General features: G+C 48.8%; 185 protein-coding genes, 5 tRNA genes, 1 pseudogene, 1 riboswitch and 2 other annotated features (1 of these 194 only partly in view). Of the genes and pseudogenes, 56 read left to right on the forward strand and 135 right to left on the reverse strand.

The window, feature by feature from the left end; translation table 11 throughout:
* Positions 1–1,235: the 5' portion of an MFS transporter gene (locus DVH26_RS33220; protein WP_239629902.1), read on the reverse strand. 184 nt of this gene lie to the left of the window's left edge; the window shows 1,235 of its 1,419 coding nt (coding positions 1–1,235); its start codon is at positions 1,233–1,235; the stop codon falls past the left edge of the window.
* Positions 1,236–1,476: 241 nt separating this feature from the next.
* Here DVH26_RS33220 and DVH26_RS33225 point away from each other — a divergent pair, with 241 nt between their 5' ends.
* Positions 1,477–2,070 (forward strand): TetR/AcrR family transcriptional regulator, encoded by a 594-nt coding sequence (locus DVH26_RS33225; protein ID WP_239629903.1) that lies wholly within the window; start codon positions 1,477–1,479, stop codon positions 2,068–2,070.
* A 168-nt stretch (positions 2,071–2,238) separates the two neighbouring features.
* Here DVH26_RS33225 and DVH26_RS33230 read toward each other — a convergent pair whose 3' ends face one another.
* The 8 genes from DVH26_RS33230 to speB (DVH26_RS33265) form a co-directional block, all read right to left on the reverse strand.
* Complete coding sequence (locus tag DVH26_RS33230; RefSeq protein WP_239629904.1) at positions 2,239–4,293, reverse strand: molybdopterin-containing oxidoreductase family protein; 2,055 nt, start codon at positions 4,291–4,293, stop codon at positions 2,239–2,241.
* Between the two features lie 202 nt (positions 4,294–4,495).
* Positions 4,496–5,809 (reverse strand): MFS transporter, encoded by a 1,314-nt coding sequence (locus tag DVH26_RS33235; protein WP_239629905.1) that lies wholly within the window; start codon positions 5,807–5,809, stop codon positions 4,496–4,498.
* Positions 5,810–5,883: 74 nt separating this feature from the next.
* Complete coding sequence (gene opp4C / locus DVH26_RS33240; protein ID WP_481857628.1) at positions 5,884–6,807, reverse strand: oligopeptide ABC transporter permease; 924 nt, start codon at positions 6,805–6,807, stop codon at positions 5,884–5,886.
* Between the two features lie 29 nt (positions 6,808–6,836).
* Positions 6,837–7,787, reverse strand: coding sequence for an ABC transporter permease (locus DVH26_RS33245; RefSeq protein WP_239629907.1), 951 nt, complete (start codon positions 7,785–7,787; stop codon positions 6,837–6,839).
* Positions 7,780–8,817 (reverse strand): oligopeptide/dipeptide ABC transporter ATP-binding protein, encoded by a 1,038-nt coding sequence (locus DVH26_RS33250; protein WP_239629908.1) that lies wholly within the window; start codon positions 8,815–8,817, stop codon positions 7,780–7,782. Before DVH26_RS33250 ends, DVH26_RS33245 begins: the two co-directional genes overlap by 8 nt.
* Positions 8,818–8,848: 31 nt before the next feature.
* A complete protein-coding gene (locus DVH26_RS33255; RefSeq protein ID WP_239629909.1) occupies positions 8,849–9,820 on the reverse strand; it encodes an ABC transporter ATP-binding protein in 972 nt (323 codons plus the stop codon).
* A 23-nt stretch (positions 9,821–9,843) separates the two neighbouring features.
* Positions 9,844–11,481, reverse strand: coding sequence for an ABC transporter substrate-binding protein (locus tag DVH26_RS33260; RefSeq protein WP_239629910.1), 1,638 nt, complete (start codon positions 11,479–11,481; stop codon positions 9,844–9,846).
* Between the two features lie 17 nt (positions 11,482–11,498).
* Positions 11,499–12,479 (reverse strand): agmatinase, encoded by a 981-nt coding sequence (gene speB, locus DVH26_RS33265; RefSeq protein ID WP_239635570.1) that lies wholly within the window; start codon positions 12,477–12,479, stop codon positions 11,499–11,501.
* 358 nt (positions 12,480–12,837) lie between these two features.
* Here speB (DVH26_RS33265) and DVH26_RS33270 point away from each other — a divergent pair, with 358 nt between their 5' ends.
* The gene (locus tag DVH26_RS33270; RefSeq protein ID WP_239629911.1) at positions 12,838–13,437 is read left to right on the forward strand and encodes an ANTAR domain-containing response regulator; all 600 of its coding nucleotides are present in this window, start codon (positions 12,838–12,840) and stop codon (positions 13,435–13,437) included.
* An 85-nt stretch (positions 13,438–13,522) separates the two neighbouring features.
* Here DVH26_RS33270 and DVH26_RS33275 read toward each other — a convergent pair whose 3' ends face one another.
* From DVH26_RS33275 to speB (DVH26_RS33320), 10 genes are all read right to left on the reverse strand, one after another.
* On the reverse strand, positions 13,523–14,866 hold the full coding sequence (locus DVH26_RS33275) for an SGNH/GDSL hydrolase family protein (protein WP_239629912.1): 1,344 nt from the start codon (positions 14,864–14,866) through the stop codon (positions 13,523–13,525).
* Positions 14,867–14,890: 24 nt separating this feature from the next.
* On the reverse strand, positions 14,891–16,201 hold the full coding sequence (locus tag DVH26_RS33280) for an ABC transporter substrate-binding protein (RefSeq protein WP_239635571.1): 1,311 nt from the start codon (positions 16,199–16,201) through the stop codon (positions 14,891–14,893).
* Entirely contained in the window at positions 16,201–18,456 is a 2,256-nt protein-coding gene (locus DVH26_RS33285; RefSeq protein ID WP_239629913.1) for an FAD-dependent oxidoreductase, read from the reverse strand. The genes DVH26_RS33280 and DVH26_RS33285 overlap by 1 nt, the downstream gene beginning before the upstream one ends.
* A 102-nt stretch (positions 18,457–18,558) precedes the next feature.
* A complete protein-coding gene (locus DVH26_RS33290) occupies positions 18,559–20,163 on the reverse strand; it encodes a response regulator (protein ID WP_239629914.1) in 1,605 nt (534 codons plus the stop codon).
* On the reverse strand, positions 20,135–21,904 hold the full coding sequence (locus tag DVH26_RS33295; RefSeq protein ID WP_239629915.1) for a sensor histidine kinase: 1,770 nt from the start codon (positions 21,902–21,904) through the stop codon (positions 20,135–20,137). Before DVH26_RS33295 ends, DVH26_RS33290 begins: the two co-directional genes overlap by 29 nt.
* 92 nt (positions 21,905–21,996) lie before the next feature.
* The gene (locus tag DVH26_RS33300; RefSeq protein WP_239629916.1) at positions 21,997–23,586 is read right to left on the reverse strand and encodes an extracellular solute-binding protein; all 1,590 of its coding nucleotides are present in this window, start codon (positions 23,584–23,586) and stop codon (positions 21,997–21,999) included.
* 64 nt (positions 23,587–23,650) lie between these two features.
* Positions 23,651–24,520 carry a carbohydrate ABC transporter permease gene (locus DVH26_RS33305; RefSeq protein ID WP_239629917.1) on the reverse strand — a complete coding sequence of 290 codons (870 nt, stop codon included), beginning with the start codon at positions 24,518–24,520 and terminating at the stop codon, positions 23,651–23,653.
* A 14-nt stretch (positions 24,521–24,534) separates the two neighbouring features.
* Positions 24,535–25,485: an ABC transporter permease gene (locus tag DVH26_RS33310; protein WP_239629918.1), complete on the reverse strand. Its 951-nt coding sequence runs from the start codon at positions 25,483–25,485 to the stop codon at positions 24,535–24,537.
* A gap of 265 nt (positions 25,486–25,750) precedes the next feature.
* Positions 25,751–30,937: a golvesin C-terminal-like domain-containing protein gene (locus tag DVH26_RS33315; protein ID WP_239629919.1), complete on the reverse strand. Its 5,187-nt coding sequence runs from the start codon at positions 30,935–30,937 to the stop codon at positions 25,751–25,753.
* Positions 30,938–31,371: 434 nt separating this feature from the next.
* The gene (gene speB / locus DVH26_RS33320) at positions 31,372–32,490 is read right to left on the reverse strand and encodes an agmatinase (protein ID WP_345774022.1); all 1,119 of its coding nucleotides are present in this window, start codon (positions 32,488–32,490) and stop codon (positions 31,372–31,374) included.
* A 257-nt stretch (positions 32,491–32,747) separates the two neighbouring features.
* On the opposite strand from speB (DVH26_RS33320), the gene DVH26_RS33325 reads away from it, so the two are divergent.
* The gene (locus DVH26_RS33325) at positions 32,748–33,356 is read left to right on the forward strand and encodes a transglutaminase-like domain-containing protein (protein WP_239629920.1); all 609 of its coding nucleotides are present in this window, start codon (positions 32,748–32,750) and stop codon (positions 33,354–33,356) included.
* A 690-nt stretch (positions 33,357–34,046) separates the two neighbouring features.
* Here the strand turns inward: DVH26_RS33325 and DVH26_RS33330 are convergent.
* From DVH26_RS33330 to DVH26_RS33340, 3 genes are all read right to left on the reverse strand, one after another.
* The gene (locus DVH26_RS33330) at positions 34,047–36,722 is read right to left on the reverse strand and encodes a YhgE/Pip domain-containing protein (protein WP_239629921.1); all 2,676 of its coding nucleotides are present in this window, start codon (positions 36,720–36,722) and stop codon (positions 34,047–34,049) included.
* A gap of 171 nt (positions 36,723–36,893) precedes the next feature.
* Positions 36,894–38,807, reverse strand: a complete 1,914-nt coding sequence (locus tag DVH26_RS33335; protein WP_239629922.1) for a putative bifunctional diguanylate cyclase/phosphodiesterase — start codon at positions 38,805–38,807, stop codon at positions 36,894–36,896.
* Between the two features lie 150 nt (positions 38,808–38,957).
* Positions 38,958–40,004: a hypothetical protein gene (locus DVH26_RS33340; protein ID WP_239629923.1), complete on the reverse strand. Its 1,047-nt coding sequence runs from the start codon at positions 40,002–40,004 to the stop codon at positions 38,958–38,960.
* A gap of 200 nt (positions 40,005–40,204) precedes the next feature.
* Between DVH26_RS33340 and DVH26_RS33345 the strand changes: the two genes are divergently transcribed.
* The gene (locus DVH26_RS33345; RefSeq protein WP_239629924.1) at positions 40,205–41,428 is read left to right on the forward strand and encodes an MFS transporter; all 1,224 of its coding nucleotides are present in this window, start codon (positions 40,205–40,207) and stop codon (positions 41,426–41,428) included.
* Positions 41,429–41,527: 99 nt separating this feature from the next.
* Here the strand turns inward: DVH26_RS33345 and DVH26_RS33350 are convergent, their stop codons facing one another.
* The 3 genes from DVH26_RS33350 to DVH26_RS33360 all read right to left on the reverse strand — a co-directional run bounded on the left by DVH26_RS33350 (position 41,528) and on the right by DVH26_RS33360 (position 44,226).
* On the reverse strand, positions 41,528–42,427 hold the full coding sequence (locus DVH26_RS33350) for a metallophosphoesterase family protein (RefSeq protein ID WP_239629925.1): 900 nt from the start codon (positions 42,425–42,427) through the stop codon (positions 41,528–41,530).
* Positions 42,428–42,565: 138 nt separating this feature from the next.
* Entirely contained in the window at positions 42,566–43,762 is a 1,197-nt protein-coding gene (locus DVH26_RS33355) for an MFS transporter (RefSeq protein ID WP_239629926.1), read from the reverse strand.
* A gap of 26 nt (positions 43,763–43,788) precedes the next feature.
* Positions 43,789–44,226 (reverse strand): MerR family transcriptional regulator, encoded by a 438-nt coding sequence (locus tag DVH26_RS33360; RefSeq protein WP_239629927.1) that lies wholly within the window; start codon positions 44,224–44,226, stop codon positions 43,789–43,791.
* 261 nt (positions 44,227–44,487) lie between these two features.
* Here DVH26_RS33360 and DVH26_RS33365 point away from each other — a divergent pair, with 261 nt between their 5' ends.
* Together DVH26_RS33365 and DVH26_RS33370 are read left to right on the forward strand one after the other, a co-directional pair.
* The gene (locus tag DVH26_RS33365) at positions 44,488–45,585 is read left to right on the forward strand and encodes a DUF4062 domain-containing protein (protein ID WP_239635573.1); all 1,098 of its coding nucleotides are present in this window, start codon (positions 44,488–44,490) and stop codon (positions 45,583–45,585) included.
* Positions 45,582–45,767, forward strand: a complete 186-nt coding sequence (locus DVH26_RS33370) for a hypothetical protein (RefSeq protein ID WP_239629928.1) — start codon at positions 45,582–45,584, stop codon at positions 45,765–45,767. The genes DVH26_RS33365 and DVH26_RS33370 overlap by 4 nt, the downstream gene beginning before the upstream one ends.
* A gap of 140 nt (positions 45,768–45,907) precedes the next feature.
* Here DVH26_RS33370 and DVH26_RS33375 read toward each other — a convergent pair whose 3' ends face one another.
* A complete protein-coding gene (locus tag DVH26_RS33375) occupies positions 45,908–46,648 on the reverse strand; it encodes a class I SAM-dependent methyltransferase (protein WP_239629929.1) in 741 nt (246 codons plus the stop codon).
* A gap of 215 nt (positions 46,649–46,863) precedes the next feature.
* A complete protein-coding gene (locus DVH26_RS33380) occupies positions 46,864–50,658 on the reverse strand; it encodes an S-layer homology domain-containing protein (RefSeq protein WP_239629930.1) in 3,795 nt (1,264 codons plus the stop codon).
* Positions 50,659–51,047: 389 nt separating this feature from the next.
* On the opposite strand from DVH26_RS33380, the gene DVH26_RS33385 reads away from it, so the two are divergent.
* Positions 51,048–51,635: an MSMEG_1061 family FMN-dependent PPOX-type flavoprotein gene (locus DVH26_RS33385; protein ID WP_239629931.1), complete on the forward strand. Its 588-nt coding sequence runs from the start codon at positions 51,048–51,050 to the stop codon at positions 51,633–51,635.
* A 529-nt stretch (positions 51,636–52,164) separates the two neighbouring features.
* On the opposite strand, the gene DVH26_RS33390 is transcribed toward DVH26_RS33385, so the two are convergent.
* Both DVH26_RS33390 and DVH26_RS33395 read right to left on the reverse strand, forming a co-directional pair.
* Positions 52,165–53,046, reverse strand: a complete 882-nt coding sequence (locus DVH26_RS33390) for an arylamine N-acetyltransferase family protein (protein WP_239635574.1) — start codon at positions 53,044–53,046, stop codon at positions 52,165–52,167.
* A 150-nt stretch (positions 53,047–53,196) separates the two neighbouring features.
* Positions 53,197–53,370, reverse strand: coding sequence for a hypothetical protein (locus DVH26_RS33395; RefSeq protein WP_239629932.1), 174 nt, complete (start codon positions 53,368–53,370; stop codon positions 53,197–53,199).
* Positions 53,371–53,586: 216 nt separating this feature from the next.
* Here DVH26_RS33395 and cls point away from each other — a divergent pair, with 216 nt between their 5' ends.
* Positions 53,587–55,035 (forward strand): cardiolipin synthase, encoded by a 1,449-nt coding sequence (gene cls / locus DVH26_RS33400; protein ID WP_239635575.1) that lies wholly within the window; start codon positions 53,587–53,589, stop codon positions 55,033–55,035.
* Between the two features lie 113 nt (positions 55,036–55,148).
* Here cls and DVH26_RS33405 read toward each other — a convergent pair whose 3' ends face one another.
* Positions 55,149–55,637 (reverse strand): hypothetical protein, encoded by a 489-nt coding sequence (locus tag DVH26_RS33405; protein ID WP_239629933.1) that lies wholly within the window; start codon positions 55,635–55,637, stop codon positions 55,149–55,151.
* Positions 55,638–56,072: 435 nt separating this feature from the next.
* Here DVH26_RS33405 and thiM point away from each other — a divergent pair, with 435 nt between their 5' ends.
* Positions 56,073–56,885, forward strand: coding sequence for a hydroxyethylthiazole kinase (gene thiM, locus DVH26_RS33410; RefSeq protein WP_239629934.1), 813 nt, complete (start codon positions 56,073–56,075; stop codon positions 56,883–56,885).
* A 264-nt stretch (positions 56,886–57,149) separates the two neighbouring features.
* Here the strand turns inward: thiM and rpmG are convergent, their stop codons facing one another.
* Positions 57,150–57,299 carry a 50S ribosomal protein L33 gene (rpmG, locus tag DVH26_RS33415; protein WP_239629935.1) on the reverse strand — a complete coding sequence of 50 codons (150 nt, stop codon included), beginning with the start codon at positions 57,297–57,299 and terminating at the stop codon, positions 57,150–57,152.
* Between the two features lie 333 nt (positions 57,300–57,632).
* Between rpmG and DVH26_RS33420 the strand changes: the two genes are divergently transcribed.
* Positions 57,633–58,688 carry a hypothetical protein gene (locus DVH26_RS33420; RefSeq protein ID WP_239629936.1) on the forward strand — a complete coding sequence of 352 codons (1,056 nt, stop codon included), beginning with the start codon at positions 57,633–57,635 and terminating at the stop codon, positions 58,686–58,688.
* 216 nt (positions 58,689–58,904) lie between these two features.
* Here DVH26_RS33420 and DVH26_RS33425 read toward each other — a convergent pair whose 3' ends face one another.
* Both DVH26_RS33425 and DVH26_RS33430 read right to left on the reverse strand, forming a co-directional pair.
* Positions 58,905–60,113, reverse strand: a complete 1,209-nt coding sequence (locus tag DVH26_RS33425; RefSeq protein ID WP_239629937.1) for an MFS transporter — start codon at positions 60,111–60,113, stop codon at positions 58,905–58,907.
* Positions 60,114–60,399: 286 nt separating this feature from the next.
* Positions 60,400–61,263 carry an SDR family oxidoreductase gene (locus tag DVH26_RS33430; protein WP_239635576.1) on the reverse strand — a complete coding sequence of 288 codons (864 nt, stop codon included), beginning with the start codon at positions 61,261–61,263 and terminating at the stop codon, positions 60,400–60,402.
* A 219-nt stretch (positions 61,264–61,482) separates the two neighbouring features.
* Here DVH26_RS33430 and pepT point away from each other — a divergent pair, with 219 nt between their 5' ends.
* Both pepT and DVH26_RS33440 read left to right on the forward strand, forming a co-directional pair.
* A complete protein-coding gene (pepT, locus tag DVH26_RS33435; protein ID WP_239629938.1) occupies positions 61,483–62,715 on the forward strand; it encodes a peptidase T in 1,233 nt (410 codons plus the stop codon).
* Between the two features lie 548 nt (positions 62,716–63,263).
* Complete coding sequence (locus tag DVH26_RS33440) at positions 63,264–64,010, forward strand: MerR family transcriptional regulator (protein WP_239629939.1); 747 nt, start codon at positions 63,264–63,266, stop codon at positions 64,008–64,010.
* Positions 64,011–64,166: 156 nt separating this feature from the next.
* Here DVH26_RS33440 and DVH26_RS33445 read toward each other — a convergent pair whose 3' ends face one another.
* Entirely contained in the window at positions 64,167–65,144 is a 978-nt protein-coding gene (locus DVH26_RS33445) for an SDR family NAD(P)-dependent oxidoreductase (protein WP_239629940.1), read from the reverse strand.
* Between the two features lie 221 nt (positions 65,145–65,365).
* Complete coding sequence (locus DVH26_RS33450) at positions 65,366–66,529, reverse strand: iron-containing alcohol dehydrogenase (RefSeq protein WP_239629941.1); 1,164 nt, start codon at positions 66,527–66,529, stop codon at positions 65,366–65,368.
* Between the two features lie 488 nt (positions 66,530–67,017).
* Between DVH26_RS33450 and DVH26_RS33455 the strand changes: the two genes are divergently transcribed.
* The 4 genes from DVH26_RS33455 (at position 67,018) to pdxA (ending at position 72,298) form a co-directional block, all read left to right on the forward strand.
* On the forward strand, positions 67,018–68,859 hold the full coding sequence (locus tag DVH26_RS33455; protein ID WP_239629942.1) for a sigma-54-dependent Fis family transcriptional regulator: 1,842 nt from the start codon (positions 67,018–67,020) through the stop codon (positions 68,857–68,859).
* Between the two features lie 108 nt (positions 68,860–68,967).
* A complete protein-coding gene (locus tag DVH26_RS33460) occupies positions 68,968–69,924 on the forward strand; it encodes a 2-keto-3-deoxygluconate permease (protein WP_239629943.1) in 957 nt (318 codons plus the stop codon).
* A 65-nt stretch (positions 69,925–69,989) separates the two neighbouring features.
* On the forward strand, positions 69,990–71,303 hold the full coding sequence (locus tag DVH26_RS33465; RefSeq protein ID WP_239629944.1) for a four-carbon acid sugar kinase family protein: 1,314 nt from the start codon (positions 69,990–69,992) through the stop codon (positions 71,301–71,303).
* Positions 71,300–72,298: a 4-hydroxythreonine-4-phosphate dehydrogenase PdxA gene (pdxA, locus tag DVH26_RS33470; protein ID WP_239629945.1), complete on the forward strand. Its 999-nt coding sequence runs from the start codon at positions 71,300–71,302 to the stop codon at positions 72,296–72,298. The genes DVH26_RS33465 and pdxA overlap by 4 nt, the downstream gene beginning before the upstream one ends.
* An 88-nt stretch (positions 72,299–72,386) precedes the next feature.
* Here the strand turns inward: pdxA and DVH26_RS33475 are convergent, their stop codons facing one another.
* From DVH26_RS33475 to DVH26_RS33525, 11 genes are all read right to left on the reverse strand, one after another.
* Positions 72,387–73,241, reverse strand: a complete 855-nt coding sequence (locus DVH26_RS33475; protein WP_239629946.1) for a protein phosphatase 2C domain-containing protein — start codon at positions 73,239–73,241, stop codon at positions 72,387–72,389.
* Between the two features lie 57 nt (positions 73,242–73,298).
* Entirely contained in the window at positions 73,299–74,459 is a 1,161-nt protein-coding gene (locus DVH26_RS33480; protein ID WP_239629947.1) for an extracellular solute-binding protein, read from the reverse strand.
* 103 nt (positions 74,460–74,562) lie between these two features.
* Complete coding sequence (locus DVH26_RS33485) at positions 74,563–76,281, reverse strand: ABC transporter permease (RefSeq protein ID WP_239629948.1); 1,719 nt, start codon at positions 76,279–76,281, stop codon at positions 74,563–74,565.
* Entirely contained in the window at positions 76,268–77,368 is a 1,101-nt protein-coding gene (locus tag DVH26_RS33490) for an ABC transporter ATP-binding protein (RefSeq protein WP_239629949.1), read from the reverse strand. Before DVH26_RS33490 ends, DVH26_RS33485 begins: the two co-directional genes overlap by 14 nt.
* A 78-nt stretch (positions 77,369–77,446) precedes the next feature.
* Positions 77,447–78,502, reverse strand: a complete 1,056-nt coding sequence (locus tag DVH26_RS33495; RefSeq protein WP_239629950.1) for an ABC transporter substrate-binding protein — start codon at positions 78,500–78,502, stop codon at positions 77,447–77,449.
* 161 nt (positions 78,503–78,663) lie between these two features.
* The gene (locus DVH26_RS33500) at positions 78,664–80,253 is read right to left on the reverse strand and encodes a response regulator transcription factor (RefSeq protein WP_239629951.1); all 1,590 of its coding nucleotides are present in this window, start codon (positions 80,251–80,253) and stop codon (positions 78,664–78,666) included.
* Entirely contained in the window at positions 80,246–82,066 is a 1,821-nt protein-coding gene (locus DVH26_RS33505; RefSeq protein WP_239629952.1) for a sensor histidine kinase, read from the reverse strand. The genes DVH26_RS33500 and DVH26_RS33505 overlap by 8 nt, the downstream gene beginning before the upstream one ends.
* A 196-nt stretch (positions 82,067–82,262) precedes the next feature.
* Positions 82,263–82,622: a YolD-like family protein gene (locus tag DVH26_RS33510; protein WP_239629953.1), complete on the reverse strand. Its 360-nt coding sequence runs from the start codon at positions 82,620–82,622 to the stop codon at positions 82,263–82,265.
* A gap of 107 nt (positions 82,623–82,729) precedes the next feature.
* The gene (locus tag DVH26_RS33515) at positions 82,730–83,314 is read right to left on the reverse strand and encodes a sulfite oxidase-like oxidoreductase (protein ID WP_379461794.1); all 585 of its coding nucleotides are present in this window, start codon (positions 83,312–83,314) and stop codon (positions 82,730–82,732) included.
* A 50-nt stretch (positions 83,315–83,364) separates the two neighbouring features.
* Complete coding sequence (locus DVH26_RS33520) at positions 83,365–85,554, reverse strand: PAS domain S-box protein (protein WP_239629954.1); 2,190 nt, start codon at positions 85,552–85,554, stop codon at positions 83,365–83,367.
* 60 nt (positions 85,555–85,614) lie between these two features.
* The gene (locus tag DVH26_RS33525) at positions 85,615–86,583 is read right to left on the reverse strand and encodes a Gfo/Idh/MocA family protein (protein ID WP_239629955.1); all 969 of its coding nucleotides are present in this window, start codon (positions 86,581–86,583) and stop codon (positions 85,615–85,617) included.
* 177 nt (positions 86,584–86,760) lie between these two features.
* Here DVH26_RS33525 and DVH26_RS33530 point away from each other — a divergent pair, with 177 nt between their 5' ends.
* Complete coding sequence (locus tag DVH26_RS33530; RefSeq protein WP_239629956.1) at positions 86,761–87,324, forward strand: hypothetical protein; 564 nt, start codon at positions 86,761–86,763, stop codon at positions 87,322–87,324.
* A 170-nt stretch (positions 87,325–87,494) separates the two neighbouring features.
* Here DVH26_RS33530 and DVH26_RS33535 read toward each other — a convergent pair whose 3' ends face one another.
* From DVH26_RS33535 to DVH26_RS33550, 4 genes are all read right to left on the reverse strand, one after another.
* On the reverse strand, positions 87,495–88,451 hold the full coding sequence (locus DVH26_RS33535) for an aldo/keto reductase (protein ID WP_239629957.1): 957 nt from the start codon (positions 88,449–88,451) through the stop codon (positions 87,495–87,497).
* A gap of 319 nt (positions 88,452–88,770) precedes the next feature.
* Complete coding sequence (locus DVH26_RS33540; RefSeq protein WP_239629958.1) at positions 88,771–90,360, reverse strand: anti-sigma-I factor RsgI family protein; 1,590 nt, start codon at positions 90,358–90,360, stop codon at positions 88,771–88,773.
* A complete protein-coding gene (gene sigI, locus DVH26_RS33545; protein WP_239629959.1) occupies positions 90,353–91,162 on the reverse strand; it encodes an RNA polymerase sigma factor SigI in 810 nt (269 codons plus the stop codon). The genes DVH26_RS33540 and sigI overlap by 8 nt, the downstream gene beginning before the upstream one ends.
* Before the next feature lie 186 nt (positions 91,163–91,348).
* Positions 91,349–91,777, reverse strand: a complete 429-nt coding sequence (locus DVH26_RS33550) for a hypothetical protein (RefSeq protein ID WP_239629960.1) — start codon at positions 91,775–91,777, stop codon at positions 91,349–91,351.
* Positions 91,778–92,340: 563 nt separating this feature from the next.
* Between DVH26_RS33550 and DVH26_RS33555 the strand changes: the two genes are divergently transcribed.
* Positions 92,341–92,556: a hypothetical protein gene (locus DVH26_RS33555; protein WP_239629961.1), complete on the forward strand. Its 216-nt coding sequence runs from the start codon at positions 92,341–92,343 to the stop codon at positions 92,554–92,556.
* Between the two features lie 322 nt (positions 92,557–92,878).
* Positions 92,879–94,840 carry a glycoside hydrolase family 15 protein gene (locus DVH26_RS33560; protein ID WP_239629962.1) on the forward strand — a complete coding sequence of 654 codons (1,962 nt, stop codon included), beginning with the start codon at positions 92,879–92,881 and terminating at the stop codon, positions 94,838–94,840.
* An 81-nt stretch (positions 94,841–94,921) separates the two neighbouring features.
* Here DVH26_RS33560 and DVH26_RS33565 read toward each other — a convergent pair whose 3' ends face one another.
* From DVH26_RS33565 to leuB, 4 genes are all read right to left on the reverse strand, one after another.
* Complete coding sequence (locus DVH26_RS33565; RefSeq protein WP_239629963.1) at positions 94,922–95,647, reverse strand: bactofilin family protein; 726 nt, start codon at positions 95,645–95,647, stop codon at positions 94,922–94,924.
* Between the two features lie 384 nt (positions 95,648–96,031).
* Positions 96,032–96,415, reverse strand: a complete 384-nt coding sequence (gcvH, locus tag DVH26_RS33570; protein ID WP_239629964.1) for a glycine cleavage system protein GcvH — start codon at positions 96,413–96,415, stop codon at positions 96,032–96,034.
* Between the two features lie 91 nt (positions 96,416–96,506).
* Complete coding sequence (locus tag DVH26_RS33575; protein WP_239629965.1) at positions 96,507–97,055, reverse strand: peroxiredoxin; 549 nt, start codon at positions 97,053–97,055, stop codon at positions 96,507–96,509.
* 229 nt (positions 97,056–97,284) lie between these two features.
* Entirely contained in the window at positions 97,285–98,364 is a 1,080-nt protein-coding gene (gene leuB, locus DVH26_RS33580) for a 3-isopropylmalate dehydrogenase (RefSeq protein WP_239629966.1), read from the reverse strand.
* 194 nt (positions 98,365–98,558) lie between these two features.
* On the opposite strand from leuB, the gene DVH26_RS33585 reads away from it, so the two are divergent.
* Positions 98,559–99,746 carry an aminotransferase-like domain-containing protein gene (locus DVH26_RS33585; RefSeq protein WP_239629967.1) on the forward strand — a complete coding sequence of 396 codons (1,188 nt, stop codon included), beginning with the start codon at positions 98,559–98,561 and terminating at the stop codon, positions 99,744–99,746.
* 510 nt (positions 99,747–100,256) lie between these two features.
* Here DVH26_RS33585 and ilvC read toward each other — a convergent pair.
* From ilvC to DVH26_RS33630, 8 genes are all read right to left on the reverse strand, one after another.
* Positions 100,257–101,249, reverse strand: a complete 993-nt coding sequence (gene ilvC, locus DVH26_RS33595) for a ketol-acid reductoisomerase (RefSeq protein WP_239629969.1) — start codon at positions 101,247–101,249, stop codon at positions 100,257–100,259.
* Between the two features lie 198 nt (positions 101,250–101,447).
* A complete protein-coding gene (gene ilvN / locus DVH26_RS33600; protein ID WP_239629970.1) occupies positions 101,448–101,936 on the reverse strand; it encodes an acetolactate synthase small subunit in 489 nt (162 codons plus the stop codon).
* On the reverse strand, positions 101,933–103,675 hold the full coding sequence (gene ilvB, locus DVH26_RS33605; RefSeq protein ID WP_239629971.1) for a biosynthetic-type acetolactate synthase large subunit: 1,743 nt from the start codon (positions 103,673–103,675) through the stop codon (positions 101,933–101,935). The genes ilvN and ilvB overlap by 4 nt, the downstream gene beginning before the upstream one ends.
* Positions 103,676–104,381: 706 nt before the next feature.
* The gene (rplT, locus tag DVH26_RS33610) at positions 104,382–104,741 is read right to left on the reverse strand and encodes a 50S ribosomal protein L20 (protein ID WP_239629972.1); all 360 of its coding nucleotides are present in this window, start codon (positions 104,739–104,741) and stop codon (positions 104,382–104,384) included.
* A 45-nt stretch (positions 104,742–104,786) separates the two neighbouring features.
* A complete protein-coding gene (gene rpmI, locus DVH26_RS33615; RefSeq protein WP_079913557.1) occupies positions 104,787–104,990 on the reverse strand; it encodes a 50S ribosomal protein L35 in 204 nt (67 codons plus the stop codon).
* 22 nt (positions 104,991–105,012) lie between these two features.
* A complete protein-coding gene (gene infC, locus DVH26_RS33620; protein WP_239635578.1) occupies positions 105,013–105,528 on the reverse strand; it encodes a translation initiation factor IF-3 in 516 nt (171 codons plus the stop codon).
* 88 nt (positions 105,529–105,616) lie between these two features.
* Positions 105,617–105,755 (reverse strand) — a sequence feature (ribosomal protein L20 leader region).
* Positions 105,756–105,810: 55 nt separating this feature from the next.
* Positions 105,811–107,046, reverse strand: coding sequence for a glycosyltransferase family 2 protein (locus tag DVH26_RS33625; RefSeq protein ID WP_239635579.1), 1,236 nt, complete (start codon positions 107,044–107,046; stop codon positions 105,811–105,813).
* 239 nt (positions 107,047–107,285) lie between these two features.
* The gene (locus tag DVH26_RS33630) at positions 107,286–108,470 is read right to left on the reverse strand and encodes a glycosyltransferase family 4 protein (protein ID WP_239629973.1); all 1,185 of its coding nucleotides are present in this window, start codon (positions 108,468–108,470) and stop codon (positions 107,286–107,288) included.
* 304 nt (positions 108,471–108,774) lie between these two features.
* Here DVH26_RS33630 and DVH26_RS33635 point away from each other — a divergent pair, with 304 nt between their 5' ends.
* A complete protein-coding gene (locus tag DVH26_RS33635) occupies positions 108,775–109,302 on the forward strand; it encodes a phosphatase PAP2 family protein (protein WP_239629974.1) in 528 nt (175 codons plus the stop codon).
* 73 nt (positions 109,303–109,375) lie between these two features.
* The gene (locus tag DVH26_RS33640; RefSeq protein WP_239629975.1) at positions 109,376–110,494 is read left to right on the forward strand and encodes an MGDG synthase family glycosyltransferase; all 1,119 of its coding nucleotides are present in this window, start codon (positions 109,376–109,378) and stop codon (positions 110,492–110,494) included.
* Positions 110,495–110,588: 94 nt separating this feature from the next.
* On the opposite strand, the gene trmB is transcribed toward DVH26_RS33640, so the two are convergent.
* From trmB to DVH26_RS33655, 3 genes are all read right to left on the reverse strand, one after another.
* Positions 110,589–111,335: a tRNA (guanosine(46)-N7)-methyltransferase TrmB gene (trmB, locus tag DVH26_RS33645; RefSeq protein ID WP_239629976.1), complete on the reverse strand. Its 747-nt coding sequence runs from the start codon at positions 111,333–111,335 to the stop codon at positions 110,589–110,591.
* 127 nt (positions 111,336–111,462) lie between these two features.
* On the reverse strand, positions 111,463–111,666 hold the full coding sequence (locus DVH26_RS33650; protein ID WP_239629977.1) for a hypothetical protein: 204 nt from the start codon (positions 111,664–111,666) through the stop codon (positions 111,463–111,465).
* A gap of 12 nt (positions 111,667–111,678) precedes the next feature.
* Positions 111,679–112,290 carry a WGxxGxxG-CTERM domain-containing protein gene (locus DVH26_RS33655; RefSeq protein WP_239629978.1) on the reverse strand — a complete coding sequence of 204 codons (612 nt, stop codon included), beginning with the start codon at positions 112,288–112,290 and terminating at the stop codon, positions 111,679–111,681.
* 287 nt (positions 112,291–112,577) lie between these two features.
* On the opposite strand from DVH26_RS33655, the gene mnmL reads away from it, so the two are divergent.
* From mnmL to DVH26_RS33675, 4 genes are all read left to right on the forward strand, one after another.
* Positions 112,578–113,534 (forward strand): tRNA modification radical SAM protein MnmL/YtqA, encoded by a 957-nt coding sequence (gene mnmL / locus DVH26_RS33660; RefSeq protein ID WP_239629979.1) that lies wholly within the window; start codon positions 112,578–112,580, stop codon positions 113,532–113,534.
* A 307-nt stretch (positions 113,535–113,841) separates the two neighbouring features.
* Positions 113,842–114,057, forward strand: coding sequence for a hypothetical protein (locus DVH26_RS33665; protein WP_239629980.1), 216 nt, complete (start codon positions 113,842–113,844; stop codon positions 114,055–114,057).
* A gap of 98 nt (positions 114,058–114,155) precedes the next feature.
* Positions 114,156–114,731 (forward strand): tRNA 5-(aminomethyl)-2-thiouridylate-methyltransferase MnmM, encoded by a 576-nt coding sequence (mnmM, locus tag DVH26_RS33670; RefSeq protein ID WP_239629981.1) that lies wholly within the window; start codon positions 114,156–114,158, stop codon positions 114,729–114,731.
* A gap of 92 nt (positions 114,732–114,823) precedes the next feature.
* Positions 114,824–115,789 (forward strand): type I phosphomannose isomerase catalytic subunit, encoded by a 966-nt coding sequence (locus tag DVH26_RS33675; protein ID WP_239629982.1) that lies wholly within the window; start codon positions 114,824–114,826, stop codon positions 115,787–115,789.
* Between the two features lie 506 nt (positions 115,790–116,295).
* On the opposite strand, the gene DVH26_RS33680 is transcribed toward DVH26_RS33675, so the two are convergent.
* The 5 genes from DVH26_RS33680 to DVH26_RS33700 all read right to left on the reverse strand — a co-directional run bounded on the left by DVH26_RS33680 (position 116,296) and on the right by DVH26_RS33700 (position 119,349).
* Positions 116,296–116,499, reverse strand: a complete 204-nt coding sequence (locus tag DVH26_RS33680) for a hypothetical protein (protein ID WP_239629983.1) — start codon at positions 116,497–116,499, stop codon at positions 116,296–116,298.
* Complete coding sequence (locus DVH26_RS33685) at positions 116,493–116,744, reverse strand: hypothetical protein (protein ID WP_239629984.1); 252 nt, start codon at positions 116,742–116,744, stop codon at positions 116,493–116,495. The genes DVH26_RS33680 and DVH26_RS33685 overlap by 7 nt, the downstream gene beginning before the upstream one ends.
* A complete protein-coding gene (locus DVH26_RS33690) occupies positions 116,738–117,013 on the reverse strand; it encodes a hypothetical protein (RefSeq protein ID WP_239629985.1) in 276 nt (91 codons plus the stop codon). Before DVH26_RS33690 ends, DVH26_RS33685 begins: the two co-directional genes overlap by 7 nt.
* A 228-nt stretch (positions 117,014–117,241) precedes the next feature.
* Positions 117,242–119,011: a B12-binding domain-containing radical SAM protein gene (locus DVH26_RS33695; RefSeq protein WP_239629986.1), complete on the reverse strand. Its 1,770-nt coding sequence runs from the start codon at positions 119,009–119,011 to the stop codon at positions 117,242–117,244.
* 107 nt (positions 119,012–119,118) lie between these two features.
* Positions 119,119–119,349, reverse strand: coding sequence for a hypothetical protein (locus tag DVH26_RS33700; RefSeq protein ID WP_239629987.1), 231 nt, complete (start codon positions 119,347–119,349; stop codon positions 119,119–119,121).
* Between the two features lie 302 nt (positions 119,350–119,651).
* Between DVH26_RS33700 and rlmD the strand changes: the two genes are divergently transcribed.
* The 4 genes from rlmD (at position 119,652) to DVH26_RS33720 (ending at position 124,532) form a co-directional block, all read left to right on the forward strand.
* Positions 119,652–121,094 carry a 23S rRNA (uracil(1939)-C(5))-methyltransferase RlmD gene (gene rlmD / locus DVH26_RS33705; RefSeq protein ID WP_239629988.1) on the forward strand — a complete coding sequence of 481 codons (1,443 nt, stop codon included), beginning with the start codon at positions 119,652–119,654 and terminating at the stop codon, positions 121,092–121,094.
* Between the two features lie 299 nt (positions 121,095–121,393).
* Complete coding sequence (locus tag DVH26_RS33710; RefSeq protein ID WP_481857629.1) at positions 121,394–122,239, forward strand: SDR family oxidoreductase; 846 nt, start codon at positions 121,394–121,396, stop codon at positions 122,237–122,239.
* A 485-nt stretch (positions 122,240–122,724) separates the two neighbouring features.
* Positions 122,725–123,906 carry a glycosyltransferase WbsX family protein gene (locus DVH26_RS33715; RefSeq protein WP_239635581.1) on the forward strand — a complete coding sequence of 394 codons (1,182 nt, stop codon included), beginning with the start codon at positions 122,725–122,727 and terminating at the stop codon, positions 123,904–123,906.
* Positions 123,907–124,079: 173 nt separating this feature from the next.
* Positions 124,080–124,532, forward strand: coding sequence for a hypothetical protein (locus DVH26_RS33720; protein WP_239629989.1), 453 nt, complete (start codon positions 124,080–124,082; stop codon positions 124,530–124,532).
* Between the two features lie 441 nt (positions 124,533–124,973).
* Here the strand turns inward: DVH26_RS33720 and DVH26_RS33725 are convergent.
* Positions 124,974–125,270: pseudogene (locus DVH26_RS33725) on the reverse strand (winged helix-turn-helix transcriptional regulator); the annotation flags it as partial.
* A 145-nt stretch (positions 125,271–125,415) separates the two neighbouring features.
* On the opposite strand from DVH26_RS33725, the gene DVH26_RS33730 reads away from it, so the two are divergent.
* On the forward strand, positions 125,416–125,925 hold the full coding sequence (locus tag DVH26_RS33730) for a dihydrofolate reductase family protein (protein ID WP_239629990.1): 510 nt from the start codon (positions 125,416–125,418) through the stop codon (positions 125,923–125,925).
* 123 nt (positions 125,926–126,048) lie between these two features.
* On the opposite strand, the gene DVH26_RS33735 is transcribed toward DVH26_RS33730, so the two are convergent.
* From DVH26_RS33735 to DVH26_RS33745, 3 genes are read right to left on the reverse strand one after another with little or no spacing between them, the layout of a single operon-like run.
* The gene (locus DVH26_RS33735) at positions 126,049–126,273 is read right to left on the reverse strand and encodes a hypothetical protein (RefSeq protein ID WP_239629991.1); all 225 of its coding nucleotides are present in this window, start codon (positions 126,271–126,273) and stop codon (positions 126,049–126,051) included.
* A gap of 28 nt (positions 126,274–126,301) precedes the next feature.
* Positions 126,302–126,565 carry a DUF5132 domain-containing protein gene (locus DVH26_RS33740; protein WP_239629992.1) on the reverse strand — a complete coding sequence of 88 codons (264 nt, stop codon included), beginning with the start codon at positions 126,563–126,565 and terminating at the stop codon, positions 126,302–126,304.
* 55 nt (positions 126,566–126,620) lie between these two features.
* Positions 126,621–131,363, reverse strand: coding sequence for a cation-translocating P-type ATPase (locus tag DVH26_RS33745; protein WP_239629993.1), 4,743 nt, complete (start codon positions 131,361–131,363; stop codon positions 126,621–126,623).
* 181 nt (positions 131,364–131,544) lie between these two features.
* Here DVH26_RS33745 and DVH26_RS33750 point away from each other — a divergent pair, with 181 nt between their 5' ends.
* From DVH26_RS33750 to ppk1, 3 genes are all read left to right on the forward strand, one after another.
* The gene (locus DVH26_RS33750) at positions 131,545–131,754 is read left to right on the forward strand and encodes a hypothetical protein (RefSeq protein ID WP_239629994.1); all 210 of its coding nucleotides are present in this window, start codon (positions 131,545–131,547) and stop codon (positions 131,752–131,754) included.
* A gap of 88 nt (positions 131,755–131,842) precedes the next feature.
* Complete coding sequence (locus DVH26_RS33755; protein ID WP_239629995.1) at positions 131,843–132,205, forward strand: glycine zipper domain-containing protein; 363 nt, start codon at positions 131,843–131,845, stop codon at positions 132,203–132,205.
* Between the two features lie 255 nt (positions 132,206–132,460).
* Positions 132,461–134,590 carry a polyphosphate kinase 1 gene (gene ppk1, locus DVH26_RS33760; RefSeq protein WP_239635582.1) on the forward strand — a complete coding sequence of 710 codons (2,130 nt, stop codon included), beginning with the start codon at positions 132,461–132,463 and terminating at the stop codon, positions 134,588–134,590.
* A 4-nt stretch (positions 134,591–134,594) separates the two neighbouring features.
* Here ppk1 and ytfJ read toward each other — a convergent pair whose 3' ends face one another.
* Complete coding sequence (gene ytfJ / locus DVH26_RS33765; RefSeq protein WP_239629996.1) at positions 134,595–134,990, reverse strand: GerW family sporulation protein; 396 nt, start codon at positions 134,988–134,990, stop codon at positions 134,595–134,597.
* Between the two features lie 335 nt (positions 134,991–135,325).
* Here ytfJ and DVH26_RS33770 point away from each other — a divergent pair, with 335 nt between their 5' ends.
* Both DVH26_RS33770 and DVH26_RS33775 read left to right on the forward strand, forming a co-directional pair.
* Complete coding sequence (locus DVH26_RS33770; protein ID WP_239629997.1) at positions 135,326–135,979, forward strand: FusB/FusC family EF-G-binding protein; 654 nt, start codon at positions 135,326–135,328, stop codon at positions 135,977–135,979.
* Between the two features lie 188 nt (positions 135,980–136,167).
* Complete coding sequence (locus tag DVH26_RS33775) at positions 136,168–136,710, forward strand: histidine phosphatase family protein (protein WP_239629998.1); 543 nt, start codon at positions 136,168–136,170, stop codon at positions 136,708–136,710.
* Between the two features lie 13 nt (positions 136,711–136,723).
* On the opposite strand, the gene DVH26_RS33780 is transcribed toward DVH26_RS33775, so the two are convergent.
* A complete protein-coding gene (locus tag DVH26_RS33780) occupies positions 136,724–137,455 on the reverse strand; it encodes an aminoglycoside 3'-phosphotransferase (RefSeq protein ID WP_239629999.1) in 732 nt (243 codons plus the stop codon).
* A 209-nt stretch (positions 137,456–137,664) separates the two neighbouring features.
* Here DVH26_RS33780 and DVH26_RS33785 point away from each other — a divergent pair, with 209 nt between their 5' ends.
* From DVH26_RS33785 to DVH26_RS33820, 8 genes are all read left to right on the forward strand, one after another.
* On the forward strand, positions 137,665–138,579 hold the full coding sequence (locus DVH26_RS33785; RefSeq protein ID WP_239630000.1) for a Rossmann-fold NAD(P)-binding domain-containing protein: 915 nt from the start codon (positions 137,665–137,667) through the stop codon (positions 138,577–138,579).
* A 271-nt stretch (positions 138,580–138,850) separates the two neighbouring features.
* A complete protein-coding gene (locus tag DVH26_RS33790) occupies positions 138,851–139,453 on the forward strand; it encodes a DUF2087 domain-containing protein (RefSeq protein WP_239630001.1) in 603 nt (200 codons plus the stop codon).
* 407 nt (positions 139,454–139,860) lie between these two features.
* Entirely contained in the window at positions 139,861–141,399 is a 1,539-nt protein-coding gene (locus tag DVH26_RS33795) for an ABC-F family ATP-binding cassette domain-containing protein (RefSeq protein ID WP_239630002.1), read from the forward strand.
* A gap of 262 nt (positions 141,400–141,661) precedes the next feature.
* Positions 141,662–142,858: a YecA family protein gene (locus DVH26_RS33800; protein WP_239630003.1), complete on the forward strand. Its 1,197-nt coding sequence runs from the start codon at positions 141,662–141,664 to the stop codon at positions 142,856–142,858.
* A 206-nt stretch (positions 142,859–143,064) separates the two neighbouring features.
* Complete coding sequence (locus tag DVH26_RS33805; RefSeq protein WP_239630004.1) at positions 143,065–144,654, forward strand: spore germination protein; 1,590 nt, start codon at positions 143,065–143,067, stop codon at positions 144,652–144,654.
* Positions 144,651–145,841: a Ger(x)C family spore germination protein gene (locus DVH26_RS33810; protein ID WP_239630005.1), complete on the forward strand. Its 1,191-nt coding sequence runs from the start codon at positions 144,651–144,653 to the stop codon at positions 145,839–145,841. The genes DVH26_RS33805 and DVH26_RS33810 overlap by 4 nt, the downstream gene beginning before the upstream one ends.
* Positions 145,842–146,069, forward strand: coding sequence for a hypothetical protein (locus DVH26_RS33815; protein WP_239630006.1), 228 nt, complete (start codon positions 145,842–145,844; stop codon positions 146,067–146,069).
* Between the two features lie 16 nt (positions 146,070–146,085).
* Complete coding sequence (locus tag DVH26_RS33820; RefSeq protein ID WP_239630007.1) at positions 146,086–147,198, forward strand: GerAB/ArcD/ProY family transporter; 1,113 nt, start codon at positions 146,086–146,088, stop codon at positions 147,196–147,198.
* Between the two features lie 55 nt (positions 147,199–147,253).
* Here DVH26_RS33820 and DVH26_RS33825 read toward each other — a convergent pair whose 3' ends face one another.
* The 5 genes from DVH26_RS33825 to DVH26_RS33845 form a co-directional block, all read right to left on the reverse strand.
* Complete coding sequence (locus DVH26_RS33825; protein WP_239630008.1) at positions 147,254–147,541, reverse strand: hypothetical protein; 288 nt, start codon at positions 147,539–147,541, stop codon at positions 147,254–147,256.
* A gap of 144 nt (positions 147,542–147,685) precedes the next feature.
* Positions 147,686–147,910 carry a DUF1128 domain-containing protein gene (locus DVH26_RS33830; RefSeq protein WP_239630009.1) on the reverse strand — a complete coding sequence of 75 codons (225 nt, stop codon included), beginning with the start codon at positions 147,908–147,910 and terminating at the stop codon, positions 147,686–147,688.
* Between the two features lie 282 nt (positions 147,911–148,192).
* A complete protein-coding gene (locus DVH26_RS33835) occupies positions 148,193–148,837 on the reverse strand; it encodes a TetR/AcrR family transcriptional regulator (RefSeq protein ID WP_239630010.1) in 645 nt (214 codons plus the stop codon).
* A 129-nt stretch (positions 148,838–148,966) separates the two neighbouring features.
* Positions 148,967–149,605, reverse strand: a complete 639-nt coding sequence (locus DVH26_RS33840) for a YigZ family protein (RefSeq protein WP_239635583.1) — start codon at positions 149,603–149,605, stop codon at positions 148,967–148,969.
* Between the two features lie 130 nt (positions 149,606–149,735).
* A complete protein-coding gene (locus tag DVH26_RS33845; protein WP_239630011.1) occupies positions 149,736–151,091 on the reverse strand; it encodes a glucose-6-phosphate isomerase in 1,356 nt (451 codons plus the stop codon).
* A gap of 152 nt (positions 151,092–151,243) precedes the next feature.
* On the opposite strand from DVH26_RS33845, the gene DVH26_RS33850 reads away from it, so the two are divergent.
* A complete protein-coding gene (locus DVH26_RS33850; protein WP_345774023.1) occupies positions 151,244–152,479 on the forward strand; it encodes an NAD(P)-binding domain-containing protein in 1,236 nt (411 codons plus the stop codon).
* 117 nt (positions 152,480–152,596) lie between these two features.
* Here the strand turns inward: DVH26_RS33850 and ppnP are convergent, their stop codons facing one another.
* The gene (ppnP, locus tag DVH26_RS33860) at positions 152,597–152,914 is read right to left on the reverse strand and encodes a pyrimidine/purine nucleoside phosphorylase (protein WP_239630012.1); all 318 of its coding nucleotides are present in this window, start codon (positions 152,912–152,914) and stop codon (positions 152,597–152,599) included.
* A gap of 95 nt (positions 152,915–153,009) precedes the next feature.
* Positions 153,010–155,019 carry a transketolase gene (gene tkt, locus DVH26_RS33865; protein WP_239630013.1) on the reverse strand — a complete coding sequence of 670 codons (2,010 nt, stop codon included), beginning with the start codon at positions 155,017–155,019 and terminating at the stop codon, positions 153,010–153,012.
* 289 nt (positions 155,020–155,308) lie between these two features.
* Here tkt and DVH26_RS33870 point away from each other — a divergent pair, with 289 nt between their 5' ends.
* Positions 155,309–156,418 carry a GGDEF domain-containing protein gene (locus tag DVH26_RS33870; protein ID WP_239630014.1) on the forward strand — a complete coding sequence of 370 codons (1,110 nt, stop codon included), beginning with the start codon at positions 155,309–155,311 and terminating at the stop codon, positions 156,416–156,418.
* A 287-nt stretch (positions 156,419–156,705) separates the two neighbouring features.
* Here the strand turns inward: DVH26_RS33870 and purU are convergent, their stop codons facing one another.
* Both purU and DVH26_RS33880 read right to left on the reverse strand, forming a co-directional pair.
* Positions 156,706–157,599, reverse strand: a complete 894-nt coding sequence (gene purU, locus DVH26_RS33875; protein ID WP_239630015.1) for a formyltetrahydrofolate deformylase — start codon at positions 157,597–157,599, stop codon at positions 156,706–156,708.
* Positions 157,600–157,664: 65 nt separating this feature from the next.
* On the reverse strand, positions 157,665–158,789 hold the full coding sequence (locus tag DVH26_RS33880; RefSeq protein WP_239630016.1) for a deoxyribonuclease IV: 1,125 nt from the start codon (positions 158,787–158,789) through the stop codon (positions 157,665–157,667).
* Between the two features lie 121 nt (positions 158,790–158,910).
* On the opposite strand from DVH26_RS33880, the gene DVH26_RS33885 reads away from it, so the two are divergent.
* Positions 158,911–159,336 (forward strand): DUF2621 domain-containing protein, encoded by a 426-nt coding sequence (locus tag DVH26_RS33885; RefSeq protein ID WP_275590439.1) that lies wholly within the window; start codon positions 158,911–158,913, stop codon positions 159,334–159,336.
* 42 nt (positions 159,337–159,378) lie between these two features.
* Here the strand turns inward: DVH26_RS33885 and DVH26_RS33890 are convergent, their stop codons facing one another.
* The 5 genes from DVH26_RS33890 to DVH26_RS33910 form a co-directional block, all read right to left on the reverse strand.
* Positions 159,379–160,785, reverse strand: a complete 1,407-nt coding sequence (locus DVH26_RS33890) for an S-layer homology domain-containing protein (protein WP_239630017.1) — start codon at positions 160,783–160,785, stop codon at positions 159,379–159,381.
* Positions 160,786–160,878: 93 nt separating this feature from the next.
* Positions 160,879–161,058, reverse strand: a complete 180-nt coding sequence (locus tag DVH26_RS33895; protein WP_239630018.1) for a YjfB family protein — start codon at positions 161,056–161,058, stop codon at positions 160,879–160,881.
* Between the two features lie 167 nt (positions 161,059–161,225).
* Positions 161,226–161,308 (reverse strand) — tRNA-Leu (locus DVH26_RS33900).
* 29 nt (positions 161,309–161,337) lie between these two features.
* Positions 161,338–161,410, reverse strand: a tRNA-Lys gene (locus DVH26_RS33905).
* A gap of 51 nt (positions 161,411–161,461) precedes the next feature.
* A tRNA-Glu gene (locus DVH26_RS33910) sits at positions 161,462–161,536 on the reverse strand.
* Positions 161,537–161,839: 303 nt separating this feature from the next.
* Here DVH26_RS33910 and DVH26_RS33915 point away from each other — a divergent pair.
* A complete protein-coding gene (locus tag DVH26_RS33915; protein WP_239630019.1) occupies positions 161,840–162,508 on the forward strand; it encodes a hypothetical protein in 669 nt (222 codons plus the stop codon).
* 227 nt (positions 162,509–162,735) lie between these two features.
* On the opposite strand, the gene DVH26_RS33920 is transcribed toward DVH26_RS33915, so the two are convergent.
* From DVH26_RS33920 to DVH26_RS33930, 3 genes are all read right to left on the reverse strand, one after another.
* Positions 162,736–162,824: transfer RNA gene (locus DVH26_RS33920), tRNA-Ser, on the reverse strand.
* Positions 162,825–162,831: 7 nt separating this feature from the next.
* Positions 162,832–162,907: transfer RNA gene (locus DVH26_RS33925), tRNA-Asn, on the reverse strand.
* Positions 162,908–162,925: 18 nt separating this feature from the next.
* Positions 162,926–163,399 carry a SprT family protein gene (locus DVH26_RS33930; protein WP_239630020.1) on the reverse strand — a complete coding sequence of 158 codons (474 nt, stop codon included), beginning with the start codon at positions 163,397–163,399 and terminating at the stop codon, positions 162,926–162,928.
* Positions 163,400–163,535: 136 nt separating this feature from the next.
* Here DVH26_RS33930 and DVH26_RS33935 point away from each other — a divergent pair, with 136 nt between their 5' ends.
* Together DVH26_RS33935 and cmpA are read left to right on the forward strand one after the other, a co-directional pair.
* On the forward strand, positions 163,536–163,895 hold the full coding sequence (locus DVH26_RS33935) for a hydrolase/acyltransferase (RefSeq protein WP_239630021.1): 360 nt from the start codon (positions 163,536–163,538) through the stop codon (positions 163,893–163,895).
* A gap of 211 nt (positions 163,896–164,106) precedes the next feature.
* Complete coding sequence (gene cmpA / locus DVH26_RS33940; protein WP_239630022.1) at positions 164,107–164,250, forward strand: cortex morphogenetic protein CmpA; 144 nt, start codon at positions 164,107–164,109, stop codon at positions 164,248–164,250.
* A gap of 108 nt (positions 164,251–164,358) precedes the next feature.
* Here cmpA and DVH26_RS33945 read toward each other — a convergent pair whose 3' ends face one another.
* From DVH26_RS33945 to DVH26_RS33975, 7 genes are all read right to left on the reverse strand, one after another.
* On the reverse strand, positions 164,359–166,521 hold the full coding sequence (locus DVH26_RS33945; RefSeq protein WP_239635586.1) for a Tex family protein: 2,163 nt from the start codon (positions 166,519–166,521) through the stop codon (positions 164,359–164,361).
* A gap of 247 nt (positions 166,522–166,768) precedes the next feature.
* Entirely contained in the window at positions 166,769–167,119 is a 351-nt protein-coding gene (locus tag DVH26_RS33950; RefSeq protein WP_028553083.1) for a type II toxin-antitoxin system PemK/MazF family toxin, read from the reverse strand.
* Positions 167,120–167,122: 3 nt separating this feature from the next.
* A complete protein-coding gene (locus DVH26_RS33955) occupies positions 167,123–167,404 on the reverse strand; it encodes a CopG family ribbon-helix-helix protein (protein ID WP_239630023.1) in 282 nt (93 codons plus the stop codon).
* A gap of 230 nt (positions 167,405–167,634) precedes the next feature.
* On the reverse strand, positions 167,635–168,828 hold the full coding sequence (alr, locus tag DVH26_RS33960) for an alanine racemase (protein WP_239630024.1): 1,194 nt from the start codon (positions 168,826–168,828) through the stop codon (positions 167,635–167,637).
* A gap of 711 nt (positions 168,829–169,539) precedes the next feature.
* Complete coding sequence (locus DVH26_RS33965) at positions 169,540–171,006, reverse strand: outer membrane lipoprotein carrier protein LolA (protein WP_239630025.1); 1,467 nt, start codon at positions 171,004–171,006, stop codon at positions 169,540–169,542.
* Between the two features lie 113 nt (positions 171,007–171,119).
* Positions 171,120–172,055: an SDR family oxidoreductase gene (locus tag DVH26_RS33970; protein ID WP_239630026.1), complete on the reverse strand. Its 936-nt coding sequence runs from the start codon at positions 172,053–172,055 to the stop codon at positions 171,120–171,122.
* A gap of 24 nt (positions 172,056–172,079) precedes the next feature.
* Positions 172,080–173,486, reverse strand: a complete 1,407-nt coding sequence (locus tag DVH26_RS33975) for an undecaprenyl-phosphate glucose phosphotransferase (protein WP_239630027.1) — start codon at positions 173,484–173,486, stop codon at positions 172,080–172,082.
* Between the two features lie 118 nt (positions 173,487–173,604).
* On the opposite strand from DVH26_RS33975, the gene DVH26_RS33980 reads away from it, so the two are divergent.
* Positions 173,605–175,890, forward strand: a complete 2,286-nt coding sequence (locus tag DVH26_RS33980) for a hypothetical protein (protein WP_239630028.1) — start codon at positions 173,605–173,607, stop codon at positions 175,888–175,890.
* 97 nt (positions 175,891–175,987) lie between these two features.
* Here the strand turns inward: DVH26_RS33980 and DVH26_RS33985 are convergent, their stop codons facing one another.
* From DVH26_RS33985 to galU, 19 genes are all read right to left on the reverse strand, one after another.
* On the reverse strand, positions 175,988–178,066 hold the full coding sequence (locus DVH26_RS33985) for a hypothetical protein (RefSeq protein ID WP_239630029.1): 2,079 nt from the start codon (positions 178,064–178,066) through the stop codon (positions 175,988–175,990).
* Positions 178,067–178,076: 10 nt separating this feature from the next.
* Positions 178,077–178,493, reverse strand: coding sequence for a GtrA family protein (locus DVH26_RS33990; RefSeq protein ID WP_239630030.1), 417 nt, complete (start codon positions 178,491–178,493; stop codon positions 178,077–178,079).
* A gap of 12 nt (positions 178,494–178,505) precedes the next feature.
* Entirely contained in the window at positions 178,506–179,645 is a 1,140-nt protein-coding gene (locus DVH26_RS33995) for an FAD-dependent oxidoreductase (protein ID WP_239630031.1), read from the reverse strand.
* The gene (locus tag DVH26_RS34000; protein ID WP_239630032.1) at positions 179,638–180,459 is read right to left on the reverse strand and encodes a glycosyltransferase family 2 protein; all 822 of its coding nucleotides are present in this window, start codon (positions 180,457–180,459) and stop codon (positions 179,638–179,640) included. The genes DVH26_RS33995 and DVH26_RS34000 overlap by 8 nt, the downstream gene beginning before the upstream one ends.
* A gap of 13 nt (positions 180,460–180,472) precedes the next feature.
* Complete coding sequence (locus tag DVH26_RS34005; protein WP_239630033.1) at positions 180,473–181,297, reverse strand: sugar phosphate isomerase/epimerase family protein; 825 nt, start codon at positions 181,295–181,297, stop codon at positions 180,473–180,475.
* A 16-nt stretch (positions 181,298–181,313) separates the two neighbouring features.
* On the reverse strand, positions 181,314–182,075 hold the full coding sequence (locus DVH26_RS34010; RefSeq protein ID WP_239630034.1) for an NAD-dependent epimerase/dehydratase family protein: 762 nt from the start codon (positions 182,073–182,075) through the stop codon (positions 181,314–181,316).
* A 17-nt stretch (positions 182,076–182,092) separates the two neighbouring features.
* Complete coding sequence (locus DVH26_RS34015) at positions 182,093–183,064, reverse strand: glycosyltransferase family 2 protein (protein WP_239630035.1); 972 nt, start codon at positions 183,062–183,064, stop codon at positions 182,093–182,095.
* A gap of 104 nt (positions 183,065–183,168) precedes the next feature.
* Complete coding sequence (locus DVH26_RS34020) at positions 183,169–184,137, reverse strand: KpsF/GutQ family sugar-phosphate isomerase (RefSeq protein ID WP_239630036.1); 969 nt, start codon at positions 184,135–184,137, stop codon at positions 183,169–183,171.
* Positions 184,134–184,928, reverse strand: a complete 795-nt coding sequence (gene kdsA / locus DVH26_RS34025) for a 3-deoxy-8-phosphooctulonate synthase (RefSeq protein ID WP_239630037.1) — start codon at positions 184,926–184,928, stop codon at positions 184,134–184,136. Before kdsA ends, DVH26_RS34020 begins: the two co-directional genes overlap by 4 nt.
* A gap of 22 nt (positions 184,929–184,950) precedes the next feature.
* On the reverse strand, positions 184,951–187,224 hold the full coding sequence (locus DVH26_RS34030) for a class I SAM-dependent methyltransferase (RefSeq protein WP_239630038.1): 2,274 nt from the start codon (positions 187,222–187,224) through the stop codon (positions 184,951–184,953).
* The gene (locus DVH26_RS34035) at positions 187,221–188,606 is read right to left on the reverse strand and encodes an ABC transporter ATP-binding protein (RefSeq protein WP_239630039.1); all 1,386 of its coding nucleotides are present in this window, start codon (positions 188,604–188,606) and stop codon (positions 187,221–187,223) included. Before DVH26_RS34035 ends, DVH26_RS34030 begins: the two co-directional genes overlap by 4 nt.
* A complete protein-coding gene (locus DVH26_RS34040) occupies positions 188,596–189,411 on the reverse strand; it encodes an ABC transporter permease (protein ID WP_239630040.1) in 816 nt (271 codons plus the stop codon). Before DVH26_RS34040 ends, DVH26_RS34035 begins: the two co-directional genes overlap by 11 nt.
* A gap of 16 nt (positions 189,412–189,427) precedes the next feature.
* Positions 189,428–189,925: a KdsC family phosphatase gene (locus DVH26_RS34045; RefSeq protein ID WP_239630041.1), complete on the reverse strand. Its 498-nt coding sequence runs from the start codon at positions 189,923–189,925 to the stop codon at positions 189,428–189,430.
* Between the two features lie 13 nt (positions 189,926–189,938).
* Entirely contained in the window at positions 189,939–190,664 is a 726-nt protein-coding gene (gene kdsB / locus DVH26_RS34050; protein WP_239630042.1) for a 3-deoxy-manno-octulosonate cytidylyltransferase, read from the reverse strand.
* Between the two features lie 5 nt (positions 190,665–190,669).
* Entirely contained in the window at positions 190,670–192,814 is a 2,145-nt protein-coding gene (locus DVH26_RS34055) for a glycosyltransferase (RefSeq protein ID WP_239630043.1), read from the reverse strand.
* 52 nt (positions 192,815–192,866) lie between these two features.
* On the reverse strand, positions 192,867–193,277 hold the full coding sequence (locus DVH26_RS34060; RefSeq protein ID WP_239630044.1) for a hotdog family protein: 411 nt from the start codon (positions 193,275–193,277) through the stop codon (positions 192,867–192,869).
* Between the two features lie 4 nt (positions 193,278–193,281).
* Positions 193,282–194,415, reverse strand: a complete 1,134-nt coding sequence (locus DVH26_RS34065; RefSeq protein WP_239630045.1) for a glycosyltransferase family 4 protein — start codon at positions 194,413–194,415, stop codon at positions 193,282–193,284.
* Between the two features lie 16 nt (positions 194,416–194,431).
* Positions 194,432–196,402 (reverse strand): glycosyltransferase, encoded by a 1,971-nt coding sequence (locus DVH26_RS34070; protein WP_239630046.1) that lies wholly within the window; start codon positions 196,400–196,402, stop codon positions 194,432–194,434.
* 20 nt (positions 196,403–196,422) lie between these two features.
* Complete coding sequence (gene galU / locus DVH26_RS34075; RefSeq protein WP_239630047.1) at positions 196,423–197,307, reverse strand: UTP--glucose-1-phosphate uridylyltransferase GalU; 885 nt, start codon at positions 197,305–197,307, stop codon at positions 196,423–196,425.
* Between the two features lie 193 nt (positions 197,308–197,500).
* On the opposite strand from galU, the gene DVH26_RS34080 reads away from it, so the two are divergent.
* Together DVH26_RS34080 and DVH26_RS34085 are read left to right on the forward strand one after the other, a co-directional pair.
* On the forward strand, positions 197,501–199,975 hold the full coding sequence (locus DVH26_RS34080) for an O-antigen ligase family protein (RefSeq protein ID WP_239630048.1): 2,475 nt from the start codon (positions 197,501–197,503) through the stop codon (positions 199,973–199,975).
* Positions 199,976–200,185: 210 nt separating this feature from the next.
* A complete protein-coding gene (locus tag DVH26_RS34085) occupies positions 200,186–201,799 on the forward strand; it encodes an S-layer homology domain-containing protein (protein WP_345774024.1) in 1,614 nt (537 codons plus the stop codon).
* Between the two features lie 273 nt (positions 201,800–202,072).
* Here the strand turns inward: DVH26_RS34085 and DVH26_RS34090 are convergent, their stop codons facing one another.
* The 11 genes from DVH26_RS34090 to DVH26_RS34140 all read right to left on the reverse strand — a co-directional run bounded on the left by DVH26_RS34090 (position 202,073) and on the right by DVH26_RS34140 (position 214,725).
* Entirely contained in the window at positions 202,073–206,509 is a 4,437-nt protein-coding gene (locus DVH26_RS34090; protein ID WP_239630049.1) for an S-layer homology domain-containing protein, read from the reverse strand.
* A gap of 318 nt (positions 206,510–206,827) precedes the next feature.
* Complete coding sequence (gene groL / locus DVH26_RS34095) at positions 206,828–208,456, reverse strand: chaperonin GroEL (RefSeq protein WP_239630050.1); 1,629 nt, start codon at positions 208,454–208,456, stop codon at positions 206,828–206,830.
* 126 nt (positions 208,457–208,582) lie between these two features.
* Positions 208,583–208,864: a co-chaperone GroES gene (gene groES / locus DVH26_RS34100; RefSeq protein WP_239630051.1), complete on the reverse strand. Its 282-nt coding sequence runs from the start codon at positions 208,862–208,864 to the stop codon at positions 208,583–208,585.
* A gap of 237 nt (positions 208,865–209,101) precedes the next feature.
* The gene (gene tatC / locus DVH26_RS34105) at positions 209,102–209,857 is read right to left on the reverse strand and encodes a twin-arginine translocase subunit TatC (protein ID WP_239630052.1); all 756 of its coding nucleotides are present in this window, start codon (positions 209,855–209,857) and stop codon (positions 209,102–209,104) included.
* 57 nt (positions 209,858–209,914) lie between these two features.
* Positions 209,915–210,190: a Sec-independent protein translocase subunit TatA/TatB gene (locus DVH26_RS34110; protein ID WP_239630053.1), complete on the reverse strand. Its 276-nt coding sequence runs from the start codon at positions 210,188–210,190 to the stop codon at positions 209,915–209,917.
* 91 nt (positions 210,191–210,281) lie between these two features.
* A complete protein-coding gene (locus tag DVH26_RS34115; RefSeq protein WP_239630054.1) occupies positions 210,282–211,283 on the reverse strand; it encodes a molybdopterin-binding protein in 1,002 nt (333 codons plus the stop codon).
* Positions 211,273–211,773, reverse strand: coding sequence for a molybdopterin adenylyltransferase (gene mog / locus DVH26_RS34120; RefSeq protein WP_239630055.1), 501 nt, complete (start codon positions 211,771–211,773; stop codon positions 211,273–211,275). Before mog ends, DVH26_RS34115 begins: the two co-directional genes overlap by 11 nt.
* 41 nt (positions 211,774–211,814) lie before the next feature.
* On the reverse strand, positions 211,815–212,309 hold the full coding sequence (gene moaC / locus DVH26_RS34125; protein WP_239630056.1) for a cyclic pyranopterin monophosphate synthase MoaC: 495 nt from the start codon (positions 212,307–212,309) through the stop codon (positions 211,815–211,817).
* Positions 212,306–212,944: a 5-formyltetrahydrofolate cyclo-ligase gene (locus DVH26_RS34130; RefSeq protein ID WP_239630057.1), complete on the reverse strand. Its 639-nt coding sequence runs from the start codon at positions 212,942–212,944 to the stop codon at positions 212,306–212,308. The genes moaC and DVH26_RS34130 overlap by 4 nt, the downstream gene beginning before the upstream one ends.
* Before the next feature lie 147 nt (positions 212,945–213,091).
* Positions 213,092–213,856, reverse strand: a complete 765-nt coding sequence (locus DVH26_RS34135) for an FkbM family methyltransferase (RefSeq protein ID WP_239630058.1) — start codon at positions 213,854–213,856, stop codon at positions 213,092–213,094.
* A 104-nt stretch (positions 213,857–213,960) separates the two neighbouring features.
* Positions 213,961–214,725 (reverse strand): endonuclease/exonuclease/phosphatase family protein, encoded by a 765-nt coding sequence (locus DVH26_RS34140; RefSeq protein WP_239630059.1) that lies wholly within the window; start codon positions 214,723–214,725, stop codon positions 213,961–213,963.
* A gap of 347 nt (positions 214,726–215,072) precedes the next feature.
* On the opposite strand from DVH26_RS34140, the gene DVH26_RS34145 reads away from it, so the two are divergent.
* Positions 215,073–216,209 carry a hypothetical protein gene (locus DVH26_RS34145; RefSeq protein ID WP_239630060.1) on the forward strand — a complete coding sequence of 379 codons (1,137 nt, stop codon included), beginning with the start codon at positions 215,073–215,075 and terminating at the stop codon, positions 216,207–216,209.
* A 96-nt stretch (positions 216,210–216,305) separates the two neighbouring features.
* Positions 216,306–216,995 (forward strand): hypothetical protein, encoded by a 690-nt coding sequence (locus DVH26_RS34150; RefSeq protein ID WP_239630061.1) that lies wholly within the window; start codon positions 216,306–216,308, stop codon positions 216,993–216,995.
* A gap of 49 nt (positions 216,996–217,044) precedes the next feature.
* On the opposite strand, the gene DVH26_RS34155 is transcribed toward DVH26_RS34150, so the two are convergent.
* Positions 217,045–219,564, reverse strand: coding sequence for an Ig-like domain-containing protein (locus DVH26_RS34155; protein WP_239630062.1), 2,520 nt, complete (start codon positions 219,562–219,564; stop codon positions 217,045–217,047).
* 616 nt (positions 219,565–220,180) lie between these two features.
* Here DVH26_RS34155 and DVH26_RS34160 point away from each other — a divergent pair.
* On the forward strand, positions 220,181–222,136 hold the full coding sequence (locus tag DVH26_RS34160; protein ID WP_239630063.1) for an ABC-F family ATP-binding cassette domain-containing protein: 1,956 nt from the start codon (positions 220,181–220,183) through the stop codon (positions 222,134–222,136).
* Between the two features lie 279 nt (positions 222,137–222,415).
* On the opposite strand, the gene DVH26_RS34165 is transcribed toward DVH26_RS34160, so the two are convergent.
* From DVH26_RS34165 to DVH26_RS34180, 4 genes are all read right to left on the reverse strand, one after another.
* Positions 222,416–225,028 (reverse strand): alkaline phosphatase family protein, encoded by a 2,613-nt coding sequence (locus tag DVH26_RS34165; protein WP_239630064.1) that lies wholly within the window; start codon positions 225,026–225,028, stop codon positions 222,416–222,418.
* A 426-nt stretch (positions 225,029–225,454) separates the two neighbouring features.
* On the reverse strand, positions 225,455–226,285 hold the full coding sequence (locus tag DVH26_RS34170) for a class I SAM-dependent methyltransferase (protein ID WP_239630065.1): 831 nt from the start codon (positions 226,283–226,285) through the stop codon (positions 225,455–225,457).
* Positions 226,286–226,383: 98 nt separating this feature from the next.
* A complete protein-coding gene (locus DVH26_RS34175; protein WP_239630066.1) occupies positions 226,384–227,982 on the reverse strand; it encodes a 2-isopropylmalate synthase in 1,599 nt (532 codons plus the stop codon).
* Positions 227,983–228,449: 467 nt separating this feature from the next.
* Positions 228,450–228,720 (reverse strand) — a binding site (T-box leader).
* A 126-nt stretch (positions 228,721–228,846) separates the two neighbouring features.
* On the reverse strand, positions 228,847–230,241 hold the full coding sequence (locus DVH26_RS34180; protein WP_239630067.1) for an NCS2 family permease: 1,395 nt from the start codon (positions 230,239–230,241) through the stop codon (positions 228,847–228,849).
* A gap of 198 nt (positions 230,242–230,439) precedes the next feature.
* A riboswitch (purine riboswitch) is annotated at positions 230,440–230,540 on the reverse strand.
* Positions 230,541–230,686: the final 146 nt, after the last annotated feature.

The following is a 230,686-nucleotide window of genomic DNA, read 5'->3' on the forward strand; positions in this document are numbered from 1 at the left end:
GTTAGACGACTTCGGGCTTCCGGGCGAACGGCATAGATCATGCTCTGGTTGGTAACATGGACGGCTTGGACGGCCAGATCCAGGATCACAACTCCCAAAGCCAATACAACCAGCGACTGCACGGCATACTGGATCAGCAGCCATGATCCCAGAAGCAAAGCCAACGATATGCCGGTTGTCCATTGGCCCAGCCCCCGATCCGCCAGCCGTCCGGCCCGGACAGCCGCCATCGCTCCCGCAACCCCGGCAAGCCCGAAAGCCCCGATAGCGGTATGCGATAAGGACAGAGGAGGAGCACTGAGAGGCAGCACCAACGAACTCCAGAAGATGCTGAATACGGAAAAAATAAAAAAAGCCAGCACAGCTCGGATGCGCAAAACCCGCTCCTGCATGAATAACATTACTACCGAGAGGATCAGCTGCGGGTATGGGACTGACGTTTTCTCCTGTGTATCGCTGGGCATGACGCGATACAAAACCACTGCAGCCGCAAGTGTCAACGCGGCGGAAACTAGATATACCGAGCGCCAGCCGGCAAGATCCGTCAATGTCCCAGCGACCGTCCGGGCAAGCAGGATACCAATGACAACCCCGCTCGTCACCAGGCCGACGGTACGTCCTCGCTCGCTTGGAGCCGCCGAAGCGGCTGCAAACGCCACGATGGTTTGCGTCACGACGGCCAACAGCCCGACGCAGGCCAAAGCTGCAAACAACGCGATACGATTCGTCGCCGTGCCGACCGCTACCAGAGCCAGCACAGATAGCAGCATTTGCCCGGGAATCAGCCGCCGTCTGTTCCATAGATCCCCGAGCGGTACAAGCAACAGCAGTCCGGATGCGTAGCACAGCTGCGTTACGGTAATAACCGCTCCGAGGGAGGATGGAGCGATGCCGAATTCATCCGCGAGCGTATCGAGCAGCGGATGCGCATAATAAATATTCGCGACAGCAAGGCCGCAGGCGACGGCGAACAGCAAAGCTGTTGAACGCGGTATGGACGCTGCTGCTGCTTGATCAGGCGCATGCGATGCTGCTTTTGCTTGGAGAGCCGCGGGTTCGCTGATACTTATTTCATCAGCGGCCGCATCCGTCTCCCTCGAATGACTCGCACTCCGTAATTCAGTGGCATCGCGTTTACCATGTGCGCCTCCTGCCCTTGGTGTACCCCCCGCACCTTCTGTACAATTGACATTCATTGCCTTTCCTGCCGGAGCTGTTTTCAAATCCTCCTTCATCGACACACCTCCATTTTCACTAAAGATCATTTTGTACCGTTCGGTACTTAAAGATTGAATTCATCGTACTCCTACTCACCAATAACTGTCAAGAGAACATCAAGTACCGAATTTCAGATTATGGATCGGAAACTCTCTGTTGCGGATAAACGACAAGCTATCGCAACCAATACCAATTTGACAAACGGAAGGAAGCATTTTATATTTATTTTATACCGATCGATATGAAAAGGGGACTGTTATGGTCAGACAGCGGGAATTTGATAAAGAGACTGCTTTGGCTGCGGCAATGGAGCAATTTTGGGAGAAAGGCTACGAAGCGACTTCGTTAAGCGATTTGACAAGCAGAATGGGGATCCAGCGCCCCAGCTTGTACGCAGCCTTCGGGGATAAAAGAGAGCTGTTCGAAGCGGCGCTGCGAGCCTATACGCATCGACACGCTTCTTCGATACGGACCAAGCTGCACAACCGGCCGTCCGTAAAGGAAGCCATTCGCGGCGTGTTTGAAGATATCGTATCGGAAGGATACGGTAAGGACGGAGACAATCAAGGCAGTCGCGGATGCTTCTGCATCAATACCATGGTGGAGCTTGCGCCCCATGACGTGAAGTTCGAGGTGCTCACGAGAGAGCATCAGATGTATTTAAGCGCTTTGTTCCAGGAAACCATCGAGCGCGGAGTCCGCTCAGGCGAGCTGGAGCCGGCTGCGAATGCCAAAGCATTGGCGCAAACGCTGGTCGTTTCGTTAATCGGGCTTACCGTCATGCTGAAATCCCGCCCAGATCGGACCTTCGTTGCAAACACTATAGAAACGACGCTGAGTTTGCTTAAGTAATCTCCCTTTTAGGACAAAAATAAAGCCATCGCCTCCTTCGACTGCGACTGAGACCGCGACTGTGACATTCATGGCCAGCTGCCAAGTGCACTAGCAGACCGCTCACTCCTGAGCTGAGAGCAAAAAAAGGCATCCATCTCGCAAAGGATAGATGCCGTTCCATTTTCATTAAGAATCCAGGACGGGACTCGCTTTCTCCACCTGTACACGTCCGGAAAAGAAGGTCGCCCCGCCTCCCATATCCGCTACCCGGTCCGGCGTAAGCGCGTTGACCAGCCGTTTGCTGCCCGGAGCATCGGCCCAGAGCCCTTGGCTGACAACGACGCCCGGAAGCACATCCTCGCCGACCGAAGCGATCAGCTCGCATTCGCCGCGCCCGTTCCATACCCGCACGCTATCTCCGGTGCGGATTCCGAGAGGCGAAGCATCCGCCGTATTCATATGCAGCTTCGGCGACTTTTCCATACGAACATGCTTCTCGTTGTTGGAAAACGTAGAGTTTAAGAAATTGTGATTCGGCGCCGGAATGAACAAGAACGGCAATGCCTCGGCCTCGCACAATGGAGTGTACGTCGGAAGCGGAGGAAACCCTTTTCTCTCCATCGTCTTGGAGTACAGCTCGATCTTCCCGCTCGGCGTGCGCAATTTCCCGGGAAACAGCGGCTTGACGTCGGCTTTCATAAACTGCTTCTCCGTCAGCGTTTCATACGTGATTCCCGCAATATTCGGGTTGGCCGGATAGCTCAAGGCCTGCCGGATCAAGTCCTCCTCCGTATCCCGCAGCGCCTGCTCCTCATACCCCATCGCTTGCGCAAGCAGACGGAACACCGCCACATTGGACTTGCTCTCTCCGTACGGCTCTATGACCGGCTCCTGAATCTGCACATAATGATGCCAGTACGAACGGTAAAAATCCGTGTTCTCAAACGAAGACGTGGCAGGCAGCACGATGTCGGCGTATAGAGCCGTTTCGGTCAGGAACAGGTCGTGAACGACGGTGAACAAATCATCCCGCTCCAGCCCGCGCCGGACTTTGTTGGCCTCAGGGGCAACCACCGCAGGATTGGAGTTGTACACGTACAGCGAACGAACCGGCGGCTCCAGCTCCAGAAGAGCGCTGCCGAGCAGGTTCATATTGATGCGGCGCGTGCTCTTCGGAAGCAGATCCGGCCGCTGCAGCGCAGCCGCGTTATGGTCAAGCGCCGAGCCGTTGCCCTTGATGGCGCCGCCGCCTTTGACGAGCCATTGGCCGGTCAGCGCCGGAAGACAGGAAATCGTCCGGATGCACATGCCTCCGTTATCGTGATGCTGCGGTCCGTTGCCGATCCGGATAAAGGACGGAGAAGTCTGCCCATACAGCCGGGCCAGCTTCACGATGTCTTCCGCCGGGACTCCAGTAATCGCGGATACCGTGGCAGGGTCGTACTGTTTCACATGCCGGCGAAGCTCCTCGTGTCCGACGGTGTACTCGCGCAGGAACGCTTCGTCCGCCATTTGCTCCGCGAACAGAATATTCATGATGCCCAGAGCCAGCGCCGCATCCGTTCCGGGCAAGATCGGGATGAACCAGTCCGCCCAGCGTCCGGTCTGATTTTTGTGCACGTCGATGACGACGATTTGCGCGCCGTTCTTACGTGCCTTCTCGGCCAGCACCACCTGGTGCATATTCGTGCTGACCGTGTTGATCCCCCACATGATGAACAGCTTCGCATGAACCGTATCCTCCGGATCGGTTCCGACGCTCGAACCCATCGTATAGTGGTAGCCTTCCGTCCCCGCCGCCTGGCATATTGTGTACAGCAGACGGCTCGCGCCCATCCGGTGGAAAAAGCGCCGGTCCATCCCTTCGGTGCCGATGCGGCCCATATTTCCGTAGAAGCTGTACGGGAGAATCGCCTCCGCGCCCTCTTCTTCTATGACCTGCTTCCAACGGGATGTAATCGTATCGATCGCTTCGTCCCAGGTGATGCGCTCGAAGCGGTTTTCGCCTTTTGCCCCAACGCGCTTGAGCGGATATTGAAGCCGCTTCAGATCGTAAATGCGCTCCGCCATATTGCGGACCTTGTTGCAGATGGCGCCTTGGGTAACCGGATGCGCCGGGTCTCCTTCTATTTTGACAATGCGGCCGTCCACTTTGTGAACCAGCAAACCGCATTGATCCGGGCAATCCAGAGAACATACGGATGGAAATACGCCTGTCGGGCGGTCGATGGCAGAAATCATGATGCAGCCCCTTTCCGTTGCGATAATGAAAAGCAAATCAAAACTCCTATCTATCAGTTTAAGCAGAAAAAGGCCGAATAGTAAAGCAGGCCGCCTTGCCGTCTTTACCTAGAAGGATTTTTACCGTCTCCGCTTAAAAATAAATAGACCGCCCTCCCCTACCTGAGAAGAAACGGTCTATTTCTGTTATCATCCCAAAAAGCTACTGAGCCAACGTCCGCAGCTTCACCTCCGGCACCGGATCGGGGTCTTTGTTCATATTGGCATGGATGTAGAACATGACTAGCGCCGCGAGGGATGCGAGCGTCCCTAAGAAAAACACGGAACCGATCCCCCACAGATCGAAAGCATGGCCGAACATAAGCGGCCCGATCATTCTGCCGACATTCGCGAAGCCCCCGGCCAGCCCCATATAGAAAGGCGCGTGGACCCCGGTTCTCTCCGAGAAGAAGGTCGGTATGGCGGGCAGCAGCATCATTTCCCCCAGCGTAGCCAAAATCATCCCGATAACGAGATACACATACAGCTCGTGGAAAAATAAAATAAACGAAAACGCCGACACCGAGAACAGTGCACTCACCAGCATTTGCCGCACGATCGTTTGCGCGAACCTTCTCTTAATCCATCCCGTCAAAGGCTGGCCGAACAAAATAACAAGCCCGTTGACCGTCCAGAGCAGGCTGTAAAATTTCAGATCCATTCCCTGCTCTTCAATATACGGGGCGACCCCGGTCGACCACTGGGTGAACGACAGCCAGAAGAACAGCGAGCCGATCGAAAGAAACAGGTACAGCTTCACATTGCGAAGCAGCTGGGATCGGTCCAGGTGAACAGGTGCCATGCCTTTGCCGGCTTTGTCCGCTAGACCCGCCTTGTTCTCGTCCCCATCCGTATGCCCCTCCCCGGAGTCTTCCGCAGCAGGAACGGCCCGCTCTCTCATGAAAAAGAACAGAAACATGGCGAACAGCAGCGTCGTCGTGCCCGTAAGCATGTACGTCAGCGAGAACGAGATCGAAGCGAGAAGCCCCCCGACCATGGCGCCGATGGATAAGCCGAAGTTGTTGCAGACGTACATGACGTTGTACAGCCTCCGCCGGTGCTCTTTCCAGCGGAATCCGACATAAGCGTTCATCGAAGGCATCGAGATGCCGTTCGTGAAGCCGAGCAGACAGACGAGCGCAATGTAGAGCGGCCAGCTGTCGGTTCCGGCGATGGCGAACAAGCAGAGCGACGAAACGGCGAAGGATCCGGAAATCATCGCCTTCGGGCCGATGCGGTAATACAAGTTGCCGCCGGCGAACTCTCCCAATACGCTGCACAGCGCTTGGTACAGGACGATCAGCCCCGCTTCCCCGTACGACTTGCCCATTACGTTATGGACGTACAGCGTCGTGAGCGGCCACATGACCGCTTTGCCCGTAGCATTGACGAAACTGGCGATTAAGAAAAACAAAGCATCCCTAGGGAGGCTTTTGAATAAAGACATCATCGATGCCGGTATTTGTCTCCAACTCATCGCATTCCCACCATTATCTTCATAAAATAAATCGCCGCCGCAAGACGATGAGCGAAGTCACGCTCCTCTTCGCGTCATGCGCTGATTTTTTTCGGATCCATAGCATCTCTTATGCCGTCACCGATGAAATTGATCGACAGCACCGAAACAATAATGATCAAGCCCGGAGGAATCCAAAGCCATGGCTGGCTTGTCAGTGCCGTAATCGATTGGGCCGCATTCAGCATGTTCCCCCAGCTGGCGGTAGGAGGCTGAACTCCCATTCCGAGGAAGCTTAAGGAAGACTCGGATAAAATCGCTGCAGCCGCTCCGAACGTTGCATTCACAAGAATCGGACCCAATGCGTTCGGTAAAATATGGCCGAAAATAAGCCTGAGCGTGCTGAAGCCTAGCGTAATGCCCGCCTTAACGAATTCCGTTTGCCGTAACGTTAGCACGCTCCCCCGGACCAGTCTCGCTACCGGAGGCCAGCCGAGCAAAGCCAATACTATTATAATATTCGATAACCCGGTGCCAAGTACAGTCACCAAAACAAGTATAACCATTAGCGTAGGAAACGACATGACGACATCGATGACCCTGTTGATCACCATATCGATCCAACCGCCCATATACCCTGCGACGGCTCCGATCACCGTGCCGATGACTACATAAATGGCTACCGTTACTATGCCGACGGCCAACGATACGCGGGTGGCGTAGATCAGACGGCTAAGCACATCGCGCCCTACCTGATCCGTGCCAAGCCAATGCTCGGCGGAAGGCGCGGCCGAGAAGGCTTTGCCGATGGCATTCGGATTGTAGGGGGCGAGCAGCGGCGCGAAAATCCCCACCAGGATCAGCATAGCGAGCGCAGCCAGACCGACCACCGCCATTTTATGCTTCATAAACCGCCGGGCTATCAATTTGGCGTAGCTGTCGGAAGCAAACGGAGGCGTGCGGCTGTTCAGAATAGAAGGCAGAGCTTCCGCTGCAGTCAATTCCTTTTGCATTTCCATTGAAGACATACGTGACTCCTCCCATCAACTTAATTGTATTTAATCCGCGGATCTACGACGGCATACATTACATCCGACCACAAATTGGCGCATAGCACCGTCAAAGCCGCCAGCATGTTAATCCCCATCAGCAGCGGAAAATCCCGTGATAATATAGCTTGAATCGTCAGCTGTCCCATCCCGTTCCATTGGAATATGCTCTCCGTAATGACGGCGCCTCCGATCAAAATCGGAATATCGAGTCCAGCTATTGTAATGACAGGGATGAGGGCATTCTTCAACGCATGCTTATTCACTACGAAAAATTCCTTGACCCCTTTTGCTCTCGCCGTACGCAGGTAGTCTTGGCCGAGCACTTCCATTACACTCGAGCGGACGTACCGCACCATCCCGCCGGCTATCGAGGTTCCCAGGGTGATCGTCGGGAGCACCAGATGAAGCACGGCATCCCCTATGCCCCCGTCTCCTCCTACCGTGCTCATTCCGCCGGTCGGAAGAATCCCGAGCTGAACGCCGAACACATAGATTAATCCGAGCCCGAGGAAAAAGCTGGGGATGGATACGCATAGAAACGAGTTCGCCGACATGAAATAATCGAATTTGGAGTTGGCTTTCACTGCACAGTAAACGCCTATAGGGATGGAGATCAAATAACCGAACACGATGGAAGTGCCCATCAGGAGGAGAGTGGCTCCCAACCGTTCCGATATCATCTGGACCACCGGCTGAAAGGAGCTGAAGGAGTGGCCCAGGTCGCCGTGGGCCAGGTTAATCAGCCACTTCACGTACCGGATCATGAACGGGTCGTTCAGGCCGAGCGCTTCCCGGCGTATGGCCTTATCCGCCTCGGACACGTCGGGATTGACGTACATATCTACAGGATCGCCCGGGGCCAGGTTGATGATGACAAAGTTCAGGAACGTAACGCCGAAGAGCACCGGAATGGCGATCAACAGACGCCGGATAACATAATTAAGCATACGCCGCCCCTCCCGTCCGAACCGCTATCTCTTCCCCCAGCGGAAAATGACAGGCGACGCGATGCTCGCCGCCCGATAGAGGAGGCTCCTGCTCTTTGCACTTCGGCTGCGCAACAGGACAGCGGGTATGGAATCTGCAGCCGGAAGGCGGTGCAGCCGGACTCGGGACATCGCCTTCGAGTACGATGCGGCGGGCGTTTCTCAGCGCCGGATTGGGCGCCGGGTAAGCATCCAGCAGCGCTCTAGTATAAGGATGCTTCGGCGCGGAGAAAATGCGCGCCTTCGGAGCGATTTCCACGATTTTACCCAGGTACATGACGGCAATCCGGTCGCTTACGTATTTCACGGCACCGAGTCCATGTCCGATGAACAAATAGGTCAGTCGGAATTGCTTTTGCAGCTCCTTCATCAAATTCAAGATTTGCGCCTGAATCGAGACGTCCAGCGCGGATACCGGCTCGTCGCATACGATAAGCTTCGGCCTTAATCCTACCGCACGGGCAATCCCGATGCGCTGGCGCTGACCGCCGGAAAATTCATGCGGATATTTGCCCAAGCTTTGGGGCGACAGCCCGACCAGCTCCATCAGCTCGCACGCTTGCCTGAGCGCTTCGGCCTCGCCCAGTCCGGACAGCGTCTTGAGCGGCTCCGTCAGCAGCTCTACGATGCGCTTTCTCGGATTCAACGACGAGTACGGATCCTGGAAAATCATCTGCAAATCCGAGCGAAGCCTGCGCATCTGGGGCATATTGAGCGGAGCGAGATCGGTCCCTTGAAACAGGACGCTTCCTTCGGACAGCTCCTCCAGCTTGATGATGCTCCGGCCCAGCGTCGATTTGCCGCACCCGGACTCTCCTACGAGTCCGACGGTTTCTCCGGGGTAGACGTCCAGATCGATGCCGTCCACCGCTTTGATATGGCCGACCGTTCGGGAGAACACGCCCCGCTTGATCGGGTAATATTTTTTGACGCCCCGCAATTGCAACAGAGGCTCTTGCCGAACTATTTCATCCTTTTCCGCTATGAGCATCGTCATCGCCTCCATCGGGTCTATTGTCTTCTCACGCAGGCTCGGCGCCTGCAAACCAGCATTTGACTTTGTGACCTATGCTGACCTCGCGGAGCGGCGGCATTTGCTTGCACTGCTCCGCCGCCAACGGGCATCGTTCCTGATAACGGCAGCCTGCAGGCATGTCGAGCAGGGAAGGAACCGCACCCGGTATGGACTGCAGCTCCTCTTCCTCCAGCTCGAGATGCGGGATGGATGCCATTAATCCGGCGGTATACGGATGCATCGGCCGCTCGAACAGCTCGAACACCTCGGCTTCCTCCACTACCTGCCCCGCATACATGACGATGATCCGGTCCGCCATTTCGGCTACAACCCCCAAATCGTGGGAGATCAAAATGATCGACGTATTGGACTCTTGGCGGATCCGTTTCATCAGCTCCAAAATCTGCGCTTGAATCGTTACGTCGAGCGCCGTCGTAGGCTCATCGGCAATCAGCAGCTTCGGCTTGCAGGCAAGCGCCATGGCGATCATAATACGCTGCTTCATGCCCCCGGATACCGTATGCGGATATTGGTGCATCACTTCCTCCGCTCTCGGGAAGCCGACCGCCTTCAGCAGTCCGACGGCATACGACCACGCCTCTTTGCTCCCGAGCTTGAGATGAATCCGTATCGACTCCGTAAGCTGGTTGCCGATCGTAAACACGGGATTGAGCGACGACATCGGGTCCTGGAAGATCATGGCGATGTCTTTGCCCCGCAATGCGCCGAGCTCTTGATCGGTCATGGCCGCCAGATCGCTGCCTTGAAACAGGATCGACCCGCTCTTGATATAGCCGTTGCGTCCCAGCAGTCTCAATATCGACAGGGAGGTGACGCTTTTGCCGCAGCCCGACTCTCCTACAATGCCGAGCGTCTCTCCCTGTCCGAGCGAGAAGCTGACATCGTCGACCGATGTCACTTCTCCGGCCTCCGTGCGAAACGCCGTTTGTAGTCTGTGCACTTCCAACAGAGTATTCATGGCCTCACCCCGGCTTCCCCGTATTATTTGCGGTACCACTGATTAACGTCATAATGCATTCCGTCCACTACGCCGCCTTTGCCTTCCACCGACTTGGAGATGGCAATCAGATTGTATTCGGAATAAACCGTGATCAACGGCACATCCTCTTGAATCGTATTTTGCAGCTCGGAATAAATGGCGAACCGTTTCGTCTTATCCGTCTCGTTCATACCCCGGTTGAACAAATCGTCGATGGTTTTGCTCTTGTACCGCATGTCGTTCAATGCGGCGGTGGAGCGGTAGATGTTGGCGGGCCCGTCGGGATCCATGATGCTGCCGAAGCTGCTTAGCGCCAAATCGAAGTCGCCTTTGACCAGTCGCGACACTGTCGTCGGGAAATCGAAATTCACCTGCTTTACCTTCAGCCCGATGGCTTGGAGGTTTTGTTGAATAATATTGCCTGCCATTTCCCGGGTTTTGTCCCCGGTCGGCACGATGAGCTCGATCGATTTATTCATATCGAAGCCCGCTTCCTTCAGCATTTGCTTCGCTTTTTCAGGATCGTACGCGTATTTCTTCACATTCTTGTCGTAATACGGGTGCGAGGTGGAGTAAGGGCCGTCCTGCAGTTCTCCGGCACCCGGCATCAGCTGGTCGACGATCATTTGCCGATCAATGGCGTACGCCAATGCCTGCCGCACCTTCTTGTCAGGGAAGCGCTCCATGTTGATCTCGACCGAATTATAACGCCTTGTCTTCTCCTCCTCCGTCCGGAGGTTCGGGAACGACTTGACCGTTTTCCATTCGGACGCCGGTATGTTGCCGGTCCCTTGCGCCGCATTCATATCCAGCTCGCCGGACTGAAGCTGCGCGACCATGTTGGCGGCCGGCATAATTTTGACGAACACCTTGGCGATCTTGGGAGCGCCCCGGTAGTACGATTCATTCGCCGCCAGCTCGACGTACGACTTGTTCTCGTATTTGACGAATTTATAAGGGCCTGACGTCACGTTCGGATTACGCCAAAACGGGTTCTGGTTCAGCTGGGAGGGATCAGTGTTTTCCAAAATATGCTTCGGTACGATCAGCAAGTCGCTGAACCGCTCATAGATCAAGTTCGGATCGACCGGCTTGGCGGTTTTGAGCTCCAAATGCTTGTCGTCGATAACCTTGATGGACGAAAGCTTCTCCGTCCCTGCCGGGAGCATCCCTTTCTCGTTCAATCCGTCGAGCGCGAATATCGCGGAACGCAGTGTCGTAATCGTCTTCGGATTGGCGATGAGGTTAATCGTAAATTCGACGTCGTGTGCCGTGATCGGCTTACCGTCCGTCCAGCTGGCGTTTTTCTGGATGGCAATTTTGAACGTCTGGTTATCGTCGGTAGTGAACGATTCGGCCAGCGCCATTTTAAAATCCAACGGCCCGACCGTCTTGACCAATGAGTCGAAAAAGTATCTGTAAGTGAATACGGCTCCGCTCGATCCGCTGCCGTCAGCATCAATAGGATTGAACATCAACGGCGGATTCGTAATTCCAACCGTCAATTGGCTGCTCTTCGCAGCGGCTGCACCGTCAGGGGCCGCTTGTGCCTCCTGATTCGTGGAGGAGGGCTTGGTACAGCCTGCAAGCATCAATACGGCGAGCGAGATAAGTCCCCATGTCTTGTGTGTTTTCTTCATCGACTCATTCTCCTTTTCTAGCCTACGGATACGGCGTCTACGCCCGGGGACACGCTGTCCATCCGGCGTTTGACGGCCAGCAGGCAAACAAATTCGAAAGCGATATTCGCCGCATTGAGCGCCGTAATGTTATTGGCGTCGCGGTCCGGCAGCACCTCCACCAGATCGAAGCCTATAAAGTTGAGCCCTGCCAGCCCCCGCAGCATTTTTTGCGCCTCGTAGGTGGTGAAGCCTCCGACCTCCGGCGTCCCCGTACCCGGAGCATACACCGGATCGAGGAAGTCGATATCGAAGGTCAGAAACACCGGTCTGTCCCCGACCCTGCTCTTGATCTTTTCGCATAATTGCGGAATCGTCAGGTCGCGGACATCGTCGGTCGTCAGCACCTCGAAGCCCATTTCCCGCGCATCGCTCAAATTGTTCGGCTTGTAGCTGCTTCCTCTCATCCCCATCTGAATCGAATGCTCCGCATCGATCAACCCTTCGTCCACCGCATAGCTGAACACGGCGCCGTGCGACCACATGCGCTCGGGGAATTTGGAACGGCCGGTGTCCGAATGCGAGTCGAAGTGGACGAGGCAAACCGGTCCGTGCTTCTTCGCAGCCGCCCTCAAATGCGGGAGCGAGATGGAATGGTCGCCGCCCAGCATGATGGGCACGATACCTGCTTCGAAGATCGGCGTCAGCTGCTCCTCAATCGCTTGATACGATTGTTCGATATAGCCGGGATGCACCGCTAAGTCGCCATAGTCGATGCCGGACAAATATTCGGAAATATCGATCTGATGGACGGGCGATATCGGCCGTATGCGCTGCGACATCGTGCGAATGGCCGAAGGTCCGAAACGTGCGCCGACAGCATAGCTTACTCCCGTGTCGAACGGCACCCCTACTACGGCGAAGTCGACATTCTCTAACGTCTGGACATGCGGCAAATGCATGAACGTGTGAATTCCTGAAAATAAAGGCTTTCCCATTTCAATTTGCGGACGATACATCTTCATAACTCCCACTCCCCTGTGTCTTTTTAGTCTGCAAACAGCACAAAGAGGCCGTTGTCTTATGCAACGGCCTCTTTGCCTATACAAACCATCGGATCGATGGTTTCGTACTATGCAGTTGTTTGATGAGTCTCATTATAGCGAATCGATAGCATATATGTCAACTATATTGACATATATTTTTAAATATTCATAATTAATCTTCTAATTCGTCATATATACTAACATATATATTACATTAATATTGACTTTTCAAAGACTACTAACGGATAATTAACATATATCTCACTTATCGTTTGTTGGTTTGCTCTGTTGTAGTCTCAACTTTCCAATATCATTTCGAGGTGATGACAGGATGAAAACCCGGATTTTGCACATTCACGACATTCCGACAACCAAATGCCGAGTCGATGTAAGACTGAAGGAGCTGAATTATTGGGTTGCCTCCATTCCCGCCGAAGCCCTCCCTACGCTGCAGCAGCGCAGATTCGACATCCTGGTGCTGGATGTGCCCGCCTGTCGGCTCAAGCAGTGGCTGCACGAGGTTAACTCCCGTTTTTCTCTCCCGCTCCTCTGGTGGTGCGAGGAAAGAAAGCCGGCCACGGCAGCCCCCCATGACAAAGTGGACGGAGTCCTGTGCTGCGGCATGAACGACAACGAGCTTCAATGGTCGCTGCTGCTGGGCGTCAAAAACCATCAGCGCCGGCTGCATCTGGAGCGCGAATACCAATTTCTCGCCACCAAATTTCAGGAGAAGAAGCTCGTGGACGACGCCAAAATCATGCTCAGCAAGATTAATAACATCAGCGAGACTACAGCCTACGAGATGATGCGGACCCAGGCCATGAACGAGAGGAAAAAGCTGGTCGACATCGCCCAAGCGGTCCTCAGCACGAACAGCCTGTTAGTCAAAGCCTCCTCCTCCAAGCCAAAGAAATATGACTACACGCAGTAAGCGTCATTCGGGTAAACTGACATCGGAAAGTCAGGACGCGCGATGCTCGTGGCGACCCCAACCCGGCCTAAAATACAGGTCGGGTTTATTTATCTCTTGCCTCTTTATTTTCCTTTAACAACAAAAACTCGCCAACGATAAGCATTTGGCCAAGGTACACCTCATTCCCCTCATAGGCTTCGGGGTTTTGATCATAATCGGCTTTATTTAGTAACATATGGCGCTTATCCGATGCTTCCGGCATCAACGTGAAGGTAACGGTGTGCTCCGCATCCTCCATCTCAGGCAAATAAAAATACTGATGCCTCAGGTTTGCGCTATGGACAGTGAATCGATTAATCAGTATGGGCAAATGGGAATCGACCGTAACACGGAGCTGACCGGAGAACGGGCCGCCTGCGTCAGCTATCCCAAGTATCGTCCCTTTGAACTTAACGGTAATAGTGTCACCTGGCACGGCCAGCTTTACAAGCCGCGGGTATATAGTCTTGATGGTTTCCAGATTATAGCCGGTATAAGGAAATTTTGCGCTAAAATCATCAGCACGTGTATCTAAGACCTCCAGGCTCCCGCTGAATTCGGCCGCCTCCTTCATTGTGGCTCTTTCCCAGTTATTAGCGAACAACGGGGCCTTCAATACGCGAGGGGCCGGATTTTTCTTGCTCTCAAGCATTTTCAGTATGCATCGAGCGACCGTCCCTGCATACAGCTGATCGCCGATTCCAACAGGGTGCACACCATCTTTCGAGAAAGCCGCCCGTCCTTCACGATCGATCCATTCTGCCGCCTTGGGCACCAGCTTATCCCGGGCATACAAGTCTCCCACTACGTATCCCAAAAAAATGCCGGGTATCCCATAATATTCGCCAACCGTTTCAAAAGCCTTTATGCTGGAGGGAAAGGAGGGCTCCGATTGCGGGCCGTAAGACGGTATTTGATCGCTCTTCAGCGTGTACACAAAACAAATATCGGTACTCGGATTGTTCCTCCAGATCTTCCGTACCATGCCTTCAATATCTTGTTCGCTTCCGCCGTTTACCGCAAACTCCACGAAGATCAAGTCGGGGTTGTGCACCAATAAGTGCTGCTCGATACGCGCCGCTCCAAAATCGGCTCCCGTACCGTTAATCGCTGCATTGATTTCCACAATATCGGCCTTCGGAAACCGGGATTTCAGCCATGCGGTTGTACGCGGGCGCCAGCCTTGCTGTAATGTGATGCTTCCCCCGATATATCCAACCTTAACGTCTTGGCCTTGCTCCAACCGGTCGAGGACATGGGGAAGACCTTCTCTCCTATGCAGCTCCCTCGGGTTATCGTATTCAGGCAGCATGAAGCCGTAGTCTTGCGTCACTTCCCCCATATCCCGAAGGTCGATACCTCGTGCGAAATCAACACCAATGGATTTTGCATAATCTTTGGAATTCATCTCCATACCCCCTCCACGTTAAGCCTACTTGAATTGCGGTAACAGATCCTTATTCGCCTGCTCTTCCGCCTTATTTAATGCGGTATTGATATCGGTTACTCCGGTGACGACATCCTTAAGGGCTTGCGTGAGGTATTTATCCGGCACACGATCGAATTGGGTGGATTTCACCATCGATTGCGGCTTCGTCATGAAGATGGCCTCGATATGCTTGCCCTTCAAATAGTCGAGACTGCTTCCGAACGATTTCATAATTTCATCGTTTTTAATGACGGGGAGTACACCCTTACTAGCCAAAAACGTCTGATACTCGGTTGAAGCCGATAAATACGAAATGATCTTAAAGACAAGCGCGGAATGCTTCGTTTGCGACGAAACCGAGAGCAGACTGGGCGCGCCGCTGCGATTGAAACCGTTCAAGGTCGGGGCTTGCACAAAATCCCAGTTGAAGGCTTCGCCCGACTTAACTATTCCTTCCAGACGCCCCAGCTCGAAATGATACGGAATCATCGCCAGCGTCTTCTCTTTATAAAACAGATTCAGAGCACTGGTGTAATCCATATATTCGATTCCCTGCGTGCTGAATCCGCTTTTCAGCAGCTCCAATGTCTGTCTCATTTCTTGATTGTTGAAGCTTGCTTTCTTGTTTGCCACATCGACAAAGCCCGACTTGAAGAGGGCGTACGTGAAGCTGTAATTTCCCGGGAAAAAGCCGGTATACCGGACTCCCCCTTCCGTTCTCGTTAATTGTTTGCCCAACGCGATGGCATCCTCGTACGTCATTCCGTCTTTCGGATAGGGCACGGCCAGCCTGTCGAATATATCCTTGTTATAATAGAGCACCGAGGCATAGTTCGAATAGGGAAGCGCATACAATTCTCCCTTCGGGCTAAATGCCTTGATCGTATCGATCAGCGTCGGCTGATATCCGTTCAAGTCGATCTTGTCTTTTTTGACCGCATCCTCCAAATTCATAATCAGGCCGCCATCAATCTGCAGCGGGAAGCTCCAAGCCGTAGTATAGTATAGATCCGGAAGCGTGCCGCTGGCCGCAATCTCGCTAATGTACGTCCCTTTGCCCGGCTTGATTACCTTAAAGCTTACGTTAGGGAATTTGTTCTTTATCGGCTTAGCGAAACGTTCGTTGAACATATCCTCGGACATATTCTGCTCATCGTAAAATACCAGCTCTACCGGCGTCTGCAAATCGATTTTGGCATCTTCCTCCGCTTTAACCGGAGCTCCCTTTCCCTCGGATGCTCCTCCGCCAGAAGCGCACCCCGAAAGAATCGTTCCTACCAGCACGGCAGTCATTATGGCCGATCCGTTTCGCATCACACAGATCCCTTCTTCCATAAGAAATTAGTCTTCTGTTCAATTCCAACCGAAGGAGCAAACAACTTGACGGCAAACACTTCGAAGTAGGGCGATCCGTGGGTAGCTCTGAACAGAAGCCGGATACGGGTGACCCTCCTGGCATTTACCTTATGTTTATTTAAAGTGAGATAATTTCCCTTTACCTCAACTCGTTCCTCGCTGTTGTCCTCCAGAGTCAAAATCACATCATAATCCTTGATTAAGGTCTCGATAGGACCGTCAAAATGCTCCAAATCGAGCCTTGAATTGAACACCAGATGGATTTCGTCCAGATCTCTAGGCGCCGCAAAAGACATTTCCAGCCATGCTTGCCCTTCCGTTCGATCGGAAGCCCAGACATTCGGAACTCCATGTGGCCTCGAGTAGCCATTCAGCACATTTCCAGGATCATACATAGGTTGGACAGGCAGCAGGTCCTTAAAGCAAATGCTTCGATTGAACCGCTTCAGTTTGCCCGGCTCTTCAGGACGATAATGGAAGCTGACAGCGCCTGTAACCCTTTCCTCATTGCAATAAACGGAAAGAACAGGGTTTTCTTCCAATACGATATATACTTTATCATCCGCGGGCTTCTTGCACCCGAGGCTCAGCGTTATCCAGCCATCGTATCCCCCGGCTATTTCCACGTTGCAGCTTTTGATCTCGTAATCCGGGATGTAGGTTTCCTTTCGTTCCCCGCCCATAAGCTTTACCTGCAGTGTCTCCGTATGCGCGGAGCCGTTCCTGATCTTGATTCGCACGCTTTCCGCTTCGTTCGTACCTATCGGCAATACCAGACAAAGTCCTCTTTCCAGCTGTACCGCCTCGGATGGCAGCTCATTGCTGTAGCTGCGCTGTGACGAAGCGCGGATCGATACCCCGTCTGCAAAATAAGGGTCCAACGTTTCCCTGAGCCCGGCGATCGTTTGTCCGTCCCGGAGCAGCATCGCCTGCAGCTCCGGCATATGCTCATGTACTAACGCAGCCGGGTCTACTCCGTATTTGCTGCAAAGAGAAGCCGCCGTCCCAACCGCCTGCCCCATACAACCGCAGGTAGCCATAACCCTTGTTGATCCGAAGGCGACGTGGGTAGCGCTCATATTACGCCCTGCGAACAGGAGATTGGGAATGTTCCTGGAATACAGACTGCGGAAAGGGATATTGTATAAGCCCGGGACAAAGTTCCACGCCGTAGCCGGCCCCTCGTCATATATGCCTTTGGCGGCGTGAAGATCCATCGCCCATCCCCCTACGGCAACGGCATCCTCGAAAGCAGGCTTATTCGCGAGGTCATTCTGCGTCAGCATATAATCGCCGATAAACCTTCTGGACTCCCGCTTCCCCGGAATCGGGCATACGTAATCAAGAATAAGATTGTCCACATCGTCAAATTCGCCGCTGTTCTTAATATAGTCCCAAATCCCGTAAACCAGCTTCCGAAGCTCCAGGGCGATGTCTTCATTGTCTTTGATGGTATCGATATGTCCGCCGTATTCCAACCACCACAAGCCGCCGATTCCGTTTATTTTCCGAGGCAGACCTCGATGGTTCAAGCCTTTTCGGATGCTCTCGAAGAAGCTCAGCTTGGTCACATCATACGCAAATTCGGGCCGCTTATACGGAACGGCAAATCCTGCGTCCCTCGCTTGAAAAAGAATCGTATCCCCCATCACATAATGGTCCGACACCTCGGGAGCCAAGCTTTCATGGAACTCCTCCCGCGCTTCTCTTCCCCATCTGAAGTGGGCCCCTGCCTGGTAGCCGACAATCCCGTCGCCGGAGCAATCGATAAAATAAGGGCTCTCAAAGCGGAACTTTCTTTCTGAAGCAAGCTGCAGACCTTCCACCCATTGAATTCTGCCGTTCTCCATCCCCGTTTGATGAACGCATGTGTTCAGGAACAGGGAGATGCCGGGCTCAGCGTAAACCATATCCAGCAGGACCGTATCCGAAATCGAGAGCATGAGCTTCTTGTTATAGAAAGGATTATAATGAAACACCTTCAGCTTGAGCTCTTCTACTATTCCGCCCTCCCTCGCATAGTAAGAAGGACTGTTGCCCAAATAGGCCGATCCGTTGATATGAACCCGGACCTCGCTGCTTGCATTCCCTCCGAGCACAGGCCGGTCGTTAATCAGCGATACCTTCAATCCCTGCCGGGCTGCGGCGATGGCGGCGCATACTCCGGCAATCCCGCCGCCGACGACGGTTACATCCGATTTGATTAGCTCCATAACGAACCCTCCATAATAAGATACACTTATCATGGTAGTGGATTTCATAACGACTTATTTACAGGATTTCGCGAAAAACTCATAAGATTTTTAGAGCCGGTCTCAATTTAATTTTTTGCGGTATTGCTTAGGCGTAATCCCCGTAAATTGTTTAAACAGCTTGCAAAAGTACCCTTCGTTAACGATCCCAACTTCATCGCATAGCTCCAATAAGGAATAATCCCGCACCTTTAATAACTCCAGCGATAGCTCGATTTTCCTCCGATTGATGTAATCGACGACGCCTTCATTCATTGTTTTCTTGAACAAGCTGCTGAAATAGGACGGAGCCAGATTCACATGCTCGGCAATGGCTTGAAGCGATAAGCGCTGATTCAGATTTTGCTCGATAAACCGCTTGGCTCTTATGATCTCCGTACGGTATGCGTGGCTGCCGTCCTGCAAGGTTTCGTAAATAAAATCGCGAATAAACCCAAGCTGCTCCCAAAAAGTAAGGAATTTCACCGGAAACTCTCCCGCATTCTGCGTCACGCCGCTCCGAGCTTTGAATTTCGCCGTAACATCCCTGTAAAAGTCGCGAAGCAAATCCGCCATGAAGGAATGGTGGATTTTGTTTTCATAGGCACTCCGGTGCAGGAGCTTGAACCGCTGATCTATTTCCTCCCTGGACACCTCTCTGTTCAGCCAAGCAAGGAAATCCCTCAGCTCCCGTTGAAAGTCCGTCCGGAAGCCATTGTTATAATGAAAACGATGGAGGGACGTTTTGACCGTATGTTCATCGTGATAATAAAAGTCCTCACACACGCCGACCGCTTCCATATACGCTTTTCGGATCGACTCCAAGCCCCGGTTCGCCCCTCCGAAAGCAACGGATACGGATTGATTCAGATATTGATGCACGTGGTTGACGATCTGGCGGCCTACCGTCTGACAGGCGTTCTCCATATCCATATCGCTGCGGCTTCGTTCCCAGGAAAGAAAGCCGATGAAGCGGTTATCGTATAAATCGGAGGCCAAGCTCGCACCGAAATTCATCACCGTTTCTTCAACCACATTGGTAATGGCATACCTAAGAATGCTTTGATCTACCGCCGAATATTCGTTACGGAAGCTATCATAATGATTCATTTCGACGATAAAGCAGCAGTAATACGATTGGAAAAAGTAAATCTCCATCCGTTCAGCCATCTCCGCTGCCCGGTGCGAAGGAATTTCTCCTCGAATCAGCTCGTTAAAAAACTGCTTTTGTACCCGGTGCTTATTTTCCAGAACGGATTTATGTAAAGAGTGAAGCTTCTCGTCCTTTTGCTTGATTTCGTCCAAAATGCCGGCTGCTTTATGAAGCGCCCGCTTTACATCCTCCTCCTTCAGAGGAACCTTCACAATGTATTCCATAATATTGGCGCGAATGGCCCTCTGAGCATATTCAAACGAAGAGTATGCCGTCAATAGGATATACTGGGTATGAGGAAGCTGCTCTTTTAGCTGCTCGATCATGGAAATCCCATCCATCTGGGGCATGACAATATCGGATAAGATAATATCCGGCTTCAGCTTTAACGCTTCTTCCACGCCTTTCCTACCGCTATACGCCTTTCCAATCAGCCGGAATCGCGTGTCCGTCATCGAAAGCTCCTGAAAAAACAGCTCCAATCTTTGAACCATCAGATCTTCGTCATCAACGATAAGGCAGGTATAAGTTCTCACTATCGTGCATCTCCTTTGATGCGCTTGCAGGGAACAAGGCGCGTACTCGGGTTTCTTTCTTTAGTGTACTTATGATTTGAAGACCGTACTGCTCGCCATAATGAAGCCTGATTCGGCCATGAATATTATTCAATCCGATTCGTTTCCTGTTTACTTGTATATCCTTCGGTTCAGGACTTAATATACGCTCTATGCGTTCATGAGGTATTCCCTCTCCCTGATCGACTACTTCGACCACGACAAATTCGCCTTCCCGGTACGCACGAATGGCAATGGGGCCTTCCGTTTGCCCCCCGTTGTATCCGTGAAACAAACTGTTCTCCACCATAGGCTGCAGCAGCATTCGAAAAACGGGAAAATCCATCAATGAATCTTCGATATGCTCCACTAATTCGAAATGACGGTTATACCGGATGTTTTGAATCGAGATATAGTCCTTGACGTTCTGCAATTCCTGACGCAGCGATACTTTCTCCGCAGAATCCGATATCCCGTACTCCAGCAATGAAATCAGGGAAGCGATGACCACATCGACTTTATCCAATTGGCCCAGACGGATCACATTGCTTATGGAGCCAAGCGTATTATATAGAAAATGGGGATTGATTTGAGATTGCAGCACTTGGATTTCCAGCTTTCGCTGCAGCTCTTTATTGATCTCCAAGCGGCGAATCAGCTCTACGATTTGCTGGAGCATCCGGTCGAAAGCCCGTGACAGATCGCCGAACTCATCGTTCCGGTTGGTAGAAATAATGACATCGAAGTTGCCCTGCTCCACCAGATTCATTTTCGTCTTGAGGTAATACAGAGGATTTCTTATGTACTTGGCGATAAAATACGAAATAAACAAGCTTAAGAGCAAGCCCCCGAACAGCAGACCGACATAGTAGGTTTGAAGCCTTGCCAGTGCGGCCTTCATCCGCGATTCGTCGTTGATCGAGATAATGTGCCAATTGAATTTTTCCGTCGGCTGCTTCAGTACGGAGACCGGCTTGCCCTCCTTGGTGTACAGCTGAATACTTGTGCCGCTGGTTTCAATAATTTGTTCCGCCGACCATTGTCCGATGGAAAAGGTATGGTCCTGCACATCCGGAAACCCTTTATTTTCTGAAAATCCGACGATGATATTACCCGATGAGGTGATCAAGGCCAAATTCATTTGTTCTTTTTTATTAATCTTAAAAATCGTCTCTTCGATCGCTCTAAGGTCCAAATCTACTGCAACGGCCATAGGAGCCGATAGTCCGTTCATGGATCGGACCATGGTCACCGTCCAGCCTGAATACAGCGACTTATAAGGCTCGCTTACGATCGTAGTCCACTTGTTCTTCATGGCCGCATCAAACAGAGGCTTTCTGTCCTGCAGCGGTTCATCAAAAATTCGGGTAGGCGTACTGCCGCCAATAATAGATAAATCACTCTTGATAATATAAACGTTACTGACATAATTGCTGTTGAGCTCATACAGCTCCCTTAACTGCTTTTTAATCACATCCGTGCTGTTCAGGTTGGCTTTCACCGAGGTTTCAACGGAGAATAAAATCGTTTGAAAGGAAGAGAAATTGACGGTTAAATACTGATCGACCTTGGCCAATATTTGGCTCGTATAGTAGGAGTCGTTAGTTCTTATTTCCTTCTGAACGTAAGCGTACGATAATTGGCTTATCAGGATAATACAGCTTAAAACAAAGGCAAAGCACATGAGAAATAATTTGATAGGCAGGCTTAATTTTCTCCGCATCGTTCATCTTCCTTTGACGGCTGCATTCATGTACGAAAGTATCATACCATAGAGACGGGGAAAAGAGGGACATCGATCGCCCCTCCTTCGAGTTACTTTATTACACCTTGCTCTTTAAACTGTTTCGTTACGATATCTTTATATTTCGGAAGCTCAAACTTGGTTTCCAAGGTTTTGATATAGTTATCCCAATTGGATAGCGGTTCTTTGCCGCTCATGAATTTCACTAAGCTTTCGTTGATAAACCGGACTCGTTCTGCAGCCAAAGAATCGTTCGGATCCGGCGTCAGGAACGCTCCGGGCAATGTTGGTGCCACATACTTCTGGTTATTGGTGAATGCCTCCGCCGTCTTCGGATTGGCAAAATTGAAATACTCGGAATCATCGCCGCGACGGGGCATGCGATAATGATCGACCCAGATGTACTTATCCTTGACTTCTTTCGTGAGCGTTTTCGTTTTGGGCTTGCCGTCCACCAGATCCCAGTGCGTTCCTTTCAGCCCGTATGCAAAATGGGGATAGGCTTCTTTATCCGTATAATAATATTCGAGCATGGACAAGATCCGGATGATTTTGGCTTTATCCGCCTTCACGGAGATGGCCCAGGAATTGCTTTGGAAGCCCTTCCTCTCCAATATTTGATCACCGTAAGGACCTTTCATTGGAGGAATGATGATCCATTCCGGCACCTCACCGCCGACCTCCTTCATTTTCTCCTGCGCTTCCGGCTCCAGCCTGCGAGCATCTCTTACCATGAAGCCGACCTTACCCTTGTAGAGCTTTTGATCGAGCAAAGCGGAGTCGTTCATCGTAACCCAGTCCGGATCCACAACCTTGGCTTCCATCATTTTTTGAATGTAAGAGAGCGCCTCTTTCATCTTCGGATCCGTAAACAGCAGCACGGGCTTGTTATCCTTCACATCAATCGCACCCGGAGGGTTAACGCCGAACATCCACATCAGCATATCGAAGCCGTAGGTTTGCAGAACGCCTTCTTTATTCATGCCCCCTATAAAACCGTACGTATCGTTCTTGCCGTTGCCGTCCGGGTCTTGCTCGGTAAAAGCTTTCATTACGGCGAACAGCTCATCGGGGGTTGTCGGCACCTTCAGATTCAATTTCTTCAGCCAGTCGTTACGGATGAACAGACTTCCGATAATTCCGCTCACATTGTCATATCCGGGAACAGCTATCGTTTTTCCCTTATATTGCATGGCTTCCCATGCTTCTTTCGTCCAGCGCTTCTTCAGCTCCGGAAATTGATCCAAGTACGGAGTCAAATCCGCTAGGATGCCTTGGTCATAATATTGAGCGAGATCGGAACGGCTTTTCATGAAGATCAGATCCGGAATATCTCCGCCGGCAATAAGCGTATTCAGCTTGGTTGTCGCTTGACCGCCTTGGGGAACCGTCATTTGCAGATCGATGTTTACCGCTTTTTCTAACATTTGGCGCGGGATGTCCACTTCGCGGGAAGGAATCGGAGCCGCTGCATTGAAGGTTCCTTGGTTGAACATCGTGATTTTCATTTTTTCCGCGAATTTGTCGGTCTGAGCTTGAGGATTACCGGAAGGCGCCGATGGCGGTTCCGCTGCTCCCCCGCACCCCGACATGACCGTGCCTAAGCCAATTACGGCAGCCAAGACGGGTAATACCGCTTTTTTGCTATTGTTGCGTTGCATACGGACCTCTCCTTTATATTCACTATTAATACATGACCATAACAGCGTCAGCAATCCATTCTTGTTACCCCTTAACGGAGCCCATCAGCACGCCTTTGGTAAAATGCTTTTGCAAAAACGGGTACGCGATCAGAATCGGCACCGTTGTTACAACCACGGCAGCCATCTGCAGGGCGAGAGTGCTGACAGGCTCTGCGTTGGCCAGTACATCGGCGCTTTGGGCCTGCACATTCAGCAGAATGTTACGCAAGACCACCTGCAAAGGCATCAGGTTCGTATCATTAATGTAAACGATCGCGTCGAAATAACTGTTCCAATGTCCCACAGCATAGAACAAGGAAACCGTGGCAAGGACGGGCAGCGAGAGCGGGATTATGATTTTCCACAGCGATTGGAGCTCGCTTGCGCCGTCAACCCTGGCCGACTCTTCGATTTCGGCTGGCAGCTGCTCGAAGAAGCCTTTGATAATCACCAGATTGAACGCGCTGATCAAGTGCGGGATAATGAGTACCCACGGTGAATTTAGCAAGCCGAGCGAACGGATTAATAAATACGTGGGAATCAGTCCCCCTCCGAACATCATTGTAAAGATAATGAACAGCAAAAAGGGGCTGCGGCCGGGCAAATATTTTTTCGATAGCGGATACGCGGCAATGACCGTAAAAAGCATGTTGAGCGCAGTGCCTACGATCGTACGAAATAACGTGATTTGATAAGCCTGACCTATACCGTGCGCTTGGAAAACCTCCCGGTAAGCCGTGAAGGTAACGGCCTCGGGTATGATGACAATCCCTTTTTTCAGCACTTCCGATTCCGGAGTAACGGAAACTGCGACTACATACAGAAAGGGAAACAAGCACAGCACGGAGAGTAAGAATAGAACGGTATAGATGACGACTTGTCCCGCTTTTTCCCCGAATGATTGATGTAACATTGCAATGGATCACCTCACCAAATTTGCCCGTCGAATTTTTTGGCCAGCTTATTGGCAGCCAATACTAGCACAAATCCGATGACGGCTTTAAATAATCCTACCGCGGTAGCCAATCCGATCCGCAGCCGCTCCAAGCCTTCTCGGTATACCCAGGTGTCGATAATATCGATCTTCTCCTGATTGAAGGAATTGGCGAACATGTATACCTGGTCGAAGCCTGCATCCAGTATATGGCTTAGCTTCAGGATCAGCATAAGAATGATGACGCCTCGAATGCCGGGTAATGTAACGTGCCAAAGCTGTCTCCACTTGGATGCGCCGTCGATGCGTGCCGCTTCATATAAGCTCGGATCGATCCCCGATAACGCCGCAAGATACAATATCGCTCCCCATCCGATATCCTTCCATATATCAGAGACGACAATCAGCGTTCTTCCCCAGGCAGGCTCCGTCAGGAAGGAGATCGGCTGTAGCCCGTTATCCTTAAGAAGCAAATTAACCAATCCGTCTCCCGGGGCTAGCAAGGCGACCATCAGCCCGTACACAATAACCCAGGACAAAAAATGAGGCAAATACGTAATCGTCTGCACGACTCTCTTAAACCATGGAACGGCGACTTCATTCAGCAGCAGCGCAAGGATGATGGGAGCGGAGAAGCCGAACATCAGCTTATAGACCGAGATGACGATCGTGTTCCACATAATATCCCAGAAATAGACGCCGTTAATAAAATCCTTGAAGTTTTTGAGCCCCACCCAGGGACTGTCCCATAGACCCAACACCATGTTGTAATTTTTGAACGCGATGATGATCCCCGCCATCGGGATATACTTGAAGACGGCGAAATAGATCAATGCCGGGAACAAAAGAAGATACATCGTCTTGTATCTTTGTAAATTTCTTACCAGCATGGGTTTCCGGCTATTGAGGAGGGGGATACCCTCCTTCGCCAGCTTCGTTTGCATTTCATCACCTCTGCTTTATTTGTTTTTATGATAGCACGGGATGAAACGCAATAATTCTTCGATTTTAAGCATTTCTTACAAGATCTTAAGTCGGCAATGGAACGTTCCGCCACCGAGCGGGAAACAACCAAACTTCGGCATGGTTCACTCTTTCCTCCAAGATTCAAATAGAAAAACCCTCACGTCCGACAGTAGTATGTTCGTTGTAACCACGAACTTGCAACATACTATCTTCCGTGAGGGGATGCATCACTTATGAGAAAACCTATCCGTTCAAGCTTTCGATGGATCCATACTTAATGCGTGCTTCTCCGGCTTCGCTTACCGACGGAGCGTCCACTTCGATGCTGCCGGTTGCGCTGCGCCACGCTGCATCATCGGTAAAGGTCACATCGATCGGTTGACCAGCCGTGTTATTGCTCGTATTTGCCGTCAACAGCGGGCCGGGACTATTAGAATGCCGCTCGAACCTGACTGCATCGGCCCTCGTATAAATCATGTCGGCAGGCGGAGTCGGCGGTTCTAAGGTAGTCGGAGACACTCTCGTCATCCGGATATACTCGCTGCCGTCTCCTGCAAGGTCAAACGTCCCGAGATTAACCCAGCCGGAATTGGAGGATTGATCGATATACGTGACCTCCGTCACCGACTGGTGCTTCACTTCCACTTTAACGTTTTTATCCTGGCCCGAAGTGTGGGCGATCTTGTAGATGGAGACGGTATACCTCCCTTCCGGGAGCTTGGCGATCCACGTCGCCGCTGAGCCTTCGACCGTTGTATAGCGGGACTTGACGCCGGTTTTGTAGCCGGATAAATTGCTTTGGCTCCATGAGCCTTGCGCGATGTATAAACCTTCTGTATTCGTACTGTCCACAATGACCACCAAGTCCTTGATCGCGATGGACAGGGGAGTCGTGATCAAGTTGGTCCCGTTCCATGTTACCGTTGCTTGAACCTCGATACGCTCCGTTACCCCATCGAGGCGATGGAGCGTCAGCACACCGTTGCTGTCAACGGAAGCCAGGTCGGTTCGGTTGACTGTGTACTGCACTTCCGCATTCGTCAGATCAGCCATCAACCCGGTACTCAGATATCCTGTTACTTTCAGCTGTGCGGTTTTGGTCATTTCGAGCACGTTCCGGTCTGACGAGATCGTGACCGACTCCAGCTGCGGATTCGCATTTGGACTTACCCACATGAAGGCATCGGCAACGACCCGGGCGTTGTTGGCCTTGTTGTTCAGCTCGATATACCCGCTGTTACCTGCAGCGAAAGGAAATGCCCCCAAGAATACCCATGTTCCATCTCCCGTCTTTTCATCTACCGTAAGCGTCTGCGATCCCCCGTCATAATACACGGTAACCGGGGCATTCGTCGTCCAGTTCTCACTCGCGACCGTGATTTGAGGGAGCTTGTAATAGACATTGTAGGTTACGCTTTCCGGCAGCTTCGGACGAAAACGAATTTTGCTGGTCGCCGCGCCTGTCGTTGATTTCGCATAAACATAGCTGTCATAGTAATAGCCGTCCGCTGATGTATCCCGTATCCAGGTTCCTTCCGTTTCGGCTTCGACATTATCTACAATGATAGACGACCCCGGCTGCCAAGCCGGCTGGACCGGAGGAACCGCCACCCGATCAGGCAGATACAGCGTTCTCGCGCGGGTCTGCTTATTCTCTGATTCCACATAATAGGTGAACGTTTGGGTCAGGTTATTTACCCGGATCGACCATTCCATTGGATAAATCATGTCGGGTACCGTAGTATATGTGTTCCCGCCGTCCAGCGAGTAGTGCAGCGTTGCCGGCTTGGTCGTTTTGGCCTGCACATAGGCATCATAGGAGGTTTCATCAGGCTTGACGATCAGCATTCCTTTGACAGCGTCGATCGGACTGTGCGTATCGAAGAAATAGCTGGCGTCGGAAGTATCTGCAGCTGCTCTTGTTTTGTGCAAAGGTACTTGGATGTTCAATCCTTCAACGATGATCGCCGTGATACCGCGGGGTGATACCTTCGTTGTAATCTTGCCGTTTTTCATGACGTCCGGCTCTTCCGCCCCGTTGTCGCGGATGATTTTGACAGTATACGCACGGGTTGGATCAAAGCCGATCAGACTTTGATTGAGCTTGATGGTCACATTCTTTTCAGTGCGGGATTCGCTTGCGAGACTGATGTAGAACTTATCGCCGCTCTCCGCCGTAATCCAGTTCATTTGAGGATGATTGGACTCGATAATCCCTTTAGGCATCCACAGCCAAACATTGGAATTACCGTAAAAGCTTCCCGGCTTATGACCGTACAAATGGTATTTGAACCATAAGAAATCCGTTTCAAAAACGGAAGGAAACGATATGCTCCCGTTCGATCTCAGCATTTGCTCGCTGATCAAATAATCCATCGTTTGGCCAAGCTGCGCCGGGATATGGTGATAATAGATGGAAGTAGCTTCGCTCGGACCCAGCAGCGGATAGTCCGGCTCGAGCTGACTGACGGTAAAGCCCTTGTAATAATAGCCGGGGTAGCTGGAATACCGGCCGATGACCGAATTGTGCGCAATATCCGCAAGCAGCTTGTCACCGGTATACAAAGACAAGCGCAGCATAAAAGGCGCCTCTTGCGCATTCATCCGAAAGGCCGAAGACGTATTTCCGGCTTCATAAGTAAGACCGCTCGGCGACACAAGCCAACTGTCGGCCGTTTTTCCTCCGGCCTCGTGCTCCGGAAGCGTTTCACGCGGATAATCGTATTTGGCGCTTGCAGGCCAATGGAACGATTCCGCGAGCGGCGACTGCGGAGCCGTGATCGTCACGGTGCCTTCTGGAACCGGGCGCGCCACGAACATGGTGGCATACCGCTTGGCTTCCTTGTAGGCGGCATTCAAATATTTGGTATCCTTCGTTTCCTCGTACAGCTCCAGTATTTCCATCCACAGCTTGCCGAAGTTAAAAATAAACTCGTTCTTGTCCACGTTAACGGATGCAGGAGTATCGATATGCTGCGCTATATAGCTGTCCGCTGCGGTTTTGGCCTCTTGCAAATATTGCGGATTCCCGGTCATGCGATACATCATAAGCGGTTGGATGACGGGGCCCCGATCTTTCAGCTCCGGATTGCGAAACCGGTATTCCTCCTGCCCCATTTCATACACTCCCGCCGTACCGCCCGTCAATTGGTGCAGAGCGGCTATAGTGGAAACATCGAACGGCATAGATGTCATTTTCCATAAGGACGGCACACTGTAAACCGGCTTCTGCTTCGGAGACCACCCGACATTGTTGCGCGATAGTCCATACTGAATAGACGGCAATGCTCTAGTATCGTAAAGCTGATCGTCGCCTGTTACATAGTACGCCCCTAGCAGCACGCCGTTCGAGGTAGTACGAACCGCATCCTCGTTCTCGATATCAATGAAGCCCTTGGCCCTGCTCCACCATCCGCTCGGCGACGGAACGTAATCGGCGGAATCGTCACCTTGCGGTTCGATTTTGAGTAGATCGATCATGTTGAACATCGCATCGGTAAGAGACTTGCCGGAACCATTTTTCCGATAGGCGGTATAATGGTACTCGCTGCGGAGTATATCCTCGTAGGCCTTATATAAGCTGCTTCTTTGTACACTGAGCCCGATATGAAAACGGTATGTGTTCTCAGCGGTCATCAGCGAATGATTCCCGAGCTGGGGCGCATACACAATCGGCTGCACTCCGCCTTCATTGTTGACCAGGCTCATGCCCAGCCTCTGATTGGATATGCCTCCCGCCGGTTCATAGGCAAGCGGCAGCTCTTCGTCCGGAATGAAGACACCGTACGTAAAGGAGGATCCCGTATTATCGTTTTTCTCAACCAGGCTCATCGGTGCGGTCAGCTCCCACAGGCCTATCGATTCCACTGTACCGATCATTTTCGCATGAGACTTGAACCCGCTCAGCACTTCATTCACGGCTGAGGCCGACTCCGCTGTGAAGGATTGGTAGCCTATCACATAATTGCCGTCCCGACGTGGGGTAAAGCTGTATGCCAGCTCCGGCCGCTCCCCCGCCAGCGACCATTTCACCTGCAGATCGTAGTCGCTTGCATGCAAAGAGTCTGTCAGCGCAGCGGTTTGGCCGTCAGGAAATTCGATCCCGTCGAACGTAATCCATCGCTTGTTCATCGTGCTGTAATAATCGCTTCGGCTCCCCGCATTTCCGTCCAGCAGGACCCACTGCTCCTCAAGTCTCTCCGCCTCGGTATTGACGGCCACCCAGCTCCCGGTATCCTGATCCTTGTAGAATAAGTCTCTAACGATTGCTTTGCCGCCGTCCCAAGCCGCTTCATAAAAGGTTGCCTTGTAGTTGTCGTTTTGGATGCTTCCTTTTTCTTCGTATGAGAGATTCGTGAGCGTCCGGCTGCGCAGCGGAGGCAGCGGAGGTGCTTTTTGCTTGATATTGCCCTCGAACTTTACGGCATCGACCCGTGTTAAAATGTTGCCGGTCGTAGGCTGAATACGGGTCAGTCTGACGAATTCTTCTCCGATTCCGGAAAAATCATACTCTCCCAAATCGATCCAGCCGGCCCCCCCGACCGAAGGTCTAAGGTCCAGAAACTTGACGTCCGTTACTCCGTTATGGACGATTTCAATTTTTACGTTATTGTCCGCTTTATCCGGCCAATCCAGCTTATTGAACGATATTCTTGCCCTGCCCGCCTCCAGCCTCGGATTCCAAGATACCGTTTTGCCGATGGTATCCGTCCACGCGGAACTGGAATTGTTATAGCCTTTTACGCCTGTGCTTGAATTCCAGCTTTGAGCGGAATATCCATTGTTAGCGTTCTGAGCGTCAGGGGTAACGATTCCATCGATGGAGATGCTTCCATCATCTATGATGATAGTCTTATTAGGCGCTTTTTGCTTGATATTGCCTTCGAACTTTACAGCGTCTGCCCGCGTTAGAATGGTACTGGTCGTGGGTTGCACACGGGTCAGTCTGACGAACTCCTCACCGATGCCGGAGAATACGTACTCCCCCAAATCAATCCAGCCCGTTCCGCCAGAAGAAGGCTGCAGATCCAAATACAGGACATCCGTCGTTCCGTTATGAACGATTTCAACTTTTACATTGCTATCCGCTTTATCCGACCAATTGAGCTTATGAAACGATATTCTCGCTGTGCCTGCCTCCAGTCTCGGATTCCATGTGACCGATCTGCCTGCGGTATCCGTCCATACCGTGCTGGAATTGTTATAGCCCTTAACGTTGGAAGAGACGTTCCAATTCTGTGCGGAGTAGCCATTGACAGCATTCTGAGCATCTGGAGTAACAGCTTCATCGACGGTGATGCTTCCGTCATCGATAATAATGGTCTTATTGGGCAGCGTTTCCGCCTGAACGGCTCCCGGTGCCGAACCGAACGGATAGAGGAATGCCGTGAAGAGGCAAATCATTAGGATCAGCTTGATTTTGTCCAGCATAAGCCCCATTTCCTTTCCTATTGTTTTTGGTGGATTAAGATACATTTTTCCTCTGATGCCGATTCACAAAATAGGATCAGACTCAAGATAGCGCTTTCATCATTAACCAACCTCCTATGCCATCGTCGATTTCCAATGTCTTTTGTATCTTAGCACGTCCCGCTCCGATAAAATTGTCTGATTTTACGAATTTCTTATAAGATCTAAATACGAAGGATAGTAGGCAAACCGCTCGGCTAGAGGCAGTCCTATCTGAAAAAAACGCCTTGCGGCGTCTTTGGCGGACAATATACGTTTGTACGCGGAGAGGGAAGCAGGTGTGGGATTCCGGCCGCCGGCATAATGACAAAGAAGGAGCCCTCCCTATTGGTCGGCTCCGTCGTTTGTTCCGGGTAGCTCCCGCTTCTATCCCTCTTTAAGGAGGGTTCTCGCAATCAAGCTTCGACTACCGCCGTCGCCCGCTCCAATGCACTGCGCTTGTTCAGAGCGAGCAGCGTGATCACCTCATACACAACCTGCGCCGCATTCAGCGCCGTCACACGGGTCGGATCGCGGTCCGGCAGCACCTCAACCAGATCGAAGCCGATAATGTTCAAGCCGGCGAGGCCGCGGATCATTTGAATCGCTTCATAGGTCGTGAAGCCCCCGACCTCCGGCGTTCCCGTTCCGGGAGCAAATACCGGATCGAGAAAATCGATGTCGAAGGTGAGGAACACCGGCTTCGACCCAACCCGCTCCTTGATGCGGCTGCACAGCGCCTCAGGTCCGAGCTTCTTCACCTGATCCGTCGTCAGCAGGTCGAAGCCGAGCGCCCTCGTCTCCTCATAGTGGGTCAAGCTCGAGCAGCCGCGCATGCCCATTTGAATCGAGCTCGACGTATCGATCCAGCCCTCCTGCGCCCCATGCCAGAACATGCTCCCGTGCGAAAACTGCCGGCTCTCCTCTATAGGCTTCCACGCATCGGAATGGGAGTCGAAATGAACGAGACTGATAGGGCCATAGGTCCGGGAGGCCGCTCTAATATGCGGGTAGGAGATCGAATGGTCGCCGCCTAGTATGATCGGAACGATGCCCCGTTCGTAAAACGGCTGCAGCTGCTCCTCGATCGCTTCGTAGCTTTGCTCAATATAGCCGGGGTGTACGGTCAAATCGCCATAATCGATGCCGGACAAATACTCGCTGGAATCGATCCCCTGAGCCGGATTCGTCGGACGGATTCTCTGCGACATGTCCCTAATCGCCGAAGGTCCGAAGCGCGTGCCGATAGCAAAGCTCGCTCCCGTGTCGAACGGATTCCCGATCACCGCATAGTCCACCTGATCCAAAGTCTGCACGTGGTGCAGGTGCATAAATGTGCGAATTCCTGCAAAAGCTGGCTTTCCTCTCTCAAATACCGGACGATACATGAACAACACCTCCGAGTGATAGTAATGCCGGAGCCTGATTACAGCAGGCAAGCGGGATCCGGCCATGGCAAAGCCGGTCGGTTGTGGCGGCTTGATCAAGGACGAATGATACGGGGTAACCGCATCGTCTTTCGTAGCCGAACGCACAAAAAGCCGCCTTCTTCTGGAATCAAAGAAAGCGGCTCTATTGCCGACACAAGCTTGGCATCGTTGACAAGCTTGAATGATTTAGTTTTTGACTTTCATGTTACATAAATTAACATATGACAGGCTTTTAGTCAATATCAAACTTTTCTTTTTACTCATATTGACAAATCCATCCGTTTTAAGCATAGTTAGTATCAATTATTCTCACACACACATAACAATTAGCCATAAAAACTGTGCAACGGAGGGACAAATTCATGAAGTTGGTATGCGAGTCCAATCAGTTAATCGATTATTTGCCACATTCCGACGTTATAGACTATCATCATCCGCGCATTCATGACACGGCACGCAGCATCACCTCAAGGCTGACGGATGAGCAGGCGATCGTCAAAGCCGTATTCGAATTTGTCCGCGACGAGATTGCCCATTCCTGGGACATCCAGAGCAGGCAGGTGACCCGCTCCGCTTCCGAGGTTCTGGAGCACGGCCACGGCATTTGCTATGCCAAGTCGAATTTGCAGGCGGCCCTGCTGCGCAGCCTGAACATACCGGCGGGCTTCTGCTACCAAAGGCTGACGATCGGCGATACGCCGGACACCGGCCATTGCATTCATGCGCTGAACGCGGTGTACTTAAGCTCATTGCAGCGCTGGATCCGGCTCGATGCCCGCGGCAACAAGGAAGGAGTGGAGGCCGAGTTCTCGACGACCGAGGAAAAGCTCGCCTTCCCGATCCGCCTCCATTACGACGAAGCGGACTACCCGGTTATTTATGCCCGGCCGAACGGCAAAACGATGGATACTCTCGCCCGCAACAACGACTGCCTGATAATGTATCAGCATGGTCTGCCCACGGAGCTGTAAGAGGAGCGGCTATCGCATATGCTGGCCGCTGGCCCGAGAGACGGCTCTACAAAAGAGAGGCTGCCTCTGCGGTGGATCTAATAACCAGTGAACGCTTCAGAAGCCTGCGATTTCAGCATTCGATTGAAAACTTTCGTAGTCGGTTACGCTGCAATTTTCCCTGGTTGTCCTAGAATCTATTGTTACGAACGCGCCATCCATCGGTCTTGGAGTCGGGCTATCGGACATGAGATCCGTTATTCCCTAGAAAAGCGCTACTTTTGCCGTTCGATCGGACCGAGAGGCCGTTATTTGCCGATTTTACCTACAAGAACAGCATTTTTTGGTGAAATAACGGATCTGTAGTCCGATCACCTCGCAAATAGAGCACTTTTTGATAAAATAACGGATCCACGGTCCGATCAACAACCAAATGTTCTCCTCGAGCCAACTGCAATCTGATTCGAAGTGTATGTTCGCTATCACACGACCATGCCGATGCAACCTAAGAACTTTCCCCAGGAAAACTGGCATCGTAAGTAAGCAGGAAATACCCTGCCTACTCCCATCATTCTTTTTCCGTAACCGGATTTCTCGGCAGCAGGAGGCTCTGCTTCTGCAGAGCCTCCCTTCAACAACTACCGCCGCTCATCATCGTTCCACAGCCAGTGGCCAACCTTTTTCGCAACAGAGTTTTCGTCAAAATAACTCCTACGATATCAGCTTCGTCTGCTTGGCCTTCTCGGCCACCCGCTTCGTATAGCCGCTGAGCGGCTTCTTCAGCACTACAGCGACAATGTAGCAGAGCAAGATGAAGACGAGCAGGAAGAAGATGTCCTTCAACACCACTTCCCACAATATGCCGCCGACCGCCTCGCGCATCAGCCCTACCGCATACGTAAACGGCATGAACGGATTCAAGCTCTGGAAGAACGGGGACGCCGTACTGATCGGGAACGTCCCTCCCGAGCTCGAGAATTGCAGCACGAGGAAGATGATCGCAAGTCCTTTGCCGATATTGCCGAACACGGACACAAGCGTGTATGTGATCGAAATGAACACCGCACTGATCAAAATCGCGAACAGCACGAACCAGATTTTATGGACGACATACGTGCCGAGGATGAAATAATCACCAAGCGTCACGATCAAAGCCTGGCAGAAGCCTATCGTAAGGAAGATCAGCAATCTTCCGAAGTACACCTCATAGCTCTTATACACTCCTTCTGCGCCTTCTACATCCACTTTTAGCAGCGACACGAGCAGCATAGCGCCAACCCATAGCGATAACGTCGTGTAAAAAGGATTCATCGCTGAGCCGTAATTCGGAATCGGGTATTTTTTGTCCTCTTTAATCAGCACAGGATTGGCCAGGAAGTCGCTCTCCTTCTGAACATCGTTCTGCAAAAACTGCAGCAGCTCGCTGATGCTGTTTTGCCCTTCCAGCCGCCGTATTTGGTCCGCCGCTTTGTGGACGGCAGCTTCAAATTCCGGAAGATTGTTCGAAACGAGACCCGCCACTTCATGAACTGCATTTTCCACCTCGACAAAACGGGTCTGGTACATATTCGAAAGCTTACGCAGCTCATCCTCCAATGCGGGCAGGTCGTTACGGATAAAATCGGCCGCTTGGTGTACCTTTTGCTCCACCTTGGGCAAATCATTCTGGATAAAAGGCGCCGCGGCATTAACGGCATTCGTAAACTCATTCATTTTATTGTGAATCGTACCGGCCGCCTCGTGAAGGCGTGCACGGATTTGCGGCAAATTGCTTTGCAGCGCGTCCAGCTCGGTCTGGGCAAAATGAATGCCCGTCTGCGCATCCTGCAAAATCGCCTTAATATCCGGCAGCTTCGTCTTCAGCGTTTGAAGCACATCGGATGCATTGGCTGCAACGGATTGAAGCTGCTTCAATGCCTTCGTTAGATTCGGAACGATTTCCGTATCATACCGGGAAATAATCGAGCCCAATGCGGCGCTGGCATCCTTGGACAGCTTGTTCAAATTGTCGACGATTTGCTTGGCCGGCCGCTCGCCTTTTTGAACCGCCGTCACAATTGCATTCATCAATTGGACCTGCTCGCTGAAGTTCGTCCGTACGGCATTCAGCCGGTCGATCACGCCGCTGAGCGGTCCGCCGGGCAAATAACTGTTCAACCGGGTGAACAGGTCGATCTGCCGGTCGAGGACGTTCACCGCTGTCGTCAGCCGGTCGGCCAAGAACGTCAGCACGTTCAGCAGCGGTTTCGGATCGATATTCGCATCCTGCAGCTGCTCCGTAATTTGCGTAACGGCATCCGCCGTCTGCTGCAGCAAGATGAGGTTTTGCTTCACGACAGGGATGAGCGCTTGAAAAGCCGGCTCATTGTTTTTCAAGAAATCACTAAGCCCGTCGGCAAACGCCCTTCCGTCCGTAGCAATAGCTTCCAGCTTGGGCAATGCCCCGAGCGCCGCGCCGACAATTTCGTCCGCTTTGCGAACGTCGTTGATCGCCGTGTTCAGGACGTCCTCCACTTTCGAAAAGTTTTGGTCGAGCTCCACGATGCGGTCCGCCGCACGCTGGATGTCCGGCAGCTTTTGCTGAATGACGAGCACTTCCTGCGCCACTTCGTTCAGTCTCGGCCACTGCTCCTCGATTTTCAGAATCGTAGCTCCGGCCCTATCGATATCGGGAATTTTTTGCTCCAGCTCGACGATTTTATCGCCTTTTTCCTTAATATCCGGCAGCTTTTGCTCGAGCTCCAGCACCTTGTCTCCCATCTCGGCAATTTCCGGCAGACGGGATTCCAGCTCCAGAATCCGGCTCTCGACCTTGCGGATGGTAGGCAGCTGCTGCTCGAATTCCAGCCCCAGCTCCTTCATTCGGGACAACACGGTTTCGCTTACCGTTTTAATGAAATTTTCGCTGATCTGCGCCGTAACATTAGTCGCGCCCTTTTCGGTGATCTTCGGCGCAACGGCATTGAGCTTCTCGTTGACGGTATACTGGATTTCCGGCTTCTGCACGTTCCCCTCGACGATCCCCGCTATTTTGCCGGAAAAATCGGCCGGAATGAGCAGGCTCGCATAATAGCGGCCGCGCTCGACGCCCTTAAGCGCCTCCTCCTCATCGACGAAAATCCAGCCGAGCTGATGGTTGTCCTTCAGGCTCTTCACCACCTCGTCGCCGATATTGAACGGCTTATCTCTCACCGTCGCCCCTTGGTCGAGGCTGGTCACGGCAATTTTAATGCCGGATGTATTCGAATACGGATCCCACATCGCTTTCAAATTTATCCACGCATAAACAGACGGTAATATAGCTATCGCGATCATAAGCAGAAGGCCTGTTGGCACTTTGGCGATGTTGCGCAAGTCGGTAACATAAATATTCCATATTTTCTTCATTGGCCAACCACCCAATTGTAGTCATTTGTGTTTAATTTCTCCTTGTATCACCATTTCCATTCCACAAGAGCCGTAGGGAGAAAAAAGGGCCGCCCCATGACGGCGACCTGACTGCACCGCATGAGTCAACCCTTGTAAACCGGCCGTGCTCCGCCTCCCGTTTCACCGCTCCTACCTTAAAGGAACGAAGAAGGCTGATTCGACCTCATCGGCAGATAACGGACGGCTGAAGTAATATCCTTGAATTTCACGGCAATCGTTCGCCGTCAGGATGTCGAGCTGATCCTTCGTCTCGATGCCCTCGGCGATGACATCCATTTTCAAATGCTGAGCCATCGCAATAATCGTCGCTACAATAGCCTTGTCGTTATCGTTGACGGTGATGTCGGTAATGAACGACCGGTCGATTTTGAGCTTGTCGATCGGCAGCATTTTCAAGTAGCTGAGCGAGCTGTAGCCTGTCCCGAAATCGTCCAGACTGATGCGGATTCCCAGCTCATTGAGCTTATTTAAAATAACGGTGGAAACCGAGGCGTCCATCATCATGCTCTCTGTAATCTCCAGCTCGAGATATTGCGGCTCCAGCCCGGTTTCCTCCAAAATGCTCTTAATGTAATCTACCAGATTCGATTGATGGAACTGATGCGACGACAAATTGACGGATACCGGGATCAGCGGCCCCCCTTGAAGGTGCCATTCCCTCATTTGTCTGCAAGCCTCCCGCAGCACCCAGGTTCCGATCTCCGTAATCATGCCCGTCTCCTCCGCAATCGGAATAAACATGCCCGGCGATAGTACCCCCTTGGTCGGATGATTCCATCTTACCAAGGCTTCCACGCCAACCATCCGGCTGTCGCCGGTACGGATTTGAGGCTGGTAGTACAGCATCAGCTCGTTTTTCGCAATCGCCTTCCGCAGGTAGCCTTCCAGCTCAATCTTCTCCATCAGCTGCACGTCGAGCTCGTTCGTGTAAAACTGATATCCGTTTTTTCCGCCTTTCTTCACTTCGTACATGGCGGTATCGGCATTTTTGAGCAGCTGCACCGCGTCCAAGCCGTGATCGGGATAGATGGCGATTCCAATGCTGGCCGTTACATAGAAATCGTTATCCTTCAAATGATAGGGCTGCCCGATAGCCGAAATAATGCTGCGTGCCAAACGGGATACTTTATCCTCGACGAAATCGCCGCTGCAAATGAGCGTGAACTCGTCCCCGCCCATCCGGGCCAGCATCACCCGATCGTCGTCGATACTATCACGTATTCTCGTGCTCATTTCTTTAAGAAAAATATCGCCGTATGTATGTCCCAGGGAGTCGTTGATCATCTTGAACCGGTCGATGTCGAGCATCATCACGGCAAATTCCGTTTGACTGTCGCGGTTCCCCTCAATAAGGTGAGACAGTACCTGATTGAACATCCTCCGGTTCGGCAGCCCCGTCAATTCGTCATGATCGGCCTGATGCTGAATTTTGCTCTCGTAAGCTTCCAATACAAGCTGCTGCTCGAAGCTTAACAGCTTCGTAACGGCTTGGCCCAAATTTATCGTATCTATCCGCTCATCAAGCTCTCGAATGATATCGAGCAGCGTATTTTGCAAATTTTGAAACGCTCCCATATACCACTTGGGAGACAAGCCGATACGCTGATGAGCCGCCGCAATCCGAAGCCTTTTTTCAATAAATGTTGGATTGATCCGACAGTTGAACATTTCGATCAAATGGTTCGATAACGTCTGGCGCAGCCGTTCCACGGTGCTGTGCTGAATGATGATTTGCTCCAAGGAATCGACTCGCCCGACGGAGTCGTAAAAGGATGCCGTAACCCGCTCGATTTGCGATGAAATGACCGGACCGAATGATGCGATCAGCTTAAGATCTTCTTCCGTCAAGCCGATCATATGCATTTGCGCCAATACCTCGGTATGGTCGTCCAGCTGGATCCATGGCTCGTTCAAGGCTTCGGAATCCAGAGCTGCAGGCTCGATGGTCTCAGGAGCTGCGGCCTTGCCGCTCAATCCTTCTCTTCCTCCAAGTGCAGTCAGGGCGTGATAGGGGCACTGGCTCGACTGACTTCGATGATTCATGATGTCTTCCCTCCTTTGTACTGGGAGAAACGGAATAGTAATTAGAGCCTACTTTTTCCTGCGAAATCGTAGTCTACCTCAAAAATACCTCAAATTGGCAATAAATGAAATAGATTTTCTTCAATAACACACGCTTGACACAATTAAAAGCTACTTTGGCCTGTTCCACAGTCTTCGAAGTCTGAAATAGACGGCAAGCACCGCGAGTCCCATGAACAAATCTACTGCTCCTACAAAAATAAAATTGAAGGGATACCCCCCGATTTTGCGTATATAGAACACGGTAAATCCTATAATTGCCGCAGCACCGGACGCATAGATCCATCTGCTTCTCCAATACGAGGAAGCCGCAGCCACGATGAGAAGCATAGCGAGTGAAGCAAGCAAAATATAGCTGTTATGAGCCGTCTGCATATTGGTTGGATACAAAAGTCCGCTCGTACTCGTGAAGGAAAAGTACCATTCCGTATCGGGCAGTCCATCCAGTCTCGCCTGATAGGTCGTTGTATCCTTCCGCACAAGCGGCACATTCGAGCTCACCTTGTATCGTGAATCGCGAAAACGCACTTCCAGCTCCGCTTCAGGTGCCCCCTTCCAGAACGCTGCCGGGGACAAATAATACAGATGGGAATAAACGGGATTGATGACCCCTTTATCATACAAACCGCCTTCATCTCTATATCGCATCGTAACGGATCGGGTTTCGCCAGGCTCGAAGGCCAGCGTAAAACGGGTCCCTGCCGTACGAGCCTCGCTCCAACCGTACCGGGACAGATTCAGCAGCTCTCCGCTGACCGGCTCCGTAACATCCGTTCTGCGCTTTGGCTGCCAATTGACCGGTGCTGCTTCAGGCACCGAATCGCTCTTAAGCGCCCCTTCCTCCGAGCTGACTTGCACTGGTTGCGGCGAAGGGGTGACGAACAGGATGCTGACGCTTCGCTTCTCGGGGCTGTCATTTCTTAACCGGTAGTGGATGGACACGTCAGCGCTTTTCCCATAGGAACCATCCGCCGCTTCGTCGCCGATGGTAAATATGACTTTTTCATAGACCAGGCTTATTTGCGATGCGGTGTCGAATTGTAACGGACCGTTGCCGTCTGCCGGATAGTAGAGCGGTCCTCCATTGGCTGATGCGGGGATCGGCGGGAGCAGGAGCAGCAGTGCTGCAAGCAGCATGATTCCTTTTAACAGCGGCAAGAGAGGGCCCCCTTCTAACGTTTTTTCTATACTTTACCATATTCGTACCGCCATGCAGCGGATAAATTTTTTGAGGATTTCATTGCAACAGATTGCGTATTCATTAGAACATTTTATCATCCTAAAAAAACGTTCTATCAGGAGCCCAAATGTATTAATGGTATGATAGAAGGCAAACGAAGAAAAGGGAGTGCTTCTTGTTGGATAATTCCTGGAAACGCAATCTTTTCGTATTGTGGTTAGGAACTTTCCTCGTCAGTATGGCCTATTCGGTTTCCATTCCGTTTATGTCTATTTTCCTGCAGGACGATCTCGGGGTTCAAAGCCATCTGGAGCTGTGGACGGGCGTCGTCTTTGCCATCACGTTTTTGGCTGCGGCTTTGATAGCTCCGTTCTGGGGCTCCATGGCCGACAAATACGGCCGTAAGCCGATGATGCTGCGAGCCGCTATCTGTTTATCTATCGCGTATTTCCTATATTACGTCGTGCAAAATCCGTATGAGCTGCTGCTCGTCAGGGTGATGGAGGGATTGCTGGCAGGGTATATTCCGTCGGCCATTGCTCTGGTAGCAACCAATACACCGGAAAAACATGTCGGGTATGCGCTCGGCGTTATTTCCACGTCCAGCGCTACCGCCTCGATTCTTGGTCCATTGCTGGGCGGTGTCGTCAGTCATTTAGTCGGTCCGCGCGATACGTTCCTGCTTGCGGGCATCATGGTGCTCATCGCTTTTGTTATCGCGCTCGCGTGGGTGAAGGAGCCTTCCTTCGTCAAAACGGATAAGAAACGTTCGTCGGTCCTTAACGACCTTAAGGAAGCGGCGTCGAACCGGACGCTCATGTCCGCTCTGTTCATCGTTTTCATAACATCCACGTCGATCATGCTATTGGAGCCGCTGTTAACCATCTATGTATTGAAGCTCGGTGCGAGCCAATCGGATGCATCGCTTCATGCGGGTATTATTTTCTCGGCGGTAGGAATCTCCACCTTGATCGCCGCGCCCCGATGGGGCAAAATGGGCGGCAAGCTCGGCTACGAGAAGGTGCTGTTCATCGGGCTCATCGGCGGGGGAATCGGGAATTTGCTGCAAATCCTGTTCCACGATCTGGTCGGATTCGGTACGCTGCGGTTTGTGTACGGGCTCTTCTTCGCAGCGGTGTTCCCGGCGCTTAACGCGTTCATCGCCACCCATACGGAGCCTGGCTTCCGCAGCCGCGCGTTCAGCCTGAACCAATCGGCCAATCAGATGGGCTTACTGCTAGGGCCGCTCATCGGCGGGTTTCTCGCTACGCAGCTGTCGATCCCCGTGGTCTTCGTCATCAATGGCTGTATGCTGCTGCTGGTCGCCGTCATGCTGAAGCTGCCGAAATTTTCGTTCCAGCCGAGCGCGTCCACTTTGAAGGAGACGTCCAAGACGGGATAAGGATGCGAAGCTGAGGCTTGTGGAAGCTCCAAGAGCTTCAAGTTATCCGGCAGCTTGTCACATTCAATCTCCGATACAACGATAAAGAGATCATGGAGCCTACTCTGTGCGAGTACGGTCTCTATGATCTCTTTGTTTTAGCCGTTCCATGAAAATAGGGAAGGCGAAATGTTTATCGAGCTGCGCAAGCCAGTCGTCTTGGACAACTTGCAGTTCTTTCGTTGCCGTGTCCAGCACCGCCATACTGCCTGGCTGCACTCCTCTGCGCTCTCCATCGTCCCGAAGGTCGACCAGCACGTCCAAACCCAAATAGGTCGTTCGCCCGCAGGCTTTGGGCCCGATCACATGATGATAATGTCCGGCAATGAGATAGTTCGGCTCGATGGTTTCGATGAGCTTGGAGAGCAGCGCCGATCCTTGCGTTTGTCCGTGAAAGCTCCTCCCTATTCCATAAGGGGCGTCATGCGTGATCAGAATATCAATGTCACTCGGTTTGCATTGGAGCAACCGCTCATAAGCCGCGGGATCGATAGATTTTCGTTTCGGCTTCGGCGTCTCGATGCCGCCAAGAAAAGCGATTCGAGTACCGTCATAGTTCAACACCGTACCGTCCTTAACGTAATGGAACAAATCAAACGAGTCTACAGGCACCGTTCCTTGATCTATGTCACAGCTTTGGCTGTCGAGCCAGTCGAAATCCTCATGGTTACCGCGGATAAATAAAATCGGGCCAACGTGATGGCGCCGCAAATAACGGAGATCGTCCGCGAGCTTTCCGTCCGCCTCTGCCTTAACTAACCGGCTAAAATCCAGTTCAGCAGCGTCCAGCTCTACATACTTCTCATTCAAAAGCGATTCCGTTGGCTCGGGATAAGCTCCCAAATCCCCTACCTGAATGACCAGGTCAAGCTTTCGTCCGCTGCGCCGCTGCCAGGTCTCGATCAAAGCCAGCGTATGGAACACCCTGCCGTGAATATCGCCGATAAAAGCGATGAGCATTTGTTGTCACCTCCTTTCTTCAATAGAAGATAGTATACAATATTTCCCTTAATTTAGAGACTGAAAATTCCTTTTATATAAAAAAACGCCCAGCCTGTTTATCCAGACTGAGCGCTCGTGCACCGGACTCTTCCATCATCAATGAGCCGATCCGGCACGGTCAATATGCTGCAAATGCTTGCGGTTCAGCAGTACGAACAATACCGACACCAGGACAAAGGCGCCGCCGACAAGAAAAGGAACATGCGGATTGAACCATTCCGCCAGCTTGCCGGCGAACCATGGAGCAATGGCCCCGCCCAAAAACCGCAGGAAGCTGTACGCGGCCGATGCGGTCGAGCGTTCTACCGGGGCCGCCTGCATGACGGCAGTCGTAATCAGCGTATTGTTGTTGCCGAGGAAGGCTCCGGCGATAATAACCGAAATGATGATAACGGCTTTGCTCGACGTCCAGATGCCCATCGCGAACAGCGTCAAAGCGAACAACGTGAGCATGGCGCACATCGAGGCGATGGTGCCAAACCGCTTTTCCAGCTTCGGTGCTACGAATACGGAAGTAATAGCGAGCAGCAGCCCCCAGCCGAGAAAGACATAACCTAGACCGCGTTCATTCAAATGCATAACGAACGGCGAATAAGCGAGCAGCGTAAAAAATCCGAAATTGTATAAAAGTGCGGTTATCCCAAGTGTGGAGAGGCCGCGGAATTTCAATGCCCGAAACGGATCAAGCAGGGAAGTTTTGGCCTTGGTGACCTGCTGCGTTTTGGGCATCATGATGGATAACGAGATAAAAGCGATAATCATCAATACGCTCACGCCGTAGAACGGACCGCGCCAAGAGATCGATCCGAGCTCCCCGCCGAGCAGCGGTCCTACGGAAATGCCCAGCCCGATAGCCGCTTCGTACAAAATAATGGCTTGCGCCGTTCCTGCTGTCGATAAGGATACGATCGCCGACAGCGCCGTAGCGACAAAGAGCGCATTGCCGAGTCCCCAGCCTCCGCGCAGCTCGACCAGCGACCAGATGCTGTTGGACGCGCCGCCGAGCGCGGCGAATACGGCAATGATCAAGATGCCGCACAGAAGCGTCCCTTTAATACCGAGCCGGGACGATACGACGCCGGTAATCAGCATCGCAATCGCCATCACGAGGTTGTAGCTCGTGAACAAGAGCGTAACCTCGCTGTGCGACGCATTCATTTTCTCCGCAATGGCGGGCAAAATAGGATCGACCAGACCGATCCCCATAAAAGCGATAATACAAGCAAAACCGACGGCCCATACAGCTTTTGGCTGGCTTAACAAGCTTGATTTCTCTGTTGATGCCGACTGCATTACAACTCCATCTCCTTTATTTTATTCTAGTTCCCTTGTCCATTCATCCTGTCAATGGCAGCCTGGACTCGCTCATGGAACTGTTGAATCTCGTCTCGCATCTGAATCATTTTCTCCAGCTTCTCATTCAGAATCTCCAGCTGGTTTCGCACTACAGGCTCCAGCTCGAGCAGCTTCTGCTTCTTGTCCGCTTCTTCGGACAATTGCCGATACCCGTGCCTGTGACTTTCGAGCTCCTCGGTGATCGTCACATAACGCTGCAGCTCCTGCAACGAAAAGCCCAGCACATCGCGGGCGTTAATCAGCCGCTTCAGCCGGTCTATATGCTCCTGCGTATATAAACGAATGCCGCCCTCGCTTCGTTCAGGTGGGGACAATAGCCCAAGCTCCTCATAATAACGCAGCGTCCGCTTGGTGAGCCCGACCTCCTTGGCTACATCGTCGATTTTGAATTTTTCCGTCATCCGTGGTTTCCCTCCTTTTGCCTCTACTATCATACTCCTTAGTTAACGTTAACGTCAACGGTAACTTTATTGTTTGCTCGGAAGCCGCTTTTATACAATGGAGGAGGCTATTTTCAAAAAAATAGGACCCTCCCCAGCAAAAATTCCTATTCTATTCGTCGCCGATTTGCGCTACAATATACCAAATAAAGGGAGGGGGGAGTCGCGCTGGCGAAAGCATCTATATTTATAAGCTCCGTCGGGCAGGACGATCTGCGTCCTATCCGTAATGCCGTCTTCGAAGAGCTGTCTGCGATGGGACATGCCCCCCTCATGTACGAACGGAACTTCGGACCATGGGACTCCCACCGGGATTCCGTCGTCCGATGCCTGGAGAAGGTAGAGCAGTCCGACATCTTCCTGCTGTTTATTAAGGATAAGGGCGGAACCTTTTACCCCGATTACGACCGGACGATCACTCATCTGGAATACATGCAGGCCGCCCGCCTGAACAAAACGATTCTCGTCTTCGTCGAAACGAGCGTGAAAAATGCTTTTTTCGGAACGGTCAAGCCGATCCTCGAGGACATCACAAACCGGCATGTGGAGCGGACCGGCGGGTATCCGAAAGCGGCGGACGTGACGGCTGCCTTGAAAGGACATCATCAGATTCCCCCGTATGTGGATCCGTACGTATGGTTCCTGATTGACGATTTGGTCAAAAAAGGCGTCTACTTCGAAGACTTGTCGCTCGGCGTCGCCATCAATTGGAGAGATTACTTCAGTGATCTGCTGCGCCGCGGGGTTCTGCTTCTGCCTTTGGAAATGACCTTTGAAGCCTATATAAAGCAAATTCAAATTTATGAGGAGTTTCAGCTGTTCATCGACCTAAGCATCTCCGTGTTCCAACAGCTGCCTATCCAGAATACGGCTTCGCTGTTCCGCATATTTATGAATCATCTGAAGGGCGGCGTGATCAGGCACCGATATGGCAACCTGTTCTCGGAGGACATCGGCACCTTCGCGGATTGCTCGGCCATCACCGTCTACGGGCGCAGCGACGACAAGATGACCCTTGCCTTCCAGCTCGGGGCGACGACGAGCGAGCCCCATTTCCTGATCGATGACGATCAGTCCTACGTGTCGATAACGGCGAAGCGCGACAGCCAGGAGCAGCTTTTTTTCAAAGAAGGAAAGAAAACGCTGTACTTGACGGTCAAGTGCCGGGACCGTGTGATGACCTGTCACTTCCGCGCCGATTCCAGCTGGGATTCCAAGAAGTTTGTCACTTTTCGGGATGATATTTTGTATGCTATAATGAATCAAAATCCTATGATTTTTGAATTCGCCCGTAAATTGATTGGAGGGATGCAGCTATGACAACCGTATATGTATCCAAGAACGGAGAAGTTACCGTCGCCGTAGGCGAGCAGCCCAAAGACGCTCTTCTGTTCGTATCCCCTTTGAAGAGCTTTCAGGATTTGCTGAAAGAGCAAAAGGAAGAAAGCGCGAAGGCGCTGGAGCTGATACGCAGCCGGTTTGCCGCGGCCAAACGAGGATAGATTCCGAGTGGGTCTTTTATGATATTCATTATTCATGATACTGATCTTTCATGTTATTGATCTTTTAGGAGATTACACAAAACCCGGCTTATCGAAGCCGGGTTCTTTATTTTGCTCATCGCATAGTTCGAGATTGCACTTTACGCCAAATTCTTGTCCGCCGAGATAATAAGAAACATCGGTCTCCGGTTTTCATCGGCCATGCCGGGCACGTTCTTCACCATCTCTTCGGTAGGTCTCGGCTCTTTGACGGCTCTAATGGCAAATCCGGCACCGATCAGATCATTCATATAGGTCGAGATCGTGCGATGGTATTTCACCACATTATCCGTCAAAAAAGAGGTCTTCCGCAATCCTTCGTCTTGATAACCGTCAACCGGCCAGTACAGACGATTCCCCTGGTCATCGATAGCCCAATCCTGCTGCTCCCTGGAAGTAAAGATCGGGTGCTCGACAGAGAACACGAACGATCCTCCAGGCCGCAAACAAGCATATACCTTTCTGCAGATGGCATCGAACGATTCGATATAGTGGAAAGCCAGCGAGCTGATAGCCACATCGAACGAAGAATCTGCAAAGTCGATGTCTTCAATCGGCATTTGAATATAGGAAATCATCGGATCCTCGGTCGCTTCGCGGGCTTTTTGCAGCATATTCCCGGATATGTCTACGCCTATAACGGAACTCGCCTGCTGCTCGCGGGCATACCGGCAGTGCCATCCGAACCCGCAGCCCAAATCCAGCACCCTTTTATCGCGCAGCTCCGGCAATAGCGCTTTTAATACATGCCACTCCCCTGCAGCTTCGAGTCCCTGGACAGACCGCGGCATTTGTTCGTAAGCCGAAAAGAACTTCGGATCGTCGTATTTGTTTTGTTTCATGTTTAACATCTCCTATTATTGTAAGATAGCCTCCCAAAATCTGCACCGCATTCCATTTCGGGAGGCACGCTATCTTCTTCTCACCATTGTTTTCACCTCGTACACAGGAGTCTTCCACCTGCTTTATGATAACATAGGATACTGCTAAAAAAACAAAGAAGCCTCCTATTCGCATCCAAGGTTCAGCGGTTAGGAGACTTATTCCTTCGTTCTGATTATTTCAAGCTATCTAATAATGTCTTGATCTGCGCATTTAAATTGAGCGCATTCAGGATGATTGTCAACGATTCCGCTCTGGTGGAAGGTGCTTCCGGATCGAATCGGTTCTCCCCTTTGCCCGTAACAATACCTGCTTTGGCTGCATCGCGGATGGAACCGGCTGCAAAAGTAGCGTCAATGTCGGAAAACGCTCCGGCGGCTTGATCTTTTTTCAAGGCATCCATATTGACGATCCGGCTAATGATAGCGACCATCTCCGCACGGGTGATCGTATTGTCCGGACGGAACTCTTCGCCGTAGCCATTTACGATCCCGGCATTGGCAAGCTTCTCGATAACCTCTTTAGCCCAATGGTTACCGATATCGTTCAGTACAACCGATTGCTTCTGCTCGCTGCTGATAGGGAACACTCTGGCGATAATGGCTGCGAATTCGGCACGTGTAATATTCCCGTTCGGTTTAAAAGTACCGTCTGCGTATCCTTCGATCAAATTCAATCGAATGAATGTAGCGATCGTTTGTTGTGCCCAGTGCTGCTGCGTGTCGGCAAAAGAAGTTGGAGCTCCCGAGTTTTGCGCCGCTTCGATTCTGGACTGAATATTTTTCACTACATTACCGTCGGCCTGTACCGCCTTGTTATTGAAAACATCCGATTGCGCCGCAGGATTCTGGGTGTCCGACGGCTTGTTCGTGTCAGACGGTTTGTTCGTGTCCACAGGCTTCTCCGTTTCGACAGGAGTCGTCGGAGCGGAAGAAGCTGTGTCACGGTCTCTCCGTCCAGGTACATAAATCGAAACGGTTTGTGACACACCATCGATAGTAATCGTAATATCGGCGGTACCATAGCCTGTCGCTTTAATTAAGCCTGACGGGCTTACGGTAGCGATATTCTCGTCAGAGCTTCCATAGTGGGCCGTTGCTGTTACATCAGCGGTTGTTCCATTGCTGTACGCTGCCGTAACGGCAAGCTGTTTGATTTCACCGTAGTAGACTGTCGCTCTGGTTGTATTAACCGAAAGCGAGGATACACTCACAGGCTGAGGCTTTGAAGTTACCGCAACCACAATGGATACGCTATGTCCTTCCAGCGTTCCCGTGATAGTAGCGGAACCGGCTGAATGAGCTGTAATGACACCATTGCTGGAGACGGAAGCAACGGCTTCATTGTCCGAAACCCAATTTAGCAGATGGGTTACGACAGCGCTGGCATGATTGGAGTAAGTAGCCGTTACTACCGTAGCTGCGGTTCCGCCAACCTCTAGGGAAGTCGCGATCGGGCTTACAGAAAGCCCTGTAATCGTCACAGGCACAGATACATCAGCTGTTGTAATTCGTACCGTGACACCAGAGGATTCTGCATTCCAATCGTCCAGGACAATAATCTTATAGGTATACTCCGTGCTAGGAGTCAGCCCCGTAAACGTGTAGGTGGAAGCCGTCACCGTTCCCGTTGCAACGCCTTTTCCGTCTACAATTTTGATACCGTTCATAGCGATGGACGGATTAGTCCAATTCAATGTAATGCTGGTAGGTGTAGTCGAGTAGGCAACACTCCCTACGTTGGGTACTACCGGCACGAATGCGAGTGTTTGGACCGTGATGGTTTTCACAGCTTGACTGCCGCCTGCCTTGTTGATTTGTACCGTCACATCACCGCTTACTGGTATTCGTGAATAAGTAATGGTTCCGTTATTCGCCACACCAGGATGGGCGGATACCAGCGTCAGCGTAACTCCCGTATCTGCCATGCCCGGCAATCCGTTCAGATAGGTTAGCAGATTCGTATGCGTTCCTTCCGCAGCCGTTAACGTTGACGGGATTAGCGCCTTGGCCGCGCTGATCGACGCATTGGCCAGTTCCTCCTGTGTAGGAGTATGTGCTGGTACGGTGATCGGAATGATTTTTGTTTCCGTTACGCCCGGTGCTTTGCTGATCTGTACAGTGACATTTCCAGATACGGCTGTGTCTGTATAGTGGATTGTCCCATCAGAGTCTATGTTAGCATTGGAAGACAGCAGCGTCAGGGTAACTCCCGTATCTCCCATTCCCGGCAATCCGTTCAGATAGGTCAACAAATTCGTGTAAGTTCCCTCGGTAACCGTAACGCTTGAAGGCACAATCGCCTTGGCCGCACTGATCGACGCATTCGCCAACTCTTCCGGCGTAGGAGTATGTGCTGGTACGGTTACCGAAATCACTTTTGTGCTCGTAGTGCCCGGTGCTTTACTGATCTGCACGGTGACATTTCCGGTTACGGCTGTGTCTGTATAATGGATCGTCCCGTCGGAGTCTACATTAGCATTGGAAGACTGCAGCGTCAGCGTAACTCCCGTATCTCCCATTCCTGGCAATCCGTTCAGATAGGTTAGCAGATTCGTATGCGTTCCTTCCGCAGCCGTAAACGTTGCAGGGATCAGTGCCTTGGCCGCACTGATCGACGCATTCGCCAACTCTTCCGGCTTAGGAGTATGTGCTGGTACGGTTACCGAAATCATTTTTGTGCTCATAGTGCCCGGTGCTTTACTAATCTGTACGGTGACACTTCCCGTTACGGCTGTGTCTGTATAACTAATTGTCCCGTCGGAGTCTACGTTAGCATTAGAAGACTGCAGCGTCAGGGTAACTCCCGTATCTCCCATTCCCGGCAATCCGTTCAGATAGGTTAGCAGATTCGTATGCGTTCCTTCCGCAGCCGTAAACGTTGACGGGATTAGCGCCTTGGCTGCACTGATCGACGCATTTGCCAGCTCCTCCTGCGAAGGAGTATGTGCTGGTATGGTTACCGAAATGATCTTTGAATCCGTAACGCCGGACTTGCTGATTTGCACGGTGACATTTCCGGTTACAGCTGTTCCTGTATAACTAATTGTCCCGTTAGTGCTTACGTTAGCATTGGAAGACTGCAGCGTCAGCGTAACTCCCGTATCTCCCATTCCTGGCAATCCGTTCAGGTAGCTTAGCAGACTCGTATGAGTTCCTTCCACAGCTGTAAACATTGTTGGGATCAGCGCTTTGGCGGCGCCAATGGCAGCACCGGCAAATTCATGCTTAAAAACTTTGCCAGATGATAAGCTCGAAATATAGTGAGTTCCATCCGGAAGGAAAACGATTCCGTTTCCGTTAACGGTTTCAAGCTGCTGATATTTCGTTGGATCCTGGGCCGTTTTCCCTGTCAAATCGGCCTGACTGATCCTGTTGGCCTTGTACGAGTCATCGATAAAATAAAGATCGCCGTTCAGACTGAATCCAATACCATATATTGATCTCACTAAGCCAGTAATGATGGGTTCCGGAACGGATTGGCCTTGAGCCAGCTTGTAAATGCCTTTCGTTAAATAATCAGTCATATACAGATTGTCATTCGAATCGAAGGTTAATCCGTATATATAGTTAAGGTTACCTGTAAAAAAAGGCTGGCTTTTGCTTGCAATAGTCGCATCATTTAGGGGCAAACTCGTCAACGATGCCGCCGGAATCTTAAAGACCGTTTTATTACTATCCTTAGTATAGAACAAATCGCCGTGACTGTTCATAGCAACAGCCATAGGGGAGCTGCCTACACTCATTTCCAAAACGCTACTTACTTGACCCGTCGTTGTTGAAATACGTGAAATTCTTTCCGGACCTCGCTGGGCCACATAAATGTACCCGTCGTGATAGGCCATCGATCTCGGATCGGTAATAGTTACGGAATCGGGAAGACCTGTGCTCGCGCCCGCAAATGCCGCAGGGAACATGCTGAATACTAAGGAAAAGATCATGAAAATAATCAGTGACTTCTTGCCTTGCATAAGTAGGACAACCTCCGTTTAGTAAATTTGTAAAATATCGTTGAAAAGTATGTAGAAAGATATATTTCGATAGCCCTCTCGGGACAAGCAAAGCCTAAACCAAGACCACAGACCTAACGATGACAAAATTCAACAATAATTTACACTTTATACTAGCCTATTAGCTCTAAACAAATAATAAACATTTGGGTTGTAAGACAAATGGTACGGTCTAAAAAAGTAAAAAGCAGCCCTGCTGCGGTGACTCACCGCATTAGGACTACTTTGATTTAGTCTTTTCTCGATAGGGGGTTCTTAGCCATACTATTACCCATATGATAATATTAGATTTGGTAACCATCGGCTTCTCTCTGCTATTTTAAGACTTTACATAGAAAGAAGGTTTATAAATGAAGGGGATTTATGAGGATCAAGTTACGTCTGTCGAAGCACTGCGCCAGTTGATCGGCGTTCCGAATGAGGCGGTTGTTAAAAAATCAATTGCGCAAATGGATGACCATATCCGGAATTATTTGAACAAATCCCCCTTGTTCTTCCTCTCTACCGCAAACGCTGAAGGCCACTGCGACGTCTCGCCTCGGGGAGACGCTCCGGGATCGGTTCACGTGCTTGACGATCACAGGCTGATTTATGCAGAGCGTCCGGGCAACAAGCGGATTGACTCCTTGCTGAATATCCTCTCCAACCCGCAGGTGGGCATGTTGTTTATCATTCCAGGGCAAGAACAAGTGCTTCGAATCAACGGCAAGGCATGGATTACGCAAAATCAAGAGCTGCTTAAGCCGCTACAGTGGAACGGTACCGTCCCTAAGCTCGGCGTCATCGTAGAGGTTCAGGAGGCCTTCGTCCATTGCCCGAGAGCGTTGAAGCAAGCCGGCATTTGGGATAAAGAAACATGGCTTCCGGAGAATGAGCTGCCGTCTATTCAAGAGATGTTTCAAGCTCATCTTAAAATCAACGGCATGACGTTGAAGTAGTAGTCCATATGCAAGCTCGCGGTCAAATTGAAAAAGGACACCGCCTTAATTCAAGCGGTGTCCTTGGGTTTGTTGAGGAACAAAAGGAAATTAAATTTTGATTTGCATACGAACCTCCAGCCCGATGCATAGATCGGACATGAGATCCGTTATTTCCTGAAATGAAGCTGCTTTTCGAATGCGATCGGACCGTGAGTCCGCTATTTGCTCTTTTTACCGGGAAAAAGGGTGTATTTTTGCGAAATAAAGGATCTGTTGTCCGATCACCTTCAAAATCGAACCATTTTTGGTAAAATAACGGATCTGCGGTCCGTTCCAGCTTGGGAAATGGTCTCCAGCGAACGAGTTCTGTAGCGAATTGGATTCTGCTACGAAACGGAACAAAGGTACAGTTTCATACCGACGCTGGCTGCCTTTTCGGAGCATAGTGCTCATTTGCAGCTTTCAAGCGCCAATTTCCAGATAACAATCGAGACCTGTTTGGCTAAACCAGTTTTTTACCAACCTGAGGCTGCCAATTGGCAGCCCTTTATGGTTTGGCCTCCGCTTGCTTGAAGGCTTTCCACTCGATATGCGCTGCCTCTACCCTTTTCCACAGGTCGTCACGTTCCAGACTGCTGTAATTCACCAGATGCTCCCCGAAGACATCCCCCAATACGTCAAACCATTGCGATTTGTTCTCCAGCTCGACCTTTGTCACTCCGTCGTTCCCGATCCTGTTCCATATGCATCCCCGAAGCTCGTTTCTGGCATCCGCATCTCTTTGCCTTAGCAGAAAGATGTTCATCCATGGCGATTCCGGCGAGCGGCTGTAAAAGTCATGCTTCGGCAAAAATTCCTCCAAACCTCCCAATACGGCAGCATCAAAATCTACGCCTGTAAAAGAAGCCCGAGGATCATGCTCCAACCGCCAGCCATCCTTCACTACACTAGACCCCGTCACCTTATAGTGCAGAGGCCCCTGCTCATATAAGCCGTGGCGCAGCGGCATAGGCTCGTAGGGCATATCCCCCAGACCGACATCGACAATCCACCGTTCCTCTTCACCCCGATCATTCATGAGGTTCACGCTCAGACCCAAATGGAACGAATTGATACGAGGCTCAGTTCCCGTTGGCTGCACGCCGGCCCGGTGCAAATTCACCCGGTAGCCCAAGGAATGAAGCAGGGCGCTGAATGCTCCATTCAGGTGGAAGCAGTACCCGCTTCGGTTATGGAGAATAAGCTGGACAGAAGGCTCGAACCCCATGGGTGCCGGATTACGGGCAAAAATATCTACGGTTTGCCACGAAAGAGTCTTCACATGCGCTTGGTGCAGCGCAAACAAATAGTCCTTGGTAGGCGGCTCTATCTCTGCAATACCGATTCTATGCAAGTAAGCCTTTATTTCTTCTCTCGTCATTACATACATGGGAGTCACCTCTACTTCTGAATCGCTCATCACCGTCATTTTCCTGCGGCTGCGTAGTCCCATTGTATAAGGAGAGGCCGTGCTCCAGCAATCTATAGTTGGCAGAACTGTACCGGTACAGTTTAGCTCATTCTTAACTCATTGCCCCGGCTACAATCGCCTGTTCCTTTTTTCGTCCAAATAAATATCCAATGCTTCGATTCCCCGGAGCGCGAGTTTAATGAACAAATAAAGGCAATACATGCCAAGCAGCAGGAATAACCCCCAAAAAATGAACATAACCGTAGGAAACAGTCCCAACAACGAAAATTCATTAGCAGCCATTTTCGCCACCTCCTTTCAATACATATTTTACCATCTGGTCCGCAGGGTTACATCCTTCTGCATTCCCCACTTAAAAAAGCGCCGCAGAACTCGCATCCTTCCAAGCCGCGCAGCCACCAGTTACGGAATTTTTAACCTTTTCAAGGTGGATAATGATTCCAGAAGGGGTTATGCTTAAGAAAGACGAGTCGGAAAGCCGGCAGGAGGTGACGTTCGCTGTTCGAATTTCAAAACATTTATAATTTGCTCACGCTGCTCAATTATCTTTTTGCTTTGGCCATCATTTTTTTGGAGCGGCGCAATGTGGCGGCCACATGGGCATGGCTGATGGTTCTCCTCTTTTTGCCCGGAATCGGCTTTATCCTTTACTTGCTTATCGGCAAAACGTTGAACGGCCGCCGGATCAAGGCGATGAAGGATGAGACCCGGGAGGAGTTCAATTCGGTTTCGCGCCAGCAGACGGAGCAAATTGAGCTCGGCGTGATGCACTATGTCGATCCGGCCATGGAAGCTTACCACGATATGATGCATATGAACCTGATGAGCGGCCGCTATTCCGTTCTGACCCAGGATAATCAGGTCGAAATTTTCACGGATGGAAGAAGCAAGTTCAACTCGCTATTCGCGGCCATTCGGGAAGCGAAGCATTACATTCATCTGCAGTACTACATTGTACGTGCGGACGCCTTGGGCCAGGAGCTGATCCACCTGCTGACGCAAAAAGCACAGGAGGGCGTCGAGGTCAGACTGCTGTATGACGATGTCGGAAGCTATGGTTTGCACAAACCGCTGCTGCAGCCTCTGATCGATGCGGGCGGCATGGCGGCAGCTTTTTTCCCGTCAAGGATCCGTTATTTGAACCTGAGGCTGAACTACCGCAACCATCGCAAAGTAGCCATTATCGACGGCAAATGGGGATTTATCGGCGGCTTCAATGTCGGAGATGAATACTTGGGATTGGATCCCAGGCTCGGTTCGTGGAGGGATACGCATTTGAAGCTGGAGGGCAGCGCCGTCAAAGTGCTGCAGGTGCATTTTATAATGGATTGGAACCGAACCTATGCGCCTGCTATCCGCTACGAGACTCAATATTTTCCCGTCGATGTGCACCCGCAAGGCGTCGGTATGCAGATCGTATCGAGCGGCCCCCACTCCGGCCGGCAGCAGATCAAGAACGCCTACATCAAAATGATCCATTCCGCCAAACGCAGCGTCTGTATCCAATCCCCCTATTTCGTGCCTGACGAGAGCTTGCTGAATGCGCTGAAAATGGCCGCTTTATCCGGCGTCGACGTCAAAGTAATGATTCCGGACCGCCCGGACCACTTCTTCGTCTTCTGGGCTTCGCGCTCATACTTGGGAGAGCTGCTGGAGAACGGGGTGCGCTGTTATTTGTATGAAGACGGCTTTCTCCATGCCAAGACGCTTGTGATCGACGGCAAGGTCGCCTCGGTCGGCACGGCCAATATCGATATCCGCAGCTTCAAGCTGAATTTTGAAATTAACGCTTTTATCTACGATACAACGACGGCGGGCAAGCTGGAGGAGCTGTTCGCGGCCGATCTGCTCCATTCCCGCGAGCTGACACTGGATTCGTACAGAAAGAGATCGTATATAAGCCAAATGAAGGAATCGGTCGCCCGGCTGCTCTCGCCCCTGCTGTAACCAACGGAATTCGGCAAGCTAAAGCCGGGATATACTTGAGCTGTGCTGCTGAACGACCTAAATAATCTTACTTTTGCAAAATGCCGATTGAACATAAAAAAAGCAGCCGGCGCCTAAGCGCCGCTGCGGGTGAATCCTTCTTCCTGAAGATACTCTTCAGCTTCTTCATACGTTTCAAAGGCCGACTCCAAATTCTGCCTGTCATACAAATACCACAGCTCGTCTTCGTAAAAAAGACGCAGGATGTGGCCGTCCGGACCGGTCCACAGCTCCTCGGCGCCCTCAGCGGGCGAAGGTGCGGACGGCTTCGAAGCCCCGGCCGCATCCGGCGAGAGCGAGCGGATAGATTCGGCCAGCAAGCGGCGAAGCTCCTCCTCGGTGAAGTCACGAATGTTAACGAGCCCTTTCTCGTCGGTCGGATAGCCTCGCAGATGGCCGGCATAGACGAAGCCGTTGCCGTTCTTGTGCAGATGGTAGACGACATTTTTCCGGTCGAAGCCGCTGTCCTCATATTGAAAGTTGACCCGTCCCAAGGAGACGTCCTTGCGCTGCAGCTCCGGGAACGATTCGATAATTTCCAGCTTTTGTTCAAAAGTAAGCATGCTCTTTCCTCCGGTGCCCCTGTATTGAGGGATGTTTTGTAGATTATAGCACAGGATCGTACGAAGACCAATAAAGCCACCGTTTCTCTTAGCGGGGGGTAAAAATTCGGAGCAGCAGCGGCTGGAGCTTCGTTGTTGAGAGGGAAAAATGAAGGATTTGATACGAAATAAATCTATTTCTATTTTGATAGGTTCATTATTAGTCTTGTTAAGCTTTCTGGCCATTAACAATTTCTACTTTCAAACTACTAAAGAACATTGCGCCCAAGAGGGCCTTCACGACAAACCGTTTGATCTAGAAATAGGACTTTAACCAAGCAAAAATAAACGGATCTGAAGAAGATTCGCCGTATTTACGGTTTGGCGAGCGGCTTCGATTGGTTTATTATTAGCACATACCCAGTTTATTGGACAATGAAGGATGGATGACAAGCGATGGAAAATCAACATATCGCCGCTTTATGGCGGCGGGTTAAGGAAACGAAGCCGTTGGTCCATAACATTACCAACGTGGTAGTGACCAATTTCACAGCCAACGGGCTGCTCGCGCTGGGAGCTTCGCCGGTGATGGCCTATGCGAAGGAAGAGGTCGCCGATATGGCCGCTATCGCCGGAGCCCTGGTATTGAACATCGGGACGCTGAACGCCGTGGAAGTCGAAGCGATGATCCTCGCCGGCCAATCGGCTAACCAGCATGGCGTCCCGGTTATTTTTGACCCGGTCGGCGCCGGAGCGACCGCGTACCGGACCGAAACGTCGCAGCGCCTATTGCGCGAAGTGAAGGTCTCCGTGCTGCGGGGCAACGCAGCGGAAATCGCCAATGTGGTCGGCGAGAGCCGGACCATCAAGGGCGTCGATGCCGGCGGCGACGGCGGCGACACGGTTGCTCTCGCGCAGCGCGCGGCGCAGCAGCTCGGCTGCATCGCCGTCGTCACCGGCGAGGAAGACGTGGCGACTGACGGCGCCACGACCTACGTGGTGGCCGGAGGCCACCCGATCTTGACGCGCGTGACCGGCACGGGCTGCCTGCTCACGAGCGTGATCGGCGCGTTCGCCGCCGCAGCCGCAGGTTCCTCGCGCCCGCTGCTGGAGGGCGCGGTTGCCGCGCTGGCCGGCTACAGCGTCGCCGCCGAGCGGGCCGCAGGCGAGCGCCCGGCACCGGGCAGCTTCGCCGTGCGCTTCCTCGACGAGCTCGCGGAGCTGAGCAGCGAGGCGATCGAGCGCGCCGCCCGGGTGCGGCGCGTATAACCGCCAGCCGCATACGCTGGCGTGAACATGAAAGGGCTTGGCCGCAGGAATGCGGCCAAGCCTTTTTGCGTTCAAGCGAAGACAGCCTGCCAAGGATCACAGAGGACTGCTTCCTTGTATGTGAGGCTTTCGCTTGAGGTCCCGATTCCCCTGCGTCCCGGCGGATGCTCCGGAAGCTGCGATTCCAGCAGTCGTCTGGATGCAGTGTGCTTCGTTGAGCGCATTTCTTGAGCAAAGACGGACTTGGCAGCCGCCTACAATGAATTATCTCGTTTCACGATGAAGCGTGTATTTCTTAAGGCGCGGGCAATATTTCATTAGCTCCATACGGCTCGGATGCGTCTTTTTTTTTTTCGTCGTTGTATAGTTGCGGTCGCCCGTTTCCGTGCAAGCCAGCGTTACGATTACGCGCATGCAATTCCCCCCTTTCGAATAGTAGAGCCGGGTACATCGCCCAGACCGTCCGCCTCTCTTCCTCCACCTTTTGTTAATGGAGAAAAAAATGACAAGACCCACTATATAGTAACTATTACGATTTGTAAATAGTAATAATTACTCTTTTGTGTAACCGCTTAATCTGTAGATGGTCATGTTATCGCAGCATAAATCTAGACTAAAGTCTGGATATAAGTCTGGACCCGAGGACATTACCACAAAATCCCTGCGCCTATACAATGTAGAAGTAAGCTTAATCGACCGCTTCTGATAGAGAAAAGCGATAAATAAAGAGATAGGTGGAGAGAAACTATGAAAAGAAACAGAAAATGGGTGGCTATGGTATTGACGGCTGCTTTCGTATTTGGAGGAGCAATGGCTGCGGCTCCCAAAGCTTTTGCGGATGACGATGAGGAAAGCTACGTAAGCAAGGTTAAAGCTTCATTAAATAAGTCACAGTTCACGGCCGATTGGCAGAAGCAGCTGATTAACAATACGTCTATTGTTGCGGATAAAGATTACAGCGAGATCAGAGACATTTTGGATGATAACGGGACCCTGATTCAAGCTTCCGGTCTGAGCGGGGCTGCTTTGTTCGATGGTCTCCGCGACAAATTGGATCAAGAGATAGCATCGGCATCGCAAGCTTATCTCATTGACGACCAACAGCTGTCGGTGCTCCGATCCGATTTATACTCCTTGACCCAGTCGGCAATTAATACACCAGGGTTCAAGCCTCAAACCGCTTCGAAAAACAGCTTTCATTTCAAGGCAATCTTAAAAGAACAGCTCGCCGGCCTGTCCTCTGCGGCGTCCAGCTTCTCAAGCGAGGATTCTCTCGACGTGAAAGATAGATTACTAGCGGGAGAAACCATCGTAGAAGCAACCCGAATGGACGCCTCGCTGCTGCTGAACAACTTGCTGACTTCGATCAACGGACAAATTCAAGCCGCACAGAACTCCGGCGCTATTACAAGTGAAGATGCAGACCAATACCGTAATGAGGCCAAAAATGCCTTTTCCGCCGCTATTACGGCACCAGGCGGAGTAAAACCGGAAGACAAAGCCGCAGCCTCTAAAGCTCAGTTTGACGCTCTTATTCAAGGAAAGCTGGAGTCTATCGCCAGCACAGCGTACCTTGTATCCGGTCTTGAGGATGAAGGCAACGATTTCCTGAGCGATTATAACAATGGCAGCAGCCTGGTACGCTTGACGGGGCTTTCCGCCGATGAGCTAGCCCAACGCATCGCCAAAGTTTGGGAGCAAGACACCGATGCCTGGTCCGCATCCGCCGGTCTGACCGACGAGGAAAAAGAAGAACTGGAGCAGCAGGTGCTGAATCAAATCAGAGCGGCGCTAAATCAATAATGCTTTTAACATAATGAGAAAAACGTCTATCGACGTCCTTTCACAGAGGAGCGACCGCGTTAAGAGGTTGTTTTTATCGCCAAATAGAATTTTTACATCCGATGACCTCGGAATCTTTATAAATTCTATTGTGGTAAAATAACGGGCATTGCCCTTAAGACATAAAAAGGCCACCGGTACCAGCCGGCGGCCTTTTTTGATATTTTGCAATTCGTTTTACTTTATGCCAATCCGGGAAAATTTGGAGTAAATGAACACACCAATGAATAAAATAACAATCCCCGACCATAGAAACCACATTTGCACCCCGTACTTATCGGCAACAGGTCCCGCCAGTGAGAGTCCGATCGGCGAGGAAAGCATCGTAATGCTCGTTACGAACGAAATTACGCGCCCCAAGGTTTCAGGCTCATAAGCTCTCTGGATCATCGCCATATAAGGCCCGTTAAACAGCGGCGCTGCCGCACCCATGATCAACGACATAATAACGAATATTATAAAAGCTTCGCTGGGAATCACACCGCTGGCGATACTGGTCGCGCCTATCAATACCAGACTCCAGCTCATATAAGTAGTGTCCTTGAATTTCGAGGCCAAGACGGACAATGCGGCTCCTCCAAGAATCATACCTATACCGAATACGGCTTCCACAACACTTGCACTATACCCCCCGCGGCCAAAATGCGACAGTGTCATAAGAGGGAACAGCATGGCTAACGGCATAAACACAATGCCGAAAATAGCCGTTGCAATGGTAATAATAACTATCGGCTTCACGGTGACGAAGGTCTCCCAGCCCAGCTTAAACTCCGAAAAAAACGAGGACTTTCGGATGGTCTCCGCTTTCGGTTGATGAATGGCGACCAGCATCAGCATGCCATTGGCGAGCAAAGCTCCGGCCACATCCAAAAACAGTACCGTTCCAAGGGATGTCGCTGAGTAGACGGCGATCCCTAGCGCCGGTCCGATGACATTGGAGCAGGAAAAGACCATCTGGTGCCATCCGGCCACTCGCGTCAATTGGTCTTCAGGCGCAATAAGCGGAATAGCCGCTTGGAATGCCGGTGCATGAAATGCAGAAGCTGCAGAGCGTACCATCAGGATCAAATAAACAAATCCTAAGCTTGGTTCCCCAAAGTAAAAATAAACGCCGAGAATGAAGCTGAATAGCGCAATGGTGCTGTCCGCTATGATCATCGTCTTTTTACGGTTCCATCGATCCAGCCAGACTCCAATGAACGGTCCAAGTAATGCTTGAGGCAAAAAGGCGAAAAGTCCGGCAAGCATCAGCACTTCAGCCGAGTTCGCCGTTTCCGTCAAATGCCATATAATAGAAAACTGGACCATCGATGAGGTCAAAATTGAAAAAATTTGCCCGCTAAATATTATCGCAAATGTTTTTTTCCATTGATTTTGATTGTGCATGATAAAAGTCTCCTTTTGAAGCGTCCTTCGGGACGCATGTTATGTGCCGCTGCTTATGAACAGCACAAAAAACCCAATCCTTCGTTTTGGTAATTAAAAAAGGCACATTATAAATAAACCCGCGACCCCTTTTCCAAAAAAAGGGTTGAGTCGATTCGCATGCGCCAAATTACCATAAACGGATAGAGTGAGTCAAAAGGAGCACCTCCCACGTTGTTCGTTTACATAGTATCAAACTTAACTTAGGAGGTGCAATAGAAACCCTTTATTTTACTCTCCTCGTCTGTTACCCGTTGATCACATTGCCGCCATTCATATGCAAAAATTGCCCTGACATATAGGAGGAATCTTCGGAAGCCAAGAAAACATACGCCGGCCCAAGCTCTTCAGGCTGTCCCGGACGCTTCATCGGGGTATCCGCACCGAACTTGCTCACCTTGTCCGCTTCAAAGGTAGACGGAATAAGCGGGGTCCATATAGGTCCGGGCGCCACACCGTTGACTCGTATCCCCTTATCCGCAAGATTGAGGGACAGCGAACGCGTGAAAGCGACAATGGCTCCTTTCGTCGAAGAATAATCCAGCAGCATCGGATTTCCTTTATAGGCCGTAACGGAAGCGGTATTAATAATCGCCGACCCTTCACTCAAATAGGGCAGTGCAGCCTTGGTCATATAAAAGTAAGAAAAAATATTCGTTCGGAACGTCTGCTCCAGCTGCTCCTGCGTAATATCTTCAATACTTGGCTGCGGGTGCTGCTCCGCCGCGTTGTTAACCAGAATGTCAAGCCGGCCGAGCTTGTCTATGGTTTGCTTCACCACGTCCCGGCAAAAGGCTTCTTCGCCGATATCGCCGGCTATCGGCAGACAGCGGCGGCCTTCCCGCTCGATGAGCTCCCGCGTTGTCTCGGCGTCCTTGTCCTCGTTGAGGTAAACGATAGCGACATCGGCACCTTCGGCAGCAAAACAAATCGCAGCGGCTTTGCCGATTCCGCTGTCTCCGCCGGTAATAATGGCTGTCTTACCCGCCAGCTTCCCGCTTCCTTTATATTTATAATCAACCGATTGCGGCCTCGGTACCATCTCTGTTTCCACTCCCGGCTGCCGGTCCTGATGCTGAGGGGGCATCGTTTGCTTCCTCACTTTTGCCATAGTCATGTTCCAACACTCCTTCGATTAGAATTAAACCATCCAGTGGCGAAGCCATGGTCTACTAGCTCAACCTCCTTCCTTGCTATTACTTAGCCTATCTTTCCTGAATCGAATCAATAGACCGTGTTAATGACTGACAGACTTCTTTTTAAGAAACAATGATATTTTTGTCCAGGCTCGAAATTGCTTTATAATGGAAGCAAAGGAGATGAGAATGCAATGAAACAACAACTCATTCAACGTTTATCCGCCTATGTCCAAGTCGATACGCAGTCTAACATGGACAGCGAAACATGCCCTTCTACACCGGGCCAGCTGACGCTTGCAGGTATGCTTGTGGAGGAGCTGAAGAGCATCGGGATGGAGGAAGTGACGATGGATGCCAACGGCTATGTGATGGCGACCCTCCCTTCCAACACGGACAAAGAGGTGCCTACGATCGGGTTTATGGCCCATCTGGATACGGCGACGGATTTTACAGGAAAAGGAGTCAAGCCTCAAGTCGTTGACCCCTACGACGGCGGGGACATTGTCTTGAATCCAGAGCAGCAAATCGTGCTTTCTCCGAAGGACTTTCCGGCACTGGCCAACTATGTCGGGCACACTCTGGTGACCACTGACGGAACCACTCTGCTCGGCGCCGACAACAAGGCGGGGATTGCCGAGATTATGACCGCGATGGATACGCTCCTGCGGCATCCGGAGATCAAGCACGGCCGAGTGCGCGTAGCCTTCACCCCTGATGAAGAGATCGGCAGAGGGCCGCATCGTTTCGACGTGGCTGCTTTTGATGCCTCCTACGCTTATACGGTGGACGGAGGGCCTCTGGGCGAGCTCCAATACGAAAGCTTCAATGCGGCGCGGGCACTGGTTACGTGCAAGGGCAAAATCGTCCATCCCGGTACCGCCAAAGGCAAAATGGTGAACTCGGCCAAAATTGCCATGGACTTCAACGGGAAGTTGCCTGCGCAAGAAGCGCCGGAGCATACCGAAGGGTACGAAGGCTTTTTCCATCTCATCTCGATGCAGGGGGATGTGGAAGAGACGAAGCTGCATTACTTGATCAGAGACTTCGACAAGACGTCGTTCCACAACCGAAAACTACTGATGCAGCATATAGCGACGCAGCTTGAAGCCCAATACGGCGAAGGGCGCGTCACGGTCGAAATCCACGACCAATATTTCAACATGCGCGAGAAAATCGAGCCGGTTCGCTACATCGTGGATATTGCTCATGAAGCGATGACCAGCCTGGGCATCGAGCCTGTCGTACAACCGATCCGCGGCGGAACGGACGGGTCGCAGCTGTCGTACATGGGGCTGCCTACCCCGAATGTTTTTACGGGCGGCGAGAACTATCACGGCCGGTATGAATTCGTCTCCGCAGACAATATGGTGAAAGCAACGAACGTAGTGATCGAGATTATCAAGCGGTTCGAGCAGCGCGCTTAAGGCTTAGGCTTGTCCGCCGGTTTTCATGAGAAAAACGTCTATCGACGTCCTTTCACAGAGGAGCGACCGCGTTAAGAGGTTGTTTTTATCGCCAAATAGAGTTTTTACATCCGATGACCTCGGAATCTTATAAATTCTATTGTGGTAATAAAAAACCCGCGCTCCAAAACGGATTGGAGTGCGGGCTATTTGAAGTTACAGGAAGCCTGGGAATATGATGAATAAAAGAATAAAAAGCACCAATACGATACCGGCTGCCATGCCGCCCACACCTAGTCCGCTCATCGGGAATTCTCCCTTCAATGTAAGTTGTATAGAGGATCTAACCCCGAATACAGATTATGCACTCGAGCTCTGAATGGATTGGACGGATGTCCTTGTGCATCATTCCCTATTTCGATCCCCCTCCCTCGCGCCGGAAATCAGCGTCCGCATAATCCCTTCCCTATGAGGAGAGTCTGCCTTTACTCCTTCTCCTTTTTTCTCTGACAAATGGACTTGACTCTGACCCAAGAGGAGGCTCTAGAATCAAAAACGAGGTGAACAACATGCTGCATACCGTTAAAGAAGTGTCTGAGCTCACGAAAGTCACAATCAAAACCCTTCATCATTATCACAAAATCGGCCTGTTGCTTCCTCATTCGGTGACGGACGCCGGTTACCGCCTTTACGGCATGAAGGAGCTGGAGCGGCTGCAGCAAATCTTGTTCTACCGGGAGCTTGACTTTTCCCTGGATCAGATCAAAGAAATACTCGATCAAGAACCGGATCGGTTGTCTATTTTGTCCGGCCAGAAGGAGCTTCTGCTGGCACGGATGAGCAGACTCGGACGATTGATCAAGACGCTGGACGAATCGATTCAACACACTTCCAAAGGAGAGATGATGGAGATGGCGGATATGTTTAAAGGCTTTGCTAGTGAACAAGAGTGGCTGGATGCGATGGCTGAACAAAATGAATATGTAAAAGAAACGTATGGCTACGACATCTTGGATAACAATCCGATTGATGTTGAAGCGATGAACGAAATGGCTGTGGAGGCGAAGCATTTCATGGATGGGATGGCAGATGCGCTGAAGGATGGATTGAGAGTTGACGATGCTGTGGTCCAAACGCTGATCGAGGAGCATATTCTATTTTTAAATAAGCATGGGCACGAGCTCCAAAAAGATAGCTTTGCCGCACAAACCCGCTTCTTTTTGAACGACGACTTCCACCGAACGATGCTGGAGTCCCGGCAAACCGGCCTTTCGTATTATCTCTGCATTGCCGCAGATACGTTTGCTTCAAAATAAGCCATGATTCCGCAGGGTCAGGCGTGCCGGTGCTGTGATCGGGCCGGCTTGCCTGCCCTGCGAATTTTTCCATTAAAGCTGTCGGAGCCAAGCCGTTCTCTCCTCGGCGGTCGAGGAAGGGATCGAGTCGAGGAATAATTATTGATTAATTACTAACTAATTGGCCGCAAAAAGGAATCCATTTCTTCTTTGCAGCTCGCGAACCGTAAGCGAAATCCCCTTTTCAAAAGCAGTAGCCCGCACGGGTCCGATCCAACGCTTGTATTTGTCACCGCTTAATATTACCGGCTCTTCGGTCAAGTAAAGCATCTCCACAATCTCCTTCATTACCGGCATGCCCATCCCGATCAAAGACAGTCCGACTCTTCCTAACGGAATGACCGGCTTGGCGGTACCGCTAGCCTCCCGGGCTATTCGAGCAATCTCCCGACCCGAGATGACACCGGCACCCGGAATGTTCCAGTTTTGCCCATAAGCCTCTTCCCTTCCCGCGAGCTCCGCGATCATGAACGCTGCGTCCGGCAAGTAGACATACTCCCGTGGAACATGCATATTGCCGATGAAAAAGGCCATCTTCCCTGCCGCTATCGCTTCCAGCGTGGAGCCCAGATAAGAAGCCTCGTTGGCCGTGGGCCCGTAGTAATCCGGCAACCGGACGATCATCACCTTGGCCCGGCTCCACCGCCGATCGAACAGCATGGTCTCGTAAGCAAGCCGGGTCTTGCCCTTCTTCGTATGCGGCTGCTTCGGATGCTCCTCTGTTACCCGGTCCGTTTGTCTTCTTCCATAAGGATAGATGCCGTCGATGGCGACGACCTTGATGCCCAGCCGCTCGGCGGCCGCCATTACGGATTCGCCCAGCGGAATCAGCTTGCTGACCATCTCGTGGTACGGCACGTTCGCGCAATGGAACAGAACGTCCGCTCCTGCTGCTGCGGAAACAATGTTATCGGGACGCATAGCATCGCCTACGGCAATCGTCAATTGTTCGGGATTGCCCAATCTAGCCCTCAGCTGCTCCAGCTTCGAGTGAGATCGCCCGAATGCGATAGTCTGAATCCCTCTTCCAACCAGCTCCTCCACAATCGAAGCGCCCGTACCTCCTGTTGCTCCCACTACTATTGCTTTTTCCATAAGGAATCACCTCATCGTTTATTTTGTGATTGATCAATTACTATCTTCTGAAATCAATATAACACCCCGTTAGTGATTGGTCAATAACCAATTTAATGATCGTACCTTTTTTTTCTCAAAACCATTCGCTTCTGCTTTTACCCTGGTAGGCCGAAAGGCCAAAAAGGGCTGAACCCGGCAGCTTGCCTGCTGCGGCTCAACCCTTTCTCACCGTACTACAATTATAACGAATCGCGGTAAATCTGAACTACGTCTTCGCGCTGCAGCTTTTTGAAGTTGCCGAAAGGACCGTTGACCATCGCCTTATCGGTCATCAATTCGATGCTTTCTTCGCCGATTCCGTAGTCGGACAATCTGCTCGGAGCTCCGATGGAGGTCCAGAACGATCTCAATGCCTTGATTCCCTCCAGGGCGACTTCACGATCCGAACGATTGTCCGGATTCACTCCGAAGACGCGAACCGCTAGTTGCACGAACCGGGACAAGTCCGTGTCCATAACATGTCTCATCCAATGCGGGAACAAGATAGCCAGCCCGCCGCCATGAGGAATATCGTGCACAGCGCTTACCGCATGCTCGATATTGTGGGTCGCCCAATCGCCACGCGTCCCCATTGCCAATATTCCGTTCAATGCCATCGTGCCGCTATACAGAATCGTTTCGCGGTATTCGTAATGATCCAGCTGATCGATCAGCTTCGGCGCCGTCTCGATCACCGTGCGGAGAATCGTCTCGCAAAACCCATCCTGTACTGGCGACTGCCCGCTTTGGTGGAAATATTGCTCGAAGACGTGGGACATAATATCCACCATTCCGTACACCGTCTGATCCTTCGGAACCGTGAACGTGTACTGCGGATCCAGAATAGAGAAGCGCGGAAACACCAGCGGGCTGCCCCATCCGTACTTTTCCTTCGTCTCCCAATTGGTGATGACGGACCCCGAATTCATCTCCGAACCGGTCGCCGCCAGCGTAAGAACGGTTCCGAACGGCAGCGCTTGATCAGCCGAGGCTTTGCGGGTAATAATATCCCACACATTGCCTTCGAATTTGGCGCCGATAGCAATTGCTTTCACGCAGTCGATAACGCTGCCGCCCCCAACCGCAAGAATGAAATCGATGCCCTCCTGCTTGCACACATCGATCCCTCGTTGCACCGTCGTTAACCGCGGATTCGGCTCTACACCGCTGACCTCATGAACTTTGACACCGAGCTTGTCCAGTTGTGCCATGACTTGATCGTACAGACCGTTTCGTTTGATGCTGCCTCCGCCGTAAACAAGCAGCACATTGCTTCCGTATAACGGAATTTGCGTTTGAAGGTGCTCAAGCGTTCCTTTACCGAACAAAAGACGGGTTGGATTGTGATATGCAAATGGAATCATGGAACCTCTCCCTTTTTTTAATATAGCTACGTTATAAATTGGGCTTTCTACCTTAATCTTATTCAATCGAAGCTGCGTTGTCCAAACGGTGCCGGATCGGCTTGAAACAGCTGCGGCTTTTTGCAACACTATTAAGTGTACTTCTACCCGCTGCTTCTGTGAAGAATGCACTTTTACGTACGGAGCTTACCTGCAGGTTACCGTTGGCATCGGGATAGGAACCATTAAGCGCAGAGCACAGCATTCGTTTATAAGTGCAGCATCTGGATATAGTAAAGTGGAGGAGCACTGTACAGCGCATGGCCGACACCTTAAGGACAGAATTTGGAAAAGATTATTAACAGCGATTTAAGGCTCCACATGGCGTTCCTGTGCAAGCTTTTTCTTTGTTGACGGCGTTAGCCGTATCGCAGGCTTTCTTGCTTCCGATATTTGTATTATAATTCGATAAAAACGTTTCATTTTGAAACAATTTATGAGGTGTCGTGATGAAAATCAATGTATTGGCTATAGCTCCCTATGTCGGATTGAGAGATCTTTTGCTTGAAATGGTACGGGATGAACCGTCGATCCGCATGGATGTAGAGGTGGCGGACTTGCAGGAGGCATTGCCGATCGTGAGATTTGCCGAGGAGCGCGGATACAATATCATCGTAAGCCGCGGCGGTACGGCCACGATGATTCGCCAGCATACTTCCCTGCCGGTAGTGGATATTCCGGTATCCGGCTACGATATTTTGCGGGTGCTGACCCTTGTCCGAAAGGCGAATTCCAAAGTCGCGATCATCGGCTTTCCCAACATATGCAAAGCGGTGTCCGAGGTATCCAGCCTGCTGGAGTTCACCATTCCTACGTTCTCCATCGAAGATCCGTCGGAGGTTCGAAGCGCGCTGTGGCAAGCGTTCCAATCCGATGTGCAGATCGTCCTCGGCGACGCCGTAACGGTACGGGCCACGCAGGAAATGGGTTATCACGGCATTCTAATTACTTCAGGCCGCGAATCGGTCAGCGACATGTTCCAGGAAGTTCGCCGGGTGTTCGACGTCTACCGCCAGGGGCAGGAGCAGGTCTTGTTTTACCGCGATCTATTGGATAGCGACAAACGGGCTATTTTTGCCATGGACTCGGACAAGAACGTGTTGTTTCTGAACAAGGCGGCGAGCCGGATGATCGGTTCATTGGGAGAGGAAATCGTGCGCGGCACCAGCATTCGACTGGCGTTTCCCGCCTTGCACAAAGTCATCGAGCAGGTGGAGGATACGCCTGCATCCCGGGATTTGCTGCATTTTCTGCAAGTCAACGATCAGCAGTATAAAGTCAGCGTGACGATCCGCGGCGCATCGGACCGCGCCCATTATCTGGTCAGCTTGGACTCTATAGAAAATTGGCGCAATGAGCGAAGATTCGCCGCTTATGTCCCTCCGAGACTGACAACCTTTCATCAGCTGGTCGGCTCGAGCACGATTCTCAGAAAAACGATCTCCCGCGCGCAAAAATACGCCCAGTCCGACCGCAACGTATGGATATCGGGGGAAAAAGGCGCCGGCAAGTCGATGTTCGCCCAAGCGATTCATTCGGCGAGCAAACGGCATGATCAAGGCTTCTATATGATCTCGTGCGAGGAATTGAGCGAGCAGGATCTCGACGCTCTGCTAGTCGGCTCTCTCAAGGAGCTCAGCTTGCCGGAGACGGGCTTCTCGGGGACGCTCTACTTGAACAACGTAGACCGGCTGGACCGCGTCATGCAGGAGAAATGGCTTCAGGTCATTAAGCATCATAAAAGCATCCGCTTCCTCGTATCCTCCTCGACCACATTAACGCGGCTGAAGAGCAAGGCGGATTTCAACCACGATCTTATTATGGCTCTAAGCGAGCTGCATATTACCATCCCGCCGCTGCGGGAGCGCATGGAAGATTTGGACGAAATCGTAAGGGTGATCATCGCCTCCTACAACTCCGAGTCCGGCAAGCAAATCGTGGGCTTCCGCGATACCGCCATCGATGAGTTAATGAAATACGAATGGCCCGGAAATTTACGAGAACTGGAAAATGCGATCCAGGAAATGCTTATTTTGACCAAAGGAAACTATGTCGAGCTGAAGGATGCCGCTTTGGTTATCGACCGCTATAAACAATCGGTGAACCCGAACCTGGCGACTGCGCCTGCACAAATCGATTTAAGAGGCTCGCTGGAAGAAATTGAGCAGCGGATTATTATGCAGGTGCTTCAGGAGGAAGGCATGAACCAATCCAGAACCTGTGAGCGTCTGGGCATCAACCGGACGACGTTATGGAGAAAGCTTAACAAAATGTTGAATAATGAAACATAATCACAATTGAAACCTCTCTCACTACCACCTATAATAAACAACGTAGCGCTTACATCCATGGCCATTATGTTTCAAATTAAAACAACTACGACTTAGGGGGCGCATCTTGTGAGAATCAAGGCAACCATAGAACGAATTCCCGGCGGTATGATGATTATCCCTCTGCTTATCGGAGCTATTGTAAATACGTTGTTTCCTACGATTCCAAAAACATTCGGCTCGTTCACAGGCGCACTGATGACCGGTTCGCTGCCGATGCTGGCTGTATTTTACGTATGTATGGGTTCTACGATCGATTTCAAGGCAACTCCATATATTTTGAAAAAAGGCGGCACCCTGCTGATTACCAAAATCGGTATTGCCATGATCGTCGGCTTCATTGCAGGGAAATTCCTCGGCAACGGCATGGTGGAAGGCGGCTTGTTCGCAGGTCTTTCCGTACTGGCCATCGTTGCTGCAATGAACGATACTAACGGCGGACTGTACATGGCGCTCATGGGACAGTTCGGCAAAAAAGAAGATGTCGGCGCGTATTCGATTATGAGCTTGGAGTCCGGTCCGTTCCTGACCATGGTTACGCTGGGCGTAGCCGGTTTGGCCGCATTCCCTTGGCAAACGCTGGTCGGAGCTATTCTGCCGCTTGTGCTTGGGATGATCCTCGGCAATTTGGACCGTGAGATGCGTGAGTTTTTATCCAAGGCGGTTCCTGTGCTTGTACCGTTCTTCGCCTTTGCCCTTGGCGCCGGGTTGAACCTCGGCAATGTATGGCAAGCCGGCATTCTCGGCGTGCTGCTGGGAGTTGCGGTAGTTGTCATTACAGGCTTGGCGCTCATGTTCACCGACAAACTGACAGGAGGCAACGGAATCGCAGGCTTGTCGGCGGCTACTACCGCAGGGAATGCCGCAGGCGTTCCGGCAGCCGTAGCGGCGGCGAACTCGGTCTACGCTCCGCTTGTTCCATCCGCTACTGCACTGGTAGCATCATGCGTTATCGTAACGGCTGTTTTGGCGCCGATCGTTACTGCTTGGTGGGCCAAACGTATAGGGGTTACAGCAGCAAAATAATACGGGAGAACCCCAAGTCCCGGTCCTGCCGGGACTTCTCCTTTTCTTAGCAGGAGGAATGAACCGTGGAACGGATATCCATTATTGCAGACGATTTGACAGGCGCATCCGACTCCGGCGTCCAATTCGCCCGAAACGGGCTGAAGACGCAGGTGATCTTCGACTGGACGTCGATCCCTGATGAGCATCATGATGTGGTAGTTATTGATACCGACAGCCGCTCCATCGCAGGAGAGGCGGCATACGAGCGCGCGAAAAGCGCAGCGCTTGCGCTGAAGGAGAAGGGAATCCGTCTCATTTACAAAAAGATGGACTCTACGCTGCGCGGCAACCTTGGTCAAGAAATCAACGGCGTCCTGGACGCCTTTCACTTTGATGCTGCTTTCATCGCTCCCGCCTTTCCGAGAATCGGCCGGACGACGGTTAACGGCATTCATTATTTAAACGGTACACCGATCCACGAGACGGAGGTCGCCAAAGATCCGAAAACCCCGGTTCCGGATTCGGTTATCGCCAATATATTCAGCAAGCAGTCCGGGAAGCCATGTGCGAATATCGATCTCTCGTTATTGCGAAAAGGACCGGATTCGGTTATTTCCTTCATCACTGACGAGTTGAAGAAGCAGACGAAATGTTTCATTTTCGATGCCGAAGCCGACGAAGATTTGCAGCAGATTGCCGCACTTATTACATTCTACGGTTCCAAAGTGCTCTGGGCGGGTTCTGCCGGGCTGGCGGAGTTTTTGTTAAAGCCGCAGCAGCCGTCGGAATCATCCGCACCGGAGAATACGGACGATATGCCATCATCCCAAGGTCCCGTTATGCTGGTGGCGGGCAGCATTTCCAACATTACCCGCGAGCAGGTTGCGGAAGTGAACCGCCAGGCCAACGTGATCGCACTGGAGCTGGACCCTCTCGCTGCCATCGGCTCCGATGAAGCAAGAAGCAAGGAAATGGAGCGCTGCGCCGCTGCATTATGGTCTGCTCTATCCGCCGGGACGGACGTTTCCCTGTATGCGGGCTCGTCCCCGGAGCAGGTTCGTGCGGCTAAGGAGCTGGGAGCCCAGCAAGGCATGTCGTCATCCGACGTATCCAACCGCATTGCGGATACGCTGGGAGCCATTACGAGCCAGGTCATTGGCAAAACACCGGTCAAAGGACTCGTCCTTACCGGCGGCGATACGGCCAAGGCGGTATGCCGATACTTGGGAGTCCACGGAATTGCGCTGCGCAACGAGGTGGAGCCGGGAATTCCTTACGGCATACTGCTCGGTGAGACCCGCTTGCCGGCGGTAACCAAGGCAGGCGCCTTTGGCAACAAAATGTCTTTGTGGAATGCGATGCAATGCATTCATCTTGAGAAGGGAGCGGAACAATGATGACGAAACCGGTTATTGGCATTACGATGGGGGACGGAGCAGGCGTCGGTCCCGAAATTATTATGAAGGCTCTGGGGGATTCGGCTGTGTATGACAGCTGCCGCCCTTTTGTGATCGGGGATGCCAAACTATTGGAAAGAGCAGGCCGCGTCGTCGGCAGCCAGCTGCACATTCGTGCGATCTCGTCTCTATCGGACGCGGAATATGCTTACGGGACGGTTGATTGCCTCGATCTGAATCTGCTGCCGGCCGATCTTCCCTTCGGCCAAGTATCCGCCGAGGCGGGTCATGCCGCTTTTATGTACTTGAAGCAAGCGATCGAGCTAGCCAATGATGGCCAAATCGACGCCATCTGTACGGCTCCGTTGAATAAGGAAGCCCTTCATAAGGGAGGCCATATGTATCCGGGTCACACCGAGATCCTGGCCGAGCTGACCGGCACGAAGGATTTCTCCATGATGCTATCGGCGCCGAAGCTGAAGGTCATTCATGTGACGACGCACGTAGGAATTATCGACGCGGTCAAAATGATCGAGCCGCAGCGTGTCTACAATGTCATCCGTATGGCTCACGAGACGCTGCAAAAAGCCGGCTACGCCACTCCGCGCATTGCCGTTTGCGGCATCAATCCGCATGCTGGTGAAAACGGCTTGTTCGGCTATGGCGAAGAAGAGGAGAAGATCATTCCTGCAGTGCAGCGCGCGCAGCAAGAAGGCATCCAGGTGCAGGGCCCGCTCCCTGCCGATACGCTGTTCTTCCGCACGACACGCGGAGACTTCGATATCGTAGTCGCCATGTACCACGATCAGGGGCACGGCCCTGTCAAGGTGCTCGGGCTTGAAGCCGGAGTCAACATTACGGTAGGCCTGCCGATTATTCGTACCAGCGTCGACCACGGAACGGCCTTCGATATTGCCGGCAAAGGGATCGCCGACGAGCAAAGCATCAAGGAAGCTTTGCGTCAGGCTGTCGAGCTGGCGCCGAAACGCCAATAAATCTATGAAAATAAAGCCCAGTGCGATTCAGGCACTGGGCTTTTTGCTGGTGTATAGATGAGACCGGTAATTTACAGCAACTCACGAATCAAAATTGAATCCATATTCCCGTCTTGTCGTCGGAAATTTTAAATCTCGGATACTTCTGGCACTCTTTATCGTCCTGCTCAAGACGGGTCAGCCAATCCGTATAGCTGGCAAGCGTTTGCTTCTCGACCATGGCGATCAGATTGGCACAATCGTCCGACGGTTCCGCCCCCGCCTCCTTCGGTAGAAACAACCCGTCGGTCACCAGCAGGAGGGATCGCAAACGGATGCGGTTGATCGTCCCGTACTCCAGAAGCTCCGCCGCTTCCGGCTCGCCGCTCAGAACCGAATAGCCTTCGAGCGTGTTCATCTTCGATTTATTTTGCATAATGACCGGCTTGACCATACTCCACAGCTGCTCCCGTGAAGTGATCCCGCTTTGGATGCCATCCTGCCAAATTTTCTTGGATTGCTGATCGATATGATCCACCTGATCGCGAGAAATCGTACGAACCGTACCGTCCTCATACTTGGCGGCAATCATGCAGTCACCCGCCTGCACGTAATCGATCGAATGCTCGCGAACGCGGATGAGAGCCAGCGAGCTGGTCCATAAAGACGCTTTATCCGTGAGATCGATCCCCGCTTCCTTCATGTCCTCCCGCAATCGGACGTTGGCCTGGATGACCAGATGCTTGAGGCTGGCATCCGCCACATCTTCTTCCCGAAGCGATTCCAGGTAGTTCTTGATCGTCCGGGAAGCCAAATATCCTCCCGTCTCCCCTCCCGCTCCCCGGTAAGGGTGAAGAGATGTGGCACCGTCAAGCACCCCGAACAACCGCAGCCTGTCATTAACGACCAGCGCATCCTCGTTCCATTGGGCGGTACCCTGTTTTGAAATGGTTTCTATCATCATACGAACTCCCTCCTCGATGCCATCCTGCCCCTATCCTGCTCCTGATAAAGACGAATCCTATTTCGATTGCTGTTCCAGCAGTTCGAGCTTCTCCGTAATCCTCATCCATTGATCGTAGTCGTCCACTGCAGGCTTGCGTCCGCTTAATGACCGAATAGCATCGAATATCGTCCATTGCCGGGCTAATGCGGCCGATTGTTCGGCCAATTGCATGACTACATCCGTTTTGGCGGGTATGTAGCCCATGTGCGTCCACATCAGAGACTGCGCCGTGTTATCCATCATAAATTCTAACAATCTCTGAGCCGCCGTTTCCTTGGCAGGAATCGAATGGATTTGAACCAGACCGTTAACAGCCGGTACGATCCCTACCGAATCGGACTCCGGCAGCCTCATAATATCGAATTGAAATTTTCCGCCTATATAACGTTCAATGACAGGAAGCTTGCTGGAAGAGCTGAGAAGCACTCCGACCTTGCCGTTAATAAAATCGCTGACCGCCATCCGATGGCTTAACGGCTCCAATATACCGAGCGCGTGCACCCAGCGCTCCCATAAGTCGAACGCGTGCTCCGAAGCCGTACCGCCTCCTATATTTTGGGCGTACCATGGAAGCTCATTATCGATAGCCAGCCTCCATCGGTCGCCGGGCGACGCAAGCCCCTCCTTGATCGGCAGCGCGGCGGCTTTCTCTACGTCGTTCCAGCTGCGAAAGCCGTTCGGCGGAAGCTCCGCCCTGCTTACCAATTCCCCCCGGTAATATAACAGCGGGATGCTGCCTCCAATGGGCAGAGCCCACAGCTTGCCATCGTAGCGAAACGGCTCTTCAAAAGCAGCTGAAAGTTGGGCGGCCTCCGTCTTCTGATTGTCGATTGGAGTTATGGAGCCGGTAGCAGCCAACGGGGCGATGCCATAGAAGCTTCCGATTTCGGCCAATTGCGGAGCCACGTTGGCCGAAATCGACGGCAGCAGCTCATGATACAGCTGTTCTGCCGAACGAAACGTGCGAACATCTATGTTGATTTGCGGATATTGCTTCTGAAATTCCGCAAGAGGAGTGTCCCACCCTCTACTGAACACCCATACGGACAACGTTACCGTATCCTGCGGCTGATCGTTACCACCGCCCGAAGGCAGACGCTTGGCCCTGATCCACATGACCGTGCCTGCGAGCAGAAAGCAAGCTGTTATGATGAAAATCCATTTGCGCCGATTCATGAATGCCTCCTTGAAAGCACCGGTTTGCCAACCTTTCGGGGTTTCTTCCGAACTCATTGTACCATGGCTCATCGAAGGCGGCATTATGCTCCGGCTTTCCTGCTTAGAGCTGCAATCCTTTTTTGCTCAGCTTGTTGGCAATCAGTAAGGAAACGAGGGTCGATACGGATAAGATAGAGGCTAGTGCAGCTCCCGTCCCGTAGTTGGATGTAAACACCTCGCTGTAAATCGTGACGGAGATTGTTGCCGTCGCTCCGTAATACAGCACTATCGTAGAGCTGAGCTCGTTAATGGTCGTGATCCAGCTTAGAATCGCACCGGACAATACGCCCGGAGCCATCAAACGGCCGGTGGTTTTGAAAAACGTCTTCATCGGAGGAACGCCCAAGCTGATGGACGCCTCCTCGACACTTCGGTCGAGCTGATGCAAGATCGCCGTGCTGGAACGAATCGTGTAAGGCAGCTTCCGTACGATGTAAGCTATAACCAGAATGACCCACGTCCCTGTCAAGACGACCGGCGGCTTGTTAAAAGCGATGATCATACTGATACCGAGTACCGTACCCGGCATAACGTAAGGAATCATGATTAACCCGTCCAGCATTGCGGTCAGCTTCGATTTGCGGCGGACAAGCACATAAGCGACGAGCATGCCCATAATCACCATAATGACGATAGAGACCGCCGAAAAGCTGTACGTATTGGCAATTGCTTTTGGAACTCGGAACAATACTTCCTTGTAGCTGTTTAAGCTGAAGCCGGAGTGGAATACCGGTCCTTTCGTTTTGATGAACGACGTGATAATGACCGTAGCCTGCGGAATCAGAGATATACATGCTATGAGCAAAGCACCTGCGGTCAGCAGCGCTTTAGGCAGCGGCCTCAGCAATTCCACCTTGGGCGTTCGCATGCCCGTCATGGTGTAATTTTTCCGCGAAACGAAGTAACGCTGCAAGAACAGAATGCTCGTCGAGCAAGCGATCAGAATGACGCTGAGTGTGCTCGCCATCGCCGGATTCCCGCCCATTTCGCTTATAAATTGCTCGTAGGCTAGAATCGGCAGCACCTTGAAGCCTTGACCGAGCAGCATCGGGGTCCCGAAGTCGGCGAAAGCGGCCATGAACACCATCAGCGCTCCGGCAGACAAGGTCGGGAAGATGAGCGGCAGCGTGATCGTCATAAGCCGATGAAATGCGGAGCGCCCGAGACTTTCCGCCGCTTCCTCCAACGACGTATCGATCGTGCGCAGCGCCCCGGACACATATAGGAAAATGTGCGGGTAAAACTGCAGAGTAAATACGAACACAATCCCTTTCCACCCGTAGACTGACGAGAACGGTATGCCGATGTCGTGGAAAAACCGCGTTAGAAACCCGTTGTTCCCGAGCATCAGAATCCACGAATACGCGCCGATGAACGGCGGCGACAGCAAGGACATGATGACCATAATCTGAATCAAGCCTTTGAACCTGATGTTGTAGCGCGTCATCACGTAAGCGAGCGGTACCCCGATCAAGATGGAGAACACGGTCGTCAGCGCCGACACCTTGAAGCTGTTCCAAAGGGCGATATAGTAATATTTCAGCTTCAGGAAGTTCGCATAGTTTTCCAGCGAGAACACGCCTTTATCGTTAAAGAAGCTGTTGATCAGCAAGGAAAAGAGAGGATACACGATGAAGGCCAGCAAAAATAAATAGACGAAGCAAGTGACCCACGACCAGAAGTCCCACTGCTTGATATTCAGCCTTCCATACCGTCCAGGCTGCTTCCTGACCGCTGTGCCGCCCATAGCCGTTTCTGCCGCTAGTTTAGAAGGCTGCACGGTAGAGCACCTCCCGGCCGGAATGATCGAACATCGTCGTTCTATCCAGCTGAAGATTGACCAGAACCGATGCTTTCTCCCGTCTTAGACGATGCGGCTGTACCGCATGCTCCTGAACATCGATCAAGGTGCCGTCGTTCAGTCGAATGAGGTAGCTCACCTTTTCTCCCAGAAACGTAACGGTCTCGATCGTGCCGGGAATAAGCGGGGACCCGGAGTTGGCATCCTCCAGCTTCACGCGTTCGGGTCTAAGCGCAAACAGGACCTTACCCTCATAGTCGTTCTGGAGCGGCAGCCGGAAATCCGTTCCGAACAGCTTCACCACGGCTTCGCCGGAATGGCTGCTGTAGGAGTCGCATTCGCCTGTAATAAAATTGGACGTCCCGATAAAATTGGCGACGAATTGGTTGGATGGATACGCATAGATATCCCCAGGGGAGGCAATTTGCTGCACTCTCCCCTCACTCATGACGGCAATCCGGTCGGAAACCGCCAATGCTTCCTCCTGATCATGCGTAACGTAAATCGTCGTGATGTGAAGCTCCTTTTGCAGCCGGCGAATGTCCGATCTCATCTTCACTCTCAGCTTGGCGTCGAGATTGGATAACGGCTCATCCATCAACAGCAGTCCCGGACGAATGACGATGGCGCGGGCCAGGGCGATCCGCTGCTGCTGACCGCCGCTCATGTTGGACGGTACGCGGTCGCGCAGATGGGAAAGCTCTACCATTTCGAGCGCTTCCATCACTCGGGTTTCGATCTCTTTCTTCGATACGTTGCGGGCTTTGAGGCCGTAGGCGACATTTTCGAATACCGTCATGTGCGGGAAAATGGCGTAGTTTTGAAACACCATCCCGATATTTCTCTCGTGCGTCGGCACGTCATTCATCTTTTTATCACCGAAGTAGATGTCGCCTTCCTCCTGCCGGTAAAACCCGGCAATCGTCCGCAGCAGCGTCGTTTTACCGCATCCGCTTGGGCCGAGCAGCGTGAAAAACTCCCCGGCTTCTATAGTGAAATGAGCATCATTAACCGCCTTATTCGTTCCGAAATATTTGGTTACATGATCGAACACAACTTTTTGCATGGCACTGACCTCCTGTTAGATTTGCCGTTTAAAAAAAGGTGCCTTAACCTCGAAGTAAGGCACCTTGGGATTCGTATTTTATTCTTGGCCGGTTACGATTTTGCCGAAACGTTTAATGTTCTCGTCTTTTTTAGCAGCGGCGAAATCAAAGTCGTATTGCACCAGCTTGATGTCCTTCGTCTGCGCGACGCCTTGAATCGTTTCCGCATCCTTGCGCACCGAGCGGCGCTTGAATTCCTTTTGAATCAGCGTTTGCACGTCTTTGCTGACTAGGAAATCGATGAATTGCTTGGCCTGCTCCGGATTTTTCGCTCCCTTGATGATAGCCGCTCCGTCAGGAACCGCAGAGGTGCCTTCAGAAGGATAGATGATGCCGACCTTAGCTCCGCCCTCTACGTAGCGAAGCGCCGCTTCCTCCAGGGTTACGCCAAGAGCGAATTCTTTATCGGCAACGCCTTTATATACAAGTCCCGATCCGGATAGCACTTTGCCGTCCAGGTTTTTAACGAATCTTTTAACGAAATCCCATCCCTGTTCATTTTTGCCGAAGGCCGTGAGCATAGTGATGAGCTGAGTATAGGAGGACCCGGATTTGGCCGGATCGGCGAATGCAATTTTCCCCTTCCATTTCGGATCGACCAGATCGTTCCAGCTCTTGGGCTCCTCGCCCGCTTTCACGAGCTCTTTATTGTACATGATGACCATCGGCAGCGCCGCAAACGGTGTCCATACATTGTTTTTGTCCACATATTGCGGTTCCAGATTGTCAAACTCTTTCGTTTTATACGGTTCAAAATATTGTTTATACGCCTCAAGCGAATCGGCGCCGCCGGCCCAGAAAATATCTCCAAGCGGATTGGCAGCCTCGGCTTGAACGCGCTTCAGCAAATCTCCCGTTCCGCCGGAAATCAGCTGGACCTCAATGCCCGTACGCTCCTGGAATTCCTTGATGATCGGGTTATTCACTTCCGCTGCATTCGGCGAGTACAGCGTAACTGTACCTGCTTTTTTCGCCGTGCCCGACTGCGCTCCCGCTCCATCCGCTTTTTTATCGGTTGCAGGTGATTGCCCGCAGCCCGTAATAGAGACAGCCACCAGCATGGCAGCCATAATACCGAATACCGTTTTTTTCATGTTCTTATACCCCCCGTATAATTTTAGTTTCGTCCTCGGACTCCCTGTCGATGCAGCAGCTGCAGCGATTACACTCAAAATATATCTTTTTGGTGAAACGCTTTCAATGCGACAAAATTTCATGTTTGTTGAATTTTCTGCTTCAAATAAAAAATCCCGCTTCACAGCGGGATAAACTCAATACCGAGACGCTTGCGAAACTCCGTCGGCGTCTCGCCGGTATATTTGCGGTAAATTTGGCTGAAGTACCGCGAATCCTGATACCCTACGCTGACCGCGACTTCATAGATTTTGAGCTTCGGATTCACCAGCAGCTCCTTCGCTTTCTGTACGCGCACGTTCGTCAAATATTCAAGGAAGCTGCTTCCTACATGCTGCTTGAACAGCCGGCTGAAATGGCTTTCGCTCATATGATGGCGATCGGCGATTTCCTGCAATGTAATGTCCTCGCTGTAGTGCTGGCGAATGAAAGCCTCGATCTGCTCGAAGCCTCCGCCGTCCCGGCCTTGTCCCTTGTACCGCCGCTGCCATTCGATCAGCATCCCGCGCAGCCTCGTTAATTGCCGATCGGGAGACTCGGACTCCTCGAGGGGGGACAACAGCAGCTGCGGGTCCAGGCCGATATGCTTCAGCTCCTCGTCTTTAAGCAGACTGGAATACAACGCGACAAGCCATTCAAAAAATCGTGAGCGCTCCTGTATGTCCTGGCTCAGCTGCAGCAGCCAATGGGACTTCCAGCGGGCTATGTGTTCTTCAATCGACTCCTGCGTCCCGCGTTTAATTAATTCAGTTAACGATATGTCTATCGGAGAAGGAGCTGCCGTAATCAACGAAGGTGATTCCCTATCCAGCTCATCGTACCATACCAGCGGGCTCCCTCCGCTCCAGAGCGTGCCGTAAATCGCTTGCAGCGCTTCCTCATAAGCTTGAGCAATCGTTGCCGCTCCATCGTGCAGGGTGCTGACGCCAACGGAAACGTGCCCTTCCCACATCCGGGCCAAATCGGTCAGTAGGCTGAGAACCGGAGTCATATCCGTCCGCTCTGTCGACCGGTTGGCCAGAAGAGCATAGACGGATTTTCCGATTCTCACCATCGGGAACGATGTCAGCCTTTCCACCGCGGCCGAAGCGGTCAGCCATTGCTCCGTACGGCTCGTCTTCGCCCGCTCCGCTTCGGGGATAGCCGCATTCAACAGCACAATACGGTAAGCTCCGACCGTCTTGTTATCCTGAAGGCAATATTCCTCGAACAGCTCGAATTCAAAAGTGCCCGCATGCTCCAGCATCATATCGTACAGCAGCTTTTCCATAATAAACGGTTGTCCTATCACCAGGCTTAACTCCAGACGCTCCGATTGCTCGCGGTTAGCCCGCTCCTCATCCAGCTTGGCCTTGATTCGGCCGAACACTTCCATGAGCTCGTCCGGATTCGTCGGTTTCAGTATAAAATCCGCAGCCCCGAGCTTAATCGCCTTCTGCGCGATAACAAAATCGTCAAACCCGGTCAAAAATACGATCTTCAGCTTCGGCAGCCGCTCTGTGATCCGCTGAGCCAATTCAATTCCGCTTAGCCCCGGCATGCGAATGTCGGACAGCAAAATATCGGGCTGCAAGCTCTCAATCCGTTCCAATGCGGTAATTCCGTCGCCGGCTTCCCCTACCAGCTCGCAGCCGACCTGCTCCCATGGGATGGTCTGCTTTAACCCTTCCCGTACCAGCCATTCATCCTCCACAATCATCACTTTATACATGGGTTTCCCCTCCTGGTGTCTCCATTGCCGGTATGTTGATCGTTATTATCGTGCCTGATTGCGCTTCGCTCTCGATCGAGAACCAGCCCTGCTCGCCAAAATACAGCTGTATTCTCTTAATTAAGTTTTCCAGCCCGATCCCTGTCTTTTGCTCGTTTGACGATGCGAAGCTCCCGGCCTTCATACGCTCCAATATGTCTTCGGGCATTCCGACTCCATTATCCCTTACGTGAAAAATAACCCGGTCGCCTTCAAGCAATCCTTGGATATGAAGTATGCCTTTGCCCGGCTTCATTTCAAGCCCGTGGGTAATCGCATTTTCTACCACGGGCTGCAGCAGCAGCTTCAGCGTATACAGCCGTTCCACTTCCGGCGCGATATCGATTATCGCTTCAAACTTGTCGCCGTAGCGCATTTTTTGAATAAATAAATAATTGCGGATTTGCTGCATATCCTCGCGAATAGTGATAAAAGGGTTCCCTTTGCGGATGCTGAACCGGAGAAGCTCTCCTAGCGAGATCGCCGTCCGGCTGATGTCGTCGAGCTTATGAATCCGGGCCATCCAATTGATCGAATCCAGCGCATTGTATAGAAAATGCGGGTTAAATTGAGCCTGAATCGCTTTAATCTCCGCCTGCTGAACCATCAGCTGCTTATGATACACCTCATCGATCAGCTGCTTGATCCGTTGGACCATAGCGTTAAAGCTCCGGCCAAGCTGCCCTACCTCATCTCTATATTTGGAGGTAAAGGAAACATTCAAATTGCCGCTCTCCACTAAGTACATTAACGACTTCAGCTTTCTTAGCGGACCTGTTATCGTGACGGACAACACAAACGCAAGCCAGCATGTAACGAGAACGCCGATGGCCATTACCCAGAAGGTCAAGTCGCGGATGCTCGTGCTTTCTTTGGTCAACACCGCAGTAGGAACCACGCTAATTAGCTTGAAGCCGGTGCTCTCGGATGTATCGTATATAACCATGGACGGCGCTCCGCCGCCTTCCGACCCTTGCTTGAAGAACCCTTTACTTCCCGAAAGCACTGCATTCACATAAGGCTCCGCCAGCTTCGTCCCGACTTTATGCTTGGAGGGAGTGCTGGAAATAATATAGCCGTTGCGGTCAAGAAGGAATACTTGTCCGCCTTCAGCCAATCGCGCTTTGTTATATTTGTCCGCTAAACCGCTTTCCATAATGTCGATAACGATATACCCCAGCTGCTGATTGGTGTTGATGTTCTTCAGCATTCGGCCGCTGCTCAGCACGATGCCGAAATCGTCGGTTTTTTTCATACTGTAGTGGGTATCCCAGACGACATTGCCGTCGGCGAATCTCATTTTGCGAAACAAGCCCCAATTGGGGTTGTAATCGTCGTATTGACCTGGAAGCAAATCCCCTGAGAAATACCGGTCTCCGTTCTCGCCGAGCAAATAGATCGCGATTTCCCAGCCTTTGAATCCTAAAAACGTTTCCAAAATGTCGCCTATCCGCTTTTGATCCTGATGCTTTTCCGCAAGCGGACGGTTAGGGTCCTTAGCCAGCACCTCTTGGATTTCGCGATTGCTGTACACATACATCGACAGCTGTTCGATATCTTTGACAAAATAGCTCATGCTGTAATTGACTTGAGACAAGTTTTCCAGTATGGTCCTGCATACCTGATCCCGGACGACCTGTGACGATTTGTAATACGAAAAGGCACCCAACACCGCTAGCGGCACTACGGCCAAGGGTAAAAATAACAGCAGCAATCTCTTCTGCAGGCTTGCGCCAAGTAAAGCGCCGCGCAGCTTGTGGATACCGGACTTCACTCAGGTTCACTCCTTTAGCTGTATCGTTCATGTTGCAATGACGTCCTGAATACGGTTTCATTTCGCCGAACTTTATTAAACATCAATTTATTATTAACTTGCCTGCCTGTCAATAAAGAAGATGCTATCCCAGCATTTACCGCAAATAAAAAAAATGGACTTCGAGATATATCGAAGCTCTATTTCATAGGGGAAATCATGATTTAAGGACCTCAATAACATCTGAAAAGTTGAATAGCTGCCAATCTCCCTTTGCTTCTATCTTAACGAGGTATTGATCCAGCAGTCCGGGGTAATTATCCAGTCCCGTGACGATTCCCGTTATATTTCTAGTTTCATGCTCACCATAAACCCTTACACAGACTTCAACTGCCTTTGCCTTGGAATCCCTCAGTCGCCTAAACATTTCCTGCTGCTCTTCTTCGGTCAGCACTGGCTTTCTCCATTTTTCATCCTGATCATAATAAAATACATTCTCTTCACGATACTCTGGAAGCATCATACCGGAAGATTCCCTGATTACGTTTGCTTCTGAAGTCCATTTGGCTGGTTTCATGACTTCCTCCTCATTGAAATTCGATACTACTAATATACGAACAAACGTTCTATTTTTCAAGTATAAAAAAAAGCCCAGATTTATTCATCTGAGCTTTCCTTAGTAACCTAGTCAAAATCGTACCTCTGCTCTTTGAACGGATCTCCATACATGTGATAGCCGTTCCGCTCCCAAAAGCCCGGCTTATCCTTCTCCATAAACTCAATGCCGCGAACCCATTTCGCGCTCTTCCAGAAATATAAATGCGGCACGACCGCTCGTACCGGATAGCCATGATCAGGGGTCAGCGGCTGCCCGTTATGCTTCAGACCGAAGAATGAAGTATCCCGCATAAAGTCATCCAGCGGCAGATTTGTCGTCCAGCCGTGCTCGGCGTGAAGCATGACGTATTGGGCTTCCGGCTTCAGCTTAACCCGTTTCAGGACCTCGCTGACTGCGATGCCCTCCCACTCGTTATCGAGCTTGGACCAGGTCGTCACGCAATGAATGTCGTTCGTGAACTGCTTCCGCGGCAGCTCCATGAATTGGTCGTAGCTAAGAGTAACCTCTTCCTCCACAAGCCCGAACAGGCGAAAATCCCACTTGCTCAAATCGCTGTAATACGGCACGCTGCCGTAATGCAGAACCGGAAACCCCTGAGTCAAGGTTTGCCCCGGCGGTACTCGATGCTCAATGTCCTTCATCATACTCATAAGCAACCTGCCTCCTTCGACTGGCTGTAATAGATTCGTTTATTCCCTTATTATGCCCGAACCGCTCGCCGTTCTTCCAGCTGAATATCGGACGTAGGGAAGCAGACCTCCACCGTCGTACCAACGTTTAATTGGCTGTAGATCGACATCGTCCCGCCGTGATGCTCGATGATTTTTTGGCTGATCATCAAGCCAAGGCCCGTTCCGCCCTCCTTGGTCGTAAAAAACGGCTCACCCAATCTCGGGAGCTTGTCTTCAGGTATACCGCAGCCTTCATCTATGATTTGCACTCGGGTAAAGCACTCGGAATCATCGGATAGATGGATCCGGATAACGCCTTCCTGATTCATCGCTTCGATGCCGTTTTTAATAAAATTGATGAACACCTGCTTGATTTGATTCGGGTCGCAGTATACCGGGAACAAGTCGCCCTCCGCATCCAGCTGAATGTCGATGTTTTTCATGATGGCCTGCGTCCCTATTAGAGCCTGGACCTCCTCCAGCACTTCTTTCAAATTCATGCAGCGCAAATTGGTGGTCTGAGGCTTCGACAGCATCAACAGCTCGCTGACGATCAGCTCGATCCGCTCGAGCTCTTCCTTCATAATCGCCAAATACCTTGGAAATGAATGCTCCGAATACATCATCAGCTTCACGAAGCCCTTCAGAGCCGTCAGAGGATTGCGGATTTCATGAGCTACACCTGCGGCCAACTGCCCAACGACTGACAGCTTCTCCGACTGCCGCAGCAGCTCGTCCGTCTTCTTTTGATCGGTAATATCCTTTACTACGATGTAACAACCGACGATTTGCTGCCTGATAATGATTGGAGCAGGAGTAATTAACAGATTAATAAATCGGCCGTTCTTGTGCTTAATGCTCAGGTCTTCGCGTTCGGTCATTTCCCCCTGCAAAAATTGCTCGTACCACGCCAAGGCGCGGATCAAATCGTCCGGGTGCAGCAATTCGGTAAAATGAAACTGAACCAGCTCCTGTGCGCTGTATCCCGATATGGTCTGTGCCGCCGGATTGGCGGATACGATGTAGCCTTGTCTGTCCAAGGAGATGATGCCGTCCGGGTTATACTTTTTCAAGGAAGTATACCTGTCGATCGTTTCTTCCAGCAGCTGCTGCATTTTTTGGCGTTCGGTAATGTCTTGCACGGTTCCGTGCATTTTGTAAGGCTTATTATGTAAATCGTATATTACGATTCCTTGAATATGTACGTATTTCTCGGTCGATTTGGATGTCAGGATACGGCATTCAAGGTTATACGGCTGCCCTTCCCGCGCCCGTTTTATATTATAAAGCACCATGTCCAGGTCATCAGGATGGATATAGGTAACCAACTTTTCGAATTTGCCGCAGAATACTTCGGGCTCGATGTCGCAAATACGCATCAGCTCTTCCGACCAAACCACATCGTTGGTGAGCAAATCCCATTCCCAGCTGCCGATGGATGCGATTTTTTGTGCCTCGGCCAAATTCCTTCTGCTATTTTCCAACGCCTGCTCGGTCTTAATGCGCTCGGAGATGTCGCGTCCTATGGCCAGAGTCGTTTCTACCTTGCCTTGTGCATCGCGGATAAATTTCATCGTGGTCTCGAACCAGACATAATGTCCGTCGGCATGGCGATAGCGGTAAGTGATCTTATCCGTATCGCTGTACGTTCGCCCCATCAGGTAGGCCTTATCCTCGGGATGAACATAATCCAGGTGCTGCTTCCCGACTAGCTCCTCCGGATAGTAACCGAGCAAATAGCGAACGGCAGGTGAGATGTACAGACAAACTCCCTCCGGCGAATTAAAAGAAATGATGTCCAGAGAGTGCTCGGTTATAACGGAATACAGCTGATTCGACTGCCGCTGCCGGGTCATATCCGTAAAGTGAATATAGAAGCATTGAGGATTGCCTATCTCATCACGGATTAACGACATATGCTGCGAAATCCATACCGTTCGCCCGGATTTGTGCCAATAGCGAACTTCCAGGGAGCAGGAAGTGCTCCCTCCCTCCAGCATGTCCTGAACAAGCTGATCGGCAATTAACAGGTCCTCCCGGCGGGCTATCGTTCGATAATCCAACGAACTAAGCTCATCCTCATCATATCCGAGCATGTTGCACAGTGCCCGGTTCACCTTGGCCCATTCACCATGGACGGATGCAATAGCGATACCGATAGGTGCATGCAAGAACGCATTTGCATAAAAAGAAGGGTGATCCGGATGCAATGAATACATAAAGCATGACGCCTCCTTAGCTTATCCAACAGTTACCAGTAATCGGTATTCGAAATGCGGTCATTGCGTATGTAAGTTTAACCTTTCTACCAGCTTATGAGAAGGAAGCGTCAGATCCGCTTTTATCGTGCAAGACAAAGGCTCGCTCAAGCTATCGAGAAAATGAGCGATCACGCCGGCAAAGCCGCGCCGATGAAGAATCGTATCCCAGCTGCCGAATCCGCCTGCCCTCGGCTGAGCCTCTTTCTCCATCCATACGGCCGATTCCATATTGACCACCTCGGCCGAACGCCCGGCTCCATGCAGCTCGAGCTTCTCCAAGTCCGCTCCTGCACGCCGCGACATGCTGAATTGCCCCGTTCGAGCAATCTCCACTGCCCCGCCTTCGGCTCCCGCTCCAGCTCCGTCAAACACGAGGCTCCCGGAGCCCAAAATCAGCCTGCCTTCCTCGTCGGCCTGCTCAACGTAATGCAAATCCTTATACGAAGTGCCGCCCAGCCACAGCAGCAGATCGAGCATATGGATCAGGTCGTCGTACAGCGTATGCTTGGCGCTATGCAGCTGCAGCTTGGTCCGGTGCTTGACGACCGTGCACAGGTCGAAGCCCCCTGCCTCCTCGACCCATCGTTTGGCCTGCTGATACAGCGGCGCAAAACGGCGGTTGAAGCCTACCGCAAGCAGCAGTCCCCGCTCCAGCGCGAGCTGCGCCATAGCCTCGGACTCCCTGTAGTCGTACGATAACGGCTTGTCCACATAAACGGGAACACCATGACGCAAGCAGTCCATGACAATCTCATAGTGAGTTTCCGTAGGGCTATGAACGAACACCGCGTCGGGCTCTTCCGCCAGTAATGCTGTCAATGTATCGTATCTTCCTTTGATCCGGTACTGGTCCGCCACCGCCTCCACGGTAGACAGCCTCCGGCTGCAAAGCCCTACTATATCCACACGGCTGTCGGCGGACAGCAGCGGCAAGTATACTTTTTGCGCTATATCGCCGAGCCCGATGATGCCTATACGTCTCTTCAAGCGGATGAACCTCCTCGGCTGTAGTAAATATTCGGTTCCGGCCGATGTCTCTACAAAAATTTGACATACCGGCGACTAGCAAAGCGCTTTAATTTGACATCGCCCTTATGGTAGAATAGGAATATTGCAAAATGTGTTCGCTTCATCATTTTTCTTTCCATCTGGGGGATGGCTAACTTGTCGAAAAAAAACATATGGATGTTTGTAACTTCCATCATCCTTTTTGCCGTATTACTGGGACTATCGGCCCTGCTGCAGGAAGAAATGCTGATTTACGCGGCTAGTGCAGTGCCCATACTGATTGTTTTATTTTTGCCCGATGCCAAAAGATATCAATATATTCGCGGCCGCAACCGTAACGTCTCGATATATAAACAAGGCGACGGAGAAGAAGCGATTCTGGTCATTGCGTTTCAACCCGGCTTTCTGCGCTGGAAAACAGGCATGGCGTACTTCCATCTGAAAGACATTGCTTCCGAACCGCAGCATGGAGGAGCCGCGCAGCAGAATGCAGCGACGATCCCCGTCCTCGCGTTTGACTTGTCGGCGCATCACCGCAAGACCGGCTGGATCGGTATTAATCTGACACAGCTGGCGTCGAGAACCGCTAATATGTCCTTCACAACGGACGAAGTGAACCGTCTTGTCATTCCAATGAAAGACCTTGAGGAAACAGCGCTTACGATGATGTCATCGTCGGCAACCGCTTCCCAAAACAAGAGTAAGAGCATCTCCGCATAATTTCGGCATCATCCTTTGCCTTTCCTGCTGCCCGCGCTTCATGCGCGAGGCAGCATTTTATTTTATACGACTCCCATGTAAGACGGCACCATGATGATATCCCGCGTTACTGTATTGCAGCAATACAGTAATTTAGCTAGAGAGAATGTCCGAGATATCCGTCATCAAGCTTATGCAAAATAGGACGCCGCTTCTTGTACCACTTTCTGCATAGGCAAGTGATACGGGCATTTCTCCTCACAAAGCGGCTTCTCTCTACAGGGCTCATAGTCGGCACACGACATAATAGGCTCTTTCATCCGCTGATAGAAGCCGTCGCCTTTCGGCAGCAGTCCCAAGCTTTTGCGTACTTGGCTCGATATCATGATGTCCGGGATCGTAACTCCGATCGGACAGGAGCAGTAATTGCATCTGCGGCAGTTGTGGGCTCCGAGCTCCAGAGCCATCGCTTCCAGCTCCTTGCGTTCCTCCGCCTCTACCTCAAGCTCCATGGCTGCAAGGTTCTGCTTCACCTCGTCGACGCTCACCATGCCCGAAATGATGACATTTACATCCTGGCTGTATGGATAGCGGATCGCCTTCTCAACCGGCTGGATGAATCCTCCGGACAAAGGCTTCATAGCTACCTTACCCATCCCCATTTTCGTAGCCATCGGAATCAGCTCGTCCAGAGCGAACGGCTGCGCCAGGTTCAAGTGGAACAAGACTTGATCGAAATCGCCCTTGCTGACCCATTTAGCCAGCAGCTCCGGACGATGTCCCGTAATCCCTATAAATCGCACCTTGCCCGCTTCTTTCATTTCCAGCGCCGCGCGGTACGATCCGTTCTCTTCCATTGCCAGCTTATATTCGCTTACATAGTTGACATAGTGTATTTGCAGCAGGTCGATGACATCGGTTTTCATCCTGGCCAGACTGCGTTCTATCTCTTCCTTAGCCGAAGCATAGTCCCGCTTCCCCGTCTTCGTAGCCAGAAAAAACTCCGAACGCCGATGAGATATCGTCTCGCCGATAATTTCCTCGCTGTTGCGGTAGCCGGCGGCGGTATCAATGTAGTTAATCCCGTGGTCCAGCGCGTAATTCAAGGCATCTCCCGCCTGCTGCAGCGGCACTCCTGGCAAATTCATTGCTCCAAATCCTAAGGCGGACACCCGATGGCCGGTTTGCCCAAATTGGCTGTACCTCATTGTTATTTCTCCCCTCGTCCCATGAAAGTTTATAATTATCAAAAAGCCTCTGATCGAAGCTGGAAAGAACTTATTTCAAGTACCTATTTTATCATAACCCCGCGGCCCCGTCATGACAGCGTTTTAAAAATTCACAAGAAAAACGCACGGTTACGCCTCTTTGTAAATAATGGATTCATTTTCCAATAAATATATTACGGGAAATCCGCTCGAAGCTATGAGAAAAACACGGAAGCCGTATGGCAACCGTGTTCTCGTATTAACGACGTCTGTCATTGTTGTCGTTATCGTTTCTATCGTTACTGTCTCTTTGGTTATCGGACGATTTCTTGCCGTTATCGTCCTTCGAGTCCTCTTTCTTGTTGTCCTCGGCTTTCTTCTCTTGTTCCTTCTTGCGCTCTTCCTCTTTCTTCTTCTCGGCCAGATTCTTCTGTTCTTCTACTCGCTTGGCTTCTTCCCGCAAGCGCTCCTCTTCGGCTCGCTTGCGGTCATCCTCCTTTTTGGCGTCATCCTTTTTCGGAGGCGGGGTTGGAGTGACCTTCGGTGGGACGTCATTTTTTTTGGTGTCGTTATTCTTGCTGTCGTCCCGCTTGTCGTCCTCTTTATTCCGGTCGTCACCGCGATCGTTCTTGTTGTCGCTGCCCGGACGGGAAGTGCCGGGAGTTGGGGTTCCCGGCTTCGAAGGAGGCGTACTTGCTCCAGGCCTTACAACCGGAACGGATGTGCCGGGCCTGTTCGTACTGCTGGAAGATGACGGCTTCTTGTCGTCCTTGCGGTCGCTGTCCTTGTCATCATCGTCTTTATCGTTTCTATTGTTCTTATCGTTATCTCTGCTGTTCGTACCGGTGTTATTTCTGTTGTTATTGCTGTTATTGCTGTTATTGTTGTTATTGCCATTGTTGCTGACGCTTGACGTGGTTGACGAGCCGTTCGTTCCCGGCTTTTTCGCATCGTTCTTGCTGCTGCTGGCCGATTTGGTATCCTGCTCCTTTTTCTTCTCCTGGAGCTTCTTATCCAATTCGCCGGACCGCTCTTCCTCGATCCATTTCCGGATATCCGACTTTGTAGGCGTCTTGTCGGGCTGTACGACCGCGGTCTTGTTTTCCGGATTGTTTTTGACGATCTGGTGGATCGACTCCTTTTTCAGGTCGTCGATTTTCACATCGATCCCGTTGCTCTTCGCATTCAGATAGACCGTGTATTTCCCCATGGATACGCCGCTTTTGCTCGCTTCCTCACGCACCTCCTGAGGCGCAGCGAAAGCTTCGACCTGATACGAGCTTACTTGTTCGGGATGTGTCAGCTTAATATGGTCGGTTACTTGCTGCCGCAGCTTCTCGGCGATTTGCGCATCGTTCACGCTGCTCTTCTCTGTTACTACGGAGCTTGCAATGACAATGCTCGCTTCACCTTTGGCCAGCGACTTCTGTTCCGCCTTATCCAGTAGCGACGCTGTCACATTCTCCAATGTTTTCCCCTTGTAGTTTACCTCTTGTATTAATGCCGATCCATCATCATTTAGTCCTCGAAGCTCAAGCACTTGCTCCTTTTCATCGATTCCCATCTCAACGGAAGGATTGATGTCCAGCGATACATAGGCAACGACTTCGGAGCTGCCCAGTCTGCCGGCGAAGCTGGCAAACAAGACTAGGCAGAACACGACCGCCGCGACAAATGCGGATCGGCCGGCTACGGACGGACTGCGCCAGTTTACACCGCTCTGGGCGTAAATGATTTCCTCACCGATTTCGCAAGAGCGATTTTTCCGGGAAATCTTGTCAAACTTGCCATCCTGGCGCATTACAATAATGCTTCTATCCGTCATCTCCATGACGATGCCTTTATTCATTGACTATCCCCCCTTCGACTGCATCATCTTTAATATGTAAGTAATCACGGAGATATGGATAAGGCCCGTTATAAATTAATGCCACAGCAATGATGAATTTGCGGTTACGTTCCAATGTCTTCCGGGACACCTCCACCATGTCCAAAAGTTCCTTGATAGGCAGCATTCGCTTCGACAGCATCGTTCTCATTAAATCCGGATCTTCCGAAAGCTGCTTGCCAATACCGAATAGCGCTTGCCTGGAGTCGTCATGCTTTGGGGACGCATCTACCAAATCCGCAAATTGAATGCCAAAATCAGCCAGGCATCGGTTTAAATCCAATATTTCGCTGCGGCGCTCCTCCATTCCTTTTTGCTTTTCGTACTGCTCGATCGCCTGGTGAATTTCCACCGGGTTCACGACGTTATCCTCCTCGTCCTCCACCTCAAACATGCTGTAAGGGATTTGCTGCGAGAAGCGCTGCTCCTTACGGACATAGTCAATTAAACGGCGCCGGATGACCTGCTCGGCAAAACCGAGAAAAGACCGACCCGCCTGGGGAGAGAACTGGTTAACGGCTTCGTTGAATGCACCCAGAGCAATGCTGAATTCATCATCTCTTGCCGGGTCAACATATCTTTTGCAAAAACGGCTTGTCACCTTTGCGACATACGGCTGATAGTCCGTAATGAACTGATTGCGCAGGCGCAAGTCACCCTCTTGAATACGAATCACAAGTTGCTCAGGCGATTGCGAATCCGATGTTTCAGGGTGGTGAGACTGGCGTTTTCCGAGAAATCTCTTAAATAAAACGAGCAGCAATCGTTCCACCTCACACTATATTTTTTCGCTATTATCATCAGTATTTACGGGGGTCGGCTGTTGCCTCCCCACACATTATATCACAGGTAATTAGAGGGAAGCCTTCTTTGTCGAAAAAAGTCTATTTTATAGACCCTCGGACAATAAAAAAACGTCTCTAAAGAATAGAGACGTTGTCATGTTCGATTAAGTTAAGCCGCGCATAGACTTTTTGTTCTTGAGCTTGTTTTTGCGCTGGCTAAGGATATTCAGCCGACGCTTCAGCTGCTCCTCCCACTCGACATCGCCCCATGCCTTGGCCACCATCAGGAGGTCCAACGACATATCGATTTGACTGCGCACAACCTCTAGCGGGTCTTCGTTCTCGTTATTCACGCAGTTCTCATATAATTCCGCTTGGCTGCGGTTTTCTACGTAATCTTGAAAATCCACTTCCGGCGCTCCGTCGCCATGTGCGTATTCGGCAAGTATATCGTATTCGCTCTCTACCAAATGGTGTACTTCGACACGGTGGCAAACCGGGCAAAACAACAGAGGTACGTTATGAATTTGCGTTCTTATATGTTTAAGCGTTCCTTTGGTTCCTATCATACTGGCGCCACAGCAAAAGCTCATGTTTATGCCTCCTAAGAGTTTTCCTGAAGGGAAAACTTGCTTCGTAAGAATCAAAACTTCCCTATGAATAGTCGTATCACTACAATAAATGAAATCGAATGGCCGCCATGCCTAAACGACTTTACCGTCTATTATACCAGCAGGTAGCTTTTATGAACAAGCGATTGCGGATTATTACCAATTTGCCATTTGCCGGTATCAGGGCATACTACCCAATAATCCATTGTATGAAACCCTTTTGCCTTTTCATAACTGAACATTTATGATCCTCATTCGCCAAAAGCCTGTTTCAACAAGGCATCCGGTTGGGTAATCATTCTTTGGAGCAGGAGCTTCGCCCCTTCGACCCGATTTATACAGATTGAACGGATTCTGGACGAGTCCCTTCAAGCATGTCTAGTAATTCAGCTCGCCTGCCGGACAAGCAGGTGCTAATGATTATCGTTAGCCTATTCTAAACGGCGTTTCATAGGCATAAGCTGAATTAATTCGACCTTTCCGCTGCCGCCTTTTTATGGCGAGCTGACTGATTTCCATTCTTATTTCCGAAGGGAGAGAGCGTATTGAAGTACAGCATTCCAATCGGATCCAAACAAATTTCTTTCGTGCAATATGATGACCAGTCATCGCAAATGCACATCCAATATCATACGGGAAAGACGCAAGTGTGCAATGGGATCGGCCACGATCAAGTGCAACGGCTGCTGCAATCGGATAATCCTTACGATCTCATCGTTCGGCTGACCCAAGTCCCGCAGACGGCCGCGCAGCATACTTGATGACTAACCGTCCGCTTTGACGTTAATTCGGACTCATCCTTATCCCCCTCCCGGGCCGAATGACATCCGTTCCTGCTCTCGGGGCTCCCCGCATCTCCGCTTTCGGGTGGAGATTTATTTTTGCCTATTTTCTTAAATCCAAGTATAGTTCTCGCAATTTCGGAAATAGTAGAGTGATAGAGAAGCCATTATTGTTGAAAATATTTTCATTTTTAGCACGGGGTATCCGTTTTCATGAGGTGGAACGGGATTGACCGCCTTGGCAGAAAAAGGTACTCTAATTGAAGAAGTACACTCCAGATATAGAAAGGATGTGGGTGAATTGCCAAGACATTTAGTCATCGGAAACGGGAAATTTCTGATCAACTTAGACCGTCATACTTACATGAGAGATTTATATTATCCCTATGTAGGGCAATTAAACCACGTCGGCGGCTATCAGTGCAGAGTGGGATTATGGGTGGATGGCACTTTTTCGTGGTTGAACGACCAGGAATGGAATTTTCACCTGTCATATGCTGAGGATTCCTTGATTACGGAAGTAACCGCCGTTCATTCTTACTTGGGTATCTCGTTATTGATTAACGATGGTGTTCATCAGCGCGAGGACATTTATATCAAACGGGTGCAAATCCATAACCACTGGGATACCGTACGGGAAGTCCGCATCTTTTTCAATCAGGATCTGGTGATTAATGAGACCGAAGTCGGCGATACCGCCGCTTATTATCCTTTGAACAATACGGTGTTTCATTATAAAAAAGACCGGTACTTCATGTTTAGCGGCAGCACGGGGCCGGAGGGCATTTATCAATATACGACCGGCGTCAAACGGTTCTATAATGCTGAAGGGACATGGCGGGACGCCGAGGACGGGCATTTGATGGGCAATGCGATAGCGCAAGGCTCCGTCGACAGCACGATCAGCTTCCGGCTGCATGTGCCGCCCAATGCCGACGAGACGATGTATTATTGGATGTCCGCAGGCAAAAATCTCGAGGAAGTCAAGAAGCTCGACGCCTATGTAAAAGAAAGCCACCCGGGCAAGCTGCTCGAGCGGATCAAAGTATACTGGCAGCGCTGGGTTAACAAGTCTGAGCGGGATTACGGGGACTTGAGCCCCGAAGTCATCCGACTATATAAGCAAAGCCTGCTGATTGTCAGGACGCAGACCGACGTCAACGGCGCGATTATCGCCGCGAACGACTCCGACATCATGCAGAGCAACCGTGACCATTACAGCTATATGTGGCCGCGGGACGGCGCCTTGATCGCCTACGCCATGTCGATGGCCGGCTACCAGGGCATGATTACGCCGTTCTTCCATTTCTGTGCGAATGTGCTGTCACCCGAAGGCTACCTGCATCATAAGTACAACCCGGACGGTACTGTGGGCTCCAGCTGGCATCCCTACATCCTTGCCGGCAAAACGCAGCTGCCGATCCAGGAGGACGAAACGGCCCTGGTGCTGTTCGCCTTATGGCAGGATTTCCTGAAGCATGGCGTCATCGAGCTGCCTCAGTCGCTGTACAGGACGTTAATCCGCAGAGCGGCCCGCTTCATGTCCAGCTACATAGATCAAGATTTGAATTTGCCGAAGCCAAGCTATGACTTATGGGAAGAACGATACGGCATCTATACGTTCACGGCCTCTGCGGTATACGGCGGTCTTGTTGCGGCTGCCAACTTCTGCAACCTGTTCGGCGACGAGGAGCGCAGCAGCCGCTACCGTCATACGGCCGAAAGAATTAAGTCCGGCATCATGAAGCATTTATGGGATGATGAGGAACAACGGTTTGTCCGCGGACTCTACCTGGAGAACGGCGAATGGGTCAAAGACCGGACGTACGAGAGCAGCGTGTACGGCATCTTCGAGTTCGGCGTACTGCCTGCAGACGACGAGCATGTAGTGCGTACGATGGAAGCCAATCGCGCCCGTCTAACCATTAAAACGGATGTTGGCGGCGTGGCGCGCTATTACCATGACTATTATTTCCAGCGCTCCTCGGATATCGAGAATATCCCCGGCAACCCATGGATCATCTGTACGTTATGGATCGCCGAATGGGAGATCGAGTGTGCGAAGACCGTAGCCGATTTGGCATCTCCGCGCCGGACGCTCGAATGGGTAGTGAAGCACGCCATGGAGAGCGGCATCCTGCCGGAGCAGCTGGATCCGTTCGACGGAAGTCCGGTTTCCGTAGCCCCGTTAACGTGGTCGCACGCTACCTTCGTATTGGCTGTCGTGAAATATATGGAGAAGTTTAAGAAACTGACGGGCTAGCAAGTAGGGCCTGTAATAAAAACGTTGAAAAAGCCCGGTGACGAAGTTCCACTCGTCCCGGGCTTATCGTTATGCCGTCGCTCACATTTGTCTGGATTCTTTAACCTTGGCCGATTTGTCAGCCTCGAAATGCTGCTTGTATTCGACCAGGCTCACCTCGCATCCGGGGCCAAGGGTTACGCGATTGCCGCGAACGGTATGAGCCGTCGTATGCTCCAAATAAATTTCATCGCCTTCAATCGTCTCCGCATTCAAGTGCTTTGAGGCAAACTTGGGGAGGAACGGATTCCACAGCGACGCTAGGCCGCTTTTTCTCACTATAATCTTCTCACCGCCGATTTCCTGCGCCTTGCACGCCCAAAACATCGTAATGTCGATGACGCCGGCGTTCAATAGTCCTCCGACCTGGAATCCGCCGTTGGCTACGAACGTTTCCGCGGCGCAGTCTCCATCCACTTGGAGCCCCCCCTCCAGCTCGAACGAATCTCCGGTCATATTGCCTTTCACCACCATGGACCCTTTGCCGTTAAATTCACGGTAAGTGACATGTCCTTCTACTTTGGCATCGCCTTTGACCTCGAGCACTCCGGCATCTAGATTCCCGTACAGCTTGGAAGAACCGTTCACTTCGACCTTCTCCCCGCGGGTATGCCCGCGCACCTCGCTTCGGCCGTTCGATTGAAATTCCTCACATTCGACATCGCTTAATATTTTCCCGAAGCCGTCGATGCGGATGTGGCGAAAGCTGCCTCCTCCCGAAGAACCGCTTCCTGCTATGATCAGATCCCTATGATTTCCGTTATCCATGTTCGTCCCTCCATATTGACCATTTTCGCCTTCCATTGCCGGTTAGATACTATAAATGATTCGTAAGTGTTCGTTTTGACATAACAATGTTTCGTTCAAAAAGGGCCGCGTGACCGCCCATCGTCCTAAAGTGCGACACCGCGCACTCCGGGAGCTTGTGCATCGGGCTTCTCCTGCCTGCTTAAGCAAGCCATGTACCGCATCCAGCTCCACATCCTGTGCCGCATTCGGCAGGCTTTTCATAGATTTATCTCGATGAGCTGCTTCGTTTGCGTCTGAAAACATCGTAACATAACACTGTTACGTTGTAAACATAAAAAATAAAAAACGGCACTCGCGTACCGTCCTTTTCATTGCTGCTCTTATAAAGGTGTTCACGGCCGCTTATTCATGACCGTACGTTGCTTCATATTTGTCCGCATCCCACAGCTTGTCCAGCTGCGCCGCATCGGTAATCTCAAGCACGATCATCCAGCCGTTATCATATGGGGACATATTAATGACCCCCGGATTGTCCTGCAGCTTCCGGTTCACATCGATCACTTTGCCGGAAATCGGGGCGTACATTTCGGATACGGTTTTGACCGACTCCATGCTTCCGAACGGCTCTCCCGCCTTCAGCTCGTCTCCTACTTCCGGCAGCTCCGCGAATACGATCATGCCGAGCTCCTCCTGTGCGAAGTCGGTCATGCCGATAACCGCTTTATTGCCCTCTACACGGACCCACTCATGGTTTTCGCTGTATTTCAGGTGCTTCACAACTTCCACTGATCTTCCTCCTGCTCACAAATAAAATCCCTCTAGCTGCAGTATAGCAGACTAAAGGGATTTTTTGAAATCCGTTTACGGGAACGGGAGCTTATTTCGCAGTCACGTGCTGATCGCCTTTTCTCCAGTTCATCGGGCATAGGCCGCCGGATTGCAAAGCTTCCAGTACGCGGAACGTTTCATCTACGCTGCGGCCTACATCGTTATGGTTGACCACTTGGTATTTCAATTCGCCTGTCGGGCTGATGATGAACAAGCCGCGAAGCGCGATCCCTTCTTCTTCGATCAATACGCCATAATCGCGTGCCGCTTTCTTGGTCAGGTCAGCGCCCAGCGGGAAGTTCAGCTTACCCAAGCCGTTGCTCTCAACAGGAGTATTGATCCATGCACGGTGAGAATGGACGCTGTCGGTAGACACGCCGAGCACTTCGGTATTCAGCTTCTGGAAATCGGAGTACGCTTCGCTTAAAGCGATAATTTCGGTAGGGCAAACAAAAGTGAAATCCAGCGGATAGAAGAACAGTACCAGCCATTTGCCTTTGTAGTCGGACAAAGATACTTTTCCGAAGTCTTGGCCATTGCCAAGTGCGGTTTCCAATGTGAAATCCGGCGCTTGCTTCCCTACCAAACGTTCCGCCATCTCCCTAATCCTCCTATTGCCCTCATATTTTACATGTAGAAAAGGTATTATCCGGATCAGCCAAATCAAATTTAAAATAATTATTACTTTAAAATTATTATAATGTAGTGCAAGCTCTGATATGCAACGATCTTTACTATTAAATATGTAAAAAACGGCATTATATGAACAATGAGGGCTCTTAACTATCCCATCGGATAGAAGAGCCCTCATAAACCTGTTTATATGGTTACTTTCTAATAGCGTTAACGATCAGATCGCCCATCGCCGTAGTACCGATAGCTTTGCTCTTATCTACCGCGATATCGCCTGTGCGGTGTCCTGCGTCAAGCACTTCTTTCACTGCGCGCTCGATAGCTTCAGCCGCATCATGATAGCCGAACGTCAGGCGGAACATCAGAGCAACGGACAAAATCGTAGCGATCGGGTTGGCTACGCCTTGACCAGCAATGTCAGGAGCGGAGCCGTGTACCGGCTCGTACAAGCCGAATGCGCCTTCGCCAAGAGATGCGGAGGACAGCATGCCGATGGAGCCTGTAAGCATTGCGGCTTCGTCGCTAAGGATGTCGCCGAACATGTTCTCCGTTACAATAACGTCGAAGCTGGATGGGCGGCGCAGAAGCTGCATTGCGCAGTTGTCGACCAGTACGTGCTCCAGCTCAACATCCGGATAATCCGGAGCAATGCGGTTTACAGTCTCTCTCCACAAGCGGGATGTTTCCAATACGTTCGCTTTGTCGACGGAAGCCAGCTTCTTGCTGCGGGTGCGGGCAATTTCAAAAGCTTGGCGAACGATGCGCTCCACTTCCTGCACGTTGTAAACGCAAGTATCGACCGCTTCTTGTCCGTTGGCTCCTTCACGGCGGAATTTCTCACCGAAGTAAATGCCGCCTGTCAGCTCGCGGACTACGATCAGATCCGTGCCTTCCAGAACTTCCGGCTTCAAAGTGGATGCGTCCTTCAAGCAGTCGAAAATAACCGCCGGACGAATGTTGGAGAACAAGCCCAATGCTTTGCGGATGCCCAAAAGTCCTGTTTCCGGACGAAGCTCCTTCGAGTTGTTATCCCATTTCGGTCCGCCTACAGCGCCCAGCAATACGGCATCGGAGTTTTTACACATGTCCAATGTTTCTTGCGGAAGCGGAGTTCCTTTCTCGTCGATGGCAATGCCCCCGAACAAGCCGTGCTCGGTTTCAAAACGGTATCCGAACACCTCTTCGGTTTTTTTCAATACTTTCTCAGCTTCGGCAACAACCTCGGGTCCGATTCCGTCGCCTGCGATGACTGCGATTTTTTTAACGTCTGCCATTAAGTTCACTCCTACAATTCTAGTATTATATTCTTTGTACCATATTTAGCCCCGCATGACAAAGATATAAAAGCTATCATCGTCATAGGTATTTACTATAAGCAATCCTTTGTTGTTTTCTCCCTTTTAAAGGATTAAAATAATCGATAATACATCGCACAACATTCAATCGTTTAATCCAAAGGAGCCTGTTTATGAACTATCGATTCTCCAACACCATCAACAGCTTCAAATCATCGGCCGTCCGCGAAATTTTAAAGCTGACGCAAGGTCAATCCATCATCTCCTTGGCAGGCGGATTGCCCAACGAGCAGTATTTCCCTATCGATGCGGTAAAGGACGCCTTCGCCCGCGTCTTCGACGAAGGCAAGCAAGTGCTCCAGTACGGCTTAACCGAAGGCTTCACGCCGCTGCGCCACAGCATAGCCAAGCATCTGGAGCGCAAAAACATTCACGTCGGCATCGACGACATGCTGCTCACTACCGGCTCTCAGCAAGCTATCGATCTGCTGACCCGCGTCTATATCGATCCGGGCGATGTCATCCTCGTCGAGCGCCCGACCTATCTGGCCGCGCTGCAAATCTTCCAGTCGCGCGACGCGCGAATCGTATCGGTCGACTGTGATGCGGACGGGATGAGCTTGTCCGATCTGGAAAGCAAGATCAAGGAGTACAATCCGAAGCTCGCCTACGTGATTCCGACGTTCTCCAACCCTTCGGGCAAAGCCTGGAGCTTGGAACGCCGCAAAGGCCTGCTGGAGCTCTGTAAGCGCAGCGGCGTGCTTATCCTTGAGGACGATCCTTACGGCGAATTGCGATTTGGCCAGGGCGAAGCTCTTCCTTCGATCTTTTCGCTGGATGGCGGCGCCAACGGCAACGGTGTCGTCTATACGAGCACGTTCTCCAAAATTGTCGCTCCCGCCCTGCGTACCGGCTGGGCTATCGGCGATCCGGAGATCATCCGCCATATGACCCGCGCCAAGCAGGCGGCCGACCTGCACTCCAGCTCTATGGACCAGCAGGCGCTGCACCAGCTGTTCCTTCATTTTGACATTTACGCCCATATCGATCTCGTTCGCAGCGAATATGAGAGCCGGATGCGGCAAATGGTCGGCCTTCTGGAGCAGCAAAACTGGCCTGGCGTCCACTGGATCGAGCCGAAGGGCGGCATGTTCGTCTGGGTTGAGATGCCGGAGCATGTGCAAACGGAGCAGCTATTAAAGCTGGCCGTAGAGGAAGGCGTCGCCTTCGTGCCGGGCTCGAGCTTCTATGCAAGCGAGCCGCAGTTCAACACGATGCGCCTGAACTTCACGCATACCGACAGCGAGCAGATGATCGAAGGCATCGCACGGCTGGACCGCGCCATTCGCAAAGTGCTGTAATTACTGCGCTTGCTATATTGAAAAGAGCAGCCCGTTGGGGCTGCTCTGTTTGTTTTATGAGCCGCGCCGGTCTTGAAGGAGATTCTCGACCTGGCAGCTTTATTTACTAATAAAGAAAACCTCTAGTGATGATTACCAACAAAATAAACAGAACCAGAATGATAGCAGAGCTTGTGAAAAGACCGCCTACTCCGCAGCTGCCACCTACACCGCCTAATCCGTATCCCATACATCTCATCCTCCCTTCTTAAAGGATATGTTGTATGGTATGTGGCTTCGACTAATTAAGAGTGGGCTTTTCAAAGAATAGGGCATCTCCCCAGATGAGACAATTGCCGGGTAACATAATACACCCCGCATGCATCCGCCTGAAGCAGCGCCTGGGGGTGTTTGGAATTAAAAAAGGACGGCTCGAAGACGGGAGCATCGGGTGATACTCCACCCCAGCATTCCCTGCAACTTCAAGCCGACCTCATTCATACCCTGTATATTACCTCAAGAAGGCAATTATTATTTCTTGATCCAGTGCATCATTTCACGCAGCTGGGAACCTACTTGCTCCAACGGATGCTCGGATTCCAGACGGCGGGTAGCTGTCAAGAAAGCACGGCCGGATTGGTTTTCCAAGATAAAGTCGCGAGCGAATTTACCTTGTTGAATATCGGAAAGCACTTCTTTCATAGCTTTCTTCGTTTCTTCCGTGATGATGCGAGGACCTGTTACATAGTCGCCGTACTCAGCGGTGTTGGAGATGGAATGTCTCATTGTAGCCAATCCGCCTTCATACATCAGGTCAACGATCAATTTCAACTCGTGCAAGCACTCGAAGTAAGCCATTTCAGGCGCATAGCCAGCTTCAACCAAAGTTTCGAAGCCTGCTTTAACCAATGCGGAAGCACCGCCGCAAAGAACTGCTTGCTCACCGAACAAGTCGGTTTCTGTTTCTTCACGGAATGTTGTTTCGATAACGCCCGCACGTGTGCAGCCGATACCTTTAGCGTAAGCCAAGCCGATTTCTTGAGCTTTGCCTGTAGCGTTTTGGTGAATAGCGATCAAGCCAGGAACGCCGAAGCCTTCTACGTATACGCGGCGAACCATGTGACCAGGGGATTTAGGAGCTACCAGCAATACGTCTTTATCGGAAGACGGATTGATTTGTCCGAAATGAACGTTGAAGCCGTGGGAGAACATGATGGTTGCGCCTTGCTTCAGGTTCGGTTCGATTTCGTTATGGTATACGCTTGCTTGCGTTTCGTCCGGCATCAGGATTTGAACTACATCCGCCAATTTTGTAGCTTCAGCAACGGAGAATACTTCGAAGCCGTCGTTTTTCGCTTGCTCGAAAGATTTACCTTGGCGAAGACCAACGATAACTTTCAAACCGCTGTCGCGCAGGTTTTGCGCTTGAGCATGGCCTTGGCTGCCATAACCGATGATTGCGATTGTCTTACCTTTGAGTACGCTTAGATCAGCATCTTTTTCATAATACGTAGTAACTGCCATGGATAATAGCTCCTCCTTTAATTTAAAACCCTGTGAGTGGGCGATACGGCGGACAACCATCGAGGGGGTTCAAGCGCATCCGCTGCCTGCAAGCAGCAAGAGCTCTCAGGTCATCGGCTCTATCACCCACTCACAAAGTATGGTATCGTAATTGATCGTTTGGTTACAACCGATAAAAGTTGGTTAATGAAAGGTTACTTATTTCACGGACCCGCGAATCATCGCGGTTACGCCGGTTCTGGACAGCTCGCGGATGCCGTACGGCTTCAGCAGCTCGACCATGGCGTCGATTTTCTCGGAATCGCCGACTACCTGTACGATGAGCGAGGATGGGCCGATATCGACTACCGCTGCGCGGAACGTTTCGACCACGCCCAAAATTTCCGGACGTGCGCTCGGCTCCGCACTGACTTTGATCAATGCCAGCTCGCGTGCAACCATAGGATTGGAGCTCAAGTCTATGACCTTGATTACATCGATCAGCTTATACAGCTGCTTCGACACCTGCTCCAGCGTCTTCTCGTCGCCGGTCGTTACGATGACCATGCGGGACAAGCCCGCTTCCTCGGACTCTCCTACCGTAATGCTCTCAATGTTAAAGCCTCTGCGTCCGAACAAGCCGGATACACGCTGCAGGACACCTGGTTGGTTGTTTACTAATACGGAAATGGTATGTTTGTAAGTCATTCCGAATCCCCCATTATCATTTCATCTATCGTCGATCCTTGTGTAACCATCGGATACACGTTCTCACCTTTGCGGACTACGAATTCGACGAGTACCGGACCTGGGGTGTCCAAAGCTTCCTGCCATGCGCGGTGTGCTTCCTCTTTGTTGGTCGCTCTCAAGCCTTTAACACCATAAGCTTCAGCCAGCTTCACGAAATCAGGGCTTCCCGCCAAATCGATGTGACTGTAGCGGTTGTCATAAATGATTTCCTGCCATTGACGCACCATTCCAAGCACCTGGTTGTTGATAACGACAATTTTGACCGGAATTTTGTTAATGGCACAGATCGCCAGCTCTTGAGAGCACATCTGCATTCCGCCGTCGCCATTGATCGAAACGACCAGACGATCCGGATTCGCAATTTGCGCTCCGATGGCAGATGGGAATCCGAAGCCCATTGTGCCAAGTCCGCCGGAAGTGATAAAGGAACGAGGATGATTGAACTTGTAGTATTGCGCCGCCCACATCTGGTGCTGGCCTACGTCCGTCGATACGATCGCTTCGCCCTTCGTCGTTTCATGAATCATTTCAATAACGTACTGCGGCTTCAGTTCCGTCTCGGAATCCTTGTAGCGCAGAGGACGGTTTTTCTTGTTCTCTTGAACAGCCTTGATCCACTCTTCCGAATTCGCAGGTTTTGCCTTTTGCAGCGCCATCTGCAGCACCGCTTTGACATCGCCGACGCATGGGATCGTCGCTTCGATGATTTTGCCGATTTCCGCAGGGTCGACATCGATATGAACGATCTTCTTCGCCATTGGAGCAAAACCGTTCACCTTCATCGTTACCCGGTCGTCGAAGCGAGCACCGATGCTGATCAGCAAATCACAGCTTTGCAAAGCCTTGTTAGCCGCATACGCCCCGTGCATCCCCGGCATGCCGAGCCACAGCTCGTGCGCGCTTGGGAATCCGCCCAGTCCGAGCAAAGTCGTCGTTACGGGAATCCGCGTCTTTTCTACGAATTCCAGCAGCTCCTTGGAAGCATTGGAATACACAACCCCGCCGCCGGCAAGGATCAGAGGGCGCTCCGATTCGGCGATCGCTTCCAGCATACGGTCCACTTGAAGCTTATTCGGCTGGACCGTCGGATTGTAGCCGCGAATTTCCACGCTTTCCGGATAGTAGAATGCGGATTTGTCGTTGGACACATCCTTCGGAATGTCGATCAATACCGGTCCTTTACGTCCTGTCGATGCGATGTGGAACGCTTCTTTGATGATCCGCGGCAAATCCTTCACATCGCGCACCAGATAGCTGTGCTTCGTAATCGGCATCGTGATGCCTGTAATGTCAGCCTCTTGGAAAGCGTCCGTTCCGATCACCGATGTCGCTACATTCCCTGTGATGACTACCAATGGCACCGAGTCCATATAAGCTGTTGCAATGCCCGTAACGAGGTTCGTCGCTCCCGGTCCGGACGTTGCGATACATACGCCGACTTTGCCAGTCGAACGCGCATAGCCGTCCGCCGCATGAATGGCTCCTTGCTCGTGTCGAGTCAGGAGGTGTTTGAAATCCGGGTTGCCGTGCATCGCATCGTAAATATATAAAACCGCTCCCCCTGGGTACCCAAAGACGCAATCCACGTCCTCCAGCAGCAAACTACGCAGTAACATTTCCGATCCCGTGATGACATCCGGCTGCAGCAGCTCTTTACGCAATTGTTCTTTTGACTTTTGAGTGGTTTGAACGATCATTGATTTTTCCTCCTCTCGAAAAATAAACAAGCAAAAAACCCCTCTCATCCCAAACGCCGCAAAAAGAGCGTCTGAAGGGACGAAAGGGGTTCTAATCTTCCGTGGTACCACCCAGAGTTTGTTATCTGCCTCACAGCAAATAACCTTAGCAGGTACGAAGCAATCATGTTGCCAGCATACCTTCAGCACGGTAACGTGTGCTATTCCGATTCCCCCTACTAGCTAGGCCGATCAAACCAGCTTACTTTTCAGGGAAACAGCTCCGAGGTGAGCTCGTACATAAGGGATTAAGGCATCGGTTTCAGCTTATCCTCTGCTCTCTGAACATAAGAGCCCTTATAACTTCGTCCTCATCATTGCCGTTTTCAACAGTTGTACTTTTAAAGTATTATATTCCTAATCGAAAGAAGAGTCAAGCGTAAATCCATCCGATATCTTTCTTCGCCGTTCCGCAGCAAACGCAACCTCCCATGCACAATGGACCAAGTCACGGCATATCGAGAATATAGCCTGTTTTAAAACAAAGCACGCCGCAATTCCACAATGCCCGTCTTTTATATAATGCAAGGCGTCCTTTACGGATGGCATCTCGCAAAACTGTTTTTTAAAAAAATGGTTTGATTCGTATTTTTTACAAAAAAAAACAAAAAAAATCGCCTGCCCCGGATGTTTCCATCCAAAGGACAAGCGATTTAGAAGCTGTTACTTAAGCATTCACTTTTTGCTTAGCTGCAGTAGCCAAATCGTTGAATGCGCTGATGTCGTTTACAGCCAGGTCAGCCAGCATTTTGCGGTTTACTTCGATGCCGGACAGCTTCAAGCCGTGCATGAATTTGCTGTAAGACAAGCCATTCATGCGAGCCGCAGCGTTGATACGAGTGATCCACAATTTGCGGAAATCACGTTTTTTCTGACGGCGGTCACGGTATGCATACAGCAAGGATTTCATCACTTGCGCGTTAGCTGTTTTAAATAAGCGGTGTTTGGAACCGAAATAACCTTTTGCCAATTTCAAAATCTTTTTATGACGACGACGAGTTACGAACCCGCCTTTGACTCTTGCCATGATCCATTACCTCCAAAATTTAAGTAGAATGATTAACGAAACGAATTAACCTTTGATGTTAGCCAGTTGCTGCTTCAAACGTCTTACGTCGCCTGCAGCCATAACCGGATTGGTAGCCAATACGCGCTTTTGACGAGCGGACTTGCCGGACAACAGGTGGTTTTTGTAAGCTTTGTAGCGTTTTACTTTGCCTGTTCCAGTAATCTTGAAGCGGCCTTTCAGGCTGCTATGTGTTTTCATTTTTGGCATGACGTGTAGTCCTCCTTAATAATTATGCTTGCTGTTTCGGCGATAAAATCATGATCATGCTGCGGCCTTCCAGCTTAGGTCTGCGCTCTACGATGCACAGCTCCTCCACTTCGGCAGCCATACGCTCAAGCACCTTTTGACCGATGCTCGCATGAGCGATCTCACGACCGCGGAAACGCACGCTCAGCTTAACCTTGTCGCCGTCATTCAAAAACTTCACGACGTTGCGCTGCTTCGTTTGGAAGTCATGCTCATCAATCGTGGCGCTGAGGCGAACCTCTTTAAGTTCGATGACTTTCTGGTTCTTACGGGCTTCCTTTTCTTTCTTTTGCATTTCGTAGCGGTATTTCCCGTAATCCATAATCCGGCACACCGGTGGCTTTGCCGTCGGGGCAACGTTAACCAAGTCCAAGTTGGCATCTCCAGCAATCTGAAGCGCTTCGCGAATCGGCTTGATGCCGAGCTGCTCTCCATCTGCACCGATCAGACGAACTTCCTTCGCCCGGATCTCATCGTTAATTAAATGCTCTGTACTAATAACCTGCCACCTCCAAATGGATTGTGTTTGTTGCTTCTATCGAGATCTTGCGACCACGTTAGCGTTGGTTTATTCGCATTTCCATGCGACAATGAAGAAAGGACGCGGGCACAATACGCCCACGTCCATGAAAGTTCAAGTGATCCATTTCGATTCACATTCACTCTAGTTCATAACCAGCCAACCGTTGTCGGACAGGTGAGAAGCGGGCGCTTCTTCTTTTGCACTAAAGGATCATATCACAATTAGTATATTAAAGTCAAGCATCGGCTTGTAACGAGCTTAGCTGACTTGTTTGCTCTGCACTTCTTCCAAACGAATGACACGCGTATGCTCCGTATGGCTCCACTGCTTGTTGTTTTGCGTGAAGAACGCATACACTGTAATCGGCCACCAGGAAAGCATAAATACCGGGAACGTAATCAGGTACAGCCATGTTTTCCAGGAAGCTTTCTCGATAATCAGCGCCAGCGGGAATTGAATGTAGCTGAAGATCCCTACGATCAAGAAGAAGGTCGGCGAATAATCAAACAACGAACGCAGCGAGGCTCCGCCAGGGATCATCATGTCGATCCACAAAGCTAGCGTTACTACGGAACCGATCAATACGACGTACACGTTCAATGCATAAACGGCGGTATCGATCTTCGCCCAGCTTCCTTCCTTCAGTCCTTTCCAGAACAGCGGGAAGAAATAGCGGCGGGCTACGTCAAAATGACCTTGCATCCATCTCAGACGCTGTCTTGCGGATGCTTTGAACGTCAAAGGCTTCTCGTCATACACTCTTGCATCGTAGTTGAAGGTCGGGTTAATGCCGCGCTGTACGCAGCGCATCGTGAACTCCAAGTCCTCAACCAGACTGGTTGCACCCCAGCCGATTTCTTTCAGCAATGCCGTTTCAAAGCACATACCTGTACCGCCCAAGAAGTTGGCCAGCCCTAGGTTTTCGCGCGGCAGCTGCCACAGACGGTTGCAATACCAGTACGTTACGGCATAAGCCGCCGTAATCCAGGAGTCGTTCGGATTTTTCGTGTCCAGATAAGCCTGAATCACTCTGGAACCATTGCACAAGTCGTTGTTCATATGCTTCAAATAGTCCGGATTCACCAGGTTGTCGGCGTCGAACATCACGACCGCGTCGTAGCTGCGAGGCATTTTCCAAAGCTCCTTCAGCATCCATTCGATCGCATAGCCTTTACCCCGAAGCTTCGGATTGTTCCGCTCGCAGGCGTACACTCCCATGCTCCGCGCAATATGTGCGGTTTTGTCCGTACAGTTATCGCAAATAACGAAAATATCGTACATTTCTTTCGGATAATCCAAGTTTTTCAAGTTGTCGATCAGCGCTCCGACCACTTGCTCTTCGTTATGGGCCGCAACCAGTATGGCAAAGGACTTTTGCGGCTCATGCTGCGCTTTCGGTTTACGTCGGTACCAGCCGAATAAGGTAAGGAACAGCTGATATCCCCCGACTACAGCCAAGACAATTTGAATACCTAGCAATACATTGTCCAGCATCATAAATCCCCCTTTTTTATGTACCCCAAAGTCTCTCTCTCTACTCTATAGTTATGAACTTCGATGGTCTCTTTTGGATTTGTGTGGGTAGCCGAATATGATTTTCCTCTCTTTAACCCGTTTTGTCAAAAGCTCCTATGAGCCCCAATAAGTCAGATCCCGTAAATATGACGTGAAATTCCGGTAAATACCTGCAAAGCTCGCCGCCATCCAGTCATTTTCACCCTGTTTTCATCGATTTACAGCATTTTTACATCAGCCGCAGCCGGACAACTCCGAACCATCGGACCGGATTCGTGAAGAACGGCCAGATAGCTTTCGTACAAGCCGTTAAAAATGTGCTCCCATGATTGCTGCAGACTATACTGGCGGCCTGCCATCGAAATATTGGAACGGTATTCCTCATTATGATACAACAATTCCACTGCATGTACAAATTCGGAAATATCTCCCGGTTTGCAGAGCATTCCCGTCTCGCAATGGACTATATTATCCTTTACCCCGCCTGCGGCCGATCCAATCACCGCCGTTCCGGAAGCCATGGCCTCCAGTACGACATTGCCGAAGGTTTCCGTTGACGAAGGGAATAAAAACACGTCTGCAGCCGCATACAAATCGGCCAAATCCTTGCCCTGCTTGAACCCTGTGAAGGTCACATCCAGCATTGCGCCGCACTGCTCCAGCAGCGGCTTGTATAAAGGGCCATCCCCTGTAATTACCAAATGGGAGCTCGCTCTAACATCTTCCGATAATGCGGCGAACGTGTCCATAAGCACATCGACGCTTTTTTCGGGAGCGAGCCTTCCGACAAAAAGAATGACAAATTTCCCAGGTGAAATGTCATATTGCTGCCATATTCGAGTCCGGTCGACAACCGGCTGAAACTGCTTTGCCTCCACGCCCCGCGACCAAATTTCCAAATTTTTGAGACCTTTCTCCTGCAAATGGTTCATCGTCGACCGGGACGGCACGTAGATCTTTTGACACTCCTGATGGAACCAGAGCATGTACTTCCAAAGCATCGGCTCCATCCACTGCAGCTTGTAATAAGATAAGTATTGATCGAAATGAGTGTGGTAAGAGGCAACCAGCGGAACCCGGTTTTTTTTGGCGTAATGGAGTCCAACGAGTCCGAGATTAAACGGAGTGGCAACGTGGATAAGATCCGGCGAAAAGGCGGCCAGCTTCTTTTTCAGCTGGATGGGATTAGGGATAGCCATACGGCATTCAGGATATAATAAAAAGGGTATACTGTAAAATCTTTCCACTCTTTTCGAGCTCGAAGCGTTTCCCGAATCCCCGTCAGGAGCAAATACTTTGCACTCCGCCCCTTTAGATTCCAAAAAGTGGATCCATCGCCCTAATGTTTTCGCTACTCCATTCACGTCCGGCAAAAAGGTGTCAGTAAATAAAGCTACCTTCATTTGCTTCCCCTCCTAAGAGCTTTTGCGATAGCAAAAACTTGCTCCGTAAGCATAGGCGCTGAAGTTTTTGCGCAGCAAAAACTTTTTTCGTGCTTCCCGAGTATGAATCCATTTTGGAACCGTCTGCGTAAATGACTTTTGGATCCATTGTAATCGGGGAGTGTTATCGGAGCATCAAAGGAACATTAATTCTGTCTATTTTGTAATTTATTATTCATTTGATACTCCATTAACAAAAGGGAATTACAATATGTATATGTAACACTCATACAGCTTATCCCACTTTTTTAAGGAGGCGAGGTCGGTGAGCCGAGTCGTTTCATGGCTTCAGCATCACGAGAACCGCATGTTTTGTTGGGTAAACCAACGTCTTCAGCACAGCATCCTCGATCATCTTTTTAATTTGATAACCCACCTAGGCGGGGCAACGATGACGATCCTCATCGCGCTTTGTCTGTATTTCTTTGGCCAAGGCAGCTGGAAGCTGGCCGGCCTGCACTGCTGCATCGCACTGGCTTTGAGCCATATACCGGTCGCTATTATGAAGCGCGTTTATCCGCGCCTTCGTCCTTATCTTGTTCTCCCTGACACCAATACATGCAAAAAGCCGTTGACAGACCATTCATTCCCATCGGGACATACGACGGCGTTCTTTTCCATTGCGCTCCCGCTGGTTTATTCGCAGCCGTGGCTAAGTCCTATTTTGCTTCCGCTTGCATTCTTTGTAGCCATTTCGCGTATATATTTAGGACTCCATTATCCTTCCGACTGTCTGGTTGGATCGCTGATCGCAACTACCGCCGTTTTCGCAACCGCTCCGTTATTCGGATAGTTATTTTTTGGGTATACTATGAATAATGTTAATTTATTGTAAATCCATTGGTACAAGGTATGGTGAAACGCATATGCGAAAAAAAAGGGTCTTGTTATTATCCGAAGGCTTCGGTGCCGGACATACCCAGGCCGCTCACGCTCTTGCCGTTGGTCTGCGTATGCTCTCGCCTGACATTCAGACACGTGTTCTGGAGCTGGGAACGTTCCTGCATCCGACACTGGCATCCTGGATTTTGACGGCGTACCGCAAGACGGTAACCACGCAACCAAAGCTTTATGGCCTTATGTACCGGTATCAATATAAGCGATCGTTAAACCGTTTCACCCAATTGGCTTTACACCGGATTTTTTACGCCCATGCCGCAGAAGTGATCCAGCAGCTTCGACCCGATACGATCGTCTGCACCCACCCTTTCCCGAATGCTGTCATCTCCCGCCTCAAACGTTCCGGCCTGAATGTTCCCCTATGTACGGTCATTACCGATTACGACGCGCATGGAACGTGGGTAAGCCGGGAAGTGAACAAATATTTGGTATCCACCTCCGATGTACGGGAAAAGCTGTTGAATCGCGGCATTTCGTCGGACGCTATCGAGGTGACCGGCATCCCCGTCCACCCCAACTTCTGGGAGCAGAACAACCGCGACGAGCTGCGAACCCGCTTTCAATTGAAAGCGATGCCCACCGTTCTGGTGATGGGAGGCGGCTGGGGACTCATTAACAACGAGGAATTTCTTCAGTATATGATGGACTGGCGCGAGCAAATCCAGCTGATCCTCTGCATGGGCAACAACGAAAAAGCGCTCCAGCTGCTGTCGGCAGACAAACGCTTCCATCATGAAAATATCCGGCTTCTCGGCTTTACGAGGGAAGTCGACAAATGGATGGACATAGCCGACCTGCTGATTACTAAGCCAGGCGGTATGACCTGCACCGAAGGATTGGCCAAAGGCATTCCGATGCTGTTCTACAAGCCGATTCCGGGCCAGGAGGAGGAGAATGTGCAGTATTTCACTCAGCACGGGTTCGGGGAGCAGATCAAATCGGCGGAAACGATCGATCATTGGTTCAAGCTGCTGGTCGACCAGTATCCGGAAGTGCAAGAGCGCCGCGCCTATCTGCATAAGCAAGCGAACAGCTATAAGCCCGCCGACTGCACGAACGCCATTATGGAGATGCTGTTGCAATAAAAGCGGCTATCCCCTATAAAAAATAGAAAGCATGTCTGTCCGAGTCGAATTCGGGCAGCATGCTTTTTTCGTGTTTCTACTATATATAAGTAAGTTAATCATTTTCCGTTTCGGATTGGGCTTGTTCAGCTTCTTTCTTTTCCTTAAGCTGCAGCTGAGTCAGATGTTGGTCCAGCGCCTGCTGTCCGATAACTACCTCGACCCGGTGAATATTGACACCCTTCTCATGAAACTTCATCTCATATTCAGTCATCACAAGATCGGTCCGGACTTCCTCCGCATGAAGATCGAGAGAAATATTGCGCATACGCAAGCCCATATCGGCGAATGAATTTAAAGAAAACTCGAATAGGGAACGGGAATCGGTTTTAAAATGAATCTCTCCGCGCTCATTGAGCACATCGATATATTTGCGGACAAAGCCCGAATGGGTCAGCCGGCGGCGGGCGTGGCGCTTTTTCGGCCACGGATCGCTAAAATTCAAATAAACGCGTTCCAGCTCGTTTGTATCGAAAATATTTTCGATTTTCTCAATATTGAACAGCGCCAGCTTCAAGTTGGCCAGCGTCCCTCCGTTTTCTTCCCGGGACAGCTGTGCTTTCTCTGCAGCTCTGCGCAGCAGCTCGTCGTACATATCGACGCCTATGTAATTCGTATCGGGATTCAGCGAGCTTAACTGGCTGATAAAACGGCCCTTTCCCATTCCCAGCTCGACATGAATGGGCTTGTCGTTGCCAAATACTTCCTTCCAATTGCCTTTATAATCCGCCGGATTTAGTATAATAAGATCCGGTTGCGCCTCTAATGCTTCCCTGATACCCTTCCTGCCGCGTAATCGCATAGTCATCCTCCAAAACAACTGCATATCGTTATAGTTCAGTGACGATTATACTCCGAATCGCAAATAAAGAAAAGGTCGGCTTTAGCCCGGAGAGAAGGCTAAAGCCGAATTATAAAGAGGAGAACAGCTATACTTCGAGCAGATGGTATTGAAGCTGGATGCTCTGCGGCATCAATAGGCTGTCCATTTGTTCTCTTACTTTTTTGCGAGCCTCGGCAGCAAGCCTCGGATTTTCTCTAAAATGGACCCCGCTGCTGATCGCCATCGCTTCCTTCACCGTCAGCTCTACGGTCAGCTTCTGATTTCCTTTAGGAATATACAGATAGCTCATAATGACGCAGCCTTAGCGGTTGTCAACGTGACGTTCGTTACGATTGCGAAGTCCCGCCAAGCCTAACAAACCAAGCAGACCCAGCCATCCCCAACCGGAACCGTTTCTAGTTGTCGTATCGGCATTGGCACGGTAGCTGTACGTATCGTAATTGCCGCCGTATCCGTACGGTCTATATTTGTGCCCGTCGGTACCATACGTTCTGTATTTGTGTCCGTCAGTACCGTACGTGTTCATACGGTTCAACAGGTTGTTACCATAGTTACGAGTCGTTGTGTCGGTCGTTCTATCGGTAACTCCCGTAGAGCCATACGTACCGGTGGTTCCAGCCGTTCCGGTCGTATCCATCGTTGTGCCTGGCGTTGTTGTTCCGGTTGTTGTTCCGGTCGTCGTGCCGGTTGTCGTTGTGCCGGTTGTTCCAGTCGTTGCGGCACCTGGTGTACCGGTAGTGGAATATCCGGTGGTGTTGGTAGTATCTACATTATAAGTGCCGTAAGTCCCTGTCGTCGTACCGGTAGCTCCAGCGGTGCCGGAAGTACCTGATTCGGCGAAAGCCCCCTGCGCGCCAAGTCCCAACGAAGCAGTCAAAGCCAGAGCAACAACGGTTTTACCAAGCTTGTTCATGTAGATGTAGTCTCCCTTCGTCGCTTTGAATTGTTGGTGCACTTATAGCATGGTCGCATGGAGAAGCAAATATCCTCTTCGCTTCGTAGGAGCTTTTGTCAAGGAAAAATTCGCAAAACACCGGGTTTTACGGTAAAATAGAGAGATCGGCAGCCGACGAATTTCCTTAACTCATCCAACCCTTCCGATTCGGTTCACTTGCTCGAAGGGTAAGGAATGGAAGCTGAGCAAGTTACTATACACATATGGATGGATATACTGAGCAATCAAAAAGGAGTTCTATATAGATGAAGCAACTCGAGCATGCACCTGTTCCCGCGACATGGGGGGACAAACGTTTCCATACTTGGAATGTGGAAATGCGCCGGCAGTTCGGCACGAAAGTGTTCAAAGTCATGCTGGACGCAGGATTCACTTGCCCTAACCGCGACGGAGCTATAGCTACCGGAGGCTGCACCTTCTGCAGCGCCCGCGGATCGGGCGATTTCGCCGGAAGCCGCCGTGACGATCTGGTGACACAATTTAACAAAATTCGCGATCTGCAGCATAAAAAATGGCCTGAAGCCCAGTATATCGGCTATTTCCAGGCTTATACTAACACCTACGCCCCGGTTGAGGAGCTTCGTGAATATTTCGAGGTTATTCTCGAGCAGCCCGGCGTAGTGGGCTTGTCGATCGCCACCAGACCGGATTGTCTGCCGGACGACGTTGTCGAATATTTGGCCGATTTGAATAAAAGAACGTATTTATGGGTGGAGATGGGTCTGCAAACGATCCATGAATCTACATCCACGCTCATCAACCGCGCTCATGACACCCAATGCTATTTGGATGCCGTAGCCAAGCTTCGCAAGCATAACATCCGGACCTGCGCCCACATTATTTACGGCCTGCCGGGCGAAACGCACGAGATGATGCTGGATACCGGACGCGCCGTTGCGGACATGGACGTACAGGGGATCAAAATTCATCTGCTGCATTTGATGCGCAAAACGCCCATGGTTAAGCAGTATGAAGCCGGTCTGCTGAAATTTCTGGAGAAGGATGAATACATCAAGCTGGTGGTAGATACGCTGGAGCTGCTGCCGCCGGAGATGATCGTACATCGCCTGACCGGAGACGCGCCGAGAGACTTGCTGATCGGGCCGATGTGGAGCCTGAAGAAATGGGAAGTGCTGAACGCTATCGACCAAGAACTGGTCAACCGAAATACATGGCAAGGAAAATACCGCAACCAAAGATAACGACATGGAAGGAGTGTAAGCCTTCATGAATCGATACTGGATGGCGTCCGTGCTCGCCATCGTGCTGCTGGCGGGCTGCGGCACGAAAATGACGGAGCAGCCCGAACCTGCGCCCGCGAAGCCGGATGCGGGCAGCGTCCTGCTCCCACCGTCCAAAGAAGGATCGGACGCGAAGCGGTTCGACTTCGTCCCTGGCGGTGAGACCGCTGCCGCCGCGGACACTCCCGCGGCGGAGGAAAAGGCGGCTGTGCCGGAGGAGAAAGCGAAGCTCTCCGACCCGGCGCCCGTAACCGGCACGCCGGCCAGCGTGCCGAAGGAGCCCGCTACGGCGGCTACACCGCCGCCGGCTGCGAAGCCGACGGAGCCGCCGGTGCAGGCTCCGGAACCGTCGGCACCCGTGGTGCCGACCCCGACGATGCAGGATCCGCCGAAGGCTCCTGCATCGTCGGCAACGCCGTCGCCGACGCCCAAGCCGGCGGAGCAGGATCTGCTGACGCCGCCTATGGCGGGCGGCGGGAAATAGAGCAGCGCCGGGCGGGGACGCCCGCGGCGCTTAGGAATCTCGGCTGATGAGCCATGCCGCATCTGCAATTATACATTCATTGAAATCCGGAGGCTCCAATGGGGTTTTTATCGATTTTAAGCTATGCTCATAAGCTAATTGAAGAACGTGTCGCCCCGGGGGATACGGTAGTGGACGCCACTGCCGGCAATGGGGTCGACACGGTTTTTTTGAGTAAATGTGTCGGCATGCAAGGTACCGTTCACGCCTTCGACATTCAAGAGGAGGCCCTCCTCCAGACGCACAAGCGGATGGCTAAAGAGCTTCCGGAGCACGACAAGGTGTTCCTTCATTTGCGCAGCCATGCTGAAATCAAGGAAACGCTGCCGGCTGAAGCAGAGGGCCAAGTAGCTGCCGTCATGTTCAATTTGGGCTATTTGCCCGGCGCGGATCCGGCAACCATAACGGTGCCGTCTTCGACCTTACCGGCCCTGCAGGGCGCATCGGAGCTGCTGCGCAGAGGCGGCGTGCTGACGATTGCGCTTTACACCGGCCATGAGGGCGGCGAGCAGGAAGCCGCTATAGTGCGGGATTGGGCAGAGCAGCTGCCGCAGCGGCAGTTCCAGGTGATGGAATACCGTTTCATCAACCGGCACAATCATCCTCCCTATTTGATTGCGATAGAAAAACAATGATACCAAACCATGCCGCAACAGTGATTTTGCATTAGCGAAGCATGCCGGTTGCAGGCGTAATTTCTAATTCTGATGAGAAAGCAGGGATTGTTTTGAAACCTTATCCTCTATTATTTCAGCCTGAAATGAAAGAACGCGTATGGGGAGGCCGCGCATTGGAGCAATTCGGTTTAAAACTGCCGGAAGGCCCTATCGGCGAAGGCTGGATGATCGGAGACCATCCGAATGGAACTACCAAGGTCGTTAACGGAGAGCTTGCCGGTCTTGGCCTGAACGAAATCCGCGAACAGTACGGCAAAGCATTTTTTGGAAGCAAAGGCTTTTCGGAGAAAAACGGCCGTTTTCCTTTATTGATCAAGCTGCTGGACTGCCAGGACGACCTGTCCGTGCAGGTGCATCCAAATGATCATTATGACCGTCTTCCGGAAGGTGAGCTGGGCAAGACCGAGATGTGGTATGTGCTCGATGCCAAGCCGGGGGCCAAAATCATTTACGGATTGAACGATGGGGTTACCCGCGAGCAACTCGCCCAAGCCATTGAGGAAGATCGCATTATGGACTGTCTGCACGAAGTTTCCGTAACGGCGGGGGATTCCTTCTACATTCCGGCCGGAACGGTTCATGCATTAGGCGCTGGCATTATCGTTGCCGAAATTCAGCAAAACTCCGACAGTACCTATCGTCTCTACGATTATAACCGGAAGGGACTCGACGGCAAGCCGCGCGAGCTGCACATCGAGGATTCGTTGAATGTTATCGCCTATGAGGGCTCCGGCTCCACGTTTATGAAGACCGATCTGGCTTCTTCCAATGAGTGGCTGACGCTCGCCAATTCTCCTTTCTTTATTACCGAAAAAGGCAAGGTCGAGCAGGAATGGAAGCTGCAAACGACCGGCGAAAGCTTCGTCATTCACATCATTTGCGATGGTACAGGGACGATTCAATGGGCCGATGGAGAGCAGCCCGCCAAGACTGGGGAATGCTATTTGATTCCCGCGAACCTGGGCTCCTACACGTTGACGGGCTCTATGACCGTGCTGCGCAGCTACCTGCCTTAATTCTGCTCTTGCAAAAAAACAAAAAAACAACCACCCTTTTTCATTTTCGGGGTGGTTGTTTGCTTGTTGAGCAAAATCTGCAAATCGAAATTGTTATTTTCCCCCGATGGGCATACCATCTCCAGTTGACGCGGACAACAGATCCTTTATTTAAGCAAAATTGGCTCCATTTGCGATGCGATCGGACAACAGATCCTTTATTTGGCCAAAATCGACCGGTTTCATTGGAAAAATCAGCGAATAACGGATCCTCTGTCCGATCACCCTCCAAAACCGGCAATTTGGGGGACAATAACGGATCTGCTGTCCGAAACTCCCTCCTACCAAATACGATGCCCATTTTTTAGTGTACCTCTTAAGGCATAAGTGTTCTATGAATAGTACCCATGGCAACAGTCAGATGGTACCGATTATGCTTCGCTTGGTCCAAGAATCATCTTTGCTGGGTGTATGCAAACCCTACTGGGTACTGAAGCTCCGGAATAAGACTTACGGTGAGTATTCCCCTACTTATCCCGCTCCTGCTCTTGCTCCTCTGCTCTTGCTCCTGCTCTTGCTCCTCTGCTCTTGCTCCTCTGCTCTTGCTCCTCTGCTCTTGCTCCTGCTCCTGTTCCTATTCCTGCTCCTACTACCGTTTCCGCTCTTGCTTTTGCTCTTGCTCCTGCTCTTACTCCTGCCCCTTCTGCTCCTGCTCCACCTCTGGTCAGCATCCGCTGCTGCTCTTGCTCATCTGCTCTTGCTCCTGCTCTTGCTCCTCTGCTCTTGCTCCTGCTCCTGCTCTAGCTCCTCTGCTCTTACTCCTGCTCTTGCTCCCCTGCTCTTGCTCCTCTGCTCTTGCTCCTGCTCTTGCTCCTGCTCTTGCTCTTGCTCTTGCTCTTGCTCTTGCTCTTGCTCCTGCTCTTGCTCCTGCTCTTGCTCCTGCCGCTTCTGCTCCTGCTCCGCCTCTGGTCAGCATCCGCTGCTGCTCTTATTCCTCTGCTCTCGCTCCTCTGCTCTTGCTCCTCTGCTCTTGCTCCTCTGCTCTTGCTCCTGCTCTTGCTCCTCTGCTCTTGCTCCTCTGCTCTTGCTCCTGCTCTTGCTCCTCTGCTCTTGCTCCTCTGCTCTTGCACCTGCTCCTGCTCCTGTTCCTATTCCTGCTCCTACTCCCGTTTCCGCTCTTGCTTTTGCTCTTGCTCCTGCTCTTACTCCTGCCCCTTCTGCTCCTGCTCCACCTCTGGTCAGCATCCGCTGCTGCTCTTGCTCATCTGCTCTTGCTCCTGCACTTGCTCCTCTGCTCCTGCTCTTGCTCCTCTGCTCCTGCTCCTATTCCTGCTCCTGCTCCGCTTCCTCTCCTGCATTCGCACCCTCTATCCTGCCCTATGCCGTACATCAACCTAAACCACGACCCGCCATGCCAAAAAAGCCCCGGAATCCCTGCATAGCAAGCAAGGATTCGGGGCTTTCCATCATGCGTCATGAAGTGGTCAAAGGCATTGACTTCATTGACATGGTAAAATATTGCGGTCGTGCCGAAGCGTATGGCGGGAAGTACATAATTAGCAGATGCTCCTCCTCCGTCTTCATCTCCCCTGCAGCCAAATAATGCTCCAAGTGGAAAGGAAGCACCTCCAGCATCACATGCTTGTGCAAATCCTTCTCTTGGATGCCTAGCGATGCGAAAGCTTCAGAGACCGATTCCGGACGGTCGGCCAATAGACGAAAATAATGGGATTGAGCTGATTTATCAAGCTTGAAGTCCCACCAAATTTTCCGCGGCTTGTACTTATGATTAAGGAAGTAATCGAGCTTCATCAAGCCCTCGATCCAATTCAGGCGGCCGGTTCCTCTATCCACAAGGAACGCATGCAGGCGGGTAAACAGATCCTCGAGCTGATGGCCGATTTTTTGCCAGCCGCGGCTCTCCCAGTAATCGCCGAACTGTTGGAAGAAATCGAAAGCCGAAGAAAACTCTTCGCGGATCAAATATTTCACGGTATGATCCATCCGATGGGCGTTCCAGTATTTTTCCAGCACGTCCTCTACCCGCTTAATTCTAACAAGGTCGGAAAAGGGTAAAATATCGTTGCCCAAAATCTCGTACGGCGAATGATCCATGAAACGATAGCCGTACTTCTCGGCATCGGCTCTCATGCCGGTTCCGCGAAGCATTTTCAAAAAGCCGAGCTGCAGCTCCTCCGGGCCCAGTTCGAAAACGTCATTGAACGTTTTGCGGAACGATTGGTAATCCTCCTCCGGCAGGCCGGCGATCAGATCAAGATGCTGATCGATTTTACCGCTTTCTTTGACCTTGGTCACCGTACGGGTCAGCTTGGCGAAGTTTTGCCGGCGTTTTACCAGACTATTGGTTAGATCGTTCGTAGACTGAACCCCGATTTCAAAACGGAATACCCCCGGCGGGGCATTCTCGGCCAAATAGTCCAGCACTTCGGGACGCATAATGTCTGCGGTAATCTCAAATTGAAACACGGTGCCGCGGTGATTTTGGATAAGAAATTCGAAAATTTCCATTGCATAATCCCGCTTGATGTTAAAGGTCCGGTCAACGAATTTGATTAGCTTCGCTCCGGATTCGATCAAATACAGCAGATCCTTCTTCGTCCGCTCCATATCGAAATAACGTACGCCTACCTCAATGGACGATAAGCAAAACTGGCAGCTGAACGGGCAACCGCGGCTCGTCTCGAAATAAACGACGCGATTGGCGAGACTTGGAACGTCCTCGGGAAAATGGTGCGGCGACGGGATATCGTCGAGCTTCAGCTTCGGCCGCGGAGGATTGATGATAACTCTGCCCTCTTTCCGGTAAGCCGCTCCAAATACGCTGTACATTTTGCGATCCCCATGCAGCTCCTGCAGCAGATGATGGAAGGTCTCCTCTCCTTCTCCCATGACGATGTAATCGACATCGGGAAGCCGGTTCATCCAATATTCCGTGTCATAGGAAACCTCAGGACCTCCCAGCACGATGATGAGCTCGGGATTGATCTTTTTCAGCATGCTGATGACCGTTATCGTCTCTTCAATGTTCCAAATGTAACAGGAAAAACCGATCAGATCGGGCTGCTTTTGATACAAGTCGGACACAATGTTCATGGCCGGATCTTTTATCGTATATTCCACAATGTCGATGTCAAAATCGTTTTGGCTAAACGCCTTCAAATATCGTAACGCCAGCGATGTATGAATATACTTCGCATTGAGCGTGGACAAGACTACCTTCATTTGTTTACCCTCATTTTTTCGCGAAATCTGTAGTATCTTTTATTTTACACGGAATCGAGAATGAACACAAAAAAAAGAAAATGGAACGACTTCTTCCATTTTCTCAGTTATAACAAGCTCGGTTGATTCGATTCGGTCCACAATGCTTCCGGAACCCATGCATTCAGCTGAAACTCGTCGTTGCCGGATTCTTTCCACAGATGAGCTTGGGACATAAGCTGCTCTTCCACCTGCTCCTTTTGTACGATAAGCTGCTCCGTGTTTCCTTCCGACTGTTTAATCGTTCTATGCAAATGCTGACGCTGCTCCATCCGTTTGGCCATTTGATATAAAATCATGCTGTAAACTCCCTTTCTTCTTATCATTCATTACAATTAGAATACGGTACGAAGATTAAGACAAGATTAGCGGAACATAAACGGATCGTTAAAAAATGGGTTCTGTTTAAACGTATTGTATCCCGGAATGTCGTCCATTATGTAAGTCCCAGGTAAAAAAAGCGGCAGCGTTTGCGGCCGGCACGGACGATAAGCGATTTTACATAAGTAAAGGCCTCGTTTTCTCCTGCCAGGCGAACGTGGTATAGTAGTATCATTCAACCGCAACACTTTACATTGAAAATAACGGAGCGATTTTATATATGACTGAACGTGCATTCAAATCATCAAAACCCGCACCCCAAGGAAAGCCTGGGGCCAACCGCCGCTCTGTTCAAGGCAATGGCGAGGATGTGAAGCCGGGCGACCGCATTATCGTCACAATCAAACGAATCGGGATCAACGGGGAAGGCGTAGGCTACTACAAACGAAAGGCCGTGTTCATTGACGGAGCGCTGCCGGATGAAGTCATCAAAGCCCAAGTGACCAAAGTTGAGGCCAATTATATTAACGCCAAGCTGACGGAAATCGAGAAAAAATCCCCCGACCGGCAAAAGCCCCCCTGTCCTGTCTACGACGAGTGCGGGGGCTGCCAGCTGCAGCATATGACGTATCCTGCCCAGCTGGGTGCCAAGGAGGAGCTTGTTCGCGAAGCGTTTCGCCGGTATGCCAAGCTGGAGGATGTACCGCTGCGTCCTATTCTGGGCATGGACGATCCTTGGGGCTACCGCAATAAAGCCCAGCTGCAAGCAGGCTTGCACAACGATCAAATGATAACGGGTCTGTATTCCGCCGGATCGCATCGGCTGATCGATATTTCCGGCTGTCCGATCCAGCATCCGGTCATTAATGAAGTTACGGCCCAAGTTAAGGATATTTTGACGCGGCTGCATATCAAGCCGTATCAGGAGCGTACCCGCAAAGGTACGGTGCGCACGGTAGTTACGCGGGTCAGCAAGCAAACCGGCAGTGTGCAGCTGACCCTAATTACGGCCACCCGCTCCCTTCCGGAGAAGGAGCGGCTGATTCAAACGATTCGCCGGGAGCTGCCGATTGTCACCACCATCGCCCAAAATATCAACCATGCGGATACACCGCTTGTTTTCGGCAATGAGACGATCGTGCTCTGGGGCGGCGAAAGACTGGACGAGCAGCTGGGCGAGCTTCGCTTCTCGTTATCGCCGCGCGCGTTCTTCCAGCTGAACCCGGAGCAGACTGTGAAGCTGTACAATGCTGCGAAGGAAGCCGCCGGTCTGAGCGGCCGGGAGCTTGTCGTCGACACGTACTGCGGTACGGGTACGATCGGGCTGTGGCTCGCGCCGCTGGCGAAGGAAGTGCGCGGCATCGAGATCATCCCCGAGGCGGTCGAGGATGCCCGCCGCAATGCGCAGTTGAGCGGAGCCGCGAACGCGTCCTTTTTCGTCGGGCGCGCGGAGACGCTGCTGCCCGAATGGGTGAAGCGCGGCATCCGCCCCGACGTTGTCGTCGTGGATCCGCCGCGCACCGGCTGCGATCGCGCGCTGCTTAGCGCCATCGCAGCCGCGAAGCCGGCACGACTCGTCTACGTGTCGTGCAATCCGTCCACCCTGGCTAAGGATTGCCAGGTGCTGCTCCAGAGCGGCTACCGGCTGGAGTGGCTTCAGCCGGTCGACATGTTTCCGCAGACGGCGCATGTGGAATGCTGTGCGTTGCTGGTAAAAAAATAATACTACATGCAGCACCCAGCTTAGTCGGCTTGGGTGCTGTATTTCTTTTTAAAGCCTGACATACCAGAAGGGTTACGGAGCGGCTCCCTCACTATCCTTAAACGGAATATTTTACACTGATGGCATTCTATAACATGATTCTAGTCATATTTTTAAGTTAGACCTGGATACTGAGCACCTGCACAAGGAGTAGCCTACGCAAAATAGGACTATTTAGCTTTCTTGGGAGGAGAATCATGAACCCATCTTATCCTGTTTATCCTTACATCGGCATGGTGTAACGGACAGTAACGACCCCGATAACATTCCCGCGGCAGCATCAGAATCGAGTGCCTGGCTTGGAATGGATGATGCATCCACGGCCTATTTTCGATTATGCAGGCTATGCAGGGAGCGGTAAACTGAAGGGGAAAGCTGCAATTATAACGGGTGGAGACAGTGGCATCGGCCGGGCGGTAGCCGTTGCATTTGCCAAAGAAGGCGCCGACTTAACCATTGTCTACTTTGATGAGCATCATGATGCACAAGAGACTAAACAATACGTGGAGGCACTGGGAGCACACTGCTTACTCCTATCCGGAGACCTACGGATTCCTGATGTCTCTATTCAGGCAGTGAAGCTTACCATCAGCACGTATGGGCGTTTGGATATTGTAGTGAACAATGCTGCCGTACAGCCCTACACAAGAAGCATCCTCGACGTTTCGGACGAACAATTGGAGAACACGTTCCGCACCAATATCTTCCCCTTGTTTTACATGACCAAAGCGGCATTGCCTTATTTATTACCGGGGAGTTCAATCATCAGCACCGCATCCAGGGTAGCTTATGAAGGAGATAAAGATGTGATTGACTACTCTGCAACCAAGGGAGCTATCGTCTCCTTTACCCGAAGCATGTCGCTATCGCTCGCCGATCAGTGGATCCGGGTAAATGGGGTGGCTCCCGGACCTGCCTGGTCTCCACTCACAGTAAGCACATACCCTGCCGAGCATCAATTGACCTTCGGGACCGACAATCCGATGGGGCGAGCAGTTCAACCCTTCGAACTGGCTCCCGCCTATGTTTATCTAGCCTCCAATGACTCCGCCTTTGTTACAGGTCAAATCCTTCATGTTAACGGAGGCAAAATCCGCTATACATAGACCTCCTTCCTGCTGGATTTTGAGCTTGCAGCTTCGCTATTGATCGAGCATGGAGCCGATGTCCATACCACAAACGTTAGAAGGAGACACGGCTTTGTCTCTTATTAGCAACCATAACGTGGCGGCTTCTTCGCCGGCAAGGAACGCTGCTCTAATTACTGGAACCGCTCAGCGGACGTCATTCTGGCGCCATCGTCAAGATGGCGATTTTTTTTGCCATAAAATCAATCGCTGCGGTGACAGCTAACCAAACAAAGCAAGAAAGGTGGACATATAGTAGAAGAGTATGCTTTGTGAAATGAACTGAAACATTAAAGAATCGAGGAGTGGAAGGCATGGTAAAAACCTCACCGAAGCGAAAATCTCCTGTCCGACCTAAAACAAACAGCAGCCGGCATTCAACGAAGCCTCGAACCTATGCTCAATCACGCTCAAACCAGAAGCGTAAACAAATAAAATCTGTGGTCAAGCTACCCAAAACACCGATGAAGTCGACGCAAATAAAGCCGAAAATTATTGCATTTTATCTCCCGCAATTTCATCGGATTCCCGAGAACGACCTTTGGTGGGGTGAAGGCTTTTCGGAATGGACGAATACGCGCAAAGCGAAGCCGCTCTTCCCAGGACATTATCAGCCAAGGGAGCCTCAAGGCGACCACTATTATGATCTGATCAATCCTAAAACAAAAAGCTGGCAAGCCGAATTAGCCCGGCACTTCGGCATTTACGGCTTCTGCTATTATCATTACTGGTTTAAAGGGAAGCTGTTACTGGAGACTCCGCTGCAGCAGATGCTTGAATCGGGCAAGCCGGACTTCCCGTTTTGTTTATCTTGGGCGAACGAGTCATGGACCAGGGGATGGGACGGCGCGGACCACGAAGTCCTAATGCCTCAGCAGTACGGTAACAAAGACGATTGGAAGCGTCACTTCGAATACTTATTGAGGGCTTTTAAGGATCCGCGCTACATTCGAGTGAACAATAAACCGCTATTCGCCATTTATCGTCCGGCTACTATTGAACATTGCACGGCTATGATGAACTATTGGCAGCAGTTGGCCAGACAGCACGGCCTAAAAGGCATTCATTTTGTCGAGACGCTGAGCGGATTCCCCCGCAAGCCTATGGACGGTTTTCAAGCAAGCTTGCAGTTTGAGCCGTTATATACCACAACCCACGATCTTCCGGAGAACGCCTTCTCAGAGATCGTTATTAGAGAGAGCTCGATGGAAACTGACGAGAAAAAGCTGAGGTTGTACAGCTATGACAACATATGGAACCGGATAATAGCCCGTGAAATCCCCTCTTCCGGCAAGCCGTCATACTTGGGGGCTTTTATAGACTGGGATAATTCCCCGAGAAAAGGGGAAAATGCCTCCTTTATTTACAATGGAGCCACGCCTGCAAAATTCGGAGCCTATCTACAGCAGCAGCTCGGAAGGGCTAAGCGATCAGGAACTGAATTTGTGTTTATCAACGCATGGAACGAATGGGCGGAAGGAACCTACCTGGAGCCGGATAAAATATTCGGACTGCAATATTTGGAGGCGGTAAAGCATGCATTGGAGAGTGAGTCGGTATGGCCCTTGAACCGTACTTCTCAACCTCAGAAACGCAGACCAAAGATGCGGACAAGGAAAACACCGCTAAGTAACAAACATAAATAAAGACCAGCATCGCAAGATAACCTATTCTCTATTGCTGTTTACAACCTGAATAAAAATTGGGGTCTTTTTTTATTGCCATTTTTTCAAAAACTACTTATATACCTAAGAACTATCAAATGGGTTCGCATATTCTATTATTGGAAGTCAATCTAGCAAAGAAAGGATGGATAGATATGCCGACTTTTGATAGTATCAATGTAACCGGAAATGCAGAAGTTCAGGGTGATTTTCAAGTTGACGGTAACCAGACAGTTCAAGGCGACTTTCAAGTTAATGGGAGTCAAACGACACAGCAACACTTAGGTGTAGGAGGAAGCTTAGCAGTAGACGGTACCACTATATTAGGCGCCGGAAGTACACCAATTGTTGGTCATTTAAGTGCAACTGTTTCCCTATCTTGGCTTACTCTTAGTGGTAATAGCAGCAACGTTCAAAATGTTGTGATACCTGGCGTAGCATTGGGTGATAATGTATATGCTTCAGCAGATGGAGGAATGTTCAATATTGTATGGGTTGCCTATGTAGTTGCTGCTAACACGGTTCAAATTCAGATTTCAAATATTTCAAATAATCTTTTACAACCTCCTACAAGAAATTGGCACATTGATGTTTGGAAACATTCTTAATCTTCTCAAACTCCAATACTAGGCATTTCTTTAGGTCAACCGTAGCCTTACGGTTGACTTATTTTATTTAGGTAATATAACACAGCAGGAATGATTCCAATTATTCCAATAATAGTAGTTTACTACTATGTATTTAGGCTTTTTTCCTTTCCAATGGCGCCTTTTTAAGGGGTGAACCTTCTCTTATGCAGAAGTGCTTCTCTGTATCCTCACCATATGGCCTTCACGAATAGAAATTACGTCGTCCTGCTCGGAATGAAGTTGTATTGAGCAATGAGGCCCGGGACTCCATTCGTATATCCCCCCGATCCACGTGTGCCCGAATTTCACTTCCATATAACAGCCGCGGCGGACCGGCTCGCCTCCGACGACATGCACCGGCTCCTCCCCTTCCCTTCCATGGCCCAGCTCGATGGGAGCTTCAACGATATCGGTACCAGGTTCCAGCCAAGCCTTCATTGCAGCAAATATCGGCTGCAAACGCTGCCCTCGCTCGGTTAGATCGTACTCGACGTGCAGAGGCACCTCCGTGAAGAGAGTCCGCGTCAAAATGCCCTGCTCCTCCAGCATTCGCAAACGATCGGTAAGTGTTTTCGGGCTAATCGGATCCAAGGCGCGGCGCAGCTCCCCGAATCGTTTTACCCCATTAAATAATTCGCGAAGGAGAAGCAGCGTCCATTTCCCCTCCAGCATTTCCAGCACCGGCTCTATAGAGTCTGAGCATTCCTCGTTAATCATCCGTTTATCCCCTTAGTTCATTTTTTGAAACTATTGCACTTTAATGTAACTACTTTTCAAATATACCATGGGGGATTATTCTTGTGGAAGGAGCTGCAATAAATTAAGCAGCTTGCAAATCAATAGTAAAATGGAGGAATGTATAATGAAAACGATTCTATGGGCAACATTAACCGCTAACGGTAACTATGCGCAGTCTAGTCCTGACAACCCGCCAAAAAAAGAAGCTCTGGGCGATTTCGCAGCCCAGGCCAAAGCCGCCGGTAATTTCATCGTCGGCCGCCGGACATTCGAGAGCATGCTGGCAAGCGGCGGAGGCTCCGGCTTCGAAGGGATAGACATCGTGGTCTTATCCCGGAAGACTCACGATATTTCAGGCGTAACGTTCGCGGGGTCTCCGCAGGAAGCGCTTCGCTGCTTACAAAATAAAGGCCATCATACCGCTCTGCTTGCGGGCGGCGCAGATCTGCACAACGCTTTTTTGAAGGAGAGGCTTGTGGATGAAATCCTGTTTAATGTCGCACCCGTTCTGGAAGGAAAAGGACTTCAACTGCTGATTGACACAGATCGCTATCAATACAAACAGGTTGAGCTGCTGGATTCCAAATCCCTTGGAGGCGGCGTGATCCAGCTGCGCTACGCAGTAGGCAAGTAATGGGCGAACCAACGCAAACAAGGAACTCTTGTCCGTCCCAGCAATAAAGCTGCAGACAGTAAGCAGTTCCTTATTTCGGTGCATGATGAAACAAGTGTTCCATCCGACAGGCCCTTCGGCTGCTTATCGGATACGCGGGAACGTAATCCAACCGAGCAGGTTGATTCTCGACTTCTTTCCTTTTTCCCGGACTTGGCTTATAAATTCGCCGAGAAAGCTTTCCCATTTCAAGCCGATTTCTTTTTTGGCGCTGTCGTTTTCCAGAACGGTTCTCACGCTCAGATTTAATGCCGTTTCCAGATGCGCCAGAGCTTCGCGCAAATGGAAATCGATATTTTGCTCCGTCATGACAAAATACTCCTCACCTATCATGTGTTCATTGCTCGTCGGAATCCAGCTGCGCAATTTCCTTATCCAGCTGCCGCTTCATTCTTTCGAACTGCGCTTCCGCGAATATATCTTCGACCTCTTCTCTTGCCACCTGAAGCATCGATTTGGCGCGATCCAGTAATCCCGCTTCGCCCGGATTGCCTGCGGGAACGAGCGGCCGCAAGGCCGACTTGGCGATCGGCAGCAGGGCGGAAGCGGCGAACGCAAGCGAAGCGCCGATGATGATTTTCTCGAGATTTCTTTCCAGCATTAGTCATCCCTCCGGTAATAGACGCTCTGCACAGACAGCACGGATGCTGCCTATGTTAAGCGGCTGCATGAGCAAAGTCCGGCGCGGTGTGGATCTTATCGTCTCCTTGCTTGCTTCGCAGAAGAGCCAGCACCGGCTTCGATAACAGTGATACAGAGCCCGCTACCCCCAAAACAGGGATCCAATGCCTCAATGCAAGCGGCGCCGTATGGAAAAACCCTGCCAAAGACGGTATATACAAGGCTCCAAGGAGTGCGATCCAGGAGACTCCCAGCGCGCCCAGCAAAAACCGGTCTTTAGTCCAATCGCGAACCGTTTCTTGCGAGCCCTCCTGACGCCACGAAAAGGTTTGGAACAATTGTCCGGCGACCAAGGTGGCGAAAGCGATACTTTGAGCAACAGGCAAAGGCACACCTGAAGCAAGGCTTACGGCAAATAAGCCGACGGCCCCTACGCCGAGGAGCACTCCGCGGGTCACTACTTTCTGATACAGCTCTTTATCGACGATATCCTGCCGTTTCGTCTGCTTGGTTTTGTTCCCGGGATTGACCGCCAAAATCATCGCAGGCAAAGCATCCGTGATCAAATTCATCAGCAAAATCTGGATCGGCACCAGAGGGATAGGAAGTCCTGCCATAACTGCGGCGCTGGTGACGATAATCTCGGCCAAATTGCCGGTTAGCAAGCAGCCCAGCGCTTTGCGGATGTTGCTGATAATGGTCCGGCCTTCTTTGACGCCGTCCACAATCGTCCCGAAATGGTCCTCGGTCAGAACCATATCCGCCGTTTCCTTGGTCACTTCCGTCCCGGTTCTGCCCATCGCAATCCCGACGTTGGCCTGCTTGATGGCCGGAGTATCGTTGATTCCGTCCCCGGTCATAGCAACGATGTGACCGCGTTGCTGCAAAGCTTTCACAATGCGCAGCTTATGCTCCGGTGTAACCCGCGCAAAGATGGAGATCTGCTCCACCGTCCGGGTCAGCTCCTCGTCCTGCATCCGGTCAAGCTCGTGACCGGACAAGACGCTGCCGGCTCCAGTGGCGATCCCCAGCTGCTTCGCGATAGCTATCGCAGTAATCGGATGATCGCCGGTAATCATCACCGGCTTGACCCCCAATGCCAGCGCTTCACGGATGCTGTTCTGCACATCCGCCTTGGGAGGATCCATCATCCCCGCCATACCGATATAGATCAAGTCGTCCTCATCTATTCCTTGCTCACCGGCGTCCTCGTCGACCTCACGGTAGGCAAAGGCAAGCACGCGAAGCGCGTCGGCCGATAGCTGCTCGTTTTGCTTCAAAATATGCTGCTTCTGTTCATCCGTCAGCGGGTAGACGTTTCCGTCCTTTTGATATCTGCTGCAATGACGGACTATCGCCTCCACCGCGCCTTTGGAGAATACATAGCATTCCTTCTCCGTTCGAGTATCTTTGCAGACGACGCTCATTTTTGCCGTCCCCGAGTCGAACGGAATTTCAAGCCCGCGATGCCAGTGGGACAAGTCCTTCTCCCATAACCCGCTCTTCGCAGCCAGCGTCAGCAGCGCCCCTTCCGTAGGGTCGCCCTTGGCCGTCCACCGGCCATCCTCCTGCTCCAGCCGGCTGTTATTGCACAGAACGCAAATTTCCAGCAGCCGCTGCAAATCAGGGTTATTGCGGCTACCGGCATCATCGCTTACGGCAGCCAAGGCTGCGGCCGTTTCCGGGATGCGCTCCTCCAGCGTTCCGGTCGGATCGTACCCGTCTCCGGTTATCTCCCAGCTGCGATTTACCGTGGACAGCACCTTCACGGTCATTTCATTTTTCGTTAACGTACCGGTTTTGTCCGTACAGATAACGGTGGTTCTGCCCAATGTTTCCAAGGAAGACAGCTTGCGAATCAGGGCGTTTTTCTTGGCCATACGATAAATGCCTGCGCTCAAAGCGATGGTGATCGTAACCGGAAGCCCTTCGGGAATGGCTGAAGCAGCCAATGCGATGGAGGTCGATACCATTTGGGTAACCGAGACTCCGCGCAAAAGCCCTGTGACAAAGACAAGGCCTCCTGCTACTAGAGCCCCTTTCATAAACTTTTTGCTGATAGACGTTACTTTTTCCTGTAAAGGCGTGACTTCTTTTTCTTGAGTCTTCAATAAGGACATCAAATGGCCCATTTCCGTATTCATCCCGGTGTTGACCACGATGCCGGTTCCTTTGCCTCCGCACACGTCGCTGCCCATAAAGAGCATATTGCTTCTCTCGGCCAGAGGGCAGTCCTCCTGCAGCGGAGCTTCCTGCTTTTCTGCGGGAAGCGATTCTCCGGTCAGCGCAGCTTCGTTGACTCTTAAGCTCCAGGAACGGAGCAGGCGGATATCCGCAGGAACGCGGTCCCCCGCTTCCAGGCATACGATATCTCCCGGCACCAGCTCGGCGGCGGACATTTCGACTTGCTGGCCGTCACGGATCGTTTTGCATATCGGAGACTGGAACTGGTTCAGCCCTTCTACGACCTTCTCCGCTTTGCGTTCCTGTATCGTTCCTACAGCCGCGTTAGCAAGCAAAATGGCCCCCATGGCCAAACCGTCGAACAAGCCTCCGGTAAATAAAGCAAGAACAGAGGTGCCGAGCAATATTAACGTGGTAAACTCCTTGAATTGGCCTAAGTAAGACAGGAGCCACGGAGTCGGCTTCCTGCCGTCTAAGCGGTTCCAGCCGTAGAGGCTTCTCTGTGCGGCAATTTGCTCCTGACTTAGCCCTTGCAGCGGGTTAACACGAAGCTCTCCCGTGATTCGGTCGGCCGGTAATGCATGCCATGCTGCAGCAGCTTCCGCCGTCGCGGCAATTTCTGCGAATACCGAGGATCGTGGCAGCAAAGGCTGCGATTCGCTTACTTTTTTCGTTCTAGACATAAATACCAGCGACAGCGCATCGGCCGTCAAATTTACAATGGGGGCGCTTAACACGCCGAAGGTAGCTAGTGCGCCTCCCACCCAATTCCACTTCTTGGTTAGCTGCGCATGCTGATGGACCGTACGGTCGATTCGCTCAGCGAACCGGGCGCTTTCCTCCAGCCCCTTCAGCTCGTGGACGGCAATGGACGGAATTCCTGCTTCCTTCAAAACAGAGCGGTTCTCCGGCTCCGATCCGGTAACCAACAGTACCTCGTCGCCCTGCTGCTGCATGACGGCGATTCTTTCTATCCATTCCCCGGGCTCCAGCGTGCTCCAGCCAGTATCCCAATGATACTCGGACAGGGCCGCGTCACTTAAGCCTGAGCTGTTGCGCAGAAGACCGATACGCCAGCCGTTTCCGCTTAACGAAGCGGCGGCAAGGCCGTATACATTCGGGTCTGCTTCCTGATGCCGGACGATCAGTCCGAGACATTGTCCTTGCTTCTGATCATGCTTGCCGACAAAAAGAACGCCGCAGCCTTTGCGCAGCAGCCTTCGTGCCTTCAACTCAAACGGAGTGCAGTCGATGCCGTTCTCCTGCAAATATTTGTAGCTGCCGAGCAGAACTCGGCTGTCGTTAATTTTACCTTGAATCCCCTGCTCGTTCTCCGTCACATGAAAAGCGGTTCGGATCGTGCGGCAGGTTTGCTTTGCTTTATTCCATATCTCTTCTCTCCACGGATGGTTCATTTTCTCCATCAACGAAGCTGCATAACAAATAATTTTGTCCGAGTCTTCCTCCTCCGCAGTGAGGCATTCGATCTCTTCCATCTGCGGTCTATGTAATAGGAGCGAAGCGTCTTCTATTAGTAATGTTCGCGTTCTTGCAAGCTGAGCTAATGAGCCTTTGGCCGGAATGACATAATTTCGCTCGTTCGAAACCTGCTCCGCCTGCTTCCAGGCGCATTGGGCGGGAATTGTCATCGGCCGCGGATTTGCTGCCAGCAGCACGGCGATAGCCCGCAGCGGATTGCGGGTGACGGCCCAAGTAATTCCTGCGGCGATCATCCCCCATTTGCCCGCTTTTTCGCTGTATCGTTGAATGTCGGGCGACAACGCAATCTCTTTGCCCTGGAGCAGCGATTGGCTCCGCCTCCAGTTTACATACTGCAGGATGCTCAGCCCGGCCAGCACCACCAGATTTTCACGCACGAGCGCCAAGGCGAGAGCGCTTGTTCCCAAGACGAGATCCGAATTGATTTGTTTCTTGTCCGCCAAAGCCTGTACTCCCCTCTTAAGGAAGGGATAGCCCGTGACGACCGATACTAGAGCCGACATATAAAAGGGAGCCGGGCTTCCGGCCAATGTGGATCGTCCCGTAATAAGCTGCTTGACTCCCAGAGCCGCCAAACCGCCCATGGATAAAGCCAATGGAAGAGGAAGCTTCTCTTGAGGAGATTGAGCCGCAGAGTCCGGCGGCTGAGGGAGCGTTCTTAAATCTTCCGGAAGCTCGTGCTCCACGGCAGCGGCTGCTTCCTGCTCCGCAGGCTGCTCCATTTCCAGGACCGCCTGTTCCCGCTCTGCAGGTTGCTCCATTTCCGGAACCGCTTGTTCCCGCTCCGAACCGGAAAGCTCCCGCTCAGACCCGCACGGTTTAACCATTGAAGCCGAAGCCTCCTGCACCGGCTGCCCGCTTTCCACTTCACGAATCAGCTGAAATATATGCTGGACCGCGATTTGCTTTTCATCATATACAACCAGCAATCTGCCGGAAATGATGCAGGGCTCGGCTTTCAAAATCCCCTTGCACCAATGAAACGCGGTACCGATCCTTTCTGCAACCGCCCGATTCCCCTTTAAGCCGCAGATTTCTATTCGAATTCTGCCGGGCAATATTCTCAGAAATCTGTCTTTACTATTAGAAGACATCCTTTACTCTCCTTATCCAAAAAACGTCAAGCAAAATTTAGTGATTGGACTAGTATTTTTAGCTCCAGACCGAATTATGCATCGTTGGCACGATAAATTTCGATAGGAATAGAAATTGCATTTTTATGGAAGCCTGATTATAAATTGCATTGAGACAAAATAATGGAAAGGTGAGTTTATTATGGCTAAATTACTTCCATATGGTATCGCGCTGGCGGCAGCCGGAGTGCTTTTCGCAGTTTCACCGGAGGCGAGAAAGGCCGCACGTAAGCTTGCGGTAAAAGGGGCTGGAGCCCTGCTTGAGATAACGGATCAAATCAAGGAAGCTTCGTCCCTTCTGCAAACTAAGAGCACAGAAAACGACAAATCGACGGAGCATCGGTTAGGATAATTCTCCTTGATTATTCCAGTTATAGTTTTCAATAATGGTGGCACAATTTTAATCACAATCTTATTTATAACTTAAGGAGACGATGGATATGTGGCAAGGCGGATCCCTTTGGACAGGGCTTATCTCTGGGGGACTGACTCAACTCCAAGACACCAGAAGCTTAACCAGCGGAGAAATGGACAAGAAGCAATATGCGGTGAAAACATCCGGTAACGTAACCGGCGCTTTAGGCGTTATGGCCGGAGTGGAGTATGGAGCCCTTCTCGGAACGAGTGTGATGCCGGGTGTAGGCACAGTAGTCGGCTCGATTGTCGGGGGTTTGCTTGGCAACAGCCTTGGACAAACTATCGGTCAACAAGCGGGACAGGCTCTTGTAAACAATCCTTTAGTGAATAATATGGCAAGGTCCGCGGTCCATACAACAGAGGAAGTATTGCCTAACCAGCAATAACGGGCTGAGTTTATACAGCTTTCATAATAACTCGCTAGGTCGTATAGCGGGTTATTTCACTTCTCTTTACATTCCGTATAGGAGCTGTTGGCTATGTTAAATCAGGATCAAGAGGAATCGGTAATTTCGTTTCGCTGCAGCGCAACCTGGCAGCTGTTTCAAAAGCTCAGATCGATCTTGTTTCGAAAATAAGTTTGGGCGGTGTTGGCTATAGTGGAAACCATAACAGACCTGACGATAGCGGATAACCGCTATATGAACCGCGAGCTCAGCTGGCTGCAGTTCAACCGGCGCGTTCTTCAGGAAGCGGAACATCATAGCACGCCGCTGTTGGAAAAAATGAAGTTTCTATCCATCGTGTCCACCAATTTGGATGAGTTCGTCAGCATTCGTGTAGCGGGAATCATGGATAAAGTGAAATCAGGCGATCGTACCGCCGATTTTACAGGCTATGTGCCGGAAGCGCTGCTTCGCAAAAGTATCGCAATGATAAATACATTGGTCGAGGATCAATATAAGTCGTTTCATCAGGTTTGCGGGCAGCTTAAGGATAACGGAATTATGTTTACGGATATGGAAGCATTGGATTCTGCCGAGCTGCAGAAGCTGGAGGAGTATTATATGGAGAGCATTTTGCCGGTGCTGACTCCTTTGGCGGTGGACCGCAGCCGTCCTTTTCCATTGCTTCGCTCCAAGAGCATCTATATCGCAGTCATTTTAAAGCAGCGGAAAACGGATCCGGATTCGGAAGCCCATCTCGCACTGGTCGAAATCCCGGCGAATCTGCCTCGCTATATCGAGGTTTCCTCCACGGAAGGTCATCCTGAGAGACGGTTTATTCTCATAGAAGCACTGATCAAACAACATATTCATAGGCTGTTTACGCAATATGTACCGGTCTCCCTCCATGCCTTCCGCCTGACCCGAAATGCGGATTTGACGCTGGATGAGGAAGGCGCAGAGGATTTGCTGGATGAAATGGAAAGAGCGCTGCAAACCCGAAGATGGGGAGCACCGGTGCGTCTGGAATTGGAGAACAGCTTTAATCCTCATGTGCTGAAGCTGCTGGAAGCGGAGCTGGAAATCGACGACGATCATCTCTTGCTGACAAGCAGCGGACCTATTGATTTAAGCTTTCTGATGGATTTCTCCTTCTCGTTGTCCGGATACGATCATTTGAAATACCCGGCATTCAACCCGATCTATCCGCAGGAACTGAGCCATGCCGATTTCTTCTCGGTGCTGCGCAGCCGGGATGTCATGGTATTTCATCCGTATGAATCGTTTGACTGCGTGAATGATTTTGTGCAGCAGGCCGCTAACGACCCGTCCGTTCTTGCTATAAAAATGACCTTGTACCGCTCCAATGGCGATTCCCATATTATTCAGGCGCTGAGCCGCGCTGCGGAAATGGGCAAACAGGTGACCGTTGTCGTCGAGCTCAAAGCGCGCTTCGATGAAGCGAGAAACATTGAATGGGCCCGCAAATTGGAGCAAGCCGGCTGCCACGTCGTATTCGGGCTGGCGGGCTTGAAGATTCATGCCAAGATGACGCTGGTAGTACGCCGGGAAGCCGGATCCTTGCAGCGTTATGTGCACGTGGCAACCGGCAATTACAATGAGGTCAGCGCCCGTATTTTTACGGATATCGGCCTTTTCACCTCCAATCCGCAGATCGGAGAAGACGTAGCCAATTTATTTAACAAAATTACGGGATTCGCCGTTCCGAGCTGGAACTGCCTGAGCGTGGCTCCTACGCATCTAAAGCAGCAGCTGTTCCAATGCATACAACGGGAAGCGGAGCATGCTTCCGCAGGCAAGCCGGCTCGCATGATCGCCAAAATGAATGCATTATCCAACCGTGAAATGATTGATATGCTCTACTCCGCTTCGCAGGCCGGTGTGCATATCGATCTGATCGTCCGCGGCATCTGCTGCTTGCGGCCGGGAATTCCCGGCTTAAGCGAGAACATTACGGTACGCAGCATCGTAGACCGGTTTCTTGAGCATTCGCGAATCTTTTATTTCGAAAATGACGGCAGTCCGCAAATTTGGCTGTCCAGCGCAGATATGATGACGCGAAATCTAGACCGTCGGATTGAATTGATGTGTCCTGTTAGCGACACGGAGCAGAAGTCCCTTCTCTTCCAATTGCTTTCGCTGCTGCTGGAGGACAATGTAAGAGCGCGGCAGCTGCTTTCCGACGGGCAATATCGAATGGTGGACAACGAAGCCCCCCGCGTCCGAAGCCAATCCGACGCCAAGCTGCTGATCGACAAGAAAAACCGGCTCGCCGACCGTCCTCAAGACGAGTCATCGGCTGCCGGCTTCCCATTCGAAACCTATGCGGATGAGCAACAGCCCGGATCCGTTATGTATCACTAGCTGCTCACGGCTTCTCTGTATATTGAAGAAGGATGGCCTGAAGCTTATCCAATAGCTGTGGGGCTAAATCGAGCATTTTGCCGTACAGGCTGTTTCCCTGCTCCAGCGAAACCGTCTGCACCCCGTTCTTTCCTATGATCAAAAAAGCCAGCGGCGTTACGGACACTCCTCCCCCGGTACCGCCGCCAAACGGCTTTCCCGCCTCAAGGTGCTCCCGAGAATACATTCCTAGCTCGCTCCCTCCCGCAACAAAGCCATAGCTCACTTTGCACACCGGAATAATGATGCTTCCGTCCGGGGCGACAACCGGATCCCCCACGGCCGTATTGACACTGACCGTTTCCTTCAATTGCTGCATCGCCGTTTGGACAAACGAATGTAATGGATGCTCTGATGGCATATTGGCTGTACCTCTCGATATCGTTCTCGATAAGCTTTACAAGCCAGTGTAGTCATCCTCCATACAGATTAAACGAATAAACAACTAAAAAACAAAAATGACCATTGTAATCAAAGGGCAAATAATTTATAGTTTTGGGGTAAAGGGGAGGTGGTAAGCATGGCAATTCGAGATTGCTGTAACCATATCGGCTCATGCAAAGCCTAAGAATTAGAGGCGATTCTTTGCATGGGGCGGCTTCTTAAATATCGCCCGAATGAGCTTATTATCGTTTCTAATATTCGGCTTTGCACCTTATTTGGCTTGTTTTAACATAAATAAGGAGTGAAGCTCACATGACACAACCATATATTAGAAACCATCAATATAACTTTATTAAACGCCACGTAGGGATTCTGGAGCAAGCTTGCCGAACGGCTGCCGACCCGAAAGTAGTGGAGTCCGTAAGATACAGCACCATAACCAAAATTATGGAGTTGTTCCCAGAGTTGACGGACGAACAGAAGCTAAGGTTCGAGGCAATAGAGGGATTGCAGACCGCGGAGCAGTTTCATAAGTATTTGAGCTCTCTGGAACCATATATGACTTCGTTTCCTCAGGTCACGGAGAAACAAATTACGAAGCTGTTTCCGAAGAACAAGAAGCTCAAGCTTCCCGATTTACATTCGATAGATAACCGGTACGCCACCTATCTTGGCTGGATCGATATTTCCACCAATAAATTGTTCATAGTCTATCCTTATCAGGGGCAGACGGTGGGGATCGAAGGCAAATTTTCGCCAACCAACAAGAAGGGCTATTGCTTCTTATGCAACCGCAGCAGTAACGTCACCTTATTTACAGCGACGACCAAATCGCGCCCGGCCAATGCTTCCCCCGACTATTACAAAGCAATAGGCAACTACTTGTGCATAGATAGTCACGAATGCAACCGCAACATTACGGATACCGCGAGCTTGGAAGCTTTTATACAAAATGTAATAGGCTAGCCGATCTAGCCGATCGATGACTGACTGACCGGCAAGGTCCCATTTCGACATACTTCATGACTAAACCTAGAGGGGCTTCGGCTCCTCTTGTTTATTAGTTCCGTTTTGTACAGCCCCGGTCAGACAAACTGGTAAAGGGACTCTCTCACGTTCATCTCGTTCCCCTTAACTAAAAGGAGTTGAAGCTGTTGACGACCATTTACATAGTACGCCATTGCAAAGCCGAGGGACAGGCTGCCGATGCCCCGCTTACAGGGATTGGGATGAATCAAGCTAGACAGCTCGTCGATTTCTTCTTGGATAAGCAAGTAGATTACATGGTTTCAAGCCCTTTTGTAAGGGCTTACCGAACGATTGCTCCTTTGGCGGAATCACTCGGCATGGACATGGTCTTGGATGACCGGTTACAGGAACGAATCCTTTCGGGTCACCATCATCCCGAATGGCGCGATATGCTGCGCAGAACGTACGATGAACCGGATTTATGCTTCGAGGGCGGGGAATCCAGCAGAGCGGCCACGTCACGGATCGTCGGCGTAGTAACGGACATTCTGGCCGGGAAGTATGCCAACGCCGTTCTCGTCTCCCACGGCAACCTGATCTCGCTCCTACTGAACTATTACGACAGCCGCTTCGGCTTCAAGGAATGGGAAGCATTGTCCAATCCCGATGTATTTCAGCTTACTTTTGCACATGGTACCCCCGCCCTGACACGATTGTGGAAGGACTAGTCAAGCGTCTAGTCTAGTCCGACAGCTGAACCAGCTTGGTGAAATAGTCCAACCCTTCGGCGTCCACATCCTGCCTGCCGTAAGCTTCCAGGAATATATCGTGATACCGGTCTGTCTTTACATTGTACAGGAGCGTCCATAGCCCCCAATACAAATCGTAATGCTTGTCGCCTATGCCGCCAAAGCCAACGTCAATAAATCCTTTGAAGGCGTACCGGTCCATAATAATATTAGGCAGGCAGTAGTCCCCGTGAATGATGACGTCGTCCTTGGGCTGATACCCGGACTCGAATAAGATGTCGGCGCTGTCCCTCTTCCGCTTGATGTCTTCGATCATTTCAGCCGTCCTGTCCGGGTACGGGCACCCCTTTGCAGGCAGCGTATGAAGCATCCGCAAAGATTCGCCGAATACGGCAGCGAGCTTAGCGGGGTTTTCCAAATGAACAGCTTCTGTTCCATCCTCACCCGGAACCGCTTCCGTCAGCAAATAGTCGTTGGCCGAATCCGTCTCATAGGCAATCACCTTCGGTGCGATCTTATGGCCGTTCAAAAACCGCATCATCGCCGACTCCCGCTCCAGAGCGCCTTTCGCGCCGATTTTCAAGAACGTCCGCTCCGCGCCCATGGCCAGGTAGGTTCTTGCAAGCTCGGAGCAGCTGCTGTCATACATCACAGCGCCTTCAATATGCTGCCTTACCGCCGCAGGTACCGTATGGATATCGAAGGAAACCTCGGTTCGTTTCATAAGCTCACCCCACCATGACTTCTTTACCCAATTTTACCACAACCATGCCGGCGGATTGATGGAATAAATCGTTTCTAACCAATCTTGCTCGATTAGATACTCAAGTGAAATGATAAGATGGATGTGTTGACAAAACACGGCTCGCCAAGCTAAATTGAATTTATATTCATTATTTTGCATAAATATACTAATCATAGGCGGGTGACCTCATGCAACATCTGTTGTCTTTAAAAGAGCTGGATAAGCCTGCTCTTCTTTCCATTTTTCAAAAAGGATTAGAGATAAAGAAGCATCCTGAGTCTTTTTACCATGCGTGTGAAAGAAAGGGCCTCCTGATGCTGTTTCAAAAAACATCGACCCGAACAAGCCTATCGTTTCAATCCGGTATGAATCAAATGGGAGGATACGCTGTCCCTATGGATTGGGATTCTAGTAATTTCAGCATTTCCCCGATTCAGTATGAAGCCCGTTATGCTTCCAGGAACTGCGATGTCATCATGGCGCGGCTAAAACATCACTCCGATCTGCTGGAATTGGCCAAATACTCCACTGTCCCGGTGATCAACGGATGCTGCGACAAATACCATCCGTGCCAGGCATTAGCCGATTTCATGACCATCTACGAAACAGCGGGAACTTTCTCGGGAATAACCGTTACTTATGTCGGAATTCATAACAATGTTGCCAACTCTTTGGTAGCAGGATGCGTCTCGCTGGGAATCAAGCTTCTGCTAGTCACCCCCATCGTTAACAGCCCGGCATGGGATGACGAGCTGATGCAGCTTGCTTATCAAAGCGGGCTTGTAGAAAACGCACACGAGCTGTCTCAAGCCGTTTCGAGATCTGATTTTGTCTATACGGATACATGGATCGACATGGAATTTTTCCGCGACCCTCGTTATGAAACAGAGCGAAATCGAAGAATCGAGCAGATGCTCCCTTATCAGTTGAACAGGAAGAATCTTAACGGATATTCCCCTTACATTATGCATGATATGCCTATACATCCCGGCTTTGAAATCGAAGAGGAGCTCGTTGAATCGGAGCGTTCGATAATATACCGGCAAGCAGAGAACCGGATGCACGTTCAAAAGTCACTGCTGCTGCATTTGCTCCAGCCTTAACAGCCCCTTGTCTATGCCATCCTCCCTCCTGAATCAGCCGTGTTGACTCAAGTGGATTTCATTCTCGGGTGGAATCCACTTCTTCTGTTCTTATGACGTTGTCGGTCCGGGCAGCCGCAGTCCACTAGCATCCAGACTCCTTCCTCCTTACATGCATAAAAGCTCCGTTGACAGCAGCAATATTTTCCAGTAATATGTTATTAGATATTTGTTAAATTAGATAATGACTAAATTTATTGATTGTTATATTTAATTTGAAGGAGGTATTATTGTGCAGCTGGATAAAATCGTCCTCTACCATAAAGCGCTGGCCGATCCGACACGCATCAAAATGCTGGTCCTGCTTGCCGAAGGAGAGCTGAACGGCCAAATATTGGCCGAGAAATTATTCGTCACTCCCGCTACGATCACTCATCATGCCGCCAAGCTGCGGGAAGCCAGTTTAATTAACGAACGCAGGGATAAGAATACGATCTTTTTTTCCTTGAACCATTACTTTATCAAGAACAATTCCACCGCCACGTCCGATTTCATCTATCGGAAAGGCACTCCGGGAGGAATGGACATGCTGGACGAACAGCATAAGCTATTGGAGCATTCTGTTATCAAAAACTTTTTTACGGCCGACGGTGCCTTAAAGCATCTCCCTTCCCAGCTGAAAAAAAAATTGATCGTCCTCGAGCGTCTCGTCTCGCAGCTGGATAAAGGCAGGAAGTACACCGAGAAGGAGCTGAATGAATTCATCTCCGGCTTCCATGAAGACTACGCCACGATCCGCAGGGAATTCATTATGCACCAGTTTATGTACAGAGAAAACGAGGTTTATGAAGTGAATCCGGAGGAGCTTTGGGCGCGCTGGGAGTCGCTATCGTGACGGCCTCTCCTTGACATGATCCGGAACCGCTAAGTATACTGTTAGCGTATGACTCCAAATTACTTTTAACGAGGTGGAAAGGAATGCTAATTTTATCGACTGTTCTTCAACGGGTTTTGGCGTAAACGGGAGAAGTCTGCCCATTTTCAGCTATAAGCCAACCGAAGAGCAGTTAGATAAAGAACCTATTCCTTTTCTTACAAATCGTATTTGTATGGGTAAGGCGTTTGTTCGCCTTGCCCATTTTTTGTGACGCCAGAATGCGGTGTGAACCGAATATGCCTTTATCTATGCGAGCTGCTGCGAACTATTGCAGCCTATTGCAATCCATTGCAGTCCAGCGGCGCTGTTAAGCTGTTCTCCCGGTTGGCTTTGAACCCTCAAAGCGCAAAAAGGAGAGAACGAATATGAGTATGTTACATGTTGAGCAACTGACCCATTCTTACGGAGATAAAGTCGTTTTTCATCAAATTGGCTTCCGGCTGGTTCGAGGCGAGCATGCAGGACTTGTCGGAAGCAACGGGGCCGGCAAATCAACGCTGCTGCGGATCTTGGCAGGAGAATTGATCCCTGACGCGGGACGAATCGATTGGCTGCCCCATATCCAAATCGGCTATTTGCAGCAGCATACCGACTTGGAGTCGGGCACTACGATTTTGCAATATTTGCAAACCGCCTTCGCCCATCTGTACGAGATCGAGCAAGCGATGATGGAGGCGGCGGAACGGATGGCGGCGGCCGACGGCAGGCTGGAGCACTGGCTGACCCGCTACGGCGAGCTGCAAAACCGGCTGGAGCTGGCCGGCTTTTATGGTTTGAATGCCAAAATCGAGCAGGTTGCGGCCGGATTAGGTCTTGCCGAGCTGGGGCTCGACAGAGATGTCGGACAGCTGAGCGGCGGGCAGCGCACGAAGCTGCTGCTAGGAAGACTGCTGCTGGAGGAGCCGGATGTGCTGCTGCTCGACGAGCCGACGAATTATTTGGACGACTCGCACATCGACTGGCTCATTGAGTATTTACAAAGCTACGAGCACGCTTATCTCGTAATCTCGCATGACGAACGGTTTCTGAATGCAATTACGTCTTCGATTTATCATCTGGAGCACCGGACTATCCAGCGGTACGCAGGGAATTATGCTAATTTCCTCAAGACTTATGAGCAGAACAAGGAGCAGCTGCACAACGCCTATATTCGGCAGCAAAAAGAGATCGACCGGCTGGAGAGCTTTATTCAAAAGAACAAAATCCGTAAAGCAAAGCAAGCGAAAAGCCGCGAGAAAGCACTGGATAAAATGGAACGGATCGAAAGACCGAATGCGGTGCCGCGGCCCCGCTTCTCGTTCTCCGTTCATGCCGAGCCCGTGACCCGCGTGATGGAGGCCAGCGGGCTAACGATCGGCTACCGTGAACCGCTGCTCGCCCCGATGGAGCTTCAAATCCGCCGCGGAGACAAAATCGCCGTCATCGGCTATAACGGCGTCGGCAAATCGACGCTGCTGAGAACGCTGCTCGGTTACTTGCAGCCGATAGACGGCGTCGTATTGTGGGGCGAGCGGGTTGCGAAGGCGTATTACGCGCAGGAGGAGCTGGCGCCGGAGGAGACGCCTTTGGAGCTGCTGCTGTCGTACCGTACGGACCTTACGCAGAAGGACATCCGCCAGGCGCTGGCGATGTCCGGTCTGACGGAGCAGCATATCCGGCAGCGTATCAGCTCCTTGAGCGGTGGCGAGCAGGCCAAGGTCCGGTTGTGCAGGCTGATGCTGACTGCCTGCAATGTACTCGTGCTCGACGAGCCGACGAATCATCTCGATGCTCGGGCCAAAGAAGCATTCAAGCAATCGCTGCAGCAGTATAAAGGGACGATTGTGCTCGTATCGCATGAGCCGGACTTCTATGCCGATTGGGTAACCCAGGTGTGGAATGTGCAGGATTGGAGCCGCAAATAACCGGTCCATCTCCCCCCTTCACTGTAACCGCGAACGTGTCACAGGGGCCTCTATGGCTCCTTGACACGGTATTTCAACCTTGGATTATTAGCAAATGATATAATCGGTGCGATCTATGTTATAATGTCCAATGAGCAGTTAGACGCGGCAGACGTCTATCTTCAAACTGTACGGATGGATTCCGATAAAATCTCATAGTATGGACAACTACCCCCTAGTAACCCACGGGGGCTTTTACCTGCTCAGAAAGGGAGAGAACATAATGGACAAGCAGCTGAGCGCAAAAGAAGAGACAAAGCTGTCAAACGCCTTGGGACAGACCAAGGAACCGCGCAAAAAAACGGTAGAGAAAGAGACGGATAAGCGTTGGAGCGACATCAGCATCCCGTTTACGCTAGCCGAGTATTTCAACACCTTAACGAAAAACGAATTATCCGAGATTCGCGCCCAATGGGATATTAAAGGCGTTAGCTCGTTGAAAAAGCAAGAGCTCGCCGCCGTTCTGGCCGAGAAAATTCCGGCCTTGCTGGCACTGCAGGTGCACCAGTGGGACGAAACGCGCTACAAAATATTCAAGCATTTGGCTGATCGCGGAGGACTGGCTATGATGCCGCTGGAGCTTCATCAGCTTGATTATTTTAAAGACAGAGGGCTGATTTACTCCGGCACGTACCAAGGGAAAAGAACGCTGGTCATTCCGAAGGAAATCATGGCAAGCTACAAACAGCTGGATTCCAGCCAAATTCAGGAGTCAGTACGGAGCAATACGGAGCTGATACAGCTTACGCAGGGCCTGCTGCACTACTACGGCGTTCTCAGTACCGATGAATGGTCGGCTATGATCGAGCGCCATACCGGCGTTAAGCCGCTGTATTACCAATCACACTCTGTCTTGATGGAAGCGGCTCATTTCCATTTGCAGCTGTATTTCACATCCAAAGGCTTGGCCTACGGGAAAGTGCGTGCCGCTGAACAGCTGCATGCCGAGCATGAAGCGCGCAAGGATCTGCCTTATTGCCCGTTTACCAAGGCGCAGCTGCTTCAGGCAGGAGAGCCGGATTTCGTCGACCGGAATCCAAGCTATCAGTCGTTCATTACCTTTTTGCGCAAAACCTTCACGATTTCGCCTGAAGAAGCGGATCATCTCGTGGAGCAATGCGTATACGGCATCCGGCTCGGGCACTCCCCGAACGACCTGTTCAAATTTTTGCAGAGCGTCCTGCAAATCAATGAATTGGATTTGGTCAAGTCTTTCATGAGCCATATCATCACGCTGCACAACAATACGAAGCAATGGTCTATCAAAGGCTATGCTCCAAGCGAGCTGTCCGCGAGCAAGAATGGCGAGACGGCGCCAAAAGCCGACGTAATCAATTTCTCTACAGGGAAAAAAGTCGGACGAAACGATCCTTGTCCATGCGGCAGCGGCAAAAAATTCAAGAAATGCTGCGGAATGTAGCTTCCGGATAGTCAGTAAAATCTATATTTCCCCCAGCAAAAGCCATCTCTATCCATTACGGTAAGAGATGGCTTTTCTATGTTCACCTAGATGAATGTCATGACGGCCTCGCTCCGAAAACTGGATCGATTTCCATATTAAGAATAATAAAACGAGCTTTGGCAAACCCTTAAACAAACGAAGACTCCACTCAAGAGGTATAAGCGATGTCGGTTTACTCATGGTTCAGGCGCAAAATCAAGACATCCCCCCGACAGGAACGGCAGCCGCAACCCTCTACCCAACTGTTAGAGGAAGAAGCTTCCGTATCCGTTCATATAGAAGATAGGCTGAGCTGGCTTCAAAGCAAGCTGTACAACACTGCCGATATCGTGTACCGTACGTTTACGGCAGCCGCCGATCAGCCGTGCGCTCTGGTGTTTATTCGCGGCATGGTTAATCAGGAAACATTGCAGCAGGACGTGCTGAAGGCCGTCTTGTATATTTCTGCGTCCGATGGAGCTGACTTGCGGCGGCAGCTGTTTGACTACGGCCGTTTTCCCGTTACGTCGCTTCAAGTGGAAACCTCGATGCAGCAAGGGCTGCAGGCGATTTTGGACGGACACGCCCTGCTCCTTGTCGAAGGCGACGTCCGCATGCTGAATTTCCCCGTCACCTCCTACGAAAAACGGGCGATTGATGAAGCCCCTAACGAATCCGTCATTCGCGGCCCGAGAGAATCGTTCGTGGAATCCTTGCAAACGAATACGACGCTGATTCGCCGCAGAATCAAGACGGCGGAATTGAAGATGGAATTTCTGAAAATAGGGCGGCGGACGAAAACCGATGTCGTCGTCAGCTATATAGAAGGAATATGCAAGCCCGAGCTTGTGCAGGAGCTGATGAAGCGGCTGTCGGAGATCGATATCGACGGAGTCATGGGCAGCAACTACTTGGAGGAGTTCATTGAGGATAACCCTTATTCGCCGTTTCCTCAGCTGCAGTATACGGAACGGCCCGACATCGTTGTCGCCTCGCTGCTGGAAGGACGTATAGCCGTCGTAACGGACGGTACGCCGATCGTTCTGATTGCGCCGGTCACCTTCTTCATGCTGATGCAATCCGCCGAGGATTATTACCAGCGTTACATTTCGTCGACCTGGATTCGCTGGATCCGGTTTGTGTTTATTTTCATCTCGCTGCTGCTTCCGTCGACATATATTGCGGTTACTACCGTTCATCCCGAGATTATCCCGAAGCGGCTGCTTATTACCATCACCTCGTCCAGGGAGATCGTGCCCTTTCCGGCTCTTGTGGAAGCCTTCCTTATGGAGCTGGCGTTCGAGGCGCTGCGCGAAGCGGCTATCCGCATCCCTAAGTCTATAGGCCAAGCCGTGTCGATCATCGGCGCCTTGATCATCGGTACCGCTGCAGTCCAAGCGGGGATCGTATCGGCAGCCATGGTCATTATCGTCTCCTTGACGGGTATTGCTTCCTTCATAATCCCGCACTACGACCTAGGGCTTGCCTTCCGTCTGCTCCGTTTTCCCATTATGCTACTGGCGGGAATATTCGGGCTATTCGGCATTGCCTGCGGCTTAATCCTGGTCTATTTGCACCTGCTTTCGCTCCGTTCCTTCGGCACCCCGTATTTATCGCCGATTACGCCATTAGTTCCCGGCGATTTGAAGGATACGCTCGTTAGATCGCCCTGGTGGCTGATGAAGCGACGACCGCACCTGCAGGGACCGGGGACCCGGCGGCAAGGTCAGCAAACCCGCAGATGGGTGCGTGAAGAGGAGGAGGACGAGGATTGAGAACGAGGTCCTTGATCAAGCGCATCGTGATTATCCTTGGAGCCTTCTCGATCCTTATTCCGTTGGCCGGCTGCTGGTCAACAATAGAATTGAACGACCGCGCCTTTGCACGGCTGCTCATCTTCGATAAAGGCAAGCAAGGCATCGAGCTGACCGTCGGGTTTCCGCTGCCTAACCGGATGATCCCCGGCATGACCAGCGGAGGCCAGCAAAAAGGAGCCCCCTATACGTTTGTTTCCAAGGAAGGCATCGATGTGGAGCAGGCTCTTCGCAACATCCAGATTGATTTGTCGCGTAAAATCACATTAGGGCAAACCAGTGTCGTGATTATTGGGAAAGAGCTGGCCCAGGAGGGAATTGGACAAGTGCTGCAGTTTCTGGCCAGAGAACCGCGGATCCATATTAACGCCAGCATGTTTGTAACCGAGGGGCAAGGGAAAGAGCTCTCTCGCATCCCCGTGGTCTTCGAACGGTTTCCTATTGATATATTGACCGCCTATGTTCGGCAGCATGAAACCATTAATACTACCGTAAAGGACTTTCTGATGGCTGATGTCACCGGCGGCGGAGACATGGTATTGCCGCTGCTCTCGTTTACCCCGAAAGCCATTCAAAGCGAGCCGGGCAAAATACAAGATTGGATGGGAGTCGGCGGAGCCGCGATTTTCCGTCAGACCAAACTGGCGGCAACCGTCGGCGTAAAGGGCATGCGGGGGGCCTTATGGGTATTGGGGCAGCTGGAAAATGCGGAAATGACGGTAGCCTCCCCTTCGAATGAAGGCACAGTTAGCTTTTATGTCGAGCACAGCTTTACCAAAATCAAGCCTTACCTCCAAAACGATCAAGTCCATATCGGAATTGAATGCAGCGGAGTGGCCAGAATCTTGGCCTCGGATACGGATTTGAACGTGGAAGACCCCAGTCAATTAAAAATTCTCGAGGGCCTTCTCGAAGCGGCGGTTCAAAAGCGAATCATGGATATGATTAATAAGACCATCGAAATGAAGGCGGATGCTTTTCAGTTCGGCCAGCACGTTTCGTGGCGTTACCCGAAGCATTGGCAAGCAATGAAGTCCCGTTGGATCGAGCTCTATGGGGACAAGCAGGTTCCTGTCAACGTCAATGCCGACATCCATATCAAATACCTGGGAACCCAGCAGCAGACCAACTGGATCGGAGGGAACTAAATGACGGTCATGGCGGTCATTTTGTACGGACTCATCGCATGCTACGAATGGCGGTATTTGCGTTCCAAACGGCGCAAGCAAAGAACGATCCTTATCGTACTGGGCTATACGGCGTTTTGTTTGCTTTGTCTTGAAGTGCTCTACTTTATCAGGGAACAATGGACAATCACCGACGGGATCGATGCCGTCTTCAGCCCCGTTCAGCAATGGATAAAAATAGGTCCCTGAAAAGGAGGCGGCCGTAATGAGGCAAATCACTCAATTACAGCTGTACATGATGTTTTCCATCTATTTATTTACAAGCACACTCGGATTGTATGCCAATTACGTCGTCAAGTCGTCTCTCTACATGACCTGGATCAGCATTATTCTGGGAGGATGCCTGTCCCTGGTGATCAGCTGTATGTCGATCCGTCTCGCCCGCAGACGCCCAGATCAATACTTTGGCGATTATGGCAAAACGATTGTAGGCAAATGGGTGCATTATCCGCTGCTGATTTTTTTGATCGTCGGCTTAATGTTCACCACAGGCTTTATTATGCATGACTTGGAGGATTTCATCATTCAAGTGTACTTGCCGGGGACGCCGAATTGGGCGATCGGAGCCTTGTTCAGCTTATGCTTCGTTGCCGCCGTCCGCTGCGGAATCGAGACGATTTTCCGAAGCGCTCAGGGCATCTTTTTCATCAGCGTTCTGGGCGTACTCATCACCCCTTTTTTCGTCAAGGAGGAAATGAACACGGAAATGCTGCTAGCTCTGGTGAACCGGTTTGATTTTCGGCAGACGTGGAACGGCATGTGGGCCAACGCTTCTCTTTTTGGAGAAACGGCTTTTCTGCTGTACATTTTTCCTAAAATCTCGAATTTCGAAAAGACCATGAAAACGGTCATATGGGCCACCTTTTCGGCCGTTCTCATCATATTGACCAACATCGTTCCGGCCATACTCATCTTCGGTCCCGAGCTCATGAGCTACCTCTCCTATCCCGAGCTGGAGCTGATCCGGTATATTCATGCCAGCGCTTTCTTCGAAAATTTGGATCCCGTTCTTATCGCCCTGTGGATCACCGGCCTGTTCATAAAAATCAGCTTCCTGTTCTATCTTGTCATCATTAACCTGTCGCATCTGTTTTCGCTAAAAGACCATAGGCCCTTAACGCTCTCTACTGTTCTGCTCGTCACCTGCGTCTCCCTGTTTATAGTAGAATCTACCGCCGAAACCAATCAGGTGATCATAAGCAGTCTGATCGCACTTGTCATTACCCTTGAGCTGATTCCAATATTGTATCTGCTCGTCGATCGAATTCGCTCGGGACGAAAAAAAGCTCACCCGCAGGCCGACGAAGGGCGCGGATAAGCTCATGCTTACTGCAAGTTAGAGTGCTATTACCGGTAGTTCGAGGCTCTCCGGCTTACCAGAAGCCGCCGTAAAAACCGCCGCCATACGGATAGCCGAAGCCGCCGCCATACCCATAACCGCCAAAGGCAAAAGGCGACGTTCCGATGGCCAGCAAGTCAAACAAAACAAGAGGTACTATTGCCGACGTTTTGACTTGTTTGCCTTTTTGCGGTGCAAGGACAAGTTGGTTGCCGCTTACACGAACAAGCTTTCCGCTGACTTGAGTACCGTCTTTTTTCATTGCGTAAATCGTTTTTCCGATCAACTTCTGGACGTCCTTTTTGAGAACTGACTTCTGCACGGTATGTCCACCTCCATCAATATAAGCGCAGGACAAATGTCCTGATTCATTGAACTACGCTATATAGTACGGAGAGAGACAAACGATTGCTTGTTCAGTTGTCCCTACTCGGCCAAATATAGAAGAATAGCCCGGTTACTCTCGCTATGCTTTGCGTAACCGCCCGAGCTCCGAAGTAATCGCTTCGATTTCGCTGATACTGAAGTTCGACTTGCTGGCAACCATTTCATAAATGTCGCGCAAATCCTCATATTGCTCGTCATTCAGCAACGTAGCCTTCAATGCGGCTCCTGTAGCCATGCGAAGCTTCTTTTTGATTTCCTCGATCATAAACTCCGTATTTTCCAACGTATTCTGAGATAAGTTCATCCGTGTCCCTGTCCTTTCCGCTGCAAGAGGCTCAACAGCCGTCCGACCGAAGGACGCGTGTCCCCGGCACACCTCCTGCGCCACATGTAATCCGGCTGGCTTATCTCATTGTACCACGATTCGGACAACTTCGCGCACAAGCCTTTCATGCAGCTCAGCTCCTATGCCGGCGGTCCAGGCGTATTGAGCCAGCGTGTTCCCGCAGACCGGCCGCCTTGCTGTACATCAACATGTGTCCGTGACGGGTCATGAGGAAGCAGTCTGTACTGCCATTCCAAGCGCTTACAAAGCTACGTGAACAAGCTGTGGCGATTGCTGAGGAACCGGCTGGGCAGCAGACGCAGGCGTCAAGCCGCTGCACAAATATTTGACATGCTGCTCCGCCAGCTTCTTCACGTCGGCAAAGCTTTGACGGTAGCGGATATTGTACGAGATAAAGCCGTGCATGGACATGAACAAGCTCCAAGGCATGCTGTACATCATCTGCTCGTTCCCCGGGTGCCGGGCAATAACGGAACGGATGACCGTCGCAAACAGCTCGAGGCATTGCGCTTGCTCGGTTCTTGCGTACAGCTGCAGATCGGAATCGTTAATCATGAACATAATTTCATAATGGTATGGATTCTCCAAGCCGAATCGAATAAACTCCAGCATCAGCCTCTCCAGCTGACCGAGGTCTCCCATCCGGGTACGGCTTAGCATCTCCTTCTGTCTGTCCAGCAGCATTTGAAAGTCTTGATTGACTAAAGCATAAAACAGCTCCGCTTTTTCTTTAAAATGATAATACAACGCGCCATGGCTGTAACCCATTGCCTTTGCAATACTGCGCATTGTTAAAGTATGATAACCGTGTTCAGCGAACAGCTGCCTCGCTTCCTCCAGTATCCGTTCGCGGCTCAGTTCCTGTGCCACTGCTTTTCTGGCCAATGCGATTCAACTCGCTTTCCTATTGGAATAAGTCTTTCTTACTTCAATAGTTTATCACTTTCATGCAGCAAAGCAAGAGAAAATATCATTTTAGCCATAGAAAAAACAGTAAACAGCCATAAGTGTAAATTATGGCTGTTCCGTATGCTCAATATATCGTTCGGCTCCCGGAAGGATGATGCCCTGTCCCTGGGTCACGTCCGTCATCCAGGCGATGAACGAGTCCGCTTCCTCCGCCAAGGGAAGACAGGTCAGCGTTACCTTGTCGGTAAACAACGTTTCCCCCATCAGCATGTTCCGGTTGCGCAGCTCGTTGTCCACTTTGCCGTGCCACGTATAATCAATCTCGATCATGACTTCCTTATGGAGCACCTGGTACACAGGAACGGCCGCGGCCAAGCCCGCTACGGCTCCGTCCGTATAAGCCCGGATCAATCCGCCCGCACCCAGCATAATGCCGCCGAAATAACGCGTGACGACCACGGCTACGTTCTTGAGCCCCTGGTTCTTGATGACCTCCAGAATCGGCTTGCCGGCCGTGCCGCTAGGCTCCCCGTCATCGGACTGCTTCTGGATTTCATCCCGCTCCCCGATCATGTAGGCCGAGCAGTTGTGCGTCGCCGACCAATGCTCCTTCTTGATGCTCTCAATGAATTGGATCGCTTCTTCCTCTGTCGCTACCGGCTTGGCATGGCCGATAAAACGGGACTTCTTGATCACAATTTCGTCGATGCCGAATTGCTTGACCGTCTTGTACCGGTTCAGCATTCCGAAGCCCCCTTTGTTCATTATTGCTGCTGCTTGCGCTCTCATCCGTGCCTGCTGAGCACTCTACCCGCAAAGCTCGGGAAGGAAAAAAGCAGCACACCCGTGGGGTGAACCGCTTTTTCCGAGGCTATTACTTCGACAGCCTTGCTTCCAGCTCGGCTTTTTCCTTCTCATAGCCTGGTTTGCCCAGCAATGCGAACATGTTCTTCTTATATGCTTCCACGCCCGGCTGATCGAACGGATTGACGCCCAGCAAATAGCCGCTGATGCCGCATGCTTTTTCGAAGAAGTATACCATGTAGCCGAATGTATAAGCGCTCATATCCGGCAGCGTGACGATCAGGTTCGGCACTCCGCCGTCGGTATGCGCCAGCATCGTACCCTCGAACGCTTTTTTGTTGACGAAATCCATCGTCTTGCCGCTCAGGAAGTTGAGCCCGTCCAAATCGTCGGCATCCGTTCCGATCGTAATGTGATCAGCTACATCGGCTACCTGGATCACGGTTTCGAACAAGGTGCGGTTGCCTTCCTGAATGAATTGCCCCATCGAGTGAAGGTCCGTAGAGAAATCGACCGACGCCGGGTAAATCCCCTTGTTATCCTTCCCTTCGCTCTCCCCGAACAACTGCTTCCACCACTCCGATACGAAGTGCAGCGAAGGCTCGTAGTTTACGAGAATTTCCGTCATCTTGCCTTTGCGGTACAAGGCGTTCCGCACCGCTGCATATTGGTAGCTCAGGTTTTCCGCCAGGTTCGGGCTCGAGAAGTCCTCACTCGCATCCGCTGCGCCTTTCATCATCGCTTCAATGTCGATGCCTGCCGTCGCGATCGGCAGCAGCCCTACCGCTGTCAGCACGGAATAGCGGCCGCCTACGTCGTCAGGAATGATGAAGGACTCGTAGCCTTCTTCCGTCGCCAGCTTTTTCAATGCGCCTTTGGAGCTGTCTGTAGTCGCATAAATCCGCTTGCGCGCCGCTTCCTTGCCGTACTTCTTCTCCAGCAGCTCGCGGAAAATACGGAACGCAATCGCAGGCTCCGTCGTTGTGCCCGACTTGGAAATAACGTTGACGGAAATATCTTTGCCTTCGAGCAGCTGCAGCAAATGGGTTACATAGGTGGAGCTGATGTTGTTGCCTACGAAGTACACTTCCGGCGTCTTGCGCTGGCCTTTAGGCATCAGGTTGTAGAACGAATGGGACAGCATCTCGAGAGCGGCGCGCGCGCCCAAGTAAGATCCGCCGATTCCGATGACGACCAGCGCGTCCGAATCGGATTGAATTTGTTTGGCCGCTTGTTGAATGCGGGCGAATTCCTCTTTATCGTAATTGACCGGAAGGTCGATCCATCCAAGGTAATCGGAGCCTGCACCGGTTTTGTTATGTAATTGCTCGTGCGCGAGCCGGATCGGCCCAGCAAGGTAATCTACTTCATGCTGTTGAATGAATGGCAATGCTTTGCTGTAGTCAAAACTCAGTTTGGCGCTCATTTCTCATCCTCCTATAATTTCGGCTTTCCAATCTGTTTAGTATGTTAAACCTTACTGTGCTTTCACTAGAATACTTTACTTTCCAGCGGAAAAGCAAGTGCGTCATTCACAGCCATTTAGCGAAGTGCTACAATAAAGGCAGAGGTGATTCGATGAAAAGGATAGCTGTTATCGGATTGGGGACAATGGGTAAGCCCATGGCCGCCAATTTGTTGAAATCTGGTTTTGAAGTTGTCGTTTACAACCGCAGCGCCGAAAAATCGGCCGAGCTGGTAAGCATGGGGGCACGGACCGCATCGACTCCTGCCGAAGCCGCTCAAGATGTGGACGTTATCATTACGATGCTGAGCAACGACGCGGTCGTCCTGGAAGCCGTTCTCGGCGACAACGGAGTTGTGCACGGTGTCCGTGCCGGACAAACCGTTATCGACTGCAGCACCGTGTCGCCCGACACCAGCAAGCGGATCGGCAGCGAGCTGCTGGGACGAGCCGTCGATTTCCTCGATGCTCCGGTTACCGGCAGCAAGCCTGCCGCTGATGCCGGAACGCTCGTCTTTATGATCGGCGGCGAAGAATCCGTTCTGGACCGCAACCGCCCCGTATTTGAAGCCATGGGCAGCAAAATCATTTACATGGGCCCTACGGGCTCGGGTTCTTATGCCAAGCTCGCCCATAATACAATGGTGGGCATCAACGCTCTTGGCTTGGTCGAAGGCCTGTCGATCGTAACCAAAGCCGGGCTTGACGCCGAGCAGTTTCTGCAGATCGTTCTGGCCGGCAGTGCAAACAGCAAGCAAGCGGAGCTCAAGGGCGGCAAAATCGTGGGCCGCGATTTCTCCAATCAGTTCTCGCTGCAGCTTATGCTTAAGGACCTGCTGCTCGCAAGCGACGTGACCAACCGGTTCCAAATGCCTTCTCCGATGCTGAAGGCGGCCTCCGGCGTTTTCCAAATGGGCTTGAGCAAGGGACTCGGGGAGCTCGATTTGTGCGCTGTCGCCCAATGCTACGAAGACTGGATGAACCTGCAAATCGGCAAATCCGCCGTATCGGAGGAACGCCGCAGAGCAAGCCGGATCCAGCTGAACATCCCGCTTCACTTATCCGTTCACCAGTGGGAGCAGGAAGGCGCCTTTATGGGGCAGACGATTCAGGGAACGCTGTATGATTTGTCGGAAAATGGCCTGCAAATCATATCCGAATTCCCGCTCGCGCAGGACATGTTCGTCGTGATCCATTTCCCGCAGGAAGCGAGTCTGCCTCCGGTTACGGGAAGAGTGATCCGGGTCGAGAGCGACAACAACGGAACCTTCCGCTACGGCTGTCTGCTGTCGGGACTGGCTCCCTTCGACCGTCTGCAGCTGGAAGCCTATATTTCAAACCATCAATAATTCATCCAATCAATAATTCACAGTGCGAAATAAAATACCCTGCCGTGCAGCATTCGCTGCTTGTCGGCAGGGTATTTTTGCAGGTTCCCCTCTAGTCGAGGGCATCAAGCACTACTATTATTCCGCAATGTAGGAGCAAATATAGTCCGTAGGCGTCTTTACCTGAAGCTTGAATTTCGTGTTGGCAGGAACGGTAAATTCCCCGGTGCCGTTAATATGCAGCCACTCGGAAGCGCCCGGAAGCAATACGTCGAGCTCCCCGGCTTGAATTTCCATAATTTCCTTGGAATCCGTGCCGAATTCATACTCGCCCGGAAGCATAACGCCCAATGTTTTCTTTGTGCCGTCTGCAAACAGCACGGTACGGCTCGTTACTTTACCTTCGAAGTAAAAGTTCGCTTTGGTCAACACGGTTACTTGCTCGAATTGAGACATAAGTCAATGCGCTCCTTTGAATGAAGCCGAACCGTCAAAATCACGGTTCGGCTTGAGTGTGTTTGCTTACTAATCGAATCGAATGCCGGGTTCTCTTACTTCAACAGCTGCTTTACGCGGGCAACCACGTTCTCCACTGTGAAGCCATATTCCTTAATAACAACCGGCCCAGGAGCCGATGCGCCGAATCGATCGATACCGAGGACGCTGCCTTGCTCGCCAACATAGCGCTCCCATCCGAACGAGTGACCCATTTCTACCGCAAGACGAGCTTTCACGTCCGGCAAAATAACGGAATCCTTGTACTCTTGGGACTGCTTGTCGAACAACTCCCAGCTAGGCATGCTGATGACGCGCACTTGTACACCTTCTTCGGCAAGCTGCTTCTGAGCGGCAACCGCCAGCTGCACTTCCGTACCGGTAGCGATAATTTGCGCTTGCACTTTGCCGTTTGGAGCATCAGCCAGCACATAAGCGCCGCGGTTCACGCCTTCAGCCGCTTGTTCCGTTCCTTCGAGCTTTGGAGCCGCTTGGCGGGAGAAGATCAAGGCAACCGGGCCTTTCTTGTTCTCTACCGCATAGCGCCAAGCTGCCGCCGTTTCGTCGCCGTCCGCCGGACGGATGACTGTAACGCCCGGAATTACACGCAATGCCGCCAATTGCTCGATCGGCTCATGTGTAGGACCGTCTTCGCCGACGCCGATGCTGTCATGCGTGAACACATAGATGGCAGGCACGTTCATAATCGAAGCGAGACGAATGGCCGGACGCAAGTAATCGGAGAAGACGAAGAACGTTCCGCCGAATACTTTCAAACCGCCATGCAGCAGCATGCCGTTAACCGCTGCACCCATACCGAACTCGCGCACACCGAAGTAAATGTTTTGACCGCTGTAGTCCTTCGACGTCATAACGCCGAGATCTTTCATGTGTGTCATCGTGGAGGATTCAAGGTCAGCCGAGCCGCCTACAAGGAAAGGTACGTTTTTGGCAATCGCGTTCAGTACGATACCGGATGCCGTACGAGTTCCTTTCTCAGCTGGAGCCGCTGCAGGAATGTCTTTATCCCAGCCTTCCGGCAGCTCGCCGTTCACTGCGGTTTCGAATTGCTTCGCAAGCTCAGGGTACGCTTTCGCATACTCGTTGAACATGTTCTGCCAAGCAGCGTTGGTTTCGATTCCTTTTTGCTTCACAGCAGCAAAGTGAGCGCGCACTTCTTCCGGTACGAAGAAATGCTGATCCTCCGGCCAGCCGTAAGCTTTTTTCGTCAGAGCGACTTCATCCACGCCGAGCGGAGAACCGTGAGGGCCTACATGTCCGCCTTTACCTGCTTTGTTAGGGCTGCCGAAGCCGATGATCGTTTTTACTTCGATCAGGGTTGGACGTTCGTCCGCTTGCGCTTCCTTGATCGCTTTTTCAAGCGCTTCAAGATCGTTGCCGTCTTCCACGCGAAGTACTTGCCAGCCGTAGCCTTCAAAGCGCGAAGCTGCCTTTTCGGACATGGAAAGGCTCAGTTCGCCGTCAAGCGAAATGTCGTTGGAATCGTACAGCACGACCAGCTTGCCAAGCTTCATATGACCTGCCAAAGACGCCGCCTCGGAGGAAATGCCCTCCATCAGGTCTCCGTCGCCGCAAATCACATAAGTGTGGTGGTCCATTACTTTGTATTGCTCTTTATTGTAAACGGAAGCCAGGTGCGCCTCCGCAATAGCCATACCTACCGCCATGCCGAAGCCTTGTCCCAAAGGACCCGTAGTAGCGTCCACCCCAGCCGTATGGCCTACTTCAGGGTGACCCGGCGTCTTGCTTCCCCACATCCGGAATTGTTTCAGCTCTTCCATAGGCAAGTCGTACCCGCTCAAGTGAAGCAGGCTGTACAGCAGCATCGAACCGTGTCCTGCCGATAATACGAAGCGGTCGCGGTTGATCCATGTCGGATTCTCCGGGTTATGGTTCATAAATTTAGCGAACAGCTCATAACCCATTGGTGCGGCACCCATCGGCATCCCCGGATGACCGGATTTGGCCTTCTCGATGGCATCGATAGACAAAGTGCGGATCGTGTCGATGGACAATTGTTCGATCGCTTTATTCAATACTGTCATGAAAAAGAACCTCCTATAATGTTAGTGAAGCAGCCCATCCGCTAGCCTCCCGGAATTCCGAAAAGCACCCTGTAGCCACTATTGTTAACGTGTGCACATTCAATTGCACGGAAACTCACTTGCACCATTTTACCATTGTCCGTTTCCATTTGCCAACTTAAACATCACATCATCACAAAAAATTCATTTGGAAAAAGCAGGATACTCCGAAGGATTTCCGCTTATTTTGGCGAATAAGTACTATCTATAGATGACTGAACCTGTTGATTTCAAGTGGTAGGAGTCGAATATGAACCATCTGTTACTGGAACTGGCCAACACGCGTCAAACGTATCGAAAAATGTTGAATTTGTACTGGCTCACCCTTGTACTGACCATACCGCTGGAATTTTTCATTCACCGCAGCCATTCGGCGGCAGACGGATCGGAGCTCCTCGGCACGTTAATCATCCAGGCTCTCGGGTTGACCGCAGTGACCGGAAGCACCGAAATGCTCTATCGCTACCGCAAGTTCCAGAGTGACGATTTAATGATCATTGCCGGCATCATTTACGCCTCGTCCATCATTTACGTGAACCCGACGATTGGAATCGTTCCTGCGATTTACATTTTTCCCATCCTGACTTCCGTACTTTCCTTCAACAAGAACCGCATCCTGCTTGCCTTTTCACTAGTTATCATTTGCTTTACCGGCCTGTTCGCCGTATCTCCGGAGCTCCGCATTACGATGCAGCCCATGCATCTTGTCGGCATTTTGTTCCTGTATGTAGGCGTTACGATTATCGCATTTAACATATCGAATAGCGGGATCGAGCTGCTGAACAATTTGAGGAGTGCGACGGAAGCGAAGCAAGAGCTGCTGGTCAAAACGGTCATTATGGACAAGCTCGCCAAGATGGATGCGCTGACCGACCTGTACAATCACAAGACATTTCACGAATATTTGGAAAAATTAATCGAGCAGAACGAACGGAACCATCTTTCGCTTCAGCTGGCTATTATGGATATCGATAATTTCAAAAAAATCAACGATACCTACGGCCATTGGGTCGGCGACGTAATGCTGCAGCGGGTGGCCAACATCATCAAGGAGACGGTGACTCCGAACGATTTCGCCGTACGGTACGGCGGAGAGGAATTCGCCGTTATTTTTACCGAAAAAACGATGGAGCAGTCGCTCCGCATCGTCGAGCAAATACGACAAAAGCTCGCGGTCACGCTGCACCCGGAGCTGGATTCGCAAGCCGTCACGCTCAGTATCGGGCTTCAAGATTATGCCAAGGGCGACGGCAAGGAAGCGCTGTTCAAAGGCGCGGACGCATCGCTGTATTCAGCCAAACGGACCGGCAAAAATAAAACGGTGGTGCAAACGCTGCGCAGCGACCATAAGGGAGCTTAAGCTAGCTTGCCTTGCTGTATTTTTACACAAGATGAAGACGGATGCCTTGAGTGGCGGGTCCGTCTTTTTTGTATCCACCGTTACCATACCACACTGTACCGATTTTATACGGGCTGCCCTGCGATGAGGGCGGCTTCTGCCCCTTCTATCGAGGTCCTTTCCCTGAGGAGCGACCGCGTTTAGAGGTTGTTTTTATCGCCAATAAAAAAAAGCGGAGCTGTCCTCCGCCGTTGTTCCGGCAAAGGTACAGTCCGCTTCATCTTGCTGCGTTTCGCACGCGTAAACTATTAATTGAATACAACCGTCTTGTTGCCGTGTACAATGACACGGTCTTCCACATGCCAAGATACGGCGCGCGCCAGTACAATGCGCTCGATATGACGGCCGATGCGCTTCAGGTCGTCTACGTTGTCGCGGTGGCTTACCCGCTGCACGTCCTGCTCGATAATCGGGCCGCCGTCCAGCTCCTCGGTTACATAGTGCGCGGTTGCTCCGATAATTTTTACCCCGCGGTTATGAGCCTGCGCATACGGCTTGCCTCCGACAAACGCCGGAAGGAAGGAATGGTGAATATTGATGATGCGGTTCGGAAAATGCTCGATGAACTTCGGCGTAATGATCTGCATGTATCGCGCCAAAACGACGGCATCCACTTGTCCGCTAACCAGCTCGAGCTGCTGACGCTCCGCCTCTTCCTTCGTAGCGGCCGTCACCGGGATATGATGGAACGGGATGTCGAACGACTCTACCATCGCCCGCATATCGTTATGGTTGCTGATAACCATGGCGATGTCCGCTTGAAGATCTCCCGCCTGCCACTGCCATAAAAGCTCAAGCAGCGCATGATCCTCCTTCGATACAAAGATCGCAAGGCGCTTCTTGCGTCCCGCCCGGTTAATGCTCCACTGCATTTGGAATTGCTGAGCTACGACCGCGAAGTCCTCTTTCAGCTTCTCGCGGCGCTCATCCAGGTTTTCCAGGTCGAACTCGATGCGGATGAAAAACAACCCGCCCTCCGGGTCCATCGTATATTGGTCGGATTGTACGATATTAGCTCCGTGCTCATATAAGAAACGGGATACCGCTGCAACAATGCCGGGCTGATCCGGGCAGGATACTAGCATTCTTGCGCGGTTTTTCAAATCTTCCCGCTGGTTTTTAGGCAATACATTCGGTGTCATGACAACTTATTACTCCTTCATTGGTTCAAATAGTTCAATAGTACACGAGTTCGTGCTCGTGGCGTTTACAGCTGAAATACTTTTTGGCCCGCCAGCCAAGCGGTCAAGCGGTGGTTCACTTGCTCCTCCGACAGCTCGGGAAGAATGCGGTTCTCGGCTACAAGATCGAACAAGCGTTCCATTGGCTCGCGGCCGTCCTCTTTTCTCGCTTTGGCGTCCCCTTTCAATACTTCCCAAGTTTGCAGCACATAATCCCGGTGGTTGAGCTCCTGCTTGGTGAAGAAGTGGCCCAACCGCTCTACATCCTCCAGGAAGTGGGAGCCGAAGCGCTGCTCGATCGATCCGCTAAGCAGTGCAATCTCCGCTTCGTACATCGGACGCTGCGTCTTGTCTTCTTTTCCGATCCAAGGCGTTTCCAGAATCAGCGGCAAATGTGTCAGCTTCTCGTGGTGCACGACATTGTGCATCGCTTCGAAGCCGATCCAGCCCGCTCCTACCGGGGCATGGCGGTCTTTCCCCGCGCCTTTCGGGTTTTTGCTGTCATTCAAGTGAACGACGCCGATCCGGTCCAGTCCCACGACTTTGTCGAAATGCTCCAGCACGCCGTCCAAATCGTTAATAATGTCGTAGCCCGCATCGTGAACGTGGCAGGTATCGAGACAAACGGACAAGCGGCTGTTATCCTCCACTTTGTCGATAATGGCGGCAATTTCCTCGAAGCTGCGGCCCATCTCGGTTCCTTTGCCGGCCATCGTTTCGAGAGCGATCTTCACATCCGTATCTTTCACTCCGGCCAACACTTCGTTAAGCCCTTCGGCAATGCGCGCAAGCCCGTATTCCGCGTCCTTGTCCGTATAGGCGCCTGGATGAAGCACAATATGCTTCACGCCCAAGTAGTCCGTGCGGCGGATTTCTTCCTGCAAAAAGCGAACCGCCAGCTCAAACGTATCTTCCTTATAAGAGCCGAGGTTAATAATATATGGAGCATGAACGATGATTTCCCCGATGCCATGCTTGTCCATCAGCGCTCTGCCTTCTTCGATAAATTGCGACTCTATTGGCTTGCGGCGCGTATTTTGCGGTGCGCCTGTGTATATCATAAATGTAGAAGACCCGTAAGAGACTGCTTCTTCCGCTGCGTTTAACAATCCTTTGTCTGAAAACGATACGTGAGAACCGATTTTCAACATCGTATTCCTCATCTCCTTTTTTTCGCACTCTCTCTATTTTACTAGGATTGCTCTTTATCCACAAGGCTACTTTTGGTTATCGCCAAAGTAAGGTATAATAGGGACGAGGTGACAATTAATCATGAATAACGGTTTCATGTGGTTTATCTTTTTCTGGGTTTTCGTGCTGATCACATTCATGTCGATCGGCGGCTATTTTATGTTCCGCAAATTTTTGAAGGTGCTGCCTATGGCGGACGGCAAGTCCAAGCTCGATTGGCAAAACCATTATGTCGAATCGTCCCGACATTTATGGACCGACGATGCCAAGTCGTTTCTGGACATGCTGGTCGACCCTGTACCGGCACCTTTTCGAGATATCGCACGCCACTCCATCGCGGCCAAGATCGGTCAAGTCGCATTGGAGAGTAAAGCCGACCAGATTACGCAGGACCACTGCATTCGGGGGTATATTCTTGCAACGCCGAAGCGAGACTACAAGAGCCTCGTCTCCTACCTGGATAAACAGAATATCGACTACAGCGCCTACAAGCATTTGCTGCAGTAGCGACTAAGGGCTTCCTGCCATCCGCGGCGGGAAGCCCTTCATTTATTTTTTCTTGCCCGGCTTTGTGCTCTCAGGCTGCTCCTTGCTCAGCTGTACGGTCAGAGTAGCCGTTGTGCCCCCCACCCTCATCGGATTCGGACTGCGCTGCGCCGTTCGGAACCCGACCAGCTTGACTCCGTCTACGGAGATGACCTTCGGAAGCTCCTCCTGCTTCAAATAAGCAATTTTCCCATCCAAAATAATGTACAAATCCACCTTATCCTGCGATTTCAAATCCACAGTCAAATACCGGTTATCCTTGGGCGTCAGAGCGGATTCGATCTCGCCCTTCTGTAAGTCCTTGACCAGGACCCCTTTATCGTCAAAGTAGTCTGTCACGTTGATGACCGAATCGCTCGACCACCCGCTGCCACCTTCCTCGGAACGATCGTCGTAATCAGGGAAATATGTCGTCGTATCTGGATTGTAGATGCCGGAGGAACCATTGCCTGCACTGCCGCCGCTAGCACCCGTTCCGCCACCGGCTCCTGTAGAACCACCCGTTCCTTGCTGCTCCAGCTCGATGGTTGAGTAATCGCCTAGCCAGTAATTTTTCTTCAAATAATTATAAATCCGGTTCAATATCGTAACGGCTTCCGCCCGCGTCACCTTGTCCAAAGGACGGAAATAGCCCAATTCATTGGCGGTCATAATACCGGATGCCTGCAAGCTGGCCAAGCTGCTCGCCTGAGCGTTGGAGAAAGCGTCGGAGCCGAAGCCGCAGTCGCTCTTGTCGTTGCCTGTAAACAGGATAGGCAGCACATCATTAGACTCCATCAGGACGCTTCCCGCTGCGTCGTAACGTCCGTCCGCTTTGCTTGCCTGCTCATATACGTTCTTGTCTACATAAATATAGGAAGGAATGTCCTTGAACTCCGATACTACCGTACACACGTCATTCGGGCTCAACCGTCTGTCGATCAGCCGCGTATCGAAAAACGAATACAGCATATTGGCGAGCTGCAGCCTCGTTAATTGCGTATCGGGATGAAACGTCAGCTGTCCCCTGTTATTCAAGCCGTACACGCCCCAGTTAAACGACTGGTTATAGATTTCCGAAACCTGGCGATAGGACCAATGCTGCGGGGATACGTCGGCGAAGCTGTCGATTTTTTGCGCGCCTGTTGCATATAAATTCGGCCGGTACTTGTCGAACAATCGATAAATCATGGTCGTCCACTCGGCTTTGCTGATCGTTTGATTCGGCCTGAAGGTCCCGTCCGGGTAGCCTGTGAGCACCTGCTTTTGCGCCATCAAATAGATGGAGCCGATAGCCCAGCCGTTTTTCTGTGCGTCCACGTCGCTGAATGTGACAGCATCCGCGGCTTTGGCTGGAAGCGCCGGCAATCCAAGTGCTGCAATGAGCAGCCAGATGAACCATGTGAACCCTAATCTTCGTAACCTTTTCATTGCATACCCTCCAATCCTTCCTATATATATCGGCTTCCCAAGCGCTAATTGTTAATCTTTGGGCAGAAAAAAAGACGGCTGAAGCCAGCCGCCTTATACCTTCACATCCAGACTTTTACCCAAATTCGGATGCGGAGCCTGGACCATGCCCTGAATCAGTGACACCGCCGCCGCCGTCTGCACATCCTGCTGCTTTTTCAGTACGGCAATGCCTACAGCCTGCTTCAGCGCATTCCCGCTGTTGATCGCATTCAATAAGCTGTTGACCTCCATGTATGTATCACCTCGATCTACCAGTTATTGGTTGCAGCTTTTACATCTAGATATATCGGCTTTCCGTGTGGATTTTGTTAGCGAGAAGACCACAGCCGACGCGTTACTTCAATTATGGTAAATAAAAAAATCCCTTGCTGCCAAGGGATTCTCGCTGATAATTGGAATGCGGTTGAGAGGACTCGAACCTCCACGGGCGTAAGCCCACCACCCCCTCAAGATGGCGTGTCTGCCATTCCACCACAACCGCAAATAAAAAAATACTGAGGGAAAAAAACATGAGCCATGTAGGACTCGAACCTACGACACCCTGATTAAAAGTCAGGTGCTCTACCAACTGAGCTAATGGCTCATAATCAAGGAATCATTTTCGAAAACCCTTCGGTATTACTCGAAATAATGATGGTGACCCGTAGGGGATTCGAACCCCTGTTACCTCCGTGAAAGGGAGGTGTCTTAACCCCTTGACCAACGGGCCTTGCTGTGTAATTCCTTGCTGCCTTTTTGGCGACAAGAGTTATTATATCCGAATGATTTCGGATTGACAAGCTTTTTTTTTCAAAAAAGTGTCGATTCATAAAAAGATCATAATGTGTCCGCTAGGAATCCAAACTGTGATATGCTTTCCTTGAGGAAGAGCGTTGAAGCTGCTTCATGTCATTGACGATTTGTGACATCCAATGTTATCCTTTTTGGATGATTTATTGAATTTCAGGGTGGTTTGGACGGGACGCGCTTGGCGCTGAATCTTATTCATAACCTCCGGAAACAGGTGACACGGATGCAAACCTTTTTCTATTTATTTCTTGGATTTCTGGATGTTATCGCTATTTTCGCGTTAATTTTCAGAACATTCCGGTGGCCCTTCTGGGAGTTTCGGCTGAAGCTTACCATGATAGGCCTCTTCATCTCGTTCGTATCATATATGAACCGGATGGTGCTGGATATTCCCCAATTCGATATTGCGATCCAATTCATTCTCTTTATTGTCTTTTTCCGGTATGTCATCAGGGTGAACGTATATCATGCGATTGACGTTACAGCTATCGGTTATCTTACCTTTATGAGTATCCAGCTGATCCTCTATTATGTGATGAAATACTTCCAATTGATTACGCTGGAGGACGCAACGAACCCGGTGGCCGCTATGGCTTTCTTTATCCAGGTTTTATCGGAGGCCTGCTCGTTTTTGGTAGCCTATCTGTTTTACCGGTTTCAACTGGGGTTCTCGTTCATGATGAGACCGCCGCACAATTTGTATTTAAACCGCACCATTGACCTCGCCAAAAGGACCAAAATGGTATTCAACACGATCGGCATTCTTACCATCAGTATTTCCGTATACTGGCTGGCGAACCACGAGCGATATTTCCTCATTTTGCCTGCGCTAACCTTTCTTTCCTTGGCCATGCTCATTTACTTATCTTATAAAAGAGATCTGCAGGATTGATGGGATTTGTAAAAAAGGCCAACCTGTTCAAAAGATGGGCTGGCAACTTTGTTTTAGCGTGGAAGAGCAGTGGAAGCTTGCTTTTGCAAAACTTGATTCGAAATGCAAGGTCGTTTGCATCATATAGCAGGAAGCGTTCCGCGCGTCACTTTTGCTGCTGCAATTCTTGTTTTCATGTACCCGTGAGGCAAACAAAAAAACCGCCATACGGCGGTTTTCGGTTTGTACGGAGAGAGAGGGATTCGAACCCTCGCACCACTTACGCAGTCTAACCCCTTAGCAGAGGGTCCCCTTATAGCCACTTGGGTATCTCTCCAAAGCAATGGCTCCCCGAACAGGACTCGAACCTGTGACAACTCGATTAACAGTCGAGTGCTCTACCAACTGAGCTATCAGGGAAAGACATATTTTAATTTATCATGAATTTTGTTTAGAGTCAAGCTCGTGCAATTTCAATTTTCCCCTGCATTTTCCACATGCGTATTTTTTTGGATCGAGCTTTCGTTTCCGTAAATACTCGGTTTTGCAGCTGGAACAAATCAGCTTGTAGCGGTACGGCTCCTTTCGTTTCGCCGTAGGGAGCGACCGGCAAAATCTTGTCCCACCTACCTGCCTCAGCAGCGTTTTAAAGTCCGCATCCCGATGCAAATACCCCCGGTTCAGCAAATGCAGATGATAATGGCACAGCTCATGCTTGATGATTTTCTCTACATCCTCGGGCCCGAACTGCTCCAACTGCGCCCAGCTGATCTCGATATCGTGCGACTTGGTGAAATACCGGCCGCCCGTCGAAGTCAGCCTGCGGTTAAATCGGGCTTTATGCAAGAACGGACGTCCAAACGATGTCAAAGAGATGTGCTCAACCCACTGCTGCAGCTGTCGGTCATCCATTCCTTCTACGCCCTCGCTTTCTTCGTATTCTCACTTGAATTGTAACCGCATCATAGGCTACACTGTCAAGTAGATAGTGACAAACGAAACCGGATTTTTTGAACAACCGCAATGCAAGAGAGGAGCTTATTTGAACATGTCCAAAATGAAATATGTCGTCATGCAGCTGGATCAGCAAATTGAATTCGTACAGCTTCCGGCTACTCACACGTACCAGTTGACCGCTTTGAATTTGCGTTTGCATAAAGAGCTGGAGAAATTAACGGCTTCCAATGTTCCATCGCTGCCCAAAGCGATCGCAGAGTGCGAAAACCTGGATATCGTCAACCCTTCCTACAAGCTTCACCATGGGCTGGACTATATCAATCAGCTGGAGCAAGCTTTCTCTTCCATTAATGAGAAGGCCTACCCTCTCATTTCCCTCCTGACGGAAATCCGCGCACTTCAGGCGCAGCTTGAGCAATGGTACGAGGAAGAAGAGGAATTGGCAAACTAAAGCGGGCCGAAGCGTTTTAGAGCCGCCTAGGACCTGCACCCATTAGCCCATCCCGCCATATGCTATATCATAAGTAAACCTCATTAGGAAGCTTTAGAGGTATGGTATGGCTGCCGCAGACAAAGAAACGGTTTGGACGTTTTGCCGGAGCCAGACCTTCCTTGAAAAGGCAGCACGATGCATAACGGCAGAAGGGAAGGGGCTGATTGGCTTGCCACAATGGCTTTGCAATCAACTGATGAGAGCATTTCACAATAAAAACCGCAGACAAATCCGGTTGTTGAACGATTGCTGGTTTTTCTACCGTACAAGAAGAAACGATGCGGCGGAAGAATCCTCATCGTCACAGCTTTAATACAGAACGATTCATCGCAAAAAGCAAAGAGCATAGATGGAGAACGACTCCATCTATGCTCTTCTTTATTGTCAGATTCCATGTTGCCCGGCTGGCTGTACGGGCCGCTTAGGACGGCTTCTTCATCGTCAGGCTGACGCGGCCTTTTTTCAAATCGACGCCAAGCACCCACACAGTAACGGTATCTCCGACAGAGACTACGTCCATCGGATGCTTGACGAACGAATCGCTCAATTGGGAGATATGGACAAGCCCGTCGTTTTTGATGCCGATATCGACGAAGGCGCCGAAGTCGATCACGTTGCGGACCGTTCCCTGCAGCTCCATGCCCGGCGCCAAATCCTCGATCTGCAGCACATCGGTGCGGAAGATCGGAGCCGGCAGCTCATCCCGCGGGTCGCGTCCCGGGCGCTGCAAGCTGTCCAGGATGTCGCGCAGCGTCGGTACGCCGACTCCAAGCTTCGTCGCCAGCTCCGTTGGCTCGACCGAAGTAAGCATCTCCTTCAGCTGCTGTGAGCCCAGCTGCTTCAATTCAAGCTTAAGCTCCTTGAACAGCTTGTCCACCACGTCGTACGACTCCGGATGGATCGGCGTGTTGTCGAGCGGATTCTTCCCTTCGCTGATGCGCAAAAACCCGGCGCACTGCTCGTACGCCTTCGCGCCGAGACGCGGCACCTTCTGCAGCTGCGAGCGGCTGACGAATTTGCCGTTATCCTCGCGGAATTTCACGATGTTCTTCGCGAGCGTGCTGTTAATGCCCGAAACATACGATAGCAGCGAAGGTGAGGCTGTATTGACGTCTACACCGACGTGGTTGACCGCCGACTCCACGACGAACGTCAGGCTCTCGTCGAGCCGCTTTTGCGTCACGTCGTGCTGGTATTGGCCGACGCCGATCGCTTTCGGCTCGATCTTCACCAGCTCCGCCAACGGATCCTGCAGACGGCGGGCGATGGAAATCGCGCTGCGCTCCGCCACATCAAGATCCGGGAACTCGGATTGGGCGAGCTTCGAGGCCGAATAGACGCTCGCTCCCGCTTCGTTGACGATCAAATACTGCAATCGGCGTTCCTTGATCTCCCCGATCAAATCGGCGACGAACTGCTCCGTTTCGCGGGAGGCGGTCCCGTTGCCGATGACGATCAGCTCCACGCCATAAGTCTCGATCAGCTTGCGGAACTTCGCCTTCGCTTCCGCAACCTTATTGTTAGGCGGCGTCGGATAAGTTACGGCAATTTCGAGCATTTTGCCGGTATCATCCACGACCGCGAGCTTACAACCTGTCCGGTAGGCCGGATCGACGCCGAGCACGACCTTCCCTTTTATCGGGGCTTGCAGCAGCAGATTGCGCAGGTTTTCGGCGAACACCTCGATCGCCTTCTCCTCGGCCTTCTCCGTCATTTCGTTGCGAACCTCGCGCTCAATGGACGGAGCAAGCAGACGCTTGTAAGCATCCTCAATGACCGCCGTCAGCGTATCCTTCACTACCGACGGACCTTTGACCGTCAGCCGCCCGATATAGTCGTGAATGCGGTCCGTCTGCACCTCCAGCGTTACCTTTAGCACCTCTTCGCGCTCGCCGCGATTAATGGCCAAAATACGGTGAGGAGGCAGCTTGCGAACCGGCTCCTGGTAGCTGTAGTACATTTCGTATACGGACTCCTGCTCGGCATCCTTAGCCTCGGTCCGCACAATCCCCTGATCATATGTATATTTGCGCACCCACGCGCGTATTTTCGCATCGTCCGCGACTTGCTCCGCGATAATATCCATAGCGCCTTGAACCGCTTCCTCTGCCGTTTGGACACCTTTTTCCGCGTCAACGTAGCGCCCGGCTTCCGCCAGCAAATTGCCCTGTCTAGGCTGAGTCAGTATCCATGCCGCGAGCGGCTCCAGCCCTTTTTCCTTCGCTACGCTGGCCCGCGTCTTGCGCTTTTGTCTATACGGGCGGTATAGATCCTCCAGCTCCTGCAGCTTCGCCGACTGCTCGATGGATGCCTTCAGCTCGTCCGTCAGCTTTCCCTGCTCGTCGATGAGCCGGATGACTTCCAGCTTCCGAGACTCCAGGTTGCGCAAATACGTAAGCCGCTCCTCTATATCCCGCAGCTGATTCTCGTCCAGCTCTCCGGTCATTTCCTTCCGGTAACGGGCTATGAACGGAATCGTGTTGCCTTCATCAAGCAGCCCTACGGTAGTGCGAACCTTACCCGCAGACAATTGCAGCTCCCCGGCGATTTGCTTAAGAATCCGCTCTTGAATCGCCGCTTTCATTTCCTCCGTGAGCGCGGTTTTCCCTTTATTTTCTTCCAATTGTATGATTTCCTCTTTCGACATCGACATGAACCTTTAGTACCTCCTCCATAAAATCCCCAGCATTCGACAAATCCAAAGCTCTTATAACGAATAGAAGTCCTGTTGCTACCGTTTGAAGAAAATTGCTTGCCTGGTGTGGCCGCCATTTCAGGACAACTAAAAAACGAGGGCACCCTACGGTCCCTCGCTTCAATCCCTGAAAGCGTTAAAACTCAATCAGTCCCACGCTTACCTGCAATGCATCATCCACTTTGCGCATCGTCTCTTCGTCAAGGTGAGTTATTTTATCTGTCAGACGCTGCTTATCAATCGTACGAATTTGCTCCAGCAAAATGACAGAATCCCTGTCAAAGCCATGAGACTCCGCATCAATTTCTACGTGTGTAGGCAGCTTGGCTTTTTGAATTTGCGCTGTGATCGCCGCCACGATGACCGTAGGACTGAAGCGATTCCCTATATCATTCTGAATAATGAGAACAGGCCGGATCCCGCCCTGCTCCGACCCAACGACGGGTGACAAGTCCGCAAAAAACACATCGCCTCGTTTGACAATCAATAGTTACACCCCGCTTACTAAACGGTCCAGAGTGTTATCCGCTTCTTCCTCCGCCTGAAATGCCTCCGAGGCCATGTGTAAATTGATCTTCGCCATTTCCATATATCCGCGCTGCATCGATTCCCTCAGATGGCGTTTCTTCCGTTCCATCAAGTACAGCTTCATCGCTTGACGAATAAACTCGCTGCGGTTCGAGTTCTCCTTCTCCACGATGCCGTCCACTTCTTGCAGCAAATAGTCCGGCAAGCTGATCATTATTCGTTTCGTGTTCTGCGCATTGGACACCAAGCATGCACCCCCAAAAACATACAACAATATTACCATTATGGCGAATATACAGCAAAATTATACAAGATGAGTATATGCTACAGGTATAGCAAATATGTTATACCTCTTTTTTCCCAATAAAAGGCGAGCCCTTAAGAATCCACAGAAGTATGTATTATACATATTCGCGGTGAAATCCTAAATTCCTCTACTCCACCCGTAAAAAATCGGCTGGAAAATGTTACTGGTCACATCTGCTCCATCGAGCCCCAATTATGTCGTAATAACGGGTTGACCGTAGATACTACGCGGCCGTCACGGATATAGACGCGAGGCACACGGTGGGAAATCATGCAGGTGATTTCGTAGTTGATCGTACCGAGCCACTCTGCGTGCTCCTCGGCCGTAATCTTGTCTTCGCCTTGCTTGCCCAAAATGACAACCTCTTCCTCGTTGTCAATATCGGTGAGTCCCGTCACATTCATCATACACTGATCCATACAAATGCGGCCGACAATCGGCATCCGCGTTCCTTTGATAAGCGCCTGGGCTTTGCCCGTCAGCATCCGTGAGAACCCGTCCGCATACCCGATCGGCAGCGTAGCAATGGTCTCCTCGCCGGCTGTGCGATAAATCGTTCCGTAGCTGATGCCCGAATCGGCCGGAACCGTTTTGACCATGACGACACCGGTCTTTATGCTCAGTACCGGCTCCAAATCTATCACCTGATGGTTGACTTCCTCGGAAGGATACAACCCGTACATGCTGATGCCGAGCCGCACCATATTGTATGTCAAGTCCGGACAATCGATCGCCGCAGCGCTGTTGCCGGCGTGTACATAGGCGAACTGAATCCCTTTATCGGCAAAATGCTTCACCACCCGGTCAAAGCGCCGGTATTGCTCGAGCGTGTATGTTTTGTCCTCCTCATCTGCGCATGCATAATGAGTGAACAAGCCTTCTACGTGGATTCCGGGAATTTGCAGCGCTCTGTCAATCAGAGCGATAGCCTCCTCCTCGGTCGTAAGCCCTAACCGGTTCATGCCCGAATCAATTTTTACATGAATGCTCAAAGGCTTTTCTCTCGGCAGCAGACGTTCAAAAGCATCCAAAACCTCATGGCTGTACACATTGACGGTAATATCGTGTTCCCACGCCATCTCCAAGCCTTCCGGAGGGGTATACCCCAGCACGAGAATCGGAGCCGTAATCCCGGCATGCCGGAGCTCCAGGCCTTCATCCAAAAAAGCAACCGCAATATACTCGACACCACAGCGCAGCGCCTCCCGGCAAACCTCCACTGCACCGTGCCCGTAAGCATCCGCTTTGACCACAGCCATCATCTTCACATGGGCAGGTAAAACCCGTCGAAACCCTTCCAAATTGCTGCGAAGCGCATCCAGGGAAATCTCCACCCGCGTAGGCCGGTAAAACGAATCCATAAGTCCACCTTCTTCTGCGAAAATCAAGGGAAGCTCCCTTAAAGCAGGGAACTTCCCCCTTGTCGTTACCTCGTGTGTTTTCAATAAACCTATGGTAATCCGAACGACACCGGGTGTCAATGAACAATATCTTGAACATCCCGGTATCAGGAATCCGTCAGTTTATGGTAAAAATTTAGGTGCAAATTACATTTTGAGGTATATTTTCGCCTATTTACATCTTCATTTCTCGGAGATAGCTAGGATTCCAATTCCAATTTTATGCAGGCTCCCCGGTGTTGATGCAGATAGAGGTGGCATGAGGCATCGGTATTTCCAGTAGTTGTTGGATTTGCGAGATGGATTGATTTAAGAAATATCTTGCTGGATTACGAGTTGCATATTGATTTGGTTACTCGCTGCGCTGAGGGTTTATCCGAATTCCTCACCGAGGTGCTCACTGACTTCCTGTCATTCGACCGACCGCCGCGCAGCGCCACAACGCGCGCTTGAGATAGCGCGCGTTGTAAATTTAACCGAAGCTCCATCTGACTTTTATAACATATCAAATGTTCCGCGTTTCTCCGGCATACTATTACGAAAGGCGCTCTTTCAGACTGCATTCCTCAGTTTGCCTGACAGTGACAGCCATCTCACCAATCACACTATTGTCAATTCATTGTCGGTTGATTGACGTTTGAACGTTATATTTGGATATTATTAACGTACCAATTACTTCCCAATTTCGTCCTGTACAGCCTGTGCAACTTTAATCATTTCCGTTTGCGGCAGATCCGCAGTGGACAGTCTGAACTCGATGCCATCGTATGTCCAAGTTAATGTCTTCTTCTCATCGCCGGTAACCACAGCCAAAGTATAGCCCAAGTCCACGATATCCCCAGGCAGCACGGATACGGTCTGTGTTACAGGACGCGACTCAATCAAGGTATAGTTGTATTTGCCCGAGTAGCGAAGCATGATGGCTTTCTCTTCGCCGAGCTTAATCTCGCTCATGTCGAGCTTCTTCACGCCACTAGGCAGGTAATTCGGCTCGATCACGCCGAACGATGCTTGCTGCTTGCTTGCATCGGCTTTGGTGCCCGCGGCTGTGCCGGCTGCAGCATTCGTACCGGCTGTGCCGCTTGCACCATTGGCTCCAGCTGCCGCGTTTGCTCTAGTCGCGCCGTTTGCGGCCCCTGTCGCCCCTGCTGCTCCGCTCGTTGCACCTGCACCGGCTTTAGCCCCGGTACCGTTCGCAGACGAGCCCGTGCTTGCTCCTGCGCCGTTTGTGCCTGCTGCCGGTGTTGTTGCTTTGCCTGCGTCGGTAGCAGCTCCTGCGTTGCTGCCCGTAGCTGCTGCACCGCTCTTGCTGCCTGCAGCGCCGGATGTACCTGTAGCACTCGTTCCGTTTGCCGCAGTGCCATTTGTTGTCGCGCCGCTTGTAGCGCTATTGGCCGCACCTGCTGCCTTATCGCTACCTGTTCCAGCTGCACCGCTATTAGCTGCATTGCTTTGCGCTCCAGAGCTAGCCGCTCCAGGCTGCCCCATCGTCGGCTGGGACATCTTCCAGCTTGTCATATTTCTCTGCATGTCGAAGGAATCTTTATCGAATTTCTTGCCAAACTCGAACTGGTTGAAATCAACAATAACCATCACATTCGCATTTGTATCCGAAACCTCTACATGCTGAGGCGCATAATTCTTTTTATCCAGCCAAATCTTCTGCCGCGCTAACGATCCGTTCTGATAATTGGCGAGTACGTCGAACACATACGCGTTCTCATCCGTTGTAAACTGGCGGTCATTATCCATCAGTATGCTTTGGACCAACGACTGGTACAAATAAACTTGTCCCTGATTTTCCGGCCAGTCGCTCTGGAATCGGAAGCTTTTGTTCAAATGAGGCGTCAACACGAACACACCATCATCGTTACGCAATACGATCTGAGTAATATCCTTCTTGGCATTCGTCAAGGAAATGCGGTAGTAATGAGGGTTCTGATACCATACCTCCACTTGGTATTCCTGCGGCTCCTGCCCCGTATGGAGCACCATTCGCCCGCTTCCTTGATAGCTCTGCAGCTTATTTATAACCCCATCCAAATCCTTCACTACCGAACCCGAATCCTTCTTACCGCAGCCCGCCAACACCAGACTGAAGCTTAGCACCAAGGCAATCACCCAAGTGAATCGCCGCATTCCAATCCCCTCCACCCAATTGTTAAATGAACTGATACCATGTCTATGAGGGGACTTGGACAATTATGCGGACAAAGTTAGGGGAGGAAATAAAAACTCCTATAACCGGTTGGTTATAGGAGTTGGGTGGGGTTATAAATTTTAGCGTAATAGTCACAGGTCTCCTTCAAACCTTCTGCCAAAGTATACTTAGGCTTCCACCCCAATTCTTCTTTTGCAGCAGAATTATCTAAACAGCTATGGATAATATCCCCTGATCTTGGTGGCAAATATTGTGGTTCAAAAGGCATATTGCATATTTCACTCATAACTTTTAATAACTGATTCACTGTTGTCTGCTCATTACAACTTATATTATATATTCCTTTGCTACCTTTTTCTAAAGCAGCAATATTAGCCTCAACGATATCTTTAACATAAATAAAATCACGCGTTTGCTCGCCATCACCAAAGATGATTGGAGTACGACCTTCCAGAAGTTTATTTACAAAGATGGAGATTACGCCACCTTCCCCTCTAGGGTCCTGACGTATTCCATACACATTGGCATATCTTAAGATCGTATAGTCTAGATCACTTAGTTTAGAAAATACCTCAATGTAGTGTTCCGGTGTATGCTTTGAAATTCCATAGAAGGACAGTGGTTGAACAGGGTGTCTTTCATCAACAGGCAAGTATTCCGGAGTTCCATAAACTGCAGCAGAGGAAGCATATATGATCTTACGGACTCCATATTTCTTACATTGCTCAAGTAATTTAATGGTGCCAAGAATGTTGATTTCAGCATCAAGTACGGGCTGGCTCAGAGATGTTTGAACATCAATTTGAGCTGCGTGATGAAAAACTACTTCAGGTTGAACCTTTTGAAAAATACTTTCTATTTCATCATCCATAATGGAGCAATGGTAAAAACTCGCAAAATCACTTAATTCATCCATGTTTCCTGTTGATAAATTATCTATTATTGAAACTACATGCCCATGCCCCACCAAACGATCTACAATATGAGAAGCAATAAAGCCAGCACCGCCAGTAATTAAAATATTCATCTTTATGCCTCATTTTATTTATTCTCAATACGCGTTCTTGTTAATAAATCCATTGATTATAGTTTTTATAATGATCTTAATGTCGAAAAGGAAACTCCAATTTTCAATATAAAAAATATCATGTTTGATACGATCTTCTATTGATGTATCTCCACGTAATCCATTCGACTGAGCCCAACCAGTAATACCAGGACGAATATGATGTTTTACCATATATTTAGGGATTTCTTCCTTAAATTGCTCTACAAAATATGGACGTTCTGGTCTTGGTCCTACAACACTCATGTGTCCAAAAAGAACGTTAAAAAATTGCGGGAGCTCATCTAGGCTTGTTTTTCGTAAAAAAGAGCCAAATTTTGTTTTTCGAGGATCGTTTTCAATTGTCCAATTAGTATTGGATGATTCTTCACTTTGCACTCGCATGCTCCGAAATTTATACATCATGAATGTACGTCTGTTTAATCCGACACGTTCTTGCTTAAAGATTACAGGTCCAGGAGATGATAATCTTATCCCAATTGAGATTAGTATTAATAGTGGTGCAGTTATTAAAATAGCCATTAAAGAAAATACAATATCAAAAGATCTTTTAAAAAATCTGTTTCTCAGCTCATCTAAAGGAATATCTCTTACATTAATAAGCGGCATTCCCGCAAAATTATCAAAAAAAGGACGTGATGGAAGGAAACTATAAAAATCGGGAATAATCAAAGCCTTTACTCCGAATTTCTCACAAACATTTATGATCTTCCCGAATTTATAATGGGCATTTAAAGGCAACGCAATAATAACTTCGTCGACCAGTACTTCACTCAGGATATTCTCCAGATCATCCACTTTTCCAATAATGGGTTTATAACTGCCTATTCCATTATCATGTTTTTCTTGATAATCATCTAAAAATCCTACAACGTCATATCCTAATTCAGGATACTGCATTAAGTTATTATGAAAATTCCGCCCTAAAGTTCCAGCTCCAAGGATAAGTACAAATTGTTTGTTGTATCCTTTTTCACGATAGTTTTTTAGCATCATTTTTACTAAATATCTATAAAAGCTAGTTATTAGTACACAGTTAACTAAGAAAAGTAACAAATACGAACGAGATACATGCACTTCTTTAAAAATAAACAAAATACTTAATAACATCAATAAACTAATAAAATGTATTTGTACAATCTTGAATACTTCAAAAGAGAACTGTTTTTTCCGTTTTGATGAATAAAAATTAATAAAATAACTAATTCCTATCGCCATTACTCCATAGATAAAACTCCATAGCATATAGTGCTTAAATGAAAGAGGAGCTTCATAGTCAATCCATCCACTTATAAATTTCAACCAATAAGAGAGTAGAAACATTAACTGAATACATATAAAATCAGCAAACGCATATATCAGTGATAAAAAATTTTGACCACGACGCACCAAGATATACATCTCCTCATTTATTGTTTATTACATGCTCAAAATAACACATGTGACTACAAAATTAATCACATACCTATTATACTACTAATATCATAATAAATATATTGGAGGAAGAACATTGTATTTTTTAAAGAAATCATCAGAATATTTTCAAAAAAAGTGGGGCAATATTTTTTTTATTGGTTATTTATTAATTATTCTCATTATATGCTTAAATTTCGCATTTAATAGAATATACTTTTCGGATTTTTATCCAGCTAATGGAGATTTTCAAAATTATAATGGTTATCGTAGATTACTTGAAGGTCAAACACCATTCAAAGACTTTTTCTATTATCTTGGCTTAGGACCACTATATATTAATTCAATTCCGTTACTATTTTTAGGAAATAATTTTACCAATAGTCTTTTTGTAACTAATTTTATTACCTCATCTATGTTTGCTATATCAGCATATGTTGTATCGAGATGCAACAGTTTAAGTAAAAATAAAAGCATACTATTTGCACTTGTGTTGTTATTGGCGGCATGTAACTACTCCGGCTTTGGCATAATCTCAGAATTCTTTAAAAGGTACGATTTTCTTGACTATGTTCAACCAGGAAACTCAGATAGAATGGTTCGTGCTTTTCTACCGTTCTTATTTGTTATTATTTTCGTAGTAAGTAGCAAATTAAAAACTAGAAACAAATTGTTTAACCATACATATTCTAAATCAATTGGTTTTGGACTCTTACTAGGATCAGGTATATCTTGGTCAAATGATTTTGGTATTAGTGCTTTTATTTCAGGTAGTTTTATTATGCTTCTTTTAAATAGTAGAATGGATAAAAAATCGTTATATAATATTTTATTATATTTCATCGGTTGTATTACAGGGTGCTATCTATTAGTTAACATACTTACTTTTGGTAATTTTACTGAATGGTTTGAATATAATTTTTTGGGCGTTGCTCAGTATCAATTTTGGTATTATGCAACCGGATATCAATCCAAACTCTTGATTTTATCAGATTTACCTATAAATCTAGAACTAATTTTCTGCTCTCTATTTATTTTGTATTATTCAGTGAAAATCTTAAAAAAGAAGCATACTATTAATGACATTTATTTATTGTTTTTGTTTTTAACCGCACTGACTGCAGGGTATGCATATGCAGCCAACAGTGAAAAACCTGGGTTATTTTGGCCAGTTTATATGATTTTATTTATAAGTGTATTCAGCATATTAATGAATAAAATTCCATTTAACAATATGAGAATGTCTCTGATTTTAAATACATTATTTATTGTTTCAGGACTTTTATTAACTTTCTCCCATTTAAATGAAACTATTGACAAACAAAATAATACACGAGAAATTTTCATCCCTAAACTTAATGGATACTTATCTCAATACGGTAAAGAATTGGATGTGGCAACTAATAAACTAATTAAAAATAACAGTGTCTTTTCCACTTATGCTTCTGCTCTAGAAGTAATGTCAGACCAATACCAGCCTACTGGAATGGATTACATAATACATGTTCTGGGTGATAAATATAGAGAAGAATACTTAGAAAAGTTTCATTCCTTTCAACCTGAATTTGTTACCACAATGAGAGAAGATTTTTTTCCATATGAGCTTTGGGTAAAACGAGCAAACTGGTTTTTCTATAGGGAATTCCTCTCCTCCTATAAAGCCGAAGCAGTAACACCTTATAGTATAATATGGCGAAAGCAGCATAATAATACTGCAATTAATGACGAGATACAGTATCAAATTGAACAAAAAAGTGATAACAGTGTTGAAATTGTTATAAAGACAGACAGTAAATTAAACAATGCAATCGCTGATCTATCCATTTCCTATCAAAGTAATTGGAACAGTAAAAGAATTATAGGTTACGGTCTAAGAAAAATTGTAAGTGTTCAAGATGGCTGGTCTTCAGAAAAATTTAATGAATTAGGATCCGCGGGGGGGTATAATCTTCCTGAAAATGCCAGTTTACTTAATATTCCAATAAGAATAATAAACGGCGAGGGAAGAACCAATTTAACATCTTATCCTGCAAATTTAACTAATCTCAAAATTATCAGTGTGGAACCATTTAAAATAGTGCCTGACGTTCCTTCAAATCTAACATCACTGAATAGTTTATACAAACTTGAATATATTAAAGCTGAAAACTTGACAGATGCAAACTGGCAAAATGGCATAAACAAAAATTTTAACATTGCCTTAATTAAGAACACACTTGAAAATAAAGCTACCGTTGAAGGTTCGAGGTATCTAGAAACAAAAAGTGGAAATAAAATTAAAATTATTAATATAGAATATCCCGATCCTGAATGGATATATGTGGTTTTAGAAAGTGTGTCTGAGGAAATCAGATACCCTAATCAAATTAAATTCATAGAATAGTAATTAGTACTTCTCACTGACTTGAAGCTATTGAGTACACAAATAAAATATAACCACGAAAGATTCTAGTTAGTCTTTTCGTGGTTATATAAACTAATTATTTTACAATGTCAATTCTGTTGGGATATCCATTAGTATCATCTATTTCTTGTTCAAGATTAACATGAATCCACTCAGAATTTATAAATTCAATATTTGTAATTTTAACCTTACTTCCATCTTTTAGAACAACATATTTTGCGTTTAAAATTGATGACATATTCTGCAAGTTGTATTTTATTAAAACAATCTTTTTATTAGCTGAAATTCCATTTTTCCAGTTATCATCATTTATCTTCTCAGGTATTATTTTTCCTGAATTATATTTATCATATGAAACATTAATTGCCTTTTCCCAAGTTCTACCTCCATCATTAAATTGGCCAGTTTCAATACTTTTTATCCCATATGATGGCAAATCTTTTATAGTAGCATTTAATCCGTGATATTTATTAGATATATTTTTAGCTTCAAAGAAATAGAAATCTAAATTATCAAAACCATACTGTCTCCTCTCTTCGGACAAAAAGTTATTATCAAGAGGAATAATATGCAAATAAAATTTATTTTCAAGCCTTGTATCATTCTTCACTTCATCAACATAAATTATTTTGCTATTTTCTAAATTAATATATATCCTAAAATTTTCGACAGAAATACTAGCGACAGATTTATTAATCAGTTCATCAATCTTTCTTTCTTGAACTTTTGAACTAGAATATATTGAGTAAGCAGATCCAAGTAGAATAATAATAATTACCCCTATTATAACTTGCTTAAAATAGTTATATCTTTTATTCAAATCGTAAACCACACATTTTGCAATAATACCAGTCAACACAAAGCCGTAGAGTGTGAAGGGGATCTGCCAAAGTATATGATTCATATGGGTATGAATAAACGAATGACCTTTTGCCAAAATAAACCAAGAAACTGGTGCTAAGAAAGAAAACCATAATGTGACTGAAAGCGATATTAATTTAACCCTAAGCTTAGCTATTGTTGGAAAATACAAATTAGAGGAAAATACCATAACCGTTGCAATGATGAAAATAAGTATTATTTTTTCAGCAGTGAATATAACAAATGACGATGTAGGCACTATGTTAGACAAATTTATTACTTCACCAGACCAATACTTGTCCAAAACAGTTACAATGCTGGCATCTAGACTCTCTTTTAAGCTAGCTGAAAAATTATCTCCTGATGCATGTGTTCTTTTCAAAACATTAGTCCATATTGTATTGGCAGCATTACGGAAGGAACCAAATTCTAAAGACAACTGGTAAAGATTTAAAAAGACTGTTGAAAAGAAAGAAAGAACTGCCGTTGTACCCGCCATCAGAATTCTTAAAACAACTTTTTTTATTCCCCATTTTCTCGAAATACCATAATATATCACTGGGGCTATCATGGCCAGAAGTATAGTGCTTAAATATTCGTATCCTGATGCACATTTTATGAATACAGCTAAATATATCAATATTATATAAAGCTTATTTTTGAACTTTCCGCTTTTATCTTCGAGATAGAGGAATACCAATGAAATTATAAAAGGAAGAAACATTGCCCAAGTTATCCAGTATAAATTTCGTCCAAATAAAACTAACCACTCAGAGTATAAAATTGTTAAAAGTACAAATAAAGAAACTATCGCTGAATTAAACTCAATATATACCCATACTATAAATATAGTAAGAATCAATGAAAATAATAAGGAATTAATTAATTTCAGGTATTTTAGCAGGTCTTCTTTTTTTTCAAATGGAGAAATTTTATTTATTATGCTAAATGCAATTCCTTGCAAGCCAATTTGCGAAGTGTACCTCTGGTATTCGCCCCCTGCCAACTCGCCACTAAATAGTTTATATTGATCTAAAAATTTATCATTTCCACCATTAGGAATGTTATCAAACGTTCCCATTAATCCGGAATTCGAGAATATTCCTTCTTTTTCTGATTTAACCATTTTACCAACAACTAGCGATTCTGAATCTATTTGGAAAGAAGTGAACCGACCTTGATCCACCGACTTCCAATAATTGCCGTAAAATCCTGCAGTCATTGTTATAACACTTAAAGCAATAATGATCCAAAGTACCACTTTTCTATTGGAAAACATAGATAAAATTTTCATTATAAAAATACTATCCTTCCAAGGGCTTATTTCGAAAAACAATTTTCTCATAAAGAATATAATTTAATATAAAATTAATACCTAATGTTAAAACTAATGCTAACCAAAAAACTATTCCTATTACATCATGAAATAGATATATATTAAAAACATAAATACAGTAAGATATAATCACTACAATTACATATTTGAAAGACATATAATTTAGTACTTTCTTTTCTTTTATCAAAAATGTTATATGTTTGTTCATGAAGTAATGCAAAACCAGTGCAACAAAATAGGCAACAGAAACAGATAAGAAATCTTGTACCTCTAAAATATTTCTCATAAAAAAAAGTAAAGAAATTTGAACTAAAGTAACAAATCCCCCCACAGCGCCATAAACAATAAATGATTTTTTTAGAAAATATCTAATTAAATTACTCATTTTGCACCTTCTCTAACCACTAACAGCAGATTGAATACCATGATTCGAGAACTGCTTCGTTTCATTTATTAATTCCAATATATCGTAAATATTATCGATTTTCCCACCCATAACTATAGACAAATTATCTACAAAATAATCCTTCTTGAACAAGATAGGTCTACCATCATCAGCTTCGTTTTGTAGTAAGACTGTTTTTATTTCATAAATAGATTTAATATACTTAGATTCTCTTATTATTGGTAAGTACCTTTCCGTATCTCTAAGCATATAAATAAAATTTGATTTGCTTTTGGATTTTAGCAGTTGCTCTTCTCCATCAACAATATCATTCATATCATTCCAACTTCTGTGCGGCGTGTATCTGACATGACTAAAGGAATGTAAATTTTCTGAAGGATATGGCATAGTAGAGAAAAATGGCCCATCCATGACAGTTATACCTATTTTCTTCAATTCATCAGGCATTTCTATTAATGCCATCTCAGTTATTTCATGCTTAAAAGGTAATAGTGGAAGGTTAGAATTTCTAAGCATTTTGTTTATTTGAGAATAAGTACAGTTATAGACATGTGATGCATGTAATTCTCTATCGCCAGAAAGTGATACTAGGATCTTCTTAACGTCCTGTTTTACTTTCTGTACTTCAGTATCATATAAAACTTCAACTCCCGCAGAGTCAAGCTGTTCTTTTAACATTTCTTTTAAAATCACTGCATCAAAAGCAAACTCTTTAACCTTAAAAACTTCTTCTACTAGGTTATGATTAAAAAGTTTTTGATATCTTGTATCAGCTACCTCGATAGGAGTTCCTATTTGCTGAAACATATTATAAAACTGGTAGGCATTTACTTTAGAAGTACTTTTTACAATTGCATAAAGTTTTTCAAAATCATCAACTACACATTTATTAAAGTCTTTTATAAATCTTGGAAAATTAACGTATGATCTATACGCTGTAATAATATTCCGAGGGTAATGATATCCATTATGGACACGTGCTTGATTGACTAAAGAAGCTCTAGATAATAAGTCAGAACTTTTTTCAATTATTAATACTTTTGAAAAGTACTGTTTCATTAATAACGCTATGTTACAACCATAAAAACCGCCGCCAACAACAACTACATCATATTCTTCTTTTCTATCCATTAATAGAACTCTTCCCGTTCGTAATAGACAAGCTTTTAGGGTTGTATTTCCCAGATAATAAATTAAGCAATGTTCTTATTAGCATTAAGTTACCTCTAAAATGACTTATTTTTGTTGGCACCTTGCCGCTGGCTGGATAGCTTCTGGTCACAGGAATTTCTTTCGTTTTATATCCTAATCTAGGAGCTCTTACAGATAAATATGCTAATAGTTCATAATTCACAAAAATATCTCTAAATGGTTGTACTCTATTATCAAGAAGATAGTTTCTACTATAAGCCCTATAACCATTAGTTGTATCAGTATACCGAAATCCTGCTGCTAAACTTACTATTGGTGCATGTATTAATTTTATTGCAAAATCTCTTATAAGAGGGGTATTAATTGCCTTCCCACCTTTGACATACCTTGAACCCTGTACTAATCCATAACCATTGTCTAGTTCTTTAATAAATCTAGGAATTGCATCTACACCATCTTTATTATTGCCATCAATGGTAATAACACCTTCATAACCTTGCTTAATTAAATATGCATATCCTATTCTTAGTTGCGCACTTAATTTTCCTGTGTCTTCTTTTACTAAAAGAGTACGAACATTTACACTTTTCAAGAAATCGGTATCTAATGAATTATCGGTGCTCCCACCATCTGTAATAATAATGTCAACAATGTTTGAGTATTCTTTTAACTCATGGAGTTGTTTTTGTATCCTACTTCCTTCGTTTATTACGGGTATCAAAACACAGTATTTGCATGTCTTCCCCTTAAGTTCATGAATCTTTGCATTAGGTACTTGCCAAGTTACTTCCATAACAACCACCAATCTAGATTAGATTATAAGTTTTTGATACAAAATCCAAACTTTTAGCTACAATACTTTTATTTGAAGAATCTTGACTTTGTTGTTTCATTTCAATGGATATATATTTTGAGTAATTCAACTTTTTTAGAACTGCCGCAATTGAAGAATGATTTACCTTTCCACTTGATCCGATAGGTTCTAAATAAGGCTCACTTATATGGAAGTGATTAGTATAATCAATTGCACTCTCTAAAACAAGAGGGATATCTTCAGAATTTAACGTCATTGCAGCAGCGTCTAAGTGCAAACCAAATCCCCTTTGATTAACATTTTTCACAAGTTCAATCGCCTCATTGGTGTTAATGATATAGTCACAACCATAATCACGAGGGTTAGGCTCAATACAGAAGACTGCTCCATGTGAATTCGCAACTTCACCTAGTTTCCCAAAGAAACTTAGGGCTATTTCATTAATAGTATCTTTAGGAGTATTTCCAACTAATCGATTCTTTGGTGATCCAAATACAAAAGCTTTTACCCCGATCTGTACGCCTAATTCAATTATTTTAATCAAATACTCTAATGTTTCTTTTCTTGTTTTTTTATCTCCAAAGATGGTGAGATCTGGTCTGCCATATAATAAAGATTGCATTGCAACTACTTCGATATTTTTGCTAAGCCAATATTTTTTATATTCTCTTGCATCATCTTTAGTTATTTCTAGAGGCTTTTCATTAATTTTAGTTGGGGCAATCTCTACACCAGTGAATCCATAGGAAGGTAATAAATTTATTATTGCTTCATCCTCAACTGAATTCCAAGCAATATTTGAAATTGAATATTTCATGGTTCCTCCTATAATGTTAATTAAAACGTTCTACAAATTCTTTTATTTGATTGAGTATGTTTTCTTTGCTATCTATATATCCTGGAGAATTGGAATTAAACAAAGTTGAATATTTCGTCCTCATGTCATAATAAACTGGCATTTTTTCTGTTGTATTATTAAAATTAATATTAAATGCAAAAGATGCCACTTCCTTTACACTTACAGGTTCCGTTCCGAAGTTTACTCTAGCAATATCATTTTGAATAATAAGCATAATATCTCTATAGATTCTATCTAAATTATAAAATTGAAATACATTTTCACAATTAATCATATCGATACAATTGTTATGCAAAAAATCGTATATGATGTTCTTCTTTAATCCGTCACCGAATAATCCTGGTAATCTCACAATATTTGTTTTTGGAAATTTATCCTCAACAAACTGTTCTAAGTAAAACCGATGCTTGCCATAAGCATCTAATAAAGATTCATCCACTTCACTATCTTCCGTAACATTATTTGGATCTTTGTAGACATCCACTGTTGAAACGAGAATAAATCTTTCACATTCAATTTCTTTCAAATTATTGATCAGACTTGTAATGGAATTCCAATCTGAATATGGATCTTGATTTGCTTTCCACTTCACAGCCGGTGCACCGGCACAAAAAACCTGTGAAAACTTATTCCCTTTGATTTCCTCAATATTTTTGGAATTATATAAACAATCGAATGAAGCTTGTTTAAGCAAATTGCTCCCTACAAATCCTGTGTATCCTATTAATGCTTTCATATTTAGATCGCCTCTTTCTAAACTACATTCTTTTTATCGATATTTTTATAAATAACAGAACTGTTAGTTTCATCTGTAATATAATATAAAGGTCCTTTTTTTGTTTCTCTTAATACAGATGAAATATAGAAACTAATGACTGTCATGATCATAAACATAAGAAAAAACATGACAGAACTAAATAAAGAAGAGGAAGTCCATCCTTCAGCAACATCCTTTTTGAAGAGAGCTATTAATAGTACATATACTACATACATTAAATTTAGAAAGCTTGTAAATAGTCCCGTGAAAGAAGCAATCCTCAAAAGTTTATCAGAATTTGTACAAATTACCTCTAACGCAAAACTTGCAGAGTATAAAAGATTTCTTTTTTTTCTTTTACCCGCACGCAATATACGGTTATACTTAACAGTGGTATGTTTATAACCTACTTCCAGTTTTAAATACTTTAAATATCTGCTTCGATCTCTTATTTGAACTAAGGAATTAACCATTTTCCTACTAAAAACAACATAGTCTGAGTAATTAGGATTGATATTATATCCAGTTAGTAAGCTACTTATCTTATAAAACATCTTTGCCGATATCTTTTCTAAAAATGATTCATCATCACGATTATTTCTTTCGGCAATTACTAAATCATAACCAGCTAGACATTTCTCAATAAGTAATGGTATTAACGATGGAGGATCGTAATTCGTATCCATTAGAACTACAGCATCACCAATACAGTTATCTAAGGCTGCAGCGGTTGCAAACTCTTCATCATATTTTTTTGAAAGTGAGATTAGGCGAATATTGGAATAATTTGATTGTAATTCTTTAATTATAATTGCTGAATTATCAACAGAACCATTATCTATTATTACTAATTCATAATTTGTAAAATTATTAGCAAGAATCTTTAACGTTTCATTAATATATGATTGTATTATTGAAGAATCATTATTAATTACAGTTGCAACTGAAATAATAATGTTATGATTCACTTTGACCACCTCATAATAATTTACGGAATATATTAAAACCATTATACCAAGCAACAAAATAGAAATACATTTTTATTAATTTAACGAGAAAATTATTGAACCCATTAATTTATCCCGGTTTGTAATATTTGGTGTAAATGAATGATACCAACCAATCTCTTATGGTTACTAACTACAGGTAAAATAGTAATTTTTTTATCTTCCATTAACTCTAGGGCAGTTACTAAATATGCATCTTGATGAATTATGGTTGGATTGCTAATCATAATTTCATCAACCGTCATACTCCAAATATCCCCTCTTTTCTCAATTACACGTCTTATGTCACCATCAGTTATTATTCCCATTTGGTCAGAATACTTATAGTCATAGATCACAGTAGCCCCTAAACCCTTTTTTGAAATCTCAAATATTGCATCAATTAAGTTAGTTTTAAAACTTACAATAGGGATTTCTTCCTGAACCTTCATAATATCAGAAACTTTAAGTTTTAATTTTTTGCCAATTGAGCCAGCAGGGTGATTAATTAAAAAATCAGATTTAGTAAAGCTTTTGGCATGCATAATTGCGATAGAAATAGCATCTCCATACGCTAACATAACCGTTGTACTGACAGAAGGAACCATTAATAATGGATCAGCCTCTTTTAAGTCGGGAATTTTGATCACGAGGTCAGCATACTTGCTTAAACTGGACTCGTTCTTAGCAGTCATTAGAATAATTTTACTTTGTACTAACTTTACAGACGGTATAAGATGTAGTAATTCTTGACTTTCACCACTCTTTGAAAACATGAATAATACATCATCTGATCTTACTATACCAAAGTCCCCATGTAGAGCTTCAACTGGATGTAAAAAGACACTTTCTACACCAATACTTGACATAGTTGCTGATACTTTCTGAGCAATATATCCTGATTTCCCTACACCGCAAAATACAATTTTACCCTTACACGTAATAATAGTATTTATTATATCTTCAATATCCGCGTCAACCATTTCACTTGTCTCAATAATCCCCATTGCTTCCTGTTTCATAACTTGTTGAACTATTTCATTAAAAGAGCTCACCTGTCTAACCCTCTTTGGACATTATTAATCGTTATAACTTTCTTTAGCAGCCCTTCAAGCTCGGAAAGCGGCAGCATATTGGGACCATCCGAAAGTGCTTTATCTGGATTCGGATGGACTTCCATAAATAATCCATCTATTCCAAATGCAACTGCAGCTCTGACTAAACTAGGAACATATTTTCTCTCACCAGACGATGAAGTCCCATTTCCACCAGGTATTTGGATACTATGAGTAGCATCAAAAATAACAGGGTATCCCCATTCTCTCATTATCATAAAAGAACGAAAATCAACAACTAAATTGTTATAACCAAATGATGTTCCTCTCTCAGTAAGAAGCAGGTTTTTATTACCTGTACTTTCAACTTTATCCACAACATTCTTCATGTCCCACGGAGCCATGAATTGACCCTTCTTTATATTGACTGTTTTTCCAGAAGCCGCTGCTTTCAATATCAAATCCGTTTGTCTACACAAAAAAGCAGGAATCTGCAAAATATCCAATACTTCAGAAGCTGCTTCAACCTCAGATGTTTCATGAATATCAGAAAGAACAGGTAATCCTGTTCTTGATTTAACTTTATGAAGTATTTTTAATCCCTCTGTAATTCCTGGTCCGCGAAAACTAGTTGCTGATGATCTGTTTGCCTTATCGTACGAAGCTTTAAATACTATCGGGATATTCACTACTTTTGAAATCCGTTCAAGCTCCTGGGCAATTTCCATTACCAGTCCCTCATCCTCTATGACACAAGGACCTGCAATTAACTGAAATTTATTTTGTTCCATATAAGAATTACCTCTCTAATTTTTAATGATTACTATCTAATTTGCTCATTAACTCATTAATAATTTTTTCTTTACTAGCTAACTCCATTTCTAATGATGTTACTTTATTTCCACTCCAATTACGAGCTTCCTCTAAATTTTTGATATACTTTTCAAGTTCTTCTATGCGCTCTTGATTGTGATTAATAAGATCATCTTTTTTAGTATTTTGATCTTCAATCCATTGTTTTCCCAGTTCAAGTTGCTGGATCCAGTCTCTCAGTTCCAAAACATTTTTTTGTAAAAGCTCGATAGATTTGTTCGACTCAGTCCACTTCTGTTCAAGCCACGATTTTGCCTCTTGTAACTCGTCTATCCAACCAGTTAACTGATGATTCTGTAACTCAAAATTTTTTAATAGCAATTTATTAGTATTAATTTGCGAACCCATTGTGAATTCCATTATTTGATGAACTGTACCGACCTTTATATCTTTTCCTATTGCTGTTATCCAAAGAGCATAAGCTGCTTGACTGGTAATATCTAATATTTGTGAAGCTTCCCTAAGACCGAATGTTAACGGTTCTTCAATATCTTGAATCCAATCATTCAATTGAGATTTAAAAGCTCTTTCACATTCATAAAGCGCTCTTTTCCACCAATATCTCGAGTTTGAAATGTTACCTCTTGAAAATTCAATTAAACCTAAGCTCACAGCTGATTGTATCACTTTTGTTCCAAGAACTGGGGAAAACTCCATAAAATCTGTATCTATACATTTATTTAAACAATTAACCGCTTTATCAATATCTCCAATTTTTAAATGTAATTGAGATAGTAAGAAGTTACACGAAATAAACCATCGAATATGCATTGGAGATTCCGGCTCATTTTGGACATAATTCTCCAGTTTCAATATTATATCCATCATATCATCTGCGTTTGGTAGATCTTTACTTAGTACTTGATATCCTAATATACATAATGCAGCCCCGATATCCACCAATGCTTGAGGTGAAGTTTCTATAATTTCCTCAGCTATATCTTTAAGAACACTAGTGCTAGTTGACCTCACCCCAATGGAGACCATAGAATGTTGTATCCAAGGGTATTTATAGGATTTAGTAAAGTCATGTGCATGCCCCTTAGAATAGTCAACATTATTCCAAAGTACCGTCTCTTGATAAGGAACATTATTTACAAGAGGATCACATAAAGAAACAATAAATATATAGTCAGCAGATTCTAATGCTTTTTGTTCTGTATCAAGCCATCTTCGAGGATTTTTAGATATTCCAAGTAATTTCTCTGTTAGAAAATGAAAATGTTCTTTAAATAAATTGATCAAAAATTGATTGCCTTGATGATTAGAAAAAGAAACAATCAACCTCCCCCCAGGTCGTAACACCTTATGAGCAAATATAAAAAATTGATCCAACTTTTCTTTAGTCCCAAATGAGTTGTCTATATTAATACAAATCAAAACATCTCTGGAATGTGGCTCATACATCTGTAAAAGCTCAGATTCATCATTTATATGCACAAAATGTAAGGTTTTACGATTTGGTAAATAATTATAATTAGCATAATTAATGTTATCAACACTTAAGTCAATTCCCTCAACCAAACTTGAATTGGACCCCTCCCACAATATGGCAGAACCAAATCCAGTTCTACAAGATAAATCAATAACTTTATCATGTGGCCGAATATATTCAAGAGTCTTTGTATAAACAGCTAAGATAATATCTGAGATTCGATCAGATCTTAGCAACATATCATTTTTAGTTAAGGTTGTTATCATGTCATTGTTTCGTCTTTTTTCGAAAACCAGAGTTAAACCATCTATATAATTTTCTAAAGATTCAAAAGAGTTATTTTTCAAATACAAGGGATGTTTTCTAAACCCTGATTCAAAAAACACTTTTTCAATTTCTTCTCGATCCCACTCCTGATTTAGAACAATTATTACAGTTTTATTGACTACCCTATAAAGTTCACCAATAGCAGATTTGATGTTTTCCCAGCATATCTCCAAACCTAAATTAGTCCAAATAACTAATTCAAATTTCTCATCTTCCCAAGGGATCTCATAAATAGAAGCATTTTTATACCTTTTGTCATTTAAACTCTGGCAATACTGTATGCTGGTCGTGTCACAATCGATTCCATAAGCATCTATTCCTAATGATAATAACTTCCGTACTAGTACTCCTTCACCACATCCAATATTTAAAATCGAACCCATTCCGCAGAATTTTAAAATAGTATTTTTTATACCTTCAATATCTCCGAAATTGTTCTTCAATTCTTTCATAAAACAAAGCCTTTCTTTTCATTATTTTTATTATTTTTATCAACTATTTCGGTTTTCATTTGCAAATCGGAAACTCCACCAAAGAAATATTCTTGCCGCTTCATATTTACTTGGAAAAATGCAGCCTCATCTACCCAATGTAACATTCTTTCTTCGTGATAATATTTGTCCATTTCTTCAGCGACATAAGCTTGAATTTCGTACAAGTCGACACCAAGGTTACATTGAAACTTGAATGTTGCGAACAACTGTGTTCCTCTTGGGACTTCTTCAGACCAAAAATCTTTGCCTCCAGCCCTACCGCTCCAAATAGCAATATCTTGATTTAATGATCCCCATGAATATATTTTCATACCGGCTTTGTTTCTTATACGCATGCCAATATTCAAATGACTCATAGTCTTCAAAACCTTACATTTAATTTGAACAATAACTTCTTCTCCTGGGTAAAACATACTACAGTTTTCACCTTTAGAATCACTGACAATAACCTCTTGAATGATACAATCTTTATCTCCAAAGTCATTCGTTTCACTTTCAATACCATTAGAATCGTTTGTTATAGCTTTTGTTTCATCTTCTTCCTTTACATTTTCTTTGTTAATATTTTGTTTACTAAGTAAACCTTGAAAATAAGCGGATTCTTCCTGATGCATTCTTCTACGGTATTCTAAAACAACTTCAGCAGATGGACCTTCTTTAACTACTTCTCCAGAGTTTAATAAAATAGCCCTAGAAGTAAAAGTTCTCACTAACTCGATATCATGAGTAACGAATAATAATGTAGTCCCTTTCTCAGCCAAGGCTTTCATTCTTGAAAAACATCTTTTTTGAAAAAGCATATCTCCAACGGCTAATGCCTCATCAACAATTAATATTTCCGGTTCAATACATGCTTGAACAGCAAAAGCCAATCGAACCATCATACCGCTCGAATAAGTTTTTACCGGCTGATCTATAAAGTCGCCTATATCTGCAAAAGAAGCAATTTCATCAAATATTATTTCCATTTCTTTTCGGGGTATACCAAGAATACTTCCGTTTAAAAAGACGTTCTCACGGCCGGTGTATTCCGGATTAAAACCGCTCCCTAATTCTAACAAAGCAGCAACCCTTCCATTTACTTCGACATTTCCGGATGTTGGGGCGAGGGTCCCGGAAATTATTTGAAGAAGCGTACTTTTTCCACTACCGTTTCTACCAATAATCCCCACAGACTCTCCTTTCTTAATATCGAAAGAAATATTATTCAATGCCCAGAATTCCCGGTAATATTTCTTATCGCCTGTAGCAATTAATTGCTTTAACCGATCCTGAGGAGAATCATATATCTGATAGCATTTGCTAATATTTTCAACTTTTATAACGCTGTTAGAGGACATCTGCAAACCCCTTTCTGGTTCTTAAAAACCACCAGTAGCCAACAAACAGGATAATTAAAGATACGATCATTTGGATACCCAGATTTGCAAAATTCGGCTGGATTCCCCACACAACCACATTACGAACATTTTCCACTATTCCAGTCATTGGATTAATATATAAAATTCCTCTTAATTCAGCTGGCACAGCTGTTACGGGATAAAAAATGGGTGTAAGCATATACAACGCCTGAACAATAATATTTATAGAATGCTCCAAGTCCCTCAAGAAGACCCCTAATGATGAGAATATATAAGCAAGTCCAAGAGACAATAAAATTAATGGCAGCAAAACAAGCGGTAAGTACAGTAATGTCCAAGATATCCCGCCCAAAAAAATGATTTTCCCTACTAACAATATACACAAACCAATTAGAAAGTTAACTATCGCACTTCCTAACAAACTTACAGGAAGAATCTCAAGAGGAAAAACCACTTTTTTCACATAATTGGGATTACTCGTAATTAATGTAGGTGCCTTAGTTACACATTCACTAAAGACTGAATAGACCAACATACCACAGAAAAGCGTAATAGCAAATTCTTGTTTACTGTTAGTAACTGCAAAGTCCCACTTCCCTTTAAATATAACGCTAAATACATAAGTATATATAGTAAGCATCATTAAAGGAGTAATAACTGACCAAAAACGACCTAAAAACGAACCTTTGTATTTTGTAATAAGCTCTCTCTTGATAAATTGAAGCACTAGTTCTCTATGTTTTATCATCAAAGTAATGATGTTTCTCGATATAAATTCATTCATTACGAATAACCTCGATTCAAAGTTCTTTATTTTTGAGGATCAGTTCAACTGCCTCTCTAACCGCCCCTTTTCCACCCTCTTTCGATAATATATAATTAACAATTTCTTTTAATTCATCAGCTGCATCCGACACCGCTAAGCTTAAGCCTACTTCATTGCAACAGGAGATATCGTTTATATCATCCCCAATAAAGGCGGCTTCTTCCTTTTCAAATCCAGTCTCATTTAGAATTTCATAAAGAGCTGCCAATTTGTCAGAAACACCCTGCTTAACATATGTGATATTTAATTCTTGTGCCCTACGGGAAACAATCTCTGACTTTCTCGCTGAAATAATGCCTGTTAACATTCCGGCCTTATGGGCAAGAGTAATGCCCATTCCATCCTTAACGTTAAAATGCTTTGATTCAATTCCATTTGAATCCATTATTATTGTTCCATCCGTTAAGGTTCCATCAACATCCATTATAAAGATCTTTATTTTTTTTATTTTTCTTAAAATTAAATCGTTCATTATCGCTATCGCCTCATTTGGAATCCAATAGATACCTTACACGTAATAAATCGTCTTCAGTATCAACACCTATACTTTCATACTCCGTTGTTATGACCCTGATTTTTTGGCCATTCTCAATGAAACGGAGCTGCTCTAAAGATTCTACTGTTTCAAGAAGACTCTCACCAAAGGATTTGTAATACTGAAGTCCGTCAAAGGTGTAGCCGTAGATTCCTATATGTTTTAATGGGCTAAACTTACTGTTTTCATTCCTATAATATGGAATAGGCGATCTAGAGAAATAGATTGCATCCATGTTTACATCCGTTATAAGTTTTACAACGTTTGGTGAAAGGTACTCTTCTTCTGTGCACGCGCTATTCGCCGCGGTAAATATATTACGAGAAGAACATAATTTTCTCGCTTGAATTAAATCATTAATCAATTGAGGCGATATTAATGGCTCATCTCCCTGAATATTAATATATAGATCTGATTTAATACTCTGGGACAACTCAACCAGTCGACTTGTTCCACTCGTATGGTTTGAGGATGTAAGAAATACATTCGCCCCAAAATCTTTTGCTACATCAACAACCTCATTTGAATCCGTTGCTATAATAACGTCGTCAAGCTGAGAACAAATGGCTTTTTCCCATACATGTTGAATCATAGGCTTACCACAAATATCGAGTAAGACTTTTCCCGGCAGTCTCGACGATTCAAGCCTTGCTGGAATCACACCCAGGCTCTTCATTCTTATCACCTCATTGTCCTTACGCTATTATTGTTTAGCAGCCTGCTGTAAATGTCTAAATAAACTTGTGATGTTTTATTTAACGAAAATTTATCTTCGACAAAAATATATCCTTTTCGAGAAAGGGTTTCTCGTAATTGCTGGTCATTTATTAATTTTATACAAACATCCGCCATTTTTATACAATCATTAACCGGTGTTAGAAAACCAGTTTCTCCGTTTATGACCAGATCCGACCATCCAGGAACATCTGTAGCGACAATTGGTATTCCAAAAGAGAGTGCCTCTAACCCCACAATTGGTAAGCCTTCTCTAATCGATGGTGCAAAAAATATATGCATATTCTCTTTCATAATTTCGGGAGCATCATTCCTACTCCCGAGAAAGTCAATATGACTATCTATCATCAGAGATTTGGCCAAAGATTTTGCGGGGTTCAAAAGAGAACCATCCCCAACCATTGTAAAGTGGACATTACTACAATTTTTCAAAATAATACTTGCCGTTTTAATAAAATCCAAAGGTTGTTTTTGTTCTTCCATTCTACCAACAAACCCTATTTCTACGATCTGCTTTTGGTTTTTTATTAGATAGTCTGTTTTCTCGTAGTTGGATGGCACTTCAATACCATTTGGAATTACGGTAACACGATCAGGAGTCTCTCCATATTTTCTTACCATTACCTCCTTTAAGTACGGGGTAATGACAACCCTGTGATCAAACCAATTTTTATATCTAACACTATATCTGAAGTAATCAAAAGGTGCATATGGCTCTTCCATATGGTTTAGATCGACAATTTTCACATCAGGATTACAGGTTTTTATTACCTCTGCAATTTGATATCCCAATTGTGAATTTGACATTTGTATTACTTGGATTTTCTTAGCTCTTATATAATCATTAACATAATCTAAGAGTTCATTAAGAATTGTAAAATTATTTCCTAAGTGAGTAATTTGGGACACTTCTTCTTTAAACTTGTTATGCCATGGATGATCATGAGAGAGGGTAGTAAACAAGTGAACATCATGGCCCTTTTCAATAAATTTTTGAATTAAATCAAGATTTACTTTATCTGCCCCGCCCACTACTAACCAAGGAACGATAAACAATATGGAATTTTTTTCGTTTGTCTTATCTGTACTTGATGACTTAAACACATCTAAATATTTTATATTTTCTTTATAAAAGTAACCTGATTCTATTGTTTCGTCGACTTGAGTCTTTTCAAGTACCTGAACTTGCTCAATTGGAGCATATCCGGTTTCTTCATATTTAAAAATTTTTCTTATTATTGGTTTAATATATTTCTTTAGTTTATCTTTAAATGATTTTGGAATTTTTGAAGTAATACGCACATAACCAACGAACACTTTCCATTTATAAAAAGATAGTTTTTGTTTTATTTTGTGCTTTATCTTTTTAAATTTATTTTGGAAATGAGCATTAAATATCGCGCTATTTTTTTTCTGCAATTCTTTTAAAAGTTGATGTCTTCTATTATTATCAGAAACAAGTCTTGATGCCTCATTCCTGCGGTAGAAAAACAACGGCTCTCTCAGCCAATAGCCTTTAATTCCTAATGCACCGGCCCTGATCCAAAAATCCCAATCCTCATATCCACTTAAACTTGTGTCAAATCCTCCTGTATCCTCCCATACGTTTCTTCTTATCACTGATGATACAACGATAAAATTATCAAGTAATAAACTTTCAAAGTTATAGGGTCTTGAATGATAAATATCGTCTCTCATACCGAAGTGTTGAACAGACGGGTAGACAAAACTTATATATGGGTACTTAGTCAATACCCAAACGCATTTCTCAATATAAGTTGAATCAATTTTATCATCAGCATCTAGAAAAAGAATAAATTCCCCCGAGGACTCTAATACCCCATTATTCCTCGCAGCTGCAGGCCCCTGATTCGCTTGCTTAATAAACTTAACCTTAGAGTTTTTAATCAAATAGCCTTCTAATTCCGCCAAGCTTTGTTTAGAAGTATCGCTTGTTGATCCATCATCCACAACAACTACTTCAATATATGGGTAAGTACTATTTTCAATACTCTCAAAATTTTCTTTTAAGTAGTGGCCCTGATTATAGCAAGGAATTACTATTGAAATTAAATTTAATTTTGCTTCCATAATCATGCTCCATTTTAATTATTTTAACCTTAAGTATTCGTAACGTTCTTCTCTAAATCAATTTTATCGTAATATTTGGATTGAAAATAATTTGTCCATCTTTCATGGATTTACCTTCCAACTTCATAAAACGATCTGATTTTTCTATTACTGTAATTTCAATACAAATTGTGTCCCCAGGCTGAATACTTGTATCTATAGCACCCATATTCACGTTTATAATCTCTTTTGGCAAATTGCTTATCTCACAAAATAGCATAATTGCTTGATAGAGTGACTCAATTACTAAAAACAAATTGGATGAATAAAGTTTTGTATCTTTTCTTAAGAATGCCATATCAGCAATCGTTACGTTCTTAAGAGCGTAGATATATTGGCCATGCTCAAAATACAAAATTTTATCCACCAATATGTTCGATGTATGCGGTGATAAAATATTAATAATATCATTGTACTTGTACACTTAACTAACTCCCCTCTTGATATACCATTTCCAATTGACCTATCATATTTTCGATAGTGTAGTGCTCTTGAATCAACTTTTTTGCATTCTGACTATACTTCTCACGCTTCTCGTTATCATGAATCAACAACTCCAGAGCATCTTTTAAAGCAATATGATTTTGGGGATCTACCAATAACCCTGTAACTCCATCCTTTACCAAATCAGTTGTTCCAGATATATCCGTTGCTATGACAGGAACTTCCACGGCCATTGCTTCAAGGATAGCATATGGCATACTTTCCCACAAAGAGACGTTCACGAATACATCACTGATCCTCAAATAATCATCTACATTACTTACCTCTCCTAGCAACCGAATTTTATCTTCTAATTGTAATGTTTTTATCATCTCACTTATTCTATCAAACAAAGGTCCATTTCCTAGCATTATTGCAACAAAACCAGAACCCTTCATTTCATTAATTGCTCTGACAAACAGTTCAGGATTTTTTTGCAAACTGAATCTCCCTGAAAAGACAATGACTTTTTCTAACCCATTACAACCAATACTTTGTAACCACTCATCTTTTTTCATAATAGCAGTGCTTTTGACTTCATTAATACCATTTGGAATTACCACTAATTTATTTGAATTAGTAATCCTGAATTTGATTGCCTGATGGTACTCACCCCAAGACACACACACAATAGTACTTGAAAAAAATGACATCATTCTCTCAATTGATGAAAACATTAAATTCTTTATCTTTGAATTGAAATCATTAAAAGAAAAGGCATGGGGTGTATAAACATTTTTTTTATGGCCAGTTAAAAAACCTGCAATTCTCCCTAACACACCAGCTTTTGAACTATGACAATGGATAATATCAAATTTGTTTTTCTTCAAAAAAAATATAATACGAATTAAGGAAATCAAATCGTTAATTGGAGATATATCCCTTGTCATATCAATAGTAATTAATTCATTACCAAAAAAAAGCTTTTTGTCTCTAAGACTAGGATTTTTTATCGGAGATAATATAAAACTTTGTTCAAATCTATCTTTATTTATATAATTAGCTAGTTGATCCAGATGTTTTAATACACCACCTGAAGTCGCTTCGCTGATATGGCAAACCTTTATTTTGGCGGACATTAGATTCACCTCATCCCTAAAATTTCGAATAGAGATAAGAATATTTATCAATCATCTTATCAAGCGTAAATTGGTCATTAAGTCTGATTTTTGCATTGTTAACTATGTTTCTGTACATTTCTTTATTTTTCATTAACAAATCTAAATACTTAATATAATCATCAATATTGCTGCATAAAAATCCAGACTCTCCATGAATGATCAAATCATTCCAGCCCGGAACATCTGAAGCTATAATCGGGACACCTTGATTCATTGCTTCGAGTCCAATCATCGGTAGCCCTTCTCGAATAGAAGGCATCATAAGAACATGTGATTGTTGAAACGCTTTCTCCACATCATTACTAAACGGGAAAACCTCCACAATTTCTTTTAAGTTCCAATGATGAATATAATATTCAACTTTGTTTTTCAATTCACCATCGCCATATATATGAAACTTGACAGGTACATCTTGAAATTTTCGTTTGAAATCTCTTGCTATATTGAGATAAATCAATGGTTGCTTTTGATAAGCCAATCTTGCTATAAACACAACGGTAAAAATGCTCGGTTTAATTGTTACAGTTGGTGTATTTTTCATTTCGATTCCATTCGAAATCACTATTAATTTACTTACAATCTTCGGGTCGTGTTTTTGAAGTGATTCAGCTTGAGACTGAGTTAAAGTAACTGTATTATCAATGTACTGTTTGTAATGTATCGAATAGTCAAAAAAGTCCCATGGTGCCCATGGTTCTTCCATGTGAAGAGTATCTATTATCTTTATGTCAGGGTACGTTCGATCAATATAAGGAAGTAAATTATAGCCAAATTGACTATTAGATATATGGATTATATTTACATCATGTTTTTTTAAAATATTAATTAAATACAATAATCTATCAGTATCATTAGTAGGAAAAGCATCTAAGTGGTATAATTGTTTAACATAAGGTTTAAACCAAGCTTCCCTCGGATGATTTGAATGTTTAGTTGTGACAATAATAAAATCATACTTGGTATGCAGAGACTCGATAATTTGAAAGAAAACTTTTTCGACTCCACCAACATTTAACCAAGGTAACATTACAAGGACAGTTGTTTTATCCTGTCTTTTTTTTTGTCTGATAGATTCCATATTTAGTGTATTTATTTCCAAATTAAATAGTTTGCTTTTATCTTTATAATATTTCTTTTTTATAAACTCTTTAATTAAAATAGGAGTCTTTGCAGCCAATATTTTTTTAAATCTGACTATCGTTCCACTACCTCTTCTTCGGAATTCTAATAATAAAAAGAAAGTAAACTGTAAGAAAAGAAACCGATACAATCTCGGATGCTTCATTCGAATATATTTTCTTAATAATTTATTTTTCTTTTTAGATCCCTCTAGCATACTTCCCGTATGCTTCCGATAATAGAACAATACTTCGTTAATATGAAAGCCAAAAAAGCGTGATTTGGAAAGACGCAAAATAAATTCCCAATCCTCATATCCACCACGCATTGACTCATCGTATCCACCAACATGTTCCCAACAGCTTTTTCTTATGACTATTGTAGCAGGAACAACATTTCTAAATTTTAAATACTGTAGAGAGGCTTCAAAAGTATACCAGACTTTATTAATTTCGCCGAATAATTGGACCAATGAAAACACGTAAGAAACTTCCTTCTTATTCTCAAGAATCCAAACTGCCTTCTCAATAAAAGTAGCTTCTATAACATCATCTGCATCTAATGTAATAATATATTTTGCATTCGAATTTGAAATCCCTGTGTTCCTTGCTGCAGATAATCCACCATTCTCCCTTGAAACAACACGAGTATTGGGTTTATTTTTAATCTGCTCCAATACCTGTAACGTATATTGATCTGTAGAACCATCATCTACAATAATTATATCGATATGTTTATAGGTTGAAGCTAAAGCACTATCTACAGCATCCTCTAGGTATTTCCCATAGTTATAACAAGGAATAACAACGCTAACTAATGGATCCATACTTCCTCCATTATTTCACTTTATTTTACTGCAACATTGTTCTTCTCGTATATCTCACTTATATATTTCAAAAGCTCATCTTTAAGATCTTCTCTATTTAGGGCAAAATCCAAGGTTGTTTTAATAAACCCTAGCTTCTCGCCCACATCATATCTTGTTCCGTCAAAATTATATGCATACACCTCTTCAAGGTTGGTTAGCTCCGAAATTGCATCGGTGAGTTGAATTTCCCCACCAGCTCCGGCATCTTGTTTATCTAAGATATTAAATATTTCTGGTGTAAGTATATATCTTCCTAAGATAGCCAGATTGGAAGGTGCATTTTCCTTTTTCGGCTTTTCAACTAAGCTGGAAATTGCATAAATTCGTTCTGCAACACTTTTTCCATTAACGATCCCATATCTCGATACCTCGTCGTACGAGACTGGTTGAACTCCGATAATCGAAGACTGATATTCATCATATAAATCTATCATTTGCTTGATGCACGGCTTATTAGCTTGAACAATATCATCACCTAACAGTACGGCGAAGGGTTCTTCACCAATAAACTTTCGAGCACACCACACTGCATGCCCTAAACCTTTTGGTTCCTTCTGGCGAATATAATGAATCTCTACATTAGAAGGTTTTTGAACCTCATTCAATAAGTCGAGCTTTCCTTTGGCTAGAAGATTCTGTTCTAGCTCCAGGTAATGGTCAAAATGATCTTCGATCGCTCTTTTCCCTTTTCCAGTAACTATTATTATATCTTCTATACCAGATTCAATTGCTTCTTCAATAATATATTGAATAGTTGGCTTATCAACAATTGGAAGCATTTCTTTTGGCATTGCTTTAGTCGCGGGTAAAAATCTAGTCCCTAGTCCAGCGGCAGGAATAATTGCTTTTCTTACTTTTTTCATGGCGTTTCCATTCCCTTCCATATCATAAAAAATGACGAAATTCCTCGAAGCAATTTTAACAGATACGAAAGTTAATTACCAGAAGTATATATATCCTGTATATATACTGGTATTTGTTACTTATAAAGTAGGATTACTTCTCCGTTTATGGTAAGATTATTGTCGATATTTCTGATTAAAAAGGAGAGTAATCATGGAACGAGAGAAAATAAAGCACAAGTATTCGTCAAATTCTATAAAGTCGAATAGTGCCCAAAAGCAGTCCATTATTTTTTGGCTGCTTTCAGTTGTTACGCTTATATTTTTAGTATGGGCACCTTTCCAAAAAGGACTTTTTAATGGTAATACATTTGACTTCGAAAGACCTATATACACAACACTTGTCTGGTCTTCCATTATCCTGTTCTTAATATCAATCTACGTATTTTACAACTGGAAATTGACTACCCTTGCAGACATTCTTGCGATTGGTATTTGGTTGATCCCAATATCTTACTTTATTTCATCATTTTTTGCTGCTTCGGATTATTTTTCTCACAATATGCTTCTTATCCAGGTTGTCTATTTGACATTTTTCCTGATCGGTTACTTACTCTGTAGAGAAAAGCTAGGCGTTTCCATCGTTATTAATGGAATCATGGCCACGGGCTATATTATCGTTTGGTTCGGGTTACTTAATTGGTTTGGAAACAAAGAATCGGCATACTCTTTGATAAAATGGTTTTCTACCGACATGCCAGGTTTGAACTACTATCGTGATGCTGTAATGGGTGATGCGAATGGTGTAAGGCTGACTTCTGTTTTTCAATATGCTAATTCATATGCAGCTTTCTTAATTGCTCTAATGATCGCATCCGTTTATTTAGTTTCTATTTCAAAAAAGTGGTCAATAACTCTTTATCATTCTTTCATGATTATTCCCATTATTGTTTCGTTTTTAGTTACATTATCGAGGGGAGCATTGGTAATACTTCCTGTAGTAATTTTGCTCGTATTCATTGCTTTAAAACCTTATCGTCAAATAATTATCATTATTTACTCTTTAATAGCATCAATTCTTACACTACTGATTTTAGAGAAAATAACAGATATTGGCGTACAAGTGTTTAATCAGTTCGATAGCTCATTATCTATGAGCGGCTGGACAACACTACTTCTAGTTTCGGTGATTTTCTCGATTATCTGTCTGCTGCTTCAAAAATATATAGCTCCTAGACTAGAAATCAGATTCACGAACATTAATCAAAAACGATTTGCAAATATATACATTCCGATCACGGCTATCATTGTCGGTTCTATTGGAATATTCTTGCTGTTAAACACAGGATTTATAAACATTTTGCCAGATAATTTAAAAAACCGGATTGAAACGATAAACTTTGAACAGAACAGTGTTTTGGAACGCGGTACTTTTTATAAAGATGCTTTCAAATTATTTGAAGATCATCCTGTTGTCGGTGCAGGCGGCGGAGCTTGGGCTGCTTTATATGAAAAATATCAGAATAACCCTTATGTTAGCCGACAAGCACATAATTTCTTTTTACAATACCTTGTCGAAGTAGGTATAGTCGGATTTTTGGTTTTATTGATCATAGTCGGAGCCGTGTTTACCTTATTTATTCGAGATAGAAGACAAAAATCAGACGATATTCGTTTTGTTTTACTAATTGTCACAGTTTCGTTATTAATTCATAGTATGATGGACTTTGATTTAAGCTATGTATATTTAGGTGTAGTGCTATTCTTATCTCTAGGTGCAATGATTTCACAAATTACAACATTAAAAACCAACGAAGCTTTTAGCAATCTTAGTAAATATAAATGGATCTACCCGTCTTTAGTCCTTATTGTTTCAATCATTATGTTTTTTAATTCAGCGCAGCTACTAAACGCCAACAGCAATTTCAATGCGGCATTGTCTATGACTAACGCTAAGAAAAGCATTAACGAAATTTTCGTTCCGTTAGATGAGGCCTTGAAAGTAAGCCCAAATCATCCGGACTATGCATCTTATAAAATCGAATTTCTTTTGCAGGCTTTCGATCAGACAAAAGATGAAAAATTCTATAATGAGGCTTTGAATCTTATCCATTCAACTCGTGCAAAAGAACCTTACAACAGACAGCTCATTGATAAAGAAGTGTATGCTCTGGCAATGAAAGAACAGCTTCCAACTGCTTTGGAGCTTATTAACAAGGAAATTATTAATTTCCCTTGGGATATTACCATGTACGAAAAGAGCATTCTGCTCAATTTCGATCTAGGAAATCGGGCATTGAATTCAAATAATACTGCTCAAGCCAAACAGTATTGGGCACAAGCTTCTCAAGTTTACAATATGGTTTTGGAAAAATCTAAGGAATTAGAAGCGTTGCCTAAGGGGCAGATACAAGGTCGGGCATTTGGATTAACGAAGAACATGGCTTTTACCTTGGGGCAGATTGAGTTTATGAATGGTAAATACGATACAGCGGAGTCTTTCTTGAAGTTTCAACTGAACGATCAGTTCGATGATCAACAGAACAAACAGATGACAAGATGGTACCTTGCCTCCCTGCAAAAACAAAATAAAAACGATCAAGCCTTGTACGATAAGCTCATCGCAAAAGATTCTAAAGAAAAGGATGAAATTAACAGGCTTGTGAACGCAACTTTTTCGGTTAAATAACGTTCTAATATTTGGGATCAAAAAAATCTTCAAAATGCTACCATTACTAGATAATAGATGTTAAAATGAGTTTTGTGTTTTTAATATTTTGTTAACACAGGCTTTTGCCTTGTTATATTATTCTGTCAAGAAAGGAGGTGACTGACGATAATGGCGAATTCTAACATGCAACACGGATCAAGTAGAGAAAGTAATAGGAGGAGAAACCTGGTGTTGAATCGCAATTTTGTTAAGAAAACTTCTGCAATGCTATCTTTAATGCTTGTTATTGCAATGATGGTTCCTGTACTGGCATTTGCTGCTACTGGATTCTCTAATTTGACTTACAAGGACAATGCTGTAACTGGTACTGTATACTCTGATGTTTACTTGGATTACAGTGCAGGTGACGCAGTTTACGTCAACGTTTATAGCCCAAGCGGCGCATTTATCACTTCTGTAAAAGCTGCTGTTTATAACAATGTTTATGACAGCAAAGGTTGGCACTACGCAATTAATGACCTTAAGCTTGGTACTTATTATAGTTCTTTGACGGTAAACACTACTGTCTACAAAAACAATGAAGTATCCGTAGGAGACTCTGTTTACGCTACTGTAAGCAACACGAGCTCTGGTCGTGGCAGCAGTGGCGGTGGCGGCGGTGGCGGCGGCTACTACGGTGGTGGCAGCACTATCTCCGTAACCAGTGATGGTTCCGTAGATGCTTACACTTTGACTAACTCCTTGGCTAACAATGATACTGTTACATTGGAGCTTTCCGGTGATCTTGCTCTTCTTCCAGCTTCTGCACTTGTAGACGCTGTGAAAGCCGGCAAAACACTTGTAATCAAAAACGCTAACGGTACTTTAACTCTTCCTCTTTCTGTACTGAAATTGGACGATCTTGCAAAAGCACTTGGTGTTGATGTTAAGGACATGAAGATCAAAGTATCTATTGCTAAAGTAACTGGCGCAACTGCGGATGCTGTGAAAGCAGCTGCAACAGCATTGGGTGGTACTCAAGTAGCTGACGCTGTTGACTTCAATGTTGTAGCAGTAGACAACGGCAGCAAAACTGCGACTGTAGACTTTGGTAAAACTTATGTTTCCCGTACTATCAACGTATCCAAAGATGTTGACTCCAGCAAAACAACTGGTGTATTGTTCAATGAAACTACGAAGAAGTTCAGCTTCGTTCCTTCCACTTTCGCAACTGCCGATGGAAAAACGACTGCAACTCTGAAACGTAACGGCAGCAGCATCTACACTGTGGTTGAATCCAACAAAAGCTTCACTGACGTTGCTTCCCATTGGTCCAAAGCCGATGTAGAGCTTCTTGCTAACAAATTGGTTGTTGATGGCGCTACAGATACAACATTCCAACCGGACCGCAACATCACTCGTGCTGAATTTGCAGCATTGGTAGTTCGCTCCCTTGGTTTGACTGAGAAATCTGCTACTAGCACTTTCAAAGACGTTAAATCCGATGCTTGGTATGCAAGCACTGTAGCAACTGCTACTTATGCTGGTATCATCGACGGTTATGAAGACAACACATTCCGTCCTGACGCTCAAATCACTCGTGAAGAATTGGCAGCTATGGTTATCCGTGCAATGAACTATGCTAACATTTCCACAAGCGTAACGGATCCTCAATCCGTATTGAGCAAGTTCAAAGATGCCAACAAAATTGTTTGGGCTCAAAAAGAAATCGCTGCTGCGATCAATGCTGGTTTGATCAACGGTATGACTGATGACACTATCGGTTCCGCAGACCAAGCTACTCGCGCACAATCGGCTACTATGCTGAAGCGTTTCTTGAACAAAGCAAACTTCATCAACTAATATGATGAAGTAAGACCCGATACTTCGGTATCGGGTCTTTTTTAATTTCATTTAAGCAAAATTGAAAAAAAGCGATTTCTCGCATACCGAGAAGTCGCTTATTTTTTACTCTTTTGATGCTATATAGTTGTATAATTTGCTTCTTTTCGAGTAATTGGAATCAGTGAAATAATCCTTATCAGTGACCTTTATCCCGACTAAACATTGCTTTAGAAATCACCGTTAATTATGGGCTGTTGGAATATACGGTTTTCATCACGGTTAGCGTCTCAGTTATCGATCTGCTTGTACTATTACTTGAACCGGATCGCTTGTTGCTTTTCCAAGTACATCAGCTATCAGTGTCAGCTGCGTTCCCTGGGTATATCGCCAAGGCGACATATAGAAGTAATAGCTTCCATCGTAGTTTGCTGTCGTGATATTGTCAATGTAGCCACTAGGGCCAACCTTTAGTTTTATAATAGCCCCGGGCTCTGCATATCCACTGATTACCGTCATTCTTTCATATACAACACTAGTGATCGTAGGCGCTTTAGTTTTACCAGCTGTATCCTGTACAACGACTATTACAGGGTCGCTCACCTTTTTGTAATAATTTTTGGCTGTAAGCAGAAGTTCTTCCCCTACCGAAAACATTTCATTAACGTTGTAGCTAGAATTTGACTGAAGGGTAAACGAACCATCCCAGTTAGCATCGACATTAGCTACATATGTTCCATCTTTCCTAGACAACCAAATTTCCGTCCGAGATGTTGCTTTTTCCACCTTGCCATTAAGCAACCAGCCGTTGGTATATACGTTTCCGGTTACGGTTGGCGTCTCAGTTCTCGGTGCAGCCTGTACCGTTACATTCACTGGGTCACTTGTTGCTTTTCCAATCAAAATTGCTGTCAGTGATAGTTGAGTTCCCTCGCTATATCGCCATGGGGACATATTGAAAGTATAGCGTCCATCGTATGTCGCGGTAGTCACATCAGCAATGCTGCCGCTGGATCCAATCATTAATCTAATATAAGTCCCTGGCTCTGCTTTTCCGCTGATTCCCGTCATTGTTTCATAAACAACACTGGTAACAGTAGGCGCTTGAGTTTGACCCGTCGTGTTCAGTACTGTAATTTTTACAGGATCACTTGTCTTTTTCTCATATATCTGTGCTGTAAGCAACAGTTCTTCTCCGACCGAAAGACTTACGTTAGAATTGTAGCTAAAATTTGATTGAATGGTGAACGAACCGTCCCTGTTAGCATTGGTAATGGCTACATTTGTGCCATCTTGCTTGGACAACCTAATTTCCGTCGAATATGATCCTACTTCCGCTTTACCGCTAAGCAACCATCCATTGGTATACACGTTTCCGGTTACAGTTGGCTTCTCGGTTTTCGGTAAAGCTTGTACCAATACATTCACCGGGTCGCTTGTTACTTGTCCAACCATTGTAGCACTAATTGCTAGTTGATCTCCAATTTTCATTTGCCCTGGATAAATATAATATTGACCATCATAATCTGAAGCCGTTTCGGATATCGTGTATCCATTTGCCTCATTCTTTAACGTAACACGAGCTCCTGGATCAGCGTATCCTGAGATTCGATTTGTTGTCTCATATACTGCACCAATAACTGTTGGTTGTTTAGTCTGACCCTTTACATTTTTAACAGTAACTATGACAGGATCACTTGTCCTCTTATTGGAAGTCTTTGCTGTAAGCTGTAGCTCTTCTCCTAACGTAAGCTTAATGTAAGAATCGTAAATATTTTGCTTAAGGAAAAATGTTCCGTCCCATCTTGCATAACCACTAGTTAAATAGGTTCCGTCTTTCTGGGTTAATTTAATAAAAGAATCAGCTTCTGCAATGCCACTAAGCATCCACCCGTTGGTATATACATTTCCAGTAACCGTAGGTGTTTGAGTTTTTTGCATGGGACTAACACTAACCACATTTGAATTTTTGCCTACACCGTTCTTAACAGCTTTAACATAAAAGTCATATGTAGTTCCATTATTCAAACTGGTTACAGCATAAGTTGTTCCTGTTATGGATGCGAGAGCTTTCCACCCATCACTCATAAAGCTGTAAACGTTATAGGTTACGTTAGTCCCTACCTTATTCCAGCTCAACAATACTTGACCATCACCAGCATCAGCAATTAATTGCGGTGCATCAAAAACATCAGAATTACTTACAGTAACAGGTACGATAACCTGTTTTCCTTCATAACTAACAGTAATATCAGTATTTCCATTCGCCCTAGCCGTTATAATACCTTCAGAACTCACCGTTGCTACCGAAGGGTTACTGCTGTTATATTCAACATCTTTAGTTACTATAAGGGTTGATCCATCGGAATATTTAGCGCTAATCTTTAATTGTTTTGTTTCACCGTAAGTTTGGAATACAACGCTGCTGTCATCAGAAATTAAGGATTCCAACGTTGGCACAGGTGGCTCAGATGACTTTAGAGCCAATACGATAATCACAAATTCTCTGTTAAGCTCTTGATTACTTTTAGACAGTGTAGCTGTCAAAATAATTTGTGCATCTGCTTCGCCAATAGCCGGCCGAGTTACGACACCATTATTGCTTACCACTGCTTCATTTGAGGTTTCCCAATGAATTTTAATCCCTCTAGGAGCGGATATCGGAAGTGAAATATTTTGGGTAACAGCAGTACTGGAATCATTATCAGCAAAACCGATCTTAAGATCTTTACTTACCGCTTCCAGTGCAAATGCTGTTATTTTTCTTTTGGCATCAACTAACTTAGTCGAGAAACCAGTAATATCCGCTTCCGGCACTCCGAGCAAGATTGCATTTTTCGCAACAGTTTCTACCGCGATAATACGAGCTTCTAGCTCTGCTGAGTACTCAGTAAACTCTCCGATGGCTGCAATAGCTTGACTCGCCTTTTCCTTCAGCAAATCTATCAGCGTTTTCGGCGCTTCTATTTTCACTCCAGGTGCGGCTACGATTTGAGCGGATCCAATAGCCGCTGCATCGCCATCCAATTTTATATTCGCATGCAAGTTGATTGTAGAAATGATTGTTCCTGCTTTAGGCAGATTTAAACTCGAACCTTCAGCTTCTTTAGCAACCGTAACGGATCGGATTTCTCCTTCGCCGGTCAAGGCAAGCGATGTATTAGGACTCGTAATACTTACGTTACTTAAAGCAGTACCTGTGCCTACAGTAATCGTTGAATTAGCACAGATGTTCAAATTCGAGACAGAGGTTGTTCCTCCAGCCTTCGGAGGGGTAAGTCTGATCAACGAACCTGGTGCATCTACTGTAACATCTCCTGTGATAGCTCCTCTTAATTCAATTTGTTTTCCTGCCGCACCAGATCCAACTTTAATCGTTCCAAGGCTTCCAGCCGTTGATTCTACGATTACATTCGATTGAATTTCCGTATTGGTCACCGTGGCACCATGCAGTGTTTCAATCCGAACCGGGTTCGTTTGAGCGGTTGCAGCTACTCTTAATTGCTTTATAATCGTATTCTGCAGTTTTATTGAATTAGGGCTTCCCGAAGCAACTACAATATTGTTTGCTTCAACATTTTGAAGCGTTATTTCTCCCTCGGCTCCAGGATCCAAGGTCAATGTACCACTAACAATAGTTTTACCTGCTCCATCAGCAGGTCCCAATGTTCCTGACGATGTAATCTTGAGCGATTCATACGTACCGCCGCTATTCAATTTCTCCAAGTCGGACTTTGTATTTTTGGAACCTCCGGAGCCGCCTCCGCCTCCACCACCAAAGCCGCCAATTACCGCAAATCCTGTAAAGGTTATCCCTGTATCCTTACCTTTATAGCTCAGCTTGTACAAGGCTCCTGCTGCTTGTACGCTAGTAGTCAAAATAGCTGTGGTTTTGCTGTCTGTTTTCATCTCTGCTGCTGTAACACTCAGGCCGTTATCGAATGTAAAATCCGCTGCATTGATCGAAGTCATTTCCTTATTAAAAACAACCTCTACGCTGGTGTTGCTTACAGCCGACAACGAGCTGATAACTGCCTCGTCAAGATTTACTAATTGATTTGCTTTATTGACAAACTTAGCCTTATTGGTTTTAAACTCATAAGCCAACCGGGCCAATGCTTGTCTGTCAGCATTATCTTTAGGGCTGAACTTCAAAGAACCGTCGCCACTCTCGATTCCGTTCACGAAGCCGATTTTGAAGGCAAGCGATACTTGGGCTTGAGCCCAACTGGAGACTTCCTTCAAGTCGCTCAGCTTGCTATCTGCTGGTACTTTCTTGGCTGTTTCCTCCAGCCCCATTGCACGGATAAAAAATACAACCAGTTCTTCTCTCGTTACTTTTGCATCAGGAGAAAACGTCGTTTCCGATGTCCCCTGCGTTATCCCTGATTCAACCAAAGCGCCTACAAAACCGTTGTACCAGCTTTTCTTATCTACATCTTGAAAAGCTGCAGCTTTATCGGCATTTTCTTGCAAACCGAGAGATAAAACGATAATTTTCGCCAATTCAGCGCGGCTCATAACCTTACCAGGTTGAAACGAACCGTCCTCATACCCGCTTATGACCCCTTGATCGACTAAACTACTAATTTCTTTCTGAGCATACGAATCAGTTATGTCCTTAAACTGAACTGTTGGAGCACCGAATACCATCACTGGAATCAATAAGCTGAACAACAGCACAAAAACAAGGACCGCACTGATTTTGCTGCGGCCTTCCTGCCAAAGCATTGTTTTTCCTCCTTATATAGGCATATGAATAAGCCACACTTCATGCAAGTCTATGATTATCACCCATGACTTTCGATAGACTTTCAAAAAGTTGGTATAAGTATTATATACTAGCCATCTTATAAATGTCTTACATTTCCAAAAAGATTTAGGAAAAATTATCTATTATTCTACATAAAACGCATCAAAGCAATAAGCCTCTTCACCATTCGGATAAAATAAAAAATCCCCACACAGCCCAATAACGCTGTGTGGGAATTCCACAAAAAAAAGCAGCCCCCACCATAAGGTGAGAGCTGCGTATCGGTAGCATGATGATTACATCATGCCGCCCATTCCACCCATGCCGCCCATGTCTGGCATAGCTGGTTTATCTTTTTCCGGTTTGTCTGCGATAACCGCTTCGGTTGTCAAGAACATTGCCGCAACGGATGCCGCGTTTTGCAATGCGGAGCGAGTAACCTTAGCAGGGTCCACGATACCGGACTCGAACATGTTAACCCACTCGCCGGTAGCTGCGTTGTAGCCGATGCCTACAGCTTCCTTCTTCAAGCGCTCAACGATAACGGAGCCTTCTTGACCAGCGTTAGCTGCGATCGTGCGTACAGGCTCTTCCAGAGCGCGCAGAACGATGTTTACGCCCGTTTGCTCGTCGCCATTAGCTTGGACAGCGGAGACCGCACCGTACACGTTAACAAGGGCTGTACCGCCGCCAGATACGATACCTTCTTCAACGGCAGCACGAGTAGCGTTCAATGCGTCTTCGATGCGAAGCTTGCGCTCTTTCAGCTCAGTTTCAGTAGCTGCGCCGACTTTGATTACGGCTACGCCGCCAGCCAATTTAGCCAGACGCTCTTGCAATTTTTCTTTATCGAAATCGGAAGTAGTCTCTTCCAATTGCGTGCGGATTTGGGAGATACGTGCGCCGATGTCTTTTTTGTCGCCTGCGCCGTCAACCACGATAGTGTTTTCTTTCGTTACGCGAACTTGACGAGCCGAACCCAATTGATCAGGACGAGTGGATTTCAGATCCAATCCAAGCTCTTCGGTGATTACTTGTCCGCCAGTCAAGGCAGCGATGTCTTGCAGCATAGCTTTGCGGCGGTCGCCGAAGCCAGGAGCTTTAACCGCTACGCAAGTGAATGTGCCGCGAAGTCTGTTCACTACCAAAGTAGCCAATGCTTCGCCTTCGACATCCTCAGCGATAATAACAAGCGGTTTGCCTTGTTGTACGACTTTCTCAAGCACAGGCAGGATCTCTTGGATGTTGGAGATTTTTTTGTCTGTAATCAAGATATATGGGTTTTCCAATACAGCTTCCATTTTGTCTGTATCAGTGATCATGTAAGGGGAGATGTAGCCGCGGTCGAATTGCATACCTTCAACCACTTCCAGCTCCGTTGCGAACCCTTTGGACTCTTCAACGGTGATAACGCCGTCTTTGCCGACTTTCTCCATAGCTTCAGCGATCAATTGGCCAACTTCATCATCAGCAGCGGAGATAGCCGCTACTTGAGCGATGGATTGTTTGCCTTCGATAGTCTTGGAGATGTTTTTCAGCTCTTCAACAGCCGCTTTAACCGCTTTGTCGATCCCTTTGCGGATAACCATTGGGTTAGCGCCTGCAGTTACGTTTTTCAAGCCTTCGCGAATCATCGCTTGAGCAAGAACTGTAGCTGTTGTTGTACCGTCACCGGCAACATCGTTTGTTTTGGTTGCTACTTCTTTAACGAGTTGAGCACCCATGTTCTCGAATGCGTCTTCGAGTTCGATTTCTTTAGCGATAGTAACACCGTCGTTAGTGATCAACGGGCTGCCGAATTTTTTCTCCAGAACGACGTTACGGCCTTTAGGACCCAAAGTAACTTTAACGGCATTAGCAAGCGCGTCAACACCACGAAGCATTGCGCGGCGAGCGTCTTCACTGAATTTAATATCTTTTGCCATGAGTGATACCCTCCCGAATAGTTTTGATTTATTTTAAGGTCGTTCCATTATTTGCATCATAAGTAGAAGCTGCGCTTTATCATAAAGCGATAGCTATTAGGCTAACTTAAGTAAAGACCCTCTAAATTAGGCAAGAACGGCAAGAATGTCGCTTTCACGCATAATCAGAAGCTCGCGGCCATCAAATTTCACTTCAGTGCCAGCGTATTTGGAGAAAATGATGCGGTCTCCCTCTTTCACTTCAAGCGGAATACGCTCTCCGTCTTTCAGAACGCCGCTGCCAACTGCTACAACTTTACCTTCTTGCGGCTTTTCTTTAGCAGTGTCAGGCAGTACGATACCGCTTGCTGTGGTTTCCTCCTTAGCAATGGCTTCAATGACTACGCGATCACCCAACGGTTTGATCATGAGAAAATAGCCTCCTTTAGATTATGGTTGTTCGTATACTCTCTTTAGCACTCGTGGATGTTAAGTGCTAACAACACTTATTATGATAATCAGTTTGTGTGAATTTTGCAAGTGCTTTTTCGGATTTTACTGTTTTTTCACACCTACATCATTGTGTCCAACCCCAAATAATTTATACGGCAGCCAATATAAAGAAAAAGCCCGCCAAGCCGCAACAAAACGGTATAAGCAGACTTTTTATTTAGCGCCGAATTCTTCCTCCCACTCTTTATCCTTAAGCAGCTGCTTGCGGTACACGACCCCGGACAAGAACACGCTGATCTCGTACAAAATAATCATAGGAACCGATACGATGACCGCAGAAAGCATATCCGGCGGCGTAATCATGGAAGCGACTATAACCAGAATCAGATAGGCGTATCGCCGAATCTTAGCAAGCCTTTTCGGATTCAATATGCGCAGCTGCGTAAGAAACATAATGACAATCGGCAGCTCGAACAATAGGGAAATGGGGATCAGAATATTGAACATAAAGGAAAAATATTGCGCAATCCCGTACGTTTCCTGAAGCTGAAGCTTCTCGGAAATGCCGGATGTGAAGAGAAACGCCATTTTAAACACGACAAAATAGGCAAAAGCCAAACCGACCAAAAACAGAAGAAAAGCAAACGGCACGAATTTCAGCGAAGCTTTTTGTTCCTCTTCTCGTAGGCCTGGTTTTAAAAACGCCCAGATTTGGTACAAAGCAACAGGCAATGTGACAATCAGTCCCGTTATCAGAGCGAAGCTCATATACATCCGGATGGCGTCCCACGGGGAGAACACGTTCCAGCTGATGTCTTTGGCGGGTGGCACGCTTTTCAAATACGTAATGATCGGCTGTGCGGCAATGAGACCGATAACCATCCCGATGACCAGAACGATCAATACCCAAATAATCCGTTTGCGAAGCTCGCCCAGGTGCTCGACCAGCGACATTCCTTCATCATTCATGCATTCATTCACCAACCTGCTGTGAAGTAAAAATCTATCGGCAAAAGTTGCCGTATATTAATCAGGCAGTCTGCGGGAATCTGCAGGCGGCTTGTCTTGCTGTGCCGGTGCGGCCGCTACGGGCTCACTTACCTGAGTGACCGGAGGCGGCGTGACGTCCTTACGCGGCGGCTGCTGCGGCTCGGAATCATTTAGATCGCCCATCAGGTCGTTGGCGGTTTTTTTGAATTCGCGGATCGTTTTGCCAAGTGCCCGTCCGAGCTCCGGCAGCTTGTTCGGCCCGAACAAGACCAGTGCGACAATAGCGATCAGCAGCAAATGGGAAATACTCAATGCAGGACCTCCTTTATAACTATAACGCCCTAAGCTCAAACAAGCATTCTCACCTTAAGCAAATATTAATAGATGGATAGAATCGAGCAAACTAGCATCCCAGCATGCCGCCGTATCCCATTTCCGTAATATCTTCCCGTCGAATAGTCTCGCCTGCGCAGATTCGCGGCAGCAAGACGTCGAACGACGTATAAGGATCGTGCATGACGCAGCCGGGAAGCCCCATTACAGGCACTTCACCCAAATATCCGATCAAGAGCATCGAACCGGGAAGCATCGGCGTCCCATAGCTTACTATGCGCGCTCCGGCCTGCTTGATCGCTCCCGGGGTACGGTCGTCCGGATCGACGGACATCCCGCCGGTGACGAGGATTAAATCGACCTTCTGCTCTTCCAGAAAGCAGCGTATTTCCGTCACGATCGCATCGCTCTCGTCCGGAGTCAGCCTTTGCTCTATGACCTCCGAGCCAAGCGCAGCAACTTTCTCCCGTACGACAGGTCCGAACTTGTCCTGGATGCGCCCCTTGAACACCTCGCTGCCGGTCGTAATCATGCCAACACGAAGCTTACGGAACGGCTTCACTTCGACCAGCGGCTCGACAGCGAGTTGCTCTACGGAAGCAATCTTGGCTTCCTCCACGATTAAAGGAACGACCCTGGTACCGATGAGCGCTTGCCCCGGCTTCACTACCGTATTCGTCTTGATCGTGGACATGACGATTTGATCTATAGCATTCACCGCATCGACGAGCGGCTTGTTGATTTTGGCCAGCCCATGGATGGCGGACTTCAGCGTCACCTTGCCTTCATGCGGCTCCGTCAGCACGACATGGCCGCCCGCAGCCGCGCGCGCCATGCGCAAAGCCGCCTCATCCTCATGCAGCCAGCCCTCTTCCAGCGACATCGTATAGATGTGCTCCTTGCCGATGCTGAGCAGCGCAGGGATATCGCTTTCCTGAATCACGTGCCCTTTGCGGAACAGCCGGCCCTTGAATTGACCCGGAAGAATCTGCGTCAAATCATGAGCCAGCATCATGCCGATGGCATCCTCGACCTTCACTTCGCGCAGCATCGAGCTTCCGTCACGCTTCATACCCGTGGTCTCCTTCACGTCCGGTCAAAATGCCAAGCGCATGAGGCAGCTGATCCATAATGGCAGCCAAATTTTCCGATACGCCCTTAGGGCTGCCCGGCAGGTTAATGATCAGCGTCCGTCCGCGGATGCCCGATACGGCCCGGGACAGCATCGCACGCGGCGTTTTTTGCATCGAGATCATCCGCATCGCCTCCGCAAAGCCCGGCGCCTGACGATCGATCACGCCTAGCGTCGCTTCCGGCGTCACATCGCGGGGAGCCAGTCCGGTTCCGCCCGTTGTCAAGATAAGATCGACTTTGAAATAGTCGGTCATTTCAATCAGCGCGGCCATAATCTCGTCCTTCTCATCCGGTACGACGCGGTATTCGATAATTTCCCCGTTAATTTCCTCTTCGATCAGCTCCCGGATAACCTGGGCGCTCGTATCCTCACGCTCTCCCCGGGATCCTCGATCGCTTGCCGTTAAAATCGCCACTTTCCAACGCATAAGCTTACTCCTCTCCTTGGGCTTATTGTACAGCAAAGCAATTACAAATCGGTGTCGTTTCTGTGAAAATCTCCGCTTTTGCCCCCGGATTTGCTGACAAGCAGCGTAGGCCCGATCACCATGCCCTTTTCCGCCGCCTTGCACATGTCATATACGGTCAACGCCGCAGCGGATACCGCGGTTAAAGCCTCCATCTCGACGCCGGTCTGTCCTTTGGTCTTGACGGTCGCTTCTATGTATAGTTCGTCCACCCCGTTGTCCGAAAAACGGATATCTACACCGGTTAATGACAACGGATGACACATCGGAATCCAGTCCGACGTTTTTTTCGCCGCCATTATGGCAGCAACCTGCGATACGGCCAGCACATCGCCCTTGCCTATGCGGCCTTCCTTGATCAACGTGAGCGTAGTAGGCTGCATCGTAACCGTCGTCCGCGCCGCAGCCGTACGGCTTGTCTCCTGCTTGCCCGAAATATCGACCATGCGGGCCCGGCCCTGTTCGTTAAAATGAGTTAACGGCGTGTCGTTAGTCATCGATTCGCTCCCCCTGTCTTGGCGGCACGGATAGCTCTGCTCTCCGTAATAAGCTCGTCCAATCGAAAATCGAACAGGCCCATCGGCACTTCCTTAATCATTTGCATATCATAAGCGCCCGCAATAATATAAGGCTTGGTCCACCCTGCGCGGACATATTGCTGTATGAACCGGTCGTAAAAGCCTCCGCCGTAGCCGAGTCTTCCGAGCCGCAAGTCAAACGCGAGACCCGGAACCAGAATGACGTCAATCTTCTTCATATCATGAAATTGAGGAATATCGTCCTTCGGCTCGGGAATGTTCCATGCTCCCTTCTCCAAATCGTCATGCGATTGGATTTCGAACAGCTTCAGCTGCTTGGGCTCGTGCTGCACCTTCGGTACCAGCACACGGTAATTTTTCTTCCAGCATGCTTCCATAACGGGGGTTACATCAACTTCGGACTTGACTGGAACGTATGTAAATAAAGTGGGCTGGTGGCCCGCTCCGGCGCAGGAGTCCATCATCTCTCTGATTCTTTCCCATAATGCATGACTGATGTGCTTAGACTTCTCGCTGCGTACGGAAGGCTCCAGAGCGTTGCGCTCGGACTCCGCCTGCCGCCGAAGCTCAATTTTCCATTCTTTGATATTCATGTAACGGCCTCTCTTTGATGGGGTCGGTAACGTGAGGATATTGCTCCGCAACGAAAAAACATTATTTTCATTCAGTTTACAACAATTATCAGGTAAAAAAAAGCAAGGAAAGCAATGTCCCGCTTTCTTTTTCATAATTGTTACAAATTAGGGCTTTGGTTTCATAACGACATAGGGATATCCCGGTGCGGCGGCAAGCTCTTCTAGAGATACGGGTACAAGCCTTCCTTCCCTGTCGATCAGATGAAACGTGTAACCCACATTGTCGCGATATGAACGCAGCAGGTCAAAAAAAGGAGCCTCGTCGTCCTGAAGCGCCGTTCCGTTAAGCTCGAACACAATCGTTCCGATGCGCCGGCCATCAAGAAAAGACTTCATCCCGAGGAACGCGTGGTATTCGCCTCCCTCGATGTCGATTTTGAGCAAATCAATCGTAGGGAATAGGCCTGCATACCGGTCCAGCGCCTCCGTTTCTACGGAAACCGGAACCACGTCCTCTTTATAATGCTGAAAGTAGACGTCGGTATGCTTTTGAATGGAAGCGTTACCTTTATATTTCGCATTGGCGTAGAAAGTGATGACCGTATCGCACGAATAAACCGCCTTGGGAATGACGGTCGTCCGGTCATGCATATAGTTGATGGACAAGGAATCGTTCAAATAAGGGATGATGTCGGGGTTCGCCTCGTAGGCGACGACTTTGCCCGTTGGTCCGACAAGCAGCCCCAGCAGCACCGTAAAATAGCCCACATTCGCCCCCATGTCGACTACGGTTTGCCCATGCTTCACTTCATTAATAATAAAGCTCGTTAAGGGAAGCTCAAGCGCTCCTGTGAAGACCAGCTCCGGCATCACACTCAAATCATCGGCCGGTACAAGCAGTCTCCCGTTCCAGGACGTCGATATGAGCATTTTATTGCTTCCTATATATAATCCATGCATGGAGCGATCTTCCTTCCTTTGTTGAACGATCATATCCATATTATGCGGAAGGAGGGCCGCCCATGAACCGGAGCTTATGGGAATGAGATTTCATGCAAAACCGGGACATGATCGGATGCCCTTGTCGGCTCCGTCCATGCTCCAGTCGTCACAGAAGGATTCAAGCTTGTGAAAATATGATCGATCTCGCCGCCGCGGATCAAAGTCGAATGCAGCGGAGCTTGAAGCGAAACTTTATGAAGCACCGTTTCCAATTCCTTCATTAAAGGATCATTGGGCGCCGTATTTAGATCCCCCATCAAAACAACCGGAGCCGGGAGCGATTGTACGATCCGAATCAGCTCGGGCATTTGTCGTACCCGGTCTGCATTCGCAACGCCCAAGTGAGTCGTTACTATCGTGAGACGCTTTTGCTCTCCGTCCTGCAATTTCACCACTGCCTCAGCTGCCAGAACGGCGCGAGGCTCGCGAACTCCGGCCAACGGGTATATTTGAATGTTAATCAACGGGTACCGGCTTAATAATGCAATACCATACTCCGATAGCCCGTTGCGTAAAGCAGGAGCATAGGCATAGCTCATCCCGAGCTGCTTGGCCAACACTCTCGCCTGATCCTGGAGACCGCTCCGCCATTGGAACCGGTCCACCTCCTGCAGCGCTGCAAAATCGGCCTGGGCCTGCTGAATCTGATCGCGAATTGCAGACAGCCTGACTTGGCCGTCCAATCCTTTCGCATGGCGAATATTAAAGGTCATCAAGCAAAGCTTGCCTGAAGCCGGCAATATAGTAGAAGAAACAGGAACACGTACCGACGCATCAGCTCCCGGCCATACTGACAATAACAGAGCCACCGAGAGAAGTACGATTGCGCCCCATAAGGCCATTGCCCCTGCTGTGGCATGATTTTTAGGTGATAATGATGGCCGGGGTCTGAACTGAATCTGCATCGAGGTCTCCTCTTCTCCGGTTTCTTTATGCTTCCTTTTCTTTATGGACTACGACTAAGTTGAGCATACGATAAACAATTTTCTTTTGTATACAAGGGAACCATTGGTAAATTTCTTTCAGTACACTTTCAGCCGCCATTAATCTCCAATTAAGCTCCGCTTCACGGTTTTTTCATAATACGAGCCTATAATTCAAAGTGTAAGGAAAAACAAAATCATAAACGAAGGTGGAGAAGCCCATGAAAACAATCGGAAAAAAATTACTTACAGGTACGATCGCTGCAGGATTTTTGCTTGGAGGCGGATTGACCGCAGCACTGACTCAAGCGCAAGCCCAAGATACCGATACCAATGCAGCTCAAAATACAGAAGGCACCAGCACCAAACAGGATAGAGGAAATTTCTTCAAAAAAACGATGGAATTCCGTGAAGCAAAAGGAAGCAGCGTGGTGCAGCAAACAGCAACCATCCTTGGCGTAGAGCAGTCTGTCATTAAAGATGAGCTGAAGCAAGGCAAAACATTGGCCCAAATCGCTCAGGAAAAAGCAAGCTTAAGCGAAGCCGACTTCCTGGCTAAACTGACGGCTGCAGCGACGGCGGAGATCGATAAAGCGGTCACTGACGGCAAGCTGACTCAAGAGCAGGCGGACAAGCAGAAAGCGAACCTGTCGGATCGACTGACAAAAGAAATCTCCAACACGGGCAAAGGTGATTTTGGCGGCGATAAAGGCAGAGGCGATCTTGGTGGTGACAGAGGTAAAGGCGGACACTTCCCTGGCGGAAAAGGCCCGGAGAACGGACACGGCATCTTCGAGGAAGCGGCGACGGTTATCGGAGTGGAACAGAGCGTCATTCTCGATGAGTTGAAGCAAGGCAAGACGCTGGCTCAGATCGCTCAAGAGAAAGCAGGCTTAAGCCAAGAGGATCTGATTGCGAAATTAACGGCTGCGGAAACAGCTTCTATCGATGAAGCGGTAACAGCGGGCAAGCTGACTCAAGAAGAGGCCACTAAGAAAAAAGAAGGCATTGCTGACCGTGTGAAAAAAATGGTGGAAAACGGCATGAAATTCGGCCAATTTGACGGCTTTGGCAAACGCCCTATCGGATCCATGGCAAGTCCGGAAACGCTGGCTACCGTTATCGGAATTACAAAAGAACAATTGACTACCGAGCTGCAAGCAGGCAAATCGCTCGTTGAAATTGCCCAAGCGAACGGCATTACCGAAGATCAGCTGATCAGCAAGCTGAAGGACAGCATGACCGACACGATCAAGCAGTTCGTTGAAAGCAAAGGCAGCTTCCACTTTAAAGAAAAAGCAGCCGCTTCCACGAACGCAGCCAAGGAAACTTCCTCCAGCACCAGCGCAGCTGAATAATCCGCTTGCCGATTACAGCACAACCATTACTAAGAGAGCTGCCTATACCGGCAGCTCTCGTTTATACATAACGACAAGAACAGGGTGAATATCGAGATGAACTATAATCGGCTATTGGGAACCCTTGCCCTCACCGCGCTGATTGCCAGCGGCTGCGGCACACAGGCAAAGGATCAGGCGACGGCAGCCGCCTCAGCTTCCGGCTCGGCTAGCACTAGCGCTAGTACGGACGCTAGCGCATCGTCGTCCCAGCAAGAGAAGCAGGATAAACAGCAGAAACAGACCGTCAATTCGCAGCAGCGCCAAATGATGATGACATTCCAAACACTCGTTCGCATGGATAAACAAGAAGGATTGGCCATCACGAAGGAACAAGCTCAGCAAATGCTTCCCGTCGTGCAGGAGAGCGTAACCAAGGGTGAGCTTACTACGGATAACCAGACCAAGCTTGTCGAGAAGCTGACCGCGGAGCAGAAGAAATTTCTCGATGAGGCCGCAGCCCAAAGACCCGGCAAGCAAGGGGAAGCCGACGGTACGGCCATGCCGGCTCCAACCGATGAGCAGAAGCAAAAAATGGAGGAAGCCCGACAAAAGCGGAATCAACAGAAATCCGAATCAGCCGCCACCGATTCCAATCAGGTTGGAAACCAGAATCTGAACAATAAAGAGAATCCGCCGAAGAATGGGGATCGTCCCGGCGCAGGTGCAGGTGCAGGCGCAGGTATGGACCGCGGCAAAGCCATGTCCGACCAGCTGGTAGAGCTGCTGCAATCGAAGCTGAAATGAGAAAACCTCCAATCCCGCTGAACAAGCGGTTTTGGAGGTTTCCTTTCTATTAGCTGACTACAACGACAACGGTAGTCTTCTTTTTGGCGTAAGTTACGGTCACTGTTGCTTTCCCTTTGCCGGTTGCTTTGATGATGCCGTCCTTCACATCCACAACGCGGATGTTGGTTGATGTCCACAACGATGGAATCGTTACATCCTCTTCCGACAAGTCATCGAATGTAGCGGTAGCTTTTACCTCCGCCGTTTCTCCCTGCTTCAGCTGCAGCGTCACGACATCGGTCTTCAAATATTTCAGCTTGTCGATCTCTACCGGAATGCCTACGCTCTTGCCTCCGAACGAAGCCGAAATCGTTGCATTGCCGGCAGATACTCCGGTTACCAATCCTTCGGCTACGTCGGCAATTTTATAATTGCTCGATTTCCATTGGGCGCTGGAGCTGACATCCTTCTTGCTTCCGTCCGACAGCGTAGCCGTCAAGACGATTTGAACGGAAGAGCCGGACTTCGTCGTAATAAACCGCCGGTCTACATCCAATTGCTGAACAACTCCGATCTCGACCGAGATCGAAACCGATTTGCCGCCGTATTTGGCTGTAATCGTCACTTTGCCGCGTGCGACTGGAGTCACTACGCCTTTATCTACGGTAGCGATAGCGGCATTGCTCGAAGTCCACTCCGCATCGCCCGTTACGTCTCTTGGAGTGCCGCTGGCGTCCGTTGCGTTCAGAGTAATCGTCTTCGTTTCGCCCAAGTCGAAGTTGAGGAACGTCGGAGATGCCGACAGCTTGTCCGCCATATCGACCTGAACGGTAAACGTAATCGTTTTGCTGGAGAAGGACGCGGTAATCGTCGCTTCGCCGGAAGCAACGCCTGTCACTATCCCTGCATCAACCGTTGCGACTTTCGAGTTGGAGCTGGTCCATTCCGCATCCTTGCCGGCATTTTTGTCCTCGGTACCGTCGGTGTATGTTGCCGTCAAGTCCAGCGTCACTTTGTCTCCTTTTTGCAAGGAAAGATTCGTTTGGGTGCTGGAGGTCAGGCTTTTCAGTACGCCTACCGAAACTTGAATCGTCGTCGTTCTCGTTCCGTATTTGGCCGTGATGGTTGCCGTACCGGTACCTACCCCGGTAATCGTGCCTTTGCTTACACCCGCAATATCCGGAGCGCTGGAAGTCCATTCCGCCAGCTCGGTAACATCTACCGTTTTATCCTTGTAAATCGCGTTCAACGTAAGCTTCTCATAGCTTCCAAGCTGGAAGCTTATTTTGCTCTCGTTAGGCTTGATCATGATCGGAATGTCCACCGAAACCTTGATCGTGACGCTTTTCTCGCCATAGGTAGCCGTGATCGTAGCTTCACCCGCTTTATGGGCGATCACCTTGCCGCTTACAACCGAGGCAACGGCTTCGTTATCACTCGACCACTTGGCCTGGCTTGTCACTTCCTCGTTCTTTCCGTCGGCAAAAGTAGCTCTAACCTCCAAAGCTTCCTCTTCGCCCGACTTCATGTCGAGGGAATCTTTATTGGGTTCGAGTCTTCTCGGCACATCGACATCAACGACGACCGTTACGGACTTCTGGCCGTATTTCGCCGTGATTGTCGCTTCACCCGTTGCTATCGCGAACAGCTTGCCCTTCACTACGCTGACGACGGCATCATTGCTCGAAGACCATTCCGCCCGGTCGTTAATCACTTCCGTATTGCCTTCGGCATACGTCGCCTTCAGCTCCAGCTGCTCGGATTCGTTCTTCTTCAATAGAACTGTTTCCTTGCCGAGCGACAGCTTGATCGCATTATCTACATCGACTTTAATCGTCGTTGATTTCGTTCCATAGGTAGCCGTGATGTTGGCTTGACCCGGTCCGTATCCGGTAATCGTTCCTTTCAATACGTCCGCAACCTCCGGGTTATCGGACTCCCAATCGGCGATAGCCGAAACCTCTTCCTTCGTTCCGTCCGGATACGTCGCGAACAGCTTGACCTGCTCACCTTCCGGATTGATAAGCAGGGACAGCTTCGATTTTTCTGCATCGACGCGTTTGACGATCTCGATACTAACCGGAATCGATACGGTTTGGTTGTTATATTTGGCCGTAATGACCGCCGTACCGGAGCTTTGTCCCGTCACTTTACCGTTGACGACCGTCGCCACCTGGCCGTTGTCGATGTTCCACTCCGCTTTGGTCGTTACATCCTCGGAAGTACCGTCGTCATAATAAGCGGTCAGCGTAACCTGATCTTCCTTGCCTTTGCGCAAATCGATCGTTTGCTTATCCTTGATCAAAGACCGTACACGCTTCGTTACCGTCACGTTGACTATGACCGTTTTCCCCAGGTAGGTTGCCGTAATGACGGCCTTCCCTTCCTTCTTCGCCGTTACGGCTCCCGCATATACGGAGGCGATGTCAGCCGCACCGGAGTTCCAATCGGTTTTAACCGTTACGTTCTCTGTCGATCCTGTATCAAAAACAGCCGTCGCCGTCAGCGATACGGTACTGCCTACTTCCAACGTAAGCTCATTTTTATTGAGGACCAGGCTGGAAATCTCCGCCGCCATCGCAGTCATAGCGCCAAAACTGCTTGAAACCAACGTCAAAATAAGTAACCATACCAACAACTTTGATGCCCGTAAACCCATTGTTTCATCTCCCTAGTCTTTTTTCTCTCCGCATCAGAACCGTTGAAAGCCTTTGTCTAGAGGTGGACGGAATCGTACTTTTCTTATATCGACAAATTCAGTCAAAAAGTTTAGTTTTTCAACCTGAAAATTCGCTGAAATTCCTGTCTTTTCCTAGCGGCAGCCCGATCGCCTCTGCACTAGAAACCGGCAGCCGCCCGTCAACATGTGGATAACGCAGCCTGTGGATATGTTGATATGAGGAAGCAAATCTATGCACAATCCTGATTTTTCGCCTGTTAATTTGTGTATAAACCTGTGTATAATGTAGTTCAAGAGACTGGTTTGATACACTCCGTCCCAAAGCACGGATGTTTCATCTGCTGCCGGGTTCTTATATGGAAACCAATGACTCAGGCTGAAAAGTCGGCCGGAACATGGTACACTAGCTATACCAACATGCTGAGCAAAATAGATTGTCGAACTCCGGGTCGGCAACCATGAAAATATTGACGAATCATCGTCGGCTATTATGAATGCGTAAATTATTAGGAGGCTTTTATTCATGCTGCTGCAAGTATCGGGAATTACAAAAAGCTACGGCATCAACACCGTGCTTTCCAATATATCGCTGCAAATCGAACCGAGGGAACGCATCGGCCTCGTCGGGGTGAACGGCGCAGGCAAATCGACTTTGCTGCAAATTATCGCCGGGGAGATGTCCTACGATTCGGGGGATATTTTCAAAGCGAAGGAAACGAAGGTCGGCTATTTAAAACAAAACAGCGGCCTGAACTCGGACAAATCGATCTGGGAGGAACTGCGCAGCGTCTTCGATCATCTGCATGAAGCGGAGAAGGAGCTCCGCAAGCTGGAAGCCATGATGTCCGATCCGGCCGTACTGGCTAACGAAAAGCAAACCGAGGACACGATGAAGCGCTACGCCTCGCTGTCCGAATGGTTCAAGGAGCAGGGCGGCTACGAGGCGGATGCCCGTATCCGCGGCATATTGCACGGGATGGGCTTCGGCGATTTCGCGCCGGACACCGTCATCAACACGTTGAGCGGAGGCCAAAAGACGCGTCTCGCCTTGGCCAAAATGCTGCTGCAGGCTCCCGATTTGCTGCTTCTGGACGAGCCGACGAACCATCTCGACATTCAGACTCTTACGTGGCTCGAGGGCTATTTGCGCTCGTACTCCGGGGCTATTCTGGTCGTGTCCCATGACCGGTATTTTTTGGACGCGCTCGTCAATGCCATTTACGAAATCGAACGGACGACATCCAAGCGCTATACGGGCAATTACACCCGTTATGTCGAGATCAAGCAGGCCGATTACGAAATCCAGCTGAAGCAGTTCGAAAAGCAGCAGGAGGAAATCGCCAAGATGGAGGAGTTCGTCCAGCGCAACATCGTCCGCGCTTCCACGACCAAGCGGGCGCAAAGCCGCCGCAAGGCGCTGGAGAAGATGGACCGTCTGGATAAGCCGATGGGCGAATTGAAACGGGCGAGCTTCGCGTTCGAGGTGGAGCAGCCGTCCGGCAAGGAAGTGCTGCAGGTAAGCGGCGTGTCCGTATCGTACGATAGCAGCAAGCCGCTATTGAAGGACGTGTCCTTCCAGCTGCGCCGGGGAGATACGGCCGCCCTGATCGGGCCGAACGGGATCGGCAAATCGACGCTGCTGAAGACGCTGATCGGAGATCAGCAGCCGGACAAAGGCGACATCCGCTGGGGAGCCAACGTCCGGATCGGCTACTACGATCAGGAGCAAAAGGGACTGAATCCGAACAATACCGTCTTGGGCGAAGTATGGGATGCGTTCCCGAACCTGGAGGAAGCAAGGATTCGTACCGTTCTGGGGAGCTTCTTGTTCAGCGGCGAGGACGTGTTCAAAAAAGTATCGTCCTTGAGCGGCGGCGAGAAAGCCCGCGTCTCTCTCGCCAAGCTGATGCTGGAGAAGGCCAACGTCCTTATTCTCGACGAGCCTACCAACCATCTGGACCTGTTCAGCAAGGAAGTGCTGGAGTCGGCCCTGATCGACTATGAGGGCACGCTGCTGTTTATTTCCCATGACCGGTACTTTTTGAACAAGATGGCCGAGCAGATGCTAGAGCTGTCCGGCGATGGAGTCACTCCTTATTTGGGCAACTATGACGACTATGTGGAAAAGAAGCAGGAGCTCGCGGAGATGGAGCAGCAGCGGCTGGCCATGGAAGCCGCCAAAAGCAAGAGCGGCGGAGGTGCGACAGCGAGCAAAGCCGCGGCAGCGCAAGCTCCGGAGAGCGGCTACGAGGCCAATAAGCAGGCGAAGCGCGATGAACGGACGAAGCAGCGCAAGCTCGAGCAGCTGGAGCAGACGATAGCCAAGCTCGAAGAGGAGATCGCCTCCATCGAGGAGGAGCTAGCCCTGCCGGAAGTGTACAACGACTATGTGCTGGTACAGCAGAAGAACGAAGCGATCGAACAGAAAAAAGCCCAGCTGGCGGACTGCTACGAGCAGTGGGAGCAGCTGGCGGAGTAAAAGATGGAAGGCGCCTGACGGGATGTCGGGCGCCTTTTCACATGCCGGGAAGTCCGATGGACTTTTCGGCTTTTTTATTTGGAGGGGCGTATTAGGCAGCACGCCCCATCGGCATTGAGTATGTGCTGCATTGGGATTTCCCAGCAGCACGGCTCTTGCAGATGGAGCGAGCTTGTGGTGATATCTGCAGCAAGCTCGCTCCAGGGATTTTGGTGATAACGGAGTCGTAATCACCGTCCACTTGCTGGGATGCCTGATCGGCTGACTGACCAAAGACGATCAGGCGCCCTCCAGCTTGAGCAGCAGCAGAGGCACGCTGCTGTAAATGATCATCGTCCCGGCCGCGACGATGCCCGAGTCATTGAGCAGGAGCGCGGCGATTGCTCCGATCACATTGGCTGCGCATCCGTACATAATGTACGGGTAGCGCCTTTGCCACCGGCGAAACAGCCCGCGCGGCCGGAGCACCAGCACGGCCATAACAACCATGCTGGTGAGCAGCACCTTGCTCCAGGCCGAGACGCCGATCAGGTGCCAATTCATCTGCAGCTTGCGCACGATGATGGCCCAGATGATGTCGAGGCGACCCTGGAGCAGCGTATCGAATGCGCGGCCGATATGGCTCTGGCCGCCGCCTGTTGTGGCTGCGCTTGGATTCAGCAGCCACAGGAGCACGAGCGCTGCACCGAGCAGCAGCGCGAGGGCGGGCGCCGTGCGCAGCCAGCGGCGCCCGCTAGCCAGGCGCGCACCAAGCGCGCCGAAGCCCACCGCCGCGGACAGCGCTCCGCCGGCGTTGGTGCCAAGCGCGGGCGCCGCGAGGTAGCCCGCGACGGCGGCGCCGACGGCCGCGGCGGGCCAAGCGCGCCAGACGGCCGCCGCTCGCGCCGCCAAGCGGCTCCGGCGCCGGGTGCCCGGCGCTGCGGCATGCGCGGCGACGGCGCTCGCTATCGGGCCGCGGGCACGCAGCCACGGCGCAAGCGTGCCTGCGCCCGTGAGCCGCCAGGCGGCGCGGCCGCTTGGCTGCGGCTCCGGCGCGCCGTGCAGCAGCGCGGGCGTATGGCTGCCGCTGCCGGGCACGGCGGCTGCCGCCGGCTGTTGCGCCTCGGCCGTCTGCGCAGGCGGGAGGCCTGCCCCGCCGTCGCTAGCGGCAGCGCTGCGGCTCTGGCGGCGGGCGGCCAGCACCGCCTGCTGCAGCGCCGTAAGGCCGAGCAGCGCGGCGCCGAGCAGCACGCCCATGCATTCGTTGCCCATGCCGTAGTAACGGGCCCCGATCATCGGGTCGTAGCCCAGCACGGAGCGCTGCATCGCTTTGGCGCCGTGCATGCCGTCATAGAGCAGCAGCAGCGTCACCAAGCTGCCGCTTCCAGCCAAGCAGGCTGCGAATCCGCCCGGCTTCCTCGAATACACGGCGCAGCCTGCGCTTAAAGCCGCCACTGCTCCCAATGCAACAGCCGCTGTCCAGCCCGAAGGCTCTCCAGGCAGCCACCCCATCGACAGCAGCCCGGCTGGCGCCAGCAGCAAGGAGAATAGCAGCGCTTTACCAACTGCCGCTGTCCTTTGCCCAATCCGCTCCCCTGCAAACATGGCAACGATCAGAACAAGAAGCATAACCGCAACTTCATATATAGCCAGCCCGTACAGCAAAGGGGGCCGCAGAGCATAAATTTGCCGCATCTCGCGCACCTGGCTCAGGAGTGTTTCCAATCCTGCACCCTCTTGCTCTGCTTGAATCGGCAGCCCGATCATCTCCTCCGATCCAGGAAGTCCGAACCGTCCCAACAGCGTAGGGGCAATATCTACTAACGAAACGATTCCTTGCCGTCTTGTCGTAGCCGAGGTCAGCAGGCCCTCGTTTTGCTCCGTACCTTTTGAGGGAACGATCAGCAGTGGCCCCAGATAAGCTTTTTGCTTCACCGCATCCGCGTGAACTTGAGGACTGAACATCCACAGCTCGGAGTGGTCTCCCGGCGTGCCTGAATCCATGGTACGAACGATTTGGCCGATGAATCGATCCATTTCAGCGAGTACGCTTCGTTTGGCAATGGCAAACGCCTCGTCCGAGTAGTACGATTTTTCATCGTAAAGCCGTTGAAAATCACCGAGCTCCATCAAAGTAACCGATGGAGATGGCTGTTCAAGCCAGCGCTTCAGCAGCCACGGATAATTCGTTCTCCAGCCTGCCGGACCCAAAGGATCGCGGAGCAAGCCCGCACCGCTTACATCCCCGGATGGTACCGTGCTTGATCCGTCCATCAGCATGAGCGGAGCGTACCGGCGATGCATGTTCCTCGCCTCTTTCTCCGGCATAGTTCCCGGTTTGGCCGCTCCGGCCCGATCTGCATTCCCCCAGACGCTAAGCCTGATTCCTGCCGCCCGGAGCTTCTCTCCAAGCAGACCCGGCTGCGCCTTATAGTAGTTGGATGCATTTTGTCTGCGCATCGCTTCCGCTTCCTTCACAACGATAGCGCTGTCCGTTTCATGACCGCCGTACCGCCTATATCGTTGCCCCGCGGGTTCTCCCTGAACGCGCTCCTCGCGCTGCATGCCTTGCACACCCGGGCTCCCTTCGGCAAAATGCCCGGCGCCTAAAGACAAATACACATCCTCGAGTCCACGGCCCGGCGTCCGGATATTCATCGAGCCCCAAGCTCCCCGCCGGCCAAGGCCGGTCAACACAGGCATAGCCGCCGCATCGGGCTGTTCCAGCTCCAAGAAGGAAAAGCCGGGTATAGACAAAAGCAGCAATTTAGCGGGATCCGGCCCTATCGCTTTGCCGCTTGGTACGGAAGACTCTGAAAGCTGCTGCAACTCCGCGGCTAGACCGCTGAACGGAACCATGCACATACCCATCAGCAGAGCTAATGCAGCGCAGCGACGATATCGAGCAATCATACGGGATGTTCTCCTTACATTTCATAATGTGAACGTTACAGGAAGGTCATTAATTATGACGAGCTGCTTTGAGCTACTTTCCCCCATAATTCTCCTGTTTATCCATCCTGTGCATAGACGGGGTTCCCATACGCTTATCCACATGGTTATCAACAAAGAAAAGTCGATAAATAACTAGAAAAATCGCCGTTTTGCCGCTCATCCACAGATTTGTCCACATTATCCACAGAAAACACCGATTTGGATTATCCACCTGCCCCCTGTCGAATGAGGCAGTTTTTTTGCCCATTTACAGCCTCTTTACAAACTTATGCACATTATACACAAAGGCTGTGGATAACTATATCCACAGCCTTTGTCTTCTTCACTTTAGAAGCCCTATTATCCGCCATTCGTTGTATGGACATAAGTAGCGCAATCCGAGGTTTAACTACCTCCAACAACCTTCACGCCAATGTACAAAATATGCGGCGAAACGCCCAGCAAATACGGATTGTCCGCCGTCTCCTTCAACAGCTCGAAAAGGGTCTCCATCTCCGCTTCTCCCCGGCTTCGCCAGTAGCTCCATTGATCCGGCTGCAGCAGGGATGCGATGTTCGAGCTGCCGATCATTTTCACCATGGCGAACCCATACTTGCTCATAAAAGGCTGGATGTCTTCCACCCGCGTATAATACGCCCCGGTAAACCGTCCCTCATCGCTATGGTCAAAAGCGCCGGATTCCATAAACGCCGCGATTTGCTCCGCGCTGTCATTAGGCTTCCACTGACGAGGATGCAGCAGCGAGGAGATCAAATGCCTCGTTCGCGGCATAAAAGCGACGAATACGACGCCTCCCGGCTTCGTCACCCGGTAGAGCTCCTTGACCGCCTTCGCCCGATCCTCCTCAGCCTGCAGATGATACATAGGTCCGAGCATCAGGGAAGCGGCGAACCGATCCCTCTCGAGACAGCTCAGATCCATCGCATCGGCAGAATGGAATCCGTCGAACTGTCCCTCCAGGCCCAGCTCCTTGGCTTTACTCTGTGCCATGTTTACAAGCTTGGGGGTGATATCCGTTACCGTAACCCGGTAGCCGCTTGCGGCCAGCTTCATCGAATATTTGCCCGGTCCAGCCCCATTGTCCAGGACGGGTCCCGCTTCGGGCTTAGGCAGATAAGCCTTCATGAAATGCCAGTTGATCATCATTTCAACAGGCTCCCGATCAAGCCTTCCCCACTCGTCAAACGATTCGTAATACTTTACGATGGCGCTCATGGTCGACTCCCCCTAATACCATAGGTTATTGCCGGCAAATCAACGATGCGGACATTTTCACACGGTCACATTCGCAGAAAGCCCTACTTTCTTGCTCCTTACCCTGCGGAAACCGCTCCTTGCACTTGTCTGTTTGCGACATGCTCGCGAACCGCCTGGTTACACGCAGCCATGAACGCCTGAGCGACCGCCATCAGCACATCGCGATGGATCGATACGCCTCGGTACGTATTCTCAGCAGCACTTACCGTTACGATCGCTTCCCCGTTCGCTTCCTCGCCGGAAGATAACGAGTACAGCTCCAAATCGGCAAAATCGACTTCGATCGGCAGCATCTGCTTGATCCCTGCAACCAGCGCCTCTACCGGGCCTTCGCCGGTTCCCGATGTGACGATTTCCTCACCGGTTACATTGTCCTTGATGGTGCAGGAAGCCATCCGGTGACCGGTCGTTCCCGTCAATACTTGAGCTTGAACCAGCGTGTACGGCTCCAGCACCGTATTCACCGTATGTCCGACCAGCTCCATCAACTGATGATCCTGAACCACCTTTTGCGCATCAGCCAATTGCTTGAATTTGATGTACAACGTCTCCATTTGTTCGTCGGTCAGCTGGACTCCGTACTGGCTTACACGGTGCTTGATCGCATGGCGGCCGGAATGCTTGCCCAAAATGATCATGCTGCGCGGAACGCCCAACCGGTCGGGATCCATGATCTCGTAGGTGCTGCGATTTTTCAGCAAGCCGTCCTGATGAATGCCCGCCTCATGCTGGAACGCATTGCGTCCGACGATCGGCTTGTTGAACGCGATAGGGAAGCTCATGGCGCGGCTTACTTTTTGCGATACCTCGTAAATGTGCTCCGTACGGATCCCCGTCTCGGCACCCAACGCTTCCTTGCGCGTCTCTACCGCCATCACCAGCTCCTCCAGCGAGCAATTGCCGGCTCTCTCGCCTACGCCGTTCACCGTCACCTCTACCTGCGTTACCCCTGCACGGATCGCCGCCAAGCTGTTGGCTACGGCAAGGCCCAAATCGTTATGGCAGTGAGCGCTGAACTCGACTTTGTCGCTGCCGCGAACGTTGTTCATAACGCGGGTGAACATAGCGCCGTACTCCTCCGGAAGCGCGTAGCCGACCGTGTCCGGAATATTGATGATTGTCGCTCCTTCCTGAATGACTGCTTCAATCATTTCGAACAAGAACTCATCTCCGGTTCTCGTCGCATCCATCGGAGAAAACTCGACACGGTCCACAAACTGCTTCGCATAAGCGACCATCGAACGGGCGATGTGAATGACCTGCTCTCTCGACTTGCGCAGCTGGAAGTCCAAATGAATGTTCGACGACGACAGGAACATGTGCAATCTGCGGCGCTCCGCCGCTTCGGTAGCTCGAACCGCGGCATCGATATCCTCTTTGACCGCTCGGCCGAAGCCGCATATTTCCACCCCCTGGATTTCACGGGAAATTTGCTGTACCGCCATGAAATCGCCGGGGCTCGAAATCGGGAAGCCGGGCTCGATCACATCGACACCCAAACGGGCCAATTGCTTTGCAATGACGATTTTTTGCTCTGGGTGCAAGGAAGCTCCCGGCGCTTGCTCGCCGTCTCTCAAGGTCGTATCGAAAATACGGATTCGTCTCACAGCTTTATTCGTTTCTTTCGCGGATGGGTTTTGGTTGTTCGTTGTCATGGGTAATTCCTCCTCAAAAATGAATGGTTGCTTGGCTGCTTCGTGCATCAATCTCTTATTCGTTTGCTTGTTGTCCTACGCCCTGCGGTGAATACAAAAAGACCCGCCGTCTCCTTGTAAGAGACGACAGGCCTTAGGCTGCCGCGGTACCACTCTCGTTGACTCCTCTGTTCGGGGAGTCCACCTCGCTCGCAATCCGGTAAGGGAGCTTGCACTCCCTTGCCCGGTTCATTGCGCCCCCTGTCACGTGGGGCTAATCCGTCAAAGCTTACTTGCCAGCTGCGCTGGGTTCCGCCTTGCCGCTCCCGGGCGAGCTTCTGGCTCCGTTGACTGCGTCGCACCGACCCGCAGCTCTCTGATCATCCGGATCACCCTACTGTTCCCGTTCCAAGCGTTTGATCTATGGAATTGTTCATCTCGTTAATGTTTGATTGTCTTAATAACCAAAAAAGGCCTGCCGTCTCCTTATAAGAGACGACAGACCTTGTCTATCGCGGTACCACTCTTGTTGACCCCGGCTTGCAGCCGAAAGTCCGCCTTAGTGTGCCTGGGCGTTCAAATCGCCGGCACTGCCTGATCACGGGGGCAATCCGTCGTAGCCTACTTTCCGATGCAGCGCTACATCGTTTCGGCTCCGCCGCTCCCGGGCGAGCTTCGTTGGCTTCTCCGACTGCGTTGCACCACCCGCAGCTCTCTGTACAGATCCGGCCGACTACTGTTCCCGTTCTTCGCGTTTTTGATATTGTTTGCAATTATAGTATGTCATTTTCCAATTGTCAATGCGTGATTTTTCAAAATATTTTACAAACATGAAAAAAGCCCCGGTGTCCCTGATCAGGAACATCGAGGCTAGTACATTAAAGATTATTCTCCGCCAAGCATCGTATAGCGGAATATAATTAGCACCGCAAGCACCCACATCAGCCAATGCACCTTGTGGTCATTGCGGCCGCCCCAACGGGATACCGTAGCCAAAATGACATACGTCACGATACCGAAAGAAATACCGTTAGCGATATTGTAAGTGAACGGCATCATTACGATAACCAGAAATGCAGGAATCGCAACAACCAGGTCTTGGAAGTCGATTTCCTTAACGGACTGCATCATCAGCACGCCGACAACAATCAAAGCCGCCGCGGTTGCGGAGCCGGGAATCAATGCGGCAATCGGAGCCAGGAACAGGGCAAGCAGGAAACATACGCCCGTAGTCACTGCAGTCAAGCCTGTACGGCCGCCTTGCGCCACGCCTGCAGCACTTTCGATGTAAGCCGTAACCGTGCTTGTACCAACCAATGCGCCGCCGCTCACCGCGACTGCATCGACCATCATAGCTTTACCGACTTTTTTGTTGCCTTCTTCTTTATTTTTCATAAACCCGGCACGGTTGGCCGTACCAACGAGCGTACCGAAGGTGTCAAACAATTCCACGAAGGTAAACGTTAAAATGACCGTAATGATACCGGTGTTCAGCAAGCCCTTGAAGTCAAACTCGGCAAAGGCCAGCTTGGTCAAATCAGGGACCCAAGTCGTTTTCGCATCGGTCAATGTCGCGAAATTCACCTGTCCCATGAGCATACCGATGACCGTCGTCAGCAAAATGCCGTACAAAATCGCGCCGCGTACTTTAAGTACCATCAATACCGAGATCAGGATAAGACCGATAATACAAAGCACGACGTTCGGGTCCTTCAGGCTACCCAGATGAATGACCGTCTCGAACGAAAGCAAATCCGTATACTGGTGTGCTTTGACGTCTTTGGTCGTTTCAGCGGCAATGGTCATCAGACCGCTGTTTTTCAAGCCGACGATCGTAATGAACAAGCCGATCCCCACGGTAATTGCATGCTTTAAGCTGTCTGGAACCGCAACCAGCAGCATTTGCCGCACTTTCGTTACGGTCAAGATGATGAAAATAATCCCGGAAATAAAAACAGCCGCTAATCCCATTTGATACGTAAACGTGCCTTGAGAAGCCAAAATCACCGTTGCGAAGTAAGCGTTCAAGCCCATTCCCGGAGCGAGAGCAACCGGAAAGTTGACGAACAAGCCCATAGCAATCGTCATAACGCCGGCAGCGATGGCGGTAGCCAAGAAGACAGCCGTCCAGTCCATGCCTGTTGCGCCAGAGCCAAAGTTGCTGAGAATGTTCGGATTTACGGCAAGAATATACGCCATCGTCATAAACGTGGTCAAGCCCGCCATGATTTCCGTGCGCACGTTGGTGCCGTTTTCCTTCAGCTTAAAAAATCGATCCATTCCCCAAATCCCTCCATTGGTTTTTGGAACAACGAAAAAATCCGGCTTTGATCACAGATCAAAAGACCGGACTTACAAGCAAAGCACGGTGGAGCTGCGGCATCCTTCAATCGAGGCACGGACCGGGGATTCGTCGGGCTCCTCTCAAGAGGCGTCCTCTGAATCGTACGGTGATGCTTATCGGCAGATATCCGTGATTCCAGCGCTTTGTTTGTTCGTAGCCAGATCATTTACGGTGATCTCGTAGAAACTCCCAGGCCAATCCCCGGGATTATACGAAACTGTTATTCCCTACATATTCTTCATTTATTCTAAAATTCATGACGAAACTTGTCAATCGATTTTTCCGAACATTTGCAAACAAATTTTGCTATATGTTCGTTTTATTGATTTTCACTGAAGGGAAGGTTAGCGGCTGGGTGCTTTGTTAATGAGAGCGCTGTCG

Source organism: Paenibacillus sp. H1-7 (genome assembly GCF_022354825.1).
Classification (GTDB): Bacteria; Bacillota; Bacilli; order Paenibacillales; family NBRC-103111; genus Paenibacillus_S.

What these genes read in the sequence shown, in the direction of transcription:
- DVH26_RS33225 (WP_239629903.1), top strand. Translation starts at nt 1,477, where the DNA reads ATGGTCAGACAGCGGGAATTTGATAAAGAGACTGCTTTGGCTGCGGCA.
- DVH26_RS33230 (WP_239629904.1), bottom strand. Translation starts at nt 4,293, where the DNA reads ATGATTTCTGCCATCGACCGCCCGACAGGCGTATTTCCATCCGTATGT.
- DVH26_RS33235 (WP_239629905.1), bottom strand. Translation starts at nt 5,809, where the DNA reads ATGAGTTGGAGACAAATACCGGCATCGATGATGTCTTTATTCAAAAGC.
- opp4C (WP_481857628.1), bottom strand. Translation starts at nt 6,807, where the DNA reads ATGGAAATGCAAAAGGAATTGACTGCAGCGGAAGCTCTGCCTTCTATT.
- DVH26_RS33245 (WP_239629907.1), bottom strand. Translation starts at nt 7,787, where the DNA reads ATGCTTAATTATGTTATCCGGCGTCTGTTGATCGCCATTCCGGTGCTC.
- DVH26_RS33250 (WP_239629908.1), bottom strand. Translation starts at nt 8,817, where the DNA reads ATGCTCATAGCGGAAAAGGATGAAATAGTTCGGCAAGAGCCTCTGTTG.
- DVH26_RS33255 (WP_239629909.1), bottom strand. Translation starts at nt 9,820, where the DNA reads ATGAATACTCTGTTGGAAGTGCACAGACTACAAACGGCGTTTCGCACG.
- DVH26_RS33260 (WP_239629910.1), bottom strand. Translation starts at nt 11,481, where the DNA reads ATGAAGAAAACACACAAGACATGGGGACTTATCTCGCTCGCCGTATTG.
- speB (WP_239635570.1), bottom strand. Translation starts at nt 12,479, where the DNA reads ATGTATCGTCCGCAAATTGAAATGGGAAAGCCTTTATTTTCAGGAATT.
- DVH26_RS33270 (WP_239629911.1), top strand. Translation starts at nt 12,838, where the DNA reads ATGAAAACCCGGATTTTGCACATTCACGACATTCCGACAACCAAATGC.
- DVH26_RS33275 (WP_239629912.1), bottom strand. Translation starts at nt 14,866, where the DNA reads ATGAATTCCAAAGATTATGCAAAATCCATTGGTGTTGATTTCGCACGA.
- DVH26_RS33280 (WP_239635571.1), bottom strand. Translation starts at nt 16,201, where the DNA reads ATGCGAAACGGATCGGCCATAATGACTGCCGTGCTGGTAGGAACGATT.
- DVH26_RS33285 (WP_239629913.1), bottom strand. Translation starts at nt 18,456, where the DNA reads ATGGAGCTAATCAAATCGGATGTAACCGTCGTCGGCGGCGGGATTGCC.
- DVH26_RS33295 (WP_239629915.1), bottom strand. Translation starts at nt 21,904, where the DNA reads ATGCGGAGAAAATTAAGCCTGCCTATCAAATTATTTCTCATGTGCTTT.
- DVH26_RS33300 (WP_239629916.1), bottom strand. Translation starts at nt 23,586, where the DNA reads ATGCAACGCAACAATAGCAAAAAAGCGGTATTACCCGTCTTGGCTGCC.
- DVH26_RS33305 (WP_239629917.1), bottom strand. Translation starts at nt 24,520, where the DNA reads ATGTTACATCAATCATTCGGGGAAAAAGCGGGACAAGTCGTCATCTAT.
- DVH26_RS33310 (WP_239629918.1), bottom strand. Translation starts at nt 25,485, where the DNA reads ATGCAAACGAAGCTGGCGAAGGAGGGTATCCCCCTCCTCAATAGCCGG.
- DVH26_RS33315 (WP_239629919.1), bottom strand. Translation starts at nt 30,937, where the DNA reads ATGCTGGACAAAATCAAGCTGATCCTAATGATTTGCCTCTTCACGGCA.
- DVH26_RS33325 (WP_239629920.1), top strand. Translation starts at nt 32,748, where the DNA reads ATGAAGTTGGTATGCGAGTCCAATCAGTTAATCGATTATTTGCCACAT.
- DVH26_RS33330 (WP_239629921.1), bottom strand. Translation starts at nt 36,722, where the DNA reads ATGAAGAAAATATGGAATATTTATGTTACCGACTTGCGCAACATCGCC.
- DVH26_RS33335 (WP_239629922.1), bottom strand. Translation starts at nt 38,807, where the DNA reads ATGAATCATCGAAGTCAGTCGAGCCAGTGCCCCTATCACGCCCTGACT.
- DVH26_RS33350 (WP_239629925.1), bottom strand. Translation starts at nt 42,427, where the DNA reads ATGCTCATCGCTTTTATCGGCGATATTCACGGCAGGGTGTTCCATACG.
- DVH26_RS33355 (WP_239629926.1), bottom strand. Translation starts at nt 43,762, where the DNA reads ATGCAGTCGGCATCAACAGAGAAATCAAGCTTGTTAAGCCAGCCAAAA.
- DVH26_RS33360 (WP_239629927.1), bottom strand. Translation starts at nt 44,226, where the DNA reads ATGACGGAAAAATTCAAAATCGACGATGTAGCCAAGGAGGTCGGGCTC.
- DVH26_RS33370 (WP_239629928.1), top strand. Translation starts at nt 45,582, where the DNA reads ATGACAACCGTATATGTATCCAAGAACGGAGAAGTTACCGTCGCCGTA.
- DVH26_RS33375 (WP_239629929.1), bottom strand. Translation starts at nt 46,648, where the DNA reads ATGAAACAAAACAAATACGACGATCCGAAGTTCTTTTCGGCTTACGAA.
- DVH26_RS33380 (WP_239629930.1), bottom strand. Translation starts at nt 50,658, where the DNA reads ATGCAAGGCAAGAAGTCACTGATTATTTTCATGATCTTTTCCTTAGTA.
- DVH26_RS33385 (WP_239629931.1), top strand. Translation starts at nt 51,048, where the DNA reads ATGAAGGGGATTTATGAGGATCAAGTTACGTCTGTCGAAGCACTGCGC.
- DVH26_RS33390 (WP_239635574.1), bottom strand. Translation starts at nt 53,046, where the DNA reads ATGTATGTAATGACGAGAGAAGAAATAAAGGCTTACTTGCATAGAATC.
- DVH26_RS33395 (WP_239629932.1), bottom strand. Translation starts at nt 53,370, where the DNA reads ATGGCTGCTAATGAATTTTCGTTGTTGGGACTGTTTCCTACGGTTATG.
- DVH26_RS33405 (WP_239629933.1), bottom strand. Translation starts at nt 55,637, where the DNA reads ATGCTTACTTTTGAACAAAAGCTGGAAATTATCGAATCGTTCCCGGAG.
- thiM (WP_239629934.1), top strand. Translation starts at nt 56,073, where the DNA reads ATGGAAAATCAACATATCGCCGCTTTATGGCGGCGGGTTAAGGAAACG.
- rpmG (WP_239629935.1), bottom strand. Translation starts at nt 57,299, where the DNA reads ATGCGCGTAATCGTAACGCTGGCTTGCACGGAAACGGGCGACCGCAAC.
- DVH26_RS33420 (WP_239629936.1), top strand. Translation starts at nt 57,633, where the DNA reads ATGAAAAGAAACAGAAAATGGGTGGCTATGGTATTGACGGCTGCTTTC.
- DVH26_RS33425 (WP_239629937.1), bottom strand. Translation starts at nt 60,113, where the DNA reads ATGCACAATCAAAATCAATGGAAAAAAACATTTGCGATAATATTTAGC.
- DVH26_RS33430 (WP_239635576.1), bottom strand. Translation starts at nt 61,263, where the DNA reads ATGGCAAAAGTGAGGAAGCAAACGATGCCCCCTCAGCATCAGGACCGG.
- pepT (WP_239629938.1), top strand. Translation starts at nt 61,483, where the DNA reads ATGAAACAACAACTCATTCAACGTTTATCCGCCTATGTCCAAGTCGAT.
- DVH26_RS33440 (WP_239629939.1), top strand. Translation starts at nt 63,264, where the DNA reads ATGCTGCATACCGTTAAAGAAGTGTCTGAGCTCACGAAAGTCACAATC.
- DVH26_RS33445 (WP_239629940.1), bottom strand. Translation starts at nt 65,144, where the DNA reads ATGGAAAAAGCAATAGTAGTGGGAGCAACAGGAGGTACGGGCGCTTCG.
- DVH26_RS33450 (WP_239629941.1), bottom strand. Translation starts at nt 66,529, where the DNA reads ATGATTCCATTTGCATATCACAATCCAACCCGTCTTTTGTTCGGTAAA.
- DVH26_RS33455 (WP_239629942.1), top strand. Translation starts at nt 67,018, where the DNA reads ATGAAAATCAATGTATTGGCTATAGCTCCCTATGTCGGATTGAGAGAT.
- pdxA (WP_239629945.1), top strand. Translation starts at nt 71,300, where the DNA reads ATGATGACGAAACCGGTTATTGGCATTACGATGGGGGACGGAGCAGGC.
- DVH26_RS33475 (WP_239629946.1), bottom strand. Translation starts at nt 73,241, where the DNA reads ATGATGATAGAAACCATTTCAAAACAGGGTACCGCCCAATGGAACGAG.
- DVH26_RS33480 (WP_239629947.1), bottom strand. Translation starts at nt 74,459, where the DNA reads ATGAATCGGCGCAAATGGATTTTCATCATAACAGCTTGCTTTCTGCTC.
- DVH26_RS33490 (WP_239629949.1), bottom strand. Translation starts at nt 77,368, where the DNA reads ATGCAAAAAGTTGTGTTCGATCATGTAACCAAATATTTCGGAACGAAT.
- DVH26_RS33495 (WP_239629950.1), bottom strand. Translation starts at nt 78,502, where the DNA reads ATGAAAAAAACGGTATTCGGTATTATGGCTGCCATGCTGGTGGCTGTC.
- DVH26_RS33500 (WP_239629951.1), bottom strand. Translation starts at nt 80,253, where the DNA reads ATGTATAAAGTGATGATTGTGGAGGATGAATGGCTGGTACGGGAAGGG.
- DVH26_RS33510 (WP_239629953.1), bottom strand. Translation starts at nt 82,622, where the DNA reads ATGAAACCAGCCAAATGGACTTCAGAAGCAAACGTAATCAGGGAATCT.
- DVH26_RS33515 (WP_379461794.1), bottom strand. Translation starts at nt 83,314, where the DNA reads ATGAGTATGATGAAGGACATTGAGCATCGAGTACCGCCGGGGCAAACC.
- DVH26_RS33520 (WP_239629954.1), bottom strand. Translation starts at nt 85,554, where the DNA reads ATGTATTCATTGCATCCGGATCACCCTTCTTTTTATGCAAATGCGTTC.
- DVH26_RS33535 (WP_239629957.1), bottom strand. Translation starts at nt 88,451, where the DNA reads ATGAATTTGCCAGGAGTGCCGCTGCAGCAGGCGGGAGATGCCTTGAAT.
- DVH26_RS33540 (WP_239629958.1), bottom strand. Translation starts at nt 90,360, where the DNA reads ATGAATAAAGGCATCGTCATGGAGATGACGGATAGAAGCATTATTGTA.
- DVH26_RS33550 (WP_239629960.1), bottom strand. Translation starts at nt 91,777, where the DNA reads ATGAGCTTTTGCTGTGGCGCCAGTATGATAGGAACCAAAGGAACGCTT.
- DVH26_RS33565 (WP_239629963.1), bottom strand. Translation starts at nt 95,647, where the DNA reads ATGGATAACGGAAATCATAGGGATCTGATCATAGCAGGAAGCGGTTCT.
- DVH26_RS33575 (WP_239629965.1), bottom strand. Translation starts at nt 97,055, where the DNA reads ATGGCGGAACGTTTGGTAGGGAAGCAAGCGCCGGATTTCACATTGGAA.
- leuB (WP_239629966.1), bottom strand. Translation starts at nt 98,364, where the DNA reads ATGGCAGACGTTAAAAAAATCGCAGTCATCGCAGGCGACGGAATCGGA.
- DVH26_RS33585 (WP_239629967.1), top strand. Translation starts at nt 98,559, where the DNA reads ATGAACTATCGATTCTCCAACACCATCAACAGCTTCAAATCATCGGCC.
- ilvC (WP_239629969.1), bottom strand. Translation starts at nt 101,249, where the DNA reads ATGGCAGTTACTACGTATTATGAAAAAGATGCTGATCTAAGCGTACTC.
- ilvN (WP_239629970.1), bottom strand. Translation starts at nt 101,936, where the DNA reads ATGACTTACAAACATACCATTTCCGTATTAGTAAACAACCAACCAGGT.
- ilvB (WP_239629971.1), bottom strand. Translation starts at nt 103,675, where the DNA reads ATGATCGTTCAAACCACTCAAAAGTCAAAAGAACAATTGCGTAAAGAG.
- rplT (WP_239629972.1), bottom strand. Translation starts at nt 104,741, where the DNA reads ATGGCAAGAGTCAAAGGCGGGTTCGTAACTCGTCGTCGTCATAAAAAG.
- rpmI (WP_079913557.1), bottom strand. Translation starts at nt 104,990, where the DNA reads ATGCCAAAAATGAAAACACATAGCAGCCTGAAAGGCCGCTTCAAGATT.
- DVH26_RS33625 (WP_239635579.1), bottom strand. Translation starts at nt 107,046, where the DNA reads ATGCTGGACAATGTATTGCTAGGTATTCAAATTGTCTTGGCTGTAGTC.
- DVH26_RS33630 (WP_239629973.1), bottom strand. Translation starts at nt 108,470, where the DNA reads ATGAAGGTAGCTTTATTTACTGACACCTTTTTGCCGGACGTGAATGGA.
- DVH26_RS33640 (WP_239629975.1), top strand. Translation starts at nt 109,376, where the DNA reads ATGCGAAAAAAAAGGGTCTTGTTATTATCCGAAGGCTTCGGTGCCGGA.
- trmB (WP_239629976.1), bottom strand. Translation starts at nt 111,335, where the DNA reads ATGCGATTACGCGGCAGGAAGGGTATCAGGGAAGCATTAGAGGCGCAA.
- DVH26_RS33650 (WP_239629977.1), bottom strand. Translation starts at nt 111,666, where the DNA reads ATGAGCTATCTGTATATTCCTAAAGGAAATCAGAAGCTGACCGTAGAG.
- DVH26_RS33655 (WP_239629978.1), bottom strand. Translation starts at nt 112,290, where the DNA reads ATGAACAAGCTTGGTAAAACCGTTGTTGCTCTGGCTTTGACTGCTTCG.
- mnmL (WP_239629979.1), top strand. Translation starts at nt 112,578, where the DNA reads ATGAAGCAACTCGAGCATGCACCTGTTCCCGCGACATGGGGGGACAAA.
- mnmM (WP_239629981.1), top strand. Translation starts at nt 114,156, where the DNA reads ATGGGGTTTTTATCGATTTTAAGCTATGCTCATAAGCTAATTGAAGAA.
- DVH26_RS33680 (WP_239629983.1), bottom strand. Translation starts at nt 116,499, where the DNA reads ATGCTGACCAGAGGTGGAGCAGGAGCAGAAGGGGCAGGAGTAAGAGCA.
- DVH26_RS33685 (WP_239629984.1), bottom strand. Translation starts at nt 116,744, where the DNA reads ATGCTGACCAGAGGCGGAGCAGGAGCAGAAGCGGCAGGAGCAAGAGCA.
- DVH26_RS33690 (WP_239629985.1), bottom strand. Translation starts at nt 117,013, where the DNA reads ATGCTGACCAGAGGTGGAGCAGGAGCAGAAGGGGCAGGAGTAAGAGCA.
- DVH26_RS33695 (WP_239629986.1), bottom strand. Translation starts at nt 119,011, where the DNA reads ATGAAGGTAGTCTTGTCCACGCTCAATGCGAAGTATATTCATACATCG.
- DVH26_RS33700 (WP_239629987.1), bottom strand. Translation starts at nt 119,349, where the DNA reads ATGATTTTATATCAAATGGCCAAACGGATGGAGCAGCGTCAGCATTTG.
- rlmD (WP_239629988.1), top strand. Translation starts at nt 119,652, where the DNA reads ATGACTGAACGTGCATTCAAATCATCAAAACCCGCACCCCAAGGAAAG.
- DVH26_RS33715 (WP_239635581.1), top strand. Translation starts at nt 122,725, where the DNA reads ATGAAGTCGACGCAAATAAAGCCGAAAATTATTGCATTTTATCTCCCG.
- DVH26_RS33720 (WP_239629989.1), top strand. Translation starts at nt 124,080, where the DNA reads ATGCCGACTTTTGATAGTATCAATGTAACCGGAAATGCAGAAGTTCAG.
- DVH26_RS33730 (WP_239629990.1), top strand. Translation starts at nt 125,416, where the DNA reads ATGAAAACGATTCTATGGGCAACATTAACCGCTAACGGTAACTATGCG.
- DVH26_RS33735 (WP_239629991.1), bottom strand. Translation starts at nt 126,273, where the DNA reads ATGACGGAGCAAAATATCGATTTCCATTTGCGCGAAGCTCTGGCGCAT.
- DVH26_RS33740 (WP_239629992.1), bottom strand. Translation starts at nt 126,565, where the DNA reads ATGCTGGAAAGAAATCTCGAGAAAATCATCATCGGCGCTTCGCTTGCG.
- DVH26_RS33745 (WP_239629993.1), bottom strand. Translation starts at nt 131,363, where the DNA reads ATGTCTTCTAATAGTAAAGACAGATTTCTGAGAATATTGCCCGGCAGA.
- DVH26_RS33750 (WP_239629994.1), top strand. Translation starts at nt 131,545, where the DNA reads ATGGCTAAATTACTTCCATATGGTATCGCGCTGGCGGCAGCCGGAGTG.
- DVH26_RS33755 (WP_239629995.1), top strand. Translation starts at nt 131,843, where the DNA reads ATGTGGCAAGGCGGATCCCTTTGGACAGGGCTTATCTCTGGGGGACTG.
- ppk1 (WP_239635582.1), top strand. Translation starts at nt 132,461, where the DNA reads ATGAACCGCGAGCTCAGCTGGCTGCAGTTCAACCGGCGCGTTCTTCAG.
- ytfJ (WP_239629996.1), bottom strand. Translation starts at nt 134,990, where the DNA reads ATGCCATCAGAGCATCCATTACATTCGTTTGTCCAAACGGCGATGCAG.
- DVH26_RS33770 (WP_239629997.1), top strand. Translation starts at nt 135,326, where the DNA reads ATGACACAACCATATATTAGAAACCATCAATATAACTTTATTAAACGC.
- DVH26_RS33780 (WP_239629999.1), bottom strand. Translation starts at nt 137,455, where the DNA reads ATGAAACGAACCGAGGTTTCCTTCGATATCCATACGGTACCTGCGGCG.
- DVH26_RS33785 (WP_239630000.1), top strand. Translation starts at nt 137,665, where the DNA reads ATGCAACATCTGTTGTCTTTAAAAGAGCTGGATAAGCCTGCTCTTCTT.
- DVH26_RS33795 (WP_239630002.1), top strand. Translation starts at nt 139,861, where the DNA reads ATGAGTATGTTACATGTTGAGCAACTGACCCATTCTTACGGAGATAAA.
- DVH26_RS33800 (WP_239630003.1), top strand. Translation starts at nt 141,662, where the DNA reads ATGGACAAGCAGCTGAGCGCAAAAGAAGAGACAAAGCTGTCAAACGCC.
- DVH26_RS33805 (WP_239630004.1), top strand. Translation starts at nt 143,065, where the DNA reads ATGTCGGTTTACTCATGGTTCAGGCGCAAAATCAAGACATCCCCCCGA.
- DVH26_RS33815 (WP_239630006.1), top strand. Translation starts at nt 145,842, where the DNA reads ATGACGGTCATGGCGGTCATTTTGTACGGACTCATCGCATGCTACGAA.
- DVH26_RS33820 (WP_239630007.1), top strand. Translation starts at nt 146,086, where the DNA reads ATGAGGCAAATCACTCAATTACAGCTGTACATGATGTTTTCCATCTAT.
- DVH26_RS33830 (WP_239630009.1), bottom strand. Translation starts at nt 147,910, where the DNA reads ATGAACTTATCTCAGAATACGTTGGAAAATACGGAGTTTATGATCGAG.
- DVH26_RS33840 (WP_239635583.1), bottom strand. Translation starts at nt 149,605, where the DNA reads ATGCTGAACCGGTACAAGACGGTCAAGCAATTCGGCATCGACGAAATT.
- DVH26_RS33845 (WP_239630011.1), bottom strand. Translation starts at nt 151,091, where the DNA reads ATGAGCGCCAAACTGAGTTTTGACTACAGCAAAGCATTGCCATTCATT.
- DVH26_RS33850 (WP_345774023.1), top strand. Translation starts at nt 151,244, where the DNA reads ATGAAAAGGATAGCTGTTATCGGATTGGGGACAATGGGTAAGCCCATG.
- ppnP (WP_239630012.1), bottom strand. Translation starts at nt 152,914, where the DNA reads ATGTCTCAATTCGAGCAAGTAACCGTGTTGACCAAAGCGAACTTTTAC.
- tkt (WP_239630013.1), bottom strand. Translation starts at nt 155,019, where the DNA reads ATGACAGTATTGAATAAAGCGATCGAACAATTGTCCATCGACACGATC.
- DVH26_RS33870 (WP_239630014.1), top strand. Translation starts at nt 155,309, where the DNA reads ATGAACCATCTGTTACTGGAACTGGCCAACACGCGTCAAACGTATCGA.
- purU (WP_239630015.1), bottom strand. Translation starts at nt 157,599, where the DNA reads ATGACACCGAATGTATTGCCTAAAAACCAGCGGGAAGATTTGAAAAAC.
- DVH26_RS33880 (WP_239630016.1), bottom strand. Translation starts at nt 158,789, where the DNA reads ATGTTGAAAATCGGTTCTCACGTATCGTTTTCAGACAAAGGATTGTTA.
- DVH26_RS33885 (WP_275590439.1), top strand. Translation starts at nt 158,911, where the DNA reads ATGAATAACGGTTTCATGTGGTTTATCTTTTTCTGGGTTTTCGTGCTG.
- DVH26_RS33890 (WP_239630017.1), bottom strand. Translation starts at nt 160,785, where the DNA reads ATGAAAAGGTTACGAAGATTAGGGTTCACATGGTTCATCTGGCTGCTC.
- DVH26_RS33895 (WP_239630018.1), bottom strand. Translation starts at nt 161,058, where the DNA reads ATGGAGGTCAACAGCTTATTGAATGCGATCAACAGCGGGAATGCGCTG.
- DVH26_RS33915 (WP_239630019.1), top strand. Translation starts at nt 161,840, where the DNA reads ATGCAAACCTTTTTCTATTTATTTCTTGGATTTCTGGATGTTATCGCT.
- DVH26_RS33930 (WP_239630020.1), bottom strand. Translation starts at nt 163,399, where the DNA reads ATGGATGACCGACAGCTGCAGCAGTGGGTTGAGCACATCTCTTTGACA.
- DVH26_RS33935 (WP_239630021.1), top strand. Translation starts at nt 163,536, where the DNA reads ATGTCCAAAATGAAATATGTCGTCATGCAGCTGGATCAGCAAATTGAA.
- DVH26_RS33945 (WP_239635586.1), bottom strand. Translation starts at nt 166,521, where the DNA reads ATGAAAGCGGCGATTCAAGAGCGGATTCTTAAGCAAATCGCCGGGGAG.
- alr (WP_239630024.1), bottom strand. Translation starts at nt 168,828, where the DNA reads ATGGATTCGTTTTACCGGCCTACGCGGGTGGAGATTTCCCTGGATGCG.
- DVH26_RS33965 (WP_239630025.1), bottom strand. Translation starts at nt 171,006, where the DNA reads ATGCGGCGATTCACTTGGGTGATTGCCTTGGTGCTAAGCTTCAGTCTG.
- DVH26_RS33970 (WP_239630026.1), bottom strand. Translation starts at nt 172,055, where the DNA reads ATGAATATTTTAATTACTGGCGGTGCTGGCTTTATTGCTTCTCATATT.
- DVH26_RS33985 (WP_239630029.1), bottom strand. Translation starts at nt 178,066, where the DNA reads ATGAAAATTTTATCTATGTTTTCCAATAGAAAAGTGGTACTTTGGATC.
- DVH26_RS33990 (WP_239630030.1), bottom strand. Translation starts at nt 178,493, where the DNA reads ATGAGTAATTTAATTAGATATTTTCTAAAAAAATCATTTATTGTTTAT.
- DVH26_RS33995 (WP_239630031.1), bottom strand. Translation starts at nt 179,645, where the DNA reads ATGGATAGAAAAGAAGAATATGATGTAGTTGTTGTTGGCGGCGGTTTT.
- DVH26_RS34000 (WP_239630032.1), bottom strand. Translation starts at nt 180,459, where the DNA reads ATGGAAGTAACTTGGCAAGTACCTAATGCAAAGATTCATGAACTTAAG.
- DVH26_RS34005 (WP_239630033.1), bottom strand. Translation starts at nt 181,297, where the DNA reads ATGAAATATTCAATTTCAAATATTGCTTGGAATTCAGTTGAGGATGAA.
- DVH26_RS34010 (WP_239630034.1), bottom strand. Translation starts at nt 182,075, where the DNA reads ATGAAAGCATTAATAGGATACACAGGATTTGTAGGGAGCAATTTGCTT.
- kdsA (WP_239630037.1), bottom strand. Translation starts at nt 184,928, where the DNA reads ATGGAACAAAATAAATTTCAGTTAATTGCAGGTCCTTGTGTCATAGAG.
- DVH26_RS34030 (WP_239630038.1), bottom strand. Translation starts at nt 187,224, where the DNA reads ATGAAAGAATTGAAGAACAATTTCGGAGATATTGAAGGTATAAAAAAT.
- DVH26_RS34035 (WP_239630039.1), bottom strand. Translation starts at nt 188,606, where the DNA reads ATGTCCTCTAACAGCGTTATAAAAGTTGAAAATATTAGCAAATGCTAT.
- DVH26_RS34040 (WP_239630040.1), bottom strand. Translation starts at nt 189,411, where the DNA reads ATGAATGAATTTATATCGAGAAACATCATTACTTTGATGATAAAACAT.
- DVH26_RS34045 (WP_239630041.1), bottom strand. Translation starts at nt 189,925, where the DNA reads ATGAACGATTTAATTTTAAGAAAAATAAAAAAAATAAAGATCTTTATA.
- kdsB (WP_239630042.1), bottom strand. Translation starts at nt 190,664, where the DNA reads ATGAAGAGCCTGGGTGTGATTCCAGCAAGGCTTGAATCGTCGAGACTG.
- DVH26_RS34055 (WP_239630043.1), bottom strand. Translation starts at nt 192,814, where the DNA reads ATGGAAGCAAAATTAAATTTAATTTCAATAGTAATTCCTTGCTATAAT.
- DVH26_RS34065 (WP_239630045.1), bottom strand. Translation starts at nt 194,415, where the DNA reads ATGTCCGCCAAAATAAAGGTTTGCCATATCAGCGAAGCGACTTCAGGT.
- DVH26_RS34070 (WP_239630046.1), bottom strand. Translation starts at nt 196,402, where the DNA reads ATGGATCCATTAGTTAGCGTTGTTATTCCTTGTTATAACTATGGGAAA.
- galU (WP_239630047.1), bottom strand. Translation starts at nt 197,307, where the DNA reads ATGAAAAAAGTAAGAAAAGCAATTATTCCTGCCGCTGGACTAGGGACT.
- DVH26_RS34080 (WP_239630048.1), top strand. Translation starts at nt 197,501, where the DNA reads ATGGAACGAGAGAAAATAAAGCACAAGTATTCGTCAAATTCTATAAAG.
- DVH26_RS34090 (WP_239630049.1), bottom strand. Translation starts at nt 206,509, where the DNA reads ATGCTTTGGCAGGAAGGCCGCAGCAAAATCAGTGCGGTCCTTGTTTTT.
- groL (WP_239630050.1), bottom strand. Translation starts at nt 208,456, where the DNA reads ATGGCAAAAGATATTAAATTCAGTGAAGACGCTCGCCGCGCAATGCTT.
- groES (WP_239630051.1), bottom strand. Translation starts at nt 208,864, where the DNA reads ATGATCAAACCGTTGGGTGATCGCGTAGTCATTGAAGCCATTGCTAAG.
- tatC (WP_239630052.1), bottom strand. Translation starts at nt 209,857, where the DNA reads ATGAATGATGAAGGAATGTCGCTGGTCGAGCACCTGGGCGAGCTTCGC.
- DVH26_RS34115 (WP_239630054.1), bottom strand. Translation starts at nt 211,283, where the DNA reads ATGAAGCGTGACGGAAGCTCGATGCTGCGCGAAGTGAAGGTCGAGGAT.
- mog (WP_239630055.1), bottom strand. Translation starts at nt 211,773, where the DNA reads ATGCGTTGGAAAGTGGCGATTTTAACGGCAAGCGATCGAGGATCCCGG.
- moaC (WP_239630056.1), bottom strand. Translation starts at nt 212,309, where the DNA reads ATGACTAACGACACGCCGTTAACTCATTTTAACGAACAGGGCCGGGCC.
- DVH26_RS34130 (WP_239630057.1), bottom strand. Translation starts at nt 212,944, where the DNA reads ATGAATATCAAAGAATGGAAAATTGAGCTTCGGCGGCAGGCGGAGTCC.
- DVH26_RS34135 (WP_239630058.1), bottom strand. Translation starts at nt 213,856, where the DNA reads ATGCTCATATCGACGTCCTGGAACGGGAGACTGCTTGTACCGGCCGAT.
- DVH26_RS34145 (WP_239630060.1), top strand. Translation starts at nt 215,073, where the DNA reads ATGAAAACAATCGGAAAAAAATTACTTACAGGTACGATCGCTGCAGGA.
- DVH26_RS34150 (WP_239630061.1), top strand. Translation starts at nt 216,306, where the DNA reads ATGAACTATAATCGGCTATTGGGAACCCTTGCCCTCACCGCGCTGATT.
- DVH26_RS34155 (WP_239630062.1), bottom strand. Translation starts at nt 219,564, where the DNA reads ATGACTGCGATGGCGGCGGAGATTTCCAGCCTGGTCCTCAATAAAAAT.
- DVH26_RS34160 (WP_239630063.1), top strand. Translation starts at nt 220,181, where the DNA reads ATGCTGCTGCAAGTATCGGGAATTACAAAAAGCTACGGCATCAACACC.
- DVH26_RS34165 (WP_239630064.1), bottom strand. Translation starts at nt 225,028, where the DNA reads ATGATTGCTCGATATCGTCGCTGCGCTGCATTAGCTCTGCTGATGGGT.
- DVH26_RS34170 (WP_239630065.1), bottom strand. Translation starts at nt 226,285, where the DNA reads ATGAGCGCCATCGTAAAGTATTACGAATCGTTTGACGAGTGGGGAAGG.
- DVH26_RS34175 (WP_239630066.1), bottom strand. Translation starts at nt 227,982, where the DNA reads ATGACAACGAACAACCAAAACCCATCCGCGAAAGAAACGAATAAAGCT.
- DVH26_RS34180 (WP_239630067.1), bottom strand. Translation starts at nt 230,241, where the DNA reads ATGGATCGATTTTTTAAGCTGAAGGAAAACGGCACCAACGTGCGCACG.